General features: G+C 66.8%; 230 protein-coding genes, 3 tRNA genes and 4 pseudogenes (2 of these 237 only partly in view). 137 read left to right on the top strand and 100 right to left on the bottom strand.

Translation table 11 applies throughout. The features are described 5' to 3' along the window. Positions 1 to 534: the 3' portion of a hypothetical protein gene (locus ACVWYO_RS11985; RefSeq protein ID WP_457351035.1), read on the top strand. It extends 1188 nt beyond the left edge of the window; 534 of the gene's 1722 nt are visible here — the last part of the coding sequence; its start codon lies off the left edge, out of view; its stop codon occupies positions 532 to 534. A gap of 127 nt (positions 535 to 661) precedes the next feature. After that, positions 662 to 2278 (top strand): hypothetical protein, encoded by a 1617-nt coding sequence (locus ACVWYO_RS11990; RefSeq protein WP_457351037.1) that lies wholly within the window; start codon positions 662 to 664, stop codon positions 2276 to 2278. Here the strand turns inward: ACVWYO_RS11990 and ACVWYO_RS11995 are convergent. The 15 genes from ACVWYO_RS11995 to flgB form a co-directional block, all read right to left on the bottom strand. Beyond that, a complete protein-coding gene (locus ACVWYO_RS11995; protein ID WP_457351039.1) occupies positions 2275 to 3408 on the bottom strand; it encodes a GNAT family N-acetyltransferase in 1134 nt (377 codons plus the stop codon). The genes ACVWYO_RS11990 and ACVWYO_RS11995 overlap by 4 nt on opposite strands. A gap of 9 nt (positions 3409 to 3417) precedes the next feature. Next, a complete protein-coding gene (locus ACVWYO_RS12000) occupies positions 3418 to 4815 on the bottom strand; it encodes a glycosyltransferase (RefSeq protein WP_457351041.1) in 1398 nt (465 codons plus the stop codon). Then, positions 4812 to 5717 (bottom strand): flagellar motor protein MotB, encoded by a 906-nt coding sequence (locus ACVWYO_RS12005; RefSeq protein ID WP_457351043.1) that lies wholly within the window; start codon positions 5715 to 5717, stop codon positions 4812 to 4814. The genes ACVWYO_RS12000 and ACVWYO_RS12005 overlap by 4 nt, the downstream gene beginning before the upstream one ends. Positions 5718 to 5973: 256 nt before the next feature. Further along, entirely contained in the window at positions 5974 to 6837 is an 864-nt protein-coding gene (gene motA / locus ACVWYO_RS12010; RefSeq protein WP_133191621.1) for a flagellar motor stator protein MotA, read from the bottom strand. A 228-nt stretch (positions 6838 to 7065) separates the two neighbouring features. Beyond that, positions 7066 to 7980 carry a flagellin N-terminal helical domain-containing protein gene (locus ACVWYO_RS12015; protein WP_457351046.1) on the bottom strand — a complete coding sequence of 305 codons (915 nt, stop codon included), beginning with the start codon at positions 7978 to 7980 and terminating at the stop codon, positions 7066 to 7068. Positions 7981 to 7988: 8 nt separating this feature from the next. Further along, complete coding sequence (gene flgK, locus ACVWYO_RS12020) at positions 7989 to 9335, bottom strand: flagellar hook-associated protein FlgK (RefSeq protein ID WP_457351048.1); 1347 nt, start codon at positions 9333 to 9335, stop codon at positions 7989 to 7991. Further along, on the bottom strand, positions 9332 to 9682 hold the full coding sequence (locus tag ACVWYO_RS12025) for a rod-binding protein (protein ID WP_457351049.1): 351 nt from the start codon (positions 9680 to 9682) through the stop codon (positions 9332 to 9334). The genes flgK and ACVWYO_RS12025 overlap by 4 nt, the downstream gene beginning before the upstream one ends. Beyond that, entirely contained in the window at positions 9679 to 10761 is a 1083-nt protein-coding gene (locus ACVWYO_RS12030; RefSeq protein ID WP_457351052.1) for a flagellar basal body P-ring protein FlgI, read from the bottom strand. Before ACVWYO_RS12030 ends, ACVWYO_RS12025 begins: the two co-directional genes overlap by 4 nt. A gap of 119 nt (positions 10762 to 10880) precedes the next feature. Next, complete coding sequence (locus ACVWYO_RS12035) at positions 10881 to 11567, bottom strand: flagellar basal body L-ring protein FlgH (protein ID WP_457351054.1); 687 nt, start codon at positions 11565 to 11567, stop codon at positions 10881 to 10883. 11 nt (positions 11568 to 11578) lie between these two features. Beyond that, complete coding sequence (flgG, locus tag ACVWYO_RS12040) at positions 11579 to 12367, bottom strand: flagellar basal-body rod protein FlgG (protein WP_457351056.1); 789 nt, start codon at positions 12365 to 12367, stop codon at positions 11579 to 11581. Positions 12368 to 12381: 14 nt separating this feature from the next. Further along, on the bottom strand, positions 12382 to 13125 hold the full coding sequence (locus ACVWYO_RS12045; RefSeq protein ID WP_457351058.1) for a flagellar basal body rod protein FlgF: 744 nt from the start codon (positions 13123 to 13125) through the stop codon (positions 12382 to 12384). Positions 13126 to 13146: 21 nt separating this feature from the next. After that, positions 13147 to 14394, bottom strand: a complete 1248-nt coding sequence (locus ACVWYO_RS12050) for a flagellar hook protein FlgE (protein WP_457351060.1) — start codon at positions 14392 to 14394, stop codon at positions 13147 to 13149. Between the two features lie 38 nt (positions 14395 to 14432). Next, on the bottom strand, positions 14433 to 15119 hold the full coding sequence (locus ACVWYO_RS12055) for a flagellar hook assembly protein FlgD (RefSeq protein WP_457351062.1): 687 nt from the start codon (positions 15117 to 15119) through the stop codon (positions 14433 to 14435). Position 15120: 1 nt separating this feature from the next. Beyond that, the gene (gene flgC / locus ACVWYO_RS12060) at positions 15121 to 15528 is read right to left on the bottom strand and encodes a flagellar basal body rod protein FlgC (protein WP_140852196.1); all 408 of its coding nucleotides are present in this window, start codon (positions 15526 to 15528) and stop codon (positions 15121 to 15123) included. A 1-nt stretch (position 15529) separates the two neighbouring features. Beyond that, a complete protein-coding gene (gene flgB, locus ACVWYO_RS12065; protein WP_457351065.1) occupies positions 15530 to 15880 on the bottom strand; it encodes a flagellar basal body rod protein FlgB in 351 nt (116 codons plus the stop codon). A gap of 294 nt (positions 15881 to 16174) precedes the next feature. Here flgB and ACVWYO_RS12070 point away from each other — a divergent pair, with 294 nt between their 5' ends. The 8 genes from ACVWYO_RS12070 to ACVWYO_RS12105 all read left to right on the top strand — a co-directional run bounded on the left by ACVWYO_RS12070 (position 16175) and on the right by ACVWYO_RS12105 (position 22512). Next, the gene (locus ACVWYO_RS12070) at positions 16175 to 16831 is read left to right on the top strand and encodes a motility protein A (protein WP_457351067.1); all 657 of its coding nucleotides are present in this window, start codon (positions 16175 to 16177) and stop codon (positions 16829 to 16831) included. After that, positions 16828 to 17418, top strand: a complete 591-nt coding sequence (locus ACVWYO_RS12075; protein WP_457351068.1) for a flagellar motor protein MotB — start codon at positions 16828 to 16830, stop codon at positions 17416 to 17418. The genes ACVWYO_RS12070 and ACVWYO_RS12075 overlap by 4 nt, the downstream gene beginning before the upstream one ends. Next, positions 17415 to 17960, top strand: coding sequence for a flagella basal body P-ring formation protein FlgA (locus tag ACVWYO_RS12080; protein WP_457351070.1), 546 nt, complete (start codon positions 17415 to 17417; stop codon positions 17958 to 17960). The genes ACVWYO_RS12075 and ACVWYO_RS12080 overlap by 4 nt, the downstream gene beginning before the upstream one ends. Positions 17961 to 18055: 95 nt before the next feature. After that, a complete protein-coding gene (locus ACVWYO_RS12085) occupies positions 18056 to 18343 on the top strand; it encodes a flagellar biosynthesis anti-sigma factor FlgM (RefSeq protein ID WP_457351072.1) in 288 nt (95 codons plus the stop codon). Next, entirely contained in the window at positions 18340 to 18690 is a 351-nt protein-coding gene (locus tag ACVWYO_RS12090; protein WP_457351073.1) for a flagellar protein FlgN, read from the top strand. The genes ACVWYO_RS12085 and ACVWYO_RS12090 overlap by 4 nt, the downstream gene beginning before the upstream one ends. Positions 18691 to 18753: 63 nt before the next feature. After that, positions 18754 to 19656 carry a lytic transglycosylase domain-containing protein gene (locus ACVWYO_RS12095; protein ID WP_457351075.1) on the top strand — a complete coding sequence of 301 codons (903 nt, stop codon included), beginning with the start codon at positions 18754 to 18756 and terminating at the stop codon, positions 19654 to 19656. Between the two features lie 49 nt (positions 19657 to 19705). Then, on the top strand, positions 19706 to 21757 hold the full coding sequence (gene flhA / locus ACVWYO_RS12100) for a flagellar biosynthesis protein FlhA (RefSeq protein WP_457354976.1): 2052 nt from the start codon (positions 19706 to 19708) through the stop codon (positions 21755 to 21757). After that, positions 21754 to 22512, top strand: coding sequence for a sigma-70 family RNA polymerase sigma factor (locus tag ACVWYO_RS12105; protein ID WP_457351077.1), 759 nt, complete (start codon positions 21754 to 21756; stop codon positions 22510 to 22512). The genes flhA and ACVWYO_RS12105 overlap by 4 nt, the downstream gene beginning before the upstream one ends. Here ACVWYO_RS12105 and ACVWYO_RS12110 read toward each other — a convergent pair. Beyond that, positions 22487 to 23743 (bottom strand): dicarboxylate/amino acid:cation symporter, encoded by a 1257-nt coding sequence (locus ACVWYO_RS12110; protein WP_457351079.1) that lies wholly within the window; start codon positions 23741 to 23743, stop codon positions 22487 to 22489. The genes ACVWYO_RS12105 and ACVWYO_RS12110 overlap by 26 nt on opposite strands. Before the next feature lie 77 nt (positions 23744 to 23820). On the opposite strand from ACVWYO_RS12110, the gene glmM reads away from it, so the two are divergent. The 6 genes from glmM to folP all read left to right on the top strand — a co-directional run bounded on the left by glmM (position 23821) and on the right by folP (position 29777). Next, on the top strand, positions 23821 to 25161 hold the full coding sequence (glmM, locus tag ACVWYO_RS12115; RefSeq protein ID WP_457351081.1) for a phosphoglucosamine mutase: 1341 nt from the start codon (positions 23821 to 23823) through the stop codon (positions 25159 to 25161). Positions 25162 to 25322: 161 nt separating this feature from the next. Continuing rightward, positions 25323 to 25553, top strand: coding sequence for a DUF1272 domain-containing protein (locus tag ACVWYO_RS12120; RefSeq protein ID WP_457351083.1), 231 nt, complete (start codon positions 25323 to 25325; stop codon positions 25551 to 25553). After that, positions 25550 to 26728, top strand: coding sequence for a bifunctional hydroxymethylpyrimidine kinase/phosphomethylpyrimidine kinase (thiD, locus tag ACVWYO_RS12125; RefSeq protein ID WP_457351085.1), 1179 nt, complete (start codon positions 25550 to 25552; stop codon positions 26726 to 26728). Before ACVWYO_RS12120 ends, thiD begins: the two co-directional genes overlap by 4 nt. Continuing rightward, positions 26721 to 27344: a ribonuclease HII gene (locus tag ACVWYO_RS12130; protein ID WP_457351087.1), complete on the top strand. Its 624-nt coding sequence runs from the start codon at positions 26721 to 26723 to the stop codon at positions 27342 to 27344. The genes thiD and ACVWYO_RS12130 overlap by 8 nt, the downstream gene beginning before the upstream one ends. Before the next feature lie 153 nt (positions 27345 to 27497). Then, on the top strand, positions 27498 to 28625 hold the full coding sequence (locus ACVWYO_RS12135; RefSeq protein ID WP_457351089.1) for a DNA methyltransferase: 1128 nt from the start codon (positions 27498 to 27500) through the stop codon (positions 28623 to 28625). Between the two features lie 90 nt (positions 28626 to 28715). Beyond that, positions 28716 to 29777, top strand: a complete 1062-nt coding sequence (folP, locus tag ACVWYO_RS12140; RefSeq protein WP_457351091.1) for a dihydropteroate synthase — start codon at positions 28716 to 28718, stop codon at positions 29775 to 29777. A gap of 24 nt (positions 29778 to 29801) precedes the next feature. Here folP and ACVWYO_RS12145 read toward each other — a convergent pair whose 3' ends face one another. Continuing rightward, entirely contained in the window at positions 29802 to 30170 is a 369-nt protein-coding gene (locus ACVWYO_RS12145) for a hypothetical protein (RefSeq protein WP_457351093.1), read from the bottom strand. 91 nt (positions 30171 to 30261) lie between these two features. Beyond that, positions 30262 to 31686: a sigma-54-dependent transcriptional regulator gene (locus tag ACVWYO_RS12150; RefSeq protein WP_457351095.1), complete on the bottom strand. Its 1425-nt coding sequence runs from the start codon at positions 31684 to 31686 to the stop codon at positions 30262 to 30264. A 203-nt stretch (positions 31687 to 31889) separates the two neighbouring features. Between ACVWYO_RS12150 and ACVWYO_RS12155 the strand changes: the two genes are divergently transcribed. The 5 genes from ACVWYO_RS12155 (at position 31890) to ACVWYO_RS12175 (ending at position 36327) form a co-directional block, all read left to right on the top strand. After that, positions 31890 to 32018 carry an aa3-type cytochrome c oxidase subunit IV gene (locus ACVWYO_RS12155; RefSeq protein WP_241659819.1) on the top strand — a complete coding sequence of 43 codons (129 nt, stop codon included), beginning with the start codon at positions 31890 to 31892 and terminating at the stop codon, positions 32016 to 32018. Positions 32019 to 32020: 2 nt separating this feature from the next. Continuing rightward, a complete protein-coding gene (locus tag ACVWYO_RS12160; RefSeq protein ID WP_457351098.1) occupies positions 32021 to 33142 on the top strand; it encodes an NAD(P) transhydrogenase subunit alpha in 1122 nt (373 codons plus the stop codon). 133 nt (positions 33143 to 33275) lie between these two features. Further along, on the top strand, positions 33276 to 33584 hold the full coding sequence (locus ACVWYO_RS12165) for a proton-translocating transhydrogenase family protein (protein ID WP_189677014.1): 309 nt from the start codon (positions 33276 to 33278) through the stop codon (positions 33582 to 33584). Positions 33585 to 33692: 108 nt separating this feature from the next. Further along, positions 33693 to 35141 carry an NAD(P)(+) transhydrogenase (Re/Si-specific) subunit beta gene (locus tag ACVWYO_RS12170; protein WP_457351100.1) on the top strand — a complete coding sequence of 483 codons (1449 nt, stop codon included), beginning with the start codon at positions 33693 to 33695 and terminating at the stop codon, positions 35139 to 35141. 166 nt (positions 35142 to 35307) lie between these two features. Beyond that, the gene (locus ACVWYO_RS12175) at positions 35308 to 36327 is read left to right on the top strand and encodes a hypothetical protein (RefSeq protein ID WP_457351102.1); all 1020 of its coding nucleotides are present in this window, start codon (positions 35308 to 35310) and stop codon (positions 36325 to 36327) included. Positions 36328 to 36360: 33 nt separating this feature from the next. On the opposite strand, the gene ACVWYO_RS12180 is transcribed toward ACVWYO_RS12175, so the two are convergent. Next, a complete protein-coding gene (locus ACVWYO_RS12180) occupies positions 36361 to 36798 on the bottom strand; it encodes a hypothetical protein (protein ID WP_457351105.1) in 438 nt (145 codons plus the stop codon). Positions 36799 to 37155: 357 nt separating this feature from the next. Here ACVWYO_RS12180 and ACVWYO_RS12185 point away from each other — a divergent pair. Together ACVWYO_RS12185 and ACVWYO_RS12190 are read left to right on the top strand one after the other, a co-directional pair. Beyond that, a tRNA-Val gene (locus tag ACVWYO_RS12185) sits at positions 37156 to 37231 on the top strand. Positions 37232 to 37357: 126 nt separating this feature from the next. Next, positions 37358 to 37723, top strand: a complete 366-nt coding sequence (locus ACVWYO_RS12190; RefSeq protein WP_457351107.1) for a hypothetical protein — start codon at positions 37358 to 37360, stop codon at positions 37721 to 37723. A gap of 56 nt (positions 37724 to 37779) precedes the next feature. Here ACVWYO_RS12190 and ACVWYO_RS12195 read toward each other — a convergent pair whose 3' ends face one another. Continuing rightward, complete coding sequence (locus ACVWYO_RS12195) at positions 37780 to 38559, bottom strand: glutaminyl-peptide cyclotransferase (protein WP_457351109.1); 780 nt, start codon at positions 38557 to 38559, stop codon at positions 37780 to 37782. Continuing rightward, the gene (locus ACVWYO_RS12200) at positions 38559 to 39143 is read right to left on the bottom strand and encodes a helix-turn-helix domain-containing protein (protein ID WP_457351111.1); all 585 of its coding nucleotides are present in this window, start codon (positions 39141 to 39143) and stop codon (positions 38559 to 38561) included. The genes ACVWYO_RS12195 and ACVWYO_RS12200 overlap by 1 nt, the downstream gene beginning before the upstream one ends. A 91-nt stretch (positions 39144 to 39234) precedes the next feature. Here ACVWYO_RS12200 and ACVWYO_RS12205 point away from each other — a divergent pair, with 91 nt between their 5' ends. The 7 genes from ACVWYO_RS12205 to ACVWYO_RS12235 all read left to right on the top strand — a co-directional run bounded on the left by ACVWYO_RS12205 (position 39235) and on the right by ACVWYO_RS12235 (position 45046). After that, the gene (locus ACVWYO_RS12205; protein ID WP_457351113.1) at positions 39235 to 39717 is read left to right on the top strand and encodes a DUF6456 domain-containing protein; all 483 of its coding nucleotides are present in this window, start codon (positions 39235 to 39237) and stop codon (positions 39715 to 39717) included. 152 nt (positions 39718 to 39869) lie between these two features. Then, positions 39870 to 40142 carry a hypothetical protein gene (locus tag ACVWYO_RS12210; RefSeq protein WP_457351115.1) on the top strand — a complete coding sequence of 91 codons (273 nt, stop codon included), beginning with the start codon at positions 39870 to 39872 and terminating at the stop codon, positions 40140 to 40142. A gap of 57 nt (positions 40143 to 40199) precedes the next feature. Further along, a complete protein-coding gene (locus ACVWYO_RS12215) occupies positions 40200 to 41279 on the top strand; it encodes a DUF2855 family protein (RefSeq protein WP_457351117.1) in 1080 nt (359 codons plus the stop codon). Between the two features lie 83 nt (positions 41280 to 41362). Next, positions 41363 to 42307, top strand: a complete 945-nt coding sequence (gene dapF / locus ACVWYO_RS12220; RefSeq protein ID WP_457351119.1) for a diaminopimelate epimerase — start codon at positions 41363 to 41365, stop codon at positions 42305 to 42307. Positions 42308 to 42379: 72 nt separating this feature from the next. Continuing rightward, a complete protein-coding gene (locus ACVWYO_RS12225; RefSeq protein ID WP_457351121.1) occupies positions 42380 to 42937 on the top strand; it encodes a glycine zipper 2TM domain-containing protein in 558 nt (185 codons plus the stop codon). Between the two features lie 334 nt (positions 42938 to 43271). Next, positions 43272 to 43700, top strand: a complete 429-nt coding sequence (locus ACVWYO_RS12230) for a hypothetical protein (protein WP_457351123.1) — start codon at positions 43272 to 43274, stop codon at positions 43698 to 43700. Continuing rightward, positions 43697 to 45046 (top strand): DNA-packaging protein, encoded by a 1350-nt coding sequence (locus ACVWYO_RS12235; RefSeq protein ID WP_457351125.1) that lies wholly within the window; start codon positions 43697 to 43699, stop codon positions 45044 to 45046. Before ACVWYO_RS12230 ends, ACVWYO_RS12235 begins: the two co-directional genes overlap by 4 nt. Before the next feature lie 11 nt (positions 45047 to 45057). Here the strand turns inward: ACVWYO_RS12235 and ACVWYO_RS12240 are convergent, their stop codons facing one another. Beyond that, positions 45058 to 45315, bottom strand: a complete 258-nt coding sequence (locus ACVWYO_RS12240; RefSeq protein ID WP_457351127.1) for a SemiSWEET family transporter — start codon at positions 45313 to 45315, stop codon at positions 45058 to 45060. Between the two features lie 130 nt (positions 45316 to 45445). Between ACVWYO_RS12240 and ACVWYO_RS12245 the strand changes: the two genes are divergently transcribed. The 20 genes and pseudogenes from ACVWYO_RS12245 to ACVWYO_RS12340 all read left to right on the top strand — a co-directional run bounded on the left by ACVWYO_RS12245 (position 45446) and on the right by ACVWYO_RS12340 (position 61823). After that, positions 45446 to 46123, top strand: a complete 678-nt coding sequence (locus ACVWYO_RS12245) for a spermidine synthase (protein WP_457351128.1) — start codon at positions 45446 to 45448, stop codon at positions 46121 to 46123. A 110-nt stretch (positions 46124 to 46233) separates the two neighbouring features. After that, complete coding sequence (locus ACVWYO_RS12250; protein WP_457351130.1) at positions 46234 to 47364, top strand: phage portal protein; 1131 nt, start codon at positions 46234 to 46236, stop codon at positions 47362 to 47364. Between the two features lie 12 nt (positions 47365 to 47376). Further along, positions 47377 to 47691, top strand: coding sequence for a DUF6127 family protein (locus ACVWYO_RS12255; protein ID WP_457351132.1), 315 nt, complete (start codon positions 47377 to 47379; stop codon positions 47689 to 47691). Continuing rightward, positions 47688 to 48122: an HK97 family phage prohead protease gene (locus ACVWYO_RS12260; protein WP_457351134.1), complete on the top strand. Its 435-nt coding sequence runs from the start codon at positions 47688 to 47690 to the stop codon at positions 48120 to 48122. Before ACVWYO_RS12255 ends, ACVWYO_RS12260 begins: the two co-directional genes overlap by 4 nt. A gap of 11 nt (positions 48123 to 48133) precedes the next feature. Next, a complete protein-coding gene (locus ACVWYO_RS12265; protein ID WP_332792825.1) occupies positions 48134 to 48331 on the top strand; it encodes a cold-shock protein in 198 nt (65 codons plus the stop codon). A gap of 160 nt (positions 48332 to 48491) precedes the next feature. Further along, complete coding sequence (locus ACVWYO_RS12270; RefSeq protein ID WP_457351136.1) at positions 48492 to 49544, top strand: phage major capsid protein; 1053 nt, start codon at positions 48492 to 48494, stop codon at positions 49542 to 49544. Positions 49545 to 49703: 159 nt separating this feature from the next. After that, positions 49704 to 50252: a head-tail connector protein gene (locus tag ACVWYO_RS12275; protein ID WP_457351138.1), complete on the top strand. Its 549-nt coding sequence runs from the start codon at positions 49704 to 49706 to the stop codon at positions 50250 to 50252. Beyond that, positions 50246 to 50443 (top strand): hypothetical protein, encoded by a 198-nt coding sequence (locus ACVWYO_RS12280; RefSeq protein ID WP_457351140.1) that lies wholly within the window; start codon positions 50246 to 50248, stop codon positions 50441 to 50443. Before ACVWYO_RS12275 ends, ACVWYO_RS12280 begins: the two co-directional genes overlap by 7 nt. Continuing rightward, positions 50440 to 50826, top strand: coding sequence for a tail completion protein gp17 (gene gp17, locus ACVWYO_RS12285; protein ID WP_457351142.1), 387 nt, complete (start codon positions 50440 to 50442; stop codon positions 50824 to 50826). Before ACVWYO_RS12280 ends, gp17 begins: the two co-directional genes overlap by 4 nt. Before the next feature lie 214 nt (positions 50827 to 51040). Continuing rightward, positions 51041 to 51448 carry a phage tail tube protein gene (locus ACVWYO_RS12290; protein ID WP_457351144.1) on the top strand — a complete coding sequence of 136 codons (408 nt, stop codon included), beginning with the start codon at positions 51041 to 51043 and terminating at the stop codon, positions 51446 to 51448. Continuing rightward, the gene (locus tag ACVWYO_RS12295) at positions 51445 to 51759 is read left to right on the top strand and encodes a gene transfer agent family protein (RefSeq protein ID WP_457351146.1); all 315 of its coding nucleotides are present in this window, start codon (positions 51445 to 51447) and stop codon (positions 51757 to 51759) included. The genes ACVWYO_RS12290 and ACVWYO_RS12295 overlap by 4 nt, the downstream gene beginning before the upstream one ends. Continuing rightward, complete coding sequence (locus ACVWYO_RS12300) at positions 51759 to 51959, top strand: phage tail assembly chaperone (RefSeq protein WP_457351148.1); 201 nt, start codon at positions 51759 to 51761, stop codon at positions 51957 to 51959. Before ACVWYO_RS12295 ends, ACVWYO_RS12300 begins: the two co-directional genes overlap by 1 nt. Then, positions 51952 to 52509, top strand: a complete 558-nt coding sequence (locus tag ACVWYO_RS12305; protein WP_457351150.1) for a tail tape measure protein — start codon at positions 51952 to 51954, stop codon at positions 52507 to 52509. Before ACVWYO_RS12300 ends, ACVWYO_RS12305 begins: the two co-directional genes overlap by 8 nt. A 110-nt stretch (positions 52510 to 52619) precedes the next feature. Continuing rightward, positions 52620 to 54915 (top strand): annotated as a pseudogene (locus ACVWYO_RS12310) (phage distal tail protein, Rcc01695 family). A 218-nt stretch (positions 54916 to 55133) separates the two neighbouring features. Then, on the top strand, positions 55134 to 55946 hold the full coding sequence (locus ACVWYO_RS12315; protein WP_457351152.1) for a DUF2163 domain-containing protein: 813 nt from the start codon (positions 55134 to 55136) through the stop codon (positions 55944 to 55946). Beyond that, a complete protein-coding gene (locus ACVWYO_RS12320) occupies positions 55943 to 56353 on the top strand; it encodes a peptidoglycan endopeptidase (RefSeq protein WP_457351154.1) in 411 nt (136 codons plus the stop codon). The genes ACVWYO_RS12315 and ACVWYO_RS12320 overlap by 4 nt, the downstream gene beginning before the upstream one ends. A 1-nt stretch (position 56354) precedes the next feature. Continuing rightward, complete coding sequence (locus tag ACVWYO_RS12325; RefSeq protein ID WP_457351156.1) at positions 56355 to 58517, top strand: phage tail protein; 2163 nt, start codon at positions 56355 to 56357, stop codon at positions 58515 to 58517. Between the two features lie 13 nt (positions 58518 to 58530). Continuing rightward, entirely contained in the window at positions 58531 to 59037 is a 507-nt protein-coding gene (locus ACVWYO_RS12330) for a DUF2793 domain-containing protein (RefSeq protein ID WP_457351158.1), read from the top strand. 137 nt (positions 59038 to 59174) lie between these two features. Next, positions 59175 to 60302 carry an OmpA family protein gene (locus ACVWYO_RS12335; RefSeq protein WP_457354978.1) on the top strand — a complete coding sequence of 376 codons (1128 nt, stop codon included), beginning with the start codon at positions 59175 to 59177 and terminating at the stop codon, positions 60300 to 60302. Between the two features lie 207 nt (positions 60303 to 60509). Beyond that, entirely contained in the window at positions 60510 to 61823 is a 1314-nt protein-coding gene (locus ACVWYO_RS12340; RefSeq protein WP_457351160.1) for a UDP-glucose dehydrogenase family protein, read from the top strand. Positions 61824 to 61844: 21 nt separating this feature from the next. On the opposite strand, the gene ygfZ is transcribed toward ACVWYO_RS12340, so the two are convergent. Continuing rightward, positions 61845 to 62558: a CAF17-like 4Fe-4S cluster assembly/insertion protein YgfZ gene (gene ygfZ, locus ACVWYO_RS12345; protein WP_457354980.1), complete on the bottom strand. Its 714-nt coding sequence runs from the start codon at positions 62556 to 62558 to the stop codon at positions 61845 to 61847. Positions 62559 to 62636: 78 nt separating this feature from the next. On the opposite strand from ygfZ, the gene pyrC reads away from it, so the two are divergent. Next, positions 62637 to 63674 (top strand): dihydroorotase, encoded by a 1038-nt coding sequence (pyrC, locus tag ACVWYO_RS12350; RefSeq protein WP_457351162.1) that lies wholly within the window; start codon positions 62637 to 62639, stop codon positions 63672 to 63674. A 139-nt stretch (positions 63675 to 63813) separates the two neighbouring features. Here pyrC and ACVWYO_RS12355 read toward each other — a convergent pair whose 3' ends face one another. From ACVWYO_RS12355 to ACVWYO_RS12365, 3 genes are all read right to left on the bottom strand, one after another. Beyond that, a complete protein-coding gene (locus tag ACVWYO_RS12355) occupies positions 63814 to 63966 on the bottom strand; it encodes a hypothetical protein (RefSeq protein WP_165954556.1) in 153 nt (50 codons plus the stop codon). Continuing rightward, complete coding sequence (locus ACVWYO_RS12360; protein ID WP_457351164.1) at positions 63963 to 64367, bottom strand: DoxX family protein; 405 nt, start codon at positions 64365 to 64367, stop codon at positions 63963 to 63965. Before ACVWYO_RS12360 ends, ACVWYO_RS12355 begins: the two co-directional genes overlap by 4 nt. Positions 64368 to 64481: 114 nt before the next feature. After that, positions 64482 to 65315 (bottom strand): DUF1134 domain-containing protein, encoded by an 834-nt coding sequence (locus tag ACVWYO_RS12365; RefSeq protein WP_457354982.1) that lies wholly within the window; start codon positions 65313 to 65315, stop codon positions 64482 to 64484. A gap of 167 nt (positions 65316 to 65482) precedes the next feature. Here ACVWYO_RS12365 and ACVWYO_RS12370 point away from each other — a divergent pair. Then, positions 65483 to 65575: transfer RNA gene (locus tag ACVWYO_RS12370), tRNA-Ser, on the top strand. 753 nt (positions 65576 to 66328) lie between these two features. Here ACVWYO_RS12370 and istB read toward each other — a convergent pair. After that, positions 66329 to 67189, bottom strand: coding sequence for an IS21-like element helper ATPase IstB (gene istB, locus ACVWYO_RS12375; RefSeq protein ID WP_457351166.1), 861 nt, complete (start codon positions 67187 to 67189; stop codon positions 66329 to 66331). Beyond that, entirely contained in the window at positions 67186 to 68673 is a 1488-nt protein-coding gene (gene istA / locus ACVWYO_RS12380; protein ID WP_457351168.1) for an IS21 family transposase, read from the bottom strand. Before istA ends, istB begins: the two co-directional genes overlap by 4 nt. A gap of 90 nt (positions 68674 to 68763) precedes the next feature. Between istA and ACVWYO_RS12385 the strand changes: the two genes are divergently transcribed. Further along, positions 68764 to 69651, top strand: a complete 888-nt coding sequence (locus ACVWYO_RS12385; RefSeq protein ID WP_457351170.1) for a hypothetical protein — start codon at positions 68764 to 68766, stop codon at positions 69649 to 69651. On the opposite strand, the gene ACVWYO_RS12390 is transcribed toward ACVWYO_RS12385, so the two are convergent. Then, positions 69648 to 70385, bottom strand: a complete 738-nt coding sequence (locus ACVWYO_RS12390; protein WP_457351172.1) for an SDR family NAD(P)-dependent oxidoreductase — start codon at positions 70383 to 70385, stop codon at positions 69648 to 69650. The two genes, ACVWYO_RS12385 and ACVWYO_RS12390, sit on opposite strands and share 4 nt — an antisense overlap. Before the next feature lie 176 nt (positions 70386 to 70561). On the opposite strand from ACVWYO_RS12390, the gene ACVWYO_RS12395 reads away from it, so the two are divergent. From ACVWYO_RS12395 to ACVWYO_RS12410, 4 genes are read left to right on the top strand one after another with little or no spacing between them, the layout of a single operon-like run. Beyond that, positions 70562 to 71923, top strand: a complete 1362-nt coding sequence (locus ACVWYO_RS12395; protein WP_457351174.1) for a RidA family protein — start codon at positions 70562 to 70564, stop codon at positions 71921 to 71923. A gap of 2 nt (positions 71924 to 71925) precedes the next feature. Then, the gene (locus ACVWYO_RS12400; RefSeq protein WP_457354984.1) at positions 71926 to 73380 is read left to right on the top strand and encodes an amidohydrolase family protein; all 1455 of its coding nucleotides are present in this window, start codon (positions 71926 to 71928) and stop codon (positions 73378 to 73380) included. Then, on the top strand, positions 73373 to 74347 hold the full coding sequence (locus ACVWYO_RS12405; RefSeq protein ID WP_457351176.1) for an alpha/beta hydrolase family protein: 975 nt from the start codon (positions 73373 to 73375) through the stop codon (positions 74345 to 74347). The genes ACVWYO_RS12400 and ACVWYO_RS12405 overlap by 8 nt, the downstream gene beginning before the upstream one ends. Beyond that, positions 74338 to 75144: an SDR family NAD(P)-dependent oxidoreductase gene (locus ACVWYO_RS12410; protein ID WP_457351178.1), complete on the top strand. Its 807-nt coding sequence runs from the start codon at positions 74338 to 74340 to the stop codon at positions 75142 to 75144. The genes ACVWYO_RS12405 and ACVWYO_RS12410 overlap by 10 nt, the downstream gene beginning before the upstream one ends. 160 nt (positions 75145 to 75304) lie before the next feature. On the opposite strand, the gene mgrA is transcribed toward ACVWYO_RS12410, so the two are convergent. Further along, entirely contained in the window at positions 75305 to 76351 is a 1047-nt protein-coding gene (gene mgrA / locus ACVWYO_RS12415) for an L-glyceraldehyde 3-phosphate reductase (protein ID WP_457351182.1), read from the bottom strand. A gap of 308 nt (positions 76352 to 76659) precedes the next feature. Here mgrA and ACVWYO_RS12420 point away from each other — a divergent pair, with 308 nt between their 5' ends. After that, positions 76660 to 78165, top strand: coding sequence for an NAD(P)/FAD-dependent oxidoreductase (locus tag ACVWYO_RS12420; RefSeq protein WP_457351185.1), 1506 nt, complete (start codon positions 76660 to 76662; stop codon positions 78163 to 78165). After that, positions 78162 to 79925, top strand: a complete 1764-nt coding sequence (locus ACVWYO_RS12425) for a hypothetical protein (RefSeq protein ID WP_457351187.1) — start codon at positions 78162 to 78164, stop codon at positions 79923 to 79925. The genes ACVWYO_RS12420 and ACVWYO_RS12425 overlap by 4 nt, the downstream gene beginning before the upstream one ends. A 35-nt stretch (positions 79926 to 79960) precedes the next feature. Here ACVWYO_RS12425 and ACVWYO_RS12430 read toward each other — a convergent pair whose 3' ends face one another. Both ACVWYO_RS12430 and ACVWYO_RS12435 read right to left on the bottom strand, forming a co-directional pair. After that, positions 79961 to 81283, bottom strand: a complete 1323-nt coding sequence (locus ACVWYO_RS12430) for a methyl-accepting chemotaxis protein (RefSeq protein ID WP_457351189.1) — start codon at positions 81281 to 81283, stop codon at positions 79961 to 79963. Between the two features lie 193 nt (positions 81284 to 81476). Further along, positions 81477 to 82409, bottom strand: coding sequence for an IS5 family transposase (locus ACVWYO_RS12435; protein WP_457351191.1), 933 nt, complete (start codon positions 82407 to 82409; stop codon positions 81477 to 81479). 350 nt (positions 82410 to 82759) lie between these two features. Between ACVWYO_RS12435 and ACVWYO_RS12440 the strand changes: the two genes are divergently transcribed. Both ACVWYO_RS12440 and ACVWYO_RS12445 read left to right on the top strand, forming a co-directional pair. Further along, entirely contained in the window at positions 82760 to 83767 is a 1008-nt protein-coding gene (locus tag ACVWYO_RS12440) for a polysaccharide deacetylase family protein (RefSeq protein WP_457351193.1), read from the top strand. Positions 83768 to 83777: 10 nt separating this feature from the next. Continuing rightward, entirely contained in the window at positions 83778 to 84560 is a 783-nt protein-coding gene (locus tag ACVWYO_RS12445) for a hypothetical protein (RefSeq protein ID WP_457351195.1), read from the top strand. A gap of 36 nt (positions 84561 to 84596) precedes the next feature. Here the strand turns inward: ACVWYO_RS12445 and ACVWYO_RS12450 are convergent, their stop codons facing one another. Genes ACVWYO_RS12450 through ACVWYO_RS12460 form a run of 3 tightly spaced genes read right to left on the bottom strand, consistent with a single transcriptional unit; the run spans position 84597 to position 85983 of the window. After that, positions 84597 to 85064: a RidA family protein gene (locus tag ACVWYO_RS12450; RefSeq protein ID WP_010183131.1), complete on the bottom strand. Its 468-nt coding sequence runs from the start codon at positions 85062 to 85064 to the stop codon at positions 84597 to 84599. Further along, a complete protein-coding gene (locus tag ACVWYO_RS12455; protein WP_457351198.1) occupies positions 85061 to 85705 on the bottom strand; it encodes an HAD family hydrolase in 645 nt (214 codons plus the stop codon). The genes ACVWYO_RS12450 and ACVWYO_RS12455 overlap by 4 nt, the downstream gene beginning before the upstream one ends. Then, a complete protein-coding gene (locus ACVWYO_RS12460) occupies positions 85702 to 85983 on the bottom strand; it encodes a DUF3572 domain-containing protein (protein WP_457351200.1) in 282 nt (93 codons plus the stop codon). Before ACVWYO_RS12460 ends, ACVWYO_RS12455 begins: the two co-directional genes overlap by 4 nt. Before the next feature lie 36 nt (positions 85984 to 86019). On the opposite strand from ACVWYO_RS12460, the gene ACVWYO_RS12465 reads away from it, so the two are divergent. Further along, the gene (locus ACVWYO_RS12465) at positions 86020 to 86382 is read left to right on the top strand and encodes a response regulator (protein ID WP_140852274.1); all 363 of its coding nucleotides are present in this window, start codon (positions 86020 to 86022) and stop codon (positions 86380 to 86382) included. Between the two features lie 106 nt (positions 86383 to 86488). Here ACVWYO_RS12465 and rpmG read toward each other — a convergent pair whose 3' ends face one another. Continuing rightward, on the bottom strand, positions 86489 to 86656 hold the full coding sequence (rpmG, locus tag ACVWYO_RS12470; protein WP_010162189.1) for a 50S ribosomal protein L33: 168 nt from the start codon (positions 86654 to 86656) through the stop codon (positions 86489 to 86491). Positions 86657 to 86915: 259 nt separating this feature from the next. Here rpmG and ACVWYO_RS12475 point away from each other — a divergent pair, with 259 nt between their 5' ends. Next, complete coding sequence (locus ACVWYO_RS12475; RefSeq protein ID WP_457351203.1) at positions 86916 to 87479, top strand: TMEM165/GDT1 family protein; 564 nt, start codon at positions 86916 to 86918, stop codon at positions 87477 to 87479. 99 nt (positions 87480 to 87578) lie between these two features. After that, on the top strand, positions 87579 to 88070 hold the full coding sequence (locus ACVWYO_RS12480) for a Dps family protein (protein ID WP_457351205.1): 492 nt from the start codon (positions 87579 to 87581) through the stop codon (positions 88068 to 88070). Positions 88071 to 88165: 95 nt separating this feature from the next. Here the strand turns inward: ACVWYO_RS12480 and ACVWYO_RS12485 are convergent, their stop codons facing one another. Genes ACVWYO_RS12485 through ACVWYO_RS12495 form a run of 3 tightly spaced genes read right to left on the bottom strand, consistent with a single transcriptional unit; the run spans position 88166 to position 94375 of the window. Then, positions 88166 to 91480: an error-prone DNA polymerase gene (locus tag ACVWYO_RS12485; RefSeq protein ID WP_457351207.1), complete on the bottom strand. Its 3315-nt coding sequence runs from the start codon at positions 91478 to 91480 to the stop codon at positions 88166 to 88168. After that, complete coding sequence (locus ACVWYO_RS12490) at positions 91477 to 93690, bottom strand: Y-family DNA polymerase (RefSeq protein WP_457351209.1); 2214 nt, start codon at positions 93688 to 93690, stop codon at positions 91477 to 91479. The genes ACVWYO_RS12485 and ACVWYO_RS12490 overlap by 4 nt, the downstream gene beginning before the upstream one ends. Continuing rightward, positions 93608 to 94375 (bottom strand): ImuA family protein, encoded by a 768-nt coding sequence (locus ACVWYO_RS12495; protein ID WP_457351211.1) that lies wholly within the window; start codon positions 94373 to 94375, stop codon positions 93608 to 93610. The genes ACVWYO_RS12490 and ACVWYO_RS12495 overlap by 83 nt, the downstream gene beginning before the upstream one ends. A gap of 201 nt (positions 94376 to 94576) precedes the next feature. Here ACVWYO_RS12495 and ACVWYO_RS12500 point away from each other — a divergent pair. The 3 genes and pseudogenes from ACVWYO_RS12500 (at position 94577) to ACVWYO_RS12510 (ending at position 98441) form a co-directional block, all read left to right on the top strand. After that, positions 94577 to 95879: pseudogene (locus ACVWYO_RS12500) on the top strand (thiamine pyrophosphate-dependent enzyme). 184 nt (positions 95880 to 96063) lie between these two features. Next, positions 96064 to 97071, top strand: a complete 1008-nt coding sequence (locus tag ACVWYO_RS12505; RefSeq protein WP_332792790.1) for an alpha-ketoacid dehydrogenase subunit beta — start codon at positions 96064 to 96066, stop codon at positions 97069 to 97071. Continuing rightward, entirely contained in the window at positions 97071 to 98441 is a 1371-nt protein-coding gene (locus ACVWYO_RS12510) for a dihydrolipoamide acetyltransferase family protein (RefSeq protein WP_457351213.1), read from the top strand. Before ACVWYO_RS12505 ends, ACVWYO_RS12510 begins: the two co-directional genes overlap by 1 nt. Here the strand turns inward: ACVWYO_RS12510 and ACVWYO_RS12515 are convergent. Together ACVWYO_RS12515 and ACVWYO_RS12520 are read right to left on the bottom strand one after the other, a co-directional pair. After that, a complete protein-coding gene (locus ACVWYO_RS12515; RefSeq protein WP_457351215.1) occupies positions 98438 to 98632 on the bottom strand; it encodes a hypothetical protein in 195 nt (64 codons plus the stop codon). The genes ACVWYO_RS12510 and ACVWYO_RS12515 overlap by 4 nt on opposite strands. Before the next feature lie 305 nt (positions 98633 to 98937). Beyond that, positions 98938 to 100134, bottom strand: a complete 1197-nt coding sequence (locus tag ACVWYO_RS12520; protein WP_457351217.1) for an acetyl-CoA C-acyltransferase — start codon at positions 100132 to 100134, stop codon at positions 98938 to 98940. Between the two features lie 113 nt (positions 100135 to 100247). Here ACVWYO_RS12520 and ACVWYO_RS12525 point away from each other — a divergent pair, with 113 nt between their 5' ends. Continuing rightward, positions 100248 to 101837: a cisplatin damage response ATP-dependent DNA ligase gene (locus tag ACVWYO_RS12525; protein ID WP_457351219.1), complete on the top strand. Its 1590-nt coding sequence runs from the start codon at positions 100248 to 100250 to the stop codon at positions 101835 to 101837. Between the two features lie 66 nt (positions 101838 to 101903). Beyond that, a complete protein-coding gene (gene pip, locus ACVWYO_RS12530) occupies positions 101904 to 102857 on the top strand; it encodes a prolyl aminopeptidase (RefSeq protein WP_457351221.1) in 954 nt (317 codons plus the stop codon). Positions 102858 to 102964: 107 nt separating this feature from the next. Here pip and ACVWYO_RS12535 read toward each other — a convergent pair whose 3' ends face one another. Both ACVWYO_RS12535 and ACVWYO_RS12540 read right to left on the bottom strand, forming a co-directional pair. Then, positions 102965 to 103471: a thioredoxin family protein gene (locus ACVWYO_RS12535; protein ID WP_457351223.1), complete on the bottom strand. Its 507-nt coding sequence runs from the start codon at positions 103469 to 103471 to the stop codon at positions 102965 to 102967. A gap of 219 nt (positions 103472 to 103690) precedes the next feature. Then, the gene (locus tag ACVWYO_RS12540; RefSeq protein ID WP_457351225.1) at positions 103691 to 104506 is read right to left on the bottom strand and encodes a cold-shock protein; all 816 of its coding nucleotides are present in this window, start codon (positions 104504 to 104506) and stop codon (positions 103691 to 103693) included. A 203-nt stretch (positions 104507 to 104709) separates the two neighbouring features. Here ACVWYO_RS12540 and ACVWYO_RS12545 point away from each other — a divergent pair, with 203 nt between their 5' ends. The 7 genes from ACVWYO_RS12545 (at position 104710) to rpoN (ending at position 110721) form a co-directional block, all read left to right on the top strand. Next, positions 104710 to 105480, top strand: a complete 771-nt coding sequence (locus ACVWYO_RS12545; RefSeq protein ID WP_457351227.1) for a TerC family protein — start codon at positions 104710 to 104712, stop codon at positions 105478 to 105480. A gap of 218 nt (positions 105481 to 105698) precedes the next feature. Continuing rightward, the gene (locus ACVWYO_RS12550) at positions 105699 to 106271 is read left to right on the top strand and encodes a manganese efflux pump MntP (protein WP_457351229.1); all 573 of its coding nucleotides are present in this window, start codon (positions 105699 to 105701) and stop codon (positions 106269 to 106271) included. A gap of 58 nt (positions 106272 to 106329) precedes the next feature. Continuing rightward, positions 106330 to 106950, top strand: a complete 621-nt coding sequence (locus tag ACVWYO_RS12555) for a ribonuclease D (RefSeq protein WP_457351231.1) — start codon at positions 106330 to 106332, stop codon at positions 106948 to 106950. Between the two features lie 26 nt (positions 106951 to 106976). Continuing rightward, positions 106977 to 107612 (top strand): LPS export ABC transporter periplasmic protein LptC, encoded by a 636-nt coding sequence (gene lptC, locus ACVWYO_RS12560; RefSeq protein WP_457351234.1) that lies wholly within the window; start codon positions 106977 to 106979, stop codon positions 107610 to 107612. A 5-nt stretch (positions 107613 to 107617) separates the two neighbouring features. Beyond that, positions 107618 to 108148: an LptA/OstA family protein gene (locus tag ACVWYO_RS12565; RefSeq protein WP_457351237.1), complete on the top strand. Its 531-nt coding sequence runs from the start codon at positions 107618 to 107620 to the stop codon at positions 108146 to 108148. 128 nt (positions 108149 to 108276) lie between these two features. Then, positions 108277 to 109053 carry an LPS export ABC transporter ATP-binding protein gene (gene lptB, locus ACVWYO_RS12570; RefSeq protein ID WP_140852293.1) on the top strand — a complete coding sequence of 259 codons (777 nt, stop codon included), beginning with the start codon at positions 108277 to 108279 and terminating at the stop codon, positions 109051 to 109053. 162 nt (positions 109054 to 109215) lie between these two features. Further along, the gene (gene rpoN, locus ACVWYO_RS12575) at positions 109216 to 110721 is read left to right on the top strand and encodes an RNA polymerase factor sigma-54 (RefSeq protein ID WP_457351239.1); all 1506 of its coding nucleotides are present in this window, start codon (positions 109216 to 109218) and stop codon (positions 110719 to 110721) included. A gap of 23 nt (positions 110722 to 110744) precedes the next feature. Here rpoN and ACVWYO_RS12580 read toward each other — a convergent pair whose 3' ends face one another. Beyond that, on the bottom strand, positions 110745 to 111083 hold the full coding sequence (locus ACVWYO_RS12580) for a tetratricopeptide repeat protein (protein ID WP_457351241.1): 339 nt from the start codon (positions 111081 to 111083) through the stop codon (positions 110745 to 110747). Between the two features lie 187 nt (positions 111084 to 111270). Between ACVWYO_RS12580 and ACVWYO_RS12585 the strand changes: the two genes are divergently transcribed. Beyond that, on the top strand, positions 111271 to 111603 hold the full coding sequence (locus tag ACVWYO_RS12585; protein ID WP_457351243.1) for a hypothetical protein: 333 nt from the start codon (positions 111271 to 111273) through the stop codon (positions 111601 to 111603). 21 nt (positions 111604 to 111624) lie between these two features. Here ACVWYO_RS12585 and ACVWYO_RS12590 read toward each other — a convergent pair whose 3' ends face one another. Together ACVWYO_RS12590 and ACVWYO_RS12595 are read right to left on the bottom strand one after the other, a co-directional pair. Beyond that, a complete protein-coding gene (locus tag ACVWYO_RS12590; RefSeq protein WP_457351245.1) occupies positions 111625 to 112113 on the bottom strand; it encodes a hypothetical protein in 489 nt (162 codons plus the stop codon). A 64-nt stretch (positions 112114 to 112177) separates the two neighbouring features. Further along, a complete protein-coding gene (locus ACVWYO_RS12595) occupies positions 112178 to 113176 on the bottom strand; it encodes a ligase-associated DNA damage response exonuclease (protein WP_457351247.1) in 999 nt (332 codons plus the stop codon). A 288-nt stretch (positions 113177 to 113464) separates the two neighbouring features. On the opposite strand from ACVWYO_RS12595, the gene ACVWYO_RS12600 reads away from it, so the two are divergent. The 5 genes from ACVWYO_RS12600 to ACVWYO_RS12620 all read left to right on the top strand — a co-directional run bounded on the left by ACVWYO_RS12600 (position 113465) and on the right by ACVWYO_RS12620 (position 120578). Further along, positions 113465 to 114148, top strand: coding sequence for a hypothetical protein (locus tag ACVWYO_RS12600; protein WP_457351249.1), 684 nt, complete (start codon positions 113465 to 113467; stop codon positions 114146 to 114148). A gap of 52 nt (positions 114149 to 114200) precedes the next feature. Continuing rightward, positions 114201 to 116615: a ligase-associated DNA damage response DEXH box helicase gene (locus ACVWYO_RS12605; protein ID WP_457351251.1), complete on the top strand. Its 2415-nt coding sequence runs from the start codon at positions 114201 to 114203 to the stop codon at positions 116613 to 116615. A gap of 191 nt (positions 116616 to 116806) precedes the next feature. Further along, a complete protein-coding gene (locus ACVWYO_RS12610) occupies positions 116807 to 117607 on the top strand; it encodes an aspartyl protease family protein (protein WP_457351253.1) in 801 nt (266 codons plus the stop codon). Positions 117608 to 117694: 87 nt separating this feature from the next. Then, the gene (locus ACVWYO_RS12615) at positions 117695 to 119104 is read left to right on the top strand and encodes a M20/M25/M40 family metallo-hydrolase (protein WP_457351255.1); all 1410 of its coding nucleotides are present in this window, start codon (positions 117695 to 117697) and stop codon (positions 119102 to 119104) included. A 301-nt stretch (positions 119105 to 119405) separates the two neighbouring features. Continuing rightward, on the top strand, positions 119406 to 120578 hold the full coding sequence (locus ACVWYO_RS12620; RefSeq protein ID WP_457351257.1) for a zinc-dependent alcohol dehydrogenase: 1173 nt from the start codon (positions 119406 to 119408) through the stop codon (positions 120576 to 120578). 117 nt (positions 120579 to 120695) lie between these two features. Here the strand turns inward: ACVWYO_RS12620 and ACVWYO_RS12625 are convergent, their stop codons facing one another. Further along, on the bottom strand, positions 120696 to 122630 hold the full coding sequence (locus ACVWYO_RS12625; RefSeq protein WP_457351259.1) for a potassium transporter Kup: 1935 nt from the start codon (positions 122628 to 122630) through the stop codon (positions 120696 to 120698). A 137-nt stretch (positions 122631 to 122767) separates the two neighbouring features. On the opposite strand from ACVWYO_RS12625, the gene pdeM reads away from it, so the two are divergent. Further along, positions 122768 to 123457: a ligase-associated DNA damage response endonuclease PdeM gene (gene pdeM / locus ACVWYO_RS12630; protein ID WP_457351261.1), complete on the top strand. Its 690-nt coding sequence runs from the start codon at positions 122768 to 122770 to the stop codon at positions 123455 to 123457. 125 nt (positions 123458 to 123582) lie between these two features. On the opposite strand, the gene msrA is transcribed toward pdeM, so the two are convergent. Beyond that, the gene (gene msrA / locus ACVWYO_RS12635) at positions 123583 to 124239 is read right to left on the bottom strand and encodes a peptide-methionine (S)-S-oxide reductase MsrA (RefSeq protein WP_457351263.1); all 657 of its coding nucleotides are present in this window, start codon (positions 124237 to 124239) and stop codon (positions 123583 to 123585) included. Between the two features lie 89 nt (positions 124240 to 124328). After that, positions 124329 to 124958 carry a DedA family protein gene (locus ACVWYO_RS12640; RefSeq protein WP_322160773.1) on the bottom strand — a complete coding sequence of 210 codons (630 nt, stop codon included), beginning with the start codon at positions 124956 to 124958 and terminating at the stop codon, positions 124329 to 124331. Between the two features lie 177 nt (positions 124959 to 125135). Between ACVWYO_RS12640 and rpiA the strand changes: the two genes are divergently transcribed. The 6 genes from rpiA (at position 125136) to ACVWYO_RS12670 (ending at position 132240) form a co-directional block, all read left to right on the top strand. Continuing rightward, on the top strand, positions 125136 to 125804 hold the full coding sequence (gene rpiA / locus ACVWYO_RS12645; RefSeq protein ID WP_457351266.1) for a ribose-5-phosphate isomerase RpiA: 669 nt from the start codon (positions 125136 to 125138) through the stop codon (positions 125802 to 125804). An 81-nt stretch (positions 125805 to 125885) separates the two neighbouring features. Then, positions 125886 to 127973, top strand: a complete 2088-nt coding sequence (gene tkt, locus ACVWYO_RS12650) for a transketolase (RefSeq protein ID WP_457351268.1) — start codon at positions 125886 to 125888, stop codon at positions 127971 to 127973. Between the two features lie 210 nt (positions 127974 to 128183). Then, entirely contained in the window at positions 128184 to 129308 is a 1125-nt protein-coding gene (tal, locus tag ACVWYO_RS12655) for a transaldolase (RefSeq protein WP_457351270.1), read from the top strand. A 93-nt stretch (positions 129309 to 129401) separates the two neighbouring features. Beyond that, a complete protein-coding gene (gnd, locus tag ACVWYO_RS12660) occupies positions 129402 to 130385 on the top strand; it encodes a phosphogluconate dehydrogenase (NAD(+)-dependent, decarboxylating) (RefSeq protein ID WP_457351272.1) in 984 nt (327 codons plus the stop codon). After that, positions 130382 to 131179: a Cof-type HAD-IIB family hydrolase gene (locus ACVWYO_RS12665; RefSeq protein WP_457351274.1), complete on the top strand. Its 798-nt coding sequence runs from the start codon at positions 130382 to 130384 to the stop codon at positions 131177 to 131179. Before gnd ends, ACVWYO_RS12665 begins: the two co-directional genes overlap by 4 nt. Positions 131180 to 131226: 47 nt before the next feature. Then, entirely contained in the window at positions 131227 to 132240 is a 1014-nt protein-coding gene (locus tag ACVWYO_RS12670) for an acetamidase/formamidase family protein (RefSeq protein WP_457351277.1), read from the top strand. 120 nt (positions 132241 to 132360) lie between these two features. On the opposite strand, the gene ACVWYO_RS12675 is transcribed toward ACVWYO_RS12670, so the two are convergent. Further along, positions 132361 to 132924 carry a cytochrome b gene (locus ACVWYO_RS12675; protein ID WP_457351279.1) on the bottom strand — a complete coding sequence of 188 codons (564 nt, stop codon included), beginning with the start codon at positions 132922 to 132924 and terminating at the stop codon, positions 132361 to 132363. Positions 132925 to 133025: 101 nt separating this feature from the next. Between ACVWYO_RS12675 and ACVWYO_RS12680 the strand changes: the two genes are divergently transcribed. Continuing rightward, a complete protein-coding gene (locus ACVWYO_RS12680) occupies positions 133026 to 134456 on the top strand; it encodes a glycosyltransferase family 2 protein (RefSeq protein ID WP_457351280.1) in 1431 nt (476 codons plus the stop codon). Between the two features lie 4 nt (positions 134457 to 134460). Here ACVWYO_RS12680 and ACVWYO_RS12685 read toward each other — a convergent pair whose 3' ends face one another. The 6 genes from ACVWYO_RS12685 to ACVWYO_RS12710 all read right to left on the bottom strand — a co-directional run bounded on the left by ACVWYO_RS12685 (position 134461) and on the right by ACVWYO_RS12710 (position 142351). Further along, positions 134461 to 135138: a response regulator gene (locus ACVWYO_RS12685; protein ID WP_457351282.1), complete on the bottom strand. Its 678-nt coding sequence runs from the start codon at positions 135136 to 135138 to the stop codon at positions 134461 to 134463. A gap of 133 nt (positions 135139 to 135271) precedes the next feature. Beyond that, positions 135272 to 137911, bottom strand: coding sequence for a DUF4118 domain-containing protein (locus ACVWYO_RS12690; protein ID WP_457351284.1), 2640 nt, complete (start codon positions 137909 to 137911; stop codon positions 135272 to 135274). Then, a complete protein-coding gene (gene kdpC, locus ACVWYO_RS12695; RefSeq protein WP_457351287.1) occupies positions 137908 to 138504 on the bottom strand; it encodes a potassium-transporting ATPase subunit KdpC in 597 nt (198 codons plus the stop codon). Before kdpC ends, ACVWYO_RS12690 begins: the two co-directional genes overlap by 4 nt. Before the next feature lie 10 nt (positions 138505 to 138514). After that, a complete protein-coding gene (kdpB, locus tag ACVWYO_RS12700) occupies positions 138515 to 140542 on the bottom strand; it encodes a potassium-transporting ATPase subunit KdpB (protein WP_457351289.1) in 2028 nt (675 codons plus the stop codon). Positions 140543 to 140556: 14 nt separating this feature from the next. Beyond that, a complete protein-coding gene (gene kdpA / locus ACVWYO_RS12705; RefSeq protein ID WP_457351291.1) occupies positions 140557 to 142248 on the bottom strand; it encodes a potassium-transporting ATPase subunit KdpA in 1692 nt (563 codons plus the stop codon). Positions 142249 to 142261: 13 nt separating this feature from the next. Continuing rightward, positions 142262 to 142351: a potassium-transporting ATPase subunit F gene (locus tag ACVWYO_RS12710; protein WP_081476845.1), complete on the bottom strand. Its 90-nt coding sequence runs from the start codon at positions 142349 to 142351 to the stop codon at positions 142262 to 142264. 174 nt (positions 142352 to 142525) lie between these two features. Here ACVWYO_RS12710 and ACVWYO_RS12715 point away from each other — a divergent pair, with 174 nt between their 5' ends. Beyond that, positions 142526 to 142978 carry a MaoC family dehydratase gene (locus ACVWYO_RS12715; protein ID WP_457354987.1) on the top strand — a complete coding sequence of 151 codons (453 nt, stop codon included), beginning with the start codon at positions 142526 to 142528 and terminating at the stop codon, positions 142976 to 142978. Further along, positions 142975 to 143865 carry an HpcH/HpaI aldolase/citrate lyase family protein gene (locus tag ACVWYO_RS12720; protein WP_457351293.1) on the top strand — a complete coding sequence of 297 codons (891 nt, stop codon included), beginning with the start codon at positions 142975 to 142977 and terminating at the stop codon, positions 143863 to 143865. The genes ACVWYO_RS12715 and ACVWYO_RS12720 overlap by 4 nt, the downstream gene beginning before the upstream one ends. Before the next feature lie 6 nt (positions 143866 to 143871). Here ACVWYO_RS12720 and ACVWYO_RS12725 read toward each other — a convergent pair whose 3' ends face one another. Continuing rightward, complete coding sequence (locus tag ACVWYO_RS12725; RefSeq protein WP_457351295.1) at positions 143872 to 144639, bottom strand: FadR/GntR family transcriptional regulator; 768 nt, start codon at positions 144637 to 144639, stop codon at positions 143872 to 143874. A gap of 225 nt (positions 144640 to 144864) precedes the next feature. On the opposite strand from ACVWYO_RS12725, the gene ACVWYO_RS12730 reads away from it, so the two are divergent. Both ACVWYO_RS12730 and ACVWYO_RS12735 read left to right on the top strand, forming a co-directional pair. After that, positions 144865 to 146118, top strand: coding sequence for an MFS transporter (locus tag ACVWYO_RS12730; protein ID WP_457351297.1), 1254 nt, complete (start codon positions 144865 to 144867; stop codon positions 146116 to 146118). Beyond that, the gene (locus tag ACVWYO_RS12735) at positions 146115 to 148499 is read left to right on the top strand and encodes a TIM-barrel domain-containing protein (protein ID WP_457351299.1); all 2385 of its coding nucleotides are present in this window, start codon (positions 146115 to 146117) and stop codon (positions 148497 to 148499) included. The genes ACVWYO_RS12730 and ACVWYO_RS12735 overlap by 4 nt, the downstream gene beginning before the upstream one ends. A gap of 81 nt (positions 148500 to 148580) precedes the next feature. Here ACVWYO_RS12735 and ACVWYO_RS12740 read toward each other — a convergent pair whose 3' ends face one another. From ACVWYO_RS12740 to ACVWYO_RS12750, 3 genes are all read right to left on the bottom strand, one after another. Next, positions 148581 to 149252, bottom strand: coding sequence for an outer membrane protein (locus ACVWYO_RS12740; RefSeq protein ID WP_457351301.1), 672 nt, complete (start codon positions 149250 to 149252; stop codon positions 148581 to 148583). 192 nt (positions 149253 to 149444) lie between these two features. Continuing rightward, positions 149445 to 151832 carry a TonB-dependent receptor gene (locus ACVWYO_RS12745; RefSeq protein ID WP_457351303.1) on the bottom strand — a complete coding sequence of 796 codons (2388 nt, stop codon included), beginning with the start codon at positions 151830 to 151832 and terminating at the stop codon, positions 149445 to 149447. A 254-nt stretch (positions 151833 to 152086) separates the two neighbouring features. Continuing rightward, positions 152087 to 152557 (bottom strand): hypothetical protein, encoded by a 471-nt coding sequence (locus ACVWYO_RS12750; RefSeq protein WP_457351305.1) that lies wholly within the window; start codon positions 152555 to 152557, stop codon positions 152087 to 152089. Between the two features lie 67 nt (positions 152558 to 152624). Here ACVWYO_RS12750 and ACVWYO_RS12755 point away from each other — a divergent pair, with 67 nt between their 5' ends. Continuing rightward, on the top strand, positions 152625 to 152981 hold the full coding sequence (locus tag ACVWYO_RS12755; RefSeq protein ID WP_457351307.1) for a hypothetical protein: 357 nt from the start codon (positions 152625 to 152627) through the stop codon (positions 152979 to 152981). Here ACVWYO_RS12755 and ACVWYO_RS12760 read toward each other — a convergent pair. Together ACVWYO_RS12760 and ACVWYO_RS12765 are read right to left on the bottom strand one after the other, a co-directional pair. After that, complete coding sequence (locus ACVWYO_RS12760) at positions 152968 to 153114, bottom strand: hypothetical protein (protein WP_457351309.1); 147 nt, start codon at positions 153112 to 153114, stop codon at positions 152968 to 152970. The two genes, ACVWYO_RS12755 and ACVWYO_RS12760, sit on opposite strands and share 14 nt — an antisense overlap. Beyond that, positions 153111 to 153653: a hemerythrin domain-containing protein gene (locus ACVWYO_RS12765; RefSeq protein WP_457351311.1), complete on the bottom strand. Its 543-nt coding sequence runs from the start codon at positions 153651 to 153653 to the stop codon at positions 153111 to 153113. The genes ACVWYO_RS12760 and ACVWYO_RS12765 overlap by 4 nt, the downstream gene beginning before the upstream one ends. A 199-nt stretch (positions 153654 to 153852) precedes the next feature. Between ACVWYO_RS12765 and ACVWYO_RS12770 the strand changes: the two genes are divergently transcribed. Together ACVWYO_RS12770 and ACVWYO_RS12775 are read left to right on the top strand one after the other, a co-directional pair. Then, positions 153853 to 154503, top strand: a complete 651-nt coding sequence (locus ACVWYO_RS12770) for a PRC-barrel domain containing protein (protein ID WP_457351313.1) — start codon at positions 153853 to 153855, stop codon at positions 154501 to 154503. Next, the gene (locus tag ACVWYO_RS12775; RefSeq protein WP_457354989.1) at positions 154500 to 154925 is read left to right on the top strand and encodes a pyridoxamine 5'-phosphate oxidase family protein; all 426 of its coding nucleotides are present in this window, start codon (positions 154500 to 154502) and stop codon (positions 154923 to 154925) included. The genes ACVWYO_RS12770 and ACVWYO_RS12775 overlap by 4 nt, the downstream gene beginning before the upstream one ends. A gap of 9 nt (positions 154926 to 154934) precedes the next feature. Here ACVWYO_RS12775 and ACVWYO_RS12780 read toward each other — a convergent pair whose 3' ends face one another. Together ACVWYO_RS12780 and ACVWYO_RS12785 are read right to left on the bottom strand one after the other, a co-directional pair. Then, the gene (locus ACVWYO_RS12780; protein WP_457351315.1) at positions 154935 to 155813 is read right to left on the bottom strand and encodes a DUF4886 domain-containing protein; all 879 of its coding nucleotides are present in this window, start codon (positions 155811 to 155813) and stop codon (positions 154935 to 154937) included. Between the two features lie 132 nt (positions 155814 to 155945). Beyond that, positions 155946 to 156209 carry a DksA/TraR family C4-type zinc finger protein gene (locus ACVWYO_RS12785; protein WP_457351317.1) on the bottom strand — a complete coding sequence of 88 codons (264 nt, stop codon included), beginning with the start codon at positions 156207 to 156209 and terminating at the stop codon, positions 155946 to 155948. A gap of 147 nt (positions 156210 to 156356) precedes the next feature. On the opposite strand from ACVWYO_RS12785, the gene ACVWYO_RS12790 reads away from it, so the two are divergent. The 10 genes from ACVWYO_RS12790 (at position 156357) to ACVWYO_RS12835 (ending at position 165614) form a co-directional block, all read left to right on the top strand. Then, entirely contained in the window at positions 156357 to 156638 is a 282-nt protein-coding gene (locus ACVWYO_RS12790; RefSeq protein ID WP_457351319.1) for a CsbD family protein, read from the top strand. 77 nt (positions 156639 to 156715) lie between these two features. Then, a complete protein-coding gene (locus tag ACVWYO_RS12795) occupies positions 156716 to 156979 on the top strand; it encodes a hypothetical protein (RefSeq protein ID WP_457351321.1) in 264 nt (87 codons plus the stop codon). A 121-nt stretch (positions 156980 to 157100) separates the two neighbouring features. Further along, positions 157101 to 158192, top strand: a complete 1092-nt coding sequence (locus tag ACVWYO_RS12800) for an extracellular catalytic domain type 1 short-chain-length polyhydroxyalkanoate depolymerase (RefSeq protein WP_457351323.1) — start codon at positions 157101 to 157103, stop codon at positions 158190 to 158192. Positions 158193 to 158267: 75 nt separating this feature from the next. Continuing rightward, positions 158268 to 159782: a cation:proton antiporter gene (locus ACVWYO_RS12805; RefSeq protein WP_457351325.1), complete on the top strand. Its 1515-nt coding sequence runs from the start codon at positions 158268 to 158270 to the stop codon at positions 159780 to 159782. A 66-nt stretch (positions 159783 to 159848) separates the two neighbouring features. Continuing rightward, positions 159849 to 160301, top strand: coding sequence for a DUF4126 domain-containing protein (locus ACVWYO_RS12810; RefSeq protein ID WP_457351327.1), 453 nt, complete (start codon positions 159849 to 159851; stop codon positions 160299 to 160301). Continuing rightward, positions 160298 to 161692, top strand: a complete 1395-nt coding sequence (locus ACVWYO_RS12815; protein WP_457351329.1) for an FAD-containing oxidoreductase — start codon at positions 160298 to 160300, stop codon at positions 161690 to 161692. Before ACVWYO_RS12810 ends, ACVWYO_RS12815 begins: the two co-directional genes overlap by 4 nt. Next, positions 161692 to 161994, top strand: a complete 303-nt coding sequence (locus tag ACVWYO_RS12820; protein WP_457351331.1) for a UBP-type zinc finger domain-containing protein — start codon at positions 161692 to 161694, stop codon at positions 161992 to 161994. Before ACVWYO_RS12815 ends, ACVWYO_RS12820 begins: the two co-directional genes overlap by 1 nt. 290 nt (positions 161995 to 162284) lie before the next feature. Next, positions 162285 to 163136, top strand: a complete 852-nt coding sequence (locus ACVWYO_RS12825; RefSeq protein WP_457351333.1) for a glycosyltransferase family A protein — start codon at positions 162285 to 162287, stop codon at positions 163134 to 163136. A gap of 800 nt (positions 163137 to 163936) precedes the next feature. Further along, positions 163937 to 165289, top strand: a complete 1353-nt coding sequence (locus ACVWYO_RS12830; protein ID WP_457348490.1) for an IS1380 family transposase — start codon at positions 163937 to 163939, stop codon at positions 165287 to 165289. A 211-nt stretch (positions 165290 to 165500) separates the two neighbouring features. Continuing rightward, the gene (locus ACVWYO_RS12835) at positions 165501 to 165614 is read left to right on the top strand and encodes a LacI family DNA-binding transcriptional regulator (protein WP_457351335.1); all 114 of its coding nucleotides are present in this window, start codon (positions 165501 to 165503) and stop codon (positions 165612 to 165614) included. A 21-nt stretch (positions 165615 to 165635) separates the two neighbouring features. Here ACVWYO_RS12835 and ACVWYO_RS12840 read toward each other — a convergent pair whose 3' ends face one another. Genes ACVWYO_RS12840 through ACVWYO_RS12850 form a run of 3 tightly spaced genes read right to left on the bottom strand, consistent with a single transcriptional unit; the run spans position 165636 to position 167276 of the window. Beyond that, positions 165636 to 166568 (bottom strand): IS5 family transposase, encoded by a 933-nt coding sequence (locus ACVWYO_RS12840; RefSeq protein WP_457348219.1) that lies wholly within the window; start codon positions 166566 to 166568, stop codon positions 165636 to 165638. Positions 166569 to 166577: 9 nt separating this feature from the next. Beyond that, on the bottom strand, positions 166578 to 166844 hold the full coding sequence (locus tag ACVWYO_RS12845; RefSeq protein WP_457351337.1) for a hypothetical protein: 267 nt from the start codon (positions 166842 to 166844) through the stop codon (positions 166578 to 166580). Positions 166845 to 166895: 51 nt separating this feature from the next. Then, positions 166896 to 167276: a phage terminase large subunit family protein gene (locus ACVWYO_RS12850; protein WP_457351339.1), complete on the bottom strand. Its 381-nt coding sequence runs from the start codon at positions 167274 to 167276 to the stop codon at positions 166896 to 166898. A 262-nt stretch (positions 167277 to 167538) separates the two neighbouring features. Between ACVWYO_RS12850 and ACVWYO_RS12855 the strand changes: the two genes are divergently transcribed. Then, entirely contained in the window at positions 167539 to 167793 is a 255-nt protein-coding gene (locus ACVWYO_RS12855; protein WP_457351341.1) for a type II toxin-antitoxin system HicA family toxin, read from the top strand. 50 nt (positions 167794 to 167843) lie between these two features. Continuing rightward, positions 167844 to 168185: a type II toxin-antitoxin system HicB family antitoxin gene (locus ACVWYO_RS12860; RefSeq protein ID WP_457351343.1), complete on the top strand. Its 342-nt coding sequence runs from the start codon at positions 167844 to 167846 to the stop codon at positions 168183 to 168185. Positions 168186 to 168252: 67 nt separating this feature from the next. Here the strand turns inward: ACVWYO_RS12860 and ACVWYO_RS12865 are convergent, their stop codons facing one another. The 4 genes from ACVWYO_RS12865 to ACVWYO_RS12880 form a co-directional block, all read right to left on the bottom strand. After that, the gene (locus tag ACVWYO_RS12865; RefSeq protein WP_457351345.1) at positions 168253 to 168510 is read right to left on the bottom strand and encodes a hypothetical protein; all 258 of its coding nucleotides are present in this window, start codon (positions 168508 to 168510) and stop codon (positions 168253 to 168255) included. After that, on the bottom strand, positions 168479 to 169060 hold the full coding sequence (locus ACVWYO_RS12870) for a hypothetical protein (RefSeq protein WP_457351347.1): 582 nt from the start codon (positions 169058 to 169060) through the stop codon (positions 168479 to 168481). The genes ACVWYO_RS12865 and ACVWYO_RS12870 overlap by 32 nt, the downstream gene beginning before the upstream one ends. 57 nt (positions 169061 to 169117) lie before the next feature. After that, positions 169118 to 169324 carry a hypothetical protein gene (locus ACVWYO_RS12875; RefSeq protein ID WP_457351348.1) on the bottom strand — a complete coding sequence of 69 codons (207 nt, stop codon included), beginning with the start codon at positions 169322 to 169324 and terminating at the stop codon, positions 169118 to 169120. 294 nt (positions 169325 to 169618) lie between these two features. Next, positions 169619 to 170158: an HNH endonuclease gene (locus ACVWYO_RS12880; RefSeq protein WP_457351350.1), complete on the bottom strand. Its 540-nt coding sequence runs from the start codon at positions 170156 to 170158 to the stop codon at positions 169619 to 169621. 173 nt (positions 170159 to 170331) lie between these two features. Here ACVWYO_RS12880 and tnpC point away from each other — a divergent pair. Continuing rightward, a pseudogene (gene tnpC / locus ACVWYO_RS12885) lies at positions 170332 to 170997 on the top strand (IS66 family transposase); the annotation flags it as partial. A gap of 182 nt (positions 170998 to 171179) precedes the next feature. On the opposite strand, the gene ACVWYO_RS12890 reads toward tnpC, so the two are convergent. After that, positions 171180 to 172298, bottom strand: a complete 1119-nt coding sequence (locus tag ACVWYO_RS12890) for an AAA family ATPase (RefSeq protein WP_457351352.1) — start codon at positions 172296 to 172298, stop codon at positions 171180 to 171182. A 26-nt stretch (positions 172299 to 172324) separates the two neighbouring features. Between ACVWYO_RS12890 and ACVWYO_RS12895 the strand changes: the two genes are divergently transcribed. The 9 genes from ACVWYO_RS12895 (at position 172325) to ACVWYO_RS12935 (ending at position 177379) form a co-directional block, all read left to right on the top strand. After that, positions 172325 to 172627: a hypothetical protein gene (locus ACVWYO_RS12895; RefSeq protein WP_457351354.1), complete on the top strand. Its 303-nt coding sequence runs from the start codon at positions 172325 to 172327 to the stop codon at positions 172625 to 172627. A gap of 2 nt (positions 172628 to 172629) precedes the next feature. After that, positions 172630 to 173415, top strand: coding sequence for a lambda exonuclease family protein (locus ACVWYO_RS12900; RefSeq protein WP_457351356.1), 786 nt, complete (start codon positions 172630 to 172632; stop codon positions 173413 to 173415). Then, positions 173412 to 174059, top strand: coding sequence for a hypothetical protein (locus tag ACVWYO_RS12905; RefSeq protein WP_457351358.1), 648 nt, complete (start codon positions 173412 to 173414; stop codon positions 174057 to 174059). The genes ACVWYO_RS12900 and ACVWYO_RS12905 overlap by 4 nt, the downstream gene beginning before the upstream one ends. Further along, complete coding sequence (locus tag ACVWYO_RS12910) at positions 174059 to 174319, top strand: hypothetical protein (protein ID WP_457351360.1); 261 nt, start codon at positions 174059 to 174061, stop codon at positions 174317 to 174319. The genes ACVWYO_RS12905 and ACVWYO_RS12910 overlap by 1 nt, the downstream gene beginning before the upstream one ends. Then, positions 174312 to 174914, top strand: coding sequence for a hypothetical protein (locus ACVWYO_RS12915; protein ID WP_457351362.1), 603 nt, complete (start codon positions 174312 to 174314; stop codon positions 174912 to 174914). Before ACVWYO_RS12910 ends, ACVWYO_RS12915 begins: the two co-directional genes overlap by 8 nt. Further along, positions 174911 to 175069 (top strand): hypothetical protein, encoded by a 159-nt coding sequence (locus ACVWYO_RS12920; protein ID WP_457351364.1) that lies wholly within the window; start codon positions 174911 to 174913, stop codon positions 175067 to 175069. The genes ACVWYO_RS12915 and ACVWYO_RS12920 overlap by 4 nt, the downstream gene beginning before the upstream one ends. Then, positions 175066 to 175569: a hypothetical protein gene (locus ACVWYO_RS12925; RefSeq protein ID WP_457351366.1), complete on the top strand. Its 504-nt coding sequence runs from the start codon at positions 175066 to 175068 to the stop codon at positions 175567 to 175569. Before ACVWYO_RS12920 ends, ACVWYO_RS12925 begins: the two co-directional genes overlap by 4 nt. Before the next feature lie 4 nt (positions 175570 to 175573). Next, positions 175574 to 175939, top strand: coding sequence for a hypothetical protein (locus ACVWYO_RS12930; protein ID WP_457351368.1), 366 nt, complete (start codon positions 175574 to 175576; stop codon positions 175937 to 175939). 186 nt (positions 175940 to 176125) lie between these two features. Beyond that, entirely contained in the window at positions 176126 to 177379 is a 1254-nt protein-coding gene (locus tag ACVWYO_RS12935) for a hypothetical protein (protein WP_457351370.1), read from the top strand. A 73-nt stretch (positions 177380 to 177452) separates the two neighbouring features. Here ACVWYO_RS12935 and ACVWYO_RS12940 read toward each other — a convergent pair. The 4 genes from ACVWYO_RS12940 to dapB form a co-directional block, all read right to left on the bottom strand. After that, positions 177453 to 177529: transfer RNA gene (locus ACVWYO_RS12940), tRNA-Arg, on the bottom strand. 41 nt (positions 177530 to 177570) lie between these two features. Beyond that, positions 177571 to 177939: a hypothetical protein gene (locus ACVWYO_RS12945; RefSeq protein WP_457351372.1), complete on the bottom strand. Its 369-nt coding sequence runs from the start codon at positions 177937 to 177939 to the stop codon at positions 177571 to 177573. Between the two features lies 1 nt (position 177940). Next, positions 177941 to 178615: an endonuclease III gene (gene nth, locus ACVWYO_RS12950; protein WP_457351374.1), complete on the bottom strand. Its 675-nt coding sequence runs from the start codon at positions 178613 to 178615 to the stop codon at positions 177941 to 177943. After that, a complete protein-coding gene (gene dapB / locus ACVWYO_RS12955) occupies positions 178612 to 179340 on the bottom strand; it encodes a 4-hydroxy-tetrahydrodipicolinate reductase (protein ID WP_457351376.1) in 729 nt (242 codons plus the stop codon). Before dapB ends, nth begins: the two co-directional genes overlap by 4 nt. A gap of 172 nt (positions 179341 to 179512) precedes the next feature. On the opposite strand from dapB, the gene ACVWYO_RS12960 reads away from it, so the two are divergent. After that, positions 179513 to 180214, top strand: coding sequence for an NAD-dependent deacylase (locus ACVWYO_RS12960; protein WP_457351379.1), 702 nt, complete (start codon positions 179513 to 179515; stop codon positions 180212 to 180214). A gap of 104 nt (positions 180215 to 180318) precedes the next feature. Beyond that, entirely contained in the window at positions 180319 to 180594 is a 276-nt protein-coding gene (locus ACVWYO_RS12965) for a GCG_CRPN prefix-to-repeats domain-containing protein (RefSeq protein WP_457351381.1), read from the top strand. A 67-nt stretch (positions 180595 to 180661) separates the two neighbouring features. Here ACVWYO_RS12965 and era read toward each other — a convergent pair whose 3' ends face one another. Continuing rightward, complete coding sequence (gene era / locus ACVWYO_RS12970; protein WP_457351382.1) at positions 180662 to 181567, bottom strand: GTPase Era; 906 nt, start codon at positions 181565 to 181567, stop codon at positions 180662 to 180664. A 251-nt stretch (positions 181568 to 181818) separates the two neighbouring features. Then, the gene (cysS, locus tag ACVWYO_RS12975; RefSeq protein WP_457351384.1) at positions 181819 to 183246 is read right to left on the bottom strand and encodes a cysteine--tRNA ligase; all 1428 of its coding nucleotides are present in this window, start codon (positions 183244 to 183246) and stop codon (positions 181819 to 181821) included. 153 nt (positions 183247 to 183399) lie between these two features. On the opposite strand from cysS, the gene rpsU reads away from it, so the two are divergent. The 4 genes from rpsU (at position 183400) to galU (ending at position 185793) form a co-directional block, all read left to right on the top strand. Next, entirely contained in the window at positions 183400 to 183606 is a 207-nt protein-coding gene (gene rpsU, locus ACVWYO_RS12980; RefSeq protein WP_010162663.1) for a 30S ribosomal protein S21, read from the top strand. Between the two features lie 78 nt (positions 183607 to 183684). Continuing rightward, positions 183685 to 184272: an FKBP-type peptidyl-prolyl cis-trans isomerase gene (locus tag ACVWYO_RS12985; protein WP_457351387.1), complete on the top strand. Its 588-nt coding sequence runs from the start codon at positions 183685 to 183687 to the stop codon at positions 184270 to 184272. Between the two features lies 1 nt (position 184273). Then, entirely contained in the window at positions 184274 to 184831 is a 558-nt protein-coding gene (locus ACVWYO_RS12990) for an FKBP-type peptidyl-prolyl cis-trans isomerase (protein ID WP_457351389.1), read from the top strand. A 92-nt stretch (positions 184832 to 184923) separates the two neighbouring features. Beyond that, positions 184924 to 185793: a UTP--glucose-1-phosphate uridylyltransferase GalU gene (gene galU / locus ACVWYO_RS12995; protein ID WP_457351391.1), complete on the top strand. Its 870-nt coding sequence runs from the start codon at positions 184924 to 184926 to the stop codon at positions 185791 to 185793. Between the two features lie 10 nt (positions 185794 to 185803). Here galU and ACVWYO_RS13000 read toward each other — a convergent pair whose 3' ends face one another. From ACVWYO_RS13000 to dut, 6 genes are all read right to left on the bottom strand, one after another. Continuing rightward, positions 185804 to 186556 (bottom strand): metallophosphoesterase family protein, encoded by a 753-nt coding sequence (locus tag ACVWYO_RS13000; protein ID WP_457351393.1) that lies wholly within the window; start codon positions 186554 to 186556, stop codon positions 185804 to 185806. 62 nt (positions 186557 to 186618) lie between these two features. After that, the gene (wecC, locus tag ACVWYO_RS13005; RefSeq protein WP_457351395.1) at positions 186619 to 187920 is read right to left on the bottom strand and encodes a UDP-N-acetyl-D-mannosamine dehydrogenase; all 1302 of its coding nucleotides are present in this window, start codon (positions 187918 to 187920) and stop codon (positions 186619 to 186621) included. A 78-nt stretch (positions 187921 to 187998) separates the two neighbouring features. Beyond that, positions 187999 to 189138, bottom strand: a complete 1140-nt coding sequence (wecB, locus tag ACVWYO_RS13010; protein ID WP_457351397.1) for a non-hydrolyzing UDP-N-acetylglucosamine 2-epimerase — start codon at positions 189136 to 189138, stop codon at positions 187999 to 188001. Between the two features lie 34 nt (positions 189139 to 189172). Continuing rightward, positions 189173 to 189922, bottom strand: a complete 750-nt coding sequence (locus tag ACVWYO_RS13015) for a HesA/MoeB/ThiF family protein (protein WP_457351399.1) — start codon at positions 189920 to 189922, stop codon at positions 189173 to 189175. Beyond that, positions 189919 to 190299 (bottom strand): hypothetical protein, encoded by a 381-nt coding sequence (locus tag ACVWYO_RS13020; protein ID WP_457351401.1) that lies wholly within the window; start codon positions 190297 to 190299, stop codon positions 189919 to 189921. The genes ACVWYO_RS13015 and ACVWYO_RS13020 overlap by 4 nt, the downstream gene beginning before the upstream one ends. After that, complete coding sequence (gene dut, locus ACVWYO_RS13025; protein WP_457351403.1) at positions 190296 to 190754, bottom strand: dUTP diphosphatase; 459 nt, start codon at positions 190752 to 190754, stop codon at positions 190296 to 190298. Before dut ends, ACVWYO_RS13020 begins: the two co-directional genes overlap by 4 nt. A gap of 109 nt (positions 190755 to 190863) precedes the next feature. On the opposite strand from dut, the gene ACVWYO_RS13030 reads away from it, so the two are divergent. Continuing rightward, positions 190864 to 191088, top strand: coding sequence for a DUF3072 domain-containing protein (locus tag ACVWYO_RS13030; protein ID WP_457351404.1), 225 nt, complete (start codon positions 190864 to 190866; stop codon positions 191086 to 191088). A gap of 34 nt (positions 191089 to 191122) precedes the next feature. Here ACVWYO_RS13030 and coaBC read toward each other — a convergent pair. The 4 genes and pseudogenes from coaBC to ACVWYO_RS13050 all read right to left on the bottom strand — a co-directional run bounded on the left by coaBC (position 191123) and on the right by ACVWYO_RS13050 (position 195742). Further along, positions 191123 to 192297, bottom strand: a pseudogene (gene coaBC / locus ACVWYO_RS13035) (bifunctional phosphopantothenoylcysteine decarboxylase/phosphopantothenate--cysteine ligase CoaBC). Next, positions 192294 to 193409: a hypothetical protein gene (locus ACVWYO_RS13040; RefSeq protein ID WP_457351406.1), complete on the bottom strand. Its 1116-nt coding sequence runs from the start codon at positions 193407 to 193409 to the stop codon at positions 192294 to 192296. The pseudogene coaBC and the gene ACVWYO_RS13040 overlap by 4 nt, the downstream one beginning before the upstream one ends. A gap of 40 nt (positions 193410 to 193449) precedes the next feature. Then, positions 193450 to 194985 carry a 2-polyprenylphenol 6-hydroxylase gene (gene ubiB, locus ACVWYO_RS13045; protein WP_457351408.1) on the bottom strand — a complete coding sequence of 512 codons (1536 nt, stop codon included), beginning with the start codon at positions 194983 to 194985 and terminating at the stop codon, positions 193450 to 193452. Positions 194986 to 194998: 13 nt separating this feature from the next. Then, positions 194999 to 195742 carry a class I SAM-dependent methyltransferase gene (locus ACVWYO_RS13050; RefSeq protein WP_457351410.1) on the bottom strand — a complete coding sequence of 248 codons (744 nt, stop codon included), beginning with the start codon at positions 195740 to 195742 and terminating at the stop codon, positions 194999 to 195001. A 263-nt stretch (positions 195743 to 196005) separates the two neighbouring features. On the opposite strand from ACVWYO_RS13050, the gene mutM reads away from it, so the two are divergent. From mutM to dnaA, 3 genes are all read left to right on the top strand, one after another. Next, positions 196006 to 196815, top strand: a complete 810-nt coding sequence (gene mutM / locus ACVWYO_RS13055) for a bifunctional DNA-formamidopyrimidine glycosylase/DNA-(apurinic or apyrimidinic site) lyase (protein WP_457351412.1) — start codon at positions 196006 to 196008, stop codon at positions 196813 to 196815. Between the two features lie 91 nt (positions 196816 to 196906). Next, positions 196907 to 197170, top strand: a complete 264-nt coding sequence (gene rpsT / locus ACVWYO_RS13060; RefSeq protein WP_457351414.1) for a 30S ribosomal protein S20 — start codon at positions 196907 to 196909, stop codon at positions 197168 to 197170. A gap of 501 nt (positions 197171 to 197671) precedes the next feature. Further along, positions 197672 to 199072: a chromosomal replication initiator protein DnaA gene (dnaA, locus tag ACVWYO_RS13065; RefSeq protein WP_457351416.1), complete on the top strand. Its 1401-nt coding sequence runs from the start codon at positions 197672 to 197674 to the stop codon at positions 199070 to 199072. Between the two features lie 137 nt (positions 199073 to 199209). Here the strand turns inward: dnaA and trpS are convergent, their stop codons facing one another. The 3 genes from trpS to secB form a co-directional block, all read right to left on the bottom strand. Next, positions 199210 to 200211 carry a tryptophan--tRNA ligase gene (trpS, locus tag ACVWYO_RS13070; RefSeq protein WP_457351418.1) on the bottom strand — a complete coding sequence of 334 codons (1002 nt, stop codon included), beginning with the start codon at positions 200209 to 200211 and terminating at the stop codon, positions 199210 to 199212. 3 nt (positions 200212 to 200214) lie between these two features. Beyond that, positions 200215 to 201807 carry a murein biosynthesis integral membrane protein MurJ gene (murJ, locus tag ACVWYO_RS13075; protein WP_457351420.1) on the bottom strand — a complete coding sequence of 531 codons (1593 nt, stop codon included), beginning with the start codon at positions 201805 to 201807 and terminating at the stop codon, positions 200215 to 200217. 193 nt (positions 201808 to 202000) lie between these two features. Next, positions 202001 to 202513: a protein-export chaperone SecB gene (gene secB / locus ACVWYO_RS13080; RefSeq protein ID WP_457351422.1), complete on the bottom strand. Its 513-nt coding sequence runs from the start codon at positions 202511 to 202513 to the stop codon at positions 202001 to 202003. A gap of 190 nt (positions 202514 to 202703) precedes the next feature. On the opposite strand from secB, the gene ACVWYO_RS13085 reads away from it, so the two are divergent. The 4 genes from ACVWYO_RS13085 (at position 202704) to ACVWYO_RS13100 (ending at position 207003) form a co-directional block, all read left to right on the top strand. Further along, complete coding sequence (locus tag ACVWYO_RS13085) at positions 202704 to 203348, top strand: Tim44/TimA family putative adaptor protein (protein ID WP_457351424.1); 645 nt, start codon at positions 202704 to 202706, stop codon at positions 203346 to 203348. Positions 203349 to 203419: 71 nt separating this feature from the next. Next, entirely contained in the window at positions 203420 to 204619 is a 1200-nt protein-coding gene (gene mltA / locus ACVWYO_RS13090; protein ID WP_457351426.1) for a murein transglycosylase A, read from the top strand. A gap of 56 nt (positions 204620 to 204675) precedes the next feature. Further along, positions 204676 to 205245 (top strand): Smr/MutS family protein, encoded by a 570-nt coding sequence (locus ACVWYO_RS13095; RefSeq protein ID WP_457354991.1) that lies wholly within the window; start codon positions 204676 to 204678, stop codon positions 205243 to 205245. A 66-nt stretch (positions 205246 to 205311) separates the two neighbouring features. Beyond that, positions 205312 to 207003, top strand: coding sequence for a putative bifunctional diguanylate cyclase/phosphodiesterase (locus ACVWYO_RS13100; RefSeq protein ID WP_457351428.1), 1692 nt, complete (start codon positions 205312 to 205314; stop codon positions 207001 to 207003). A gap of 17 nt (positions 207004 to 207020) precedes the next feature. Here the strand turns inward: ACVWYO_RS13100 and ACVWYO_RS13105 are convergent, their stop codons facing one another. Beyond that, positions 207021 to 207692 carry a peptidylprolyl isomerase gene (locus ACVWYO_RS13105; protein ID WP_457351430.1) on the bottom strand — a complete coding sequence of 224 codons (672 nt, stop codon included), beginning with the start codon at positions 207690 to 207692 and terminating at the stop codon, positions 207021 to 207023. Positions 207693 to 207927: 235 nt separating this feature from the next. On the opposite strand from ACVWYO_RS13105, the gene ACVWYO_RS13110 reads away from it, so the two are divergent. Together ACVWYO_RS13110 and ACVWYO_RS13115 are read left to right on the top strand one after the other, a co-directional pair. Then, a complete protein-coding gene (locus ACVWYO_RS13110; protein ID WP_140850273.1) occupies positions 207928 to 208311 on the top strand; it encodes a hypothetical protein in 384 nt (127 codons plus the stop codon). Positions 208312 to 208407: 96 nt separating this feature from the next. Continuing rightward, a complete protein-coding gene (locus ACVWYO_RS13115) occupies positions 208408 to 208680 on the top strand; it encodes a DUF3297 family protein (protein WP_457351433.1) in 273 nt (90 codons plus the stop codon). 123 nt (positions 208681 to 208803) lie between these two features. Here ACVWYO_RS13115 and ACVWYO_RS13120 read toward each other — a convergent pair whose 3' ends face one another. Continuing rightward, the gene (locus ACVWYO_RS13120) at positions 208804 to 209604 is read right to left on the bottom strand and encodes a LytR/AlgR family response regulator transcription factor (RefSeq protein ID WP_010185313.1); all 801 of its coding nucleotides are present in this window, start codon (positions 209602 to 209604) and stop codon (positions 208804 to 208806) included. After that, complete coding sequence (locus tag ACVWYO_RS13125) at positions 209601 to 210725, bottom strand: sensor histidine kinase (RefSeq protein ID WP_457351435.1); 1125 nt, start codon at positions 210723 to 210725, stop codon at positions 209601 to 209603. The genes ACVWYO_RS13120 and ACVWYO_RS13125 overlap by 4 nt, the downstream gene beginning before the upstream one ends. Positions 210726 to 210845: 120 nt before the next feature. On the opposite strand from ACVWYO_RS13125, the gene ACVWYO_RS13130 reads away from it, so the two are divergent. Continuing rightward, positions 210846 to 211436, top strand: a complete 591-nt coding sequence (locus ACVWYO_RS13130) for an HD domain-containing protein (protein ID WP_457351437.1) — start codon at positions 210846 to 210848, stop codon at positions 211434 to 211436. 65 nt (positions 211437 to 211501) lie between these two features. On the opposite strand, the gene ACVWYO_RS13135 is transcribed toward ACVWYO_RS13130, so the two are convergent. The 5 genes from ACVWYO_RS13135 to ACVWYO_RS13155 form a co-directional block, all read right to left on the bottom strand. After that, the gene (locus tag ACVWYO_RS13135) at positions 211502 to 214252 is read right to left on the bottom strand and encodes a TonB-dependent receptor (RefSeq protein WP_457351439.1); all 2751 of its coding nucleotides are present in this window, start codon (positions 214250 to 214252) and stop codon (positions 211502 to 211504) included. A gap of 190 nt (positions 214253 to 214442) precedes the next feature. Further along, positions 214443 to 216578 (bottom strand): NAD-dependent DNA ligase LigA, encoded by a 2136-nt coding sequence (ligA, locus tag ACVWYO_RS13140; RefSeq protein ID WP_457351441.1) that lies wholly within the window; start codon positions 216576 to 216578, stop codon positions 214443 to 214445. Between the two features lie 187 nt (positions 216579 to 216765). Beyond that, positions 216766 to 217437 carry a GNAT family N-acetyltransferase gene (locus tag ACVWYO_RS13145; protein ID WP_457351443.1) on the bottom strand — a complete coding sequence of 224 codons (672 nt, stop codon included), beginning with the start codon at positions 217435 to 217437 and terminating at the stop codon, positions 216766 to 216768. Positions 217438 to 217552: 115 nt separating this feature from the next. Beyond that, positions 217553 to 217807 carry a hypothetical protein gene (locus tag ACVWYO_RS13150; protein WP_457351445.1) on the bottom strand — a complete coding sequence of 85 codons (255 nt, stop codon included), beginning with the start codon at positions 217805 to 217807 and terminating at the stop codon, positions 217553 to 217555. 41 nt (positions 217808 to 217848) lie between these two features. Then, on the bottom strand, positions 217849 to 218055 hold the full coding sequence (locus ACVWYO_RS13155) for a cold-shock protein (RefSeq protein ID WP_010185321.1): 207 nt from the start codon (positions 218053 to 218055) through the stop codon (positions 217849 to 217851). A 358-nt stretch (positions 218056 to 218413) separates the two neighbouring features. On the opposite strand from ACVWYO_RS13155, the gene ACVWYO_RS13160 reads away from it, so the two are divergent. Further along, positions 218414 to 218722: a hypothetical protein gene (locus ACVWYO_RS13160; protein ID WP_457351447.1), complete on the top strand. Its 309-nt coding sequence runs from the start codon at positions 218414 to 218416 to the stop codon at positions 218720 to 218722. 151 nt (positions 218723 to 218873) lie between these two features. On the opposite strand, the gene recN is transcribed toward ACVWYO_RS13160, so the two are convergent. Continuing rightward, a protein-coding gene (recN, locus tag ACVWYO_RS13165) for a DNA repair protein RecN (protein WP_457351449.1) crosses the window boundary here: on the bottom strand, positions 218874 to 220497 show its 3' portion. 41 nt of this gene lie beyond the right edge of the window; only the last 1624 of its 1665 coding nucleotides appear in the window; its start codon lies beyond the right edge, outside the window; it ends in the stop codon at positions 218874 to 218876.

A 220497-nucleotide genomic window follows, 5' to 3' on the forward strand; every position in this document is an offset into this window, starting at 1 on the left:
GCGGCGGCGATTGCGGCGGCGCGGGCGCGCGGTGCGATAACCGTGGCGGGCGCGTGGTTCGCCTCGGCAGGAATGCTGTATCCGATCGCGGCGCAGGCGTTGGCCACGGCGCGCAACGGCGGCACCACCACGGCGCCGGGCGGGGGGTGCACGACGCCGGCGAACCTCGCGACGCTGCGCGGCTTGCCCCCCGGCGGCTTGCTCGCACCGCTCGAGCTCGGCGGCTATGCGATCGGCGCGACGCCTTTGCGCGTCGTCGGCGCGCCCTATCCCCGCAACGCGGCCGGCAATCTCGCCGTGTATCGCTTCTTCCTGGGAGACCCGGCACACGCTGCGGCGATCGCGCAGGGCTGGCACGTGCGCTATGTCGCGATGTGCGGCGACAGTTTCGACACGGCTGCTGGACCGTCGCTCGCCCACGCGTTGCGCCACGGCCAGGCGCCGAACTGGCTCGTGCCGATCGGGCGCAGCGATCCCGCCTTTGCCCTCTACCGCATCGACACGCGCTTGTTTTCGAGGCGGCGCGCACTGTAAGACCGCGCAAATGCAGGACGAGATCGACAGGGCAGGCGGTCGGCAGCGACCGAGTGGGTGGCATGCGCCCCGCCGCGACGCGCGACTGCGCTTGTCGCATCCCCCGTTTCGCCGGTAAGGCGCTACCATGCCGAACGAGACTTCGAACGATCTACACTGGTGGCAGACGCGTTGGTTCGTCGCCGTGATGGCGCTGATCGCGATCATCCCCTTGCTGCGGCCCGACATCCCGCCGCTGGTCGATCTGCCCGGCCATATGGGCCGCTACCGCGTGCAGCTGTCGCGCGACGAATATCCGTGGCTGTCGGACTGGTACAATTTCAACTGGCAGCTGATCGGCAATCTCGGGATCGACATCCTGATCATCCCGCTGGCCAAGCTGTTTGGGCTCGAGCTGGCGGTTAAACTGCTGGTGATTACGATCCCGGTGCTGACGGTCACCGGCTTACTCTGGATCTCGCGCGAGGTGCATGGCCGCATCCCGCCGACCGCGTTGTTCGCGCTGCCGCTGGCGTATAGCTACGCCTTCCAGTTCGGGTTCGTGAACTTCGCTTTCTCGATGGCGCTGGCGCTCAACGCCTTCGCGCTGTGGCTGCGGCTGGCGCGGCACCAGCGCTTCGGCTTGCGTGCGGCGATCTTCGTGCCGCTGTCGTGCGTCATCTGGGTGGCCCACACTTTCGGCTGGGGCGTGCTCGGCGTGCTTGCGTATTCGGCCGAGATGGTCCGCCAGCATGATGCGCGGGTCGATCGCGGTCCGCTGAGCTGGATCAAGGCGTGGCTGCGCGCGGGTGTCGGCTGCGTTCCGCTCGCTCTGCCCGTCGTGCTGATGGTGGTGTGGCGCAGCGGCGCGCATGTCGGCGGCGAGACGGGCGACTGGTTCAACTGGCGCGCCAAGATCGGCTATATGACGATGGCGCTGCGCGATCGCTGGATCACCTTCGACATTACCGGGATGGCGATCCTGCTGTTGATCCTGTTCCGCGGCTTTCGCGATCCGAGCGTCGAATATTCGCGCAACCTCGGGCTGTCGGCCCTGTTCCTGCTGGCTGTGTATCTGTTGCTGCCGCGGATCGTGTTCGGCTCGGCCTATGCCGACATGCGACTCGCGCCGTTCATGCTCGCGATCGCGGTGATTGCGGTGCGGCCCAAAAAGGGCCTGTCGATCCGCGGCAGCGCGACAATCGCGGCGCTCGGGCTGGCGTTCGTGCTGGTGCGGATCGCGGCGGGGACGGCGAGTTTCTGGATGTTCGCGCAGGATTACGATCGCGAGCTGAAGGCGCTCGATCGTCTGCCGGTCGGTGCCAAGCTCATCACCTTTGTCGGCGCGCAATGCGGCGCGCCGTGGACGATGACCCGGCTCGAGCATCTCCCCGCGATCGCGCTCGAGCGCAAGGCGGCCTATGCCAACGACCAATGGTCGATGGCGGGGGCGCAATTGCTCACCGTAAAATATATGCGCGCGAAGCGTTTCGCGCATGATCCTTCGGAGATCGTGACGAGCGTGCAATGCCCGCGCGAATGGTGGCGCCCGATCAGCAAGGCGATGGCGCGCTTTCCGCGCGACGCGTTCGATTACGTCTGGCTGATCCGCCCGCCGGCTTATGATGCGAAGTTCAACCAGGGATTGATCCCGGTGTGGCGCGACGGGAGCAGCGTGCTGTTCCGCATCGACCACAGCCAGCGCGGGATCGAGATCAGCGATGCCGCGCTGAAAACCGCCCGGCCACGTCCGACGCCGTTCTAACCCTTTTTGAACGGCGTCATCGCGCCGAGGAATTCCTGGTCGGATTCGACCGAGGCGCGTTCGCGCACCAGAAAATCGGCGATCGCGCGGCGGAAGCCGGCATCGGGAATGTAATGCGCCGACCAGGTGGGGACCGGGACATAGCCGCGCGCGAGCTTATGCTCGCCCTGTGCGCCGGCTTCGACGGTCTTCAACCCGCGCGCGATGGCGGCGTCGATCGCCTGATAATAGCACAGTTCGAAATGGAGGAAGGGCACGTCCTCGGTGCAACCCCAATAGCGGCCGTAGAGCGTGTCCTCGCCGATCAGGTTGAGCGCGCCGGCGATCGGACGCCCGTCGCGCTCGGCGAAGATCAGCAGAACGCGCTCGGGCATCGTCTGCCCGAGCAGCGTGAAAAACTGCCGTGTCAGGTACGGCTGGCCCCATTTGCGCGCACCGGTGTCCTGATAGAACACCCAGAAGGCGTCCCAATCGGCCTCGCCGATATCGGCGCCCGAGATATGGCGGATCGTCAGCCCCTCGACCGCACCGGCACGCTCCTTGCGGATCGCCTTGCGCTTGCGGCTGGCAAGATCGGCGAGGAACCCGTCGAAATCGGCATAGCCCTGATTCTGCCAGTGGAACTGCGTCCCCTCGCGGATCAGCCAGCCCGCTGCCTCGAACGCGGGCAGCTGCTCGGGCGCGACGAAGGTGGCGTGCGCCGAGGACAGGCCGTGCTGGTCGGTCACCGCCTCGATCGCGGCGATCAAGGCGGGCGCCTGGTCGGCATCGCGCAGCAGCAGCCGTGGCCCCGGGGCCGGTGTGAACGGCACCGCGATCTGCAGCTTGGGGTAATAGGATCCGCCGGCGCGCTCCCACGCATCGGCCCAGGCATGGTCGAAGACATATTCGCCCTGGCTGTGGCTCTTGGCATAAGCGGGGGCGATCCCTGCCGGCCTGCCGTCGGCGCCGTCGACGACGATCGGGATCGGCTGCCAGCCGGTGCGCGACCGGGCGCTGCCGGAGGACTCGAGGATCGACAGAAAGGCGTGGCTGACGAACGGATTGGCGCTGCCCGCACAGGCATCCCAGTCGGCCGCGGGGATGGCGGCGACGCCGTCGGCGATACGGGCGGTGACGGCGTTCTTCACGCGTACAAGCTAGGGCGTCTCACGCGCTTTCTCAACCGCTGCAGGTGCGAACGACCAGCACAAAGCGAGCAGCAGGAAGGGCGTGACGAATTCGCGGTGGCGCTCGCCAAATTCGAACCATACCCCGAACAACAGCAATTGCAGTCCGCACGCCGCGAGCAGCAGGACGAGCGTGAAGGGAATGCGACGCCCGAGCATGGCGGCGGCCCCGCCCAATGCGGCAAGATGCGACAGCAGCGACAGCGGCCACAAGGCAGCGGCCAGCACGCGCGGGAAGGGCGGCCCCATCGCGACGAGCCGCGTCACGCCGAATTGCGAAATGCCGCATGCGCGAACGAACTTGGTGAGGGTGAGGCGAACGAAGCCGAACGGGTGCGTCTCGATCCACGCGATCGCGATCGCCTTGATCCGCTTCCCATACACCAGTTCGGGCAGCCCTTTGAGTTCGGGCGGCGGGGGTTGCCAATTGCCGGTGGCGGTCGGGTTGTTGCCGATCCACAGGCTCGGCCCGCTCGCGGTGGTGAGCGGCACGAAGGCGTGGAGGACGAGCGCATTGCGCACCCACCAGGGCAGCAGCACGACTATGGCGACGAGGCCGCCGCGCACCCCGGCGAGCAGCATCGGCCACAGCCCGATCCGGCCGACCAGGACGACGCCGAACAGCCCCGCAAGCGGCGCCTGACCCGGCTGGGTCAGGGCGAGCAGTCCGGCGGGCAACCCCAGGCGCAGCGCACCGCGCCACCCCGCACGCCGGTCGATCCACGCCAGCGCCAGCGCCAGGATGAGCAGCGCGCAGAGCGACTCCTTCTGCGCCAGCGGGGCGGAGAAGAGGACCGAGGGCCAGACGAGATACAGCCACGCGGCGCGGCGCCCGGCGACCGCGCTGCCAAGGCGCGTGCCAAGCGCGAGGAGCAGCATCGCCGCCGCCCCGTCGGTCAGCGTGCCGAGCGTCAGCACCGACGCGGTGCCAAAACCGAACATCGCGCCCCAGCCGGCCAGTACGAGCGGATAGAGGGGCGGGAACAGCGCGTGCCAGCTCGTGTCGGTGAACGGATCGTGGATCAGCAACCCGTGCCCGGCGAGCAGCCCCTTGGCGAGGTTGAGATAGGCGTTGGGATCGCCGGTCGAGGTCCGGCCGACCGCGAGCAACGCAAAGGCGCTGCGCATCACGATCAACGCCACCGCCAGTGCCGCGACCGGCGCGACGCCCGGCCGCTCGCGCAGCATGTGGAAGCCCGTTGCCGCCAGTGCGATCCAGCCGGCGATCGCGCCGATCGCCGCGAAGCTGATCCCCCAGCGCGCAATCATATCGGGAATCGCGGTCAGGCCGTAGAGCAGGAGCAGCCCCAGCACGGCCTGTACGCTCCAGCCGATCCACCGTTCGAAACGGGGGGGCGGGAGCGTCACTGGCCGAAGGTGCTGGCGCGGTAGAGCAGGGTGATCGCGACGCGGCGGTTGCGCGGGTCGGACGGGTTTTCCTTGATCATCGGCTCGCGGTCCGCGACGCCCTCGATCCGGTTGAAGCGGGTGTCGGGCAGCCCGCCGGCCGCGAGCCGGCGCCGCGTCGCCTCGGCGCGTGCGCTCGACAGCATCCAATTGTTCATCGCAAGCGGATCGCCATACCCCAGATTGTCGGTGTGGCCGCGGATCATGATCGGGTTTTGCGTTCCCTTGATCGATCTGGCGATCACCCCGAGCAGCGCCGAAGCGCGCGGATCGAGTTGCGTGGTGCCGAGATCGAACATCGAATAATCGGCATCGTCGAGCAAGTCGATCCGCATCCCGTCATTCGTTTTGACGAATCGGACATGCGTCGAGAGACGGGCAAGCGCCGGGTTGGTCGCCATCGACTTGGTCATCGCATGCTTCATCGCCTCGAAATTCTTGCGATCTTCGGCCATTATCGCCTTGTCCTTGAGCGTGCCCTTCTGCCCGGTCCCGACCTGATCGCCGCCGATCGCCTCGACCGGGATCGTCATCGAGCGCGTGCCGGTCTGCGAGGCGCGATGCGCGTAATTGTCCTTCGAGGTCATCGAATCGCCGCCGAAGATGCCGTTCGAGCCTGCGCTGTTTTCCTTCATCTGGACGAGCGTCGGCGAGAAATAGTCGGCGAGCGCCTTGCGCTGCTTCTCGTTGGTCGCGCCTAGCAGCCACATCAGCAGGAAGAACGCCATCATCGCCGTCACGAAATCGGCATAGGCGACCTTCCAGGCGCCGCCGTGATGGCCGCCATGCCCTTCGATATAGACCTTCTTGTAGATGATCTTGGGCGGCACGTTGGCACCGTGCGGGGCGCGGGCGGCGGCCATCAGCGATTACCTGCCGGAAGATCTTCACGCGAAGGCGCGAAGGCGCGAAGCGCGGTAGCGGGGGCACGCGGAGACGCAGGGATGCGCAGGAAGGACGATGGATTTGCGTAACGGCGGAGCGCGCGCAGTTCGCGGAGCGATCCGCGCGCGTGGACCAGCGCGCTGACGTCTTCCGAACGGCGGTTCCGAAGACCTGTCGGCGCAACGACGCGCGCCATCTCCGCGTCTCCGCGGCTTCGCGAGAGATCGGTCACGCTTACCGCCCCCGCAACCCGTCGAACACCTCGGCGAAGCCGGGCTGGTTCGAATGCGCGATGCCCGAGCGGGCCGCTTCGATGACGAGCGGCTGCGGGTGGCCGTGAAGCGAGGCGATGATGATCTGCTTGACGACATGGTAGATCGCGCCGTCGGCGTCGAGCACCTGCTTCAACCGGTTGGCGAGCGGGGCGACGATCCCGTAGGCGAGGAGGACGCCCATGAAGGTGCCGACCAGCGCCGAGCCGATCATCGCGCCGAGGATCGCCGGCGGCTTGTCGATCGAGCCCATCGTCTTGACCACGCCGAGCACCGCCGCGACGATGCCGAGCGCGGGAAGCGCGTCGGCGAGCGTCGCGATCGTGCCTTGCGGGCCTTCGACCTCGTGATGGTGGGTCTTGATCATGTTATCCATCACGTCCTCGACCGCATGGACGTCGAGCGTGCCCGACGACACGACGACGAGGCGCAGCGTGTCGGCGATCAGATTGGTCAGCGCGTGATCCGAGAGCAGCCGCGGATATTCGGCGAACACGGCGGAGGAGGCGGGATCCTCGACATGCGGTTCGAGCGCGATCGGGCCTTCGGTGCGGAGCATCTTCATCAGCTTCGACACGAGGAAGATGACGTCGAGATAATCCTGCTTCTTGTATTTCGGGCCCTTGAAGACCTTCATCAACCCGCCGCCGAGCGCCTTCAGCTCCTTCATCGAATTGCCGATGATCAGCGCGCCGACCGCGGCGCCGCCGATGATCAGCATCTCGTGCGGAATGGCTTCCATCACTGGGCCGAGCGCGCCGCCGGTGATCGCGAAACCGCCGAAGATCATCACGAGGAGGACGACGATGCCGATGACCGGAAACATGCGGGATAATGGCCTTTGGTTTGACGGGTCAACAGGACCCAAGCTCTGGTCTCAAAGGGTTAGCGCGGATTGGTGTTCAAGCAGTTAACCAGAGAGGGTTTCTTCGCCTTCCCCGCGCGCCGTGGGAGTCGCACAGCGCCGCGGGGTGAGGGAGAGATCGGCGCGCGGGGACGACTCTCAGCCTTTCGCGGCGTCGCTGCTCCCTCCCACTGCCGCTGGGAGCGGGAATTACTTGAGATAATCGAACAGCGAGAGCGAGCCGAGCTTGGTGAAGCTTGCCTGCGTCGCCGAGATGATCGTCATCGTCTTCTGGAGTTCGACGATCGCGCTCGACTGGTCGGTATCCTCGAGCGCCGAGCGGTCGAGCTCGCGCGCGCCGGCGGCGTCGGTCGATTGCGACGAGACGATATCGAGCCGCGCCGCGCGCGCGCCGACCGATCCCTGGACCGCGCTGACCTGCGTCTGCGCGCTCTTGAGCCCGTCGGCCGCGGTCGCCGACGCCTTCGACACGTCGCCGCCGGCGTTGAGCGCCGAGATGAAGTTGGACAGGAGGGCAAAGGCGTCGGTCGTCCCGCCGTCGCTGGTCGGGATGTTGCCGAATACGCGCTGCGCGCTGTCGGTCGCCTGGATATTGATGCCGTCGGCGACCGGGATCGCCGAGACTTCGCCGGTGCCGCCGAAGCTGACGGTGCCGTCGGCGCCCTGCGTCACCGCGCTCGTCCCCGTCGCCGCGCCGAACAGCGGCTGGCCGCGCGCATCCTTGGTGCCGGCGAGGCTGACCAGCTCGTCGCGAATGCCTTGCAGCTGGGTCGCGATGATCTTGCGGTTGGCATCGCTGAGCGTGCCGGTCGCCGCCTGGGTCGTAAGCTCGGCCGCCTGCTGGAGCTGCGTGTTGATCGCGGTGAGCGTCGAATCGGACTGGGTGAGCAGCGACTTTGCGAGCGTCACATTGCCGTCATAGGCCTTGCTGTCGGCATTCGCCTGCTTGATCGTCGAGAGCCGATTATAGGCGATGACGTCGGCCGAAGGATCGGTGAATTTCTTGGTCGTCGCGATCTGCGTGTTGAGCGTGTCGGCCTTGGCCGACAGCTTCGACAGTTGCGACGATCCGGTGTTGTAGAACTGGTTGGTGCCGATCTGCATGGCGGGTCCTAGCGAATGTCGAGGATCGACTGGAACGTGTCGCGCGCGACCTGGATCACGCGGCTCGACGCCGAATAGGCTTGCTGGAAGCGCAGCAGGTCGACCGCTTCGCTGTCGAGATTGACTCCCGATACGGCATCGCGCGCGGCGACCGCCGTGTCGCGGATCGACCCTTGCGCGTCGGCGACCTGCTGGCGGCTGGCGAGCGTGGCGGCATTGCTCGAGACGAGCGCGGTGGTCTTGCTCTCGAACGCGCCGGTCGTGCGCAGCGTGTCGAGATTGGCGAGATTGGCGTTGTCGCGGCTCCCCGCGCCCTTGGCGGCGGCGGCGATCCCGTTCGGATCGGTCAGCGCGACGGAGATGTCGGTCGCGCTCGTGCCGGTCGCGAACAGCGCCGCGCCGCTGGTGCCCGACAGATCGTCGCCCTGCGCCTGGACGGCATTGACGCCGCTGGTGAATGCCGTGGCGATCCCGTCGAGCTGCTTGCGAGCATCGGCGATGCGCGTCGCCGCTTCGGCGATGCCGGCGAGCGCGCCGCCCGAAGACGTGACCGCAGTGGCGCCGTTTTGCCCCTGGACGGTGAAGGCGATCGCGCCGTCGGTGCCGCGCGCGAAGCCCACGCTCGCCGCCTGATTGCCCGCGACGAGCGCCGGGCCACCGGCATCGCCGAGCTTGACGCTGGCGCGCCCGGCGGAGTCGGTGGTGACAGACACGTCGCTGATCGCGCTCATCTGGTCGAGGATCGAATCGCGCTGATCGGCAAGCTGCGCCGCGCCGCTCGATCCCGGTTGTGCGCGGCCGAGCCCGTCATTGACCTTGGCGAGTGCCGCGCCGAGCGTGGTGAGCGTCGTCGCCGCCTGGGTCGCGGTGGTGTCGAGATCGGTGTCGAGGCTGTCGAGCGCCTTCCCTGTCGCGGAAAAGCTGCCGGCAACGGACTTGGCCTGTTCGAGCAGCGTCGAGCGCGGCGCCGATGCGGTCGGGTCGGCCGCGACCGACTTGGCGGCGTTGAAGAAGCTGCCGAGCTGGTCGCCCAACTGGTTGCCGGTCAGCGCGGTCTGGATCCGGCCGAGCCATTCGACGCTGGTGTCGCTGCGTGCGAGATCGGCGCTGGCGTTGCGGACGTCGGCGGCGCGCAGCGTATCGGCCGAGCGGGTGATTCCGGAGGCGAGAACGCCTTGCCCGACGGCGAGGCGGCTGCCGCTGCTGATGCCGGTGGCGGGCGCGACTTCGCGCAGGTCGGCGGTACGCTTGGCATAGCCCGGCGTCGCGGCATTGGCGATGTTCTCGGACACGGTGGTGAGCGCGGTCTGGTACGCCTTCACCCCGCTCGCGCCGATGCCCAGCAAGTCGCTCATTGCGGCGTGCCTTCCGCCTGCGGCTCTGCCGCCGGCTGCAGCGCGGCCTGCGACTTGGCGAGGAAGGCGGTCATCGCCTTGCCAATCCCGAGCGGGGCGTGATCGGCCATGTTTTGCGCGATCTGCGTGGTCTGCATGTCCTTGAAGGTGTCCATGCCCTTCGAGCCGAACAGATCGTCATCAACCAGATGCGTGGTGCGCATCGACTTGACCATCATGCCGGTGAACACGGCCTCAAACTTCTTGCCCGCCGCATCGAGGTTGGCGCGGCTCTGCAGGCGGCTGGTATCGACGCTGATGCCCGTCGTCGGCGCGGGCGTAGGCGGGAGGGCGGCGACGTCGCTCACAGCACGATCAGCTCGGCTTTGAGCGCCCCGGCTTCCTTGAGCGCTTCGAGGATCGCGACCAGATCGGCCGGCGAGGCGCCGATCGCGTTGACCGCCTTGACGACGTCGGAAAGCTTGGGGCCCGGCTGGAGCAGGAACATCGGGTGCTTCTCCTCATCGACCGCGAGCGCCGACTTCTGTTGCTTGGCGGTCTGGCCCTGGCTGAACGGCAAGGGCTGGCTGACCTTTTCGGTTTCGTCGATCCGCACGGTCAGCTTGCCGTGCGTCACCGCGGCGGTGCCGACGCGGACCGCAGAGTTGATAACGACCGTTCCGGTGCGGGCATTAACAATTACTTTCGCGCTCGGCTCGGCCGAGACGACGTCGAGGTTTTCGATCTCGCTCATCAGCGTCGCGCGGATGTCGCCGCCGACGGGCGCGCGGACCGCGACCGAGACGGCATCGGTCGCCTGCGCGGTGCCCATGCCGAGCCGCGAATTGATCGCGCCCGCGACATTCTGCGCCGTCGTGAAATCGGCACGGGCCAGGTTGAAGGTCAGCGTCGGGCTGTTCTCGAACCCCGTCGCGACCGCACGTTCGACCGTCGCGCCCTCGGGGATGCGGCCGGCCGAGGGAATGTTGACGACGATCGTCGAGCCGTCCTTGCCCTCGGCACCGAGGCCACCGACGGCGAGATTGCCCTGCGCCATCGCGTAGATCTGGTTGTCGGCGCCGAGCAGCGGGGTCATGATCAGCGCGCCGCCGCGGAGCGACTTCGCCTTGCCCATCGAGGCGACGGTGATGTCGAGCTTCTGCCCCGGCTTGGCGAAGGGCGGCAGCTCGGCGGTGATCATCACGACGGCGGCGTTCTTGAGGCCGGGATTGACGGTCGAGGGCAATTGCAGCCCGAAGCGCGAGGCGACCGCCTTCATCGACTGGATGGTATATTCGAGATTGTCGTCGCCCGTGCCGGGCAGCCCGACGACGATGCCGTACCCCGTCAGCTGGTTGGTGCGGATCCCCTGGAAGCCGCCGAGATCCTTGATCCGGTCGGCCGAGGCGGGGGTGGCGAACAGCACGGCGAGAAGAACGGCGAGCACCAACTTCCAGCCCTCACCTCCGCGAACGCGGGGAGCCGGCTTCTTGCCCGCGGTCCGAAGGAGAGGCGGGACCCCGGCTTTCGCGGGGGTGACGGGGAGGAGGGCGCGCGAAAGGGTCATCAGAACGGGCTCACCACCGAGAAGAACCGGCTCAACCAGCCCTGGCGGCTCGCGCGCGCCACATCGCCCTTGCCGGTATAGGCGATCTGCGCATCGGCGACGCGGGTCGAGGGGATGCGGTTGTTGGCGTCGATGTCGGCCGAGCGCACCAGCCCCTTAATCTGGACGAACTCGTCGCCGCGGTTGAGCGTAACGCGCTTCTGCCCCTGGACGAGCATCGTCCCGTTCGCCAGCACCTTGCTGACGGTGACACTGACTTCGCCCGACAGGCTGTTCGACTGATCGGCAGCGCCGCTGCCGTTGAAGGTGCGCGATCCGCTCATCGAGACGTCGGTGCCCTGGAACAAGGCGAGGCGGCCGGTGGTCGGTGGAATGAGGCTGAGCCCGCCGCTCGAGCCGAGCTTCGAATTGGCCGATTTGGACGCGGCGGTGGCCTCGACCAGTACGATCGTCAGCGGGTCGCCGACGCGGCGCGCGCGGCTGCCTTCGTAGAGCGCGGCATAGCCGGTGCTCGCCTGGAAGATCGAACCGTTCGCCACCGCGGGCGCCTCGGGCTCGGCCGAGGGGAGGGCCGCCGTGAAGTCGACCGGCGGCTTCTTCTTGCCGCCGAACAGGTTCGCCTGCGCCCCTGCCGGGACCAAGGCGAGCGTGACGACGCAGGCGATTCGCAGAGCGGATGGTTTCATGACGTTAACCATCACAGATTCTGGTTAACATATTTCAGCATCTCGTCGGTCGCGGTGATCATTTTCGAATTTACCTCGTACGCACGCTGCGTCTCGATCATGTCGACCAGCTCCTCGACGACGTTGACGTTCGACCCTTCGAGCTGGCCCTGGCGGATGTTGCCGCGCCCATCCTGCCCGGCGATGCCGAGATTGGCCGCGCCCGAGGCCGAGGTCTCGGCAAGGTAATTGTCGCCCTTCGACAGCAGGCCCGCGGCATTGGGGAAGCTCGCCACCTGGATCTGGCCGAGCGTCGTCGAGGCCGACTGCCCAGGCACGGTCGCGGACACGGTGCCGTCGGTGCCCACGGTAATCGCGGTCGCGCCCTCGGGGATCGTGATCCCGGGTTGGACCTGATAGCCTTCGCTCGTCACCAGCAGCCCTTCGGGGCTGCGCGAGAAATTGCCCGCGCGGGTGTAGCCGAGCGTGCCGCCGGGCAGCTGCACCTGGAAATAGCCGTCGCCGTCGAGGGCCATGTCGAGGCTGTTGTTGGTTTGCTGGAAGGAGCCTTGCGTGTCGATCCGCGCGGTGCCCTGAATCTTGACGCCGGTGCCGAGGTTGAGCCCCGTCGCATATTTGGTTTCGGAGGAGCTCGGCGCACCCGGCGCGGTCACCGTCTGATACGCCAGCGTCTCGAACGCGGCGCGATCCTTCTTGTACGCCGTCGTGTTCACGTTGGCGAGGTTGTTCGAGATGACGCGCATCCGCATGTCCTGGGCATCGATCCCAGTCCGCGCGATCTGCATGGCTGCACTACCCATCGTCTTGTCCTTCTTTAGCTTGGCAGCCGCATCACGGATGCGCTGGATTCATCCATGTCCTTGGCCGACTTCATCAGATTGGCCTGGACTTCGTAGCTGCGCTGGTTCTCGATCATGTCGACCAGTGCTTGGGTCATGTTGACGTTCGAGCCCTCGAGCGCCCCGCTCTCGATCTTTGCATCGACATCGGCGGGGAGCACGCCGCCGCCGCGCACGTAGAGGAGGTTGTCGGTGCCCTTGACGGTGTCCGACCCCTTCGCGCTGGCGATCTTGAGCGTGTCGATCACCTGCGGGTTCTTGGCGTCGCCGCCGATCGGGATGATCGAGATCTGGCCGTCCGCCGAGATGCTGACGCCCTGCGCGGGCGGGATGGTGATCGGGCCCCCCGACCCGATCACCGGAAAGCCGTCGCCGGTCTGGAGCACGCCCGACGGCGCAATTTCCAGATCACCGCGTCGCGTATAGGCTTCGGTCCCATCGGGCGCCTGGACGGTGAGCCAGCTGTCGCTCGCCACCGCGACGTCGAGCGGGCGCCCGGTCTGCTGGATCGTCCCGGCCTTGCGGTCGGCATCGACCACTTCGGCCGAGGCGGGCGTGCGCGTATCGAAGGCGGAGCCTTTCAAGGACAGCCGGTCGAACACGACGCGATCGGCGCGAAAGCCGATCGTGGAGGCGTTCGCCATATTGTTGGCGATCGCGGCCTGTGATGCGAGATGCGCCTTGAGCCCCGAGGCCGCGGTGTAGACCAGTTTGTCCATATGCTGCTCCGATTACCCCGATCAGCCCTGGATCTGGATGATCGTCTGCGAGATCTGGCTGGCGGTATCCAGCGCCTTGGCGTTGGCCTGGAAGTTGCGCTGCGCCGCGATCAGATTGACCAGCTCCTCGGTGATATCGACGTTCGAGCCCTCGAGCGTGCCCGACAGCATAGAACCAAAGCCATTTTCGTTGGCGGCGCCAAGCGTCGCCTGACCCGACACGCCGGTCGCCGACCAATAGCTGTCGCCGATCTGACGCAAGCCTGTCGGGTCGGTGAAATTGGCGAGGGCCACTTTCCCGAGCGAGACGGTGTCGCCGTTCGAATAGCTGGCCGCGACGATCCCCTGCGCATCGACCGAGACGCCTGAAAGCTCGCCGACGGTGGCACCATCGGCGCTGCGCGTGTTGACCGCAAAGGCGGACGACGCCTGGGTCGAACCGCTCAGATCGAAGGTCAGCGTCTGCGGTAGCCCGCCGGTGGCCGGCGTGAAGGTATCATAGGCGATCGGCGTGGTTGGCGACGAAATCTTGCCATCTGTCCCGAAGGTCACCGGCGTGCCCGCCTTCGAGCCGCCAACGCTCAGTTCGGTGTCGCCGGCGAAGCTGTGGACGGTCCACGCATTGTCGCCAGTCTTGACGTAATAGTTGGTCAGCGTGCTCGCCTTGCCCGTCGAATCGTAGATCGTCGAGGTCGTCGAGCTGTTATAGCTTGCGGCATTGGTCGCGCTGAAGGCCGCGGTCGGGACGGTGGCGGGGGCATAGAGATTGACCCCGAGCGCGACCTTGCCGGTCGCTGCGGGCGTGCCGCTGGTCTGCGCGAGGTTGAGCGCGGTCAGCCCTGCCGCGCCGGTCGCGGTGGCATTGCCTTTGGCATCGACCGGATAACCGAGCAGCGCGGACCCTTGCGCATCGACGATATTGTGCGTCGTCGGATCGACCTTGAAGCTGCCGTTGCGGGTATAGGCGGTGGAGGAATTTAGCCCCGCGGTCTTGACCGTGAAGAAGCCGTCGCCGCTGACGGTCAGATCGAGCGCCGAACCGGTGGTCTTGAGGTTGCCCTCGCTGAACTGCTGCTGGTTCGCCTTGACGACCACGCCCGAACCCACGCTCTTGGTCGGGTCGCTCGAGAAGCTCGAGGCGATCACGTCGGCGAAATCGGTCCGGCTCTTCTTGAAGCCGTTGGTCGAGACGTTGGCGACGTTGTGGCTGACGGTCGAAAGTTCGGTCTGTGCCGCCTGTAGGCCGCTGAGCGAGGTGTAGAAGGACATCGGTTTTGCTCCTGAATCTCAAAAAAGGCGAAAGGCGGTCAGCTGACCTGACGGACGTCGGAAATGGCGACCTGGCCGACGCCATAGACGCTGAGCGAAGGACTGCCGGTGGCGGGAACCGAGACTGCGGTCACTGCAGCCCAGGCCAGGTTCTGGCTCGAGACGCTGCCGCTCGTGCCGGTGGCCTTGACCGAGACGGTGAAGGGCCCGGTGCCGGCATCGGCGCCGCTCGCGGTCTTGCCGTCCCAATCGTAAGTGATGTCGCCGGCCTTCTGTGCGCCGAGGTCGATCGTCTTGAGCAGCTGACCGTTGGAATCCTTGATCGAGACGCTGACGTCGCTGGCATCGCCCGCAATCTCGGCCGCGCCGGCGATCCCGCCGGTGCTGCGGCCATATGCGGTATCGCTCGCGGTCAGGATGTTCTTGCCGACATAGGAGAGCGCGTCGGACGTGCTGGTGCCGTTGAGCTTGGTCTGAATCTCCTTCAGCGTCGTGCTCATGTCGGCGATGCCCGAGGTGCTGGTGACCTGCGCCAGCTGCGCGACCATCTGGCTGTTGTCGGTCGGTGAGAACGGATCCTGGTTCTGCAACTGCGCGGTGAGCAGCTTGAGGAAGTCCGACGTGCCGAGCGATGTCGACGAATTTTTCACCGCGGTGTTCGCGGTGTTCGACGCCGTCGCATTGATGCCGAGGCTCGAGAGTGTGGAATCGAAGGTGCTGGCCATTTTAGCGTCCCATCTTGAGGGTATCGAGGATCAGGGATTTCGCGGTCTGCATGACCTCAACATTGTTCTGGTAGGTGCGCGAGGTCTCCATCATGTCGACCAGTTCGCGCGTCTCATCGACCGCCGATTCCCAGACATTGCCGTCCTTGTCGGCGAGCGGGTGGGAGGGGTCGTACCGCTTGCTCGGGCTCTCGCCCGCGGTGACGATGCTTTCGACATTGACCGTCGCGAGGCCCGAGGCCTTGTCGTACTGCGTGCGGAAGATCGGCTTGATCGTGCGATAGGCGGTATCGGCACTGGTGGTGACCGATCCGGCATTGGCGAGGTTCGACGCGGTGGTGTTCATCCGCACGAGCTGCGCCGACATGGCGCGCCCGGCGACCTGGAAGATCGTGAGGGGATCGGCCATTCTATTCGCCCTTCAAAGCGCGGGTGATCTGGCTGATCCGCCCGTTGAGGAAGGAAAGCGTCGTCTGATAGGCGACGGCATTCTCGGCAAAGGCGGTCTGTTCGGTCGCCAGCTCGACGGTGTTGCCATCGAGCGAGGGCTGCGAGGGCACGCGATATTGCAGCGCGCCAGTGATGCTGGCGTTGCCGCCACTCGAACTCTCGACCGCGGCGAGCGCGGTGTGGAAATCGACGTCCTGCGCCTTGAACCCCGGGGTCGAGGCGTTGGCGATGTTCGAGGCGAGCACGCCCATGCGCTGCGAGCGCACTTCGAGGGCTGCACCATGAACTCCGAACAGACTGTCGTTGGGCATCGCCCGTCTCCAGCGCCTTATTGCGCGAGAGGGTATCAGCAAACGCCGTGCCAAACGCGCTGAGAGCGCGAAAAGCGGCATTTGGCGGACGCGGGCGGCAAACGCTTGCCGGAGGGCGGCAAGACGATTGCCGGTCTTCGCGTTCATCGCCCCGGCGCTGGCCGGGGCCGGGGCGGCACGGGCAATCCGGCGCGGCGCGGGGGGGCAAGCGGTGCGCTTGGCAACGGAGCGGCCCCGGACTGCGCCGCGGCGATGCGGGGTGAAACTGGCCCGCGCCTTGCAGAGAAGTCGGCGATGACCGCACTTCTCGCCCCCTTTCTCGATCCGCTTGCCTTCGCCATCGTCGGCGGGGGAACGCTCGCGGCGATGGTGCTGCGCACGCCCGCGCGCGACCTGGCGGGCGGGTTTGCCGCGCTCGGCACGCTGACGCGCGCGCGCTTCGCCGCCGACCCGCTGCTCGACCAGATCGCCGCCTTCGGGCGGATCGCCAAGCGCCACGGCGTGATGGCGCTCGACCGATCGGTGATCGCCGATCCCGACATGGCCGCGGCGGTTGCCGCGATCGTCGATGGGGCAGCGGGTGAAGATGTCGCCGAACTGCTCCGCCAACGCCGGCGGGAGCGGACCGAACGCGCCGTGGCGGCGGCGGAACTGTGGTCCGGTGCCGCTGAGACCGCGCCGGCGATGGGGATGGTCGGTACGCTGATCGGTCTGGTCGGCATGTTCGTGAAGATGCAGGACGCGTCGGCGATCGGTGCGGCGATGGCGGTGGCCTTGCTGGCGACGCTGTACGGCGCGCTGCTCGCCAATCTGATTTTCGCGCCGATCGCGGCGCGGCTGCGCCGCCATGCGCGCGACGAGGCGATCGAGCGGTTGCGGCTCGACCCGCCGCTGATCGCGCTGGCCGCGCGCGAGCGGCCGCGTGGCGCCGCGCTGATGGAGGTCGCATGACGACCGTCGCGCTTGAGGACGATCTGCCTGAACTCGCGTCGAGCCGCCCGGTCTGGCTGATGACGCTCGCCGATCTCGCCTTGCTGCTCGTCGGCTTTTTCGTCTTTCTCCAGGCGAGCCAGACGCTTGATCGCCACGCGCTCGCCAAGGGCCTGCGCGAAGGGTTCGGCGTCACCGACAAGGCGCACGCCGATCCGGCCGAGCCGATCGCGGTGTCGGTCGGCGCGTTGCACGGCTTCGCGCCCGGCTCGGCCGTGCCGACGCAGTCGTCCGCCGCCTTGGTCGGATGGGCGCGCGAGGCGACGCGCGACCGGCGCGTGACCTTGCGAATCGCAGGCGCGGTCGATGGCTCGCCGGGTGACGTCGACCCCGTCACCGGCAGCGGCGCGATGCTCGCCGCCGATCGCGCGCGCGCGGTCGCGACGCTGTTGCTGGTCGCGCATGCCGTCCCCGCCGATCGCCTCACGATCGTCTCCGCCGCCCGGCCCGCTGGCCGCTCGGTAACCGTTTCCACCGGCTTTGCCGGGCCCGGCACGCCGTTGCCGTCCGGCAACCCGATCTTGCCGCCTCAAAGGACCTCGCGATGATCCGTCGTCTTCCCCTGCTGATGCTCGTCATCGCCACGCCGCTCGCCGCGACCGCGCCGCGCACCTTTCAGGACACTGCCGCGCTCGATCGCGCGGTGACCGCCTTTGCCGGACACGGCATCGGCGACGAGGGCGGCGCGCGCACGCCGATTGACAGCCGGCTCAAGCTCGCCGCGTGCCCGATGGTGTCGATGGCGTGGCGCTCCGAGGCGCATGATGCGGTGGTGGTGACCTGCACCGGCCCCGAATGGCGGATGTACGTACCGATGAAGCTCCCCGTCGCCGCGCCCAAGGGGGCCGCACCTTTGGTGCTGACGCCGAGCGAGGTCGCGATGGCGCGCCCGGTCTATGTCATCAAGCGCGGCGATCCGGTGACGATCAGCGCGGGGTCACAGGGGTTTTCGATCACGCGCGACGGCGTCGCGGTGGGCGATGCCGTTGCGGGCGGGCGCTTCCTGGTGAAGGTCGATCCCGCCAAGGCGCCGATCCAGGCGGTCGCGATCGACAGCGGCCGTGCCACGTTGCCCGGCTGGAGCGAATGATCCGCGCTGCTGTAAAAAAGCGCGAAATCCTTTCTTAAGGTCCGCGCGCACCGGTCGTTCTATTCTATGTCAGCGAGAACCGCGAAGGTGCAGACATGGTAGATGCGATCGGATCAAAGGCAGTCACCTCGCACGACCGGCTGGTCGTGCCAGTTGCTGCAGCGACGAAGCCGGCGGCGACGACGGAGCGGACGAGCGAGGCGGTGGGAAAACAGCGCGAGCTGTCGGCGATCGCGTTCGACTTTGGCGAGCCCAGCGCCGCCGAGACCGAGCGGGTCGACGCCGTCCGGCGCGCAGTGCGCAACGGGACCTATCCGATCACCCCTGAAACGATTGCCGACCGGATGCTCGCCTTGAAGCTGTATTGGAACCCGAACAAATGAGCAGCGCCACGCGACGCGACGCGCTGATCGGCGTGATCGAAGCACTCCATGCCGAGATCGCCGCGTTGAAGGTGAACGACGTCGCCGCGCTCGAACGCGCCACCGCCGACAAGCTCGCCATGATCGAAGCCGTCGCGGCGTTCGGCCAGGCGCCTGCCGGCGACGATCTGCGCGCGCTCGCCGAGGAGGCGCATCGCTTGAACGAGACGTGCCGGATCTACGTGAACCTGATGGCGGCAAATGTTCGCCGCCGCCTGCAAACCTTGACCGGCGCTGCCGGCGTCGCCGTCGGTTCGGCGCCGGGCTCAGTGTACCGTCCCGGCATGGGAATCGCGGCTTACGCGTAATTAAGAATATTGGCACGAGCCTTGCTGTGCTTGCCGTGAAGACGCGCAAGCAGACGGGGACCGATGCCTTTCAACCCACTTTCCATTCTGAACGGGGCGGTCGATGCGACCGGCGCCGGTGGTACGATCCGCAACGCCATCGCCAATGCCAGTCAGAAGACGGGCATCGATTTCAACTATCTGCTAGGGCAGGCCAAGCTCGAGAGCGGGCTCAACGCCAATGCCAAGGCGGGCACGTCGAGCGCGAGCGGGCTGTACCAGTTCGTCGACCAGAGCTGGTTGCGCGTCGTCAAGGCGCATGGCGCGGAGAATGGGCTCGCCTGGGCGGCGAATGCGATCTCGACCGGGGCGAACGGCCGCGCGGTCGTTTCCGATCCGACGATGAAGCGCGCGATCCTGGCGCTGCGCAACGATCCGTCGGCGGCGTCGCTGATGGCGGCCGAACATGCCAGCGACAATAAGGACGCGCTCGAAAGCGCGACCGGCCGCACCGCGACCGGCACCGACCTCTACATGGCGCATTTCCTCGGGCTCGGCGGTGCGCGCTCGTTCCTGACGACGATGCAGGCCAATCCCGACAAGAGCGGCGCGGCGATGTTCCCCGCGGCAGCGCGTGCCAATCGTGGCGTGTTCTTCAACAGCGATGGCAGCGCGCGATCGCTGTCGGACATCTACAGCCGCTTCTCGGCCAAGCTCGACAAGAGCGCCGAGGGGGCGAGCGCGCCGGCGACGTCGGGCCTGGCATCGACGCGGCTTGGGTCGTGGGGCGCCGACGTCATCCCCGGCAACGGTGAGACCTCGACCTCGGATGCAACGATGTGGGCGCAGTCGACGCTCGAGCAATTGGGCGGCGCGATGGGCAGTTCGACGACACAGATGGCGTCGAACTCGGCCGCCAGCCTGCTCCGGCCCACGCCGGCGAATGCGCGGCTTGCGTACATGTTGCTTGCGCAGATGGGAGCCTGACTAAGTGGCGATTGCCCTGACATCGCCCGCCGGCAAGGCGGGCGGGATCCTGCCGCTGCTGCGCTCGGCCGCGCTTCCGGTCGCGATCCTGCTGCTCGTCGTGCTGATGGTCGTGCCGATCCCGGCGGCGATGCTCGACGTGTTCTTCATCATGAACATCACGATCAGCCTCGCGGTGCTGATGGTCAGCCTGAATGCGCAAAAGCCGCTCGATTTCTCGGCCTTCCCGACCGTTTTGCTGTTTGCGACGCTGTTCCGCCTCAGCCTCAACGTCGCCTCGACGCGCGTCGTGCTGGTGCACGGGCATGAGGGCGAAAGCGCCGCCGGCCATGTGATCGAGGCGTTCGGCACCTTCCTGATCGGCGGCGACTATGTCGTCGGCCTGTTCGTCTTCGCGATCCTCGTGATCATCAACATGATCGTCGTCACCAAGGGCGCAGGGCGAGTCTCGGAAGTGTCGGCACGCTTCACGCTCGACGCGTTGCCCGGCAAGCAGATGGCGATCGACGCCGATCTCAACGCCGGCCTCATCACCCCCGACGAAGCCAAGCTGCGCCGCGTAGAAGTTGCGACCGAAGCCGATTTCTACGGCTCGATGGACGGTTCGTCCAAATTCGTGAAGGGCGACGCGGTCGCGGGCCTGCTGATCCTCGCCGCCAATATCGTCGGCGGCCTGATCCTCGGCCCCGTCAGCCACGGCATGACGATCGCGGCCGCGGCGCACAATTACGTGCTGCTCGCGATCGGCGATGCGCTCGTCGCGCAGATTCCGTCGCTGATGCTGTCGATCGCCGCCGCCGCGATCGTGACGCGCGTCCAGTCGACGATGGATCTCGCCGGGCAGATCGGCAGCCAGTTCGGCTCGGCGCGGACCTGGACCCCGGTCGCGATCATCCTCGGCCTGCTCGGCGTGATGCCCGGCATGCCGCATCTCATCATCCTGCCTGCCGCAGCGCTCGCCGGCTTTGCCGCGTGGAAGATGCGCCAGGCCGCGCTCCGCCCCGCGCCGGTCGAGATCGTGCCGGCCGAGCCGATCGATTATTCGAAGATCGGCTGGGACGAAGTCGCCGACACGATGCAGGTCAATCTCGACATCGGCTATGGCCTGGTGCCGCTGGTCGACGAGCGCCGCGATGCGCCGCTGATGGGGCGGATCACCGGCGTGCGGCGCCAGCTGTCGAAGGACATGGGCTTCGTCATCCCGCAGGTCCGCGTGCGCGACGACATCAACCTCGCGCCGTTCGCCTATCGCATCATCGTCGGCGGCGTCGTCGTCGGCGAGGACAGCGTGTCGCCCGACGAGATGCTCGCGCTCGATACCGGCCAGGCGGTCGGCGGGCTGATGGGCAAGGGCGCGAAGGACCCGACCTTCGGGCTCGACGCGGTGTGGATCGCGCCGAGCGACGCCGATGCGGCGACGGGTGCTGGCTATCTCGTGGTCGATCCCGGCACGGTGATGGCGACGCACCTCAACCACCAGCTCGGCGTCCATGCGTCCGAACTGCTCGGCCCCGACGAAGTCCAGGCACTGCTCGACGGGCTCAAGGAGCGCGCATCGAACCTGGTCGCGTCGCTCTCGCCCAATCCGCTGCCGCTCACCACGCTCACCCAGGTGCTGCGCGGGCTGCTGGCGGAGAACGTCCCGCTCAAGGAGTTCCGGCGGATTGCCGCCGCGATCGCGGTCGCGGCACAGAAGACGCTCGACGCCGACGAGATCATCGAGATGATCCGTCCGGCGCTTGGCGGCCTCATCATCGGCAAGCTGTGCGGGGTGCGCGAGCCGCTGCGCGTGATGACGCTCGAGGGGCAGCTCGAGGGGCTGCTCGGCCAGGCGATGCGCAGCGATCCGTCGAAGCGCCACACGATCGAGCCCGATCTCGGCCGCCGCATCGTCGATGCGCTGCAGAACGCCGCGCAGCCGCTGATCAACGAGGCCAAGCCGTTCGCGCTCGTCGTCCAACCCGCGATCCGCGTCGCGATCCGCAAGCTCGTCAAGACCTGCCTGCCCGATATCCCGGTGATGAGCTTCTTCGAAGTGCCCGAGGACAAATCGGTCGAAGTCGTCGCCGTGATCGGCGCAGCCGGAGCGCTCCCAGCATGACCGCACAGCCCAACCCCACGCAGTTTTCCGGCGCCGTGGTCGCCGCCGCCCAGCCGCTCGTCTATGGCCGGACCGCCGCGCCCGACCTCAACGTGCTCGCGCGCAAGCATCTCCCACTCGTCCGGCGGATCGCGCGGCATATCCATGGCAGCATGTCGTCCGCGGTCGAGGTGGAGGATCTCGTCCAGATCGGGATGGTCGCGTTGGTCGAAGCCGCGGGTGCGTTCGAGGATCGCGGGCAAGTGACCTTCGAACAGTATCTCGCCACGCGCGTGCGCGGCTCGATGATCGATGCGCTCAGGCGCAGCGCGACGCTCACGCGCGGCGCGATGCAGAGGAAACGCCTTTATGCCGAGACCGTCGCGATGCTGACCACCGAGCTTGGCCATGCGCCCGATGCGGCGCTCGTCGCAGCGCGGATCGGCGTGACGCCCGAAAAGCTCCGGCTCGATTATGCCAATGCCCAGCCGGTGCGGATGGAGCCGATCGATGATGTCTATTCGGACGAAGGCCCGTGGTTCGCGAGCGAGGAGCCCGATGCGTTCGCGCACCTCTCTGACGAGCAGGAGCGCGACACGCTGATCGCCGCGATCGCGAGCCTGCCCGAACGCGAGGCGCTGGTGATCCAGCTCTATTATGTCGAGGAGTTCAACCTCGAGGAGATCGGCTCGGTGATCGGCGTCGGGGCGGCGCGGGTGTGCCAGATCAAGGCGTCGGCCCACGTCCGGCTCAAGAAGGCGATGCTGCGGCGCTAGGCTCCGCGTCGTCGCCGCGCCCGACCGTGATCGCCACCGCCACGTCCATCGTGACGTTGCCGACGGTGCGGAACAGATCGGGGATCGTCTCGACCGCGACGAGCAGACCGAGCGCCTCGAGCGGCACGCCCATCGCGACCGCGACCGGGGCGACCGAGGCGAAATAGGTGATCGTGCCGGGCAGGCTGACCGCCCCCATGGTGGTGATCGCGGCGGTGGCGACGCCGGCGGCGAGCTGGACCGGGCCGATGTGCACGCCGAGGAAATGCGCGACGTACAGCGCGACCGCGAGGTTCATCGCCGGGCTGGTCGCCCGGAAGATCGCCACCGCGATCGGCAGGGTGATCCCGGTCGAGGTCTCGGACGCGCCGAGTTCGGCGCTCGCCTTGAGCATCTCCGGAAGCGTCGCGAGCGAGGATTGCGTGCTGATCGCCACCGCCTGCGCCGGCGCGACCGCACGCGCGAAGCGCAGGATGCCGACGCGCCCGCCGACCACCGCGACGGGGTATGCCGCCAGCAGCACGAGAAAGCCGATCGACGACACCGTGATGATGTAATGCGCCAGCGCGCCGAACGCCGCCGCACCCGTTTGCGCGCCGACGCCGTATGCCAGGCAGAAGATGCCGATCGGCGCGAGCTTCAGCACCCAACCGATGATGATCAGCATCGTGTCGACGATGGCTTTGAAGAAGGTGGTGAGCAACGCGCGCGGCTCGGTCGGCAGCCGCGTGATCGCGAAGGCGAAGACCAGGGCGAAGACGGTGAGCGGCAGGAAGGCGTCGGCCGCCGCGGCGGTCACGACGTTGGTCGGCACCACCGTCTCGAAGAACGCGCTCATCGAGGGCACCTGGCCGGTCGGCGGCGGCGCGCTGCGCAAGGCGGAGCGCAGCGCCTCGGCCCAGGCGGACGGCAGCGGCCACAGATCGAGCAGCAGCGGCGTGATCAGCGCCGAGCCGATCGTCGTCGTCCACAGGATGATCGTGAACAGGATCACCGAGCGCCCGGCGATCCGGCCGGCGCGCGCGGCGTCGGCGGTCGCACCGACGCCGGTCACCAGCAAGCCGATGATCAGCGGCACGATCACCATCTGCAATCCGTGGAGCCAGGCCGAGCCGATCGGCAGCGTCACTTCGGTCGCGGCGATCGCCCAGACCGGCGAGACCGACGCCGCGACGATGCCGAGGACGAGCCCCACGACGAGCGCCAACAGGATTCGGGTGGTTTGCGACATGCGGGTCCTTCGCTATGGCGGGGCTAGGCAAGAGCGGCGCGTGGCACGCCAACACAAGCGACGAGGAAATGGGTGCGATGGCAAGGAAATATTTCGGCACCGATGGCATTCGTGGACTGACCAACAAGACCCCGATGACCGCTGCGATGGCGATGAAGGTCGGCATGGCGGCCGGCGCGCACTTCCGGCGCGGCGACCATCGCCACCGCGTCGTGATCGGCAAGGATACGCGGCTGTCGGGCTATATGCTCGAATCGGCGATGGTCGCGGGGTTCACTTCGGTCGGCATGGACGTGGTGCTGCTCGGGCCGATGCCGACGCCCGCCGTCGCGATGCTGACCCAGTCGATGCGCGCCGATCTCGGCGTGATGATCTCGGCCAGTCACAACCCCTATTTCGACAACGGCATCAAGCTGTTCGGGCCCGACGGGTATAAATTGTCCGACGCCGACGAGCTCGCGATCGAGGCGTTGATCGAGGGCGACATCGACCTTTCGCCCGCCCCCGAGATCGGCCGCGCGCGCCGCGTCGACGATGCGCAGGGGCGCTATATCCATTTCGCCAAATCGACCTTCCCCGAGAATATGCGGCTCGACGGGATGAAGATCGTCGTCGATTGCGCCAACGGCGCGGCGTACCGCGTCGCGCCGACCGCCTTGTGGGAATTGGGCGCCGAGGTCGTGTCGATCGGCGTTACCCCCAATGGCAAGAACATCAATGACGGGGTCGGCTCGACCGCACCGACCTTGCTGTGCGAAACCGTCGTCGCATCGGGCGCGCAGCTGGGTATCGCGCTCGACGGTGACGCCGACCGGCTGATCGTGGTCGATGAAAAGGGCCATGTCGTCGATGGCGATCAGTTGATGGCGACGATCGCGAGCGGCTGGGCGCGCAGCGGGCGGCTGAAGAATGGCGGACTGGTCGCGACGGTGATGTCGAACCTCGGGCTCGAGCGGCACCTGGCGGCGCAGGGGATCGGGCTGGTGCGCACCAGCGTCGGTGATCGCCACGTGCTCGAGGCGATGCGCGCGCAGGGGTACAATGTCGGCGGCGAGCAGTCGGGGCACATCATCCTGTCGGATTATGCGACGACCGGCGATGGGTTGGTCGCGGCGCTGCAGATCCTGGCGGAGCTCGCCTGGGCGGGGGCGCCGGCGAGCGAGCTGCTGCATCGCTTCGAGCCGCTGCCGCAATTGCTCAAGAACGTGCGCTTCGCCGGCGGCAAGCCGCTCGAGGACGCGGCGGTGAAAGCGGTGATTGCGGGGGCCGAGGCCGAATTGAAGGGCAGGGGGCGGCTGGTGATCCGGCCGTCGGGCACCGAACCGGTGATCCGCGTGATGGCCGAGGGCGACGATCCCGCGCAGGTCGAGGCGGTGGTCGATCGGATCTGCGAAGCGGTGAGGATCGCGGCGGGGTGATTTTTCCCGCTGCTCCTTCTTGCTCCCCTCCCGCTTGCGGGAGGGGCTGGGGGAGGGCAGTAACCCACGACGATCCCGCGACAATAAGACAGCCCCTCCCCTAACCCCTCCCGCACGCGGGAGGGGAAGAAGGAAAACGCGGAGGAAAAAAGGAAACGCCCATGCTCGAAATGCGCCCCGATTGCGAACGCTGCGGCACCGATCTCCCCGCCGACGAGGCGGGCGCCTTCATCTGCTCGTTCGAATGCACCTTCTGCGCGCAGTGCGCCGACCGGCTCGATGACCGCTGCCCCAATTGCGGCGGCGAGTTGATGGACCGCCCGGCGCGCGTCGACGATCTGCTGGCACGGCATCCCGCCGCGACCGAGCGGCGCTTCAAGCGGCCCCAGTGAGCGCCACGCCGCGCATCCTGATCATCGCGGGCTCGGATTCGGGTGGCGGCGCGGGGATCCAGGCCGACATCAAGACGGTGACGATGCTCGGTGGTCACGCGATGACCGCGATCACTGCGATCACCGCGCAGAATACGCTCGGCGTTCAGGCGGTGATGCCGGTGTCGGCCGAGATGGTCCTCGCGCAGATCACGTCGTGCGTCTCCGACATCGGTGTCGATGCAGTGAAGATCGGGATGCTCGGATCGGCGGCGACTGCGCACGGCGTGGCGGATGTGCTCGAGACACTCGCCGTGCCGATCGTGTTCGATCCGGTGATGGTTGCCACGAGCGGGGCGGTGCTTGCCGATGCCGGGACGATCGCGGCGTTCGCGCGGTTGATGCGGATCGCGACGCTGACGACGCCGAACCTGCCTGAACTGCATGCGCTTCAAGCATCCCTCTCCGGGCGGAAGCGCCGGGGCGATGCGCACGCCCTGCCCGCGGATGACCCGCTCCCACTGGGAGCGGGGTCTTTGCTCATCAAAGGCGGGCATGGCGATGGAGACGAAATCGTCGATCGCTTGGTCGGGCCGACAGGTGCCGTCGCGTCCTGGTCCGCGCCGCGGATCGAGACGCGCAGCACGCATGGGACTGGCTGCACGCTGGCTTCGGCGATCGCGACCTTCCTCGCCCAGGGGCGGTCGCTCGAAGCGGCGGTCGCGGCGGCGCGAACCTTCGTTCGCCTCGCGCTGCGCGACGCGCCGGGCCTGGGCGGCGGACATGGGCCGATGGGGCATCAGGCGGTGCGGCTTGACGTCGGGCCCGACCTCCGGCTCAACCAGGTGACGCTCGGCATGGCCGATTATGCGGCCTCGCGGGCGTTTTACACTGCGCTTGGGCTCACGCAGATCGTCGGCACCGATGACGCGCACTATGCCCGCTTCGAAGGCCCCGGCGGCGCGACGCTGTCGATCGAGCGCGACGTGAGCTCGACGGTGTTTTTCGAATGCAGCGATCTGGATGTCGAGATCGCACGGCTGCAGGCCGCGGGACTCGTTTTCGAACAGCTGCCGACCGACCAGCCATGGCTGTGGCGCGAAGCGCGGCTGCGCGATCCTGCCGGCAATACGGTCTGTCTCTACCAGGCTGGCGAGAACCGGCGCTATCCGCCATGGCGACGGACTGATGCCTAGTCTCAAACACGAAAAACTCTGCCTGGCGCCGGTCGCCGGCGTCGACGAAGCCGGCCGTGGCCCGCTCGCGGGGCCAGTCGTTGCCGCCGCCGTCATCCTGCCCGCCAAGGGTGTCCCGCGCGGGATCAATGATTCGAAGAAACTCCCGCCGCTCGAACGCCAGCGGCTGCACGACCGGCTGCGGGCCTGCGCGATCGTCGGGATCGGGATCGTCGAGGCCGAGGAAATCGACACGCTCAACATCTATTGGGCGACGATGAAAGCGATGACGCTTGCGGTCGAAGCGCTCGGCTGCGCGCCGGGGCATGTCCTGGTCGACGGCAACCGGCTTCCCAAATGGGGCTTCGCCGCGACGCCGATCATCAAGGGCGATGCGATCAGCCTGTCGATCGCCGCCGCGTCGATCATCGCCAAGCATACCCGCGACACGATCATGCTCGCGCATGCCGCGGCGCATCCGCAGTACGGATGGCATGCGAACAAGGGCTATGGCGCGCCCGATCACCTGCGCGCTTTGCGCGAACACGGGCCGTGCGCGCTCCATCGGCGCAGTTTTCGTCCCGTTGCCGAAGCTTTCTTGCTTAACGAGTCTTCGCAGCCACACACCAGCACTTGAGCCTGTGGATAAGTCGAGGCTCAATATCTGGGTCGTTTCCCGAAATGTTCCGCGAAATTGACGGAATCTCAAGGTTTTTCGTTAACCAATGTTCGCTTGACGCGAGTCCCTTTGCTGGCAGGGATGCGCTCCACACACGAAGGGGCGACGACGATGGGGGTTTTGGAGAAGATCAGGACGGTGGCACCGCGCACGGTCGAGGCACCGGTGCAGCTGCCGCTCGACCAGATCCTGCGCGGCGATTGCATCGCGGCGATGCGCGCGCTGCCGGCTAAGTCGGTCGACCTGATCTTTGCCGATCCGCCCTACAACCTCCAACTCGGCGGCGACCTGTCGCGCCCCGATGGCAGCCATGTCGATGCGGTGACCGACGAGTGGGACAAGTTCGATTCGCTGAGCGCGTACGACAAGTTCACGCGCGAGTGGCTCGCCGAGGCGAAGCGCATCCTCAAGGACAATGGCGCGATCTGGGTGATCGGGTCGTACCACAATATCTACAAGGTCGGCGCGGCGATCCAGGATCTGGGCTATTGGATCCTCAACGACATCGTCTGGCGCAAGACCAACCCGATGCCCAATTTCAAGGGTACGCGCTTCACCAACGCGCATGAGACGCTGATCTGGGCGTCGATGGGCGAGAAATCGCGCTACACCTTCAACTATCGCAGCATGAAGACGCTCAACGACGAGTTGCAGATGCGCTCCGACTGGGAATTCCCGACCTGCGGCGGGCAGGAGCGGCTCAAGCGCGACGGCGTCAAGGTGCATCCGACGCAGAAGCCCGAGGCGCTGATCTATCGCATCCTGCTGGCCTGCACCAAGCCGGGCGACGTGGTGCTCGATCCGTTCTTCGGCACCGGCACGACGGGCGCGGTCGCCAAGCGGCTTGGGCGGCACTGGATCGGGATCGAGCGCGAGAGCGATTACATCGCGGCGGCGGAAGACCGCATCGCGGCGGCGCTGCCGCTCGATGAATCGTCGCTCAAGACGATGCAGAGCCCGAAGGCCGCGCCGCGCGTCGCGTTCGGGACGATCGTCGAGAACGGCATGTTGGTCGCGGGCGCCGTGCTGGTCGATGCCAAGCGGCGCTACAGCGTCACGGTGCGCGCCGACGGCTCGGTCATCAGTGGCGATCAGACCGGCTCGATCCACAAGCTTGGATCGGTGCTGCAGGGCGCGCCAGCGTGCAACGGCTGGACCTTTTGGCATTACGAGACGCCCGAGGGGTTGAAGCCGATCGATACGCTGCGGCAGACCTATCTGCTCGCGACGCAGATCTGATTGCGTCAGGGCTGCTACGCTGTTGCGCGTGACCTAGGTTTCGCGTCAAACGCAGCGGCCCCGGCCTCCGCCGTGGCGACGGGATGATCTATGAGCAGCCTCCACCTCCGCCCGATCCAGTTCGTCGACACGCCGGTCGACCGCGACGGCGAGGTCGCGCGGCTGGCGGGGGGTATGCTGTGGTTCGCGGCCTATGAGGTGATCGAGGACGGGCGCCGCCGGACGGTGCCGATCGCCGATCTCGACATGCTGCTGCGCGACGAGCGCGCCGCGCGGCTGCATGCGGCGATCACCGCACCGCGCGCGACGCTGACGCTGGGCGAGCGGACGCTGCGCTTCGATCAGCCATCGGTGTGCGGCATCCTCAACGTGACGCCCGACAGTTTCTCCGATGGCGGGACCTTGCAGGACGATCCCGCGGCGGCGGCGAGCGCCGGTGTCGCGATGGCGGCGGCGGGGGCCGCGCTGATCGATGTCGGCGGTGAATCGACGCGGCCGGGGGCGGCGACGGTGTGGGAGGGCGACGAGATCGCACGCGTCGTTCCCGTGATCGAACGGCTCGCGCGGGCGGGCACGCTGGTGTCGATCGATACGCGCAAGGCGAGCGTGATGGAGGCGGCGCTCGCGGCAGGGGCGGCAATCGTCAACGATGTCGCGGCGTTGCTGTGGGACGATCGCGCGCTCGAGGTCGTCGCCAAGGCGGAATGCCCGGTCGTGCTGATGCATTCGCCCGATCCCGCAAAGGGGCCGCATGGCGGGCAGGGCTACACCGATGTCGTGGTCGAGGTGTTCGACTGGCTCGAGGCGCGGATTGCCGCGGTCGTCGCGGGCGGGGTCGCGCGATCGCGCATCATCGTCGATCCAGGCGTCGGCTTCGGCAAATCGCTTGCCGACAATCTCGCGCTAATGAACGGACTGACTATCTTTCATGGCCTGGGTTGCCCGATTCTGCTTGGGGCAAGCCGCAAGCGGATGATCGGCGCCTTGTCGAATGAAGCGCCGGCCAATCAACGATTGGGTGGATCGGTCGCGCTTGCACTGACGGGGGTGATGGCGGGCGTGCAGATGCTACGCGTCCACGATGTCCCGGAAACCGTGCAGGCGATGCGCGTATGGCGCGGTCTGCGCGACCGCGCCCTGGTCGGGCGGTAACCTCAGGCCACCGCCCGAATCCGATCAGCAACCGTTCTTGCGGTTCTGTGCAGCGTCGTGACGCTTGTCGAGCGTCTTGCCGAGCAGCGCGCCGCCGACACCACCCGCGACGGTGCCGAGCAGGCCGCCACCAAGGACATTGCCCGCGACCGCGCCGCCGACGCCACCGGCAACCGCGCCGGTCGTGCCGCTGCTGCGCTTGCACGGGTAATAGCGGCCATCCTGGCCACGATAGGTACGCTCGTCGCGGCGATCATCACGACGGTCGTCGCGGCGGTCGCGGCGGTCGTCGTAGCGACGGTCATCATAGCTTTGCGCAACTGCAGCTGCAGGGACGATCGCTGGAACCAAGGTGAGGGCGGTCAAAGCCGCCAAGATCTTTGTGGTACGCATGGGAAAACTCACTCCTCTTCGCTCGTACAACCGACGAAGCGGACGGAGTTTCCCACCTTCGACGATCTTTTTGGTTCGAACCGGGCCGATTTCACGCCGCGGCGTTGTCGATCCCGAGCTCCCCAAGCTTGCGATACAGCGTCGAGCGCCCGATCCCGAGCCGCCGCGCGACTTCGGTCATTCTGCCACGGTAATGGCCGATCGCGAGCCGGATGACGTCGGCCTCGATCTCTTCCAATGCGCGCAAGTTCCCATCGGCATGGAACAGGGTGACGCCGCCGCTCGTGGCCATCGGCATGGGGGTCGGCGTGGTATGGCGTTGCCCGCCGAGCGCTGCGATCTGCGGGAAATCCGCGCGGGTCAGCGCAGCGCCGTCGCACAACACCGCCGCACGGAACAACGCGTTCTGCAACTGGCGGACATTGCCCGGCCAATCGTAGCGCCCAAGCAAGGCGAGCGCATCGTCGGTGATGCCGAGCGGGCGCAGCCCCGGCTGCTCGGCGATGCGCGCGAGCAGATGGCGGGCCAGTGCCGGGATGTCACCGGCGCGTTCGCGCAAAGGCGGGATCGTCACCTGGACGACGTTGAGGCGGTAATAGAGATCCTCGCGAAAGCGGCCGGCCTCGACCTCCTCGATCAGCCGCTTGTTGGTAGCGGCGATGACGCGGACATCGACCTCGCGCGTATGCCGCGCACCGATCGGCTGAATCTCGCCCGATTGCAGCACGCGGAGCAGCTTGACTTGGGCCTCGAGCGGCATCTCGCCAATCTCGTCGAGGAACAGCGTGCCGCCGTCGGCTTCCTGAAAGCGACCGATCTTGCGTTCGAACGCGCCGGTAAAGGCGCCTTTCTCGTGTCCGAACAGTTCGGATTCGATCAGGTTGGGCGGCAGCGCGCCGCAATTGATCGCGACCATCGCCTTTTTGCCACGGGGGGAGGCGGCATGGATCGCTTCGGCGACGACTTCCTTGCCGACCCCGCTTTCGCCCTCGACGAGCACGGGAACGCGCGCGCGCGCCGCCTTCGCGGCGATGGCGAGCGCGGCGCGGAAATCGGGGGCGGAGCCGACGATCTCATCGAACGCGAGCAAAGCAGGGATCTTCTCGGTCAGCGGCCGCAATTCGCCGGCCGCCTTGCCGGCGACCGCGGCGTCGAGCGCTGCGAGCAAGCGCTCGGGGGCGAGTGGCTTGACGAGGAAATCGGTCGCACCGCTGCGCATCGCGGCGACGGCGTGCGCGACCGATCCGTTGGCGGTGAGCAGCAGGAGTGGGAGCGCCGGGCGACGGCGGCGGATCTCTTCGATCAGCGCGGTCGGGTCGGCCTCGGGCGCCCATTGGTCGAGCAGGATCGCGTCGAGTTGCATCCCGTCCTGCGTGCCGAGCATTGCGATCGCCATCTCGCCGTCGGCGGCGAAGATCGCGCGCCAGCCGCGCCGCGCTGCGATCGCCGCGACGAGGCGCCGTTGCGCCGGTTCGTCGTCGATCAACATCAGCAGCCGCTGTCCGTTACGCGTCATGCGTTTATCCCATTTGTGTCGAATCCCATCCGAAGGCCTAGCGCGAAGGTGTGAAAACGGGCTTAAAACGCCCCGGCTTGGGACGCGCGGGACAGATGCCGCGCAACGCAGGGGCGATATGCGCGGGGCTTGAGGCGAAGCGTTAGCCAAGCTAAGCACTCGGGCGAACCGGGGGACTACCCCGTCTTGCAGGGGATGGAACGATGGCTGCCGACAACGACATGCAGGTCCACCGCGCGACGTATGACAAGGTCATCAACGTCATGAAATATGGCGCGGTCGCGGTCTTCATCATCGCCTTTGCGGTGGTGTGGCTGGTTTCGGGCAAGTAGGCGTGAAGATCGCCGTCCTCCGCGAAACCGTCGAGGGCGAGCGCCGCGTTGCCGCGACCCCCGAAACGGCCAAGAAATTCATCGCGCTCGGCGCGACCGTCGCGGTCGAGGCTGGCGCTGGCGCGACCGCCTCGATCGCCGATGCGGATTATGCGGCCGTTGGCGCGACTGTCGCCGACCGTGCGGCGACGCTGGCGGGGGCCGAGATCGTGCTTGGCGTGCAGGGGCCGTCGGCCGATGCGCTCGCGGGCGTGGCGCCGGGTGCGTGGCTCGTCGCTGGGCTCAACCCATTTGCCGACCGCGCGCGGATCGACGGCTATGCCGCCGCGGGCCTGGAGGCGCTGGCGATGGAGTTCATGCCGCGCATCACCCGCGCGCAGTCGATGGACATATTGTCGTCGCAGTCGAACTTGGCCGGCTACAAGGCAGTGCTCGATGCCGCCGGCGTTTATGGCCGCGCGTTCCCGATGATGATGACCGCGGCGGGCACGGTCTCGGCGGCGCGCGTGTTCGTGATGGGCGTCGGCGTGGCGGGGCTGCAGGCGATCGCCACCGCGCGGCGGCTCGGCGCGCAGGTCTCCGCGACCGATGTGCGCTCGGCGACCAAGGAGCAGATCCTGTCGCTCGGCGCGAAACCGATCTTCGTCGAGAATGTCGCCGGCATCGAGGGCGAGGGCTCGGGCGGCTATGCCGGCGAGATGAGCCCCGAATATCAAGCGGCGCAGGCCGAGCTCGTCTCGGGTCATATCGCCAAGCAGGACATTGTCATCACGACGGCGCTGATTCCGGGGCGTCCAGCGCCGCGGCTGATTTCGGCGGCACAGGTGGCGAGCATGAAGCCCGGCTCGGTGATCGTCGATCTCGCGGTCGAGGCGGGTGGCAATGTCGAGGGGGCGGTCGCAGGCGAGGTGGTCGTGGTGAACGGCGTGTCGATCGTGGGCTATCGCAACGTACCGTCGCGGCTCGCCGCCGATGCGTCGGCGCTGTTCTCGCGCAACCTGTACAATTTCCTCAACGCCTTCTGGGACAAGGAGGCCGGCAAACCCGTGCTCGACGCCGAGATCGGCGATGCGATCCGGCTGACGCAGGGCGGCAAGGTCGTCAATGCGCGGTTGCTGGGATGAATGCGGCGGTCCTCGGTCCTTCCCGTTCCGGGAAGGATGAGAGATGAGCGCGTGCCGCGCACGCGTCGCTCGAGCCGGGGGCACGGTAGAGCTCAAACGACCTCCCCGTGCCGGGGAGGATTAAGGAAAGATCATGGACTTCATCTCGATCCTGTCGATCTTCGTCATGGCCTGTTTTGTCGGCTACTATGTCGTCTGGTCAGTTACGCCGGCGCTCCACACGCCGCTGATGGCGGTGACCAACGCGATTTCCTCGGTGATCATCGTCGGCGCGCTGATCGCGGCTGCCGCGGCGGGGATCGGCGGCGGGGGTGCGACCTCGAAATGGCTCGGGCTGCTCGCGGTGGTGCTGGCGAGCGTCAACATCTTCGGCGGCTTTGCGGTCACTGCGCGGATGCTCGCGATGTACAAGAAGAAGGCGCCGGCGGCGGCGAAACAGTAATTTCGTCACCCCGGCCTTGTGCCGGGGTCCACTCATCCACTGACGCTGGAGCTAATGGCGCGGTGGACCCCGGAACAGGTCCGGGGTGACGGTAAGGGGTTCGAACACGTGGAACATTTAACGGTCAATCCCTGGGCATCGCTCGCCTATCTGGTCGCAGGGGTGTGCTTCATCCTCGCGCTGCGCGGCCTGTCGAGCCCGGCGACCTCGCAGCGCGGCAACCGCATGGGCATCATCGGCATGACCATTGCGGTGGTGACGACGCTGGTGACGCATGTGCCGATGGAGGCCAATGCACCGATCGCCGCGATCGGCCTCGATCCCGTCACGATCGCCGAAATCCTCGCTGCGATCGGCATCGGCGCCGTGATCGGACTCACCACCGCGCGCAAGATCGCGATGACCGACATGCCGCAGCTTGTCGCCGCGTTCCACTCGCTGGTCGGCCTCGCCGCGGTGCTCGTCGCGTGCGCGGCGTTCCTCAATCCCGGCGCGTTCGGCATTGCCGAGGGCGGCGTGATCTTCCCCCAAAGCCGCATCGAAATGGGCCTCGGCGTCGCGATCGGCGCGATCACCTTCTCGGGGTCAGTCATCGCCTTCCTCAAGCTCAACGGCAATATGGGCGGCAAGCCGATCATGCTGCCGGGGCGTCACGTCATCAATCTCGGCGTGCTCGCCGCGATCCTCGGGCTGATCGCCTATTTCACGCAGGACCAAGCCCCGTGGATCTTCTGGACGATCACCGTCCTGAGCTTCGTGATCGGCTTCCTGCTGATCATCCCGATCGGCGGCGCGGACATGCCGGTCGTGGTGTCGATGCTCAATTCCTATTCGGGCTGGGCGGCGGCGGCGATGGGGTTCACGCTGCACAATACGGCGATGATCATCACCGGCGCGCTGGTCGGCTCGTCGGGCGCGATCCTCAGCTACATCATGTGCAAGGCGATGAACCGCAGCTTCATCAGCGTGATCGCGGGCGGCTTCGGCGGCGACAGCGCCGGTGGTGCCGCGGCGGCGGCGACCGACCGGCCGTGGAAGCGCGGGAGCGCGGAGGACGCCGCCTTCCTGCTTGGTCAGGCCGAACAGGTCATTATCGTGCCCGGCTACGGCATGGCAGTGAGCCAGGCGCAACACGTGCTGCGCGAGATGGGCGACAAATTGAAGGAACACGGCGTCCGCGTGAAATACGCGATCCACCCGGTCGCGGGCCGCATGCCGGGGCACATGAACGTACTGCTCGCCGAGGCGAACGTGCCGTATGACGACGTGTTCGAACTCGAGGACATCAACTCCGAATTCGCACAGACCGACGTCGCCTTCGTGATCGGGGCCAACGACGTCACCAATCCGGCGGCGAAGACCGACAAGAGCTCGCCGATCTACGGCATGCCCGTGCTCGACGTTGAAAAGGCCAAAACCGTCCTCTTCATCAAGCGCTCGATGGGCGGGGTCGGCTATGCCGGCGTCGATAACGACGTCTTCTACATGGACAACACCATGATGCTGCTCGGCGACGCCAAGAAGATGGTCGAGGAGATCGTCAAAGCGATCGAATGACCGGAGGCGGCCCGGCACGACCCTGGCGGCCCGACACGCGGGACAATCCGGCCGTTCTGGTCGAAGATGATCTCGTCCGTTCCGGATGAACGCATCCGCCGCATCCGTTGCCGCGCCACTGGTTATCCCCGAATCGGCGTGACTTGGGCTATTCCGTTTCGGAGTAATGCGTAATTTGCGGATCACGCTTGGGCATGCGCCGGGCACTGGGGGGCGGGCGGAGATGGTCGCGACGACGCATTCGACACAATGGGCCGCGCGCGGCGCCTCGTCCGGCGGTGTGTTGATTATCGCCAGCGATGCGGCGGCGCGCACTGCCGAGGATGCGGTCGCGGCGGCGCAAGCGCGCTTGCTCGCGCGGATCGGGTGGGACGAGGCGCTGGGTCGATTTGAGCAGCAGGGCGCGGTCGCGATCGTGCTGGCCGAGGCGGCGGGGATCGACGACGATGTGCTCGCCCGGGTCCTGCCCGTGCTCGATGGCATCGCGCGCCGCGACACCACGCGGATCGTCGCGACGATCGAACCGAGTCAGATCGATCTGGTGACCGGCGCCCTCGACGGCCCCGGGGTCGAACTGCTGTGCGCGCCGACGTTCGCCGATCGCGTCGTCGCCGTGTGCCTGGCCGGCAACCAGCAGGGCGACCGTGCGCACGACGTGGTCCGCGAAACCGAAGCTGTCCGGCTGCGCCGCCTGCACGAAGAAGTCGCGCGCATTGCCGAGACGCTCGCGCGACTGACGCGCGATGACGCGGGACCGCATGCCGAACATAGCTTCGCGCGCAGCGTCGAGGCGCCGACGATGGCGTATCGCACACCGACGCCCGATTCGGGGGCGTTGGAGATCGCCCCACGCGATATCCGCCAGGCGATCCGCGCGCGGCGGTTGCGCGACCAGCATTTCGGCGGCGGCCTTTTCGAGGATCCCGCCTGGGACATGCTGCTCGACCTGTTTGCCGCAGAATTGGAGCGAGCGCAGGTCTCGGTTTCGAGCCTGTGCATCGCGGCGGCGGTGGCGCCGACGACGGCGCTGCTCTGGATCGCGCGGATGACCGAGGCTGGGCTGTTCGAACGCCGCCCCGATTCGTTCGACCGGCGCCGCGCGTTCATGGGACTGTCCCGCCGGGCGAGCCTGGGGATGCGCCACTATTTCGCGGCGTTGCGCCAGGCCGGCATGGCGATTGCCTAGCGCATACCCGCCCGCGAGCGGATGTTTTGCGGGCTAGGTAGCGCCGTTTGCGCTTCCAGCGGAGCCTTTGCTGGACGGCGCTTCAATCCGCATGAAGATCGGGGCGGCTGCCGCTTGGGCGGTCCGGGCCTGGCGAAGGAACGATCGAAGGACCTGTCCTTTGGATCGCTGCTGTTTCGGTTTCATTTCCCGAATTGCGTCTAATGTTGCCGTATAGATCGCGGCTTCGGCGAACCGGCATCCGTCAGACCAATCACTTGTCATATGGCGATGGCGGCTGAGGACGTCCTGGATCGCGTCCGATATCTTCGACTGTACGCGCGATACCCCCAGGTCGAGGGTGTTTATGCGATGCTCGGCCAAGAGTTCCGCCAGATGGCGCATCTGGCTCTCGGTAACGTTCAGGTCAAGCTCGCGAACCACTTTTGCAGCGGTCAGCTGATCCACCATCCAGACGCTAGACTCGGTCATTTTATGCTCCCCGGTTAGAAAGCTATGTCAATGTCGGCGTTACGTCGAGCCTTTATATGCTCCGCCGGACTTGGCCGCCTGGCAAGCCGACTCATCCGTGTTCAAGCGGTCCGACGCGCATGCCGCGGCGGACGCGGCGCACTGCTTGACGTGGGTGACGAGGAGGTCGGCGAGACCGTCCGCCATACAATCTCGACCAATCTCGCACCAACCGCGTGCCGAACCCCGCGCACGGAAAGGGACGACTGGGGTTTACGCGAAATATGATCCGGACTATCTGGCCAACGCGCAAGGAATGTTCACCACGCTGTTCCGTGAGGTAATGGCCGCGGCTTTCCTGGCGTCTCGCGCGAGCGAGGGCGATTAGCTCAGTTGGTAGAGCGTCTCGTTTACACCGAGAATGTCGGCGGTTCGAGCCCGTCATCGCCCACCACCCCTCCCATCTTCGGCAACCCGGCCGCCCGCTTCCCGCCGAAACGGGTGCGTCTCCGCGCGGCCATCGCTGCCGAATTGATAGACTTGTCGCTGCCAGCTTCTGGCAACACCAAGGAGGATCATCATGGCAACGCACGAACATGCATCATTCGACCCGAAGATCATCGAGCAGTCGCTGGCGGCGGCGGCCGCGCATAGCAACGCGCTCCGCGCCGGGCTCGCGCCCGAAGCGATCGAGCTGACCGACGGCGCGCTGCTGGTCGGCGCGCAGTGTATCAGCGTTACCGTCAAGGATGGCCAGGTCTGCCTCAACCTGCCGGCCGGCATCGGCAGCAAATGCTTCAGCGTCCCGAGCTGGGTGCCCAATGGCACTGCAGTCCAGGCCTGCCTCGACATCTGCACCAAATGGGGCATTCCGTGCGGCGTGCAGGTGACGCTGTCGGCGGCCGGCCAGTTGATCCTGAAAAAGGGTTTTGGCTGCAGCTGCTGAGGCGCAACGGGCGGGGCGGCGTTGCCGCCGTCCCCGCCTTTCCGAGCACGTTCGCGCTACGGGGTCGTCTGCGGCAGCGCGATCTCGAACAGGCGCGGCCAGTTCTTGCCCGTCACGTACAGCTTATGCGCCGCGCGGTCGTAAGCGATGCCGTTGGGGACCGAATCGCGATCGGTCGCGCCGACCTGCGCAATCAGCGGCGCAAGGTCGATCACCCCGCGGACATGGCCGTCGGCGGGATCGATCCGGACGATGTAGCGCGTCATCCAGATGTTCGCGAGGATCTCGCCATCGACATATTCGAGCTCGTTCAGCCGCTCGAGCGGTCGCCCGCCGAGCGTCACGGTCAGCCGTCGCACCACCTTCTGCGTCGCCGGATCGAGATAGCGCAGCACCGGCGTGCCGTCCGAGAGGATCAGCGCGTGGCCATCCTCGGTCATCGCCCAGCCTTCGCCCTCGTAGCGGAAGCCGCCGCTGCGCTTCAATGCGGGGAGGGTCCAGCGGAAGCCCTGTCCGCCGTGCCAGGTGACGCTGAACAGCTCCTTCCGCCATGCGACGATCCCCTCGCCGAAAAGGGCGGGCGGCAGCTTGACGCGCGCGAGCACGCGTCCGCTGGTCAGATCGACGCGGCGGATGTCCGACTGGCCTTCGCGCCCGGTGCTTTCGTACAGCGTGCCATGGTCGATCAGCAGACCCTCGGTGAAGGCGCTGGTGTCGTGCGGATAGCTGGCGAGGATGCGCGCGGGTTCGGGGGTGATCGGGGCGGGCGCGGCGGTCGGCGCGGGCTGGGCGACGCTTTGGACGGCGGCGAGCGCGGCGAGCAGGAGCGCGCGCATCACAGGCTGCGCACCAGCGTGACGGCGGTCGCGATCCAGGCGGGATCGGCGACGACCTGCTGGCGCGAGCCCGGGCCGAGCGGCAGCAGATGGAGTTTGCCGCCCCCGCCCTCCGACACGGGGCCTTCGCGCCCGATCAGCCGCCCGAACAGGAAGCGACCGGCGGGTCGCGGCACGAGCACGTCGCGATTGAGCGCGCTGGCGAAGCGATCGGGCGCGAGCCGCGCGCACCAGATCTGGTCGCCCGCGCGATATTCGCCGACGCCGGCCTGGACGCTCACCGCGACATGCTCGGGCGCGGCGGCCGGTGGGATGACAGTGGCGGGCTGGCGCGGGGCGTGCGCGCCGCTCGGATCGAGCAAGGCGGCGACGGCGATGTCGGCGCGATTCGGCAGCGTGACGAGATCGGCCGCCTGCACGCCGAGCGCGGCGGCGATTCTGTTGAGCCAGCCGACGGAAACGGTACGTGTCCCTGTCTCGAGGCGGCCGATCGTCTGGGCGGTGGTCGGGGGCACGCAGGCACGCGCGACATCGTCGAGCGTCATACCCTTGGCGCGTCGGACTTCGCGAATCGCGGTAATCATCGGCGGCTCCTAACCAGATCGGTTTTTTCGCTGTCCTACAAGCGCCCCTGCATGGCAATCCCCTTTTGCGATTCGAGCATGGAGCAGGGCAATGCGGGATTTGGTGGAACGCGATTTCGTCGATGGCGTGGTCGGGCGCGAGCGGGTGACGTCCGGGCGTGGCAAGGCGCGGCGCAGCGTGACGGTTAACCAGGCCGAATCGCCGCTCGCCTGGCTGCGCGCGCGCGGGCTGCTCGATGCGCGCCAGTTCGAGGCGGGCGAGCGGTTGCGTGGGGATTACGAAATGGCGGCGCTCGCCGCGCGCGTGACGATGGGGTGGAACGAACGCGTCGATAGCGCCCGCAGCGCGGGAGAAGCGCTCGACCCGGTGCTCGCGCAGATTGCCGCCAAGCGACGCTTCGATGCGGCGATCGATGCGGTCGGCAAAGGGCTGGGCGACGTGCTGTGGCGCGTGGTGTGCGCCGGGGAGGCGTTGCCGGTCGCCGAGAAGGCGCTCGGCTGGCCGCAGCGCGCGGGGCGGTTGGTGCTGACGCTCGCGCTCGACCGGCTGGCGGATTCTTACGGGTTGCGATGATCCCCGGGGCGGAGCTTGAATAGCCGGATGTGCGATGGTTTGCTGCGGGAGGGCGCCGGCGTTCGCACGTTGACGAACGTCGTAGCGGCGGGCGGCGTATTTTAACCACAATCGCGCACGTTTCGCTAATCCAGATCAACGACAAGCCGCTGATGCCTTTGTCGATCCATGCCGCGTACCTGCAACACCAGATCGACACGCAGCTCGAACTTGCCGGATTGGCGCCGTGCGATGCGATCCGCGCGATGCATGAGGATCTCGAGAAGCTCCATCGCGCGCGGCTCGTCGCTCTGGTCCTGGCGGAGCGGCTCGAGCGGGCACGGGAGAGGCGGTCGCCGGGCGTGACGCGCGCGAACCCGTTGTCCGCGATTGCCGCGTGGTCGATCGGCGTGGCGGCGCCCCAACACGTTACGCAGCCGGTATAACACTGGCCTTGTGCTGCGCGCCGCGCCATGGTGTGGCGACGCAACGAGGAGACCGGGATGCCGATCAAGCGCGAAATGCTGGTGCGGCGCGATGCGCTCGACCAGCTTGCGATCAACGAGACGCTCGCGCCCGAGCCTGGTGCGGGCGAAGTGCTGCTGCAGGTCGAGGCGTTCGCGCTGACCGCCAATACGGTGACCTATGCCGTGGTCGGTGCGACCGTCGGCTATTGGAATTTCTTTCCCGCGCCCGAAGGGTGGGGCGTGGTCCCGGCCTGGGGCTTTGCGCGGGTGGTTGCGTCGCGCTGCCCGGAGATTGCGGTTGGCGAGCGCGTCTATGGCTTCATGCCGATGGCGTCGCATCTGATCGTCGTGCCGGGCAAGATCGGTCGCGGCCTGTTCCGCGACATGGCACAGCACCGCCAGCCGATGAGCGTTGTCTATAACCAGTATCGCCGGCTCGGCGCCGAACTGCCCGCGACGCCCGAGCGCGAGGCGTTGCGGATGCTGTTCGAGCCGCTGTTCCTGACGAGCTTTCTGATCGAAGATGCGCTGCGCCGCGCCGATTTCCATGGCGGCGGGAGCGTCGTCCTCACCAGCGCATCGAGCAAGACCGCGCTCGGCACCGCTTATGTCCTGCGCGAGCGCAGCCCGGGGGTGCAGCGGATCGGGCTGACCTCGGCGGCGAACCGCGCCTTTGTCGAGGGCACCGGGCTGTACGATACCGTGCTGGCCTATGACGCGATCGATACGCTCGCCCCGACAGGCCCGAGCGTGCTGATCGATTTTGCGGGGGACGCAGCGCTGCTCGAAGCGGTGTATGCGCAGGTGGCGGGTCGGGTCGCGGCGTGCCTGCGCGTGGGGGTGACGCATCACGATGCCGGCACCGCAGCCGTGGCGCCGCTCGACCCCAAGCCCGTCTGGTTCTTTGCACCCGACGCGGCGACGACGCTGATCGGCGAGATCGGGCAGGACGCGTTCAACCTTGCAGTGGCGGCGCAGTGGGATGGGTTCGTCGAGCTTGCGGCGGGGCTGGTGCAGGTCGTCGAGGAGACGGGGATCGACGCGTTGCAGCGGATCTGGCGGCTGCAGGTCGCGGGGCAGGCGAAACCCGATACCGGCTATTGTATCCTATTCTAAGTGCGGGCCGCTCGCCGTCCGACGCGCGCGGACTACCGCGCGCGGGTTGTCGCTGTCCCGCTACCCCCGCTAAGGCGCTGACCATGAACATAGACTTTCTCAAATGCCATGGCTCGGGCAATGATTTCCCGCTGATCGACGCGCGTGACCTCGCGCTGCCCGAGGCGGATTGGGCGCGCGTCGCAGTCGCGCTGGCGGATCGCGGCGGGAGCGTAGGGGGCGACGGGATTTTGCTGCTCACCGCGGGCGATGCGACGCACGCGTTCGGCATGCGGATGTTCAATTCGGACGGGAGCGAGGCCGAGACCTGCCTCAACGGTCTGCGCTGCGTGGCGCGCGCGGGGTTCGAGGCGCTCGGGATCGAGGAGGCGCGGGTGCGGCTCAAGACATCGGATGCGCACGTCGCGCGCGATCCCGATCTCGCCGCGGGGGTGGTGACGATCCGCGAGGTCGCAGGGCCGGTCGATCTCGACGTCTCGCACTGGCCGATGCGGATCGGGATCGACCGGATCGTCGAGGCGCCGATCGCCCAGCTCGGCAGCGACCGCGCGTTTACCGCAGTGGCGATCCCCAACCCGCATCTCGTCAGCTTCGTCGAGACGATCGACGAGGCCGAACTTGTCGCGCTCGGCGCGCAATGCGAGGCGGCGCCCGACTGGCTGCCCAACCGCGCCAACGTCTCGTTCGTCGCGGTGCAGGGCAGCAACATCCTGTTCGTCCGCACCTTCGAGCGCGGGGTCGGGCTGACCGACAGCTGCGGCAGCGCGATGGCGGCATCGACCTATGCCGCGTGCCTGACGCGGCGCTGCGGCTTCGGGACCGAAATTACCGTGCGCAACCGCGGCGGGCTGGTGCGCGCCGAGGCGCGCGAGGACGGGATGGTGCGGCTGTCGGGCAACGCGACGGTCGAATGGCGCGGTTCGGTCGATATTCATCTGGCCTCGCGCACAGCCGGGCCCGTCACCGTGACGGCGCGCCATGACGAGGAAGTCGCGGCGTGGCGTGCAGTGGTCGATGCGATCGTCTGAGATTGGTCCGCTTCGGGCGCAACCAAAGACGGTTCACGTCGTTATGGGTCCGTAACCATCTGGAGGTCTTTTATGCGTCGTCTTGCTTCCTTCGCCCGCGCGCTCGCGCTGCTGATCGCCGGCACCAGCCTTGCCTCGCCGGCGCTCGCGCAGAGCCAGGCGGACGAGCAGCGTTTCGCCCAGGCGCAGCAGCGCCTCGACAATGAGCTCGGCATTTTCCGCGCCGAGTTCGACCGCTATCAGCAGGCGCGCGCGCGTGGCTATCGCGAGGTCCGGCCGGCCTATGACGATCCGCGCTACACGGATTCGCGCTACGCCGATCCGCGCTACGACGATCGCGACGAGGCCGGCTACGATCCGTCGCGCTATTATCGCGCCGATCCGTCGCGCTATCAGGAGCGCGTGTTGACCAGCAGCGACCGCATCTATCGCGGGACCGACAACCAATATTATTGCAAGCGCAATGACGGCACGACCGGGCTGATCGTCGGCGCGGTCGGCGGCGGCGTGCTCGGCAACGTGATCGCGGGCGGCCATTCGCGCGGCGTCGGCACGATCCTCGGCGCGATCGCGGGCGGTGTCGTCGGCAGGAGCGTCGACCAGAACAATGCCGAGGTGCGCTGCCGCTAACGCGAACCAATGCGGTACAAAACCGCTTGACATCGTCGCGCTGTTTTGGTACCTAACAGGAACGATGCAGAAATGCGAGCTGAGGGGCCGGGGCGGAACGCCTGCGGCCCCTTTTGCGTGGGCGATCTGCGCGGGTCAGCGGCGGGAGAGAGCGATGACGGAGACCGACGAGCGTTCGCCATGCGAGTCTTCGGGAGGCGCGGATTTGCTGGGAGAGCGGTCGCCGGGCGAGCGTCCGACAGCCGCGCGTCCGGCAGGCGCGGGTCCGACGGGCGGGGGCGCTCCGCCGCGGACTCATGTGTCGCGCCCCGATCAATGGACGATCGCGAGGCGCGTGGCCTTCCTCGATCATCTCGCCGCGACGTGCAACATCTCGCAAGCGGCGCGGGCGGTCGGCAGTTCGACGAGCGGCGCCTATGCGCTGCGCCGCCGCGACGCGGCCTTCGCCGAACAATGGCGGGCGGCGATCGACCTGGGATACGAACTGCTCGAGACCAAGGTGCTCGCCTTCGCGCTCGGGCAGCGCGACGACGGGTCGATGATCGGTGACCCGGGCGCGGTCGCGGCGGCGCCGATCGATCCGGATACGGCGCTCAAGCTGGTACGCCAGCACCAGGCGGTGCGCACCGCGGGCGCGACGCATAACGAGCGGCGCCACATCCCCTTCGCCTTCAAGCACGCGCCGATCGACGAGGTTCGCGACGCCTTGCTCGCCAAGCTCGCGGCGCGCGCGCGGCGCCGCGCGCGGAGTGGCCTGGCATGACGCGGGCAAAGCGCAGGCGCGCGGATGCCGGCCCCGATCTCGACGCGCTGCTCGATCAGCTCGCCGCGCTCGACCGTGCCGACCAGATTTCCATCCTCAACCGCATGACCCCGCCGCAAGTGCGGACGCTGAACAATGCGTGGCGCTATTGGGCGCATTCCGGGCAGCTCGCGCCGCCGGGGGCGTGGCGCGTCTGGCTGACCCGCGCGGGGCGCGGCTTCGGCAAGACGCGCGCCGGGGCCGAATGGGTCAGTGCGATGGCGCGCGAATATCCCACGGCGCGGATAGCCTTGGTCGGCGCGACCGAGGAGGATGTGCGGCGCGTGATGATCGAGGGCGAGGCCGGGCTGCTCAGCGTCGCGCATGGCGGCGAGCGGACCGCCTATCGCCGCGCCGATGGCGTGGTGCAATTCGAATCGGGCGCGGTCGCGGCGGTCTTTTCGGCGGCTGCGCCCGATAAACTCCGCGGGCCCGAGCATCAGATCGCGTGGTGCGACGAGCTCGCCAAATGGCGCTACGGCGATGCGGCGTGGGACAATCTGATGCTCGGGATGCGCCAGGGCGCCGACCCGCGCGTGATGGTGACGACGACGCCGCGCGCCGTTCCGTTGCTGCAGCGCGTGATGGGCGCGGCGGGAACGGTCGAGACGCGCGGCAGCAGCCATGATAATCCGCATCTGCCCGACGCCTTTCTCGCGGCGATCGAGGCGCAATATGGCGGGACGCGGCTTGGCCGGCAGGAGATTGCGGGCGAGCTGATCGAGGATCTCGACGGCGCGCTGTGGACGCGCGCGCTGCTCGACGATTGCCGTGTCGTGGTGGCGCCCGAGACGGTGCGCGTCGTCGTCGCGGTCGATCCGCCGGCGGGGAGCGTCGACGGGACGGGCGATGCGTGTGGGATCGTCGCGGTCGCGCTCGGGGAGGACGGGCGCGGTTATGTGCTTGAGGATGCGAGCGTGACGGGGCTGTCGCCCGAAGGCTGGGCGCGTGCGGTGGTCGCGTGCGCGGCGCGGCACGGCGCCGACCGCGTCATCGCCGAGAAGAATCAGGGCGGGCAGATGGTGGCGAGCGTGCTGTTCGCCGCCGATGCCGCGCTGCCGCTCGCTCTGGTCCATGCGAAGGACGGCAAGAGCGCGCGCGCCGAGCCGGTTGCGACGCTCTACGAACGCGGCAAGGTCGCGCATGTCGGGGTTTTTCCCGAGCTCGAGGCCGAGCTGTGCGGGCTGCTGGTCGGCGGGGCGTATCGAGGGGCCAGCCGGTCGCCCGATCGCGCGGATGCGCTGGTGTGGGCGCTGACCGAGCTGATGATCGTCAGGCGCAAGGCGGCGCGGGTGCGCAAGCTGTGAGGGGCCGGTGTTTAGAGCGCGGTCAGCAGGACGCCGAGCCCGAGCACCACGCCCGGGGCGTTGGCGAGGACGATCGGCCAGTCGCGTTTGTCGCGTGCAAAGCCGTAGGTCACCCACAGCGCGCAATTGACGATCGTGGCGATCGGCTGGAGCACCGAGCCTTTCTCGCCGGCGAGGTTGAGCCGGATCTGGTCGATATACGACAGGTACATGGCGATGGCGGTCGCAGTCGCGATCCAGCCGAGCAGGCGGAGATGTCGGTCGGTCATCGGCGTCGAACGAGCACGCAGGTGGAACGATCCGCGATCCCGAGCGCTCCGGTGGCTTTCGCAGAGCGGCTCGACGCCGTATGGCCCGGCGGCTCGGCCATCCCCGGCCGCGGCATGAAGGAGCGCAGCGATGGTGCCGCGGGAATTGATCGACAGCGCGCAGATCCCCGGTGGGGACGTTATGACGCTCTATGCGCGCGGCGCGGACTTCATGATCGTGGTCGATCGCAACGAATTGATGAGCACGCGGATGAACGGCTCGGAAGAGGCGCTCGGCACGCTGGCGTGCGACCGCATCGCCAAGGTTGCGGCGCCGCGCGTGCTGATTGGTGGATACGGCATGGGCTTCACGCTGCGCGCGGTGCTGGGGCAGGTGGGGGCGAAGGCCGAGGTGACGGTTGCCGAGCTGGTGCCCGAAATCCTCGCCTGGGCGCGCGGGCCGATGGCGGCGGTGACCGCCGGCTGCCTCGACGATCCGCGGACGCGCGTTTTCGAGGGCGATGTCGCCGCAGCGATCGCGGCGGGCGCGGGGGCGGGGGGCTATGATGCGATCCTGCTCGATGTCGACAACGGCCCCGACGGGCTGGTGCGCGCGGAGAACAACCGGCTGTACGCGCCGCGCGGGCTGAAGATCACGCGCGACGCGCTGCGGCCGGGGGGTGTGCTCGCGGTGTGGTCGGCCGGGCCCGATCCGCGTTTCGTCACGCGGTTGAAGGGCGCCGGGTTCCACGTCGAGGAGGTCGTCGTCAAGGCGCGGCAGAACGGCAAGGGGCCGCGCCACGTGATCTGGTTCGCGACGCGCGGGTAGCACGGGCGACCCTTGACCGGACGTTCTGAGTAGAGATCGGGCCCTCCCCCAGCCCCTCCCGCAAGCGGGAGGGGAGCAAGAAGGGGCGGGGAAAAAGACAGGAGATTTGCATGAAATTGTTCGGTCGCAAGGCCGGGCGCGATGAGTCGCGTCCGGTGCTCGAGCGTGCGCGCTCGCGCTTCTTCGAGGGGGCGGGGGCGGTGCCGGCGAGCTATCAGGAGCAGATACGTGGCCTCTATCTCCGCAATGCCGTCGCGCAGCGCGCGGTGCGGATGATCGCCGATGCGCTCGGCGATGCGCCGCTCGGCGGGACAGCCGAGCTTATCGGGCTGGTGCAGGCGCGCTCGGGTGGGCAGGCGCTCACCGCGACGCTCGCCGCGCAGTTGCTGCTCCATGGCAATGCCTATGTGCAACTGCTGACCGACGCGCAGGGGGACGTCGCCGAGCTGTTCGCGCTGCGCCCCGAGCGCGTCACGGTCGAGCCCGATGCGGAGGGCTGGCCGGTCGCGTATCGCTACGGCGTGGGGGCACAATCGGTGCGGCTGCTGGCGGATGCGCCGCGGCCGCAGATCGTCCATATCAAGGCGTTCCATCCGCTCGACGACCATTATGGCCTCGGCTGTCTCGGCGCGGCGGCGAGCGCGATCGCGCTGCACAACGCCGCAGCGGCGTGGAACACGGCGTTGCTCGACAATGCCGCGCGGCCGTCGGGCGCGCTGGTCTATGATCCGGGCGACGGATCGGCGCTGTCGCGCGAGCAGTTCACGCGGTTGCGCGACGAGCTCGATGCGAGCTTTGCCGGCGCGCGCAATGCCGGGCGGCCGATGCTGCTCGAGGGCGGGCTCAAATGGCAGGCGCTGAGCCTGACCCCCGCAGATCTCGACTTCGCCGAGATGAAGGCGGCGGCGGCGCGCGAGATCGCGTGCAGCTTCGGCGTGCCGCCGATGCTGTTGGGGCTGCCGGGCGATGCGACCTACGCCAATTACAAGGAAGCCAATCGTGCGCTGTGGCGCCAGGCGATCCTGCCGCTGGCCGGGACGATCTGCGCCGGCCTCGCGCAGGGCGTGCAGGGCTGGCGCGCGGGGGCGATGCTGCAGGTCGATCTCGACCGCGTGCCCGCGCTTGCCGAGGATCGCGAGCGGCTGTGGTCGCAGGTTGGTGCCGCGGCGTTCCTGTCGCGCGACGAGCAGCGCGCGATGGTCGGGATCGGAACCCCGCTGCCGGCGGGTGAGGACGCTTAGAAAGGACATTCCATGACAGTCGCAGATGGCGCGGTGCTCGCGCAGTTGATGGCACAGGGCGCGAGTTCCGGCGCGGACCTCGCGACGCTGCGCGCGATCGCCGAGGAGGCGGGCGAGCTGGCGGCGGCGCGCGCGCTCGCGCGGCTCGGGCTCGACGACGCGGCGGCGGCGAAGGACATGGCCGAGTTGCGCGATCTGCTCGGAGCATGGCGCGATGCGAAGCGTTCGGTGTGGAAGGCGGCGCTCGGCTGGGTGGTGCGGATTGGCGGTGCGCTGCTGCTGACCGGCCTTGCCGCGAAATTGGGCTTTTGGAACCGGGTCAAATGAGCCTGCGCTTTGCCGGCTATGCCGCGGTGTTCGACCGGGTCGATCGCGGCGGCGACGTGATCCGCGCCGGCGCCTTCGCCGATCTGCCGGTGCGCGTTCCCTTGCTGTGGCAGCATCGCGGGCGCGCGATCGGCGCGGTCGAGCGGATCGCGACCGACACGCGCGGGCTGCGCGTGATCGGGCGGATCGACGATGCGCGCGTCGCGGCGCTGGTGCGCAGCGGGGCGCTCGCCGGGCTGTCGATCGGCTATCGCGCGGTTGCGGCGCGGCGGCGCGGCAGCGTGCGCGAGCTTGCCGCGCTCGATCTGGTCGAAGTCAGTTTGGTCGCCGCACCGATGCAGCCCGCCGCACGGGTGCATCTCGTCACGGAGCATGGTACAGTCGATACTCCAGACATGGTTCCCGATCCTCGGCGGCCGCGCGCGGACTGAAGGATATGATCATGGCTGAAGGCACCATCAAGCGGCTGACCGACAAGGGTTTCGGGTTCATCGCCGACGCATCGGGCAACGACATGTTCTTCCACATGTCGAGCGTCCAGGGCGTACGCTACGAAGATCTGCGCGAAGGCGAGAAGGTCACGTTCGACGTCGGCCAGGGGCCCAAGGGTCCGCGCGCGGAGAACGTCGCGCAGGCGTAAGTTTCCGCGAGGGCGTGGCCTTCGTTTCGGACCGGGAGAGGGGCGTCGCGATTGCGGCGCCCCTTTTTCGTGTCCGGCGTCGATGCGGTTCTCCCCTTCCCTTCGGGGGACGGGCTCGCGCGTTTCTCGTGATTCTCTTCACAACCAAAGGAGATCAAGCATGACCGATACGCATGACGCACTCGACGCCAGCTTCGCCGCGGAGGAGCGTGCGACCGGCGCGGTGCAGCGACCGCTGCTCGCTGGCGCGCGGGCGCCCGCGGGGGCGGCGTTCGAAGGGTTCCTGCGCTCGGGCGCGAGCGTCGAGCTGAAGGCGTTCACCGGGGTGACGGGAGATTCGGGCGGCTATGCCGTGCCGCGTGAGATCGACGCGGTGATCGACGCGACGCTGCAGGCGATCTCGCCGATCCGCGCGGTCGCCAATGTCGTGCGCGTCGGGAGTGCGGGCTATCGCAAGCTCGTCACCACCGGCGGCACGATTTCGGGCTGGGCGGCCGAGGTCGATCCGCGCCCGGCGACCGCAACGCCGACCTTCACCGAGATCGCGCCGCCGATGGGCGAGCTCTACGCCAATCCGAGCGCGAGCCAGGCGATGCTCGACGACGCAGCGTTCGATGTCGAGGCGTGGCTCGCCGACGAGATCGCCACCGAATTCGCGCAGGCCGAGGGGGCGGCGTTCGTCAACGGATCGGGGGTCAACCAGCCCAAGGGCTTCCTCCAGGCGCCGATCGCCACCGCGGCGGACGCGGCGCGCGCCTTTGGGACATTGCAATATCTGGCGAGCGGGGCGGCGGGGGATTTCGCGGCGAACCCGCAGGATCGGCTGCTCGACCTCGTCCAGGCGTTGCGCGCGCCGTATCGCCAGGGGGCGGTGTTCGTGATGAATGCCGCGACGCTCGCGCGGATCCGCAAGTTCAAGACGAGCGACGGCGCCTTCCTGTGGAACCCGAGCCTGGTCGCGGGGATGCCCGCGAACCTGCTCGGCTATCCGGTGATCGAGGCCGAGGACATGCCCGACATCGCCGCGAATGCGTGCGCGATCGCCTTCGGCAATTTCAAGGCGGGGTATCTCATCGCCGAGCGGACCGAAACGGCGATCCTGCGCGATCCCTACAGCAACAAGCCGTTCGTCAATTTCTACGCGACCAAGCGCGTCGGTGGGTGCGTGTCGAACAGCGAGGCGATCAAGCTGCTCAAGTTCGCGGCAGCGTAAGCCTTTCCCCTCTCCCTTTGGGAGAGGGTGGCCGAGCGAAGCGAGGTCGGGTGAGGGCAGGGGCGGCGCGCCCGACCTGTCCTCACCCTTCCCACTCGGCTGCGCCGAGCGGGCCCCTTCCCTCTCCCGAAGGGAGAGGGAGTAGGTAGGATTGCGATCATGATCGATGACAATGGCCCGGGCGCGGTGACGCTCGGGGCGGATGACCGCGCGCTGGCGGTGGCGGCGGTGAAGGCGGTGCTGCGCGTCGCGAGCAGTGACGAGGACGCGCTGATCGCCGCCTTTGCCGAAAGCGCGCTGGGGCTGGCCGAACAGTTCACGGCAAAGGTGCTGATCGTCCGGACGCTGCGCGAGACGCTGCGCGCGGAAGCGGGTTGGCAGCTGCTTGGTGCGGCGCCAGTGCTGGCGATCATTGCGGTCGACACGACCGACGGCACCGCGCTCGCGCCGACCGGGTTCGCGATCGATATCGATGCGGCGGGCGATGGCTGGGTGCGTGTTGCGGGCGGCCGGGCGGGGCGCGCGGTGTACGATGCCGGGCTGGCGGCGGACTGGGCGGACTTGCCCGCGCCGGTGCGGCAGGGCGTGGTGCTTCTGGCGGCGTATCTGTTCGATGCGCGCGATACGCTCGGCACGCCGCCTGCCGCGGTGACGGCGCTGTGGCGGCCGTTCCGGCGTATGGCGCTGGGGGGAGAGCGTGCATGTTGAGCGCGCTCGAGGCGCGGGGGCGTGCGATCGGCGCTGTGGCGGCGGACCGCGCGCGGGTGCGCGTCGCCGCAGCGTTGCGCGATGCCTTGCCCGGGGTCGCAGTGGCGATCGAGGGCAGCGACGTAGTGCTGTCGGGGCGGATCGCGGCCGACGATCCGCGGCTGCGCTGGATCGGGAGTTTGCTGCTGTGAGCGCGGCGAGCGTGGTGCAGGCCGCCGTGCTGGCGGCGCTGCGCGGCATTGCCGGGCTCAATGGCGTCCATGCCGGGCCGCCGCTCAAAGCGACGCCGCCGTATGCCGAGCTGGGCGAACTGCTCGGTGCCGACTGGAGCGTCAAGGATCGCCCCGGGCGCGAGCTGCGGCTGCTGGTCACGGTGCGCGATGCGGGAGACGGCGCGGCGCGCGCGCAGGCGCTGGCCGACGCGGTCGGCGCGGCGATCGAGGCGCTGCCGCGCGATCTCGCCGGGTGGCGGGTGGCGAGCGTGGTGCTGCTGCGCGCGCGGACCGGCGGCGGGCCGCCGGGTCGGTGGAGCGCGAGCGTCGAATATCGCGTGCGGGTGTTGGCGGCGGGGTAGAATGCGGCTGACGGTGGTGTGCGCTGATAGCGTGGATCAGGTTCGCGCAGAGGCGCAGAGGCGCAGAGGTGTGGCGCCAGGACCGGTCGATCGGCGCGATTGGATTCTCGGGTCGCTTTCGGCTGCGGCCGGGCACAGCCCCTCTGCGCCTCAGTGCGAACCCACTTCGCGCCACCCGCGAGCGCCATTTCGGATGTTATGAGGAGAGACAGCAATGAGTGCAGAACGCGGTAGCGCCTTCCTGTTGAAGGTCGGCAACGGAGCGACCCCGCTGGTCTATGCGACCGTGGCGGGGCTGCGCACGACGCAGCTGAGCGTCAATGGCGAGATGGTGCAGGTGACCTCGAAGGATTCGGGTGGCTGGCGCGATCTGCTGTCGGGCGCGGGGGTGCGCAGCGTCAGCGTGTCCGGCGCAGGGGTGTTCACCGGCTCGGCGGCCGAGCTGCGGATCAAGGGCAATGCGCTGGCCGGGACGATCGACGACTATCGGCTGGGCTTCGAGAGCGGGGAGACGTTGTCGGGCAAGTTCCTCGTGACGCGGCTCGATTATGCCGGGGATTACAATGGCGAGCGATCGTACACGCTGAGCCTGGAGAGCTCGGGCGCGGTGGTGGCGGCATGAGCGCGCCCGCCAATCCGGTGCGCGGCGAGGCGCAACTCCGCATCGCGGGCGAGACGATCGTGCTGCGCCCGAGCTTCGCCGCGCTGGTCGCGGCCGAGGGTGAGCTCGGGCCGCTGTTCGCGCTGGTCGAGCGCGCGGCGGCGGGGGCCCTGTCGCTTGGCGAGCTCGTCGCCTTGTTCTGGCATTGCCGCGATCCGGTGCCCGACGCGATCACGCGCGAGCGCTTCGGCGAAGCGGTGGTCGCGCAAGGGCTCGCCACGGCGACGCCGGTGCTGCGCGTGCTGCTCGGCCAGATTCTGGCGGGGCGGTGATGGTGTGTTTTGCCGATGCCGCGGCGCGGCTGGCCGGGCTGGCGGGCGCGGTCCTGGGGTGGAGCGCCGATCGGTTCTGGCGCGCGACGCCCGCCGAACTGGCGGGCGTGGTGGCGGTGCTGCGCGGTGGCGACGCGGGCAGCGCGCCGCCCGACGCCGCGACACTCGCCCGATTGCAGGAGGCCTTTCCCGATGGATGATGAGATCGAACGGCTGGTGATAGCCGTGCGCGCCGATACGGCGGGCTTTGCACGCGATGTCGATGCGATGCGCGGTGTCGTCGGCGAAGGGCTGGTGGGCAGTGCGACGCGCGCCGCCAGCGCGATCGAGGGCGCGCTCGGCAAGGCGACGCGGAGTGGCAGCCTCGGCTTCGAGGACCTGCGCAAGGTCGCGTTATCGGTGCTTGGCGATATCGCCGCCGCCGCGATCCGCAGCGGAACGAAGGACTTGTTCGGCAGCGGCGGCAGCGTGGGCGGAGGGCTGCTCGGCGCTTTGCTTGGGCTGATCGGCGGATCGCCCGGGCGCGCGACGGGCGGGCCGGTGTCGCCGAGCCGGCCCTATGTCGTCGGCGAGCGCGGGCCCGAATTGTTCGTGCCGACCACGAGCGGCAGTATCGTCGCTGCGGGCGGCGCCGCGACGGCGCGCGAGGTGCGCGTGTCGATCACGGTGCAAGGCGGGACCGATGCGCCGCAAGCGCTCGCGGCATCGAGTCGGCAGGTCGCGCGCGCGGTGAAGGCGGCGTTGTCGTAAGATCGACTCCCCTCCCCTTCAGGGGAGGGGGTGGGGGTGGGGACGTGCTGGGTGGTCGGGTCATTCACGGCCCCACCCCAACCCCTCCCCTGAAGGGGAGGGGCTTTCCTATGCCATTCTGGCTCGCCCAGAACCGCACGGTTCAGACCGAGGGCGTCATCACGCGTTTCGATCCGCGCTTCTGGACGGTCAATTTCCCGCGGCCGATGATGGCCGCGGTCACCACCATCGCGCATGACGCGCTGCGCGTCGATGCGGTGTTCTATACCGCGGGCGATCTGGCGGGGCTGATCTGGGACGCCGAGGACAGGCACGATCACCCGCTGCTGCGCTACGCCACCGCGCGCGATTTCCGCGGCTGTCGGCTGTCGTTCCGCTGGCGCGCGAGCGGGGTGCTGCCGCTCGATGGGGTGAACGGTCCGGTGCTGACGATCGAGGGGCGCGATGCGCGCGGTGCGGCGCGCGCCTGGTATGTCCGGTTGTGGAATTACGCGACCGGCACGCCCGACGACGCGACCGTGACGCTCGATTTCGCCAATCTCGACGGCGGCTATCTGCTGCCCGCCGAAGCCGATCCGGTGTGGGCGGGGGATATCGACCGGATGTTCGTCTCGCTGGTGCCGCCGGGCTTCGTCGCGGGCGGCAGCGCGCCGTTGCCCGCGCCGGCGGAAGCTTGGATCGAGCTGAGTGCGATCGCCTGCGAGGGGCCTGGCACGGTGCTCGCGATCGGCGATGTCGTCGTGCCCGAACACCGGCTGCAGATCGCCAGCGGCTATGACGACAGCTACACCCTCACGCCCGAGCGGTTGCTGCGCAATGCGCTGCTGCTCGGCTATCGCGGGAGCATCGTCCACTATCTCGGGATGAGCCACTTCCTGCGAGTCGAGGCCAATTCGGGCGGTTTCTATGCGAGTCTCGCGGGCGGTGTGCTCAACGTCGCGGCGGCAGCGTGGCAGCGCGACTTCGCGCGGCGGGCGCGCTCGCTCGGCTATGCCGTGATCTGGTCGATCAGCTACGAACTGTTCGACGCGCACTGCTGGGGCGACTGGAAGCAGCGCGCGTGGGACGGGACGCCGGCGCTGACCGGTTGGGTGCCGCCCTCGTGCCTGTTGTCGCCGGCGTCGGCGGGCGCGATGGCGTATCTGCGCGCGGTCGCGGTGGCGGTGATCGGGATCGCGCTCGAGGCCGGGTTGGCGCCGAAGCTTCAGGTCGGCGAGCCGTGGTGGTGGGTGCTCGCCGATGGGCGGCCGTGCCTGTACGACGCCGCGGCGCGGGCGGCGCTCGGCAATCCGGTCGAGATCGCGAGTGTCCATGACGTGACGAGCGCCGCACAGCGCGACTGCTCGATGCCGCCGGGGCGTTGCTTGCCGCATCGACCGCGGCGCTGGTCGCGGCGGTCAAGGCGGTGGCGCCCGCGGTCGAGACGCATCTGCTGATCTATCTGCCAACCGTGCTCGCGCGCGATGCGCCCGAGCTGCGGCGCGCCAACGTACCGCTCGGCTGGGCACGGCCGGCGTTCGACGTGCTGCAGCTCGAGGATTATGATTTCGTCACGGCGGGCGATGTCGCGGGAACGGCGCGGGCGGTCGCCGCCGTCGAAGCGCGGCTTGGCTATGCGGCCGCGCAGACGCACTATTTTTCGGGCTTCGTGCTGCGCCCCGATCAGCAGGCCGAGTGGCACGCGATCGCGGCCGCGGCCGAGGCGGCGCAGGCGCGCGGGGTGGCGGCGACGTTCGTCTGGGCGCTGCCGCAAGTGCTGCGCGACGGGTTCGTCCATTTCGAGACCGGGGAGGATGCCGTGGTGCCGTTCGACGATGTGCTGTTCCCGCTCGCTCTGGGGCGCGAGGCCGAAGTGACCCCACAATTCTCGACCGCGATCGTCACCAGCGCGGGCGGGCAGGAAATGCGCAATGCGAGCTGGGCCGAGGCGCGGACACGCTACGATGTCGCGCCGGGGGTGCGCTCCGAGGGCGATATCGCGACGCTGCTCGGCTTCTTTCGGGCGCGGATGGGGCCGGCGCGCGCGTTTCGCTTGCGCGATCCGTTCGATTTTTCCTCGGGCGGCGCGACCTTTGGGGCGACCGATCAGCTGCTGGGGGAGGGGGACGGCATCTCGGTCAGCTTCGCGCTGGTCAAACACTATGGCGATACGGTGCGGCGGATCACGCGGCCGGTCGCGGGGAGCGTGCGGGTCGCGGTCGGCGGGGTCGAGACGGCCGGGTTCACGCTGGGGGCCGGGGGGGGCGTGTCGTGCTCGACGTCGCGCCGGGAGCCGGGATGGCGGTGAGCGCTGGGTTCCTGTTCGACGTCCCGGTGCGCTTTGCCGAGGACACGCTGAGCGTCACCCGCGCGACGTTTCTGGCGGGCGCGACGACGAGCGTGCCGCTGATCGAGGTGCGGGAATAGCGTTGACGCCGTCGCCCTTTGGGAGAGGAGTTTCGGGTCGGCCATGCCCCCGGCATGGCCTGAACAGCACGGGGTGCCGTTCACCCGAAACTAGGCCCGCTCGGCGGAGCCGAGTGGGAAGGGTGAGGGGCGAGGGCGGGAAAAACCGCAGACCCTCACCCGACCTCGCTTCGCTCGGCCACCCTCTCCCGCTGGGAGAGGGATTCTGGAGAAGTCTCATGTCCTTGCTCGACGCCCCCCTCACCACGCTTGCCTTGTGCTGGCGGATCGAGCGGCGTGATGGCGTGACGATCGGTCTGACCGATCATGACCGCGATCTCACGATCGACGGGCTCGTCCATGCCGCCGCGCCGGGGATGACGCCGTCGGCGATCAAGCGCAGCGACGGACTCGACGCCGACACGATGGATATCACCGGCGCGCTGACCAGCGCCGCGATCGGCGAGCGCGATCTGCTTGCCGGGCGGTGGGATGGCGCGCGCGTACAGCTGTTCGCGGTCGATTGGACTGGGGCAGACGCGCGGCAGGTGCCGCTTGGCGAAGGGGCAATCGGCGCGGTCGAGACCGACACACACGGCTTCACCGCCGAGCTGCGCGGCGCGACCGCGGCGCTCGACCGGCCTGTCGTCGAGCTGACCTCGCCCGAATGTCGCGCCGAGCTCGGCGACCGGCGCTGTCGCGTGGCGATGGCGGGGCGGCGGGGCTTTGCGCGGGTGGTGGCGTGGCGCGAGCAAGTGGTGACGCTCGACACCGTGGAGCCTGTCGCCAACGCTTATGGCGGGGGCCTGCTGCGTTGGATCGGCGGGGACAATTCGGGGCTCGAAGGCGCGATCGCGGTGTCGGATGGGGCGAGCGTCACGCTGCGCAGCGATCCGGCCCTGCCCGTCGCGATCGGCGATCTGGTCGAGGTGATCGAGGGGTGCGACAAAAGTCTGGCGACCTGTGCCGGGCGCTTTGCCAACGCGGCGAATTTTCGCGGGGAGCCGTTTCTGCCGGGGATCGACCTGTTGACGCGCTACCCAGGGGCATGACGCCGGCAGCACGCGCCGCGGCGATCGTGGCGGCGGCCGAGGCGCTGCTCGGGGTCGGGTTCCGGCTTCAGGGACGATCGCCCGAACACGGGCTCGATTGCGTCGGCGTGGCGGCGCTGGCGGCGCGGGCGGGCGGCTTTGGCAGGGATATTCCGGGCGACTACGCGCTGCGCGGGGGTGATGCCGAGGCGATCGTCGCGCGGTTCGACGCGAGCGGGCTTGCGCGCGTCGCCGAGCCGCTGCCGGGCGACATCGCGCTGTTCGCGGCGGGGCCGGCGCAATTCCATCTGGCGGTGCTGGTGCCCGGCCGGATCGTCCATGCCGATGCACTGCTGCGCCGCGTCCTCCAGCGGCCGGGGATGCCGCCCTGGCCGATGCTCGGCCGCTGGCGCGTGACGGGAGACTGACATGGCGACTTTGGTGCTTTCGGTGGTCGGCCGCGTGCTCGGCGGGCCGATCGGCGCGGTGCTCGGCGCGGCGTTGGGCGGCGTGCTGGAACGGCCCAGGAGCGTTGAGGGGCCGCGACTGGCCGCGCTGCATTTGCAGACCGCGAACTATGGCACGCCGTTGCAGCAGGTGTTCGGGACGATGCGCGTCGGCGGCTGTGTGATCTGGTCGACCGATCTGATCGAGAGCCGATCGAAGAGCAGCAGCGGCAAGGGGCAGCCGAGCGTGACGCGCTACAGCTATTCGGTGTCGTTCGCGGTGGCGCTGTCGGCGCGCCCGATCGTCGGGGTGGGGCGGATCTGGGCGGATGGCAATCTGCTGCGCGGCAGTGCGGGCGATTTCAAGACCGCGACGGGTTTTCGGCTGCATCTGGGGGACGAGGATCAGGCGGTCGACCCGCTGATTGCCGCCGCCGAGGGGATGGCGTTCGCGCCGGCGCATCGCGGAATCGCCTATGCGGTGTTCGAAAACCTTCAGCTCGCCGATTATGGCAACCGGATCCCGTCGCTGACCTTCGAGGTCATCGGCGATGCTGCGCCGCAGTCGGTTGGGGCGATCGCCGAGGCGCTGTCGGGCGGTAGCGTCACCGCGGCGGAGGCGGTCCAGCCGCTCGCCGGCTTTGCTGCGTACGGCGACAGTGTGGGCAGCGTGCTCGATACGCTGGCGCGCGCCGGGGGCGCGTGGTTCGCCCCCGCTGGCGCCAACGTGCAGATGCGTGCGGGCAGCACCCCCGAGCGCGAGATCGCCGACGCCGAGACGCGGGTCGCCGGAGCGACGAGCGGCAAGCATCAGCGCGCGGTGGCCGCGCTGGAAAGCGTGCCGCGTCAGATCACGCTGTCGCATTACGATCCAGCGCGCGAGTACCAAATCGGTTTGCAGACGGCGCGACGGCCGGGGGCGGGGCGGCGCGAGGATCAGGTCGAATTGCCCGCCGCGATCGACGCCGGGACCGCCAAGACGCTCGCGGCGGCGATCCTCGCGCGCGGCGAGGCGGGGCGCGAGCGGCGGACGGTAACGCTCGGCTGGGATGCGCTCGATGTGGTGCCCGGCGCCTGCGTGACGATCGCGGGGGTGGCGGGGGTGTGGCGCGTTACCGCATGGTCGCTCGAAAAGATGGTGCTGGCGCTCGAGTGCGTCCGGCTGGCGGGCGGGACGCTGCCGCTCGCCGCGAGCGCGGGGCGCGTGCTGGCGGCGCCCGATGTCGCGACGGGAACCACGTTGATCGAGGCGTTCGAGAGCGTGCCGTTCGACGACGGCCTGCTGGCCTCGCCGCGTGTGACGATCATCGCCGGGGGCTCGCAGCCGGGCTGGCGCCGTGCGGCGTTGCTCTACAGCCTCGACGGCGGCGCCCGCTGGAGCGCACTCGGCTCGACCGCGGCACCGGGAACGATCGGGCGGCTGGCGAGCGTGCCGGGGGCGACGACGAGCGCGATCGTCGACGAAGCGCACGCGTTCGACGTCGATCTCGCTTACCCAGCGATGACGCTGGAAAGCGCCGACGCGGGTGCGCTCGATGCTGGCACCAATCTCGCTTTGGTCGGCGACGAACTGCTGCAATTCGGCGTGGCGACGCAGCTTGGCCCGCTGCGCTGGCGGCTGTCGCGCCTGTGGCGTGGGCGGCGGGGAACCGAGGCGGCGGTTGGCGCGCAGGCGATCGGCGACCGGTTCGCGTTGATCGAAGCCGATGCCGCCCTGTCGCTCGATCTGCCGCTGACAGCGCTCGGCGGCGAGGTCCGGATTCTGGCGACGGGATCGGGGGATGTGGATGGGCCGGTTGCGACCAGCGTGATGCTATGCGGGACTTCGGTCCGACCACCGGCCCCCGTCCATTTGCGCTGGCGCGAGCTCGGGGCGGGCGATGCGCAGGTCACTTGGGTGCGGCGCAGCCGAAACGGCTGGCGCTGGAGCGACGGCATCGACGTCCCGATCGGCGAGGAGCGCGAAGCGTATCGCCTCACGCTCGTCCGCGGCGACGGTGGTGTGCGATCGTTCGAAACGGTGGAACCGAGCGTCGTGATAGCTCGGGACGACCGGGCCGGCGGTGCGATGCTGCGCGTGATGCAGATCGGCGCGGTGCGGGAATCGGCGAGCGCGACGATCGCGCTCCCGGCGTGGCACGGATGATGGGAGACTTTGCATGAGCGATCAGACGAGCACGCGGCTGGGCCTGCCGCTGCTGCAGACGGGGCAGGCGCAGAAGGAGCTTACGCACAACGAAGCGCTGACGTTGCTCGACCTGGCGGTGCAGCCGAGCGTCGAAGCGATTGCGCTCGACACCCCGCCTGCCACCCCCGGGCCGGGTGCGTGCTGGATCGTCGGGACGGCGCCAACAGGCGCCTGGACGGGCCAGGCGCACGCGCTGGCGGGTTGGACCGACAGCGGCTGGCGGTTCGTCCCGTCGCAACCGGGAATGACGGTGTGGAGCAAGGCCGATCAAACCGATGCCCGCTTCGATGGAACCCGTTGGACCGTCGGGACGATCGTTGCGACGCGCCTCGTGTTGGGCGGTTTCGCGATGCTCGGGCCACCGCGCCAGCATATTGCTGCGCCTGCGAACGGAGGCGTGATCGACGCCGAGGCGCGCGCCGTGCTGGAGGCGATTTTAGAGGCACTTCAATCGCTTGGTCTGATCGATGCGGCGTAGCGTCGAAAACGACGTTGGTTCCCGCTAAATCTGTGTTAAATCGGCAACAGTCCCGACATTTGTGCGCTTGCGTGGAAACCTTCCATTCGGTAGAGGGTTTGCGCTGTCCGAGTGACAACCAGATGAAGGGGATTTTTATGCGGAAGCTAGCCGTTACCATAGCGCTTGCCTCCACCGCTCTCGTTACCACACCAGCTCTGGCCCGGGATAAGTCCTGGTATGTCGGCGTTGACGGTGGCGCAGTGCTCGTGGAAGATATCAAGTTCGATATCAACAGCGTGAAGAACGCCGGTACCGTCGATCATCGCTACGGCTACGACGTCGATGGCGTGATCGGTTACGACCTGGGCATGTTCCGCCTTGAAGCCGAAGTCGGCTACAAGAGCAATTCGGTCGACGATTACCGTTCGTCGGTCGGCACGCCTGGTCTGACGACCGCTGGTGCTGCTGTCACCTACCCGGCGGGCACGTTTGCCGGCGCACGCGGTCGTACGACGGCGCTGAGCTTCATGGTCAATGGCCTGGTCGACTTCGGTGACGATGACGGCATCCAGGGCTTCGTCGGCGGTGGTGTCGGTGTTGCACGCGTCAAGGAGCGTTTCGGCGTAAACCTTGCGCAGAACCTGCTCAACGACAGCGACACGGTCTTCGCCTATCAGGGCATCGCCGGTGTCCGCGCGCCGATCACGAAGCATGTCGATGCGTCGATCAAGTATCGCTTCTTCACCGCCGACAACGTCAAGCTGGTCGACGTTGCGGGTCGTGGCTACAACGGTCGCTATCGTACGCACAGCCTGCTCGCAGGTCTGACGTACAACTTCGGCGAGCCTGCTGCTCCGCCGCCGCCGCCGCCCCCGCCGCCGCCGCCTCCCCCGCCGCCTGAGCCGGCGCCGGTTGTCGCGACGCCTTGCTCGCCTGGACCGTTCATCGTGTTCTTCGAGTGGGACAAGTCGGACGTCACGCCTGAGGCAGCATCGATCCTGGACGGCGCAATCGCGCAGTACCAGAACTGCGGTAACGCAAAGGTCATGCTTGCTGGCTTCACCGACCGTTCGGGTACGCCGAAGTACAACGTCGGTCTGTCGCAGCGCCGCAACGACGCGGTTCGTGCGTACATGACCGCCCATTCGATCCCGGATGGCTCGATCGGCACCGAAGCGTTCGGTGAAGATCCCGCCCATCTGCGCGTCCAGACCGCCGATGGCGTTCGCGAAGTGCAGAACCGTCGCGTGGAGGTGTCCTACGGTCCGGGTTCGGGCAACTAAGCCCAGACCTGACCTTGGTCAGAAATTGGGGAGATCGGCGCAAGCCGGTCTCCCCTTTTTTGTGCGCCGATGGCGCGGTACATGTCAGGCTGGCGAGTGATCGCGCCGGGCTGGCAATACCGCCATGATCGGTTAGAGCGGCGGTTGTGGAGCGCGCCTCGGTGCGCCTCCGGACTGTCGTGCGCTCGCGAGATTTGAGGACTTTTCATGCGGATTACGATGATCGGCTCGGGGTATGTCGGCCTGGTATCAGGGGCATGCTTTTCGGATTTCGGCCATGACGTGATCTGCGTCGACAAGGACGAGAGCAAGATCGCGGCACTCGAAGCGGGTAAGATGCCGATCTTCGAGCCCGGCCTCGATACGCTCGTCGCGAGCAATGTCGCGGCGGGGCGGCTCCGCTTCACCACCGATCTCAAGGCCGCGGTGGCCGGTGCGGATGCGATCTTCATCGCGGTAGGCACGCCGTCACGGCGCGGCGACGGGCATGCCGATCTGAGCTATGTCTTTGCCGCGACGCGCGAGATCGCCGAGGCAATAGATGGCCCCGTCGTGGTCGTCACCAAGTCGACCGTTCCAGTCGGCACCGGCGACAAGGTCGAGGAGATCCTCACCGAGGTCGCCGGCGATTTTCCGATCGCGGTCGTCTCCAACCCCGAGTTCCTGCGCGAGGGCGCCGCGATCGGCGACTTCAAGCGCCCCGACCGCATCGTGATCGGCACCGAGGATCCGCGCGCACAGCAGGTGATGCGCGACGTCTATCGCCCGCTCTACCTCAATGAGAGCCCCATCCTGTTCACCGGGCGGCGGACCTCCGAACTGATCAAATATGCCGCCAACGCCTTCCTGGCGACCAAGATCACCTTCATCAACGAGATCGCCGATCTGTGCGAAGCGGTCGGCGCGAACGTCAAGGACGTGTCGCGCGGGATCGGGCTCGATAACCGGATCGGTTCGAAGTTCCTCCACGCCGGGCCGGGCTATGGCGGTTCGTGCTTCCCCAAGGACACGCTCGCACTGCTCAAGACCGCCGAGGATTACGAGACGCCGGTGCGGATCGTCGAGGCGGTCGTCCAGGTCAACGACACGCGCAAGCGCGCGATGGGACGCAAGGTGATCGCGGCGCTCGGCGGCGGCGACGGGACGAGCGTGCGCGGCAAGACCGTCGCGGTGCTGGGTCTGACCTTCAAGCCTAATACCGACGACATGCGCGACGCGCCGAGCCTGGCGATCGTCCAGAGCCTGCTCGACGCTGGCATCACCGTGCGCGCGCATGACCCCGAAGGGATGGAAATTGCCAAGACGATGATGCCCGACATCACCTATTGCGGCGACGCCTATGCGGCCGCGCAGGGCGCCGATGCGGTCGTGATCGTGACCGAATGGAACATCTACCGCGCGCTCGACCTCAAGCGGCTGGCGGCAACAATGGCGGCGCCGGTGATGGTCGATCTGCGCAACGTCTATCCGCCGAGCGATGCCGAGCGCGCCGGGTTCGCGTACAGCTCGATCGGGCGGTAACGGGGGCGGTTGGCGTCGGGGTTACGCGCCGGCGTGCGCTAAAGCCGTCGCCAGCCAATCGGGCACCACCGCATCGCCGAGCGCTTCGACGCGGCGCAGTTCGACCATCAGGCCGAGTTCGGGATAGGCGGCGCGCGTACGCTCGCCCGGCTCGCCGAGTGGGGCCACCACCAGCCGGCGGTTGACCTTGCTGCGATGGTGCATCCGCGCGGTGTTTTCCTGGCCGACATAGCAGCCCTTGGTGAAGCTGACGCCATTCAGTTCGCGCGCGTTCGCCTCGAGCCACAGCGTCTTGTCGCTACCAAGCTCGGCTTCACCCTCAGGAACGCCGAGCGAAAGGCGATGCGCATGCCACCCGCTCGCTGCCTCGTCTGGCTCGCCGAGCCAGCGATAACCAAGGGCGGCAAGCCGGGGATCGGGCACACCCTGGCCGGCCTCAAGCGACCAATGCACCGCGCCGTCGGTCGGCTCGATCGTGATCGCGCGGCGCAGGCGATAGATCGACAGCCGCCGCCGCAGCGCCTCGGCGACGCTCGCCTCGCAGTCGAGCAAGACATCGTCGCCGTCGGTCCAGACGATGAAGTCGAAAAGCGCCTTGCCCTGCGGGGTGAGCAAGCCCGCCCAGGCCGGGAAGGGCCCGGCCATGTCGGCGGTGATGAGCCCCTGCAGGAAGCCGCGGACATCGTCCCCCGACAGACGGAGGAGCGATCGATCGGCGAGCATGGTGGCGTGCATGGCATGGAGGTAGGGGCGGCGGCGAGCAGCGGCAATACGCGGCTGGCGATTCCCCGCGACGCGCGCTAGGCGGACGGCATGACCGAGCGCCTCACGATCCGCTGCCCAGATGACTGGCATGTCCACCTCCGCGACGGTGAGATGCTCGCCGCGGTTGTGGAGTACACCGCGCGCCAGTTTGCGCGCGCGATCGTCATGCCAAACCTGACCCCGCCGGTGACCACGATTGCGGCGGCAGAGGCCTATCGCGAGCGGATCGTCGCAGCCTTGCCTGCGGGGACCGATTTCACGCCCTTGATGACCTGCTACCTCACCGATGCGGCCGATGCCGAGGAGATCGCGCGCGGCTATGCCGATGGCGTATGGGCGGCGTGCAAGCTGTACCCGGCGCATGCGACGACGAACTCGGCGCACGGCGTCACCGATATCCGCGCGCTGTCGGGCGTGCTCGAGACGCTGCAGCGGATCGGCATGCCGTTGCTGATCCACGGCGAGGTGACCGACCGCGAGATCGACATCTTCGACCGCGAGGCGATCTTCGTCGAGCGGACGCTGGCGCCGCTGGTGCGCGACTATCCCGCGCTGAAGATCGTGCTCGAGCATATCACGACGGCCGAGGCGACCGCGTTCGTGACCGAGGCGGGGCCGAACGTCGCCGCGACGATCACGCCGCAGCATCTCCACCTCAACCGCAACGCGCTGTTCGATGGTGGGCTCCAGCCGCACGCCTATTGCCTGCCGGTGATCAAGCGCGAGCGTCATCGCCTCGCGGTGCGCGCGGCGGCGGTGTCGGGGTCGCCGAGCTTCTTCCTCGGCACCGACAGCGCCCCGCACGGTCGCGCGCGCAAGGAAGCCGCGTGCGGCTGCGCGGGTATCTTCAACGCGCCCTATGCGCTCGAAAGCTATCTTGCGGTGTTCGATGAGGAAAACGCGCTCGACCGGTTCGAGGGCTTTGCCTCGGAACATGGTGCGCGTTTCTATGGCTTGCCGCTCAACGACGGCACGATCACGCTCGAGCGGCGCGACGCGGCGGTCCCGGAGCTGATCGGAGCGGGCGACACGGCGGTCGTGCCGTTTCACGCCGGGCAGACGCTGGCGTGGCAGGTGATCGACTGAAAGCCCATCGGAGGCCGGCCGCCCGCGTAATGCGCGACTTGATCGGGCCTCCATTTGCGCCGCCAGCTACGTTCGGAACTGCTGGGTGATGCCGCTGGCATGGACCCTGGCGCCTCGTCTCACCGCTGGGCGCTTCGAGTCACTTCGGTTCGGTGAAGCGCTTCACCTTGACGGGAAGGTCTTTGCCCTTGGTGCGCCGCGACGGGATCTGCACCGGGTTCTTCTTCTTCCAGGCGGCCCAGGTCATCGGACCCTCGGGCGTGTCGATGATGGTGTCGTCGATGTCGCTCATGTTGCGCTCCGTCGCGGGAAGGGCCAGTCGATCACGCGGCCGGCAAACAGCGCCCACCACACGATCACCGGCTGAAACGCAAGCCGGGGGATATGGTACCATAACCCGAGCCCCCCGCGACCGGTTTCGATGAAATCGAGCGCGTGCTTCACGTTAGCGGGATAGACGCACACCGCATAGGCGGCGAGGCCAACGCCCGCCCACCACCGCGTCCGCGGCACGAACAGGCCGATCGCCCCGGCAATCTCGCACAGGCCAGTCAGCAGGATCACCTGGGCGGGGAAGGGCACCCAGTCCGGGGTGATCCCGAGAAAGGGTTTGGGCACGAAGACGTGCAGGATGCCAGCGGCGAGATAGGCGGCGGCGAGGAGGGCGCGGAGGATCTGGCGGGTTGTGGTCACCGGGGGACGGTACGCGCTTGTCGGACATGGGCAAAGCCCATGCCGTCGGTCGGGCGGGCCCCGCCGGCCGAGCTTGCGCGAGTCAGGCCGCTATTGCGGCCTGCCGCGCTGCGCTTAGAACGGGAACCATTTCGAGGTCCGGCTGAATTTCATATAGCCGAGATTGACGCCCTGCCGCCATCCCACGCCGAGCCGGATCGGGATCAGCACGGTGTTGCCGCGGCGCAGATAGGTCGCCGCGAACCCGCCGACGAAATAGACGCGTCCCTCGGCCGCGGGGAAACGCTTGAACAGGTCCGCGGTGTCGTAAAGGTTGTAGACCAACACGAACACCTTGTTGGCATCGCCGCCCAGATCGAAGCCGACCGACGGTCCGGTCCAATAGACGGGCTGGCGCCCCTCAACCTTGTGGAACATCTCGCCCTTGCCATAGCGCAGGCCCACGACGACCGCGGCCGACGCCTCGCGCCCGGCGATATAGGCGTTGGGATAGCCCTGCTCCTTGAGCGTGCGCTCGAGGATGCCGGCGAGCCCGGACGCGCCCTTGCCGAACGTGCCTTCGGCGGCGCGCAGCAACTCCTGCTTCTGGAAGGTCTGGCTGTCTGCCGATTCGACCTCTGCCCCGTCGCGCGCGACATCCTGTGCCGATCCGTTCGTGCCTGCCGATGCGCCCGGGGGCGCCGTAGCGGGGCCCGGGTCGACGGGTTCGGTCGATCCCGGCGCGTCAGGATAGCGCGGTGTGTCGGATGCCGGGGCAGGATCGGCCGGGGCGGGTGCCGGGGTGGGCGTCCGGCGTTGCGGCTGCGACGGTCGCAGATCCGAATCGATCGCCTGGTTGGGATCGATCGTGCGCACCTGCGCCGCAAGCGGGGCCCCCGAGGTTGCCAGCGCGAGCAGGATTGCAGCGCCAATCCTCGGCGCGCTGGTCCAGCGCAAGTGCATCGTCATTCTCCCCCAGGGCTGCAATTGCGCCATGATAGCGCCGTCCCGGCTGTCGCGCCAATGAACGAGCGGCGCCGCCGCGACCAGCGGAATCGATTCCGCGGCGAGCAACATGCGCACAAGCAGTTGCCGTCTTCGCAAAGCGCGGTTATAGCCCGCCTTCGCTGTGATCCGGAGACGTGGGTGAGTGGCTGAAACCAGCGGTTTGCTAAACCGCCGTACCGGGTTTACTGGTACCGAGGGTTCGAATCCCTCCGTCTCCGCCATAAGCTATTGAAATTCCTGGTTAAAACTATCGCGGCTGGCATAGTTCCCTTAACCGCTCCCCGATAGCTGCCGCGCTGCCCTTCAGTCGCGTTTCGATTCGCGCGATTGAAAAGAAGGCTCCAGGGCTCCAACCTCGCCCCCCCGGGGGGGTACCTTCGAAGAAATTAACGGCAAACCTGGCCAGTAGCGCTTACGCAATAGACCCTATATTTTTGGGCCGGGCAAACCGCCGACTACAAATCGTAAGTTGCCGGCGGACGCTGATAGACGCTTTCGTTGCGGTATTGTGCTTTCGTGATCCGCCACCAACCGCTAAAATTTGGATGCTTGCGGCAGCTCATCATTGCGCGGGGTAGCGCGGCTATATCACCACGGGATGACATTCCGAGGGCCAACCTGACGGCTGGATAGTGATGGCCTACCGGCTTGTTCGGGACGATCGTCTTTAGCCATTCAATCATTATCACGACGCTGCGCTCATCGCCTCCCGCGGCCCCGCGCACCATGTCTGACACGTCGCCAGGGGCAATTTCGCTTTTCACGTTGCCTAGTGGTCCGAATCTAACACTTGGTGCCCGCGTCTGACCGCGGCGATGATTTTATCGGGGTCGGCGGTCCAGACGAAGGGCTTTGTGTCAACGCCGGTCAGATTCCAGGCCAGGGGGGCGGAGTAAAAGCAGGCCATTGTTGATGCGGGCATGACGATATGAAGAGGGCCCCGATCGGGGCCCTCTTCATATCGTTGTCGTCGATCAGGCGGTGGTGACCTCGCCTGTTTCGGGATCGATGATCTCGCTGGCCTGGTTTTGCTCCGCCCTGGCGGCGGAGCGCCGACGCCCGGCGGACTGCTTCAACCGATAGCTGTCGCCGTTCATCGTCAGGATGCTGACGTGGTGGGTGAGCCGGTCGAGCAGCGCGCCGGTGAGCCGCTCGCTGCCCAGCACCTGGGTCCAGTCCTCGAACGGCAGGTTGGAGGTGACGATCGTCGAGCCACGCTCGTACCTTTGGGAGAACACCTCGAACAGCAGCTCGGCGCCCGTGGGCGACAGCGGCACATAGCCAAGCTCGTCGATGATCAGGAGCTTCACTGCGGCAAGGTCGCGTTGCATCTTCAGCAGGCGTCGTTCGTCGCGCGCTTCCAGCAGCTGGCTGACCAGCGCCGCCGCGGTTGTGAACGTCACCGTAAAGCCCTTCTGGCAGGCAGCCAGACCGAGGGCGAGCGCGACATGCGTCTTGCCCGTGCCGCTGTTGCCCAGCGCGATGATGTTCTCGCGCCGCAGGACATACTCACAGCGGGCAAGCTCCAGGACGAGCATCTTGTTGAGGCTCGGGATGGCGGTAAACTCGAACGTGTCGAAGCTCTTCACCGCCGGGAACCGTGCCGCCCGGATACGCCGCTCGATCGTGCGTCGTTCGCGATCGATCAGCTCGAGCTCGATAAGCCGCAACAGATAGCGCGGGTGATCGGTGCCATCGCGCGCGCACTCGCGGGCCACCTTGTCATACTCGCGCAGCACGGTGGGCAGCTTCAACTGCTTGAGGTGATGGGCCAGCAGCACCTGCGGTGTGCCGCTCGTCGTGCCGACCGGCATCGTATCGGGCGCACCGCTCATGCCGCCAGCACCGCATAATCGGCGGCCGAGGTCGTCTTTACCGCCGTTCGCGGCAGGTGCGGATAGGCCGCCAGATCGAGCCGGGCGGGTCGCTGCTCGATGCGCGCCAGCGCGATCAGCTTGATCGCATCGAACCCGACCGCGCCGATCTGGATCGCCTGGGTTACGGCACCCGTGACGATGTCGAGCGGTAGCGCCTCCAGCAGACGCAGCACCTGGATAAACTCACGCTTGCCCCGGTTGCCCATCCGCGCCTCGAGCAGGTGTCGCAGGTGCTGGAACACATCCGGCAACGCCCAGCCCTGCAACGCCGCGGCTTGATCGAGCGCGCCGGGCTTGGTCTCGAGCAGCGCCAGATAGTGGAGCGGATCGGCCACGAACACGCCCTCGCCATAGCACCGCTGGTGACGAGCGATCTCCTTGCCGCCCGATAGGATCACGACCTCGTCCACGAAGCCCTTCACCACCACGTCCTGGAAGCCGTAAGCGGTCGGCACCGAGTAGTCGTTGGTCCGATAGCGCACGAGCGCCATCGACGAGACCCGCCCGCTGCGCTTCTCGCAGGGCTCCAACGGCACCGCCGGCAGCGGTCGCAGCGCCGCGCGATCGGCCACTAGCCGCTCGCCGATCGTCTCGGCATGGCGGCCGGCATGATCGCGCTGTCGAGCGCGGCAGCGCTCTTCCAGCATGGCGTTCAGGTCGTCGAAGCTGGCAGCGTGCGGGACTGGCACCATGAAGTTGGCACGCGAGAACTTGACCAGCCCCTCGACCTTGCCCTTGTCGTTGCCCTTGGCCGGTCGCGCGAAGCGATCGCGGAACAGATAGTGGCTGCACAGCTCGGTAAAGGCACGCGTGCGTTCCCGCTTCCCGTCGCCCAGGATCTTCGCCACCGCGATCGTGGTGTTGTCGTACAGGATCGACAGCGGCACGCCGCCGAAGAACGCGAACGCCGACACATGCCCGTCGAGGAACGCCTCGGTGGTCTCGCGTGGATAGGCCTTCACAAAACAGGCATCCGACTGCGGCAGGTCCATGCACAGGAAGTGGATCTTCTGGCGCACCCCGCCGATCACGCCGACCGCCTCGCCAAAATCCACCTGCGCATGGCCTGGCGGGTGTGCCAGCGGCACGAACGTCTCGCGGCCTCGTGCCCGGCAGAACCGGACATGATCCTTCACCACGGTATATCCGCCGGCGAAGCCATGCTCGTCGCGCAGCCGTTCGAAGATCCGCTTGGCCGTATGCCGCTGCTTCACAGGCGCTGCCTGGTCCGCTGCCAGGATCGCATCGATCACCGGCAGCAGCGGCCCCAGCTTCGGCTTCGCCGCCGGCTCCTTGCGCGTATATCCCGGCGGCAGCGAGAACCGGCACATCTTGGCCACCGTCTCCCGGTTCAGCCCGAACACACGCGCCGCCTCGCGACGGCTATGACCCTCAACGAACACGAAGCGCCGAACGGCGGCATAGCTCTCCACGGCAAACATCCCCGGCCGCTCCCAAAAGAAGCAACCTTACCAACGGCCGGATTTTACTCCGCCACGCTCAGCACAGCGCCGGCGTTCCAATGGCCTGCTTTGTCACCGCCCCATCCACTCGGCACCGGCCGGATCGCGCATGCGCGCTCGGACGACGGGATCCGCTGGCGGCGGATCGACGGGCCATGCGCGCTTGGATCGGTGTTCGCGCCGAGCGAAGATCCAGCGGCGTTTGACTCGTTGCATGTCGGCCTGCCGGACGTCTCGCGCGGCGCGGGCGAGTGGCTCATGTGGTATTTCGGTGGCGATACGCGGCCACGCGAGACCGTTGCGTTCGGCGCAGTGACAGGGCTCGGGATGCGCCCCGGTCTCGCCCGCAGCAGTGATGGCGTGCAGTGGCAGCGCGTCGCGGGGCGGGGCGGGGACGGGGCGCTGCTCGGTCTGCCCGATGCGGGGATCTATGCGGCGTGGCCCAACGTCCTGCACGACGGCGCGCGCTTCGTGCTGCACGTGACGGAGGCCGCGTCGGATCTCAGCCGGTTCGATACACAGGTCTGGAGCTCCACCGACGCGCGCCGCTGGTCATTGGAAGGCCCGCTGCAATGGGCCGACGGCACGCGCGATTATGATGCAGGCGGGATGGTAACGCGGCAGGTGCTCGCCAATCCGCTACCTGGCGGGCGGCGCTTTCTGATGGTCTATACCGCCACCGATGCGGCGCATCGCCGCTCGATCGCCGCCGCGGATTCCGACGATGGCCGCATGTGGCATCGGCTATACGAAGCGCCGATCTTCACCATCGGCGCGGCTGACGCCTGGGACTCGCTCGGCGTTGCGGCGACGCGACTGGTGGTCGCGAACGGCCGGCTCTTCTTCTATTATTACGGCTTCCAGTCGCTCGGCAACGATGCCGGCCGCCGCGGTATCGGTCTCGCAACCGCGCCGATCGGTGATCTTCGGGCGCTGCGGCGCTGGACGGCTGACTAGACCAGGCCGCCATCGACGATCAGCGTACGGCCATTGACCCATTTCGCCGCTGGCGATGCCAGGAAGACGATCGCGTCGGCAACGTCGTCCGGCTGGCCCATCCGGCCGAGCGGAGTCGAGGCGGCGATCGCCGCGCGGATCTCCAGCGGGATCCAGTCGGTCATCGGGGTCTCGATCGCGCCGGGCGCGACCGCGTTGACGGCGATGCGGCGCGGTCCGAGCTCGCGCGCGAAGCCCTGGGTCAGCGTGATCAGCGCAGCCTTGGCGGCGGCATAGGGCACGAGTCCCGGCATCGGGCCGTAACACAGATTGCTCGAAACGGTGACCATTCGCCCACCCGCGCCCATGTGGCGCGCGCTTTCCTGCATCGCCAGGATCGCGCTCAGCACATTGTCGCGGAACAGCGCGTCGAACGTCTGCGGCGTCACCGCGCCGAACGGCAGCTGCGGCGACGTGCCGGCGACATGGACGAGGATGTCGATGCTGCCGAAGCGCGCTGCCACGCCGTCGGCGATCCGTGTGATCGCGTCCGCGTCGGCGGCGTCGCCCGCGAGCGCGAACGCCTCGCCGCCTGCCGCGATGATGTCGGCGACCACGGCTTGCGCGCCGGCGAAGTTGCGATGCGCATGCACCGCGACACGCGCGCCCGCCGCGGCCAGTCGCCGGGCAGTCTCGCTGCCGATCCCGCCCGACGCACCCGTCACCAATGCGTTGCGATTTGCCAGTTGGAGCATGCGAAACCTTTTTGTGCGTCGGCGGCATGAAGAAGCGGACCCGGGGCGTGGGTCGAGCCGCGTTCGGGCGTCTCTCCGACAGCCGGATAGCGCGTACGCGGGTCTGGAGGCGCGGGTCCGCGAGCGCCTAGCTGACACGATCCAGCCGCGTGACGGCGGTGCGCAGGAGCATGACAGTGACGCAAGACCCCAAGGCGCCGGTCGCGATCTGGCCCGATATTCCCCAGCCGCTGATGCCCTACAGCCCGGCGGTCAAGGCGGCCGACTGGATCTTCGTCTCGGGCCAGCTCGCCAGCGACTTCAAGACCGGCATCGCCCCCGAAGCGCGCGCCGCCAACCCCAATCTGGTCGATGAACAGGCGCTGCAATCGCGCTTCGTGATGGAAACGCTGAAGCGGACGCTCGCGGCGGGGGGCGCCGATCTGGCGACGGATGTGGTGCGCATCTGGCAGTGGTTCCCGTGGGAAACGCCGACCTACGAGCAGTTCGAGACAGGCGATTGCTGGCCGGGCCTGTCGATCACGCCGTATCTCGACCAACGCAACGCCTATATCTTCGAGCCGCGCCCCGCCTCGACTGCAGTCAGCATCCGTGCGCTGCCGGTGCGCGGTGCGCGAATCGAGGTCGATGTGATCGCGATCGTCGATGGCACCACGCCGCAGGGCATCGCCGCGCCGGCCGGCGTGCCGATGCCGCTCGCCGGCTATTCGCCGGCGCTCCGCCGTGGCGACTGGATCTTCCTTGCCGGCGAGGTGCCGACCGACTGGATCGGCGATTACGGCGAGAGCCGCTTCATGGGCGAGCCTTCGGCGCTGGCCAAGGCGGCGCGGGTCAATCCCTACGTCTGGTACGGCTCGCCGATCGAGGCGCAGACCGACTATACCCTGTCCAAGCTCGCCGCGATCGCGGAGGCGGCCGGCTCGTCGCTCGAACGCGCGGTCAAGGCCGACGTCTATATCGGCCATCCGAGCGATTATGCCGGGATGGACCGAGTGTGGAAGCGCTGGTTCCCGAACAATCCGCCGGCACGCTGCGTCATCCCCTATATGGGGTTGGGCACGATGGGCAGCCGCATCGAAATCGCCTTCACCTTGCTCGCCAGTGACAGCACACTCGTGATCGAGCGCATCGAGACTTCCGACGCGCCCGAGCCGTGGAGCCACGAACCGCAGGCGGTGAAGGTCGGCAACTTCCTGTTCCTCAGCCAGCAAATGGCGTGCGACAGCAAGGGTCAGCTCGCCGAGGGCATGCTGCGGCATCCCGAATTCCCCTGGTACGGGCTGCCGGGCAAAAATCAGATGCGCTACATGCTCAAGAACGTCGCAGCGATCTGCGAGGCGGCGGGGACCAGACTCGAGAACGTCGTGCGCCGCGCGTGCTTCCATGACGCGGGCGACCACTTCGCCGATTCGATCGAAGAATGGGCCGCGCACTTCCCCGGCGTGAAGCCCGCCTCGACGACGATGAAGATCGGCGGTCCGCTGGTGGTGCCGGGCGCCAACGCGCTGCTCGACCTCATCGCCTATGTGCCCGATTGACGATGATCGCCGCCGACACGCTGATCCGCAACGCCTGGCTGATCACGGTCGACCCGGATCGGCGCGTCTTCACCGATGGCTTCATCGCCTTTCGCGGCGGCAGGATCGTCGCACTCGGAGCGATGGCCGCGTGCGACGTCGTCGCTGCCGAGACGATCGATGCGCGTGGTCGCGTCGTGATGCCGGGCATGGCCAATGCCCACAACCACCTCGTCCAGATTGCGTTTCGCGGCTATAATGACGATCGGTGGCCGGTGCTCGACATCCCGGCCGCGGTGCGCGCGCTGGTCGGGCAATTGTTTACGGTTGCTGATCGGCTCGATGCCGAGCGCACGCACGCGCTGGTGCGGTTGCACGCGCTCGAGCTGCTGAAGGCGGGCTACACCGCCACCCATGACGAGCATTTCACCAATGGACGCACGGATAGCGTCGACGGATCATGGGCGGCGATCGCGGAATCGGGCATGCGCGGCTATCTCACCCGCTGCATCGTCAACGGCGCGGCGGTGCCGGAGCGCGGCCACGAGACGGTCGAAGCCGGGCTCGCCGAGGTTGCGCGTCTGCACGCGCGCTTTGCGTCGGAGCGGATCACCGTCGCAACCGGCTTCCTCAATTTCAACTTTGTCGGCGATCCCGAGGATATGCGGCGGATCCACGCAGGCGCGGCCGCGCTCGGGGTGGCGTTCGGCGTCGACATGACCGACAACAGCCGGGGCGCGGCGCTGGCGAAGCGCGGCTTTGCCGGCGGGCAGGTCGACTATTACCGTCAGTTTGGCCTGCTCGATGGCGGGCCGATCTATGCCGGCAAGGCGGTGAACATTCGCGCCCACGAATTCGACATTCTTGCCGAGCACGACTGTCGCGTCGCGCTGGTGCCGATGCTGCGCTTCTTCGACGGGCAGGGCATCGCGCTCCACGAATTTCTCGCGCGCGGTTTGCTGCCTGGGCTTGGCACCGATGCACCGCTGGTCAGCGATTGCCAGAATCCGTTCGAGGTGATGCGCCAGACCATCCTCGCGCAAAATCTGGCGGTGAAGGTCGCTGGCGGCGATAAGCCAGCGGCTCCGCTATGGGCCAATGCCGAACGGATGATCGAGATGGCGACGCTCGGCGGTGCGCGCGCGCTGTTCATGGACGACGTCGCAGGCTCGCTGGAAATCGGCAAGATGGCCGATTGCGTGATCGTCGATACGGCCCGCGCCGAGCTGCAACCCGGCTATGACGGAGTGCGGACGCTCGGGGCGTTGGTGTGGGGCGGGCAATCGAGCGCGGTCGATACCGTCTTCGTCGGCGGGGAAAAGCTCGTCGAGGGCGGCCGCTCGACGCGCTTCGACGAGGAAACGGTGGTCGCCGAGGCCGCGGCGGTGCTGGCGGCGGTGACGGCCGAGACCGATCTCGCGACGATGTTGCCGCCGCGTCGGGCGGGGCACTCCTATCGCGGATGGACCTATGTTTGATCGTGCGCGTGGCTGGCTGGCGGCGATCCTGCTGCCGGTCTTGATCGCGGCGGCGCCCGCGCCCGCGCCACCGCCTGTGCCGATCATGGCAGTCGATCCGGTCGTCATTCCGGCAGCGAACGGCCAGCGGGCGCTGCTGGTGCGCGTCACCGCGCCCGCCGCGCCGCACGGGCGGCTGCCGGTGATCCTGTTTTCGCACGGTGCGGCGCTCTCGCGCAGCCACTATGCACCCTTGGTCGACTATTGGGCGCGCGCCGGCTTCGTCGTCCTGCAACCCGACCATGAGGACGGCGTGATCGACGGCTTCCCGCCGCCAGCGCCGCCGTCGGCCAAGCTGTGGCGCACCCGCATCCTCGACCTGCAGCGCCTGGCTCATGCGCTCCCGCGGATCGAAGCGGCGGTGTCTGCGCTGCGCGGGCATCTCGACGCCGGCAAGCTGCTCGTCGCCGGGCACAGTTTCGGCGGACACACCGTCGCGGCGCTGATGGGCGCGAAGGTCTGGAATGTGGCGATCCACCAGTTCGAAAGTTTTGCGATGCCAAGCATCCGAGGCGCGCTGCTGCTGTCGCCGCCCGGCGCAGGCGGTGCGGATCTGAGCGACGCGTTCCAACCCCGCGGGGGCTTCCTCACCGTTGATTGGTCGACGCTGCGCGGACCAATGCTGACGGTGGTCGGGGGCGATGACGACAGCGTGGCGCTGTCGCCGCGCGGCCCCGGCTGGCACGCCGACATCTATCGCCGCAGTACGACATCCGACCAGTGCCTGATCACCGTGACGCGCGCGCGCCATTACCTTGGCGGCATCGTCGATCCGCGCCGCACTGGGGTCGAGGACGCCGATCCTGCCCGGCTCGCGGCGGTACGCGCGGCGAGTGTCGCGCTGTTTCATGCGGCGCTGGCGGGCAGACGCTTAACGACCGCGGCGTTCACGCCGCTGGGCACCCAGGGTATGGTCGAATGCCGGTGAAGACCGCGATCGTCACCGGCAGCACGAAGGGGATCGGCCGCGCGCTGGCCTACGCTTTGCTCAAGCGCGGCGTCAACGTCGTGATCTCCGCGCCCGACGGCGCAGAGGCCCGACGTGTCGCCGCGGCCTTCCCGGCGGGCGGCGCGCAGGCGATCGGCATCGCGTGCGACGTCACCTCGGCGGCGGCGGTCGAGCGCTTGTGGGAACACGCCGCCGCACATTTCGGCGGCGTCGATCTGTGGGTCAACAACGCCGGTCTCGCGCTGACCGGCCAGTCGATCGCCGATCTGCCCGTCGCCGATCTTCGGCAGATGCTCGACATCAACCTGGTCGGCACGCTGCATGGCTGCCAGACCGCGATCCGCGGCTACCGCGCACAGGGGCGCGGCGGGGCGATCTACAACATGCTGGGCGCCGGTGCGGATGGTGAGCCGGTGCCGCGCATGGCGGGCTATGCCACGAGTAAAGCGGCGGTGACCTTCCTAACGCGCTCGCTCGCGGCGGAACTGGCTGACAGCGACATTCTCGTTGGCGGCCTTAGCCCCGGCCTCGTCATCACGGAGGGGTTTCTGCGTGAGCATGCCGGGACACCGCCGGAGACGCGTGCGGCGCGCGATGCGGTGGTCAACGTGATCGGCGACCATCCAGAGACGATCGGCCGCTGGGGCGCGCGGATCGTGGATGCCAATACGCAGCACGGGCGCATGTTCACCTGGCTGACCGCCAAAAGGATCCAACGGCGTAAACGGCGACCGCGTGACATTCTGTCGCGGTATCGATGTTACGACACGGCGTAACCGTCCTGATTGGTCCGGTGCAGCGTCGATGGGCGTTGCCAGCTCGCTGATGGACACCTCCTGTCGGAGCGGTGATGGTAAGGATTTTCGATCCAGTCGCGCACACGGCGAACGTACTGTCTTGTGCTCCCATGGATGCTATCGTTGTTCGGGGTCAGCGTCACGCGAGCGTCGAAGAAACCTTCCAAAGGTCGATATTCGCTTCGCCGGCGTACACGTCGATCTCCTTCAACTCCGCCTCGTCGAAGTCCAGGCGACGCAGCGCATCGAGCGAATCGTCGAGCTGCGCCACCGTGCGCGCGCCGATCAGCGCCGAGGTGACGCGCGGATCACGCAAGACCCAGGCGATCGCCATCTGCGCGAGCGTCTGTCCGCGCCGTTCGGCGATCGCATTGAGCGCGCTGATGCGGTCGAGCGTCTCGGGCGACAGCATCGCCTCCTGCAGCGATCCGCCCTTGGCGGCGCGCGCGTCCGCCGGCACGCCGCCGAGATATTTGTTGCTGAGCAGCCCCTGCGCGAGCGCGGAGAAGGCGATGCAGCCCGTCCCGAGATCGGCAAGCGTGTCGAGCAGCGCCGTTTCGATCCAGCGATTGAGCATCGAATAGCTCGGCTGGTGGATCAGCAGCGGCACGCGCTCCGCGCGCAGGATCTCCGCCGCCTTGCGCGTCAGTTCGGGCGAGTAGGACGAGATGCCGACATACAGCGCCTTGCCCTGACGGTGGAGTTGGACGAGCGCGCCCATCGTCTCTTCGAGCGGCGTCTCGGGATCGACGCGGTGCGAATAGAAGATGTCGACATAATCGAGCCCCATTCGCTTGAGGCTCTGGTCGCAGCTTGCGATCAGATATTTGCGTGATCCACCGACGTCGCCGTAAGGCCCGGGCCACATGTCCCAGCCAGCCTTGCTCGAGATCACCAGTTCGTCGCGGTGGCCGGCAAGGTCGGTTGCCAGCACCCGCCCGAAATTCTCTTCGGCCGAGCCGTAGGGCGGGCCGTAATTGTTGGCGAGATCGAAATGCGTGACGCCGCGGTCGAACGCACGACGCAGGATCGCGCGACCGGTCTCGAACACGTCGGCGCCGCCGAAATTCTGCCACAGCCCGAGCGAGATCGCCGGCAGGTCGAGCCCGCTGCGGCCGCATCGGCGATACGGCATGCGACCGTCGTAGCGGGCAGGGTCGGCGACATAGGGCGTGGCGTAGGGCATCGGGAAACTCCTGTCGGACGGGCGTCGCTTCGGGCGTGGCAAACGCTGCATAAACACAGCGCGGCGGCGGGAGTGCCAGCGTCGCCGGATTTTTTACACGTCACGCTTAGGAAAGCTGCGAAGCATTCCGCGCATCACAAGGGCTGGGATTGTTCATCCCCGATTTTCAACACCGCGAATTCCCTCGGCGCAAGCGTGCCTGAACGGCGCGGCCGTTCCCGTCAGCGCGGCCTTACCGGATTTTAACCATACCTTAGGCATTCGGAGCCAGACCGAAGGCGCAAAGATACCGCTGAAGGAATTGTTTCATGCACCGCGACCAGCCTGTCGACGTCGCCATCATCGGCGCGGGTCCGGCCGGCCTCACCGCCGCGTATCAGCTGACCAAGCTCGGCTATTCGGTGACGGTGATCGAAAAGGACCCGGTCTATGTCGGCGGGATCAGCCGGACGGTGCAGAAAGACGGCTTTCGCTTCGACATTGGCGGGCACCGCTTCTTTTCGAAGTCGAAGGAGGTGGTCGATCTGTGGAACGAGCTGCTCCCCGACGATTTCATCGAACGGCCGCGGATGAGCCGGATCTATTACGAAGGCAAATTCTACAGCTATCCACTGCGTGCGTTCGAAGCGCTGCGCAACCTCGGCATCTGGCGCTCGACGCTGTGCATGGCGAGCTATGCGCGCTGGAAGATCAGCCCCCACAAGGAAGTGAAGTCGTTCGAGCAATGGGTGGTCAACCAGTTCGGCCACAAGCTCTATTCGATCTTCTTCAAGACCTATACCGAGAAGGTCTGGGGCATGCCCTGCGGTGAGATGTCGGCCGACTGGGCGGCGCAGCGCATCAAGGGGCTGAGCCTCGGCGGTGCGGTGCTCGACGGGATCAAGCGCTCGCTCGGCCTCAACAAGCGCCGCAACGACGGCATGGCAGTGAAGTCCCTGCTCGAGACCTTCCGCTATCCGCGGCAGGGGCCCGGCATGATGTGGGACGCCGCGCGCGACCGCGTTGTCGAGGGCGGCAACCGCGTCGAGATGGCGACCTCGCTGCATCAGCTCAGCCTTGACGCCGCCACCGGCCGCTGGCGGGTCGCGGTCCAATGCGACGGCGAGATACGAACGCTCAACGCCGGCCACGTCATCTCCTCGGCGCCGATGCGCGAACTCGCCGGGCGGATCCATCCGCTGCCCGAGACGCTGCCGCTCGCGCTCGACCTGCGCTACCGCGACTTCCTGACGGTGGCGTTGATGATCAAGGCGGACGACCTGTTCCCCGACAATTGGATCTACGTGCACGATCCGCGCGTGAAGGTCGGTCGCGTCCAGAATTTCCGGAGCTGGTCGCCCGAGATGGTGCCCGATCCCACACTCGCGTGTGTCGGGCTCGAATATTTCTGCTTCGAAGGCGACGGCATCTGGTCGTCGAGCGACGCTGATCTGGTCGCGCTGGCGACCGCGGAACTCGCCACGCTGGGCCTGTGTGATCCGGCGTCGGTGGTCGGTGGCGAAGTCGTGCGGCAGGAGAAGGCCTATCCCGTCTATGACGATGCCTATCGCGCCACCGTCGATGTGATGCGCGAAGAACTCGAGGCGCGCTACGACACGCTGCACCTGGTCGGCCGCAATGGCATGCACCGCTACAACAACCAGGATCACGCGATGATGACGGCGATGCTGACGGTGCGCAACATCGTCGCCGGCGAGCGGATCTACGATATCTGGGCGGTCAACGAGGACGCCGAATATCACGAGGCTGGTCACGACGGCGAACAGGCTGCCCTGTCCAGCGTGCGGCATGTGCCCAAGCGGCTCGCTGCATGACGCGCGAGCGGCTTTGGCCAGCGGTCTTGGCCGGCTGGGGCATTGCCGCCGCGGTGCTGACGCTCGTATCGACGCAGCAGATCCTCAACCTCTGGTTCACCGATCCCGACGATGCCATGCGATTGGCGGAGGTTCGAGATTGGCTGAACGGCCAGAGCTGGTGGGATGTCAGCCAGCACCGCCTGTGGGGCGGGCATTTCGCGATGCATTGGTCGCGACTGGTGGATTTGCCGCTCGCGCTGGTGATGGCGGTGTTCGATCCGATCTTCGGCCCGGCCGCTGCGACGCGGGTTGCGGTGGTTGCGGTGCCGCTGGTCACGCTGCTCGCGGTGATGGCGCTCGGCGCCGAATTGACGCGACGTCTGGCGGGGTTGGAACGTGCGAAATTGGCGGTGCTGCTTGCGCCGCTATCGATACCGCTGCTGTATCAGCTGCGCCCGGTGCGGATCGACCATCATGGGTGGCAGGTCGTTCTCGCGCTGCTCGCGGTCAACGCGCTGCTGGCCAAGCCGGGTGTGCGCTCTGGGGCGCTGATCGGGGTCGCGCTCGCCGCGCTCCTGACCATCTCGCTCGAGGGCATGCCGATCACCGTTGCGATCCTTGGCGTCGCCCTGCTCGCCTGGGCCTTCGACCCGACCCGGCGGGCACAGGCGCTGGCCGCGGTGTGGACGCTCCTGTGCGCGGTGACGGCGCTCCATGGCGCGACCCGCGGGCCTGCGATGTTCACCGCGGCCTGCGATGCGATCGCCCCAGCCTGGATCGCTGCGCTGGGTACGGCGACGCTTGGTGCCACCCTTGCGGTATGGGTACCGCGCGCTCCGCTTGCGCTTCGCCTGGGGCTGTTGGTCGCGGCGGCGGGCGGAGCCCTGGCGACGCTCGGCGTGCTCGCCCCGAGCTGCCTGCGCGGCCCCTTCGCCGGGCTCGATCCGCTGGTCCGGAGTTTCTGGTACGACAAGGTTTCGGAAGGTTTGCCGGTTTGGCAGCAGACGCCAGGCTGGGCGCTGATGACGATTGGCGCTCCGATCGTCGGGCTCATCGGCGGCCTTTTCGCGTGGCGTGCCACTCAGGGCCAGGCGCGCGCGCAGTGGAGCATGATGCTGGCACTTGCGGCTGGATCCTTCGCTTTGTCTCTGCTGGTGATGCGTTCCGGGGCGACTGCGAACGCCCTGGCGCTACCGGGGGGGGCATGGGCGCTCCATGCCCTGCTGACGCGGGCGCGTCGGGTTGCATCGCTGCCGCTCCGAACGCTGGCGACCGCGGGATCGTTGATTGCGGCGACGCCGGGCGTGGCCGCAGTCGCGATACTGGGTGTCGGCGGTACGTCTGGAGTGCCAGCGCTGCCGCCCGAACCGACGCTTCACCGCCTCTCGTGCGACCGTGGTCACGAGATCATCGACCTGCGCCAGTTGCCGCCGTCGCGACTGTTCGCGCCGATCGACGTGACGCCCGACATTCTCGCACGCACCGCGCATAGCGCGATCGGCGCCGGCTACCACCGCAACGTTGCCGCGCTGCACACCGTGATAGCGACGTTCCTGGGCACTCCGCAGGACGCGCATCGCCGGGTGCTGGCCAGTGGGGCGGCGTACATTGTGGGATGCCCCGGCCAGAATGAGACGGACATGTACAGACAGACCGCGCCAAACGGTTTCTGGTCGCGCCTCGAACGCGGCGATCGCTTCGCGTGGTTGCAGCCTGTTCGGCTGTCGCACTCGCCGGTTCTGGTGTGGAAAGTCATGCGGGAACCGACGCGACCCTGACAGGCGCGGCAGTCGCCCCACGGTCGCGCTTTACCTCATGCCGCGACCAAACGCGGCGGTTTGGCGCGCTGCACGAAGGGGGGCGGCGCGTTACGCGGCGCATCGACCGTGAAGGCGCTGGCGTGCTGCTGGAGGTCGCTGACTTCGTTCGACAAGGATTTGGCGGCCGCCGATGTCTCCTCGACCATCGCCGCATTCTGCTGGATCGAACGGTCCATATCGCCGACCGCAACGAGGATCTGCGTCACTGCGGTCGCTTGGGTCGCATTGTCGTTGGCGATCTGAGTGACCAGCGCCTCGACATCGGCGACCGACGAGAGGATCAGGTCGAGCGCGCCGTTCATGCCCTGGACCTGGCCGACGCTGCTCGAAATGCGGTCCTGCGTTTCCTGGATCTGCCCGCGCGCGCGCCGCGCTTCTTCTTCGGAGCGGCTGGCAAGCTGGCTGACCAGATCGGCCACGACCGCGAAGCCGCGCCCCGCCTCGCCCGCGCGGCCCGATTCGACCGCGGCGTTCATCGCCAGCACGCGCGTCTGGAACGCGATCTTGTCGAGCCCCTCGATCACGCCGTCGATCGCTTTTGCCGAATCCGCCACCTTCGCCATCGCATCGACCGCGGTGGCGACCTGATGGTGGCTGGTTTCGACGACACGGCGGGCTTCGTTGACCCGGTCCACGGCGTTCATTGCCGCCTCGCTCGATGCCTTGATGCGCCCGTCGATCGAGGTCAGCGACGCGGTGGTCTGTTCCATCGCCGCCGCGCTGCTCTGCGTGCGGTCCGCGAGCGATTCGGCCGCGCCGGCGATTTCGACCGAGCCCGATTTGATCGTGACGGTCGCCTCGCCGACGCGTCCGATCAGTCGACCGAGCGCGTGGGACGCACTGTTGAAATTCTCTTTCAACGAGGCGTAATCGTCACCGACTTCTTCTTCGATAAACACGGTCAGGTCGCCGTCGGCGAGCCGATGCAGATGCGCGTTCAAGAGCTGTACGATGCGGTGCACGGCATCGCGCTCTTCCATCCGGCTCAACGTCAGCGCGCGAAATTTGAACATCGCCTTGGTCATTCGGCCGACGCAATCCGCATAGTCGGTATAGGCGATCGCCGAATCGAGATCGCCTTCCGCCAGCGTTTCCATGCGGGCAACGGTGTTGACGTAGGGCGTACAGATCCGCGTGCGCAACATCATGCTGAGGCCGAAGGCGGCGGCGGATCCGACCAATACCGCGGCGGCGCCGGCGTAGCCGCCAAGCGCGGTGGCAGTGAGACCCGTGACGAGGCAAAGGCCGGTCAGCGACCAGGCGACGACCAGCATCTTCTGTCGAATCGGTGCGACAGCTTCGAACCAATGCAGCATCAGGACATTCCCTTTGGTGTTGAGCGAATAGGGATGAGTGCACCTATTATAGGGCAGGCCGGCGCGCCTTGGTTGGCCAACGCTCTGTATCGTCGTGCGGGAAGTGCATCATGGGCGGGCAGCCGGTTCCCGGTGCCAATCGGCTTTGTTGCATAATTACGCGAGAGCATGACCGACGTTTTACTTGAAGATGTTATTGGATGCGGACGGTCACCGGCGTTCCTATTTCGGAGAACCGATTGAGAATTGCAGCACGGACTTTGAGCTCGGTAATCTGACGATCGAAGGTGCGGGCGACAACGCGCTGGCCCAGGAGTTTGAAGCAGTGCATTTTGGTCTCGACCAGACTGCGGCGATGATAGCCGCTCCACTTTTTCCAGATTGCGCGACCAAGCCGCTTTGTCGCGCGTAGCGCTCCATTGCGTGCATCGACGCCGGGACCGCCTTCTGCCCATGGTTGCCCGTTGCGGCGGACCGGGATGACCGCATCGGCACCGCGCCCGGCAATAGCGGCATGGCAGTCCCTGGTATCATAAGCGCCATCTCCGCCGACGCTGAGTATCCGCTCGTCTCCGGGAATTTGCGCCAGGAGAACGGGCAGCGTCGGTGCGTCACCAATGGCATTCGTCGTGACCTCAATGGCCCGGATATCCAGCGTCCCAGCATCAATCCCGAGATGCACCTTGCGCCACTGGCGACGGTAGGACGGTCCGTGTTTGCGCGTCTTCCACTCGCCTTCTCCCGTCATTTTGATCCCGGTGCTGTCGACCAGCAGGTGCAGTCCGCCCGAGCTGATCCGCCCGCCGAGGTTGACCTTCAACGTCTTCTGCCGTCGGCACAGCGTCGTATAATCCGGCACCGACCAATCCAGCCCCGCCATTTTGATCAGGCTCGAAACCAACCCCGTCACTTGCCGCAAAGGCAGGTTGAACAGCGTCTTCAGCGTCAGGCACAGCTCTATCGCGCTGTCTGAAAACCGCATCGGGCGACCAGGGCGACCACACGGCTTCGAAAGCCAGTGCATCTCCGGATCAAACCATATTTCCAGCGACCCACGCCGCTTCAGCGCCGCATTATACTCAGGCCAGTTCATCGTACGATACACAGGTGCGGCAGGTTTGGGCATTACGCCTATCTATACCGCTCGATTCCCTGCGTGAATCCCCGCCATCAGTTTTGCAACAAAGCCCATGCAGCGGAAAGTCGGGCGCGGCATCGACACGCGGCGGGGCGGGGGATCGCACCGAATGGTTGCAGCCCGCCACGAGCAGCAGCGACAGCGCGGCGGTCCAGCGAATCGACCGGGCCCTGCGCTGCTGCTGTCTGCTGCTCATCGGGGCATTACGCACCCGCGCGCGTTCGGTTCATTCGCGCAGGGCTTGTTTCGTGCGGCGCGCGTGCCACATGCGCCTCCGTCGTCACGCTGATCGCTTCCTTCGATACGGCGTTATCTCCCTCGCTGTAGCAGGACTCCGCATGTTCGACCTTCGCTTCCTTGGCGTCCGCGCGCGCGCCGCCGGCCTGGCGCTCGCCACGGTCGTTGTCGCGGTGGCAACGCCGCTTCATGCTAAGGGGGTTGCGATCACGGTCGACGATCTGCCGGTCTACGGCCGCTTCTGGACCGCCGCCGAGGGCAAGGACGTCACCGACCGCTTGCTCGCCGGCATGCAGCGTAATCACTGGAAGGCGACGGGCTTCGTCAACGAAATCCAGCTCGACGCCGCCGATCGGCCCACGCGGATCGCCTTGCTCGACGCGTGGCTTAATGCCGGGATGGACCTGGGCAACCATACCTATTCGCATCCCTCGCTGACCAAGACGCCGGTCGAGGCCTATATTGCCGACGTCGCGCGGGACGAGACGGTGACCGCACCGTTGCTCGCCGCGCGCGGGCGGCGCGAGCGCTGGTTCCGCTATCCTTTCCTCGAGACGGGCACCACGCAGGCGGTGCGCACGCGCTTCGAGGGCTGGCTGACCGAGCATGGCTATCGTGTCGCGCCGGTGACGATGGAGAATAGCGACTGGCAGTTCGCCACGCTGTACGACGACGCTGTCGCGCGCGGCGACGTGGCGGCGGCGGCGCGGGTTCGCCAGGAATATCTGATCTTCACGCGAAAGATCGTCGCCTGGTACAAGCAGGCCGCAATCGGTCTGCTTGGGCGCGAGCCGAGCTTCGTCTTCCTGCTCCATGCCAGCCGCCTCAACGCCGCGAGCATCGACGCGCTCGCCGCGATTTTTCGCGAGGCGAAGTTGCGGCCGATCACGCTCGACGCGGCGATGCGCGATCCGGCGTATCGCACCGCCGATCAGTATGTCGGCCCCGACGGCAATGAATGGCTCGAGCGCTGGTCGCAGACGCTCCACAAGCGCCTGCCGTTCGAGACGATGCCGAGCGTGCCGAAGGCGGTCGTCACAGGCGATGCGCGGCTCGAGGCGATCCCGGATCCGCACGCGCCGGCGGGCGTTGTTCCGGCGCATCCGTAAGAGGCCCGTGATGGTGTTGCGTACGCTGCTCCTCAGTCTGTTGGCGATCGTGCCGCCTGCCACGGCCGATGCCGCCAGCGCACCCTCCACGGTCGATCCGTCCGCCGGCCAGTCGCTCGACGAGGCCTATCGCCAGGAATTCGGGCTATGCGACGCGAAGGACCGCTTTCGCGGACACCGTGTCCATGGCTGTCGTGACGATCCCAACGCGGTGACCGCGCTTCGCCGCCTGCCCGACGGGACGATCGCCTATGTCTCGAAGCTGGCGGTCGATCTCGACGGCTCGCCCTTCGCGTGCAGTCCCGAGCATGGCGCGATGGATCAATGCCCGACCGCGCTGATGCTCCCCGACGGGCGCGGCGGCGAAGTGCCGGTCGATGCCGATCGCATCCCCTATGTCGTCATCCCGTGCGAGGGGCCGTCGGATGTCGAGGGGCAGTTCACCGCGCTGACCGGCGTCAAGGCGGGCGATTTCGGCTATGTGGTCCACGATGGCGTGACCGTGCCCGTCATCGTCGCCGACACCGGGCCGTTCGAGAAACTGGGCGAGGGGTCGATCGCGCTGCACCGCGCGCTCGGTCGCGAACTGTGCGCGAAACGCAACAAGGCGGGCGTCTGCGTCCGCGTGGTCGATCCGATGGAAAGCATCCAGGGCGATGTCGTGACGGTGCTCTTCCCCGGCAGCGCACGCGACGATCTCACACCGGCGACGATCGTACGGACGATCCCGGTCGAAGTCGCGCTGCTGCGCGCGCAGGCGGCGCGCCGGGGAACGCACCGCAGGAATGGCTAGGAAGGAAATCCTCCCCCTTGCGGGGGAGGATAAAGATTACAGCGTCGAGATCTGCACGATCGCATCGACCTCGACCGCCGCGCCGAGCGGGAGCGCGCTGACGCCGACCGCGCTGCGCGCATGCTTGCCGGCTTCGCCGAACAGCTCAACCATCAGGTCCGAGGCGCCATTGGCGACCTTGGGCTGATCGGTGAAATCGGCAGTCGAGTTGACGAACACGCCGAGTTTGACGATCCGCTCGACGCGGTGGAGCCCGCCGAGCGCGGCCTTGATCTGCGCGACGAGCATCAGCCCGCATGCCTGCGCCGCCTTCTGGCCGGCCTCGAGATCGACCCCATCGCCGAGCCGGCCGGTGACCAACGTGCCATCGATGAACGGCAATTGCCCGGAGATATGCAGCAGCCCGTGCGCATCGACTGCGGGGACATAGGACGCAACCGGCGCGGCAGGGGCGGGGAGCGTCAGGCCGAGGTCAGCGAGCTTGCGATCGATACGGTCGGTCATGCGGAGGTCCTTTCAGATGGGGCGGTGGCCGGCACGCCGGCGGTGAAACGGTCGGCGATCCAGGCTTGCGCGGCCTGCCAGTCGTCGATGCGCACATGCGCGTCGGGCGCGGGCGCGACCTGCGGGGCAAGATCCGGTTCCGACACCATGTGGAGCCGGAACACGCCAGGCGCATGCTTGGCGACCGAGGCGTGATGCACCGCGAGATCGTCGACGAACACCGTCACGGGATCGCCGAACTCGGCGACCAGCCGCGCGACGGGGTCGCCCTTGCCGCCCTGATTGGTCTCGACGCGGTACGGCATGTCGTGGCCGAGCAACTGCGCGATGCGGGGCTCGCGGTTGATGTCGGTGAGGTTGGTGAGGATCACCACGTCGGCGATTTCGGACAACGCCGCGAGCGCCTCGCGCGCGTGCGGCACGAGCGTCTGCCGCCCCATCTCGGCAGGGAAGAAGCCGTGGAGCAGCTCCCACATCTCGTCCTGCGTCGGCTTGGGGCCGCCGCCGCGGCGCGTCATCGCCGAGAAATCGCCGCTCTCATGCGCGAAGTCGATATCGTGCGTCTCGCGCAGCCAGACGCCGAAGTGCCGCACCATATGCAGCAGCACCTCGTCGCAATCGCAGATCAACAGGCCCTTCATTCGGAATACTCCGGATCGAGCGCGGCGCGCGCGGCGACAATCGCCTCTGGCCGCTCGCCGATCCCCTCGGCGCAGGCGAGCAGATCGGGTTCGTAATTTTCTAGAAAGCCGAGCACGGCCGACAAGACGGCAGGCTCGCTCGCCCGCGCGCGCAGATCGTCGGGGGTGAGCCCGGTCGTGTCGAGCAGCCGCTGCGCGCGATCCTCCTCGCCGAGCGTCCAGACGAGGGCGTTGAGCGCGACCTGCATCGGGTCGGGGTTTGTCACTGCGCTGCGCATTGGGTAGGACGTCCCATGGACCAAGGAATGGCGGGCGTGGCAAAAAGGGTGCTCGTTGTCGAGGACAACGAACTCAACCTGAAACTTTTCTGCGACCTTCTGCGCGCGCATGAATATGCGACCGAAGGCGTGCGCGACGGGCGCGAGGCGGTAGTGCGTGCGCGCGCCTTCGCGCCCGATCTGATCGTGATGGACATCCAGTTGCCGCATGTCAGCGGCTACGAATTGATCCAGCAGTTGAAGGCCGATGCGGCCTTGCGCGCGATCCCGATCATGGCGGTGACCGCTTATGCCGGGCGCGAGGACGAGGAGCGGATCCGCGCGGTGGGGGCGGACGCGTACGTGTCGAAGCCGATCTCGCTGATGCGCTTCGTCGATTCGGTCGCGGCGCTGCTGTAGTTTCCAAGCCCCTCCCCTTCAGGGGAGGGGCTTTAGGAACGCGAAAAAGGCCGCCGGGCGAGTGCCCGCGGCCCTGATCGACGCAACCGGCCTTGCGGCCAGCGGCTTACTTGATCTTGGCTTCCTTGAACTCGACATGCTTGCGCACGACGGGGTCATACTTGCTGAAGCTCAGCTTCTCGGTCTTGGTGCGCGGGTTCTTCTTCGTGGTGTAGAAGAAGCCGGTGTCTGCCGTGCTGACGAGCTTGATCTTGACCGTGGTCGGCTTTGCCATGACCTGAATTCCTGTGATCTGAAAATGCAAAAGCGGCGAACGAGCCGCCGCTTGAAGCGTGTCCGATGGCGGAACAGGCCATGGATGTCAAGCGCGCGCAGCGATTCGTGCGCGGTTAAGCCGGTCTTTATGGCTTGCCGCTTAGCCTGTGCGGCGAAGGGGCAACAGCGTATGCACGCGGCATGTGGGGGAATCGATCGGAGCGAGCAAGGGCGCGGCGGGCGAGTCGTGCGATTCGCTCGGCGGAACGGATGATCGCATGGACGCGCTGATGGCCGCGCTCGTCGCGGCGCTGTTTACCCAGGCGAGCGATCGCACGCCGTGGACCGCGGCGCTGCTCGGCGATCGCTATCCGAGCAAGGCCGCCGTGATCGCCGCGGCCACGCTGGCGATCGCGCTCGGCAATGCGCTCGGCGTGGTCGGCGGGGTGATCGTCGCGCCGTTGCTTTCGCCCAATGCCCGCGACCTGTTGCTGGCGTTCGCGCTGCTCTCGGCCGGTGCATCGGGCTGCTGGCCACTCAAACCGGCCAAGCTGCGCGACTGGCGGGTCGGCGCGTTCGGGACGAGCCTGGTCGCGATCGGGATGCTCGGTTTCGGCGACCGGACGCAATTCATCACCGCCGCGCTCGCCGCGCGCAGTGCGACGCCGGCGCTTGCTGTGGTCGGCGCGACGCTCGGCGCGATGGTCGTGCTCGTGCCCGCGATCCTGCTGGGCACGCGCGGTTTGCGGAAGATTCCGGCCACCGCATTGCGGCTTGGCGCATCGGTCGGCTTGCTGATTTTCGGTGCCGTCCAAGGGCTTGGCGCGCTGCGGCTCATCTAGCGCGGCGATCGGTCTGATCGTATTTTTGCCGAGGCTGCAACGGAGCCATTCCGCTAGACGATCGTTGCTGCATCGAATCAACTTTCAGGAGTGCATCCCATGGCTGCCAAGGCGCTGAACACCCCGACCGACCTGCAGAGCAACGCGACCAAGACCGTCGCCGAGTCGCTCAATGGCATCCTCGCCGACTCGTTTGCCCTGTTCTTCAAGACCAAGAATTTCCACTGGCACATGTCGGGCCCGCATTTCCGCGACTATCACCTGCTGCTCGACGAGCAGGCCGCCGAAATCTTCGCCGGCACCGACGACATTGCCGAGCGCGTCCGCAAGACCGGCAACACCACGCTGCGCTCGATCGGCGACATTGCGCGGCATCAGACCGTCAAGGACAACGATGCCGATTTCGTCGCGCCTGCGGCGATGTTGAGCGAACTGCGCGACGACAATCTCAAGCTGGTCGAGGCGCTGCGCGAGGCAAAGGACATTGCCGACGATGCCAAGGACAATGCCACCAGCGCGATGATCGACGACTGGACCGATCAGGCCGAGCGCCGCGCCTGGTTCCTGTTCGAGACCGGCCGCGCGGCGTAACGGCTGCCGAGAGGACCGCATGACCTCCGCGTTCCGTCACCCCGGCACGAGGCCGGGGTGACGAATAGCGTGTCGTGCCGCATCCGACCCCAACCTTAATGAAAATCGTGACTGCGGACCGGAATGAGGTCCGCATCCGCCTTCCCCCCAGCGCGCGGCGGCCAGCTTTCCAAAGCGCGCTGCGCCGGAGGTTTCCAGTCGGGTTTGCGGTCGCGCGGGTCGATCGTGCCGCCATGCGTCGCGCCGTCGCCGGGCATGGTGAGCCGCGGCAGATCGAGATCGCCGATCTGGCGGAGCATTCCCGTCAGGTCGATGATGCGATCGGCGATGACGTGGATCGTCCCGCTCTCGCTTTGCACGCGCCCGCTGATGCCGAGCATCGCCGCGCCCATCACGACGCGGCGCTGCGCCTCGAAACGGTCGGGCCAGAGGATCGCATTGGCGATCCCGGTCTCGTCCTCGAGCGTGACGAACACCACGCCTTTCGCGCTGCCCGGACGCTGCCGCACTAGGATCAGCCCGGCGACCTCGACGCGGCTGCCATCCTTCATCCCGCGCAGGTCGCCGCAGCGCGTGACGCGCCGCCGGTCGAGCTCTCCGCGCAGGAAGCTCAGGGGATGCGCGCGCAACGACATCTGCGTCGCGCGATAATCCTCGACCACCTCGCGCCCGGCTGTGAGCGCGGTGAGCGTGACGCTCGGCTCGGTCGGCGATTCGATCGCGGCGAACAGCGGCAGCGGCTTTTGCCCCAACGCCTTGACCTCCCACAGCGCCTGGCGGCGATCGATCCCGAAGCCGTGGAAGCCGTCGGACTGCGCGATCTTTTCGAGCGTCAGCAGCGACACGCCCGCGCGGCGCCAGACATCCTCGATCGAACGGAACGCGCGCGCGCCGCGGGCGATGAGGATGCGGCCGGCTTCGGCGCCCGAGATGCCGAGGATGATGCGCAGGCCAAGGCGGAGGGGCAATGTCTCCCCTCCCGCTCGCGAGAGGGGAGGAAGGAGGATCGTATCCCATTCGCTGCGGTTGACGCACACCGGTTCGATCCGCACCCCATGTTCGCGCGCATCGCGCACGATTTGCGCCGGCGCGTAAAATCCCATCGGCTGCGCGTTGAGCAGCGCCGCGCAGAACACGTCGGGGTGGTGGCACTTCACCCAGCACGACGCATAGGCGATCTTCGCAAAACTCGCGGCATGGCTCTCGGGAAAGCCATAGCTGCCGAACCCCTCGATCTGCTTGACCAGCCGCTCGGCGAAATCGGGCGTGATGCGGTTCTTGAGCATGCCCGCAATCAATTTGTCGCGAAATTCGCCGACCCCGCCGGTGATCTTGAAGGTCGCCATCGCCTTGCGCAATTGATCGGCCTGGGTTGGGGAAAAACCCGCGCCGAGGATCGCCACCTGCATCGCCTGTTCCTGGAACAAGGGCACGCCCAGCGTCTTCTTGAGCACGCTTTTCAGCTTCGGACTGGGATATTCGATCTCGACCGCGTTGCGGCGCGCCTGCTCGCGCCGCTGAAGATAGGGATGCACCATGTCGCCCTGGATCGGCCCGGGCCGCACGATCGCGATCTGGATCGCGAGGTCGTAGAAATCGACCGGCAGCATCCGCGGCAGCATCGACATTTGCGCGCGGCTCTCGATCTGGAAGGTACCGAGCGTGTCCGCCTTTTGGATCATCCGATAGGTCGCCGGGTCCTCGCCCTGCAGCACGTCTGCCGCCATCGTGACGACCTGCCCCTTATGTTCGGCGAGCAGGCTGAACGCGCGGCGCAGGCAGCCAAGCATGCCGAGCCCGAGGATATCGACCTTCATGAAGCTCAGATATTCGATATCGGCCTTCTCCCATTCGATCACGCGGCGGTCGATCATCGCGGCGGGTTCGATCGGGATCAGCGTGTCGAGCCGGTCGCGCGTCAGCACGAAGCCGCCGGGATGCTGCGAGAGATGGCGTGGCGTGTTGATCAATTGCGTCGCGAGCTCGAGCGCCAGCGCAAGCCGCGGCTCGCGCGCATCGAGGTTGAGCGCGGCGACATGCTCTTCGGGCACGCCGTCGTTCGACCAGCCCCACACTTGCGCGGCGAGCGCCGCGGTCATGTCCTCGGGCAGCCCGAGCGCCTTGCCGACCTCGCGGATGCTGCCGCGCGAGCGATAGCGGCTGACCACCGCGGTCAGCGCGGCGTGCTGGTGGCCGTACGTCTGGTAGATCCACTGGATCACGTCCTCGCGGCGTTCATGCTCGAAATCGACGTCGATGTCGGGCGGCTCGTCGCGATCTTCGGAAAGGAAGCGTTCGAACAGCAATTGGTGCTTCACCGGGTCGATCGAGGTGATGCCGAGCACGAAGCAGATCACCGAATTCGCCGCCGAGCCGCGCCCCTGGCACAGAATGTCCTGGCTGCGCGCATATTGCACGATCGAATGGACCGTCAGGAAATAGGCGGCGTAGCGCCAATGGTGGACGAGCTTGAGCTCCTTGGTCAGCAAGCGGCGATAGCGCTCGCTCGGCCGCTTGCCCGCAAACCAGGTATTGAGCGCGCGCCACGCCATCTTCTCGAGCGACTTTTGCGGGCTGTGGGCGCGCATCACGCGTTCGTCGGGATATTGGTGGCGGAGTTCGCGCAGTGAAAAGGTACAGCGCTCGACGATCGCCTCGGACGCGGCGAGCGCTTGCGGGAGATGGCGGAAGCGCCGCAGCATTTCGTGCGCGGGCTTGAGATGGCGGTCGGCGCTGCGCTCGCGCCGAAAGCCGAGCTCGTCGATCGTACAGCGATTGCGGATCGCGGTGACGACGTCCTGCAGCATGCGCCGTGCCGGCGTGTCGTACAGCACGTCGCCGGTGGCGAGCGGGGTCAGGCCATAGTGCTGCGTCAGTTGTGATAGATCGTGGAGCCGCTGCGCATCGCCGGGGCGGCGGTGCTGCGTCAGGCAGACATGTCCGCGCGATCCGAACGCATCGGCCATCCAGCGCAAGGCGAGCGGATCGCCGTGATCGGCGAGCCCCGGCACCAGTGCCGCGACCAACCCGTCGGCATGTTCGGCAACGTCTTCCCAATGCAGGAAGCACTGCCCTTTCTCGCCCTTTTGCGGGTTCGCGCGGCCCTTGCCGAGCGTCAGCAGTTGCGTCAGCCGACTCCACGCCGCCCGGTCCTCGGGCCAGACGAGCAGCGATGTGCCATCGACCAGATCGAGCCGGCAGCCGACGACCGGGCGGATGTGCAGGTCGAAATGCTTGGCGAGCTCATCGCAGGCATAGAGCGCGCGCACGACCCCTCCGACCGAATTGCGGTCGGTAATGCCGAGCGCGGGCATGCCCATCAGCGCGGCGGCCTTGAACAGATCCTCGGGCGACGAAGCCCCGCGCAGGAAGCTGTAATGGCTCGTCACCTGGAGTTCGCACCACGTCATCCGAACGACCCATGCATGAACCAGGCGAGATCCCCCGTCTCTCCGCGCTCGCCATCGCCGCGGCGGAACAGCCAGAAACGATGCCCGGCCTCGTCCTCGACCTGGAAATAGTCACGCACGCTGTGCCGCTCGGTTCCGCGCTTCCACCATTCGCCGAGGATCCGCTCGGGCCCGTCGGCGCGCACAACGCGGTGTGCCATGCCGCGCCAGGTAAAGCGCTTGGGGGGCTGGTCGGGGAGTTCCGCCAGCACATGGTCGAGCAGTTCGGGGCGATGGAGGAGGCGCACCGGGCGCGGCCAGCGCGAGTCCCAGGGATGGAGCGCGACCGAGCGATCGAGCTGGCGGACATCGTCGGGCTTGAGCGCGGCGGCAGTGCGCGCCGGTGGGTCGAGCGGTGGGGCGGCGGCGATCGAGCGTTCGGGAACATCGCTCTCGACCGGTATCGTGCGCCACAGCGCCTGCATTCCGATCCGATTGGCGAGCGTGTCGATCAGTGGCGCAAGATCGGGCGCCTGCTCCTCGAGCGTCTCGGCAAAGGTCTCTGCGCCGAGTGGATCGGCGTGGCGGACGTGGAGCGCGAGCGCGTCGATGCCGTACCCCGGCGCGATCTCCTCGATCCGCCGCAGCGTCAGGCGCAGCAGATGCGCGCCGTCGCGCGTCGGGCGGGCGAGACCGATGCGCAGGCGCTGCGGCACGCCGTCGATCCGGTCGGCGACGAGCTCGACTGCGCGCGCGCCGAGCCCAGCCGCGCCGAGCGCGGTGACGAGCCGCGGCATCAACTGGCCGAGCCAATGTTCGATCGCTTCGGCAGTGGCGATCGGCTCGGCGAAGCGCTGCACCACGCCGATCGGCTCGGGGACGGGGACGGGGTTGAGCGGTTCGGGGAGTCGCCCGGTCGCCTGGTCGAGCCGTGCGACGAGCGCACCGCCGAAGCGCCGCGCGAGCGGGGCGCGGGGCAGCGCCGCGAGCTGGCCGATCGTCTCGATGCCGAGCCGCTTGAGCAGATCGATCGCGCGGCTGTCGAGCCGGAGCGCTCGGGTCGGGAGCGCGGCCAGTGCGTCGATGTGTCCAGCAGGGGACGCGATCGTATAGCCGTCGCCCCGGCGCAGGCCGGGGCCGTTGTGTTGTGGATCCGCGGGCTGTTCGACAACGGGCCGGCCCCGGCCTCCGGGGTCCCCACACAGTATTGCTTTGTGGCGTGCCTCTGCGCCCGGGCGACGGTGGGTGGCAAACCGCGCCAGCGCCCACGCCGCGCCCGGCGTATCCGCCACCGCGACGTGCGCGGTGAATCCGAGCCGCGCAAGAATGCGCACCATCCGCCGCACCATCTGCGCCTCGCCGCCGAACAGATGCGCCGTGCCGCTGATATCGAGGAACAGCCCGTCCTCGCCCGACAGCATCACGACCGGGCACCAGCGCCGCGCGGCGAGCGTCGCGAGGCGCAGCAGCGCGGCGCGGTCGCCCGCGGGATCGGCCGGGCGAATGTCGAGCTCGGGCACCAACGCACGCGCCTGCGTCACCGCCATGCCGGGCACGAGCCCAAGCGCGCGCGCGGCGGGGCAGGCGGCGGCGATGACGATCTGATTGCCGGATTGGATGCTTGTGATGCGGGGGGTGGCGGGCGGTTTTGCTACACTGTCTTTCGCCATCTCCGCGTTGTGCCGACGTTCACCCGTCACCGCACCCTGCCGCCCGAGCGGAGGCATGGAACCCGGCACAGGGCCGGGGTGACGGAGGGGGGGAGCAATATGCGCTGCCGCTTTCCCTCCCCTCCCTGGAAGGGAGGGGTTGGGGGTCGGTCGGCCCGTGGCGGCGGATGCTCTCTCCCTAGGCCGACCCACCCCCAGCCCCTCCCTTTCAGGGAGGGGAGAGGCGGCGCGTACGACGCTACCCGCCCGCGCATCCCGCAGCGGTGTCCGCCCCTCGTCGGGCGGCATCGCCTTGAACGGATGCGGCGCAGCCTCGCTCACGCGTCCGGCGCTGCGATGGCGCGCGTTCGCATCGAGTTCCCCGCTCCGCGCCCAGCGCGCACCCGGCCGCCAGCCGCCACCGCGCGGCACCGAGCATGCCACCGCCTGCTCGCGCGCGACGGCCTCGGCGAGACCCTGCGGATCTACCGCCGCACCCTCAAGCGGCGCGGCTGAGCGCTCGGCCTGCGCCAGCCGTTCGATCGACCAGTCGGGCAGGTAGAGCGAGGCGACCCGTTTCATCGCATGCCTCCATCATCCATTCGGCGGATTCGCCGCCGCGTTGGCGGACCAATTCCACCTGCCATCGCGCCCGCCCGACGCCCGCATCGCCGACTGGCAGTGGCGTCGAGGGCGCCGACGCAATCCGCCAGCGTGTCATCGCCGCCGATGGGACGGCGAGCGGGTTGCCGCCGCCTTTGTCGTTGAGGGCCCGCGCGTGGCGCTTCATCAGCAGCGCGATCGTCTTCCCGCCCTCCGCCGCCAGCTGGAGTCGCCGCGTATTGGGCATCGCCGCGCGCTTGACCTCGCCGACCACCGCGCCGAGCCCGCGATGCCGCAAACCCTCCTCCATCAGCGCGAGCAGTTCGGCATCGTCGGCCGCCTCGGCATAGATCAGCCGCCCCGGCGCAAGCCCCGCCTGGTACAATCCGGGGGCGAACAGGTCGCGCCGCCGCACGACCCACAGCACCGGACCCCAGGCGCGCGCGGCAATTCCCGCCATGAACAGCGTTGCCGCGGCATCGTCCGACGGGGCGGGGCTGGAGGCGGAAATCTCGTGGAGCGAATCGAGCCGCAGCCCTCCGGGTGCCAGCCGCTCGTCGATCGACGCGATCCCGAACGGTAGCACGGGTCGCCGACGCAGCCCGTCGCTTTCGACCTTCTTGAGACTTTCGCGAAGCTCGGCGATGATGGCAGGACAGGACACGGGCACGACTCACTTGAAGCATCGTTCCTATTTTGTTCTCTTTGCCGCTGCCGAGTCAAGCTGGTCCGTCACCTCCACACGACGGGTCGTCGCATTCCTTGCAAAACGCCCCCTCGCCAAGCGCGTTGAAATTTTATAACAAGGCCGAAAGAACGATTCCGCCTGTCGGTCACAAGCCAGGCATGCCGTTGTGGAGAGTATATGGCGACCGACCGAGTCCCCGATCACCTGAAGCCCAATCTTGCGCCGCTGTCGCTGTACGTGCCTGAACCCAAGTTCCGGCCGGGCGATGCGGTTGATTTCACGCAGGTGCCGATCCCGCCCGCCGGGCAGGCGCGGCGGCCAGATCCCGCCGACGCTGCCGACAGCTTCATCGATCTGGCGTTCGATCTCGTCCGCGTACTCGACGACGATGGCCAGGCGGTCGGCCCGTGGAATCCGCGCCTCTCGCCCGATACGCTGCGCGCGATGCTGCGCAGCATGGCGCTGGTCCGCGCGTTCGACGAGCGCATGTTCCGCGCGCAACGTCAGGGCAAGACGAGCTTCTACATGAAGTGCACCGGCGAGGAAGCGGTCTCGGTCGCCGCCGCGCATGCGCTCGATTACGAAGACATGTGCTTCCCGTCGTACCGCCAGCAGGGCCTGCTGATCGCGCGCGGCTGGTCGATGGTCGACATGATGAACCAGATCTATTCGAACACCGCCGACCGGTTGCAGGGCAAGCAATTGCCGATCATGTATTCGGTGAAAGAGGCCGGCTTCTTCTCGATCTCGGGCAACCTCACCACGCAATATCCGCAAGCCGTCGGCTGGGCGATGGCAAGCGCGGCCAAGGGCGATACGCGGATCGCCGCGACGTGGTGCGGCGACGGATCGACCGCAGAGGGCGATTTCCACTCGGCCTGCACCTTCGCCAGCGTCTATCGCGCGCCCGTCATCTTCAACGTCGTCAACAATCAGTGGGCGATTTCGAGCTTCTCGGGATTTGCCGGCGCCGAATCGACGACCTTTGCGGCGCGCGCGGTCGGCTATGGCATCGCGGGCTTACGCGTCGACGGCAACGATGCGCTCGCGGTCTATGCCGCGACCTTGTGGGCCGCCGAGCGCGCGCGGACCAACCAGGGGCCGACGCTGATCGAGCATTTCACCTATCGCGCCGAGGGCCATTCGACCTCGGACGATCCGGGCCAGTATCGCTCGGCCGGCGAGCCGACCGCCTGGCCGCTCGGCGATCCGATCAAGCGCCTCAAGGACCATCTCGTCGCGCTCGGCGAATGGGACGACGAGCGCCATGCGGCGCAGGACAAGGACCTCGCCGAGCAGGTCAAGCGCGCGCAGAAGGATGCCGAGGCGAACGGCGTGCTCGGCCATGGTTTGCACCAGCCGCTCGATACCTTGTTCGACGGCGTGTTCGAGGGAAATGCCGTGGCACTTACGCGAGCAACAGGCGCAGATGATCGCCGAGGAAACCGCGAGCGGCCGTCCGTGGGCGCGGAAAGCATGAGCGCGTCACCCAGCATCGTCATCCCCGCGAAGGCGGGGATCCATTCGTCTTGTCGTGGCGATGAAGTGCAACCGCTGTGTTTATGGATTCCCGCCTGCGCGGGAATGACGGAGTTTTGTCGATGACCGACACAGATACCGACACCCGTGTCGCCGCGGACGACACCGGCGGACCCTCCACCCGCATGAACATGATCCAGGCGATCAACTCCGCCATGGACGTGATGATGGGCCGCGACCCCGACGTGATCGTAATGGGCGAGGATGTCGGCTATTTCGGCGGCGTGTTCCGCGCGACCGCCGGGCTCCAGGCGAAATACGGCAAGACGCGCGTGTTCGACACGCCGATCAGCGAATGCGGCATCATCGGTGTCGCGGTCGGGATGGGCGCGTACGGCCTGCGCCCGGTCCCTGAGATCCAGTTCGCCGATTACATCTACCCCGCGCTCGACCAACTCGTGTCCGAGGCGGCGCGGCTGCGTTATCGCTCGGCGGGCGAATTCACCGCGCCGATCACGGTGCGCTCGCCGTTCGGCGGCGGCATCTTCGGCGGGCAGACGCACAGCCAGAGCCCGGAAGGGATCTTCACGCACATCTCGGGCGTGAAGACGGTGATCCCGTCGACGCCGTACGACGCCAAGGGCCTGCTGATCGCGGCGATCGAGGACAATGATCCGACGATCTTCTTCGAGCCCAAGCGCATCTACAACGGCCCGTTCGACGGCCATTGGGACAAGCCGACGCAGAACTGGTCGCAGCATCCCGCGGGCGACGTGCCGACCGGATACTATAAGATCGAGCTCGGCAAGGCGAAGGTCGTGCGCCCCGGCGAGGCGCTGACCGTGCTCGTCTACGGCACGATGGTGCATGTCGCGCTCGCGGTGATGGAAGAGGCGGGCGTCGACGCCGAGGTGATCGACCTGCGCACGCTCGTGCCGCTCGACATCGCGACGATCGAGGCGTCGGTCAAGAAGACCGGGCGCTGCATGATCGTGCACGAAGCGACGCGCACGAGCGGCTTTGGTGCCGAGCTGTCGGCGCTGGTGCAGGAGCGCTGCTTCTACCATCTCGAAGCCCCGATCGAGCGCGTGACGGGCTTCGACACGCCGTACCCGCACAGCCTCGAATGGGCGTATTTCCCGGGCCCCGTCCGCATCGGCGAGGCGCTCAAGAAGATCATGAAGGACGCATAATGGCGCGTTTTACGTTCAAGCTGCCCGACATTGGCGAAGGCATTTCCGAGGCCGAGATCGTGGCGTGGCACGTCGCGGTCGGGGACCGGATCGAGGAAGACCAGCAGGTCGCCGACATGATGACCGACAAGGCGACGGTCGAGATGGAGTCCCCCGTCTCGGGCGTGGTGGTCGAGCTCGCGGGCGAAGTCGGCGACCAGGTGTCGATCGGCGCGGCGCTGGTGGTGATCGAGACCGATGCGGTCGATTTTGGCGCTGAGGAAGCGCCCGCGTTGCGGGATGACGCGCCTGCCGAGCTGAAGGCTGCGCCAGCGTCGGCCGAGCAGGTCGAGGTCGCGCAGCAATATGAAGCCGAGAACCCCGGCGTGGAGGAGGTGGTCGAGCCGCAAGCGCAACCGACTTCCCTCCCGCTTGCGGGAGGGTCTGGGGGTGGGCCCGCGCCATCACCGGTCGCTAACGTCGACAGCGCGAGCCCACCCCCAACCCCTCCCGCAAGCGAGAGGGGAGCAGAAAAAGCGCTCGCCTCCCCCGCGGTCCGCGCGCGCGCGGCGGATCTCGGCATCGACCTCGCGCAGGTAAAGACCGAGTCCGACCGCGTCCGCCACAGCGATCTCGACGCCTTCCTCCGCTATGGCCAGGGCCAGGGCTATCACACCCCCTACGCCAGCAACGCCCGCCCCGACGAGCCGATCAAGGTCATCGGCATGCGCCGCCGCATCGCCGAGAACATGGCGGCGTCGAAGCGTGCGATCCCGCATTTCACCTATGTCGACGAGATCGACGTTACCGCGCTCGAGGCGATGCGCGCCGATCTCAACGGCGCGCGCTGCAACCGCCCCAAACTGACGATGCTCCCGTTGCTGATCGCCGCGATCTGCAAGACGATCCCCGCCTTCCCGATGATCAACGCGCGCTACGATGACGAGGCCGGAGTCGTCACCCGGCACGGCGCGGTGCACCTCGGCATGGCGACGCAGACCGATGCGGGCCTCACCGTTCCCGTCATTCGCGATGCACAGGACCGCAACGTCTGGCAGCTCGCGAGCGAAATCCTGCGCCTCGCCGAGGCCGCGCGCGCCAACAAGCTCACGCCGCAGGAAATGGGCGGCGGCACGCTGACCGTCACCTCGCTCGGCCCGCTTGGCGGGATCGCGACGACGCCCGTCATCAACCGCCCCGAAGTCGCGATCATCGGCCCCAACAAGATCGTCGAGCGTCCCGTGTTTGTCGGCGATGAGATCGTCCGCGCGAAGCTGATGAACCTGTCGATCAGCTGCGATCACCGCGTCGTCGATGGCTGGGATGCGGCAAGCTTCGTCCAGGCGCTCAAGCGCTATCTCGAAACCCCGGTATTGCTGTTCGCCGATTAACCGCGCAGCGCCGATCGTCTCCGAAGCAGCGCTTTCGGAGCGAGCCGGTTCGAGCGCGCGGCGTCGCGGTTCGGCACAAGCGCCTCCGCCGCCGGCGGGGGCGGGGCGTCGTCGCCGCGCAGATTGACCGCGACCGTGCCCGGGCCGAACCGCTTGGCATGGTCGCGGACTTCGGCGAAGCAGGCGGGCAACGTCGCATGTCGCGCCCCCTGCGCAGACAAGTTCGAGTCGCCCTCGAATCGGCGCCAAGTCCATTCGGAAGATGTCAAAGACATTTCCGATGGGACCAGAATAACCTCATAGCGTGCGCTGTCGGACATATCTTCAGAACGGGTCACGCAAGGGGCTGTTCCGCAAACGAAGCAATCCTAACATACATCAAACAGATAAGGGCATGCGAAAAACTGTAACATTGTCTTCGATATCATCTCGCTGTGCCGCCTTTTTCTTCCCAAGGAATTGAAAAGCGGTCGTGTTCGAAGCGCCCCTAACGCCTCTAGACGATTTCGAACAGCCCGGCCGCGCCCATTCCTCCCGCAGTACACATCGACACCACGACCCAGCGCACGCCGCGCTTGCGGCCTTCGATCAACGCGTGCCCGACCAGGCGGCTGCCGGTCATGCCGAAGGGATGCCCGATCGCGATCGCTCCACCATTCACATTATACCGCTCGGGATCGATCCCGAGCGTGTCGCGGCAATAAAGACATTGCGACGCGAACGCCTCATTCAATTCCCACAGCCCGATATCGTCGACCGACAGGCCCGCGCGCGCGAGCAACTTGGGGATCGCGAAGACCGGGCCGATCCCCATCTCGTCGGGCGCGCACCCCGCCGCCTGGAAGCCGCGATAGAGGCCGAGCACGTCGCGCCCCTCGGCCTTGGCGGTGGCATGGTCCATCACGATCTGCGCCGCGGCGCCGTCGGACAATTGGCTGGCATTGCCCGCGGTGACGTTTGCGCCGGGGCCCGAGAAGTCGCCGCCCGGCCATACGGTCTTGAGGCCCGCCAACGCTTCTGCGGTCGTACCTGCGCGGATGCCCTCGTCCTGCGACAGCGTGACCGTCTCGCTGCCGGTGCGCACGCCGCTCTTGTCGAACAGCGCCTTCTCGACCGTGATCGGCGCGATCTCCTCGACGAACGCGCCCGTCTCGAGCCCGCGCGCCGCGCGCTGCTGGCTCATCGCGGCATAGGCGTCCTGCGATTCGCGACTGATTCGGTAGCGCTCGGCAACGATCTCGGCGGTTTCGATCATCGGGATATACGCGGCGGGTTGCTGCGCGATCACCGATTCGTTGACGAAGCGCGGCGCGTCCTTGGTCACGGTCAGGCTGACCGACTCCATCCCGCCGGCCAGCGCGACGTCGATCTCGTCGCAGAGGATCGAACGCGCGGCGAGCGCGATCGCGGTCAGTCCGGAGCCGCATTTGCGATCCAGCGTAAAGGCCGGGACCGTTTCGGGCAGGCCGGCGGCGAAGGTCGCCATCCGCCCGGCATTGCCGCCCTGGCTGCCCCATTGATTACCGACCCCCCAGAAGATTTCGTCGATCCGCGCCGGGTCGATCCCCGCGCGCGCGACCGCGGCGTTCATCACATGCGCCGCGAGCACCGGCGCCTCGGTCGCGTTGAAGGCGCCGCGATAGGCCTTTCCGATCGGCGTACGGGCAGTGGAGACGATCGCAGCTTCACGCATGATGGGACCTTTCGAGGATCGGGTATGGCGGTCAGCCTAGGATTGCGCGCCGTGCGGGGCAAGGCCGGGTTGTCGCTTGCGGAACCCCAGCGCCGCGCGCATGTTGAGGGACGATGCGCGCTTTTGCCGACCTTCTCGACCGGCTGATCTACACCCGCTCACGCAATGCGAAGCTCAAGCTGATCACCGATTATCTGCGCGCCACGCCCGATCCCGATCGGGGCTGGGCGATGGCGGCGCTGACCGGCGAACTCGACCTGCCCGGCGTCAAGCCGGCGCTGATCCGCACGCTGATCGAACAGCGCGTCGATCCCGTGCTGTTCCGCATGAGTCGCGACTATGTCGGCGACACCGCCGAGACCGTCGCCCTGCTCTGGCCGACCCCGCCGATGGCACCAGACCCCGAACCCTTGTCGATCGCACAGGCGGTCGATCGTCTCTCGGCGCTGTCGCGCTCGGATGCGCCGGCGGCGCTCGCCGCGATGCTCGATCGGCTCGATTCGGACGAGCGTTTCGCGCTCCTCAAGATGGCGACGGGCGCCTTGCGGATCGGCGTGTCGTCGCGGCTCGCCAAGACCGCGCTTGCGAACGGCTTCGATCTCGATGTCGAGGCGGTGGAGGAAGTGTGGCACGGCATCGCGCCGCCCTACACCGCTTTGTTCGACTGGGCCGAGGGGCGGGGCGCCCAGCCGACCGCGGCCGACGTGCCTGTGTTCCGCCCGTTCATGCTCGCGCACCCGCTCGAGGAGCTGCGCGTCGATCTCAAGGACTATGCCGCCGAGTGGAAATGGGACGGGATCCGCGTCCAGATCGTCCATGTCGCGGGCACGACGCGGCTCTACAGCCGCACCGGCGACGACGTGACCGCGAGCTTCCCCGAAGTCGCGCGCGATTTTACCACCCCCGGCGTGCTCGACGGCGAGCTGATGGTGAAGGGCGATGCACAAGGCTCGGCCACCGAGGAAGGCGGCGCGGCCAGCTTCCACGCGTTGCAGCAGCGGTTGGGGCGCAAGGTCGTCTCGGCGAAGATGCTTGCCGAGGCGCCGGCGTTCGTGCGGCTCTACGATATCCTTTTCGATGGCGACGAGGACCTGCGCGGCCTGCCGTGGGAACAGCGCCGAGTCCGGCTCGAGGCGTTCGCCGCGCGGCTCGATTCCGAGCGGTTCGATCTCAGCACGGTGATTGCCGCGGAGGATTTCACCGCACTCGAAGGCATCCGCGCTGGCGCCCGCGATGCGGCGATCGAGGGCGTGATGCTCAAACGCCGCGACTCGACCTATGTCGGCGGGCGCAAGACCGGGCTGTGGTACAAATGGAAGCGCGACCCGCTCACCGCCGATTGCGTGATGATGTACGCGCAGCGCGGGTCGGGGCGCCGCTCGTCCTTCTATAGCGACTATACCTTCGGCTGCTGGACCGCGGACGGCACCTTGCTCCCGGTCGGCAAGGCCTATTCGGGGATCACCGACGAGGAGCTCAAAAGGCTCGACCAGTTCGTGCGCAACCATACCACCGGGCGGTTCGGCCCGGTGCGCGAGGTCGAGAAGACGCTCGTGCTCGAAATCGCGTTCGATTCGATCCACCCGTCGAAGCGCCATAAATCGGGCGTGGCGATGCGGTTCCCGCGCATCTCGCGGATCCGCACCGACAAGCCTGCGGCCGAAGCCGATACGGTGGCGGCGCTCGAGCGACTGATCAGCTGAGACACGTCTGCCATGACCGAGCGTTGACGCTTCACCGCTGGCGCATAGCGGCCTAGGATCGCGCGCATGACCGAACTCCGCACGCTGTACCCCGAAATCGAACCTTACGAGACGGGCATGCTGGATGTCGGCGACGGCCATACGCTTTATTACGAGCGGAGCGGCACGCCCGGCGCGACGCCTGCCGTCTTCCTCCATGGCGGCCCCGGCGGCGGCATTTCGCCGAGCCATCGCCGGCTGTTCGATCCGGCGCGCTACGACGTCTTGTTGTTCGACCAGCGGGGCTGCGGGCGCTCGGTGCCGCATGCGGCGCTTGATGCGAACACGACCTGGCATCTCGTCGCTGATATCGAGCGGCTGCGCATGCTCGTCGGGGTCGAACGCTGGCTGGTGTTCGGTGGCTCGTGGGGCTCGACGCTCGCGCTGGCCTATGCCGAGACGCACCCGACGCGCGTCACCGCGCTGATCCTGCGCGGCATCTATACCGCGACGCCGGCCGAACTTGCCTGGTACTATCAGTTCGGCGTGTCGGAGATGTTCCCCGACAAGTGGGCGGGCTTCGTTGCGCCGATCCCCGAGGCAGAGCGCGGCGACATGATCCGGGCCTATCGCCGCCTGCTGACCGGCGACGACGAGCCGGCCAAGCTCGAAGCCGCCAAGGCGTGGACGATCTGGGAGGGCGAGACGATCACGCTGCTGCCCGACCCGGCGATGCGCGATGCGTTCCAGGATGGACATTTCGCGCTCGCCTTCGCGCGGATCGAGAACCATTTCTTCGCGCACAATGCCTGGCTCGAGGACGGACAGTTGCTGCGCGACGCCTGGCGGCTGGCCGGGATTCCGGGGACGATCGTGCATGGCCGCTACGACATGCCGTGTCCCGCGCGCTACGCCTATGCTCTGCACCAGGCGTGGCCCGAGGCCGATTTCCACCTGATCGAGGGGGCGGGGCACGCCTATAGCGAGCCCGGCATCCTCGACCAATTGATCCGCGCGACCGATCGGTTCGCCGGGGGCTGAGCGAGGGCCTTACAGGCATCCCGGCGAAAGCGGGGATCCCGCTGGCTCGCCCGAGTCGGGGCAAAGCAGCGGGACCCTTGCATTCGCGAGGTGACGATGGCGAAGGCTTATCCCACCCAGCTCGCCAGCCAGTCCGACAGTGCCTGCGGGCTGAGCGTGCGGGCGTCGGCGAGCGCGGCGGTGCGGCCGGGATTTTTCAGCGCGTCGGTCTTCGGATCGACGATCAGCACGCTCGGCACGCCGCCGCCGAAATGGTCCTTGAGACCGTATTTCGCCGCGACATCGAGGTTCTTGTCGAAGCGGCCGACATCGACCGTGACGATCTCGTACTTCCTGGCGAGAAATTCGCGCAGGCCCGGCAATTCCATCGTCCCCGCAAGCAGGCGGCAATCGAGGCACCAGTTGCCACCCAGGTCGATCAGCAGCAGCTTGTGCTGTGCCTTCGCGCGCGCGCGCGCCGCGGCGACCTGCGTCTTGGCGTTCGCGGTCTCGTCATACGGCAGCGGGAGCGGGGTCTTGAGCTGCGCGAAGCTCGCCGCGGCGACCTTGGGGCCGGGTGCGGCGAGCGCGGGGGCGGCGAAGGTGAGGGCGATCGCGGCAAGGGCTAGGCGCATATATCGTCTTTCTAGTGCTTCCACGGCGTAGGCCGGGGCCCAGGAGTGGGCGGGCGGTTGAGCGATGTTCCCCAGGTAACGCCCATCGGCGCAACTGGGGCCCGGTCTTCGCCGGGGTGGTGCAGAAAGTAGGCGACACGCCCCGTGGCGCACACAAAGAAAAACCCGGCAGGCCTAAAGGCCCACCGGGTCTATCTCGTTAGCGTCGGACGAAAGCGGTTAGGCGATCGACGTCAGGTTCACTGCAGCCATCTTGCCGCGACGATCGACTTCGAGTTCGAACTCGAGCCGGTCGCCTTCGTTGAGCGAGGTCATGCCGCCACGCTCGACAGCCGAGATGTGCACGAACGCGTCGGGCTGGCCGTCATCGCGCTGAATGAAGCCGAAGCCCTTCATCGCGTTGAAGAACTTGACCGTGCCGGTTGCCTTCTCGCCGGTCAGCTGGCGCTGCGGCGCACCACCGGGAGCGGCGCCACGCGGGCCACCCGGAGCAGCGTCACGCTCGCGCGGCGGGCCGCGGTCGGTGACGGCCATCGGCTCGCCGTCGATCTTGAGATCGGTCGCCGAGATGCGGCCGCCGCGATCGACGAGAGTGAAGCCGAGCGGCTGGCCCTCTGCGAGACCGGTCAGGCCGGCCTGCTCGACCGCCGAGATGTGCACGAACACGTCCTCGCCGCCATCGTCGCGAACGACGAAGCCGAAGCCCTTTTGCCCGTTGAAGAATTTTACGACGCCAGTGCCTTCACCGACAACCTGCGGGGGCATGCCACGGCCACCGCCGCCGCCTGCGCCACCGCCGCCGAAGCCGCCGCCACCGCCGCTGCGGAAACCGCCGCCGCCGCCGCCGCCGCCGAAGCGATCGCCGCCGCCACCGCCGAAGCGATCGCCACCGCCACCGAAGCGATCACCGCCGCCGCCGAAACGATCGCCACCGCCGCCGAAGCCGCCGTCGAAGCCGCCGCTATCGCCGAAACCGTCGCGCTTGTCGCGCCCGCGCCCGCCACGATCGCCGCGGCGTCCTTTATCGAAACTCATGCCCTGTTCGTCTTCCCGGTTCGTCCGACATCGATATCGCAACCGTTGCGTCGGACGAAAGACGCAGGGTTTCGGCACCAAACCAATCGTGCCATCGAATCGTGTAACGCAAATTGGCAAGCGCTGCGAATGAATTCGTCCAAAATACGGCACGAATCACACGCTTCTTGCGCGGATGTGGCAAGCACGGCACAGACTCGGGCATGTCGATCCCCGCCTTGCTCGCCGATCCCGCTGCCTGGGCCGCTTTGGCCACGCTGATCGTCATGGAGATTGTGCTCGGGATCGATAATCTGGTTTTCATTTCGCTGCTGTCGAACAAACTGCCGCCCGCGCAGCGCGAAAAGGTTCGCCGAGTCGGCATCGGTCTGGCGCTGGTGCTGCGACTCGGGCTGCTGTCGATCATCGCCTGGATTGCCGGGCTGGTGCAGCCGGTGTTCGATCTCGGCCTGACCGGTGCGCTCGACGCGCGCGGCGCGCCATCGTTCGAAACCGCGTTTTCGGTCCGCGATCTGATCCTGATTGCGGGCGGCGTGTTCCTGCTGTGGAAGGCGACCACCGAGATCCACCATACGATCGACCGCGACGGCGCGACCGAAGAGAGCAGCGGCAAGACCGGCGCAGCGCTGTCGTTCGGGATGGCGATCGTCCAGATCCTGTTGCTCGACATGGTGTTCTCGATCGATTCGATCCTTACCGCGATCGGCATGACCGACGATCTCCCGGTGATGATCGTAGCGGTGATCGTCGCAGTCGGGGTGATGTTGCTGGCCGCGACTCCGCTCGCCAATTTCATCGCCGCCAATCCCAGCGTGGTGATGCTCGCTTTGGGCTTCCTGCTGATGATCGGTGCGGTGCTGATCGCCGATGGCTTCGGCGTTCACGTCCCCAAGGGCTATATCTATGCCGCGATGGCGTTTTCGGGCGTGGTCGAGGCGCTCAACATCGCGGCGCGGCGGCGCTCCGCGCATTGACCGCCACGGCCGCGACCCCTAGGGAACAAGCCTCTTTTGGGGAGTAGCCACCCGCTTCGAGCGGGGCCTTCGTCAACATAGTCGAATCGCCGTTGAGGTCGGTTCGTGGCGATGGCAGCGGCACGATGTGCCAGCCCGGCCAGACCAACGACAGGACACCGCATTTCGGGCCAGCGGTGGATCCGGTCGTTTCGGTCGCGGCCTCGGGATAGGTTTACATGACGGGTATCATAACACTTGGCGGGCTCGGGCTCAGCCTCTCGGTCGATGCGTTCGCCGCGGCGGTCGGCAAGGGTGCCGATGGCCAATCGAGCCGCTTCCGCGATGCGTTGCGCGTCGGCGTGGTATTCGGCGCGTTCGAGGCGGTGACGCCGGCGATCGGGTGGGCGGTCGGGCTCGCGCTGGCGAGCTGGATCGCAAAGGTCGATCATTGGGTCGCGTTCGTGCTGCTTGGCGGCGTCGGGCTCAACATGCTGTGGCAAGCCTTCAAGCATTCGGACGCGACGGCGGACGAAGCGCCGGCAGCGAAGGGTGGGATCGGGCGCCTGGTGCTCACCGCGCTCGCCACCAGCATCGATGCGACCGCGGTCGGCGTCAGCCTGGCGTTCCTGCACGTCAATATCCTGCTCGCCTGCCTCATCATCGGCGGCGTGACGACGGTGGTCGCGACCGCCGGCGTGCTGGTCGGCAAACATGCCGGACCGTATCTCGGCCGCTATGCCGAAATGCTCGGCGGGGTCGCGCTGGTCGCGATCGGCAGCATGATTCTCTACCAGCACCTCACGGCATGAGCGCTGCCTCGATAAAGGCGCCATTGAGCGCGTCCCGAATCGCCGCTAGGGCCGGATGATGACTGTACATCTTTATGAAGAAGACATTCCCGCCGACCTGTTCGCGCCCGGCGCTGACATCGCGGTCGATACCGAGACGATGGGGCTGATCACGCCGCGCGACCGGCTGTGCCTGGTGCAGCTGTCCGATGGTGGCCCCGACGAACATCTCGTGCGGTTCTCGCCCGACAGCGATTATGCCGCCCCGAACCTGCGCGCGCTGCTGGCCGATCCGGCGCGCGTCAAGCTGTTCCACTTCGGGCGGTTCGATCTCGCCGCGATCAGCCATTATCTCGAAGTGACCGCGGCGCCTGTGTACTGCACGAAGATCGCCTCGCGGCTGGTGCGCACCTATACCGATCGCCACGGTCTCAAGGAGCTGGTGCGCGAATTGCTCGGCCAGGACATTTCCAAGGCGCAGCAATCGTCCGATTGGGGCGGCCCGGTGCTCAGCGAGGCGCAGAAGGACTATGCTGCGTCCGACGTGCGCTATCTTCATGCGATGCGCGAGGAGCTCGATCGCCGTCTCGCGCGCGAAGGCCGCACCGAACTGGCGCAGGCGTGCTTCCAGTTCCTGCCGTGGCGCGCCGAACTCGACATCGCCGGCTGGCCGGAAGTCGACATCTTTGCGCACATGTGATGCCAGCCACGGCGGGGAGCAGCCCTATGTCTGACGCGCGTGCGATCCGCGATTCGCGCAAGATCTGGGCCGCGCCGGGCAGCAGCCATGACCGCGTGATCGGCACGCTGCGCGTCGTGCTGCCGATTCTCATCGGCGTGCTGGCGGCGTTCGTCGTGGTTTTGCCGCTCTATTCGGGCGGCGACGTCAGCTTCCTGCTCGACAAGAAGAAGGTCGAGGTCGCCAAGGAGCGGCTGCGCGTCCAGTCGGCGAGTTACAAGGGCGAGGACGACAAGGGTCAGGCCTTCGCGCTGACCGCCGGCTCGGCGGTGCAGAAGAGCTCGGCCGAGCCGATCGTCAAACTCGAGAAGCTGACGGCGGAAATCGGCCTCAAGGACGGCCCCGCCAACATTGTCGGCGAGCATGGCCATTACGACATGGACAAGCAGCAGGTGACGATCGACGGCCCGGTCCGCGTCAACGGCAGCGGCGGATACCGCCTCGTCACGCAGGATTCGACGGTCGATCTCAAGACCCGGACGATGAAGAGCGGCGGCGCGGTGACGGGCTCGGTGCCGCAGGGCACGTTCAGCGGCAATCAGCTCAATGCCGATCTCGTCACCCATATCGTTCGGCTCGATGGCAATGCGCACTTGCAGATCATCCCGCGAAAGAAGAGATAGTCCCGATGCAGCGCCTTCCCGCCTTTCTCGCCTTTTCGCTCGCTCTGTCAGGAGCGGGCGTCGCGAGCGCGCAGACGGCGCACAATTCGGCCGCACCGATCAACTTCAGCGCGGATCACATCGAACTGCAGGACAAGGCAAATCGCGCTTTGCTCTCGGGCAACGTCTCGGTGAAGCAAGCCGAGATGACGCTCAATTCTGCGCGGATGACGGTCGCCTATACCGGGCAGGTGGTCGATGGCAGCCCGCAGGTCTCGCGGCTCGATGCCGCGGGCAATGTCGTCGTGACGCGGCCGGACCAGACCGCGCGGAGCAATTTCGCGGTCTACGATCTGAACAAGCGCGTGGTGACGATGCTCGGCGCGGTGACGCTGATCCAGGCGGGCAACACCGTCAATGGCGGGCGTCTGACGATCAACCTCGACACCGGTCGCGCGGTGATCGACGGCTCGTCGGTCGGCGGCGGCAAAGCCGGGACGACGACGAGCAGCGGCGGTCGCGTCAGCGGGACCTTCTCGGTCCCCAAGCGTAACTGACGCGGAAGCGGGGCAATTCGGCGCCCGCTGCTATCCCGCGCGACGGGAACGGCGTATAGGCATGCACGAAGCCTGCCAGATGCCGTACGGTTAACCCTTCGGTAACTCTAAACTGCGAGCACGCCCCGATGAGCGACACCATGACCCTCGACACCGCGCCGCCGATCGCCGAGCTGCCGGTCAATGACGGGCTGTCGGTCGTGTCGATCGCCAAGTCGTACGACAAGCGCAGCGTGCTGACCGACGTGTCGGTGTCGGTCGCCAAGGGCGAAGTGGTCGGGCTGCTCGGGCCGAACGGTGCCGGCAAGACGACCTGCTTCTATTCGGTGATGGGGCTGGTGAAGCCCGATTCGGGCCGCATCATGCTCGACGGCAACGACATCACCGGCCTGCCGATGTACCGCCGCGCAATCCTCGGCTTGGGCTATCTCCCGCAGGAAACCTCGATCTTCCGCGGGATGACGGTCGAGCAGAACATTCTCAGCGTGCTCGAGCTCGCCGTGCCCGACAAGGCGCAGCGCGCGCTCCGGCTCGATACGCTGCTCGACGAGTTCGGCCTGACCCGCCTGCGCGATTCCCCATCGATGGCGCTGTCGGGCGGCGAGCGCCGCCGCGCCGAGATCGCGCGTGCGCTTGCCGCCGATCCGTCGATCATGCTGCTCGACGAGCCCTTCGCGGGCATCGATCCGCTGTCGATCGCCGACATTCGCGATCTGATCTGCGAGCTCAAGAATCGCGGGATCGGCGTGCTGATCACCGATCACAACGTGCGCGAGACGCTCGAGATCGTCGACCGCGCCTACATCATCTATGACGGCCGCGTGCTGTTCACCGGCTCGCCCGCCGAGCTGGTGGCGGATGCGAACGTGCGGCGGCTGTATCTCGGCGAGGGCTTCTCGCTCTGACCCTATGACACTGGCAGCCCGGCCTCGCTTTTCCCTCCGTCACCTCGGCCTTGTGCCGGGGTCCACTGCGCGGCTTGATGCGCGCTTGGAATTTCGAGGAATGCCGGCGCGGCACGGCGAACCGCGGCACGCGGCCGCGGTGACGGCGGATATTAGAAGCCGGTGAGTCTCGCTCCACGTCTCGACCTGCGTCAGTCGCAATCGCTGGTAATGACGCCGCAGCTCCAGCAGGCGATCCGGCTGCTCGCGCTGTCGAATCTCGAGGTCGAGGGCTTCCTTGCCGAGGAAATCGAGCGCAACCCGCTGCTCGAGGCGAGCGCCCCGGAAGACGACGGCCCGACGCAGGAACGTGAGGCCGAAGCGCCGATCCGCGACGAACCCGCCACCGCCGATGAACTGCTGCTGGGCGGCGGCGATTCGGGCGAGGCCTCGCTCGACGTCGATTTCACCGCCGAGAGCTTCCACCATGACGGCCCCTCCGATCAGGCGGGCGGGGCAGGTATGGACGGATCGCTCGGCCTCAACGGCGCGAGCAGCGGCGGCGGCGTAGGCGAGGACGGCCCCGATTTCGACGGTTTCGCCGATACCGGGCTCAGCCTGTCGGACCATCTGCTCGCGCAGGCCGGCACCGCCGTCGACGGCGCCGACCTGTTCATCGCCGCGCATCTGATCGATCAGATCGACGAATGCGGCTATCTCACCGCGTCGCTGCTCGACATCGCGACGCGGCTCGGCGTGCCGCTGGTGCGCGTCGAGCAGGTGCTCGGCATCATCCAGACCTTCGAGCCGACCGGCGTCGGCGCGCGCGATCTCGCCGAATGCCTCGCGCTGCAGGCCAAGGAAGCCGATCGCTACGATCCGTGCATGGCGCGGCTGATCGATCATCTCGATCTCGTCGCGCGCGGCGATCTCGGGCGGCTGCGGCGGCTGTGCAACGTCGACGACGAGGATCTGGCGGACATGATCCGCGAATTGCGCAAGTACGATCCCAAGCCCGGCTGCCGCTTCGGCGGCGAGCCGACCCAGGCGGTGGTGCCCGATCTGTTCGTCGCCAAACGTAAGGACGGCTGGGGCATCGAGATCAACGCGGCGACCCTACCGCGCGTGCTGGTCAACCGCAGTTATTATACCGAACTGTCGAGCGCGCGCGGCGACAAGGCGTCGAAGGCGTGGCTCGGCGACATGCTCGCCAGCGCCAACTGGCTGGTCAAGGCGCTCGACCAGCGCCAGCGTACGATCATCAAGGTCGCCGCCGAGATCGTGAAGCAGCAGGAAGGCTTCTTCCTCAACGGCGTCGCGCATCTCAAACCAATGACGTTGCGTCAGGTGGCGGACGCGATCGAGATGCACGAATCGACGGTGTCGCGCGTCACCAGCAACAAATATCTGTCATGCGCGCGCGGGCTCTATGAGCTCAAATATTTCTTCACCTCGGCGATCCAGTCGTCCGAGGGTGGCGACGCGGTGTCGGCTCAGGCCGTGAAATCGGCGATCAAGGCGCTGATCGGGGCTGAGGGCGACAAGATCCTGTCGGACGACACGCTGGTCGAACTGCTCAACGCCAAGGGCTTCGACATCGCGCGGCGCACGGTCGCAAAATATCGCGAGGCGCTCGGGATCGGATCGTCGGTGCAGCGCCGGCGGGCGCGCGCGCTGGAGGGCGCGTAAGGAGCGGAGCCGGCCCGCCGAGGTCAGGCCGGCGGCAAGCTCAGCGTGCGGTCAGCGCGACGTCGCGCGCGCAGGGCGCGCTTGGCGACCTGGTGCGACCAGACGGCATCGCCGGTCGGCGTTTCGAGCATCGCATTGTCGAGCGTGAGCGCACGGCGCAGCGCGGTATTAGCGTCGGCGGCGCGGCCCGCGCGCTGATAGGCGGCGGCGAGTTCGATCGCGACACCGCCATCGCGTGGCGACAGTTGCGAGACGGTTTCGAGCGTGCGCACGGCTGCGGCGGGATCGCGCGACGGAGCGGCTGCGGCCGGAGCGACAGCCGCGCCTGCGACAAGGATGGCGATAGCGAATTTCAGGGTCATGACGAGTCTCCTATTGGCTTGTTACAGAATGATGACACATTTGCTGCACATCTGTGAAGCTAAAATTTCACTTACGTGAAAATGTGGAATCTACGGGAATGGGGGGCGATGATCGCGATCGACATGATCGAAGTCGGCGTTGGCGCGTTGGGGGTCCGGCTCGTTCGGAGCCATGAAGGAATCGAGAATGCGTAAGGCAATCATGGCGGCGCTAGCCGCGACGTTGACGGTGAGCGCGGCGCTGCCGGCGACCGCCCAGGTCAACCTGCGCCAGCGGAATCAGGAACGTCGGATCGACGCGGGCGATCGCTCGGGCAAGCTGACGCGCGTCGAAAGCGCACGGCTGAGGGCGCAGCAGCGCTCGATCGAGCGGCTCGAGGCACGCCAGCGCGCACGCCACGGTGGCCGCCTGACATCGGCCGACAAGCGCATGATCCACGATCGTCAGGCCCAGGCCGACCGCGCGATCACGCACCAGAAGCATGACAGCCAGCGCGGGCGCAACCACCTGAAGCTGTAAGACGCGCGGTGGCGCTGCCGGCTATTTGGCCGGCGGCGCTGCCTTCGGCGTTCCCGCCTCGCCGATCAGCGCGCCGAGCGCGGTCGAATCGGCGAACTTGCCCAGTTGCTGCAGCTCCTGCTGAACCAGCGGGTCGCTCATCAGGCCACGCATGGCGACGCTGCCCAGCGTTCCGAAGCTCGCCTCGATCGTCGAAATGCCATCATATTTGATCGCTTCGAGCGCTTGCGGGCGGCAGTCGACCGTCAGCACCCGATTGAAATACACGCCGGTCCGGCGATTGAAATCCTCGCGTTGCGTGGGTGTTATCGTCGACAAGGCCTTGACCGCGGGGCCCGCCGATATCGCCGAGAAGACCCATTGCACCAGCAGCGTCTGGTCAGCCTGCGAACTGTGATCGACCAGGCATTTCGACAGAGCATCGCCGAAGCTGCTGGCGTGGGCCATCGTCGGCGTGACGGCGGCGAGAAGCGCACCCGCCAAACAGGCTCGCATCGACCGCTTCATCATGCTGCTTTCCCCAAAACCCGAGCATTATCTATGCTTGCCGAGCAAGGCCGTCCAGCGTGATCGCTCAGTCGTCCTCATCCTCATAACCCGACAGCGCGAGCGCGCGCGCCTTGATCTGGCGGGTCTGGCACCAATGCACCAGCGCATCCTCGCGGCCGTGCGTTACCCACACTTCCTTGGGGGCGATCTCGGTCAGCGTATCGGTCAGTTCGTCCCAATCGGCATGGTCGGAGAGGATCAGCGGCAATTCGACGCCGCGCTGCACCGCGCGCTGCCGCACCCGCATCCAGCCGGATGCCATCGCGGTGATCGGATCGGGCAGCCGCCGCGACCAGCGATCGGCGAGCGCGCCGGGCGGGGCGATCACGACATGTCCCATCATCTCGGCCTTGCTGGCGACCGTCGCTGGGCGCAGGTCGCCGAGCTCGACGCCATGCGCCTGATAGAGCGCGCACAGTTTCTCGAGCGCACCGTGGATGTAGATCGGCGCGTCATGCCCGCGCGCGCGGAGTTCGGCGATCACGCGCTGCGCCTTGCCGAGCGCGTATGCGCCGACCAGTACGCAGCGCGTCGGATTGGCGTGGAGCGCGGCGGTCAGTTTATCGATTTCATCGCCCGTCTCGGGGTGGCGAAAGACGGGCAGGCCGAACGTCGCTTCGGTGATGAACACGTCGCATTTGACGGGCTCGAAACGCGCGCAGGTCGGGTCGCCGCGGCGCTTGTAATCGCCCGACACGACAACGCGCTCGCCGCGATATTCCAGCAGGATTTGCGCCGAGCCGAGCACGTGGCCGGCGGGAACGAAGGTGGCTTTGACCTCGCCGAAGGTATGGCTGGCGCCGTACGCGACGGGGTTTCCGGCTTGCGGGCCGTAGCGCGCGTCCATGATCGCGAGCGTCTCGGGCGTCGCCCATACGGCTTCATGGCCGCCGCGGGCATGGTCGGCATGGCCGTGCGTGACGAGCGCGACGGGGGAGGGGCGTGACGGGTCGATCCACACGTCGGCGGGCTTCACGTAGATTCCGTGCGGGTGGGGATCGATCCAGTCGCCGAGCTTTGCCATCGGTGACTATATGGGTGGGACGCGTTTGAGTTCCATCGAGTGTGCGGAGGGCTCGCTCAACTCCCTCTCCCTTTGGGAGAGGGAAGGGGCCCGCTCGGCGCAGCCGAGTGGGAAGGGTGAGGGCAGTTACGAAGCGCTGCCCTCACCCGACCTCGCTGCGCTCGGCCACCCTCTCCCACAGGGAGAGGGAATTGGGTGCGCCTTGGATTGGCCCTATTGCTGTAGGATCGATGCAGGATGACTTGCGTACCCTTGCTCTCCGCCCTACCAACCCGTCATGGTGCCAGGATGGTCGCCCTCGCCATAATCGCGCTGGCGACGGCCACCCCCGGCACCGCCGCACATGCCGATGCGCTCCAGGCCCGGATCGTCGCGACGGCCCGCGCCACGCCGACGGCGCTCCATGCCTTTCGTCGGACGCTGTCGTTCGAGCGGACCGGCGCCCCGCGCACGACCTATGTCGAGCAATTCGATCCCAGCCGCGCGGCCGCAGAGCGCTGGTCGCTGATCAGCATCGACGGCCGCGCGCCCACGCCCAAGGAAATCGCGACGTCGCGCAAGGCCAATCACGGGCCGATCCCGTCCTACGCAAAACTGGCGGATTGGTTCGGCGGCCCGGCGACGCGCAGCGAAACGGGCGGCGGCGTGCTGTACCGCTTTGCACGGCTGCCCAAGGGCATTTTCAAGATCGGCTCACACGATGCCTCCGCCGACACGCAGGTCGAGGCGCTGGTCAACACCAGCGGCGCGGTGCCGTTCGTCGAGCATGTGCGGATGACGTCGACCAAGAGCTTCAGCGTCATGCTCGTCGCCTCGCTGCGCAGCATCACGGTCGACCAGCGCTATCGCCTGCTCAGCGACGGAACCGCGGTGCCGTCGGATGCGACCAGTGCGCTGAGCGGGGCGATGATGGGCAAGGCCGGGACGATGCGAACCAGCACCACCTACAGCGAGTTTCGCGCAATTCCGTGATCGCGGGCGCGCGGGGCTGGTCATTGGCGCTTCGCGCACCCCATATCGGGGGGTGAGCGTATCCGACCTTCCCGCCCCCATCACCGACTGGTTCGCTGCCAAGGGCTGGGCGCCGCGTGCGCACCAGGTCGCGATGCTCGACGTGGCGCGCGCTGGGCATCACGGCCTGCTCGTCGCGAGCACCGGCGCGGGCAAGACGCTCGCGGGGTTCCTCCCGACGCTCACCGAACTGATCGAGACCCCCACGCAGGGGCTCCACACGCTCTACGTCTCTCCGCTTAAGGCGCTCGCAGTCGACGTCCAGCGTAACCTGCTGACCCCGATCGCCGAGATGGGCCTCGACATCCGCGTCGAGACGCGCACCGGCGACACCCCTTCGGACCGCAAGGCGCGCCAGCGGATCAAGCCGCCGCAGATCCTGCTTACCACCCCTGAATCGCTCAGCCTGCTGCTCAGCTATCCCGACAGCGGCCTGATCTTCGAGAACCTCAGGACGATCGTCGTCGACGAAGTCCACGCCTTCGCCACCGGCAAGCGCGGCGATCTGCTCTCCCTGTGCATGGGCCGCCTGCAACGCCTCGCGCCCGATCTGCGCCGCGTCGCGCTGTCGGCGACGGTGGCGGATGCCGACGGCTACCGCGCGTGGCTCGCGCCCGATGGCGATATCGATACGGTCGATCTGGTGCAGGGCGAACCCGGCGTCCCTGCCAATATCGCGATCCTGCTGCCCGAGGGCCGCGTCCCCTGGTCGGGCCATTCGGGCCGTTACGCCGCCGAGCAGGTGATGGCCGAGATCGAGACGCACAAGACCTCGATCGTCTTCTGCAACACGCGCAGCCTCGCCGAGCTGATTTTCCAGGATCTGTGGAAGGTCAATGCGATGAGCCTGCCGATCGGCATCCACCACGGCTCGCTCAGCCTCGAAGCGCGTCGGAAAGTCGAAGGCGCGATGGCCGATGGCAAGCTGCGCGGCCTCGTCGCCACGGCGAGCCTCGATCTGGGGGTCGATTGGGGCGATGTCGATTGCGTCATCCAGATGGGCGCACCCAAGGGATCGTCGCGATTGCTGCAGCGGATCGGCCGCAGCAATCACCGCATGGACGAGGCGTCGGAGGCGGTGCTCGTCCCCGGCAACCGCTTCGAGTATCTCGAAGCGCGCGCCGCGCTCGACGCGGTCGATGCGGGCGAGCTCGACCCGGACGTGTTCCGCATGGGCGGGCTCGACGTGCTCGCGCAGCATATCATGGCGTGCGCCTGCGCTGCGCCGTTCCGCGAAGCGGATATGCTTGACGAGATTCGCTCGGCCTTGCCCTATTCGGCGCTGACCGACGAGACCTTCCATCGCGTGCTCGGCTTCATCAGTGACGGCGGCTATGCGCTGAAAGCCTATGACAAGTTCAAGCGGCTGACACAGGATGCCGACGGTCTGTGGCGCGTCAGCCATCCCAAATTTGTTGCGCAGCATAGACTGAACGCCGGGATCATCGTCGAGGCGACGATGCTCACCGTCCGCTTCAAGAACGGGCGGTCGCTCGGCAAGGTCGAGGAGGGTTTCGCCGCCACGCTCAGCCCCGGCGACACCTTTTTTTTCGCGGGCATGAGCCTCGAAGTCATGGGCATGGACACCGAGGACCTGCTCGTCCGCGCAACCGCCCGCCCGGCGCGGATCCCGACCTACGGTGGATCGCGCATGGCGTTGTCGACCAACCTCGCGCAACGCGTCCGCGGTTTCCTTGCCGATCCCGCCGAATGGCCGCGCTTTCCCGACGACGTGCGCGAATGGCTCGAGATGCAACAACGCCGCTCGACCCTCCCCGCGCCCGGCCAGCTGCTGGTCGAAACCTTCCCGCGCGAAGGCCGCCACTACATGGTCGCTTACAGCTTCGAGGGCTGGAACGCGCATCAGTCGCTCGGCATGCTCGTCACGCGGCGGATGGAGACGATGGGGCTGAAGCCGATGGGCTTCGTCTCGAACGACTATGCGCTCGCCTGTTACGGGCTCGAGCCGATCACCGATCCGCAGGCGCTCTTCTCGCCTGACATTCTCGAGGACGAGTTTGTCGACTGGGTCCAAAGCTCGGCCTTGCTGAAACGCGCCTTCCGCGAGGTCGCGGTGATCGGCGGCCTCGTCGAGCGCCAGCATCCCGGCAAGCGCAAGACCGGCAAGCAGGTCACCTTCTCGACCGACCTGATCTACGACGTGCTGCGCAAATACGAGCCCGGCCACCTTCTGCTCGAAGCCGCCTGGGCGGACGCCCGCGCGCGGATGACCGATGTCGGGCGCCTGGCGGACCTGCTCGACCGCGCCGCCGACACGATGCTGCACGTCGATCTCGAACGCGTCTCGCCGCTCGCCGTCCCCGTGCTCACGCTGATCGGGCGCGAGAAGATCGCGACCGGGCTCGCCGACGACGCGCTGCTGATCGAGGCCGAGGCGCTCGCCGAGGAGGCGATGCGGCTCGATTAGCCATGCTTGTCGTGCAGCCGAAACGGGCGTAGTTTGCCGCCATGAATCCGGTTCTGCTGTCAGCTGTTCCGATCGCCGCGGCGCTGGCCCAGCCTCAACCTGCGCCAACGCCGCCACCTGTTTCTGCTGCGCAGCAAAATCCGCAGCAAAGTTCCGCCGAACAGCTGGATTTCCTGAGCGATGGCTTGCGCATGAGCGTGCCTGTTACGATCGGTGCGGACGGTCCCTATCGCTTCGTCGTCGATACCGGAGCCGAACGCACCGTGATCGCCCGCGAACTCGCTGGCGCGCTCGGCCTCGCGCCCGGCCGCAGCGTCCATATCACCGCCATGGCCGGCTCGGCGCAGTTCGCCACGGTGGTGATACCCGATCTGCGCGTCGGCAGCCCGTCGACGGGCGCGCAGCTCAGCGGTACGCGGATCGAGGCGCCTGCGCTGACCGGGCGCAATCTCGGCGCGGCCGGGCTGGTCGGGATCGACACGTTGCAGGGCCATGCCGTGTCGATCGATTTTGCGCGCGCAACGATGCACGTTACCCCCGCCTCAAAGCGCACGCGGAGCGAACGCTTCGGCGCCGATGACATCGTCGTGCGCGGCCGGAGCCTGTTCGGGCAGCTCGTCGTCACCAACGCATCGTATCGCGGGCGCAGCGTACGCGTCGTGATCGACACCGGCGCCGATATCAGCGTCGGGAATCTCGCGCTGCGGCGGCTTCTTCCTAGGGGCGCTGCGCTGCCGCAGATCAGCGTGACAAGCGTGACCGGCGCAGTGTTGCAGGCTGATTATGCACTGCTCGATCGTGTCCGCATCGGCGAGATCGCGCTCGGCAACGTCCCCGTCGCGTTCGCCGATGCCGCGCCCTTCGCGCGGCTGGGCCTTGCCGATCGCCCCGCGATGCTGCTCGGCATGGATGCGTTGCGGTTGTTCCCGCAGGTGCGGATCGATTTCGCCAATCGCGAGGTCCGCCTTGCGCAGCCCAAGGCCGCGCCCTGAGCGCGCTCGCCATTCGGGCAGCAAGGACAGACCCGTTGCGTTCCCCCGCCACCGCGTTTAGCCTCGCGTCAAACACAGGGGGCCTTCATGTTCGCACGCGTCACCACGATCCTAGCGACTGCTCTGCTCGCCACCACCGCGTTCGTCGGCGTGGCCAACGCGCAGGAGCGCCCTGACCAGAAAGCCTATCTCGGCCTCTACAAGGAGCTGGTCGAGACCAACACCACGCTGTCGAGCGGCAGCTGCACCATCGCCGCCGCGCAGATCGGCGCGCGGCTCAAGGCGGCGGGTTTCGCCGATGCCGACCTCACCTATTTCAGCGTGCCCGATCATCCCAAGGAAGGCGGCCTCGTCGCGATCCTCAAGGGAAGCGATGCCACGGCCAAGCCGTTGCTCCTTCTCGCCCATCTCGACGTGGTCGAGGCCAAGCGCGAGGACTGGACGCGCGATCCGTTCAAGCTGATCGAGGAAGACGGCTATTATTACGCCCGCGGCAGCACCGACGACAAGGCGATGGCGGCGATCTGGGCCGACAGCCTGATCCGCTTCAAGGCCGAGCATTACCGCCCCAAGCGCACGATCAAGCTCGCGCTCACCTGCGGCGAGGAGACCACCTTCGCCTTCAACGGCGCGCAGTGGCTCGCGCAGAACAAGCCCGACCTGATCGCGGCCGAATTCGGCCTCAACGAAGGCGGCGGCGGCCAGATGACCGACGACGGCAAGCGCCTCGCGATGTTCATGCAGGTCGGCGAGAAAGCCGCGCAGAACTTCACGCTCATCGCCACCAACCCCGGCGGCCACAGCTCGCAGCCCGTCCCCGACAATGCGATCTACCAGCTCGCCGACGCGATCGAGGCGATCCGCGCCTACGAATTCCCGATCACATTCACCGACACGACGCGCGCCTTCTTCAAGGGCGCGGCACAGGCGCAGCCGCCCGAGATGCGCGACGCGATGCTCAAGCTCGTCGCCAACCCTGCCGACTCCGCGGCGGACAAGACCGTCAGCACCGACAAGACCTTCCACTCGACGCTGCGCACCACTTGCGTCGCGACGCTGCTCAGCGCCGGCCATGCCGAGAACGCGCTCCCGCAGCGCGCCACCGCCAACATCAACTGCCGCATCTTCCCGGGCGAGACCGTCGAGGGCACGCTCGCCAAGCTCCAGCAGCTCGCCGGCGCCGCGGTGAAGGTCAGCGCCAACGCGCCGATCCGCCCCGTCGCGGTGCCGCCCGCGCTCGACCCCAAGGTGATGCGCCCGGCGCAAGCCGTTGCCGCCAAGCACTTCCCCGGCCTGACGATCCTGCCCTTGATGTCGACCGGCGCGACCGACGGCATCTTCTTCGAGGGCATCGGCATCCCGGTCTACGGCGTGCCGGGGATCTTCATGACCGGCGACTTCAACCGCGCGCATGGGCTGAACGAGCGGATCAACGTGAAGTCGTTGTACGATGGGCGGGATTATCTGTTCGATTTGGTCAAGGCCTACGCCGGCTAGCGGCCGATCCGCCGCACCCTCCAACCGTCACCCCGGCCTCGTGCCGGGGCCCACCGCGCCGCATGTGCTGCGTCGGCAGGACGCGTCCCGGTGGACCCCGGCACAAGGCCGGGGTGACGCAGGGGGGGGGGGGACCCACGCCTTCCCAGAAGTGCGCGAAGGCCGCGCTTTGTCCCGAACCTGATCCCGATCAGCCTGAAAAACAAAAGCTTACGCCCCCCATTTCGTCGCCTGAGGCGTTGGGCCGCTTGAACAATCTTCTGCACCCCCGGCGGAAGCATCGAACAATCGGAGACGAAACATGCGCGCATTGGTATGGCACGGCAAAGGCGACGTCCGCGTCGACACCGTCAAGGACCCCGAAATCCAGCATCCGCGCGATGCGATCATCAAGGTGACGGCCTGCGCGATCTGCGGCTCGGACCTCGATCTGCTCGACGGCTATCAGCCGACGATGCAGGCCGGCGACATCCTCGGCCACGAGAATATGGGCGAAGTCGTCGCACTCGGGTCGGAAGTCACCAACCTCAAGATCGGCGACCGCGTCGTCGTCCCCTTCACGATCAGCTGCGGCGATTGCTTCTTCTGCCGCAAGGGTCTGTTCTCGGCGTGCGAGCGCACCAACCCCAATGCCGAGATGGCGATCAAGGCGATGGGCCATTCGCCCGCCGGCCTGTTCGGCTTCAGCCATATGCTGGGCGGCTATTGCGGCGGCCAGGCCGAATATCTGCGCGTGCCGATGGCCGATATCGGGCCGATCAAGGTGCCCGACAGCGTCACCGACGAACAGGCGCTGTTCCTCTCCGACATCTTCCCGACCGGCTATATGGCCGCCGAGAATGCGCAGATCGAACCCGGCGACACGGTGGCGATCTGGGGCTGCGGCCCGGTCGGCCAGTTCGCGATCCGCTCGGCGCTGATGCTCGGTGCCGGCCGCGTCATCGCAATCGACGAAGTCCCCGAGCGGCTGCTGATGGCGCAGGCAGGCGGCGCCGAGACGATCGATTTCAGCGAGACCGAGAACGTCTATGACGAGCTGCAATTCCGCACCAAGGGCCGCGGCCCCGACAGCTGCATCGACGCGGTCGGCGCCGAGGCGTCGGGCCATGGCAGCTTCGATGCGGTGCTCGACAAGACCAAGGCGGCGGTCGGCCTCGCCACCGATCGCATCCACGTGCTGCGCGAGGCGATCATGAGCTGCCGGATGGGCGGCACGGTGTCGATCCCCGGCGTCTATGTCGGGATGGGCGACAAGGTGCCGCTCGGCGCGATGATGAACAAGGGGCTGACGATCAAGACCGGCCAGACCCACGTCCAGGCCTATACCGCGCCGTTGCTCGCGCGGATCGAGGCGGGCGACATCGACCCGAGCTTCGTCGTGACGCACCCGGCGAGCCTCGAGGATGCGCCCGAGATGTACAAGAAGTTCCGCGACAAGGAAGATGGGGTGAGCAAGGTGGTGTTGCGGCCGTAACGCGCGCTGCGATCCATTGCGCTGAGAACCGCCCCTCGTCGGCTATGCCGGCGGGGGGCGTCTGGTGGATGCAGATCGCGCCGCGATGGGGATGGCCGGAGCACGGCTCCGCCAAAATCAAACCGTAACCTGCTCCCCCAACTCCAGCACCTTCCCCGGCGGGATCCGCAAAAAGTCGGTCGGGTCGCTCGCATTGCGCTGCAGGAACATGAAGATCCGGTCCTGCCACAGCGGCATGCCCTGGTCGGCGGCGGGCTTGATCGTGTTGCGGCCGATGAAATAGCTCGTCTTGGCGGGGTTGAGCGACTTCTTGTGGCTCACCGCCTCCAGCCCCAGGTCGCGCGGCACGTCGGGCGATTCCATGAATCCATAGGTCAGCACGATGATCGTGAAATTGGCATCGACCGGGCGGATCTCGGCGCGCTCGTCCTGCTCGACCGAGGGGCGGTCGGCGGTGCGGATGCTGCAGATCAGGTTCTTCTCGTGGAGCACCTTGTTGTGCTTGAGGTTGTGCAGCAGCGCGCCCGGAGCGCTGTCGGGGTTGGCGGTGAGGAACACCGCGGTCCCCTCGACGCGCTCGGGCGGGCGCTTGGCGAGCGCTGCCGCCAGGTCGGCGAGCGGGACGCTCTGGCGCAGCTCGAAAGCGCGGACGATCCCGCGCCCGCGGTTCCAGGTGTAGATGACGAGCCCGATCACCGCGGCGACGACCAGCGGCACCCAGCCGCCCTCGATCACCCGGAGGATGTTCGCGCCGAAAAAGATCAGGTCGAGCGTCAGGAACGGCAGGATGACGGCGAGCGCGAGCGGGCGCCCCCAGTTCCAGCGATGCCGCACGACGATGTAGGCGAGCAGCGTCGTCACCACCATCGTGCCCGTCACCGCGATGCCGTACGCCGCGGCCATTGCCGAGGAGGTGCGGAACTGGATCACCAGCATCAGCACGCCGACCAGCAGCAGCCAGTTGATCGAGGGGAGGTAGATCTGCCCGGCCTGCGTCGCCGAGGTCTGGCGGATGCGCAGGCGGGGGAGCAGTCCGAGCTGGATCGCCTGCTGCGTCAGCGAGTACGCCCCGGTGATCACTGCCTGGCTGGCGATGACGGTGGCCATCATCGCGAGCACGATCAGCCACGGTCGGATCCCCTCGGGCGCCATCAGGAAGAACCAGTCCTGGTTGACGAACGGCTTGCCCGCGGCAGCCGCAGCCTCGAGCGCGTTGAGCGCATAGGCGCCCTGGCCCAGATAGTTGAGGATCAGGCACGGGAAGACGAGCACGAACCAGCCGATGCGGATCGGCAGCACGCCGAAATGGCCCATATCGGCGGTCAGCGCCTCGGCGCCAGTGACGGTGAGGAACACCGCGCCGAGCACGAACAGCCCGGTCACGCCGTGCGTCGCGAGGAAGATCGCGCCGTAATGCGGCGAGATGACGCGCAGGATCGAGGGTTCGTCGGTGATGTGCCACAGCCCGAGCGCGCCGATCGCAAGGAACCAGACGATGCAGACGGGGCCGAACAGCGCCGAGACGCTCGCCGTGCCACGGCTCTGGATGAAGAAGAGCGCGACGAGGATGACGATCGTCACGCCGAGGATCACCGAATCGGTGAACATGCCGTCGAGACCCGGGATCGTCTTGAGCCCCTCGACCGCCGAAAGCACCGACAGTGCCGGGGTGATGATCGCATCGCCATAGAAGAGCGAGGCGCCCGCCGCGCCGAGTACGAGCGCGATCAGCGAACGCTTGCCGAGCGCACGCCTGGCGAGAGCGGTCAGCGCGAGCACGCCGCCTTCGCCCTGATTGTCGGCGCGCATCAGGAAGATAACGTATTTGACCGTGACGACGAGGATCAGCGACCAGATCGCAAGGCTCAGCACGCCGAGGATCTCGGTCGGGTCGAGCCCGTCCTTGGCGGTCAGATTGAGCGCCTCGCGGAAGGCGTAGAGCGGGCTGGTACCGATATCGCCGAACACCACGCCGATCGCGCCGACCGTCAGCGCGACGAGGGCAGGGTGCGGGGTGGTTTTTGCAGCATTGCTGTCAGTGGCAGAGGTCATAAGCAGGTAATGGCTCGCCGAGGAGGACGGCGCGCTTTACGCCCGTTACGCCTTTGCGCAAGCGGTTTGACCGGCGCGGGGCATGGTTGGGCGGGACAGCGTTGCATGGCTGCATCGATTGCGACATAGGCTGGGGCATGGTTCCCTTTTCGTTCGCCCCTCTCAGCTTCGGGGGCCATTCCTTGCTCGCGTTGCGCAGCGGCGCCCTGTTCTGGCCCGAGCGTGGCGCGCTGCTGGTGGCCGACCTGCACTTCGAGAAAGCGAGTTGGTTCGCCGGCCGCGGGCAGATGCTGCCGCCGTATGATTCGCTCGCGACGCTCGCCGATCTGAGCGCCGTGGTCGAGGCGCTCCGGCCGCGCGAGATCTGGTGCCTGGGGGACAGTTTTCACGATCCCAAGGGCTGCGAGCGCTTACCCGCCGCAGCGCAGGCGACACTGCGCAGCATGACGACGGCGGCGCGCTGGACCTGGATCACGGGCAATCACGATGCGGGGGCCGAGGCGGGGCTGGTCGATCATTGTGGCGGCGTGGTGCTCGACGAGGCGGTGGTCGACGGGCTGGTGCTGCGCCACGAGGCGTGCACCAGCGAGACGCGGCCCGAACTGTCGGGCCATTTCCATCCCAAGCTCCGGCTGCGCGTGCGCGGTCGCAACGTCTCGCGGATCTGCTTCGTCGCGACGCCAACAAAGGTGATCCTGCCCGCGTTCGGCGCACTGACCGGCGGGCTTGACGTCGATCACCCCGAGATCATCCGCGCCGTCGGGCCGGGGGCGGAGGCGCTGATCCCGGTCGAGGACAAACTGCTGCGCTTCAAGGTTGCGGCCTAGCGGGCCAAGAAAGCCCCTCCCCTTCAGGGGAGGGGTTGGGGGTGGGGAAGTGCCTCGCAGAGAGCAAGCGCCTGTTACTTCCCCACCCCAACCCCTCCCCTGAAGGGGAGGGGCTAAGAAGACAGTTAGCTCGCCAGCTGCGGGAACCCCGCCCGGAACGCGGCAACCTTCGGCTTGTCGAAGGTCACGATATACGGGTGGTTGGGGTTCCGGTCGAAGAAGCGCTGGTGATAGTCCTCGGCCGGGAAGAAGCTGCCGTTCTCGATCTTGGTCACGATCGGCTTGGCGAAGACATGCGCCTGCCCAAGCTGCGCGATATACGCCGCCGCCACGCCGCGCTGCGCCGCGCTCTGCGGGAAGATCGCCGAGCGATAGCTGTAGCCGCTGTCGGGCGTCTGGCGGTTGAGCTGCGTCGGATCGTGCGCGACCGAAAAATAGATGCGCAGCAGCGTCGCATAGCTGACCTTGGCGGGATCATAGACCACGCGGATCGCCTCGGCATGCTGCGTCGTCTCGGTCGAGACCTGATCGTAGGTCGCGGTCTCGCGTGTCCCGCCGGCATAGCCCGCGGTGACCTTGCGGACGCCCTTCACATGCTCGAAGACCGCTTCCATTCCCCAGAAGCAGCCGCCCGCGAAGATCGCGGTCTGCGGTCCGCTGGCGGTGACGTCGGTCTTGGAAACGGGGATCGGCACTGCGCGCTCGGCTTTCGCCGTGCCGCCGCCGAGCGCGTAGAGCGCGATTCCGGCAAGGCCGGCAGTGATCAGGACGGGTTTGAACATCGGGATACCTCTGAGACCAGACATAACACCATTCGCGTCATGCACGCGCAAAGTTACGCTTTGGCGGTCGACAAAGATGTCGTGTCGACTCAGGGCCGCTTCAACCCGCGCACGCGGTGCCAGATGTAGAAAGCGACCGCGGCGACGAGCACGACCGCGATCACCGCATCCGCGCTGTGGAACGCCGCCTTCATCGCCGGGCTCTTGTTCCACTGGTCGCCGAGCTTCATGCCGACCCAGGCAAGCCCGAAGCACCACGGCCACGATCCGAGAAAGGTGTAGATGTGGAACGGCACCAGCGGCATCCGCGCAACGCCCGCCGGGAAGGCGATGAACGAGCGGATCACTGGCAGCAGCCGCCCGATCAGCACCGCCATGTTGCCGAAGCGCGCGAAGAAGCGATCGGCGGCGTCGAGCTCGCCCGGACCGACCAGCACATAGCGGCCCCAGCGCTCGGCGAGCGGCCGCCCGCCGCGTTTGCCGATCTCATAGGCGACGATCGACCCAAGATTGCAGCCGATCGCGCCTGCGGTTGCGGCGAGGAACAGGTCGAAGCGCCCGGTCGAAACGAGATAGCCGGCGAACGGCATGATGATCTCGGACGGCAGCGGAATGCACGCCGACTCGATCGCCATCAGCAGCGCGATGCCGAGATAGCCCCCGCTCGAAATGACGCCGATGGTGAATGTGGCGAGGATGCCGAGGATTCGTTCGATCATGGGTGCGGGCTTTGCCGTGCGGCGCGGGCGGGGGCTAGGGGAAAGTGCGCGGCGGCTGTTCCTCCCCTCCCTTCCAGGGAGGGGAGGCCCCGGCGGTGGCGTTTCGCTTTCCTCAAACGTCGAAAAGCGAGAGGCGCCTTCGACAAGCTCGGGACGAACCGGCTAAGGGGTGGCGCCATGAACGACTCCGACAAACGCCTCGCCGCGCTGGCCGCCGTCGCCGAGGTCCGCCCCGGCATGATCGTCGGCCTGGGCACGGGTTCAACCGCTGCCTTCGCGATCGCGGCGCTTGGCGAACAGGTCCGGACCGGACTGCGAGTCGAAGCCGTCGCCACCAGCCTTGCGACTGAAGCAAGCGCACGCGACGCTGGTATCACGCTCATTGGAATGCCCGCCCGGATCGACCTCACGATCGACGGCGCCGACGAAATCGACGACGCGCTCAACGCCATCAAGGGCGCCGGCGGCGCGATGCTGCGCGAGAAGGTGGTCGCTGCGGCAAGCGACCGAATGATCGTGATCGCCGACGGCTCGAAGCGCGTTGCCGCGATCGGCGCGGCGAAGATCCCGGTCGAGGTCCTGCCTTTTGCGCAGGCGTTCGTGGCCGCGCGACTTGCCAAGCTTGGCGGCCTGCCCATCCCGCGTGCCGGCTTCGTCAGCGACCAGGGCAATCCGATCCTCGACTGCCGCTTCCCTGCGGATATCGACCACGCCGCGCTGGCCGCAGCGATCGACGCGATTCCGGGCGCGCTCGGGCACGGATTGTTCCTCGCCGAGGTCGATGCTGCCTATATCGTGACCGATGGAGTCGTTACGCGGCTGGAACGCGGCGACGTGAGCGCTTAAGGCGCGAGCGTTATCTTCAACTTCGGGCAACCCGACCGACGCGCGAGCGTTCAGCGACCACAGTAAAAGGCGACCCACTGCATGGCCGATACCCAGACCCCATCGAACCCCGCAACCGCGCTCCACGAGGATGGCAGCCCCGAGCGGCTGCAGATCGACACGATCCGCACGCTGTCGATGGATGCGGTGTCGACCGCCAAGTCCGGCCATATCGGAACACCGATGGCGCTCGCGCCGGTCGGCCACACGCTGTGGACCAAGTTCCTGCGCACCGATCCGTCGACCCCCGACTGGCCCAACCGCGACCGTTTCGTACTGTCGGTCGGCCATGCCTCGATGCTGCTTTACGCGCTGCTGCACCTCGCCGGCGTCGAGGAGATCGACGCCGGCGGCAAGAAGTCCGGCGCGCCCGCGGTCAGCCTCGACGACATCAAGGCGTTCCGCCAGCTCGGCTCGAAGACGCCGGGCCATCCCGAATATCGCCACACCACCGGCGTCGAGACGACGACCGGTCCGCTCGGTGCGGGCTGCGGCAATTCGGTCGGCATGGCGATCGCCGAGCGCTGGCTCGCCGCGCGCTACAATCGCGATGGTTTCACGCTGTTCGACCATGACGTCTACGTCTTCTCGGGCGACGGCGACATGATGGAGGGCGTCGCCAGCGAGGCTGCCAGCCTTGCCGGGCATCTCAAGCTGTCGAATCTGTGCTGGGTCTACGATTCGAACCACGTCTCGATCGAGGGCGGCACCGATCTCGCGTTCGACGAGGACGTCGGCAAGCGCTTCGAAGCCTATAGCTGGCACGTTCTCCACGTCGATGATGCCAACGATTGCGCGGCGATGACGGCGGCGCTCGACAGCTTCAAGGGTTGCACCGACAAGCCGACCTTCATCGTGGTGAAGAGCGTCATCGGCTATGGCAGCTCGATCCAGGGCACCGCCAAGGCGCACGGCGAGGGCATGACGCTCGACGACATCGCCAACACCAAGAAGGCCTATGGCTGGGATCCCGAGGCGAAATTCCTGGTGCCCGACGGCGTCAAGGAAGGCTTCCACAAGGCCGTCGCCGATCGCGGTACGCCGCTTCGCGAAGCGTGGGACGAGATGCGCGCGCGCTATGCCGATGCGTATCCCGAACTGTCGAAGGAACTCGACGCGCTGCTCACCAGCCAGCTCCCCGAGGGCTGGGACGCCGACATCCCCACTTTCGACGCCGACCCCAAGGGCATGGCGTCGCGCGATGCCGGCGGCAAGGTGATGAACGCGATCGCCGCCAAGGTGCCGTGGCTGGTCGGCGGCTCGGCCGATCTCGCGCCCTCGACCAAGACGCTGATCGACAATGGCGGTTCGTTCCAGGCGGACAGCTATGGTGCGCGCAACCTGCACTTCGGCGTGCGTGAGCATGGCATGGGCGCGGTCGTCAACGGCATGGCGCTGTCCTATCTGCGCTCCTATTCGGCGACCTTCCTGGTCTTTTCGGATTACATGCGCCCGCCGATCCGGCTCGGCGCGCTGATGGAACTGGGCGCGACCTACGTCTTCACGCACGATTCGATCGGCGTCGGCGAAGACGGCCCGACGCACCAGCCGGTCGAGCAGGTCATCTCGCTCCGCGCGATCCCCGGCCTCGACACGATCCGCCCGGCCGACGCCAATGAGACCGCATGGGCATGGAAGGCGGCGATGCAGTCGGGCAACCACCCGACCGCATTGATCCTGTCGCGCCAGGCGCTGCCGACGATCGACCGTTCGAAATATGCGAGCGCCGAGGGGCTGATGAAGGGCGGCTATGTCCTCGCGGATAGCGAGAACCCGCAGGTCATCCTGATCGCGACCGGCTCGGAAGTGTCGCTCGCGCTCGAGACGCACGACAAGCTCGTCGCGCAGGGCGTCGCGTCGCGCGTCGTCTCGCTGCCGAGCTGGCATCGCTACGAGAGCCAGGACGAGGCGTATAAGGAATCGGTGCTGCCGAAGGCCGTCACCGCGCGGCTCGCGATCGAGATGGGCAGCGAAATCGGCTGGGATCGTTATGTCGGCACGCGCGGCAAGACGATCACCATGTCGACCTTCGGCGCCTCGGCCCCGATCGCCAAGCTGCAGGACAAGTTCGGCTTCACCGTCGACCATGCCGTCACGCTCGCGACCGAGATGGTCAACGCGGCCAAGTAAGACGCAGCGGGATTACCCACCTGTCACCCTCGCGAAAGCGAGGGTCCCGATTCTTCTCCCCAGCGTGGGGCAAGACAGCGGGATCCCCGCTTCGCGGGGATGACGGGTGGGGATTGAACACTAATCGCCCCCACGGGGTTGTTCGCGTAACCGCCGTGCCCAAATGCAGGGCTACAAGGGCGTACGACACAGATATACGGAGAAGCACTGATGGGCCGTTTGAACGATCTCGCAGCATTGGGTCAGGCCGTCTGGCTCGACTTTGTCGACCGCAAGTTCCTCGCCGAGGGCGGCCTGCAGAAGATGGTCGACGAGGATGCGCTGACCGGCGTCACGTCGAACCCGTCGATCTTCGAAAAGGCGATGGGCCACGGCCATGCCTATGACGAAGAGCTCGCCGCCTACGACAAGACCAACCCCGAAGCACCGACGATCGACCGCTACGAGCATCTCGCGATCCTCGACATCCAGGCCGCCGCCGACACGCTCCGCCCGGTTTACGATCGGCTCGACGCCAAGGACGGCTATGTCAGCCTCGAAGTCTCGCCCTATCTCGCCAACGATACCGACGGCACGATCGCCGAGGCGCAGAAATTGTGGAAGGCGGTCAACCGCCCGAACCTGATGATCAAGATCCCCGGCACCCCCGCCGGCGTCCCCGCGATCGCCGCGACGATCGATGCCGGGATCAACGTCAACGTGACCCTGCTTTTCTCGCAGAGCGCGTATCAGGCGGTCGCCGAAGCCTATGTCGAAGGCCTCGAGAAGCGCGCCGCGCGCGGCGAGCCGATCGATAAGATCGCCAGCGTCGCGAGCTTCTTCGTCAGCCGGATCGATTCGAAGATCGACGACAAGATCGACGCCTTGGTGAAAGAGGGGGGCGCCGGTGCCGATGAGGCAAAGCCGCTCAAGGGCAAGGTCGCGATCGCCAATGCCAAGCTGGCCTATGCCTGGTATGAAGAGTTCATCGCTTCGGCCCGCTGGCAGGCGCTCGCCGCCAAGGGCGCGCAGGTCCAGCGGCTGCTCTGGGCGTCGACCGGGACGAAGAACCCCGACTATCCCGACACGCTGTATCTCGACACGCTGATCGGCAAGGACACCGTCAACACCGTTCCCCCCAAGACGCTCGACGCGTTCCGCGAGCGCGGCACCGCGACGGCCACGCTGAACCAGGACGTGGCAGGTGCGCGCCACGTGATCTCGGAGGCCGAGCGGCTCGGGCTCGACCTCGACGGCGTCACCGACACGCTGGTCGAGGAGGGCGTCGCGTCCTTCTCCAAGGCGTTCGACGATCTGCTCGGCGCGATCGCCGCGAAGCACCCCGCGCACGCCTGAGCGTGTAATCGCACCCCCCGTTCGCCAGCGGCGAACGGGGTGAGGGGCGTAACCCAGACCCAAATTTTTCCAACCATACGGCGGAGTTTAGCCATGAAGATCGGGATCATCGGCCTAGGCCGCATGGGCGGCAATATCGCGCGGCGTCTGATGCGTGCGGGCCACGAGACGGTGGTGTTCGACCGCAACGCCCCGGCCGTCGAAGGGCTCGTCGCCGATGGCGCGATCGGCGCCACCTCGCTCGAGGACATGCGCGACAAGCTCGACTCGCCCGGCATCTACTGGGTGATGCTCCCCGCCGGCGACCCGACCGAACAGACGATCGCGACGATCGGCGGCTTCGACACCAAGGGCGACATCATCATCGATGGCGGCAACAGCTTCTACAAGGACGACATCCGCCGCGCCAAGGCGCTGACCGAGCAGGGCACGATGTACGTCGATGTCGGCACGTCGGGCGGCGTGTGGGGGCTCGAGCGCGGCTATTGCATGATGGTCGGCGGCACGAAGGAAGCCGTCGACACGATCGACCCGATCCTCTCGGCGCTCGCCCCCGGCATCGGCACGATCCCGCGCACGCCCGGTCGGATCGAGGAGAATGAGGATCCGCGCGCCGAGCAGGGCTATATCCATGCGGGGCCGGCGGGCGCCGGGCACTTCGTCAAGATGGTGCACAACGGCATCGAATATGGCCTGATGCAGGCCTATGCCGAGGGCTTCGATATCCTCAAGGGCAAGGCGTCGGACAAGCTGCCCGAGGACGAGCGCTTCGATCTCAACCTGACCGACATCGCCGAAGTGTGGCGCCGCGGCAGCGTGATCTCGTCGTGGTTGCTCGACCTCACCGCGATCGGGCTCGCCAAGGACCAGAACCTCGAACAGTTCACCGGCAGCGTCGCTGATTCGGGCGAGGGCCAGTGGACGATCGACGCCGCGATGGAGGAGAAGGTGCCCGCCAACGTGCTGACCGCGGCGCTGTTCGCGCGCTATCGCAGCCGCGTCGATCACACCTTCGGCGACAAGCTGCTCTCGGCGATGCGCTTCGGCTTCGGCGGGCATGTCGAGATGCCGCAATGAGCGTCAAGCTCGTCGTCTCCGACGTCGACGGCACGCTGGTCGACAAGCAGAAGCAAGTCACGCCCGGCGTCAGGGCGGCGGTCGCGCGGCTGCGCGAGGCGGGCGTGCAGTTCACGATCGTCAGCGCGCGGCCGCGCTCGGGGATGATGCCGATCGCCGAGGCACTCGGTATCGACGCGCCGATGGGGGCGTTCAACGGCGGCACGGTGTTCACCCGCGACGGCACGGTGACGAGCCAGCATTATGTCCCGCGCGCGGTGGTCGAGGGTGTGTTCGCGGTCGTCGAAGGCACCGCGGTCGACACCTGGGTGTTCGCCGACGATCAATGGTATGCCAGCACCGATCAGGGCGGGCATGTCGGCAGCGAAAAGCTCGCCTCGAACCAGGCGCCGATCGTGCGGCAGGACTTCTCGGATCTGTTCGACCGCGTCGACAAACTGACCTTCGTCAGCGACGATGCGGACCTGCTCAAGGCGCTCGCCGAACAGGCCAAGGGGTATGGCGACCGCGCGACGATCGCGCAGTCGCAAGTCTATTATCTCGATGTCACCGCGCTCGCCGGCAACAAGGGCGACGGTGTCGCCGCGCTGTCGAAAACGCTCGGCGTCCCGCTCGAGGAAATCGCCGTGCTCGGCGACCAGGCCAACGACCTGCCGATGTTCGCGCGCGCCGCGGTATCGTACGCGATGGGGCAGGGGCCCGAAGCGGTCCGCGCGAAGGCAACGCATGTCGTGGCGAGCAACGACGAAGACGGCGTCGCCGAGGCGATCGACGCGATCCTCGCTGGACGCTGAGCGCAGCGTACGCCACCCTTGCCCGAACCGGGTGGAAAGGGTGGCGCATGCGATACTGGATGGGATGGATCGGGCTGGCCGTCGCCAGCCCGCTGGTGGCCAAGACGCATGATCTGCCCGCCACGCCGCAGACCGTCGCCTGGGGCCATTACGATGCGACCTCCAAGCCCGTCCTGACGATCGACTCGGGCGATACCGTCGTCGTCCACACGCTGCTCACCAACAGTCCCGCCGGCCTCGAGAAAGCCGGCGTAGCGTCCGCCGATGTCGAGCCGGCGCTGCGTGCGGTCTACGCCGGCGTGCCTGCCAGCGAGCGCGGTCCTGGCGGGCATGTGCTCACCGGCCCGATCGCGATCACCGGCGCCGAGCCAGGCGACACGCTCGAGGTCCGCATCCTCAAGATCGATCTCGCGATCCCCTATGCCTACAACGCCTTCCGCTATGGCGCGGGGTTCCTGACCGACGATTTCCCTTATGCGCGGATGAAGATCGTCCCGCTCGACCGCAAGGCGATGCTCGGCCGCTTCGCGCCGGGCGTGGATGTGCCGCTGCGGCCGTTCTTCGGCAGCATGGGCGTAGCGCCGCCGCCCGCCTTCGGGCGCTACGATTCGGCGCCGCCGACGATCAATGGCGGCAACATGGACGACAAGGCGCTCGTCGCGGGGACGACCTTGTTCCTGCCGGTCCATGCCAGCGGGGCGCTGTTCCAGGTCGGCGACGGCCATGCCGCGCAGGGCAATGGCGAAGTCGACATCACCGCGCTCGAAACCTCGCTGACGGGGACGCTGCAGTTCATCCTGCATAAGGGCGACAATGCCCCCTATCCGCGTGCGGAAACGCCGACGCACTATATCGCGATGGGCTTCGATGACGATCTCAGCAACGCGACGCGCAAGGCGTTGCGCAACATGATCGACTTTCTCGTGGCCGCGAAGGGCATGACGCGCGACGACGCCTATATGCTGATCAGCGTGGCGGGCGATGTCGAGGTGACAGAACTGGTCGATCGCAACAAGGGCGTCCACGTGATGCTGCCCAAGGCGGTCTTCACCAAGCGATAGCGCCCATTCTCCTACGTCACCCCGGCCTCGTGCCAAGGTCCACCGTGACGCGCACACGCGGCGTCAGAACGCGCATCCCGGTAGACCCCGGAACAGGTCCGGGGTGACGGTTGCGCGGGTCTACCGCCGCCCGAACCACATCCGCTGCAGCTCCTGCGACCGGTCGAGCCACTGGTGCTTGATCGCGCCCGCCAGATGCAGCGCGACCAGCGCGTAGACGGCATAGGCGATGATCTCGTGTGCCGCGCCGAACCCGTCATGCACCGCCTTCTTGGTCGCCGGGTCGAGCGCCATGATGAAGCCGAGCCGCGGCCATTGGAACAGGCCGTAGAGATACATCGGCGTCTCGGCGGCATGCTCATAGGCCGAATCCATGATCCACCCCGTCAGCGGCATCGCGAACAGGATCAGGTACAGCCCCCAATGCACGATATGCGACGCCCCGACTTCCCAGCGTGCATAGCCCTGCGGCAGCGGCGGCGGGCGATGCCCCAGGCGCCACAGGATGCGCAGCAGCGCGAGCCCGAGGATCGTGATGCCGATCGACTTGTGCAGATCGATCGCCGGGCGCACCTGCGCGTCGGCGAGGTTCGGCCACGTCCAGGCGAGCAGGACATTGGCGACGATCAGCGCCGCGATGATCCAGTGGAGCACGATGGCGACATGGGTGTAACGCTGCAACATGGACCCGCTCCGGCGACATTTCGGATCGAGCCTAGCGACGCAGCGCAGGCTGCGCTAGGCGCGTCATCACCCGTTCATCCAGTATCGGTAACGCCTCCGCAATGACCTCGCTCGCCGAAACGCTCGTTGCGGAATCCCCGCGCTTGACCCCGCGGCGCGTGCCGGTCGCGAGCCGCCTGATCGGTGCGACCGGACCGCTCCTGTTCGTCGCGCTTTTCGTTCAGGCTTTCACGCGGCAAAGCCTGGCGGTCTGGTCGATCGGCATTGGCTATATCCTCTACGATACCGCGTTGCTGGCGTTCACCGCGTGGAACATCCGCGACCTGCGCCAGACACCGCACCCCACGCCCGTCGCATCCCCCAGCTTCGGCGTGATCGTCGCCGCGCATAACGAGGCGAGCGTTATCGCCGCGGCGATCGACCGGCTCGCGGGGCAAGCCTCGCCGCCCGACCTGATCCTGATCGCCGACGATGGATCGAGCGACGCGACAGCCGAAGTGCTCGAGCGGCGCTACGGTCTCGCCGTCCCGCCGCTCGGCACGATGACACCGCCGTCGGCGATCCTGCCGTCGCTGCGCTGGTTGCGGCTGCGCCACGCGGGCAAGGCGCGCGCGCTCAATGCGGCGATGGTGCAGGTCGATACCGAAGTGGTGCTGACGGTCGACGCCGATACGCTGCTCGAACCCGGCGCAATCGCGGCGATGCGCGCGGCGTTCGCCGCCGAGCCTACCCTTGTCGCGGCGACCGGGGTGCTCGCGCCGATCTGCGGGCGCGATCTGCAGGGGCGCTTCTTCGAGTGGTTCCAGACCTACGAATATGTCCGCAACTTCCTGTCGCGCCATGCCTGGGAACGGCTCGACAGTTTGCTGCTGATCTCGGGCGCGTTCGCTGCGTTCCGGCGCGAGGCGGTGGTCGCGGTCGGCGGGTTCGATCCCGATTGCATGGTCGAGGATTACGAGCTGATCCACCGGCTGTACCGCCACGCCGCCGATCATGACCGCGACTGGACGATCCGCGTCGTCGGCGGCGCGCTGGCGCGGACCGATGCGCCGGCGAGCCCGATGGCCTTCCTGCGCCAGCGGCGGCGCTGGTTCGGCGGCTTCCTCCAGACGCAATATTGGAACCGCGACATGGTCGGTGCGCGGCGTTTCGGCTGGCTCGGGACGGCGATGCTGCCGGTCAAGGCGCTCGATACGGTGCAGCCGATCTACGGTCTCGCGGCGTTCGCGATTCTCGTCGGGCTGGTGGTCAGCGGGCGCTTCACGCTGGCGTTCCCGATCCTGCTCGTGATGCTCGCGAAGATCGCGATCGACCTCACCTTCCACCTCTGGTCGCTCGGTATGTACAAGCGCTGGACCGGGCAGCGCGAGGGGTTGGCGCTGTTCCCCGCGCTGATCGCGGCGATCCTCGAGCCGTTCAGCTTCCAGCTGCTGCGCCATGCCGGTGCGGTGTGGGGCTGGCACGCGTTCCTGACCGGGCGCGAAAGCTGGGGCCGGCAAGAGCGCACCGCGATCGTCGCGCCGGCGGAGTGAGCGCTTACGCCACCAGCCGATAGCCGATCCCGGGCTCGTTGAGCAGCAGCGCGGGCGCGCCCGGATCGAGCTCGAGCTTCAAGCGCAGCGCGCGCACCGCGACGCGCAGATATTCGACATCGTCGAGATGCCCGTCGCCCCACACCACGCGGAGCAGATGCGCGTGCGTCAGCAGCTTGCCGGCGTGGCGCGCCAGTTCGGCGAGCAAGGCGAACTCCTTGCGGGTCAGCTTCACCGGCGCGCCATCGCGCCACACCTGATGCGCCGACAGGTCGATCTCGACCGGCCCGACCTTCAAGCGGTCCTGCCCCGCCGGGGTGGCATTGTGACGCCTGAGTACGACGCGCATTCGAGCGAGCAATTCCTCGGTGTCGAACGGCTTCACCACATAGTCGTCGGCGCCGAGATCGAGTGCTGCGACCTTCTCGGCGGTTGCGTCGCGCGCGGTCAGCACGATCACCGCGCGGTCCATCGCCTTGAGCAGCGGCACGAGCTCGATCCCGTCGCGGTCGGGCAAGCCGAGATCGAGCAACACCAGCTCGCACCCCGGGCGATGCGCGAGCGTCAGTGCATCGGCGGCGGTGGCGGCTTCTTCGGCGGTCATCCCGGCGCGCTCAACCGCGCCGCGCACGAGGCGGCGGATCGCGGATTCGTCGTCGACGATCAATATCTGCGCGGTCACCGGCCGCCCCTTCCAACCGTCACCCCGGCCTTGTGCCGGGGCCCATCTTGCCGCGAGCGGTGCGGCCGGCAGCTCAAAGGGTGCGCGTGCGGAGGGGTGGGCCCCGGCACAAGGCCGGGGTGACGAAGGTTGGTCATTCGCTACCCGTACGCCGGATCAGCGCATTGGGCCACGCCACGACGAACGCCGATCCGCCCTGCTCGCGATTGGCCGCAGACACCTGCAGCCCCATCGCCTGCGCGAAGCCCTGGACGATCGCCAGACCAAGTCCCGTCCCGCCGCTGCGGTCATCGCCGTCGACGCGCGTGAAGCGGTCGAACAGATGCGCCTCGCCGCCGACCGGCAGGCCTGGCCCCTGATCGAGGACGCCGAGCGTAAGCCCGTCGGGCGTGCGACGCCCCTCGATCAAGATGTCGGTGTCGGCGGGTGCGAACTTGGCGGCGTTGCCGAGCAGGTTGATCAGCACGTGATGCAGCATCCGCGGATCGGCCTCCACCAACGGCAGCGTCGGCGGCACGTCGAGCACCAGCCGGTGCCGCGCGAGCTCGGCGCGCAGGTCGCGCGCGGCGGCGGCGACGGCGTCGGTCAGGTCGGTCGCCTCGCGCTTGACGACGAGCGCGCCCGCCTCGATCCGCGTCATCTCGACGAGATCGTCGAACACGCGCCGCAACCGCCGTGCCTCGCTCTTGAGCGTCGCGGTAGCGAGCGAGGTGCCGTGCGCGACGGCGAGTTCGTCCGCTGCCGCGACGACCGCGGTGAGCGGGGTCTTGAGATCGTGCCCGATCGACGAGAGCAGCGTCGCGCGCAGATCGTCGCGCTGCTTGAGCGCGTTCACTTCGCGCGCCTGCGCCTCGAGCTGGAGCCGTTCGTGCGCCAGCGCGGCCTGGCCGACGAGCGTCGCGAACAGCACGCGCTTGTCGGCGGGGATTGGATCACCCCCCTCGCGTGCAACGCCGAGCACGCCGAGCACGCCCAAAGCGGTCTTGAGCGGGTGGAACTGCCACTCGCTCGCGGTCAGCGTCCCGCTGTCGCGTCCGGTGACTTCGCCGCGGTCGAACGCCCATTCGGCGGCGGCGGTGTCGATCGGGCTCAGCGCGACCATCGAGGGGGCCGCGGCAATCGCGACATGGCGGCCGTCGCGATTGGCGAGCAGGATCGTCGAAACGCCGAGCAGTGCCGCAATCTCCTCGCACGTCGCCGTCGCGGTGCCATTCTCGTCGGAGACGCCGGCCAGACGCTGGCCGAACGCGGCAAGCGCGGCATTCTCGGTCGCGGTGCGCGCGCCGACATTGGCCTCGCGCCGCACCTGTCCCGCCAGCTGGCTCGCCACCACCGCGACGATCACGAACACGGTGAGCGTGACGACATTGTGCGGATCGGTGATCGTCAGCGTGTAGAGCGGTGGCAGGAAGAAGAAGTTGTAGGCGAGCGCCGCGCCGACGCTCGCGATCAGCGACGACCGCAGGCCGTAGAGCGTCGCGGTGGCGATCACCGGGAGCAGATAGAGCAGGTCGATCGCATCGGCCCCGACCACCGGCAGGAGCAACTGCGAAAGCGCGGTACTCGCGGCGACGAAGGCGAGGCCGATCGCGCTGCCCCGCGCCAGGATCGGGCGCGTCGTCGGTGTTTCGCGGCGCGTCTCGCTGGCTTCCGCGACGGGGACGACGTGAATCGCCACGCCGTCGAGCGCGCGCACCAGCCGGTCGACCACCGAGCCGTGGCGCAGCTCGAACCACCACGAGCGCCGCGACTTGCCGATCACGACCGCGGTCGCGCGTGCCTCGCGGATATGCGCGCACAGCCCCTCGAGCACGTTGCCCGCCGGCACCGTCGCGATCGTCGCGCCGAGCCCGGTGGCGAGGTCGAGCGCGTCGGCCATCCGCGCGCGGGCGGGGGCCGAGAGTGTCGCCGAGCGCGGCGTCTCGACCACCACCGCGGTCCAGCTCGCGTGCAGCGCATCGGCGAGCCGCTTGGCCGAGCGGATCAGCACATCGCTCCCCGGCTGGTCGCCGACCGCGACGACGAGCCGCTCTCCGCCCGCCCAGGTGCCGCTCTCGCCAAGACTCGCGACGTGATCGAGCAGATGCCGGTCGACCGTCTGCGCGGCGCGGCGCAGCGCCAGTTCGCGCAACGCCGACAGGTTCGATTTGGAAAAGAAATGGCCGAGCGCGCGCGTCGCCTCGGCTGGGATATAGACCTTGCCCTCTTGCAACCGCGCGATCAGCTCGTCGGGGGGGACGTCGACGACTTCGATTTCGGCATCGTCGAGCACCGCATCGGGCACCGTCTCGCGCACGCGAACGCGCGTGAAGCCGGCGACGACGTCGTTGAGGCTCTCGACATGCTGGATGTTGAGCGTGCTGAGCACGTCGATCCCGGCCTCGCGCAGCTCCTCGATATCCTGCCAGCGTTTGGGATGGCGGCTGCCCGGCGCATTGGTGTGCGCGAATTCGTCGATCAGCGCGACCTTGGGGTGCCGCGCGAGCATCGCGTCGAGGTCGAACTCCTCGAGCGTATGCGCGCCGTGCTCGATCTTCGCGCGCGGCAGGATCTCGAACGGGGCGGCGAGCCGGTCGGTGTCGGCGCGGCCATGCGTCTCGATCACGCCCGCGACGACGTCGGTGCCGCTGCGGAGCAGTTCGGCGCCCTCGCGCAGCATCTCGAAGGTCTTGCCGACCCCCGGGGCTGCGCCGAGGAAGATCTTCAACCGACCGCGCCCCTCGCGCCGGGCCGCTTTCAGCAGCGCGTCGGGGGAGGGGCGGGTGTCGTTCACTGGGTGCTTGTAGCGGCAGTCGCGTCGAGCTGTCGATTGAGCAGCAGGACATTGACGTGGCGCTCGCCGATGATGCCGAGCAACGGCACCTCGGTCTGGGTTTCAATCAGCGACTTTACCTTGGCGACATCCAGCCCACGCGCCTTGGCGACACGCGGAGCCTGCAAAAAAGCCGCCTCGGGGCTCAGATCGGGATCGAGCCCCGAGGCGCTAGTGGTGACCAGGTCGGCGGGTAGATCCCCGGTCATCCCTTCCGCCCGCGCGCTCGAAACGCGCTTGGCGATGGCATCGCGCAGGTCCTTAGACCCCGGCGCTAGGTTGGTCGCGGCCGACGCACTCGCATCATAGCCATCCTTGCCGGCGGCAGAGGGACGGGGATGGAAATTGGTCGGGCCCGTGAAATTCTGCGCGATCAGCGCGGAGCCGATCGGCTGCCCCTTGGCGTTGCTCAGCACGCTGCCATTGGCCTGCACCGGCAGCACGATCTGCGCGATACCGGTGATTGCTGCGGGATAGAGCAGGCCGAGGACGAGCGTCATCAGCAGGAGCAGGACGGCGGCGGGGCGCAGCGCGCGAAGCGTTTCGGTCAACATCTGGAGATCCTCAAGCAAGGTGCAAAGCGGCGACGACGAGGTCGATCGCCTTGATGCCGATGAACGGCGCGATCAGCCCGCCGACGCCGTAGATGGCGAGGTTGCGCGCGAGCAGCGTGCCGGCTGGAGCGGGACGGTACTTCACGCCCTTCAGCGCCAGCGGCACCAGTGCCGGGATGATCAGCGCGTTGAAGATGATCGCCGACAGGATCGCGCTCTCGGGGCTTGCCAGCCGCATCACGTTCAACCCGCCCAATCCCGGATAGAGCGCGACGAAGATCGCCGGCAGGATCGCGAAATATTTGGCGACGTCGTTCGAGATCGAGAAGGTGGTCAGCGCGCCGCGGGTCATGAGGAGCTGCTTGCCGAGCCCGACGATCTCGATCAGCTTGGTCGGATCGCTGTCGAGGTCGACCATGTTGCCCGCCTCGCGTGCGGCCTGCGTGCCGGTGTTCATCGCGACGCCGACGTCGGACTGCGCGAGCGCAGGCGCGTCGTTGGTGCCGTCGCCACACATCGCGACGAGCTTGCCGCCTTCCTGTTCCTTGCGGATCAGCGCGAGCTTGTCCTCTGGCGTGGCCTCGGCGAGGAAGTCGTCGACCCCGCTCTCGGCGGCGATGCTCGCGGCGGTGAGCGGGTTGTCGCCGGTGATCATCACCGTGCGGATCCCCATCCGGCGCAGTTCGCCGAAGCGCTCGCGGATGCCCGCCTTGACGATGTCCTTGAGCTGGACGACGCCGAGCAGGCGGTTGCCATCGGCGACCGCGAGCGGGGTGGCACCGCCGCGCGCGATCTCGTCGGCGATTTTCCGCAGCGCCTCGCCGTTGGGCGCATCGGGGAGCCGCTTGAGGATCGCATCGACCGCGCCCTTGACCAGCGCACGGTCGCCGATCTGGAGACCCGAAACGCGCGTCTGCGAGGTGAATTTGATCTCCTCGGCACCCGCCGGTATCGCCACCGCAGCGCTGCCGTCCTGATTGGCGAGCACGACGATCGAGCGGCCCTCGGGCGTCTCGTCCGACAGGCTGGCGAGGCGCGCGGCTGCGGTCAGTTCGGCGACGGTCACGCCGGGAACGGGCAGGAAGGCGGTCGCCTGGCGATCGCCGATCGTGATCGTGCCGGTCTTGTCGAGCAGCAGCGTGTCGATGTCACCCGCGGCTTCCACCGCGCGGCCCGACTTGGCGAGCACGTTGAAGCGCACGAGCCGGTCCATGCCCGCAATGCCGATCGCCGAAAGCAGCGCCGAAATCGTCGTCGGGATCAGCGTTACGAACAGGGCAACGAGCACCGGAATGGCGAGCATCCCGCCGGCATAGGAGGCGAACGCCGGCAGCGTGCCGACCGCGATCAGGAAGATCAGCGTGAGCCCGGCGAGCAGGATCGTCAGCGCGATCTCGTTCGGCGTCTTCTGGCGCTGCGCCCCCTCGACCAGCGCGATCATGCGATCGAGAAAGCCCTGGCCGGCGCCTGCGGTGACGCGCACCGTAATCGCATCGGCGATGACGCGCGTGCCCGCGGTGACGGCGGAACGATCGCCGCCGCCCTCGCGGATCACCGGCGCGCTCTCGCCGGTGATCGCCGCCTCGTTGACCGAAGCGACGCCGGCGATGACTTCGCCGTCGGCGGGAACGAGGTCGCCGGTCTCGACCAGCACCTCGTCGCCGACCTGCAGGCTGGTCGCATCGACCATCTCCCAGGCGCCTGCCACGCCGATCAGCTTCTTGGCGCGGAGCTCGGCCTTGGTGGCGCGCAGCGACGCGGCCTGCGCCTTGCCGCGCCCTTCGGCGAGTGCCTCGGCAACGTTGCCGAACAGTACCGTCAGCCACAGCCAGAAGACCAACTGGCCTTCGAACAGCGGGTGGCCGGTGCCGGTGACGAGCCCCTTGATCAGGAGGATCGTCGACAGGCCGGCGACGATCGCGGTGACGAACATCACAGGCGTTTTGATCAGCTTGCGCGGATCGAGCTTGAGGACGGCATCCCGGGCCGCTGCGGCAAGCAGCGGGCCGGTGAAGAGCGAAGCGTTCTGGTTTGCCATGGGGCTATGACCTTTTAGAGCAAGGTGCCGGCGGCGACCTGCGCCTGGTCCGCGATCGGACCGAGCGCGAGCGCGGGCAGGAAGGTGAGGCCACCGACGATCACGATGATCGCCGCGAGCAGGCCGATCCACAGCAGCCCGGTGGTCGGGAACGACCCCGCGCCCTCGGGCACGCGCCGCTTGGCGGCGAGGCCCCCGGCGATCGCGAGAACGGGCAGGATCACCCCGAAGCGGCCGACGAACATGTCGAGCGCGAGCAGCAGATTGTAGAACGGCGTGTTGCCGCTGAGGCCACCGAACGCCGAGCCGTTATTGGCCGCACCCGAGGTGAAGGCGTAGAGGATCTCGCTGAACCCGTGCGCGCCCTTGGCGGCCGGGCCGGCAAGTCCCGCGCCGGTGATGCACGCCACCGCGGTTAGCCCGAGGATCGCGAGCGGCGGGATGGCGATGGCGATCACCGCGAGCTTCATCTCGCGCGATTCGATCTTCTTGCCGACATATTCGGGCGTGCGGCCGACCATCAGCCCGGCGATGAACACCGCGAGGATGCAGTAGATCAGCACTGCATAGAGCCCTGAGCCGACGCCACCGATGACGAGCTCGCCGAGCTGCATGTTGAACAGCGGCACCAAGCCGCCGATCGCGGTGAAGCTGTCGTGCATGCCGATCACCGCACCGCACGAGCTGGCGGTTGTGACGACGGCGAACAGCGCCGTCGCGGCGATGCCGAAGCGGACTTCCTTGCCCTCCATATTGCCCCCGGCGACGCCGAGCGCGTGATGGATCGGGTTGCCAGCAGCTTCCGCGCCGTAAGCGACTGCGACACCTGCGATGAAGAGCAGCATCATCGCCGCGAGGATCGCCCAGCCCTGGCGGACATTGCCGACCGCCTTGCCGAAGGTGAGCGTCAGACCAGCGCCGAGCACGAAGATCGACAGCATCTGCAGGAAGTTGCTGAGCGCGGTCGGGTTCTCGAACGGATGCGCGGAGTTGGCATTGAAGAAGCCGCCGCCATTGGTGCCGAGCATCTTGATCGCAAGCTGCGAGGCGACCGGGCCGACCGCGATGGTCTGCTTGGCGCCTTCGATCGTCGTCGCGACGACCGACGGCCCGAAGGTCTGCGGCACGCCCATCACGACATAGACCAGCGCGAGCACGATCGAGATCGGGAGTAGCAGGTACAGCGTGGCGCGCGTCACATCGACCCAGAAATTGCCGATGCCCGAAGCCTGCTTGCGGGCAAAGCCGCGGATGAAGGCGAAGGCGACGGCGATGCCGACCGCGGCCGACAGGAAGTTCTGCACCGTCAGCCCCGCCATCTGGCTGAGGTTCGACAGCGAGGATTCACCGCCATAATTCTGCCAGTTGGTGTTGGTGACGAAGCTGACCGCGGTGTTGAACGCGAGCAGCGTCTCCATGCCGGTGAAGCCCTGCGGGTTCATCGGCAGCACGCCCTGCAATTTCAGGATCGCGAACAGCAAAGCAATGCCGCCGAGGTTGAACACCATCAGCGAAGCGGCATAGCCGACCCAGCTCTGCTCGGCCTTGGGATCGATCCCGGCGAGTTTGTAGAAACCGCGTTCGACGAAGCCCAAGGGCAGCGTCTCGCGGGCATAAAGGGCGTGCATCCAGGCGCCGGCCGGTTTGGCCAGCGCGACGATCAGCACGACGAAGAGGAGGATCATGCTCCAGCCGGCAAAGGTCATGGTGCCGCGCTCCTCAATACCGCTCGGGCTGTGCGAGCACAGCGAGCAGGTAGATCAGGACTAAGACGGCGACGATGCCGCCCAGGATAAGGTCGAAGGACATGGAGAGCCCGCCTGTTATGGTTCAGGCGGTCCGCTTGGACCTGAGCCGCGTTAGCGCGCGCGGGGGATGAAGGCGGTGCGGCGTAAAGTCCGCATAAAGTGGCCTTGCATCGCGGTGATGGCGCTTTGCGCAATTCCTGCCTAATCCGTGCGGCAGGCAGAGGAGTGGCGCGTGATGGCAGGATTGTGGTTCGAGGAATTGCAGGTCGGGCAGACCTTCGCCCATGCGATCCGGCGGACGGTGACCGAGACCGACAATCTGCTCTTCTCGACGCTGACGCATAACCCCGCGCAGCTCCATCTCGATGCCGAATATATGAAGGACAGCGATTACGGTCGTATCATCGTCAATTCGACCTTCACCTTGGGGCTGATGGTCGGCGTGTCGGTTGGCGACACGACGCTGGGCACCGCGGTCGCCAATCTCGGCTGGGACGAAGTGCGCTTTCCCGCCCCCGTGTTCATCGGCGATACGCTGCGGATCGAGACCGAAGTCGCCGACCTGCGCGAATCGAAGTCGCGGCCCAACGCCGGAATCGTGACCTTCATCCACCGCGCCTACAACCAGCGCGACGAGCTCGTCGCGTCGTGCAAGCGCTCGGGCCTGCAACGGCGGAAGCCGGCATGACGCCGCTGCGCTCCTGGCTGTTCATTCCTGGCGACAGCGAAAAGAAGCTCGGCAAGGTCGATGCATGCGGTGCGGATGCGGTGATCCTCGATCTCGAGGACTCGGTTGCGGCGGCGAACAAGCCGGCGGGACGCGCGCTGGTAGCGGCGTTTGTCGGCGAGCGCCCGCGCGGCGCCCGCGCGAACCAGCTGTGGGTGCGGATCAATCCCTTCGACAGCGGCCTCGCGCTCGACGATCTCGTCGCGGTGGTTCGCGCTGCGCCCGACGGGATCATGCTGCCAAAATGCGACGGGCCGGGCGACATCCGCTGGCTCTCGCACTATCTCGACGCGCTCGAGGCGCAGGCCGGGGTGGCACCGGGATCGATCAAGATCGTGCCGGTCGCGACCGAAACCGCCGCCGCCCCGTTTACGCTCGGCGCTTATGCGGGGGCGGGGCTCGATCGCCTGCTCGGGCTGACCTGGGGCGCGGAGGATCTGTCCGCCGCGCTTGGTGCCAGCACCAATCTCGATCCCGCAGGCGGCTGGGCGCTGACCTATCGCCTGGTACGCTCGCTCACCTTGCTCGGCGCGAAGGCGGCGGGGGTGCAGGCGATCGACACGCTTTACGTCGATTTCCGCGACGAGGCGGGCCTGCGCGAGAGCTCGCGCGCCGCACGGGCGGAGGGCTTTACCGGCCGGCTCGCGATCCATCCCGCGCAGGTCGCCGCGATCAACGCGAGCTTCATGCCGTCGCCTGAGGAGATCGCGCATGCGCAGCGGATCGTCGCGGCGTTCGCCGCTGCGCCGGGCGCTGGAACGGTTGGGCTCGACGGGCGGATGGTCGATCTGCCGCATCTGAAACAGGCGACGGCGTTGCTCGCGCTGGCGTCGGCTTATCCGCGCTAGCGAGGTCTAGCCCGAACTCGCCACCGCCACCTTGTCGCGGAAGCGCCGCCGCTTGGCGTCGACATCCGCGCGTGCGCGCTCGATCGCTTCGACTTCGGTCGCTTCGAGCAACGCGTCGATGACGCGGCCGAGATGCTCCCACATCGCATTGTGCGCGCGGCTTGCATCGCCCGTGGCGAGCGCCTCGACGATCCGCAAATGCTCCGACTGGCGCGGGGCGACGCCGGCTGCGCGCACCTTCTCGGTCAGCAATTTGTATTGCGGCGAGCGGCTGCGCGTGTCCCACAGCATCGCCACCGTCATCTCGAGCGCGCTGTTGCCGGTGGCGCGCGCGATTTCGAGATGGAATTCGCGGTCGGCGACTTCGGCGGTGACGAGATCGGCATTCTCCATCTCGACGACCAGCGTGCGCAGCCGTGCGATGCGCTCGGCGTCGATCTGCTCTGCGGCGAGCCCGGCGACCTGCGATTCGATCAGCCGCCGCGCCTCAAGTAGCTCGAACCCGCCAACGTCGGTTTCGGTGAGCACCCCGCCCGCCGGCTGCAGCGCCGCGACATAAACGCCCGAATTGGTCCGCACCTCGACCATGCCATCGACCTCGAGCGCGATGATCGCCTCGCGCACTGTCGGACGCGACACCTTGTAATGCAGCGCGAGGTCGCGCTCCGACGGCAACCGGTCGCCGATAGCATAGCGTCCGCTCGCGAGGGAGGCACGGACGTCGGAGGCGACCCGTTCGTAGAGCCTGGTCACGCGGCGCGGCTGGTCAGTCATTGGCCAATCGTGGCTGAGCTTTGCAAGGAGCGCAATATGCGCAGCCTCTTAACCCACCATTTCTTCCCTGGCCAATTTGGCCTTACCACCATCGACAGAGGGCCGTCACCTGGTTAGCATCGTCACAAATCGTCGGAGAGGACGCACCGTGCAGCAACAGGACGCCCGCGTCATCGCCACAGCGCCGTGGGCGCGCGTACGCGACACGATAGGGGGAAAGGGCGCGTGAAGATCCGTCATCTGCGCTGGTGGATCGTCGCGCTGATCTGCGTCGGCACGATCGCCAACTATCTTGCGCGCAATTCGCTCGGCGTGCTCGCGCCGCAGTTGAAGGCGAGCTTCGCGATGTCGACGCAGCAATACAGCTATGTCGTCGGCGCGTTTCAGCTCGCTTATACCGTGATGCAGCCGATCGCCGGCTATATCGTCGATCATTTCGGGTTGCGCGCGGGGTTTGCCTTTTTCGGCGTCGCCTGGTCGGCCGCGAACATGCTGAGCGCGCTGGCGGGCGGCTGGCTTAGCCTCGCTTTCTTCCGCGCCTTGCTCGGCATGAGCGAAGCCGCGGCGATCCCCTCGGGGATGAAGGCGATTGCCGAATGGTTTCCCGCGCGCGAGCGTTCGGTCGCGACGGGCTGGTTCAACGCCGGCACCTCGCTCGGCGCACTGATCGCGCCGCCGATCGTCGTCGCGGTGACCTTGTGGGGAGATTGGCGGCTCGCCTTCGTCGTGACCGGTGCGGTCGGGCTGGTCTGGGCAGGCGCGTGGTATGCATTCTATCGCTCGCCGGGCGACCACCCTTCGATCACGCCCGACGAACGCGCGCTGATCGCCGAGGACCGCCCGTTGGTGCCGTCCCGCCGCGCGAGCGCGAAGGAGATTCTGGGCAGCGCGAAATTCTGGGTGATCGCGGTGCCGCGCTCTCTCGCCGAGCCGGCATGGCAGACCTTCAGCTTCTGGATCCCGCTCTATCTCGCCACCGAGCGTGGCATGGATCTCAAGCAGATCGCCTTGTTCGCCTGGCTGCCTTTCCTGGCCGCCGATCTCGGCGGGGTGCTCGGCGGCTATCTCTCGCCCTTCTTCATCAAGCATTTCGGGATGCGACTGATCCCGTCGCGCGTGCTCGGCATCAGCCTGGCCGCGGTGTTGATGATCGCGCCGGGCTGTATCGGCCTCGCTGCGAGCCCCTACACCGCGATCGCGCTGTTCTGCATCGGCGGCTTTGCCCACCAGATGATCTCGGTGCTGATCAACACGCTCTCCGCCGATGTCTTCACGCCCGAGGAAGTCGGCACAGCCAACGGTTTCGTCGGGCAGGCGGGGTGGATCGGCGGGCTGCTCTTCTCGCTGCTGATCGGCCAGCTTGCCGACAGGATCGGGTACGCGCCGCTATTCGGTGCGCTCGCCGTGTTCGACCTGATCGGCGCTGTGGTGTTGATCGTCTTTGTCCATCGTCTGACCTTACCGGAGGCCCGCATATGAGACGCGCCACGATCGCCAACCCGCCGTTGTTCGCGTTGACCGAGCGTACGCGCGGCCGGATCACGCTTAAGGCCGATACCGGCGCGCTGGCGCATCTGTTTGTGCTCGAGGACGATATCGTCCGTCTGCTGTTGCTCGCTGACGGGTCTGTGACGAGCCCGCCGAGCTGGGCGATCGCTGCCGGTGCCGAGGATATCGCGGAACCCGGCCGCGACCGGATGGACATTGCGGGCTTCACCTGCCCCGCGCCGTTGGTGGACGAGGCCCAGGGCAAGCTCATCATTGCGACCACGCAAATTCGCGTGACGATTACCCTGCATGGCCTGCACTGCAGCTGGGAACAGCATGACGGCGTTGCATGGCAGCCGATGGCGGCCGACCGTCCGACCCAGGCCTATGACTTCGGCTGGTGGGATGGTCGCGCGCACCATTATCTCGAGCGCCGCGCGGGCGACCGCCATTACGCGCTCGGCGAACGCGCCGGCGCGATGGACCGCACCGGCCGCCGCTTCCGGCTGACCAGCCTCGATCCGATGGGCTATGACGCCGAGCATAGCGACCCGCTCTACAAGTCGATTCCCTATGTCCTGGTCGCCGACAGTGCCGGCCGCTGCCATGGCGAATTCCACGACACGCTCGCGCGCGTGACGTATGATTTCGGGCGCGAGCTCGACAATTATCATGGGGCCTATCGGCACGTCGTTGCCGATCACGGCGACGTCGATGTGTGGATGATCGCCGGTCCCGATCCGCTCTCGGTGACCAAGCGCTTTACCTGGCTGACCGGTCGCCCGGCGCTGATGCCCGCCTGGTCGCTCGGCTATTCGGGCTCGACGATGACCTATACCGACGCGCCCGACGCCGCTGTGCAGATGCAGACCTTCACCGCCAAGCTCGCCGAGCATGACATCGGCTGCACCTCGTTCCATTTGTCGTCGGGCTACACCTCGATCGGCGACAAGCGCTACGTGTTCCATTGGAACCGCACCAAGTTTCCCGATCCGGCCGCCTTCGTCAAAAGCTATGCCGATGTGGGCGTCCGTTTTGTCCCGAACATCAAGCCGGCGATGCTGCTCGACCATCCGCTGATCGACGAGGTCCGCGCGGGTGGGCTGTTGGTCGCCGACGCGGATGGCGTGGAGACGCAAGCGCAATTCTGGGATGCGCCCGGCGTCTACCTCGATTTCACCAACCCGGCGACCGCGACATGGTGGAAGGGGCAGGTGACCACAGCCCTGCTCGACAACGGGATCGAGGCGACGTGGAACGACAATAACGAATATGAAGTGTGGGATGCGCGCGCCCGGATCCACGGTTTCGGCACCCCGCGCGCGGCCGCCGAGGCGCTGCCGCTGCAGGCGCTGCTGATGATGCGCGCCTCGCGCGCCGCGCAGATCGCGCATTCGCCTGGCAGGCGGCCCTATGTCGTGACCCGCTCAGGGATGACCGGCCTGCAGCGCTACGCGCAGACCTGGTCGGGTGACAATCGCACCGACTGGAAGACGTTGCGCTACAATCTCAAGATGGGTTTGGGGCTGGCACTGTCGGGCATTTCGAACACCGGGCACGATGTCGGCGGGTTCGCCGGACCACCGCCCGACGCCGAACTGCTGCTGCGCTGGGTCCAGGCCGGCGTGCTGATGCCGCGTTTCAGCATCCACAGCTGGAACGACGACCGCAGCGTCAACGAGCCATGGATGTACGCCGACGCGCTCCCGGCGATCCAGCGGTTGATGGCGCTGCGTCAGACGCTGCTGCCATTCTTCGGCGATTTGCTGCTGCGCTACAGCCGCGACTTCGCGCCGATTGTCGGGCCCGTCTGGCTCGATCATCCCGACGATGGTGCCGCCTGGCACGACGGCGACGACCATATGCTTGGCCGCGACGTGCTCGCGGCGATCGTCGTCGAACAGGGTGTCGCGTCGCGCAGCGTCCGGCTACCCGGGCACGACGACTGGTACGATGTGTGGAGCGGCGCCCGCCATGCCGGGGGGAGCGTGATCGAGGTCGATGCGCCGATCGCGGGCAACCCGCCGCTGTTCGCGCGCGCCGGCTCGGCGATGCTGGTCGATCTCGCGGGCGGCGGTTTCGCGCCCGATCCGCTCGACCGTGGGCTCTGGCTGTTTCCGCCGGCGGCGGCGGGCGACTGTATGCTCACCGCGCTCGAGGATGACGAAGCCCGCGCCGAACCGCGTGAGTGGCGCATCGCAGGCCGCTGCACCATCGACCAGATCGTCCTCGAGGTCAGCGCCAACGACTGGCGTCCGTTGACGATCGTGCTCCCGCAGGGCGACGATCGGACGCTGGTGGTGCCCGGCGCCGTTACCCAAGAACGTGACGACATCGCCGGCCGCCGCGCGGTGCGGATCGATCGCGCATAGAAAACGGGCGCCCTCTTGCGAGAACGCCCGTCATCGGACCGTGCGGTGGACGGCGACGCGTCGCCGCCGTCCAGCCTGTGCTTACTTGAAGCGGAGACCGACGCCGCCCATGATGCGCTGACGCGAGGTGTGGTCCGAATACTGCGAATAGACATACTGGGCCGAGACGTAGAGGCCCGAGAGCGGACCCGAGAAGCGGCTGCCCATGCCGTATTCAACGCCACCACCGAGCTGATAGCCGTCGGTCGAGTAGCGATCGTAGAAGCTGCGCCCGGCGACCGGCGAGGTGAAGCGCTTGCGCTGCTGGTTGTTGACGTACCCGCCCTTACCGAAGACGAGCAGCTGCGGAGTCGCCTGAATGCCCGCACGGACGCCGACGCCGAGTTCCTCGAACGACTTGGTGCACAGCGCGCCGCCATTGGCGCCAGTGCAGTTCTCGCTCCAGTTGTTCGAACGCCAGTAGGTCGCTTCCGGACCGACTACGAAACGCTGACCCAGCTGGCCATCGAAGCCGACCGACGCGCCGTAGCCGAACTTGTCGCGATGGACGCCTTCCGACTGGAAGCGATCGCCGCCGAAATTGCCTTCGACGCGGAAGCCGCGGAAGCTGCCCGAGCCGCTATTGGCTGCTGCCTCGGCCGGAGTGGCCGTGGTCGACTCCTGGGTCGCCATCGGGGCGGCAGTGTCCTGCGCAAGCGCGGGGACCGCCGAGAGGAAGGTTGCTGCGAGCGACGCGGTGATGAACTTGTACATGGCTTGGCCTCTGAAATTGCATTGAGTGGCGGTTTAACCCGATGCAAACCGGAGAGTTCCGAGGGTCCGATGCGATGCTTCGCGCAGTGTGTCTTTCGGGCAACTGTCGTGCCGAAGCCCCTTGCACACCAAAACGGCGCCTCCTCTCGGAAGCGCCGCCTGCTGGTCAGCACGTAGTCGGGAGCACGGCGATCAGTATTTCACCGTCCCGCGAACCCCGAAATAGCGCTGCGCATCGCGTGGCACTTGCAGGCGCTGGTACGAAGGCGCGGTCACGCCATTGCCTGCCGGCGTGACGAAGCTGACATAATATTTGTCGGTCAGATTCTTTCCGATCAGGCTCAGCTCGAACTTGCCGTCCTTGCTACCGAGCGTGATGTTGGCATCGAGCAGCGCGTAGGGGGCCTGTTGCGCGAGCGGCGTCTGGTCGAGATCGAAATTGATCCGGCTCGAATAGCTGACCTGCGAGCCGAGCTTGACCGTGAAGGGCAGCGCGTCCTCGAGCGGCAGGCGCCAGTCGGCGCCAAGGTTGAACTTGTGCTTGGGCGCGAAGGGCAGCGGCTTGCCGTTATGCGCGAGGCAGGTGGCGAGATTGGCCGCCGAGAGCGTCGGTGCGCACGAGAAAGCGCGGATCGTGCCTTCATTGTAGGTGTAGCCGCCGTTGAGCGTGAAGTGATCGGTCGGCCGCAGGCTGAAATCCGCCTCGAACCCACGCGAACGGACGCGCCCAGCATTGGTCAGCGTGACGAAGGTCTGCCCGCCTTGCGTGACGAAGCTGTTCGCCTGGAAATTGTCGAGCACCTGGCTGTAGAGCGCGGCGTTCAAGGTCAGGCGGCGATCGAAGAATTTCGACTTGATGCCGAGCTCGAAGGCGTTGCTCGTCTCCGGGCTGATCGGCGCGGTGTTGTTCGCGGTCATCGAATAGAAGACGTTGAGCGCCGGCCCCTTATAGCCGCGCGAATAGGTGCCGTACGCCATCAGGTCAGGCGTGACCTGATATTGCAAGCCGGCCTTGCCCGATACGCCGTTCGCGCTCGTGCGCTGCGCCGAGGTGAAGGCGCCCTGGATGCCGGGACGCAGCGTCGCGTCGGCGACCGAAACGGTACGCGCGAAGCTGTAGGATACGCTGTCGTGCGTGTAGCGAAGGCCGCCGATCAGCTTGAGGTGATCGACCACTTCCCACGTCGCCTGGGCAAAGCCCGCCTGGCTGCGGAACTTGGTGTTCCAGGCGGCCGGGCCGTTCGAACTCACAAAGGTGCTGACCCCCGGCGCCGTGCTGCACGGCCGAAACCCGGTGGCGTCGATCGCCAGCGTCGAGGCGGAGCAGAAGCTGTCCGAGCGGGTGAAGGTGTCGTTCTCGTCGGTCCACCAGAAGAAGCCGCCGGCGACATATTCGAAGCGGCGCCCGCTCGGCGAGGCGATGCGGATTTCCTGGCTGTATTGCTTGAAGTCGAGGCGGCCATCGTCACGCTGGTCGATATTCTGCGTCGCCGCAGCGGGCGTCGCCGCCGAAGCGACCGCGACATATTGCCCCGACTGCGATCCGAAATCGCCGTCGCGCAGCTGGCGGTTCTTCCAGTTGCGATACGCCGTGATCGAGGTCAGCGTGTAATCGCCGAGCTTATAGTCGAGCGTCGCCGAGACGCCGGTATTGGTGTCGGTCGTGCCCGGCGTGAAATTGTTGTTGAGGTCGCGATTGCCGTAGCGCGGCACGACCGGACGCTGCTGTGGCAGGAAGATGGTGCTGAACTGCGCGTTGGGGATGAACGTCCCCAGGATGTCGCCGCAGCAATCGTCCTTTTCGTGGCTGTAATCGGCGGCGATGCCGACGCTCAGATCGCCGAACTCGCCCTTGAGCTTGCCCTTGATCCCAAACTTCTCATAGCCGTTTACCCAGCTGTTGTTGTACACGTTGCGGGCGTTGCCGTCGTAATTGCCGTAATAGCCGCTGAGCAGCGCGCCGACACTGTCGCTCAGCGGGCCCGACACGGTCGCGCTCGCGCGATATTCAGCGCGGTCGTAATAGGCGGCGGAGGCTTCGGCCTTGAACGTCTTGGTCGGCGCCCGCGTGACGATGTTGAGCGCGCCTGCGCTCGCATTCTTGCCGAACAGCGTGCCCTGCGGCCCGCGCAGCACTTCGATCCGGTCGAGGTCGGCGAATTCCTGCGTCGCCATGCCCGAGCGGCCATAGACGACCCCGTCGATGATCGTCGAAACGCTCGGCTCGGCGCCGGACGCGAACGATTGCGTACCGAGGCCGCGGATCGCGATCGTCGAATTGACGTTGGCGGTGCCGCGCTTGAAGGTCAGCGAGGGGACGACCTTGTCGAGCGTCTCGGTGCTGTTGATGTTCTGCGCCCGCAACGCGTCGCCGCTGACAACCGTGATGGCAACGGGAACGGTCTGCAGGTTCTCCGAGCGACGCTGGGCCGTGACCACGATATCGCCCGTATCGACAGGCTCGAGGTCGGAGGTTTGAGGGGCAGGTGCTGGCGGTGCGGTCTGCGCTGCCGCTACGTTCGGGGCGGCCGTGAGGCTCGCCAGAACCAGCATACTTGCCGACATATAGATGATTTTCATCAATCCCCTCAGACACGCGCTTTGGCTACGTTCGCTCGGCCTGACCACATTTTCTCGTTTTCGGTCAAGTGGTAAGGTCAGTTTTGTCGATGATACCGCTACCATCAGCGACAGCCGTCAAACGGCTGCGGGCTACCGGCAAGGCGTGCATACGGTAAAAACACGATCTTTCGTCATAAGGGGATCTGGCAATATCCTAAGAGGTTCACACACCAGGACTTTTTCATTTTAGCGGGGAAAGCATCTGGGTAGAGTTACGATATTCCGACTGACGTGCCAGTCACGTTAACCATCGTCTCGCGTAGTCGAGGGATCGGGCGATGGACGAGATGTATGTTGGCAGTGCGCTGTGCGAAGTGACGGCGGGCGGCGAGTTGATGCTGCCGCGGCGGTTCTCCGAAACCGCGCGATCGCGCTGCATTGACGACTTCCTGTTGATCGGCCTGCACGAAGAATCGCCCTGCCTCGTCGCATTCGATCGGGTCTATGTCATGCAGCGCCAATTCGACGTTGCCGAGCGGTTCGCCAAATCGCCGGGCGGATACCACGACAATCATCGAATGCGGCGGCTTTACGGCTTCGTCGAGGAGGCGCCGCTCGCCCCCGATGGGATGCTCCAGATCCCCGCGATAATGCGCGTGCGCGGCGGAATCGGCGGCGTGGCGCTGCTCGTCGCGAGTGGTCCGCGGTTCGAGATTTGGGATCTGGCCCAGGCGCTCGATCACGGGCCCTCCGACTTGGTCACGCTCGCGACGCTGTTGCAATCCAACCCGGGAACCAAGGGGGTCGTCGATGACGGTATTGTGTCTCCTGCTCGGCCATGCGCCGGCCCTCACGCTGCTGCGCAACCAGCGCTTCATCTTCAGCCACTGCCTCCGCTGTCGCCACGACATGATCCGATCGGACGGCGACGGGGCATCGGCTGACCCGGTGCGCGGGTGGCGGCGCGTGCCCACGGGTATGCGGGTGCGCCGCGCCGCGGCACAGCATGCCGCATTAAGCCCTCAATCGCCACGCGCGGGTATGCCCTACCTGCTGCAGATCGGCGCGATCGCCTTGTTCTGGAAGGCGCAGGATGCGCTCCGCGCGCGTCCGAAACGCCCGCGGATCCTGCGGCTGACCGCGAAGGAAGCGATCAGCCGCCCTTAGCGCGATCCTGCTCGGGATAGTCCTCGGGTTTCACCGGGGTGATGTTCGGGCGATCCGCGACGTCCTCCTGCGGGAGGCTCCCCTCGGTCGCCGCATCGTCGGTCCGGTCCTCTGGTGTGTGCGGGTCGGTCATGCCGCGGCCTTTCCGGTATAGCGCGCGAATTCTTCCGAATAGCGTTGCGTGATCATCGCCTGTTCGGCCGCATCGACATCGTCGGCAAGCTCTAGGAACCAGCTGCCCTCCTCCGAATAGACGTGATGCGCGACCGCACCGCGGATATGCTCGAGCTTGTCGAGATAGTCCTGGCTCATCGGGTCGAGCCGTTCGAGCAGCCCCATTTCCATCTTGGCAGCGGCCTGTTCCTGATAGGCGAGTTCGGCATGGCCGACCTGTTTGTCGGCGGCGAGCGCCGGGTAGATCGCAGCTTCCTCGGCGATGGCGTGACCAGTGAGGATCAACGCGAGATCCTTCTGCGCGGCACGTCGCGCCTCGGGGGCGCCCGCCGCCTTCACCGCGGCAAACGCGCTTTCGATCTGCCGATGGTGATCGAGGATCTGCGCGAGCCAGCTACCGGGTACCGCCGCAGCTTCGGCCTTGGCGCGTGCTTGCGCGCGGGCCGCATCGCTTTCGGGTGGGGTGATCGCGGCGATGGCTTTGTCGAGGATAGACATGTGCAGCCTCCGATGGAAAAGTTCTCGAAGTTCAACCCGCGAAAGCCCCGGCCCGTTCCGGAAAAAATACGCCAACATGGCAAAAGAAAAGGAGAATTAACTTCGCTCAAGGCACCCCTTATTCCAGCGCGGGAGCTGGACACATTGCCGATCCTGGCCGTTACGGCGCGCAGTACTTTTGGCGAAAGGTCCGTTCGATATGGCGACGCTCGGCGACATTGCCGGCTGGGTGGCACCGGTAGCGACGATGATCGCGGCGGTGATGACCGCCGCCAATATTGGCACGCGCGTGACGGGCTGGGGGTTCATCGTGTTCACGATCGGTTCGGTTGCCTGGTCGAGTGTTGCGATCGGCACGGGGCAGCAGAACCTGCTATGGACCAACGGCTTTCTGACGCTGGTCAATCTTGTCGGCATCTGGCGTTGGCTCGGGCGCCAGGCGCGCTATGAGGATGGCAGCCGCGCAGCCGCGACGCGCAGCCAGGCCGCGCGCGTCCCCAGCCTGTTTTCGATCGGTGCGATCACCGGTGCACGGCTCACCGGGCGCGACGGCGCAGTGATCGGCACGGTGGTCGATGGCATGATGCGGTGTAGTGACTCGGCGCTCGCTTATGTCGTGATCAGCGAAGACGGGGTTGGCGGCGTCGGCGAACGGCTGCGAGCGTTGGATCCGGGCGAGGTGCGCTTCGCTGCCGAGGGTCCGATCTGCGACCTCGACGCCGCGGCGCTTTCACGGCGACCATTGCTCGAGCCCGGCGCCTGGCCGGTTTCGCTCGCGGCGCTGGCGGAACCCTCGCCGCGACCGCCGGTTATCGCCATGACACAACAGGAGAGCAGCCGGTGCCGATGACCCTCGAGGATCTTTCCGCGGCGATGCGCAAAATCGACTTCACGATGCTGACGACGGTCGCGCCCGACGGCGGCCTTGCCGCGCGTCCGATGAGCAACAATGCCGATGTCGATTATGATGGCGACAGCTATTTCTTCGCCCTCGACGACACGCAGACCGTCGGCGAGATTGCGGCGAACCCCAAGGTCGGGCTGACGCTGCACGGCAATTCGGGACTGCTCGGCAAGCCGCCCTTGTTCATCGCGGCGGCGGGCGAGGCCGAGCTGATCCGCGACAAGGCGATGTTCGCCGAGCATTGGAATCCCGACCTCGAACGCTGGTTCGAGCAGGGCGTGGACACGCCCGGGCTCGTGCTGATCAAGGTCCATGCCGAACGGCTCCATTACTGGAACGGCGAGGATCAAGGCGAGGTCCGACCGTAAGGCCTCGCGTTACCGTCGCGGACGCGTCTCGGCGGCCAACTGGTCGTGCGCGACGCGTTGCAGCGCGGTGGCCTGCGCCGGGGACAGGCCAAGCTCGTCGGCGGCGCTCTCCCCCTTGCCCAGCGTCAGCGGATCGACTCCAGTGATGCGCCCGAATACGACCAGCGCCTCGAGATAATAGCCGTACACGCTCGCATGATATTGGTCGTAGCTCCACAGATCGAGCTTGCCAAAGGCCACGCCGTCATAGGGATTGGCGTCGGCTACCCCGTTCAGGATCGCGCGGTTCCACGCCTCGCCGACGGGCAGCACGCCGAGCCCGTGCGTTGCGACGCGCGCGCGGTTGGCGGCGCCACGCAGATCGAGCGCCATCGCGGTGATCGGGTGGCCGTACCAATGCCCGCCTGGTCGATAGGTCTCATCGGCGCGGCTCCATGTCGCCATCAGTTCGATCTGCACCGCGGGATTGTAGCTTCGGAACAAGCCGGCGAGGCGCGGCACGCTGCGCAGATAGCCGCTGGCATCGCCAGGGCGTTCGCTGTCGAGGGTGCTGAATTCCTGGAGCACGACGACGTCCCACGCGCGTTCGAACAAAGCGCGACGCTCGTCATAATGAAAGGCGAGCGTCTTACCGCCCTGCGTTTCGAGACTGACCGCGTAATTGAGCCCAGCCTCCTCGGTGAATTCCTTGAACAGCGCCGGCACGCCGCCATAGCCGTCACGGTTGAGATCGACGACATTGCCGGCATGCCAATTCCGCACCGGCGAATGCGCGCCTTGCGTGAAGCTGTTGCCGATGAAGAGGATCGTACGCTGGCGCGGTTGCGCGGCGGCAGGGGTGACCGCGCACAGCGCCAACACCATGGCAAGCGCCCTGAAGCCGTTCATCGTCATCTTGCCCCTGTCCCGTCGATCCCGGTGCGGCCCTATCGGCAATGTCGCGACCGACTGCAACGCATCGTTCGGGAAAGTGACAGACAGGCGAGGACTCAAGGGTACCCGCCCGCTCCGACCGCGGATCTAGCGCAGCTGGCTATCCTTGCTGCCGCGCCGGTTGATCCCGACGCTGCGGATCTGCGCGTCGCGCTTCGACTGGCAGGCGATGCACGTGCGTGCACCGGGCAGCGCCTTGCGGCGCGCTTCGGGAATATCCTCGCCGCACTGCGCGCAATAAAGCGCGGCCTCGCCCGCGAGCAATTGTGCCCGCGCCGCGGAGACTGCGTCCGCTACCGTGTCGTCGATCTGATCCTGTATCGCGCCGTCCTGCGCCCAGCCGTTCGCCATGTCCGTATCCCATTGTCGATGATACGAAATAGGGAGCGCCCGACGCTTTTCCACCGGTGTCCGGCTTTGTGTCGGGACCTTCTGCCGCAAATGCTCGTTATCGCCGCACGCGCGCCAAGACCGGCACAGCGCATGGAAAGGTCGATTATGAACAGCACGACGTTCAAGGGTGAAGCTCAGGATCTCGGTGGCGCCGTCAAGGAAGCCGCAGGCAAGCTGACGGGCGACACGTCGCTGCAGGGTTTGGGCGTTGCCGATCAGGTCGTCGGGAATGCCAAGCAGGTTGCCGGCGCCGCGGTCGATGCCGTCTCGAACCCAGGTCCGCTGCTCGACAAGGCCCGCACCTTCGCGCGCGAGCGGCCCTATGCTACGGCGGCGTTGGTCGGCGTGCTGGGTCTCGCCGTGATGAACACGCTGCGCGGCAAGTAACACCCGATCGCCACCGTGCCGCGACGGCACGGTGGCGAATCGCTGTTGGAGGTACAAAGGCAATCGAACGGCAGACTATGGGTGAAATCGATCGACTCGTTCCCTCCGGCCTGGTCGAGCAATGGGCAATGCATCTGCGCCGCGAACGCTCGCGCGCCAGCGACGCGCTCTGGCTGATCGAGAATGGCTTTTCGATCCACGACGGTCGCCATGGTGTCCCGACCGCCGATGCGACCGAGCGCCATCGACGCGAGCTCGAAACGACGGTGCGCGAAGTTGCGCTTTTGCTCGAGCAATATGACGCAATCAATCTGCGCGGCACGCCCGATCCAGTCGGCTAGCGAGTCCGCATCGCGACGCGATCACAGCAAGCCACGTCTTTTTCTTCATTGTGCACTGCAGCATAATCCCTATCTCTAGGAACCAGCCGGCAGTTTGCGGGCGCTATCGACGAGGCCCGGAATGCGGCGCATCTCAGACACGCTCGCCCGCATGGCGGCATATTCCTATCCGGCCAACACCCCCGACATGCCCAGCCGGCTGACACCGCTCGCCGATTTCGGCAGCGATCCTGGCGCGCTCGGGTCATATTGCTACCTGCCGCCCGATCTCCGGCCCGGCGCGGCCCTGGTGGTCGTGCTGCACGGCTGCACGCAAACCGCCGCGGGGTACGATCAGGGCAGCGGCTGGTCGGCGCTCGCCGACCGCGAGGGCTTTGCCTTGCTCTATCCGGAGCAGCGCCGCGCCAACAACATGAACCTCTGCTTCAACTGGTTCGAGCGCAGCGACATTGCGCGTTCGGGAGGCGAGGCGCAGTCGATCGCGCAGATGGTCGAGACGATGATCGCGACGCATCAGCTCGACCGCAATCGCGTCTTCGTCACTGGTCTCTCGGCGGGCGGCGCGATGGCGGCGGTGATGCTCGCCACCTATCCCGATCTGTTCGCGGCGGGGGCGATCATCGGGGGGCTGCCCTATGGCGGCGCGACGGGCATGTTGCAGGCGCTCGACCGGATGCGCGGGCACGGCGCCGCGAGTGCCGCCGAAGCCGCCGACGCGGTGCGCGATGCCGCCGGGCGGGTCCCGCGCCGGCTTCCTGCCGTGTCGATCTGGCAGGGTGATGCCGATCGGACCGTCGTGCCGCTCAACGCCGATCAGCTCGCAGGACAGTGGCGCGCCGTGCATGGCCTGTCCGCGGCGCCGAGCGAGACGCGAGGCGGCCCGAACTGGGAGCAGCGCGTGTGGCGCGATACAACAGGGCGTGCCGCGGTCGAGCAATGGATGGTGGCGGGAATGGGCCACGGCGTGCCCATCGATCCCGCCGGTCCCGAAGGGCTCGGCGAGGCCGGCCCGTATATGCTCGATGTCGGGCTTTCGAGCAGTCGCGCGATCGCCGAGTCGTGGGGATTGAGCCGCGCGAGCGGCGGCGCGAAACCCGAGCCGCGCGCGGACCGCGCAACCGCGCGCCCGGCCAGCAATGGCGTGGAAGATCCGGCGAATGGCGTACAGGCGATCATCGCGCGTGCGCTGCGTGCCGCGGGCCTGTTGCATTAAGCCGGCTGCCGACCTCGGCCGGCGGGTGGCCGTGCTGTGGCTGACACCTCCCTCATCGCTTGATACCCTCACCCGATGACCTTCTTCGAAAGCCTGTTGGCGCTCCTGTTTGCGGCGATCGTGTCGCTCCAGGCGTCGCGCCGCCTCAACCTGCCCTATCCCGCGATGCTCGCGATGGGCGGGGTGATCGTCGCCTTCATCCCCGGCGCGCCGACGATCGCGATCGATCCCAGCACCGTGCTCGCGCTGTTCATCGCGCCAGTGCTGCTCGACGCGGCGTTCGATTTTCCGCTCCATGCCGCGCGGCGCCTATGGCGCCCGCTCTCGATCCTCGCGGTGGGGGCGATCCTTGTCACGACCGCGACGGTCGCCTGGATCGGCGTGGCGTTTGTCGGCTTGCCGCTCGCCGCGGCGGTGGCGCTCGGCGCGATCGTCGCGCCGCCCGATGCCGCGGCGGCGACCGCGGTGCTCGGCACGGTCTCGCTGCCCAAGCGGACGATTGCGGTGCTCAAGGGTGAAAGTCTGTTCAACGACGCGACCGCGCTATTGTTGTTCGGCGCCGCGCTCGCGGTGCAGGCGAATGGCGGGTTCGGCACCGGCGTCGCGCTGCGGCTGGCGTTTGCCGCGCCGGGCGGGATCGTGCTCGGCATCGCCAGCGCGTTCGCCTTCCAGTGGCTCGGCAAGTTCGTCGCGGGGACGCTCGGCGGCAACATCCTGCAGTTCATCAACGCGTTTGCGGTGTGGATCGTCGCCGAGCATCTCGAACTCTCGCCCGTGCTCGCCGTGGTCGGCTGCGCGATGACGATCGCGCGCGCCGGCGGCGACGGCTCGCCGCGGATGCGCGTCCACAGCTTCGCGGTCTGGGCAACAGTGGTGTTCCTGTTCAACGTGCTCGCCTTTCTGCTGATGGGCATGCAGGCGCGGTTGATCGTCGCGCGGATGAATGCGGTGCATCTGTGGGATTCGCTCGAGGTCGCCGGCGTCGTGATCCTCGCGGTGATCGGCGCGCGGATCGTCGTGGTGATGGGGTGGAACCTGCTCGCGGCGCGCTTCGCCGCGGTGCGCGGCGACCTTTCGCCGCCGACGCTGGCGCAGGGCGTCTTCGTGTCGTGGTGCGGGATGCGCGGGCTGATCACGCTGGCGACCGCCTTCGCGCTGCCGACGAATTTCCCGCAGCGCGACGTCGTCGTGCTGACCGCGTTCGCGGTCGTGCTCGCCACGTTGATCGTCCAGGGGATGACGCTCGCGCCGTTGATCCGCTGGCTGGGGCTTGATTCGGTCGATGATCCCGACGCGGAACTCGCCGACGCGCGGCGTGACCTGGCGAAAGCGGGTGCCGCTGCGCTCGGCGATGTCGAGGGGCGTGAGGCCGATCAGTTCCGCTATGCCTATTCGATGCTCGGCACCGCGGGCGAGAAACGCTATCGCACGGTCGGGCTCAAGGGCATCGCCGCCGAGCGTGCGCGGCTTGAGACATTGCGGGTCGATGGTGCGCTTGGCGATGAAAGCTATTACCGCCTGCAGGAAGAGGTCGATTGGCGCGAACTGTCGCTGCTTCCCGAGGGCGAGCGCCGCATCGAGGAAAGCTAGGACTCGTTTGACCGCACGCGGTGCGCATGGGAGGGATGGGGCGTCTCCGCTCGAAGGACCTGCCCCATGATCGTGCTCGCCTTCCTGATCGGTCTCATTGCGGGGTCGAGAACGATGCTCGCGCCCGCCGCGATCGCCTGGGCCGCAACGCGCGGACTTGCACTTGACGGCAGCTGGCTCGCCTTTTTCGGGTGGCGCTTCACCCCCTGGATCTTCTCGCTGCTCGCGCTTGGCGAGTTCGTCGGCGATGTCTTGCCGACCACGCCGAGCCGGAAATTGGCCGGGCCATTCGGCGCGCGGTTGGTGAGCGGCGGCATATCGGGCGCGGCGATCGGGGTCGGCGCCGGGATGCCGCTGGTCGGGCTGGGGCTCGGGCTGGTTGGTGCGGTGGCCGGCACGCTTGGTGGCGCAGCGCTGCGGACGCGCCTGGCGGTGGCGTTCGGGCGCGACCTGCCCGCCGCGCTGATCGAAGACGCGGTCGCGCTGGCGGCGGCGGCAGTCGTGGTGGTCGCGCTGTGACCCGCCAGTTTGACGCGATCATCATCGGCGCAGGGCAGGCGGGGCCGCCGCTCGCCGGGCGGCTCACCGCGGCTGGCATGACGGTCGCGGTGATCGAGCGCAAGCTGGTCGGCGGGACGTGCGTCAATACCGGCTGCATGCCGACCAAGACGCTGGTGGCGAGCGCCTATGCCGCGCATCTCGCTCGGCGTGCCGCCGATTTCGGCGTGCAGGTGGGGGCGGTGACGATCGACATGCCCGCGGTCGCGGCACGCGCGCACAAGGTGACGCTCGATGCGCGCGAGGGGAACGAGCGCTGGCTGGCGAAGATGGAGCGGCTGACCTTCCTGCGCGGCCATGCGCGCCTCACCGGGCCCACCACCGTGAACGTCGATGGCGCGGAACTGTCCGCGCCGCGCATCTTCCTCAACGTCGGCGGTCGCGCCGCACTGCCCGACATGCCGGGCGTGGGGGATGTGCCGCATCTCGACAATACCGACATGGTCGCCTTGGCGCAGGTTCCCGAGCATCTGGTCGTCGTGGGTGGCAGCTATATCGGGCTGGAATTCGCGCAGATGTACCGCCGCTTCGGCGCGGCGGTGACGGTGGTCGAGCGCGGCGACCGCGTGATCGCGCGCGAGGACCCGGAGATCTCCGACGCGGTCCGCCAGATCCTCGAGGACGAAGGCATCGCGGTCCGCGCGGGCGCGACCTGCATCGGCTTCGCACCGCACGCAGCAGGGGTGGCGGTGTCGGTCGATTGCCATGACGGTGAGCCGGTTGTGATCGGCAGCCATGTTCTCCTCGCAGTGGGTCGGCGCCCCAATACCGACGATCTCGGTCTCGATGCGGCGGGCGTAAAGACCGACGCGCATGGCTACATCACCGTCGATGAGGGGTTGCAGACCACTGTCCCCGGCATTTGGGCGCTCGGCGATTGCAATGGGCGCGGCGCCTTCACGCATACCGCCTATAACGATTTCGAGATCGTCGCGGCCAATCTGCTCGATGGCGAGGACCGCAAGGTCAGCGCGCGCGTCCCGGGCTACGCGCTCTACATCGACCCGCCGCTCGGCCGCGTCGGCATGACACAGACGCAGGCCGCGGCGTCGGGCCGCCCGATCCTGGTCGCGATCCGCCCGATGACGCGCGTCGGCCGCGCGGTCGAGAAGGGCGAGACCAAGGGGATGATCAAGATCGTCGCCGATGCCGAGACCAAGCGTATCCTCGGTGCCGCGATCCTCGGCACGGGCGGCGACGAGGCGATCCACGGCATCCTCGACATGATGAACGCCGATCAGCCGATCGATATGCTGCGCTGGGCGGTGCCGATCCACCCGACCGTTTCCGAGTTGATCCCGACCGTGCTCGAAAGCCTCGCGCCGCCGGGCGCCGACGCGAAGGAAGCGTGATGTCCGGGAGCTGCGACCATATGGCGACGGTCAACGCCGTGACGCCGAGCGCGAAGGGATGCGAGGAGTGCCTCGCGATCGGGAGCGCGTGGCTGCATCTCCGGCTGTGTCGCAGCTGCGGTTATGTCGGCTGCTGCGACGATTCGCCGTATCGCCACGCCACCGCGCACTTCCACGCGACGCATCATCCGATCATCGAGGGCTATGACCCGCCCGAAGGATGGGGCTGGTGTTACGTCGATCGCATCATGGTCGATCTGCCCGACCAGACACCGCAGCGGGGGCCGATACCGCGCTATTAGGGATGGGGGGCACCCGGCAGGATTCGAACCAGGGACCGCTATTTTCGGAGGGCAAGGTCGAATGTCGCTCCAGAGATCAAAAGCGCGGTCGGTCGCGTACTCATGGCGGAACAAGCGCAGAACGTCTTTGCTATATGGTGTATTCGAATCGAGCGCACCGGATTTCAAGCTTTCATTTGCCGGGTGTTTCCAACCCGCTTACCGATAGGTCTTGCATTTGTGCTACCGCAACATTCGGGGGAGGCGCATTGTTGCGTCTTAGGGGCGCGAGACGCAGGAGCGGCGGTTCTATGCAAAGCTGGGAACACGATATGAGTATCGCATCCGCACCCCCAATTCCTGTATTTTTCATCAGTTTCAACCGTGGACGGATGTTGGAACGCGCGGTGGCGGCTATCCGTCTGCAGCGCATGCCTGTTCAGGTCATCGTGCATGATAATGGGAGTTCTGACCCAGAAACCCTTGAGGTCCTTAAAAAGTTAGAATCAAGCGGAACCATTATCTACCGATACAGCCCTATTGATACTGCAGAACAGCTCAATATGGTCAATGATAGCGTGGCCCGCTATTTTTCGCAATCGCGTGAGATGTCTGATTATATTGTTAGCGACTGCGATATCGATATGAGTGTCGCCTATCCCGATGCTCTCGACATGTATCAATTAATCTTGCGGAAATTCGAAAACGTCGAATGCGTGGGTCCAATGTTACGCATTCGCGACATTTCGATAGACTATCCGCTACGTAACCGAGCACTTAACAGGCATATCGAACAGTTTTGGCGCCATGTACCGCAATTTTCCGAAATAGATGGCCGAAAATATGCTTATCAGGAGGCCACCATTGATACGACCTTAGCTATGCATCGCAGCGGAGAACCTTTTCGTCGGCTCAAAAAAGGTATCCGGCTTTATGAGCCGTTCGAAGCATTGCATTTGGATTGGTATGTTCCTTCGCACGACGATATAGAAATGAATGAGTTTTACGCTAATACATCGAAATATTCCATATCTCATTGGAATAATATATCGGAATTAAGTATTCATAAGGATGATACTCTTATATTTGATACTTTTAACTACATAGAAATAGGCGGTGACGGGGGTATGGAGGTCAGGCAAAATCAGATAGGCTCAGATTAGTTGGAGCGTGAATTGTGGCATCTTTGCATATCGTCGTGTTTGAGCCGGCTCCTTTTGGTGTTCGAGCTGAAAAATAGCGCTGCTAAAACACAGATGTGCTTCACCAAAAACATGCGAGTTCGAGCGAGCTTTTGTCCCCAGTGCCGCTACTGTCCGGCCCATTAAGTTCCTCAAGGATATAGTGCCCTACACGACTGCAGCGCCAGACACATCTATCCGAACAGGGGACCCTAGCCAGTCGCACCTGACTACGAACCCGATCGAAAGCTATGCTGTTCAAGAATGTCTAGGGTGCACCCGGCGTGAATGCGATGGGCACTCAGATCATTGGGAAACCTCACTCCTAAGGGCAGCTTGATGCCTGCTATGCCCCCATTTTCGGCCATCAACGTCGAGTTGCCAGTCCCTGCAATCCGTCATTCTTTAGGGATCAGGTGCCGACCAAGTTGGGCGTTGGGTACACAATCGGGTGGCGAACAATCATCTGCCGTTCTGCCGCCCAGGCTGAGTGGCGGTCGGGCCTTGCGTAGCAACATCCGTCGGAGGCCAATCTGCATCGTCGAGAAGCGCGGTTCGGGTTAGACTGACAGCACCCGCGAAAGCTGTCATACCCGAAATCACCGGCGCTTCCTGTCAATTGCGCCATCCCCATTCGACGGTGGCCCAATAACGGTCTAGCCCGGATTATTCATCGGGAGCCCAAATCGGTGGTGGCGATCGTGGTCTAAGTCTCTGGTTTGGAGTAGAGAAAGGGTGCTTACGCCATCCCTCTGCTCCAGACAGAAAGTGCCACGACCGCCATGGCTGACGATAGCGGGTTCTCCTTTACCTTCCCAGCCATTCGTGGTCGAAAAATCACCGCCGCGTTCGACGGCGGTCGGCTGACGTCGGACGGCGGCGTGCTACTGCTCGCACAGGCCGAGCGGCGGTTGGGGATCGCGGATCGGCTCGCCGCCTGCATCGCTGATCCGCGCGATCAGGGTCGGGTGATCCACCGGGTCGCCGACATCTTGCGCGCCCGCATGCTGGCGATCTCGTGTGGGTATGAAGACGCCGACGATCTCGACACCCTGCGGCATGATCCAGGGTTCAAGCTGGCGCTCGGCAAACTGCCGGGTGATCCGTTCGGGCTGGCCAGCCAGCCGACGATGAGCCGGTGGGAGAACGCGCCGACTACGCGCGAGTTGATCCGTCTGACCGGCACGCTGGTCGACCTCTATTGCGCGAGCTACCCCGTGCCGCCTGCGGCGGTGACGCTCGACATCGACGATACCGTCGACGTCGTACACGGCGCGCAGCAGCTCTCCTTCTGGAACGGGCACTACGGCGAGCGTTGCTTCCTGCCGATCCATGTCTACGACACCGCTACCGGGCGGCCGGTTGCGATGCTGCTGCGCACCGGCAAAACGCCGTCGGGCAAGGAAGTCGCCGGCCATGTTCGCCGGCTCGTGCGACGTATCCGTCGCCACTGGCCCGATACCCGGATCACGCTGCGCGGCGATGGTCATTACGGTCGGCCAGAGCCGATGGCCTGGTGCGAGGCGAACGGCATCGACTACATCTTCGGGCTGCCCGGCAACCGCACGCTCCACGCCGATCCCGTCATCGTCCGGGAAGGCGATGCCTGCGCGACCGACCGGGCATTGCAGGGACTGGTCGAACTACGGCGTTACGCAGAGACGCGCTACGCTGCGAAAACCTGGGGGAATACCGAACGTCGCGTCGTTGCTCGCATCGAGGCGAGCAGCCTCGGCCTCGACATCCGCCTCGTTGTCACCTCGCTTGCCGAGGGCAGCGCTGAACGGATCTATGACACGCTCTACTGCGCTCGCGGCCAGGCGGAAAACCTGATCAAGCTGCATAAAACGCAGCTGAAGAGCGACCGAACCTCCTGCTGCTCGGCCAACGCCAATCAGATGCGGCTCATCCTTCACACCGCCGCCTACTGGCTGATGTGGGCCGTGCGGCACGCTATGCCCGCAACCGCCACGCTCCGCACCGCCGAGTTCGCGACCATCCGCCTGCGGCTGCTCAAGGTCGCCGCGCGCGTCGTCGAAACCGCCAGCCGCATCCGCATCGCCTTCGCCAGCGCATACCCCGATGCCGCACTGTTCCGATCCATCGCGCTCAATCTGCGCACCGCGGGCCCATGATCGATGCGGCAGTGGCCGCCTAACGAACCCCGCCCATCAACTCCGCCCCAACCTGTGAAACCGCGATGAGACAGGCGCTTCGGACCCATGCGCCCTGCCTGCGGCTATACGACGCCTGCGCTAACCCATCGGCTGAGAAACGCTGCCGGTGAATAGATCAGGCTAGGCGTCGTACCGAACCCGCTCGAAGCGGCAGACGGATCGAAGAACAATGAAGTCGCCTACCACCGAGGATGTCTCCCGTCTGGCCGGTGTCTCAGTCATGACGGTGTCCCGCGTTTTCAACCACGAGCCGGCTTTGTTGCATAATTACGCGAGAGCATGACCGACGTTTTACTTGAAGATGTTATTGGATGCGGACGGTCACCGGCGTTCCTATTTCGGAGAACCGATTGAGAATTGCAGCACGGACTTTGAGCTCGGTAATCTGACGATCGAAGGTGCGGGCGACAACGCGCTGGCCCAGGAGTTTGAAGCAGTGCATTTTGGTCTCGACCAGACTGCGGCGATGATAGCCGCTCCACTTTTTCCAGATTGCGCGACCAAGCCGCTTTGTCGCGCGTAGCGCTCCATTGCGTGCATCGACGCCGGGACCGCCTTCTGCCCATGGTTGCCCGTTGCGGCGGACCGGGATGACCGCATCGGCACCGCGCCCGGCAATAGCGGCATGGCAGTCCCTGGTATCATAAGCGCCATCTCCGCCGACGCTGAGTATCCGCTCGTCTCCGGGAATTTGCGCCAGGAGAACGGGCAGCGTCGGTGCGTCACCAATGGCATTCGTCGTGACCTCAATGGCCCGGATATCCAGCGTCCCAGCATCAATCCCGAGATGCACCTTGCGCCACTGGCGACGGTAGGACGGTCCGTGTTTGCGCGTCTTCCACTCGCCTTCTCCCGTCATTTTGATCCCGGTGCTGTCGACCAGCAGATGCAGTCCGCCCGAGCTGATCCGCCCGCCGAGGTTGACCTTCAACGTCTTCTGCCGTCGGCACAGCGTCGTATAATCCGGCACCGACCAATCCAGCCCCGCCATTTTGATCAGGCTCGAAACCAACCCCGTCACTTGCCGCAAAGGCAGGTTGAACAGCGTCTTCAGCGTCAGGCACAGCTCTATCGCGCTGTCTGAAAACCGCATCGGGCGACCAGGGCGACCACACGGCTTCGAAAGCCAGTGCATCTCCGGATCAAACCATATTTCCAGCGACCCACGCCGCTTCAGCGCCGCATTATACTCAGGCCAGTTCGTCGTACGATACACAGGTGCGGCAGGTTTGGGCATTACGCCTATCTATACCGCTCGATTCCCTGCGTGAATCCCCGCCATCAGTTTTGCAACAAAGCCCATGCAGATCGGGTTCTTGATCCGGTTGATCGCGCGGCGGGCGTACGGCGTCTTCGAAAAGGCGCGCAGGTTGCGCATCGTCGGCTTGGCGACTGCCTGCTTGGCAGGCCGCATCCGTCCGAAGCCGAACGTCGCCGGGGTGATCTCGGTATGGCGCTCCGGCGCTTTGCGGCGTCGACCAATGCCGAGGCGTTTCAGGATACCGTCGGCCATGGGATCAAGCCCAGCTGAACTGGTGGCCGGCGTCCGCCAGCATCAGTTCGGTCAGCGCCCAACCAGCGCGTCCAGACGGTCGGGAGAGCCGCCGCCCTGGAATCCTGCGGTGGTGGTCATGGTCATCTGCTCTTCCATGTCAGCGAACACGCCGAGGTGATGGACCTTGCCCTGTTCGTAGAGCGCTGCGATCGGCTCGGCGCGCAGGTGCTTGCCGCGGGTGGCGTTGACGAGTTTGACAGGCAGGTTCGGCGCTGCAGAGCGCAGCACCGATTCGACCATCGCGCCGCCGTAATTACGCTCGGCGGCGACGCGATCGGCGCCGTAATATTCCGCAGCGCGGGCGACGACCTGAGCCCATCCATCTGGCGAAAGGCGGCAAGTCTTGTCGGCGAGGACATAGGCGTGACCGTCGGTCGCGAGTGCAGCCACGATGATACCTTGACCTTGGGCAAGGTGCGCAGGCTGCGGCATCGGCGTCTCTCGCGACAGGGGACCGGGCAAAAAGAAACCCCCGAAGCCGCGCGGCGCGCGGGCAACTCTAAGAACTTGCTCTTTATGCCTGATGTCGCGTCCGGATTGCAAGGGGTTTTATGGACGAGAGCGGGATTTGTTCTAGCGCGCGCTTTGACATTCTGCACCTGCGCTAGCATAAAACGCTTGCATTGTACGAGTGCAAGCGTAATATGCTTGCATGAACAGCAAGCACTCCCGCACCCTCACAGCCATCTTCACCACCCCGGTGTCGGGAACGATTGCATGGTCCGACATCGAATCGCTGCTCGTGGCAGTCGGTTGCAATGTCATCGAGGGCAATGGGTCGCGCGTTCGTTTCGAGCGGGACGGCGTGATCGCCAGCTTTCATCGGCCGCACCCGGCCAAGGAAGCGAAGCGGTATCAGGTCAAGGATGCTCGAGAGTATCTCGCAAGGCTCGGCGCGGCACCCTGACGGTGCCCGCAGATCCAGAATATCAACCCATCCTGATGTGGGAAATTGAAATGACCGTTTTGAGCTACAAGGGCTACGCCACCACCGTCGAGCTTGACCTCGACGATAACATCCTGGTCGGTCGCCTGATCGGCATCGACGACGTGATCGGATTTCATGCCGAGGATCTGGCGAGTTTCGTCGCCGCGTTTCATGAGGCCGTCGACGATTATGTGGAGACCTGCGCCAAGGTAGGTAAGACGCCGCAGAAGCCGTATTCCGGCAATGTAATGTTTCGGATCGATCCCGGAGTTCACGCTCGCGCGGTGCTAGCCGCGAAGGTGTCGGGGAAGAGCCTGAACGCATGGGGCGAATCGGTGCTGCGCGTCGCGGCAGATCAGGCTATGGGTTGATCGGCCGTGAGCATTAGTCGCAGCGTCTACTACAGACGCTGTAGACGATGCGACTGGACGGGCTGGTTCACGCGTCGACGCCCACCGACCGATCCGCCCCCACAACCCGATCCGCCCCGTTCTCGGTCAGCACGACCTTGCGAAATTCCTCGGCATTCCACGCGTTCGGGAAGCCAACGAGCGCGAGATAGAACTGCGACCCGACGGGGAATACCTTGATCACCATCGCGCGCGCGCCGAGGACGGGGTGCCTGTCAGTCGGATCCTCACCAGACAGATCGCTGCACCAGTCATCATTGATGCACTCGGCGATGTCGCCCGGCACCCAGGTCAAACGTCTTGCGCATGTCGTCCGGGATGAAGTTGGCCGCGAACCGGAAATTCTGCCGCGCCTCGACCTGCGCCGGCGTCTTCCCGCCATGCCCGTACGCCTTCTCGCCAGGGATCTGTTCGCCCCAAGCCGCGCCAGTCGGCGACAGGTCAAACCCGCAGCCCTCCCAGGCCTTGCGATACCACAGGCAGGCCGGGAAGGTGTCGTCGTCCAGGACGCCGCGCTTGTGCAGTGCGATGATGCGGCTGTGCTGGACGCGGCGCAGCGTCGGCACCGTGCGGACCGCGCCGTCGGTCTTGTCCGGCGTGTAGGGTTCGAACTCGCCCGTTCGCAGCAATTCCGGCGTCGGCATGATCGCCGTGTCCGCGAGGTTCGCCATCTTCCCGGCCTTGACCTCGCGCGTCGCGTCTTGCCGCTTCCGTTCCGTCTTCGACCCGGCCCGATCGCGGCGCAGGATCGCGTCGACGCGTGCCCGTTCCCTGTCCTGCAACTCGGCAATCGAAGGCCGAACCCCCGAATCCCCGTTATCCCCCGCAAGTGTCATGCCAACTTCACTCCTAAATCTTCGCCCGCTCGAAATTCGTTTTCAGGTCCCGTAAAATCACCCGCTCGGTTTGCGCTCGCCGTGCACCCGCTCCGCCAGTATGATCAGCTGCTCTTGGTCGACCCAGCTCGTCAGCCATGCCGGATCGATCGCCACGAACCCGCGGTCGTGCCAGCCGCGCTTCGCCATCGCGCGGGCGGCGTCCGGGTCGGGATCACGCATCGAACCGGCGTGCGCGGCAAGGGAGGACCGCAGTTGCGTCATGCCGCGTCTTCCTCGCGGTCGTGGTCGTGGCGCACGGCGCGCTGGGGCGTGGGCGTCAGCTGCCCCTTGCAGCCTCCCCAACACGGCCCGGGCGTTTCCGCCTGCGTGGAGCAGGGGATGCAGGACCAGGGCATGGGCTGGCGGGTCATGGCAGCCGCCTCCAACCGTATCCGCGACACACCCGGCAGGTTTCAGGCCAGCCGAAGATGCGGTCGATTACTCCGAGCGGCCAGACCTTCCCGGTCTGCTTGCAGTTTGCGCAGGGCACGGCTGTGGGCTGGCGGGTGCGGGCGGTCATCGGTAGAACGCCCCCTGCATATTTTCAGGTAGCGCCCGCATCCGCGCATTGACCAGCAGCAGCCAAATTAGCTCGCAGCCCGTAGGCAGATCGTTCTGCTTTTGGGCGTTACAAGCGCTGTGCGCCGCTACGACGTTGAAGCGATTTGTGCCGCCGAGATCGCGCGGGATCATGTGATCGATGCTCGGTCGGAGCGTATCCGACTCCCGATCACGCTCATCAAGATATTTACCGCAAAGCGCGCACAAGCTGCCCTGAACAAGTATGAGGATCAGCCGCCTATTATCCGATTCCTGCTTATCTTTCGGGAACCAGACATCGCTGTTCAAAGCGCGCGTTGGGCGCCTGCGTTGCCATGACGAGCGGCAATTCCAGCGGCTAACACGAACCGGATCTTCTCGCGCCGCAGGGCGCAGACGAATGCTTTTCTCGACGGGCTCAGCACGCTGCACGACAGCCTTGCGCAGACGCTCGACACGCGCCGCGATAACGGCCTGCCGCGCCTTGCGAGCGGTGCCGCCGTGGTATGTGCTCAACGGGGAGCTATTCGCTTCCCACCGGTGCGCGCGCCCGCTCATTCCCCGAGCCCCTCAACCACATCGGCGGGGAGGGCAGTTTGGCGGGCCGGACAGGTCGTACAGGGTATATATACCCCTGTCCGGCCCTGTCCGCCTGTCCGGATTGGAACGGACAACCTGTCCGTAAGCGTGGCTATGGTGCGCTGTATCGAGACGGGCGCTTGCCCGGTTCAGTGCGCGAGGCTGGTTGCTTCGCGCACGCCCGGCGCAAGTTCTTCGAGCTCGCCGATGTCGCGGGTGCCGCTCGCAAGAAGAGCCGCGGCGAACACGCCGGCATGATCTACCCGATTGCGCTGGAGGCGGTGCGACGGCTCGATACCCTGTTCGACATCGAGCGTGAGATCAACGGCAAGCCTCCCGCCGATCGCCTGGCCGCGCGGCAGCAGCGCAGCGCGCCGGCAATGAACGAGCTTCAGGCCTGGCTCACCGCCCAACACGCGACGTTGTCGCGCAACCACGACCTCGCCAAGGCGATCAACTACATGCTGCGGCGCTGGGGTGCGTTCACCCGGTTCCTCGACGATGGCCGGGTCTGCCTCTCCAACAATGCTGCCGAGCGTGCGCTTCGCTGCATCCCGCTCGGCCGCAAGGCGTGGCTGTTCTGCGGTTCCGATCGTGGCGGGCAGCGTGCCGCGATCCTCTACACCCTCATCCAGACCGCGCGGCTCAGCAACGTCGATCCGCAGGCCTGGCTTGCTGACGTCCTCGCCCGTATCGCCGATCATCCCGCCGTCCGGCTCGACGAACTCCTTCCCTGGAACTGGTCACCCTCGAACCAGGTCGCAAAAGCCGCCTGATGGCCACCCCGTCCGTGGTGTTCACCAGTCGCTACGCCGCAAGCCGACTCCGCGTCGATCTCGACCTCATCGAGGACTGGCCGAACAGATGTCACCCGAGGACGGCTGCCTCAGCATCGTCGACAGCCTCGATGAAACAGCCGAGTCCGTCACCGCATTCACTCGTCGGGGCCTCGATCGCCTCACCGAAATGCTCGATGAACGACGCTCGCAGTTTCTGCGAGATAGCTGAGACAACGCGGTCCTCGCCGGATGGATACTGTTTCAGAGCCGAATGCGAGGGACTGTACGGGCACGTTATGCCCGCCACGCGAGCCCGTATCGGCAAGCGTTTGAGCAAGCTGCTCGAGCGCCACTTTCTGCCCGTCAGACAGCTTGTCCGCCTTCCTGTCCGGGATGATTTGGCTGTTACTGCCGACGACCACACACGAGGTCACGGGCCGGCCCTTTTCATCCTCGCCAAGCTCGACAACCTTAAGTTCGAATACGACCGGCGCTGCTGGCTCAGCGTCCTTCTGTTTAGTTACCTTGGCCTGCTTAGGACCGCCCTTGTCCTCGACGAGGATGATCGTGTCGCATGCACCCCATAGCGATCCGTGGCCGCGGGGGGTCTCGTTGGCGCTGTCTTTCGGACGATGGTGGATGACCATCGTAGCGCACGAAAACATGTGCTGGAGCCGCCCGACGTTGTTGATGTAGGACACCATGTCCGAGCCGATCTCGTCGCCGCCGCCGAACGTGCGGGAGAGGGTGTCGATGACGATCATGCCGACCGGGAGATTGTAGCGCTCAGTCACGCTCTGGATCGTCGCGATAACCTTGGCGAGGTCGCCTTCCGCCTCCAACAGGTTCACCTCGACCGGGATCAAGCCGAAAGGCAGCTCATGCACGCCGTGGTGCTTCTTGAAGGCTGCCACGCGCTGCCGGAGTCCGCGCTGTCCCTCGGCACCAATATAGACGACCAAGCCCTGCACGACGTCACGATCACGCCATGCCGCGCCCTGTGCTATGTGAAGCGCCATATCGAGGGCAAAGAAGCTCTTGCCGCAGCCAGGGTGCCCGTAAACAAGGCAAAGGCCCTGAGAGGGTATCAGTTCTTCGACCAGCCAGTTTGCCTCAAGCTGGGCGTCGATCTGGTCGAACCACTCGAACGGAAGCAAATCACCGGCGACCGGGGCCGCCGCACCGACGATGCTTAAGATATCTTCTGGAACATAATCCGCGTTCTCCACATCCTGAACCCATCCCGGCATTTCCTGCCAGCCAGGGTCCTGCTCATCACCGCGGAAATTCACCTGCACAACATTACCGCGCTGCTCGCTCCCTAATGCTCGATAGGCTTCCTTGTGGTCGCCGTTGTGCTTGTAATGCGCATATCGCCCAGGCAGAACGTGATCGCGTCGCCGAGCAGGAGCGCCAGCGCGAGGCCCGCGAAGCTGCTGATCGCGCCGCCGCGAAGAGGCTTGCCGACGAGCAGGCTGCGCGCGAGGCTAACAAGGCGCACCGCGCCCGCGTAAAAACTGCCGCCAAGCAGGCAATCATGACGTGCGGCGCGGACGAAGAGACGGCGCAGAAGATCGTACTGGCGATTATCGCCGGTGAGGTTCCCGCTGTCGCGCTGGCGTTTTGACGATGGACAGCTTCAATCCGTTCGATCCGGACTATCGCGAGCCGGAAACGTCCGATGGCGACGAGACCGACGTGTGCGGGCTTCGGCCGGTCGCGACGCATGCCAGCAAGGCCGTCTATCACCGCGACCTTATCCAAGGCAGCGACGAGTGGCTAGCGCAGCGTCTCGGCGTGCTTACCGCCAGCGAGATGCGCTACATCCTGACGGTCAAGTCGCTCAAGCCAGCGGACAACGACAAGACCCGCGCGCACATCTGGGAACTTCTGTTCCAGCGACTGACAGGGTTCATCGAGCCGCATTACATGTCCGATGACATGCTGCGCGGGCACGACGACGAGATCGAGGCGCGGCTGCAATACGCCAAGCACTTCGCGCCAGTGGAGGAAGTCGGCTTCGTCACGAACGACCAGTGGGGCTTCACGATCGGATACAGTCCCGACGCGCTAGTCGGCGAGGACGGGCTGATCGAGTGCAAGTCGCGCCGCGGCAAGTTCCAGGTGCAGACAATCGCCGAGAATGAGGTGCCCGAGGAATACGTGCTGCAATTGCAGACCGGGTTGCTCGTCACCGGCCGCAAGTGGATCGACTTTATCTCGTACAGCGGCGGGCTTCCGATGTTCGTTAAGCGCGTCGAGCCTGACCTACTGATCCAAGGCGCGATCGTCGCCGCAGCAACTGCCTTCGAGATGAAACTTGCCGACAAAGAGCGTGAATACCGCGCCTCACTCACCACCATGGCGAAGGTGATCAACACCGAGCGCCGCGTTGAAATGGAGATGCACCTGTGAACGACATGAGCAGCACGATCGTCGCGAAAAGCGACCAGATCAACGCCGCCGACCTGATCGGGAACCCGCGCACCATCACGGTCAAGGAAGTCCGCATCAAGGCAGGAGACGATCAGCCGGTATCGGTGTTGATCGAGGGCGACAATAAGGCTTTCCGCCCATGCAAGGGCGTTCGCCGCCTGATGGTGCGCGTCTGGGGCGCCGACGCCAGCCAGTATATCGGGCGTTCGATGACGCTGTTCTGCGACCCTAGCGTGACGTGGGCGGGCAAGGAAGAAGGCGGCATCCGTGTCTCGCACATGAGCGGGCTCGACGAACAGATCGTCGAATACATGCGGACTAGCCGGGCCGCAACCAAGCCCTACAAGATCCTGCCCTTGGCCCAGCGCCGTCAAGCCGAGACCGAACCGCTCTTCACGTTCGCAATGGCGAAGGCCGACCTTGAGAGCGCCGCCGATCTGCCCGAGCTGGAGATGCTGTGGAAGCGCAAGATCATGGCTCCGTATCGTGCGTCGCTCGGCGAAGTGCTGACCGCACGTAAGAATGCGCTGACGCCTATGTTCGACGACGTGCCATTCGAACCCGAAGGCAAGCCCGACGCTGACCACGGCGAAGGCTTCACGGACGAGCAGGGGGACAGCTAATGCCCCACTTCCCCCAGCACCCCTTCGACCGCCCCACAGTCCGCCGCACGGGCTCGGGCACCATCCACAGCGCGGCGGATCGCAACATCTACGACAAGTGGCGTGACGATCGTCAGCGCATCGACTGGGGCCGCACGCATGTCGCTGGCGACCGTGGACGGCGCGCACCGTTCCAGCGCGGGCTGGTCGAGCGCCTTCTCTCCGCCATCGCCGCGCCGTTCCGCGCCCGCTCCACCGAGGATGGATACGACTATGACTGATATTGCGCAAACTGCCGCCGGATATTTCGAACGATACCAAGCTGCGCTAGCAACCGGGGCGCTCAAGCAGGGTGTCTGGAACAGCGAGCAGGACGGACGTCACGTCGCCTGCGCGCTCGGTGTTCTCGGCGACAAGGTTTCGTCCGCATCGCAGTGCCCTGCCACCGTCATGCCGCGCTGGCTTGCGCAGATGGTGCCTTGGCTATTCGACAATCAGGCCGAGGATAAGGCGCTTGCTTGGGGCCTCGATTTCGCCGCCGAACTGAAGAGACTCAATGGCGGCGTGCCGTTCTCGGTCGTCTATGATTGGCAAGGCAACGTCGCGTGCCAGATGGGGATCGATGCCGCCGAGAAACGCGGTCGCGATACCGCGTCACACGTCGCGCTGCAGGATCTCCACCGACGCGCGCTGAAAGGCGATATCGCGCCGGCCGACGAGTGGCGGCCGATTCTCCGCGACGCCTACGCCAACGCCTACGCCGACGCCAACGCCTACGCCTACGCCAACGCCAACGCCAACGCCAACGCCTACGCCGACGCGATCAATCGCCTTGCGGTCGGTCTGGTCGAGTGCCTGAGCCGGGTGCCCGCATGACTAACACTCCCGAAGCCGCGCCGATGCGCGAGGATGTGACGCAGAGGCGGCCGAACCTGATCATTGAACGCGATTACTGGCGTGATCCGGTTCAAGTATTTGCGGGTGCGGCGTGGTTGGTCATCGGCATTGTATTGGGAGTTTTGTTCTCGTGACGCAGGTAATCCAAGCCGATCGCGATCGATTGGCCGACCATCTAAATCCGGAGGGATTGCCCGAAGAACCCGGCGGCTGGGTGTATTCAGTCCGTCATGGGGACGAGGATAGCTATTCCTTTCTGAAGCTGCTTGCCAGCCACCGCCTCGCCCACACCGCCCGCCCCGACGCCGGGGATGAGGTCGAGCGGGTGGCGGAAGCTATCGGACGTGAAGACGAGCGCATCAAGCGGATCAATGAGTCTGCCGCTGCACGCCAACCACCGAGCGAGCATGTCGGGCGAATGGAAGCCGATAAATACCTTGCCCGCGCCGCCATCGCCGCCATGCGCGAGGGGGTGGACCGGGGGATGGTGGAGCGGGAAGGGCATAAGGATGCAGCCTTCATCGCAAAGCTGGTCGACGAGCAGATCGAACGCGAGGGCTCGTTCTCGTCGTTCATGATCCGCGCCGGGCTGCTGCAAGAGTTCCTCGCCGCCCTCTCGCGCAAGGGAGGGTGAGGGGATGGGTGAGGAACAAAAGCCGCGCCCGTACCACGAGTGGCACGAAGACATCGGCCCCGTGCTCTGGTGGATGTGGCCGATCGAAGAAGCTCCCTATGTCGGCTCGCCGCTTGACTGCGGGCATACCGTCGAGCTTGGCCTTGATCTGGCGGCATCGGACGGGAGCCGCGAGGCGGGCAAGATGCGGATGAGCGTCGGCGGCTGGCCATGGTGTGACGCGGACGACGAAACCGAGGCGCGCCTGTTCTGGACGTCACTACCTGACGCCAACGCGCTCGACGTTGCGATCCGCGATTACATCAGGGGCGGGCCTGATCCTATGAATGATCCCGCCCTCGCCACGGGCAGCAAGGAGGGCGGGGAATGACGGGGGGTAAACCGACAACGCAAAGGAATTGCCAGTGAGTAGCTTAAGCGACCTGGCGCGGCATTGGTCGCGCTCGACGGAAAAAGGGAAGGGTGTTCGCATCGAGGCTGCAGGGCTCGACCTCCTGAACGCGATCGGCATCGGCGAATTGCTCCAGAAGCACGCCGCGGAAGAACAGAGGAAACTATGCAACAGCCGGCTGAAGACCTCTACTCGCGGGGCAAATACCGACTCGCCTACGACCGGAAGCGAGACGGAAGCCTCCGCAGCCCGTACCTCCAGATCGTCTGGTATGACGCCGCCTCGCGACGCAACCGCAGCCGTAGCACGGGCACAGAGAGCGTCGCGGAGGCCGAGGGCGAGCTAGACGCGATCTTCCTCAAGCGCGAGCGTGGGCAGGCGGTCTGTGCAGCATGCGGCCAGTTGCTTACCGCCGGCGCGCGGTATCCCGTCGCGGACGCGATCGCCGACTATCTGATCGCGCGCGACGGCCGCTCAAGCATCGGCTCAATCAAGCCGCGCCTCGCGCACGTCACCGACTATCTCGCTAACACGGCACGCGCTGCGACCGCGTGCGAGGATGTGGACGAAGATTGGATTGAGGGATTTCGCGAGTGGGCAGCCGGCGTGCCGATCATCTCGCCGAGCGGAGCGGAGCGCGCGCGGTCGCCCGGCACGATCGAGGCCAGCGTGCGCCAGCTCGCCGCGGCGATCAATTTCGCGCACCAGCGCAAGGACACGCTCTATGGCGCCGCGTTCGCCGCGCGATCACCGGACGAGGTCAGCCGCACGCCGGTGTACCGCGCCGACATCAAAACGCTTGCCGCGATGTTCCGCTATTGCATCGAGCCCGACGAGCCGACTGCGCCGATGGTCAAGCGCCGCCGCGCCGAGCGCGTGCAGCTGCTTCGCTTCCTTCAGATCAGCGTCGCGACCTGGGCGCGCCCAGATGCTGCGCACGACGTTTCGACCAAGCGCGAGCGCGACCAGTGGCATTCGAACGCCCGCGCGCTCAATCTCAACCCGCGCGGCCGGACGCAGACGAAGAAGTACCGGCCCATCGTGCCGATCGGTCAACGCGTTGCCGTGCTGCTCGACGGCACCGACAGCTTCTATGTTTCGGTCGATTCGGTTCGCAAGGCGTTCGAAGCGATGCAGACCGTGCTCGGGCTGCCAGGCGATGGCGAGAGCGGCATGAAGCTGGTCCGCCGCTCGGTCGCGCACATCGGACGGCAGAAGCTGGGCGAGCGTGACTGGATCGAGGGCAAGATCATGCTCGGCCATTACCGGCCAACGACGTCCGACAAATATGCGCCGTTCGACACCGGGTATCTGGCGCGTGCGCTCGAGGTAATCGACGCGATTATCGAAGAGATCGAGAAACTGGCACCGGGAGCATTTGCAGCCCCTGAACCGGAACAAAAAGCAGACGAAAAGTGATTCCGCAGAACCGTCACCGGGATAACACCGGGATAAGGTTTGTACCGTATGCGTAACTATCGAGGCTTATCTATGGTGCACCCGACTGGATTCGAACCAGTGGCCTCTGCCTTCGGAGGGCAGCGCTCTATCCAGCTGAGCTACGGGTGCCTGAAGTTCCGACTAGCAAAGCCCGCGCGGCGACGCCAGCCCTAGTTGCGCGCGAGCGTCACGGGCTGAAATTGCCCCAAGCCACAGGTGGCGCCGCGCGACAGGCCACCGCCGGAATAGAGCACGGTGATCGTATCGGTCGAGCAGAGTTGGCTGAGACTCGTCGCATAACTGAAGCGCGCCTCGAACCCGAGGCTAGGACACGCGAACGGCAGCGTATTGCGATAGGCGCGCGTGCCGCTCGTGATAAAATCGATCGTCCGGTCGTCGCGTACGCGCGTTTCGCGGATCGATGCGAGCGGGATGCAGCTTTGCGGTGCGCCCACGGGCGTCGCGACGGGCGTGCGATCGCGCGCAACGCCCGGGGCAGCCAATGCGGCGATTGTAAGGGTAGCGAGCAACAGGTGCATGTCAGGGCTCCTTGGGCAGTGCGGCGGGCAGCGCGGCCTTGGGTGGCGGCGTCTTGGGCTTGAACGCACAGAGATCGGCGACGATGCAGCGCCAGCACTCGGGCCGCCGCGCCTTGCAGACATAGCGGCCATGCAGGATCAACCAGTGATGCGCGTGGAGCCGAAACGGCTGCGGTGTCGCCTTGTCGAGTTTCAGCTCGACCGCGAGCGGGGTCTTGCCGCGCGCGAGGCCGGTGCGGTTGCCGACGCGGAAGATGTGCGTGTCGACCGCGAAGGTCTCCGCCCCGAACGCGACGTTGAGCACCACATTGGCAGTCTTGCGCCCGACGCCGGGGAGCGTCTCGAGCGCATCACGGTCGTTCGGCACCTCGCCGCCATAGACGTCGACCAGCCGCTGCGAGAGCGCGATGACGTTCTTTGCCTTGGTGTTGAACAGGCCGATCGTCTTGATGTGCTGTTTCAGCGCGTCCTCGCCGAGATCGAGCATCTGTTGCGGCGTCTTCACCGTCTCGAACAGCCGCCGCGTCGCCTTGTTGACGCCGATATCGGTCGCCTGCGCGGACAGCGCGACCGCGACGACGAGCTGGAAGGGATTGCCCGCCTCGAGCTCGGTCTCGGGGTGCGGGTTGTCGGCGGCGAGCCGCGCGTAGAACTCGACGACGTCTGCGCGTTTCACACGCCCAGCACCTCGTCCATCCCGTAGCGCCCGGCGGGCTTGCCGACGAGCCACAGCGCCGCGGTGATCGCGCCGCGCGCGAAGATCGCGCGATTCTCGGCGCGGTGGCCGAGCTCGATCCGCTCGCCCTCGCCCGCAAAGACGACCTGATGGTCCCCCGCGACCGACCCGCCGCGCAGGCTGGCGAAACCGATCGTTCCTTCCGAACGTGCGCCGGTCAGCCCGGCACGGTCCGCGACGCGCGCTTCGGCCAGCGGGATGCCGCGGCCCGCCGCCGCTGCTTCGCCGAGCAGCAGGGCGGTGCCCGACGGCGCATCGACCTTGTTGCGGTGGTGGAACTCGGCGATCTCGATGTCCCATTCGGGACCCAGCCGCGCGGCCGCCTCGCGCACCAACTTGGCGAGTAGCGTCACGCCGAGCGAGACATTGCCGGTCTGCAGCACCGCGATATCGGTGGCGGCGGCGTCGATCATCGCGTGGTGCGTGGTCGCCAGCCCGGTCGTGCCGATCAGGATCGGCGTCCCCGTCTGGCGCGCGGCGGCAAGTGTACGCTCGAGCGCCGAGGGCGACGAGAAATCGACCAGCACGTCCGAATCGTGCGCGAGCCCGGCGGGGTCGCCGCCCGCATCGATTCCGCCGGCGAGCGTCGCGCCCAGATCGGGGACGATCGCCGCCAAAGCGTGCCCCATGCGCCCAGCGCTGCCAATGATCCCGATCGCGGTCACGCACATTCCCTTCCGATAGGTTCGCGGGGGCCTTAGCCAATGGCCGGGCGACATGCCATGCGCGAATTGCCTCAGGCCCGCGCTTGCCGGCGCGGTGCACGCCTTGCGCGACGGCGGCGGTTCGCCCGCGGCGAGAATAGCAGCGGATCGTCCGATGGACTAAGGTCGGCGAATGCAGGACATTCGCAGCATCGTCGTTCTCACCGGCGCCGGTATTTCGGCTGAAAGCGGCATCGCGACGTTTCGCGGGCCCGGCGGGCTGTGGGAGGGGCACCGCGTCGAGGATGTCTGTACGCCCGAGGCGCTCGCGCACGATGCCGAACGCGTCCACCGCTTCTACGATGCGCGACGCGCGGCGCTGGCGCGCGTCGCGCCCAATCCGGCGCACCGCGCCCTGGCGCGGCTCGATGCGGAATGGGACGGCGAATTGCTGATCGTGACGCAGAATGTCGATGACCTGCACGAGCGGGCAGGAGCCAGACGCCTGCTGCACATGCATGGCGAGCTGGAATCGGCGCTGTGCGCCGCGTGTGGCGTGCGGACGCGCTGGCGTGGCGCGATGCCGCAGGGGTCGGTCTGCCCGGCGTGCGGGGCGGCGGCGCTGCGGCCCGACATCGTCTTCTTCGGCGAGATGCCATACGGCATGGACACGATCGAGCGCTCGCTCGGCGCGGCGGACCTGTTCGTGTCGATCGGCACGTCGGGCGCGGTCTACCCGGCGGCGGGCTTCGTGCAAGGCGCGCGGCAGGCCGGCGCCCGGACGTTGGAGCTCAATCTCGAGCGATCGGCGGGGAGCGCCTTCTTTGACGAAACCCGGCTCGGCGCGGCAGGAACGCTGGTGCCGGACTGGGTCGAAGCGATCCTGGCGGGATGAGCGGGCAGGCCCGGCATGGCCATTTTGGAACGGGTTGCCGACCCCCTCGTTTGTCATGTCAGCCCGACGGGCTCTTGCTCTAAATGCTATATCGAGAGGGTATCATGAAAAAGCTTCTTGCCGCCATCCTCCTCACCGGGGCTGCAACGCTCGGCACCACCACCGCCGCAGATGCGCGCGACGGGTGCGGACGTGGCGCGTTTCGCGGACCGGGTGGCCATTGCCGCGTGATGCGCGGCGGCCCTGCCTTTGCTGGTGGTCCCGCCTATCGCGGTGGCCCACGCCTGATCGTCGGACGCCGGTACGACCGCGGCTATTGGGATGGTCGCCGCTACTGGCAGAACCGCTATCGCCACCATGGCGGCTGGCGCTACCGCTAAGCTCCGAGCTCAGGACCCGAAGCCCTGCGTCGCTGATAGCGAGGCAGGGCTTTGAGATTTGGATGCTTCACTCGACCCAGTCGAGCCCCATGTCGCGATAGACGTCGCGCTCGTCGTCCCAGCCGGGACGAACCTTCACGTGCAGATAAAGATGCACCGGGCGGCCCATGATGCCGGCAAGCTCGGCGCGCGCGCGCGCGCCGATTTCCTTGATCCGCGCGCCGCCCTTGCCGAGCACGATCGCGCGTTGAGTCGGGCGCTCGACCAGGATCTGCTGGTGGATCTCGACCGATCCGTCTTCGCGCTCGAGATATTGCTCGGTCTCGATCGTCGAGGCGTAGGGCAGTTCGGCGTGAAGCTGCAGGTAGAGCTGCTCGCGCGTTACCTCGGAGGCAAGGCTCCGCTCGGTCGCGTCGGAGACCTGGTCCTCGGGGAAATGCCAGGGCTCGGCTGGCATCCGCTGGGCCAGATGCGCCTTCAATTCCGGCAGACCATCGCCGGTCGAGGCGCTGACGAAGAACACTTCGTCGAACTGCACCATCGCGGTCAGCTTCTCGGCATGGAGCAAGAGCTTGCCCTTGTCGGCAAGATCGACCTTGTTGAGGATGAGATATTTCGGCTCGGGCCGATGCGCGATCGCCTCGGCGATGGTGGTGACCTTCGAGCCCAGGCCGCCCTTGGCATCGACCACCAGCGCCAGCACGTCGGCGCCGTCGGCACCGCCCCACGCGGCCTGCACCATCGCGCGGTCGAGCCGGCGCTTCGGTTCGAAGATGCCGGGCGTATCGACCAGCAGCAACTGCGTGTCGCCCTCGATCGCGACGCCCATCAGCCGGACGCGCGTCGTCTGTGCCTTGGGGGAGACGATCGCGACCTTCTGGCCGACAAGGGCGTTGACCAGCGTCGACTTCCCCGCGTTGGGCGCGCCGAGGATCGCGACGAGGCCGCATTTCTGGGTGGGGGTGTCAGTCATCAGCGGTCCTTGGGCGGTACAGGCTCTGCGACGGGCGCGGGGCGGGGGCGGCGGCACGCTGTCCGTGCGACCCGTTCGCCCTGAGCCCGTCGAAGCGTTCGTTCGATCCTGGCGATTGCGCGCCAGTAAAGAAAGTCGCGTCCCATCGCCAGCGATAAGGACGCCGCTCTCGGCCAGCGGCGGGCTTTGCAGCGGCGTCGGCCTCCAGCGCGGCAAGGGGGAGACGGGTGCCCCCCAACACCTTGCTCGCGTTAGAGCGCGAGCTTCCAATCCCAACCGAGCGGATCGCCGTCCATCACCTCGACCCCGGCGCCGGCCAGCGCGTCGCGAATCGCATCCGACGCTGCGAAATCCTTCGCAGCGCGGGCATCCTTGCGTGCGGCGAGCTGCGCGTCGATCGCGCTTTCGTCGAGCGTTGCCGAGGTCGGCCGCAAGCGCAGGTCGGCGCGTTTCAGGGTCACGAGGTCGAGCCCGAGCACCGCGTCGAAATCCTCGAGCGCGCGCAGCCGCGTCGCCGGCGACAGCCGCTTGTCGGCGAGCAGCGCGTCGAGCGCGATCAGGCCGCGCGGGGTGTTGAGATCATCGCTCACCGCTTCGTCGAGCTGCGCGAGGTACGGCTCGGCATCGCCCTTCAGCACATAGTCGTCGCGCGCGCGCAACGCGTCGCGCGCGATCACCAGCCGCTTGAGCCGGGTGAAGGCGGCGGCGAGATTGTCCCAGGTGAATTCAAGCTCGCTGCGGTACTGCGCCTGGAGGCACATCAGGCGATAGGCGAGCGGATGGACGCCAGCATCGACCAGCGTCTGCAGGCGCAGGAAGTCGCCGGTCGATTTCGACATCTTCGCGCCGCGGTCCACCAGGAAATTGTTGTGCATCCAGATCCGCGCGCCGCTGTCGTCGCAGCCGCAGAACGCCTGGTTCTGCGCGATCTCGTTGGGGTGGTGGATCTCGCGATGGTCGATCCCGCCGGTGTGGATGTCGAAGGGATGGCCGAGATGCTGGCGGCTCATCACCGAGCATTCGAGATGCCAGCCCGGCGCGCCCTTGCCCCAGGGCGAATCCCATTCCATCTGGCGCTGTTCGCCCGGCGGCGAGCGCCGCCAGATCGCGAAGTCCTGCGGGTGGCGCTTGCCCGAGACCGGGTCGATCCGGCTTTCGCCCTCATCGGACGTTGCGCGCGCGAGGCTGCCGTAATCGGGCACGCGGGTCGTGTCGAAATAGAGGCCGCCCTCGATCAGGTAGCAATCCTTCTCGATGGCCTGGGCGAAGGCGATCATCTGCGGGATGTGTTCGGTCGCGACGGTCCACTCCGCCGGCGGATCGATGTTGAGCCGCACGACGTCGTCCTTGAACGCCTGCGTGTAATGCGCCGCGATCTCCCAGATCGACTTGGCCTGCGCCGCGGCAGCTTTCTCCATCTTGTCGTCGCCGGCATCGGCATCGGAGGTCAGATGGCCGACATCGGTGATGTTGATCACATGTTTGGTCGGATAGCCCTTCCAGCGCAGCACGCGCCCGAGCGTATCGGCGAACAGGAAGGCCCGCATATTGCCGATATGCTGGTAATTGTAGACTGTCGGCCCGCAGGTGTAGACACGCACCAGCGCCGGATCGATCGGAACGAAGCGTTCGAGGCTGCGCGTGAGGCTGTTATAGAGCATAAGCTGTGTGGCGGTCATCCCGCTCGCTTACAGACCGGGCGAGCCCAAAGTCACGTAAAAGGTGACGGATCGCTTGAAACTTGGGCACCTCCCGTGTAGGGCGCCCACCTTGCGACGCGGGCCGTGGGTTTGCGGCGGCGCTTTTCTATCGATTCGGAGCTGTTCGGTTTTATGCAAATCATCGTACGCGACAACAATGTCGACCAGGCGCTGCGCGCGCTCAAGAAGAAGCTGCAGCGCGAGGGCGTCTATCGCGAGATGAAGCTGCGCCGGCACTACGAAAAGCCGAGCGAGAAGCGCGCGCGTGAGCGCGCCGCTGCCGTCCGCCGCGCGCGCAAGCTCGAGCGCAAGCGCATGGAACGCGACGGCGCACGGTAAGACGATGAAGCGGGCCTGATCGCCCGCCTTGCCTGCCTTAAGCCCGAAAAAGACCTTCGACCCCGCCCGGGAGCCACCATGTCGATCACCGCTGTCCCGCTAAAGCCCGTGAAGCGGGGTATCTTGGTGTATCTGTGGATTGGCATCGCCGTGCTGGTGATCGCCGCGATCGCACTGGCGTTCCAGACGCCGGTCGATCCGTCGACCAGCTTCCTGGCGCGCAACGCGCGCGCTGCCGGGGTGATGACCACGCCGTCTGGGTTGCAATATCAGGTGCTGAGCGCAGGCGCCGGCGCGTCGCCGACCGACGACGATGTCGCGCTCGTCAATTACGAGGGCCGCCTGCTCGACGGCACGGTGTTCGACAAGTCGCAGCAGCCGACCCCGATGCCCGTCGCAGGCGTTGTTCCGGGGTTCAGCGAAGCGCTCAAGCTGATGCGCAAGGGTGCGAAATATCGCATCTGGCTCAAGCCGAGCCTCGCCTATGCCGACAAGTCGCCTCCCGGCATTCCGGCCAATTCGACCCTCGCGTTCGACGTCGAGATGCTCGAATTCATCCCGATGAGCACCTATCGCCAGATCCAGCAGCAGCAACAGATGATGCAGCAGCAGGGTGCGCCCGGCGGTATGCCGCCGGGTGCGGGCGGGCCGCCGACCGGTCGCTGAGATGCGGACGCTCGCGATCGCCGGTGTGATCGGCGCGATCCTGTCGCCCGCGGCAGCAACCTACGCTGCGCCGCGCAAGGCGGTGCATCGCGCCGCCAGCACCAAGCCGGTGGCAACCGTACCACCGCGCAGCGCAGCCGACGCGTTCCTTGCGACCAACGCCAAGCAGCGTGGCGTGGTGACGACACCGTCGGGGCTGCAATATCGCGTGCTGACGCCGGGCACCGGCCCCGCGAAACCTACCGATGCCGATGTCACGCTGGTCAACTATGTCGGCAAGCTGACCAATGGCACGACCTTCGACCAGAGCGCGCGCCCGACGCCGATGCCTGTTTCGGGGGTTGTACCCGGCTTCAGCGAAGCGCTGAAGGCGATGCCGAAGGGCGCGAAATATCGCGTCTGGATCAAGCCGAGCCTCGGCTATGGCGATCAGGCGACCGGGCCGATCCCCGCCGGATCGGTGCTGGTGTTCGATATCGAATTGCTCGATTTCATCTCCGGCGCGCAATTCCAGCAGATGCAGCAACAGGCCGCGGCATCCGCTCCGGCGGCGCAATAGATCCAACCGTCCGGCACCGTGCGTCGCCGCTTTCCATGCGCGATGGCGCAGGGTATGACGCGCGCAGTTTCAGTTAAGATCGAAGGATGCTGATGTCGATCAAGCCCCTGCGCAAGGCCGTTTTCCGCGTTGGCGGCCTGGGGACGCGCTTTCTCCCGGCGACCAAGGCGATGCCCAAGGAGATGCTGCCGATCGTCGATCGTCCGTTGATCCAATATGCCGTCGACGAGGCGATCGAGGCGGGGATCGAGCAGATGATCTTCGTCACCGGTCGCGGCAAGTCGGCGATCGAGGATCATTTCGACATCGCCTACGAGCTCGAGGCGACGATGGAGGCGCGCGGCAAGTCGCTCGGCGTGCTCGACCATACGCGCCTTGCGCCGGGCGCGGTCGCCTATGTGCGCCAGCAGGAGCCGATGGGGCTCGGCCATGCGGTGTGGTGCGCGCGGGACATCGTGGGCGACGAGCCGTTCGCCGTGCTGCTCGCCGACGATTTCATGCTCGGCAAGCCCGGTTGCCTCAAGCAGATGGTCGATGCCTATATGCAGGTCGGCGGCAACGTGATCTGCGCGCAAGAAGTCTCCGAGGACCAGACGCACATGTACGGCGTCATTACGCCCGGCACGCGCAACGGGCGGCTGACCGAAGTGAAGGGGCTGGTCGAGAAGCCTGCCAAGGGGACGGCTCCGTCGAATCTCTCGGTGATCGGCCGCTATATCCTCCAGCCCGAGGTGATGCGCGTGCTCGAGAATCAGGGCAAGGGCGCGGGTGGCGAGATCCAGCTGACCGACGCGATGGCGCGGATGATCGGTGACCAACCGTTCCATGGCCTGACCTTCGACGGCAAGCGCTACGATTGCGGCGACAAAGCGGGGTATGTCACCGCCAATCTTGCGGTCGCGGTCGCGCGTGCGGATATCGGCGATACCGTCCGCGCGTTCGCGGTGGACCTGCTGCGCTAACGCGGGTGGATCAGGCCGCCGTCGCGAGATAGCGGCGGCGGGTCCCTTCAATGCACAGCGCAGTCAGCACGTTGCTGGCATAGGCGCCGGTATCGATCCCGATGCGATTGGCCCGTTCGTCGGGGCCGTCGCTGATTGTATGGCCGTGGATCACGAACAACGGGTGGTCGACCTGGCTCCCGAGGAAATCGTCGCGGATCCAGCGCAGGTCGCCGGTGCGCTGCTGGTCGAGCGCGACGCCGGGGCGGATGCCGGCATGGACGAAGAGATAGTCGCCAAAGCGGAAACTGTCGGCGAACCCGTCGATAAAGGCAAGATCGCCGCGCGGAATCGCCGCGCGGATCACCGCCGCGGCGCTGGCGGGGTCGAGCTCGGCAACGCGGGCTGGATCGACGCCGTAGCTCTCGACATATTCGGCGCCGCCGAACGTCAGCCAGTCGCGCAGCCGTTGCGGTTGCGTGCCGAGCGCACGCACGAGCATCTCTTCGTGATTGCCCATCAGAAAGACGGGATGGAGCGTCGGATCGTCGAGCCCGCGCAACCGCTCCACGACGCCCTTCGAATCGGGGCCGCGATCGATCATGTCGCCGAGGAAGACGAGAAATTCGCGCGGGCAGGGGTGGCGTCGGCGATCGTCGGCGATCTGTTCGAGCAGTGCGTCGAGCAGGTCGCGACGGCCATGCACATCGCCGATCGCATAGACGCGCGACTCGGGCGGTCCGCTCGGCGGGGACGCGCGCGGGAGGGGGCTAGTCGACGACACTGGTGAAACCTTTCTTCGCGGCCCGACGCGGAGCGAACCCGCGGTCGACCGCCACCCGCCGCTCAGCTCGCGAGACGCAACGGTGCGCCACGTGACGCCGCACGGGGCTGATCGGGCCAAATGCCCCGCGTGTCATAAACGATTTTGTCGGCACGCTCGTCGACCGGCACCGATTTGAACACATCGTGATCGACCAGCACGATCATGATCCCGCACGTCTCGATCGCGCTGTCGATGTCGATCAGCGTCGCGCCGCTGTCATCGAAGCTCGGCGGGAGCGTAGCGGTATAGGGCTCGACGATACGCAACCGATCGCCGAAGCGGTCCGCCAGCGCGAGCGCGACCTTCAACGCCGGGCTCTCGCGGAAATCGTCGATATTGGCCTTGAAGGCGAGCCCGAGACAGGCGACGCGCTCGCCCGGATTGGCCGCGACCATCGCCTCGGCGCGCTCGACGACGTAATCGATCTTGGCGTCGTTCACTTCGCGCGCGGTGCGGATCAGCGGCGTGTTGGCGGGGTCGGCATGGACCAGGAACCACGGGTCGACCGCGATGCAATGCCCGCCGACGCCGGGGCCGGGCGAGAGGATGTTGACGCGCGGATGGCGGTTGGCGAGACGGATCACCTCCCACACATCGACATCCATCGTGTCGGCGACGCGGCTGAGTTCGTTGGCAAAGGCGATGTTGACGTCGCGGAACGCATTCTCGGTCAGCTTGGTCATCTCGGCCGCCCGCGCGGTGGTGGTGACGCACGCGCCGCGGACGAAGCGGCGGTAGAATTGCAGCGCCTTGCGCGCACAGCGTGGCGTGATGCCGCCGATCACGCGGTCATTGTCGATCAGTTCGACCAGGATGCGCCCGGGCAGGACGCGCTCGGGGCAATAGGCGATCGCGATGTCCGGGCTGTCGCCATTGCTCTTGCCCGGCACCTTGAGATCGGGGCGGAGCTGCGCGAGCAGATCGCGCACCTGCTCGGTCGTGCCGACCGGTGAGGTCGATTCGAGCACCACCACGTCGCCGGCTTTCAGCACAGTCGCGATCGTGGTCGCGGCGTTGAGGACATAGCCGATGTTGGGCGCATGATCGTCGGCGAACGGCGTCGGCACCGCGATGACGAAGACGTCGGCGGGTTCGATCTGCGTGGAGGCGCGCAGCGCGCCGCGTGCGACGACGCCCGAGACGAGGCCGTCGAGATCGACCTCCTCGATATGCACCTTGCCCGAGTTGACCGTCTCGACGACATGCGCCGAGACATCGATCCCGAGCACGCTCGCCCCGGTGCGCGCGATCACCGCCGCGGTCGGCAGGCCGATATAGCCCAGGCCAACGACAACGACCTTCAGGTCCGCGTGCGACATCATCGTTTCTGCGCCTTTACTTGCTCACGCTCAGGCTAATGCGCGAGGAGCGTTGATATTTCGAAAACGCTCAGCGCGCGCTCACGTCGTGGGCACACCAAAGCCGTTTGCGACGATCGTGGCAATCCGCGCACTGGCATGGCCGTCGCCGAACGGATTGTGCGCGCGCGCCATCGCGGCATAGGCGGCGGGGTCGTCGAGCAGCGCGCTGACCTCGGAGACGATCCGGTGCGGGTCGGTGCCGATCAGCTTGGCAGTGCCGGCGACGACGCCTTCGGGGCGCTCGGTCGTCTCGCGCATCACCAGCACGGGCTTGGCGAGTGCGGGCGCTTCCTCCTGGACGCCGCCCGAATCGGTCAGCGCGATATGGCACAGGCCGAGCGCGCGGATGAAATGCGGGTAATCAAGCGGATCGATCCGCGCGATGTTGGGGCGGTCGCCCAGCACCCGGTTCATTGCTTCGACGACGTTGGGGTTGGGGTGCATCGGGAAGAGGATCGCAACATCGTCGCGCGCCGCGATCTGCCCGAGCGCCTGCGCGATATTGTCCATCCCGCCGCCGAAATTCTCGCGCCGATGCGTCGTGACGAGCACGATCTTCTTGCCCGCGAACCGCGCCGCGACCTGGTCGAGCCCGGCGCCGAGCGCCGGGTCTGCCGCCAGCTTCGCGCCGGTCGCGTGGAGCGCGTCGATCACGGTGTTGCCGGTGACATGGATCATCGCCGGATCGATATTCTCGCGCCGCAGCGCGTCGGCGGCGGTCTGCGTCGGCGCGAAATGCTGGTCGGCGATCGGCGCGACGATCCGGCGATTCACTTCCTCGGGCCAGGGCTGGTAGATGTCGCCCGAGCGCAAGCCGGCCTCGACATGGCTGACCGGAATCTTGCGATAATAGGCGGCGAGCGCGCCGACCATCGCGGTCGCGGTATCGCCCTGGACGATGACACGGTCAGGCTTCTCGGCGTCCATCACGTCGCCGAGCCCGGTCAGCAGCCGCGCCGTAAGGCGATCGAGCGATTGGCCCGGCTCCATCAGATCGAGGTCGATATCGGGGGTGAGGCCCGCGATCGCGAGCACCTGATCGAGCAGCCCGCGATGCTGCGCGGTAACGCAGGCGCGCACGTCGAGTCCCGGCACCGCCTGCAACGCGGCGACGACCGGGAAGAGCTTGATCGCTTCGGGTCGGGTGCCGAAGATGACGAGGATGCGCGCGCGTTTCATGGGCTTGTTCTAGCGTGTCCCTCTTAAGGTGCTGCTAACCGCAGCCCGGGCAGCCGGGGTCCTTGGGCAACGCGATCGTGCGGAAGCGGAAGGCGAGCGCATCGACCAGCAGCAATTTGCCCGCACTGTCTTCGCCAAACCCGACGATCGCGCGCAGCACTTCAAGCGCGGCAAGGCTGCCCATCACGCCCGCCATCGCGCCAAGCACGCCCTGCTCTGAACAACTGTCGCCGGCGCGGTCGCGCGCATCGCCGACGAAGCAGCGGTAGCAGGGCTTGTCCTGCTCCCAGCCGCGGTACACGCCGAGCTGACCCTCGAACTGCCCGACCGAGGCGGACACCAGCGGAATCCGCAGCGCCTGCGTGGCATCGGAGACGGCGAGCCGGGTCGCGAACGAATCGCTGCCATCGAGCACCACCGACACGCCGTCGAGCAGATCGGTGGCATTCGCGGGGGTCAGGCGCTCGGCGTGCGTGTCGATCGCGACATGCGCATTAATCGCTTGCGCCGCGCGCGCAGCTGCCGCGGTTTTCGACCCGCCGAGATCGGCTTCGTCGAACACCGTCTGGCGCTGGAGGTTGGAAAGATCGACCGTATCGTCGTCGATCAGTACGAGCCGCCCGACACCGGCGGCGGCAAGATATTGGATCGCCGGGCTGCCGATCCCGCCTGCGCCGACCAACGCGACGCTCGCCGCCTTCAGCGCGAGCTGTCCCGCGCCGCCGACCTCGCGCAGCACGATATGGCGCGCATAGCGCTCAAGCTCGGCGTCGGACAGGCTCATCCGCGCCAGTCGAACACGATCGTGGCGCGATACCAATGGTCGCCGCTCCCCGCGCGCAGCGCGAGGTTGCTGCGCGCAAAGCCGGCGACGAGACCTGCGGCATATTGCTCGACCGTCGGGCAGTTGATCGCGTGCGGCACGGTGCGTCGGACGACGCCATCGGTGCCAACCAGCGTCGCGACATCGACCGTGACGACGTAATGGCCGTCGGTTGGCCTGGCGATCGGACAACGGTTGGCGGCAATCTCGCCCGCGACGAAGCTGGTCAGTTGCGGGGTGAGTTGCGGCGCGGCGACATAGGGGAGCGGCGCGAGCACCGTCCAATCGACCGGTACCGCCGGAAGCTCCGCGGCCTGTAGCATGAGGAAAAGCATCATCGTCCGGTCGATCCGAAGCCCCCGGTTCCACGCACGGTATCGTCGAGCGTGACCACCTCGTCGAGGATCGCGCGTTGAACCGGGGCCGGAACGAGTTGGGCGATCCGGTCGCCGCGCGCGATTTCGAACGGCGTCTGGCCGAGATTGGCGAGGATCACCTTCACTTCGCCGCGATAATCGCTGTCGATCGTGCCGGGGGTATTGAGGCACGTGACGCCGTGCTTGAGCGCGAGCCCCGAACGCGGGCGGACCTGCACCTCGAAGCCATGCGGGATCGCGATCGCAAAGCCCGTCGCGACCGCAGCGCGCGCGCCCGGCGCAAGCGTCAGAGCTTCGGCGGCGACGACATCGAGCCCGGCGGCGCCATCGGTCGCATAAGCGGGCAGGGGCAGGTCTTCGCCGTGCGGCAGGCGCTTGAGCGCAATCGTGATCGGCTTGGTGGTAGGCGTATTCATGGGGCGAGCCTTAGCAAGTCCGGCACGCCGTGTCGAAGCCTCGCGCGCTCGCATGGAACCGCGGCGCGTTTCGGCGGTTCAGAACATACCAGAAACATGCGAGTATCTTATGGCCGACACCCCGCACAATCCGAAGCTCGACGAGCATCCGGGATCGAACACCGAGAAGAACCCCGATCAGTGGGTTTCGGGCGGCGATCCGATGACCGGCGCACAGGAATCCTATCTGACGACGCTGAGCGAAGAGGCGCATGTCGAGCCGCCAAGCCCCGACCTGAGCAAGGCCGATGCGTCGAAGCGGATCGACGAGCTCAAGGGCGAGCTCGACCTGTAAGGTCTGGATCGGCCCCGTCGCGCGGTGGGGCCGGTTACCGGGTAAGCGTCTGCGCGATCCGCGCCGCGAGCCGCTCGGCGACCGCCTCCTTGGAAAGCCGTTCCCAGCTTTCGACACCATCGGCGGTGACGATATGGACGGTGTTTGCCGCACCGCCCATCACGTCGCCCGACACGTCATTGGCGACAATCCAGTCGACCTGCTTGCGCGTTCGCTTCGCGACGGCGTGACCGATGACGTTCTCGGTCTCCGCCGCGAAGCCGATCAACAGTCGCGGGCGCTGCGGGCTTCTGGCAAGCCCTGCAAGAATATCTGGGTTCTCGACAAGATGGAACACCGGCGGCCCGTCTGCGTCCTTCTTGATCTTCTGCCCCGCGCTCTCGACGCGCCAGTCGGCAACCGCCGCGACGAGCACCGCGGCATCGGCAGGAAGCGCCTGCGCCACGGCTGTCTCCATCTGGAGGGCGGTTTCGACATCGACTCGCGTCACGCCCTGGGGGGTCGCGAGCGTCACCGGCCCGGCGATCAGCGTCACCCGCGCGCCGCCCGCAGCCAGCGCCGCGGCGATCGCGAAGCCCTGTTTGCCCGAAGAGCGATTGGCGAGATAGCGCACCGGATCGATCGGCTCGTGGGTCGGGCCGGCGGTTACCACGACGTGCAGACCGGTCAGCGCGCTCACGCCGCCAAAGCCGCCTGAATGGCCGCGAGGATCGCCGCGGGCTCGGGCAAGCGGCCCGGGCCGAACTCGCCGCACGCCATCGCGCCTTCGTCGGGCTCGAGGACCGTCACCCCATCGCCGCGCAGCGTGGCGACGTTGCGGCGTGTCGCGGGATGCTGCCACATCCGCACGTTCATCGCGGGCGCCGCGAGCACGGCCTTGTCGGTCGCGAGCAGCAGCGTCGTCGCAAGATCGTCGGCGATCCCCGCCGCCATTTTCGCCATTAGGTCGGCGGTCGCAGGCGCAACGACGACCAGGTCGGCTTCGCGGCTGAGCTGGATATGGCCCATCTCGGCCTCGTCCTTGAGATCCCAGAGCGAGGTATAGACCTGGGTCTCGGACAATGCCGCGAGCGTCATCGGCGTGACGAAATGCGCGCCGCCCGCGGTCAGCACGCATTTCACGCCGATCTCTGCCTTGCGGCACAGGCGGATCAGCTCGCATGCCTTGTACGCGGCAATGCCGCCCCCGACGATCAACAGGATCTTCACCGCGTCACCCGCGTCACGCTGATTTTCCGCCGGGTCCCCCGCGCCGCGCCAATCAGGTCGCGCAAACCGTCGGGCGCGAAGGCGAGGCCGATAAGGAGCGTGGGGGCTATCATCAGTCCCCAATAGAAGGTGTCGGTCCGCCCGAACAGGGCAAGCAGCAGCGCATAGGCAACGAATACCGCGACCACGCGCAGCGCCAATCGACTGCGCCACGCCGACCAGCCGAACAGCGCGAGCACGACGAGCGGCGCCGCGATCCAGAGTGGCGCGAGATCGAGCGCGGTCGAGATCTGCATGGTCTTCACGAAGAAGCCTAAGCCGAGCAGGCCGGCCCAACCGGGCGAGGCGGGGTCGGTCTCGCGCACCACCATTGCCACGGCATGCGCGTGGAGCGCAACGACGATCGCGAGCACGCCGAGCGTCGCTGCCCAGCCGAACGCTTCGCGGCGGCGACCCTCGGCCAGCGTGAACAGCGCCATCACCCCGACATAGAGCGCTGCGGTCTCGCGGATCAGCATCGCGATCAGCCCGATCGCGACCGCCTCGATCCATTTGTCGTCGCTCCGCACCGCCAGCGACAGCGCGATCAACAATCCGCCCCAGATTTCATGGAAGGCGACCAGATCGCTTTGCACGAACGCCATCAATCCGCCTGCGAGCAGCGCGAGCGCGATGAGGCGCGGCGCAGGGCGATTGAACACCCCGCCAAGCCGGAGATACCAGGCATACGCGACACAGGCGACGAGCGCGTAGAGCAAGGCCATCGTTGCAAAGCGCGGCAGCGCTGCCTGGACGACGGCAAGCGTCGGCAAGCGGAAGGTCACGAACGGGCGCATCGGATAGTCGCCGGTGCGCAGTGCCTGTGCCGCCACGCCGTAGTAATCGCCCCCGCCGCGAATGCCCTGGACGATCGTCTCGTACAGCAGGACGTCGCGCTGATCGTCGACGCGGGCCGCCGGGGTGTGGCTGACCGGCGGCGGGCCAGGGCTGGTGAGCGCGAGCAAGCTCGCCAGCAGCAACACAGCGAGCAGTACCACGGCGATCCGGGCGCGCGGTTGCGGCAGCGCGGCATAGCGCGATGGCTCGGCCAGCCAGAGGGGCGGCCGGGGCATCATGCCGAAGCGGTGTCGCGCTGCGCTGGTGGGCGTCGCCTCACCCCCACAGCATCCACCCCAGGCCCAGGCTCGCGCCGGCACTCAGCACTGCGACGAGCGCATAGCGCCAACCGCCGCCGATCCGCACGACCTCGATTTCGCGCAGCGGCGGCTCGGGCGGCGCGCCGGGCGGATTGGGGAAACGCCGTTCGATGTTGCGGATCAGCTCTGGCAGCCGTGCGAGCGTGCGGAAATCCTCGACCAGCCGGTCGGCGACCGCGGCCTCGGGGCCAAGCTCGGTGCGAATCCATTCGCGCACGAAGGGCGCAGCTGCGTCCCACAGATTGATCTCGGGATCGAGGCTCGTCGCGACGCCTTCGACCATCACCATCGTCTTCTGCAGCAGCAGCAGATGCGGCTGGGTCTGCATGTCGAAGTCGCGCGTGATGTTGAACAACCCGTCGAGCATCATGCCGATCGACATGTCCTTGACCGACATGCCGCGCATCGGTTCGCCGACCGCACGCAGCGCGGTTGCGAACTCGGCGACATTGTGGTGCGCCGGAACGTAGCCCGCCTCGAAATGGATTTCGGCGACGCGCTTATAATTGCCGGTGATCAGCCCGTAGAGGATCTCCGCCAGCCAGACGCGCGCGCGCCGGTCGATCCGGCCCATGATGCCGAAGTCGATCGCGGCGATCTTGTTGCCGGGCAGCGCGAACAGATTGCCCTGGTGCATATCGGCATGGAAGAAGCCTTCCGCGATCGCCTGGCGCAGGAAGGCGTGGACCAGCGTGTTGGCGAGCTGCGGCAGGTCGTAGCCCGCCGCGATCAAAGCGGGGCGGTTCGACAGCTTGATGCCGTCGATCCATTCGAGCGTCAGCACCTTGCCGCTGGTGCGCTGCCAGTCGATCTTGGGCACCAGGAAATCGGGCTCGGCGGTCATCGCGTCGGCGAGTTCGGACGCCGAGGCGGCTTCGCGCCGCAGATCGAGCTCGCGCGCGGTCCAGCGTTTGAAGGTCTCGATCACGAGCCGTGGGCGCAACCGTGCGAGCTCGCCGCCATAGCCCTCGACCTGCGCGGCGGCCCATTGATAGGTCTCGATCGCGCGGGTGAAATCTTCCTCGACGCCGGGACGCAGCACCTTGATCGCGACGGTGCGGCCATCGGTGGTGACGCCGCGGTGGACCTGCGCGATCGATGCGGCGCCGACGGGCACCGGGTCGATCGAGGCGAAGAGCTCGGCTGGATCGCGTCCGAAGGCGCGCGTCATCGCTGCGTGGATCGTTTCGTAGGGGACGGGCGGGAGGGCGTCCTGGAGCCGCATCAGATCGTTCGACGCCGCCTCGCCGACGATGTCGGGGCGCGTTGCGAGCGTCTGCCCGAGCTTGATCGCGGCCGGACCGATCGCCTGGAGCGCATCGGCATAGCGCGGCACTGCCGGCACGCGCGCGCCGATGCGGGCGATGCGGGCGAGGCGGCGGATCGGCAGCGGGGTGTTCTGATCCCGCTCGATGCCGCTGAGCGCGCCGTGCCGAGCGAGGATCCGGCCCCATTTGAGCAGGCGCCAGACGTGGGTGGCGGGGGCGGTCATTGAGTAAGCCCCATCAAATCTTCCACCCGTGGTGGATCGCGACCAGCCCGCCGAGCATCGGCTCGACGCCGGTCTGCACGAAGCCCGCGTCGCGGATCATGCCTTCGAAGGTCGGCATATCGGGGAAACGACGGATCGACTCGATCAGATAGCGATAGCTGTCCTCGTCCTGCGCGAGCAGCTTGCCCAGCTTGGGGACGAGCTTGTGCGAATAGGCGTCGTACACATCGGCGAAGCCCGGCCACAGCGTGGTCGAGAATTCGAGGCAGTAGAAGCGCCCACCGCGCCGCAGCACGCGGTGTGCTTCGCGAAGCGCCTTGGGGATGTCGGTCACGTTCCGGATGCCGAACGCAATCGTGTACGCGTCGAAGAAGCGGTCGGGGAAGACCAGCGTTTCGGCGTTCGCCTCGGTCCAGACCAGCCCGTCGATGCCGCGCTTGGCGGCACGGTCCACGCCGACTTCGAGCATCTGCGGGTTGATGTCGGCAACCGTGACACTTGCGCCCGATTCGGCCAGTCGGAAGGCGATGTCGCCGGTGCCGCCCGCCATATCGAGGATCTGCTCGCCGTCGCGGGGCTTCACGCGGCGCACGAAGCGGTCCTTCCACACACGGTGCATCCCGCCCGACATCGCATCGTTCATGATGTCATAGCTGCGCGCTACGCTCGAAAAGACGCCGCCGACGCGCGCTGTCTTTTCGGTAGCGGGGATGTCTTCGTAGCCGAAGGAGACGGTGCCAGAGTTTGGAGCGTTCATGCCGCACGCTCTAGCCGAGCAAAGCGGCGGCGCAAACCGCTGCGTTGCGGCTCGGACAAATCGTCTCGCGCGGCCCATCCGTCCTTCTGCTCCGCGTCTCGGCGTCTCCGCGTGAACCCATCTTCTTTTCACGCACAGACGCGGAGAGAAGGCGAGGGGCGCGGCGGGTGCTCCGCAGTGAAAGCGCCTGCATCGGAGTGCCGAGTGCTCTCGGTGTGGGTAGCCGCTTGCGCGGCGGGCGTAGAAACGGGCAGGGGCGGGGAATGCCAGAACTTCCCGAAGTCGAGACCACCGTGCGCGGCCTCAGGCCCGTGCTCGAGGGGCAGCGCATCACGCTCGTGCAGACCCGTCGCGGTGATCTGCGGCGGCCGTTCCCCGAGGATCTCGGCCAGCGGCTGACCGGCGCGACCGTCACCGGGCTGTCGCGCCGCGCGAAATACGGGCTGATCGAGACCGATCGCGGCGATACGATGATCTTCCACCTCGGCATGTCGGGGCGGTGGCGAGTCGATCCCTCCGAGCTGCTGCCCCACGATCATGTGATCCTCGAAACCGCAACGCAGCGCCTCGCGCTCAACGATCCGCGGCGCTTCGGCTCGGTCGATCTGCTGCCGACCGAATCGCTTGCCGACTTCCCGGCGTTCAAGGCGCTCGGCCCCGAACCGCTCGGGCCAGAGCTGACCGTCTCCTACTTGCACGCCAAGCTCGCCGGGCGAATCGCGTCGATCAAGCTGATGCTGCTCGACCAGCGACTCGTCGCGGGACTCGGCAACATCTATGTCTGCGAAGCGCTGTTCGCCGCGCAGATCTCGCCCAAGCGCGCTGCCGGCACCGTTTCGCGCGCCAAGCTCGCGCGACTCGTGCCGGCGATTCGCGCGGTGCTGCTCGCGGCGATCGACGCGGGCGGCTCTTCGCTACGCGATTATGCCCGCCCCGACGGGGAACTCGGCTATTTCTCGAAGCAGTTCGCGGTCTATGGCCGCGAGGGCGAGCCCTGCAGCTGCGGCGGCACGGTCGAGCGCTATGCCGAGGGCGGTCGTTCGACTTTCTGGTGCCCGAAATGCCAGAAATGATTGACCGGCACCCCCGTTCTGCGTAAGGCGCACGGCTTCCGGGGCCGGGAGGTATCTCCCGCCCTTTCTTATTTACAGATCAGAGGGCTTCATGGCGAACACGCCACAGGCGAAAAAGCGCATCCGTCGTAACGCCGCGCGGACCATCGTGAACGGTAACCGTACCGGCCGCATCCGCACCTTCGTCAAGAAGGCCGAGAATGCGCTCGAAGCGGGCGACAAGGCTGCTGCAACCGCCGCGATGGCGATGGTTCAGCCCGAGCTGATGCGCGGCGTCGCCAAGGGCGTGCTGCACAAGAACACCGCGAGCCGCAAGTTCTCGCGCCTGACCAAGCGCCTCACCGCGCTCGCTTAATCCCAATCGGGTTACGCAACGGCTGATCGCCCGCTGGACACGCGTCCGGCGGGCTTTTTGTCGTGTCGGCAGGGCTGCGTGGACGCCGATGCTGCACTAAGGTGCCGCTATAACCCCTATCAAGGAACGTTGCGCGAACGCTACCAACGGGCAAAACCGCAAAGGCGCGGTTTACCGCGATTCGCAGAACCTTCATCAAAGTGTCACGCAGAAAGTGCCGTGAATCCATAGGGTTGTGAGATTTCCGACGCGAAACCTTCGCTCAATCCGAGTCAACAGGGTATATTTAGAAAATGTGACAGGCCAGCCCCTTGCTCGACTCGCTGCGATCTTCATAAATGGCCGTCCGCCGCGAGCGGTGTTTCTGGCTCGCGACTCACTTTGAATAGCAAACGTCAGACGGATCGTGATTCCGCCTGGGGGGAAGTTTGTCTGTCGTAATTATAGCGGCGCGGGACCTTCCGCGGTTCGCAATGCAAAGGTTTTGGCGTGGTCTTGACGGTGAACAGGGGGGTAGGCGCGCACGATACCGACTTTGCCGGCGGGCAGGACGAGAGCGTCGCGCGCGCTTGGAACACGGTGCGCACGCATCTGCGCGAATCGGCCGGGGTGCGGCTGTTCGATCAATGGCTCAAGCCGATCGCGCTGGTCGCGGGCGGTGAGCGCGAGACGGTGCGGCTGACGCTGCCCTCGGCGTTCATGACCAACTGGGTTCGCAACCATTATGGCGACCGGCTGCTCCAGGAATTCCGCGCACTGCTGCCGAGCGTGCGCAGCGTCTCGATCGAGACAGGCCTGGCGACTGCCCCGACGCCGGTGCTCAAGGTCGAGACCGCGCCAGCGCCCGTCGTCTCCGCCGAGCCCGTGGTCATCGCCGATCGTCCAACGCTCGACCCGCGCTTCACCTTCGATCGTTTCGTCGTCGATGCCTCGAACCGCGTCGCCTTCAATGCCGCCAAGGCGCTCGCCGAGCCCGGCGTGCCGCGCTTCAGCCCGCTGTTCCTTCACAGCGGCACCGGGCAGGGCAAGAGCCATCTGATGCACGCGATCGCCGCGGCCTATCTTAGCGCCGTCCCAGAGGCGCGTGTGCTGATGATGTCGGCCGAGCGCTTCATGTTCGATTTCGTCCAGGCGCTGCGCAACCGCGACACGCACAGCTTCAAGCTGCGGCTGCGCTCGGCCGATCTGCTGCTGGTCGACGATCTCCAGTTCATCGCCGGCAAGGATTCAACGCAGGAAGAGTTCTTCCATACGATCAACGAAGTGATGGGCGCGGGCAAGCGCCTCGTCATCTCGGCCGACCGCTGCCCGCAAGGGTTGGACGGCGTCGAGGCGCGCATCATGTCGCGCCTGTCGTGCGGGCTCGTCGCCGACATCAAGAATTCCGACCTGTCGCTGCGGCGCGCGGTGCTCGAGCGCAAGCTGCTCGACATGCCCGGCGCGCATGTGCCGGGCGAGGTGCTCGACCTGCTGGCCGCGCGGATTACCGCGAGCATCCGCGACCTGGAGGGCGCGCTCAACCGCGTCGTGGCCTATGCGCAGCTGACCGGGGTCGAGGTCGATCTCGAATTCGCCGTGGCAACCTTGGGCGACGTGCTGCGCGGCGCCGAGCGCCGCGTCACGATCGACGAGATCCAGAAGGCGGTCTCGGCGCATTTCGAATTGAAGCCGGTCGATCTGGTGTCGGCACGCCGCGCCGTGGTCGTGGCGCGGCCGCGCCAGATCGCGATGTACCTTGCTAAGCGCCTGACGACGCGCTCGCTCCCCGAGATCGGCCGCAAGTTCGGCGGGCGCGACCATTCGACGGTGATCCATGCGGTCCGCCGGATCGAGGAACTGCGCGACACCGATCGCGAGATCGACACTGCGGTGCGCGTGTTGCTGCGCGAGCTCGAGGGGTAAATTCCGCTCCCTGCGGGAGCGGGAAGAGGCCCGCCGCACAGCGGCGCGACGGGCGAGAGTGAGCCCGCGGCGTTAAACGGTCATCCTTACGCGTCTGTGGCCTCGCCGCTCGCTCCCTCGACCGCTGGGAGAGGGGGTCAGACCTGCAGCCCCACCGCTGCCTGCGCCTTGGCGAGCGTCGGCGCTGCCAGCACTGTCGCCCGCGCAGCACCGTCGGCGAGCACCGCACTCACTGCTGCACGGTCATCGAGCAGCGCCGTCAGCCGCTCGCGGATCGGTGAGAGCGTCGCGACCGCGAGATCGGCAAGCGCGGGCTTGAACGCGCCGAAGCCTTGTCCGGCGAACTGCGCCAGCACCGCGTCGGGGGTGCTGCCTTCAAGCGCGGCATAGATCGTCACGAGGTTCTTCGCCTCCGGCCGCTCGGCAAGCCCTGCGACCTCACCCGGCAGGCCGTCGGCATCCGACTTCGCCTTGCGGACCTTGCTCGCGATCAGCTCGTCCGAATCGACCAGGTTGATCCGCGACGCATCGCTCGGGTCCGACTTCGACATCTTTCCGCTCGCATCACGCAGGCTCATGATGCGCGGCGCAGCCTTCGAGATGAACGGCTCGGGCAACGTGAAGGTGTCGCCATAATCGCTGTTGAACTTGACCGCGATGTCGCGCGCGAGTTCGAGATGCTGCTTCTGATCCTCGCCCACCGGCACGTGCGTCGCCTGGTAGAGCAGCACGTCGGCGGCCTGGAGCACGGGATAGGTGAACAGTCCAACGCTTTGTGTCTCGCCCTTCTTGCCCGCTTTGTCCTTCCACTGCGTCATGCGGCTGAGCCAGCCCATCCGTGCGGTGCCGCCCAGGATCCAGTGGAGCGCCGAATGCGCCGGCACGCGCGCCTGGTTGAACAGGATCGAGCGCTGCGGGTCGATCCCGCAGGCGAGCAAGGTCGCCGCCATCTCGGTGGTGTGCGCATGCAGTTCGGCCGGGACGCCCGGCTGCGACAGCGCGTGCAGGTCCGCGAGGAAGAACAGGCATTCGTCGCCCGCCGCCATGGCATTCTGCATCGCGACCCATTGCTTGATCGCGCCGAGATAGTTGCCGAGGTGGAGGTTGCCGGTTGGCTGGATGCCGGAAAGGACGCGCATGGGTTATTCCTGAACGGGTTTGGAGGTCGCGCCGCGCTTGCGTAGCAATCCCTTGATGTCGGCGATGCGATACGCCCCGGTGACGAAGCACGCCACGCCATAGACCGCGCTTCCCGCGCCGACCAGCACGCCGAGCGCGGCATAGCGCACGATCAGCGGCCCACCGAGATACGGATCGAGCAATTGCCCGAACGCATAGATCGTCCCCCCCATCAGCAGCGCGGCGAGCAGCAGCCGCGGGACTTTGCGCCGCAATCCCGCATCGGCGACGAAATGCCCGCGCGCGCTGAGCGTCCGGTAGAGCATCGCGACGTTGACCGTTGAAGCGAGCGCGGTCGCGAGCGGCGGGCCGACATGGCCGATCAGCGGGATCAGGATGAGATTGCCGACGATGTTGACCCCGATCGACAGCATCGCATAGCGCACCGGCGTCCGGGTATCGCCACGCGCATAATAGCCCGGCGTCAGCACTTTCACGAGAACGTAGGACGGCAGGCCGATCGAGAAGGCGCTGAGTGCCCAGCCGCAGCGCTTCGCGTCCATCGCATCGAACTTGCCATATTCGAACAGCCCGCGGACGATCGGCTCGGCGGCGATGAGGAAGGCGATCGTCGCGGGGAGCGTCAAGAACAGCGCGAGTTCGATCCCGCGATTCTGCGTCTCCATCGCCGCCGCCTCCTGGCCCGAGGACAGCAGGCGCGAGATCGTCGGCAGCAGGATTGTACCCAGCCCGATTCCGATCAGCCCGAGCGGGAGCTGGTTCAACCGGTCGGCGTAATAGATGTAGGTGATCGAGCCCGATGCCAGCAGGCTGCCCGCAAGCGAGGTCGAAATCAGCAGGTTGATCTGCGATGCGCCTGCGCCGGCCGCGGCTGGGACGATGAGGCGCAGCATCTCGCGCACGTCCGCGTCGAGCCGCGGCATCCGCAGCCGCATCTCGACGCCGGCGCGGTGGCATGCCCAGATCAACCAGGCGAGTTGCAGCACGCCGCCGACGGTGACCGAGATCGCCTGGACGCGCGCGGTCTGATATTCGTCGGCGCCGTGGAAGAACCACAGCCCGCCGATCATCGCGAGGTTGAGCAGGATCGGCGCCGCGGCGTTGATCCAGAATTTGTCGAGCGAATTGAGGATCCCGCCGAGCAGCGATGCAAGCGAGATCAAGGCGAGATAGGGCAGGGTGATCCGCGAGAGCATGACCGCAAAGGCGAACTGTTCGTGCGTCGGATGCTGGCGCGCAAAACCGCCCGAAAGCAGATAGGTGATCGGCCACGCCGCCAGCAGCATTACGACCGTAAACAGGATCAGCACCGGCAGCAGCACGGCGAGCGCGCGCTCGGCAAAGGCGTAGCCGGCGGGAAGGCCCTCGGGCCCGGTCGCCTTCTTGTTGAAGAGCGGGATAAAGGCGGCCGAGAAGGCGCCCTCCGCGAACAAGGCGCGGAACATGTTGGGCAAGCGGAAGGCGACGCCGTTGAACGCGTCCGACGCAAAGCCGGCGCCGACATAGCGCGCCGCGAGCGAATCGCGCAGCAGGGCGAGCACCCGGCTGACGAGCGTGAGCCCGCCGACCGAGCCGAGGGATTTGACGAGGTTCATAGAGCTGCCCTCGATCCAACGTACGCCCCTCCCCTTCAGGGGAGGGGATGGGGGTGGGGGAAGCCTCGCAGAGGCCGACGGGGCCACGTCCCCACCCCAACCCAGTGGCGGGTCGGTCATGCCCCCAGCATGACCTGAACAGCGCGGGGCGCTGTTCACCCGCCACTCCTGAAGGGGAGGGGCTTTAAGGGGCTTATGCCGTGCCGAACGCGCCCGACGCTTCGCCGGCTTCCTGCTGCTGCAGGAACACCGCGCCGAAATCGATCGGCTCGAGCAGCAGCGGCGGGAAGCCGCCGTCGCGGACCGCATCGGCGAGCACGCGCCGCGCGAACGGGAAGATCAGCCGCGGCGCTTCGGCGAGCAGGAAGGGCTGGAGATGCTCGAGCGGGAAATTGCGCAAGCCGAACAAGCCGGCATAGGAAAGGTCGACGAGGAATGCGACGGTGCCCTCGGCCTCGGCCTTGACTTCGATCCGCAGCACGATCTCGTAAACGTCTTCGCCGACCTGCGCCGAGGCGATGTTGAACTGCACGTCGATCGCCGGCGGCGTCGGGTTCTGGAAGATCGCCGGGGCGTTGGGGTTCTCGAACGAGAAGTCCTTCACATATTGCGAGATCAGACCCGCTGCGGGGGTGGTGTCGGCCCCGTTTGCCAGCGGCTCGCCGCTGACCGTGGTGGAGATGAAGCCGTCATCCTGCTCGCTCATGGAACTCGTCCTTGCTTTGGCCGTATAGTCGCCACAGCGTTGTGGCATGGAAGGCGCGCGCCTAGCAGGGGGTGGGACCGAGTTCAACACACGGCCCACGGCTTTGACAGGCGCGGCGTACAATCACGTCGTTTGAAACATCGGCCATTTATGCTTATGTAGCCTGTCTAGTGAAAGCCCCGGAGGCCGCGTGTTCCTGATTGTTATCCTCGCGATGGTCGCCGGTTTTCTGGCGCTGCGTCTCTATATGGTGCTCGGCAAGCGCACCGGGCATGAGCAGCCTTTGCCCAAGCCCGCCGAGGACCGTACGCCGCTCACCGTCGTGCAGCGCCCGACCGAAATGCTCGGCGAAAGCCGCGAGCCCGCCAGCCGTCTGGTCGAACCCAAGGCCGAGGCCGGAATCCGCGCGATCATCGCCGGTGATTCCAGCTTCGACGTGGCACGCTTCCTCGGTGGATCTAAGGCGGCGTATCGCATGATCCTCGAGGCGTTCTGGAAGGGTGACGCAGAAGAACTCGCCTGGCTTGCCGAAGACGATGTGCGCGACGCCTTCGTCGTTGCGATCGAAGCCCGCAACACCGCCGGCCATGTTCTCGAAAACCGCCTGGTCTCGATCGAGCGCGCGGTGATCTCCGACGCGACGCTCGAGGGAAAGGTCGCGCGCATCACGGTGCGCTTCGACGCCGATATCGCTGCCGTTACGCGCGATGCCGAGAATACCGTCATCGCCGGCTCGATGAGCGACGCGGTCGAGACGCACGACGCCTGGACCTTCGCGCGGACGCTCAAGAGCAGCGATCCGAACTGGAAGCTCGCCGACACCGACGAGGCGTGATCGCGGTGAGGGGGGACGTTCGGGTTTCGCTTTCCAGCCTTCGGCACGGAAAGTCCGTCGGCGTAACGGCGTTGGCGCTTTTCCTTGCGGCGTGCGGCGGTGGTCAGATCGAACGACCCCGGGCCATCGGCAACGGGCAGACTCCGGTGCGTCGCCCGGTTCCGGCAACGCCGATCGCGCCGACTCAGGCGGTGACCGCTCCCGGGCCGACCGCGCGCAGCGCTGGCGTTGTGGCCGGGCCGGCGCTCTACAGCTTGCCGATCGACGATGCACAGGCCGAGCGCGCGCTCGTCGCCTTCCGTGCGACCTGTCCGTCACTGCAACGCCGTACCGATGCCACGGGCCTGACGCAGGGTGCGGATTGGCAGCCGGCCTGCGCCGCTGCGCCAACCGTCCGTTCGGGCGGCGCGCGTGCGTTCTTCGCGCAATATTTCGAAGCGGTGCAGGTCGGCGACGGCAAGGCTTTCGCGACCGGCTATTACGAGCCCGAGATTCGCGGCTCGCGGAATCGACGGCCGGGATACGACGTCCCGATCTACGCGCGCCCGTCCGATCTCGTCGATGTCGATCTCGGCCTGTTCAGCGATACGCTCAAGGGCAAGAAGATCCGCGGCCGCGTCGCGGGCAAGACCTTCGTCCCCTATGACGACCGCACTGCGATCGAGCAGGGCTCGCTCGAGGGCCGTGCGCCGATCATCGCTTGGGCGGCCGATCCGATCGAGCTGTTCTTCCTGCAGGTCCAGGGCTCGGGGCGGCTGCGGCTGCCTGACGGGTCGGTGATGCGGATCGGCTACGAAAGCCAGAACGGCCGCGACTACACCGGCATCGGCGCACTGATGAAGAAACGCGGGCTGCTCGCGCCGGGGCAGGGCTCGATGCAGGGCATCGTCGGCTGGCTGCACGATCATCCCGAAGAGGGCCGCGCGATCATGCGCGAGAATAAGAGCTACGTGTTCTTCCGCGAACAGACCGGACCCGCGCTCGGCGCGCTTGGCATCGCGGTGACCGGCGGGGTGAGTGCTGCAGCCGATCCGCATTTCGTGCCGCTCGGCGCGCCGGTGCTGCTGTCGATGGACCGCGCCGATGCGAGCCGTCTGTGGATCGCGCAGGATACCGGCGGCGCGATCAAGGGCGCCAACCGGATCGATACCTTCTGGGGCGCGGGCGCCGATGCGGCGGCGATTGCGGGCGGAATGGCGGCGCGCGGCATTGCGTTCCTGCTGCTGCCGGTCGGCACGCTGCAGCGCCTGGGTGCCGCGACAGCGAGCTGACAGGGGTGGGATCGCGCCCGCTCCGCCCCGAGGAGGCCGCGCTCTGGGCCCGCGTCATGGCAGGTGTCCGCCCGCTCCGCGCAGTCGCGCCCGCCGCCAAGGCGGTCCCGATCGCGCCACCGGTCGAACGACGCCCCGTTCCGGCAATGCGCCTCCCCGAAAAGCCCGTGCCATCGTTCGGCGCGTTGCTCGGCAAGGGGACCGTTGGCTCGGTCCCGCCGCTTGGCCGCAAGGGCATTTCCATCGCCGCGCCCCCAAAGCCGCCCGGCAATACGCTCGACGGGAGCTGGGATCGCCAGCTGTCGCGCGGCCTCGTCTCGCCCGACCGTACGATCGACCTGCACGGCCACACGCTCCATTCGGCCTATGATCTGCTCGACGCCGCGCTCGATGCGGCGATCCGCGCGGGCGACCGCGTGATCCTGCTCGTCACCGGCAAGCCGCCGCGCCCGGCGAGCGAACGCCCGCATGCGCGCGGTGCGATCCGCGCCGCGACCGGCGACTGGCTCGCCGGATCGCGGCATTCCTCGGCGATCGCGGCGGTGCGCGGGGCGCATCCGCGGCATGGCGGCGCGGGTGCTTTATATATCGTCCTCAAGCGCTTGCGGACGGCGCAAAACTCTTAACCTTTTGCTGGCACGGTCACGCCAAACCCGCGCACGCTGCCGGGCAGGGAGCCGCGCATCACCAAAATGGACGAGGTCACGCTCAAGAGTCGCGCCGTCGTGTTTGCGATGTGCGCCGGGGCGGTGGCCTTCTTCCTGGCTGTGCTGGCAACGTCGGCACGCGGTGTCGATCTGGACAATATCGCGCGAGCGCTGATTCCGGCGGTGGTCTGTGCCGCGATGTGCTGGGCCTCGGCCGAACGCAGCATCGCCGGGACGGCCGGCGCCATCGACGCCGCGATCGCGCGAATGGCGCGCGCCGGGGAGGGGGACCTCGACAGCCCGATCCCCGGCGAAATCGGCGAGGCGGTGCCGCAGCTCGCGCGCGCGATGCACGGTCTGTTCACGCAGATGACGCGCAATCTCGACAGTGTTCACCGGCTCGCCATGTTCGATTCGGTAACGGGGCTGGCGAACCGCAGCAATTTCCGCGCGACGTGCGAGCGGATGCTCGCGACGGTGCCGGCGAACGGCGTCCCAAGCACGGGTGCGCTTTTCTTCATCGATCTCGATCGTTTCAAGACGGTCAATGATACGATGGGACACGCCTGCGGCGACGCTCTGCTCGGCATGGTCGCGAACCGTCTGCGCGCGGTGGCCGACGGTGTCATGCCAGACTCAGGCGCCGCGCCTCCGCTGATTGGCCGTCTAGCGGGCGACGAGTTCACAATGTTTTTCCCCGCCATCGGCGATTCCGGCGAAGCGGCGGACGTGGGGCACGCGGTGCTGCGCGCATTGGCCGAGCCGTTCGAGCTGGGCGGCACGCATGTCTCGATCGGCGCATCGATCGGCATGGCGCTATGCCCCGACCATGGCAGCACGCTCGCCGACCTGATGCGCGCCGCCGACGCCGCAATGTATCATGCCAAGGGCAATGGGCGTGGCCGCGCCGAGCCGTTCAGCGTCGAGCTCGCCGCCCGCATCGCCGAGCGCACGACGCTCGAGGGCGATCTGCGCGAGGCGATCGACCGCGACGAGTTCGCGCTCGTTTTCCAGCCGCAGATCAGCATCGAGCAGGGCCGCGTCGTCGGTGCCGAAGCGCTGCTCCGCTGGCGCCACCCGCGCGAGGGGCTGCGCCTGCCGCTGACTTTTCTCGACTGCGCCGAGGAGACCGGGATGATCGTCGATATCGGCGATTGGGTCGTCGAATCGGTCGCCGCGACGATTGCGCGCTGGGGCCGGATCGGCATCGAGCAACGCCTTGCGGTCAATGTCTCGCCGCGCCAGATCGATCATGCGGACTTTTTCCATGGGCTGCGCGCGGCGCTGCGGCGCGCGAACGCACCGGCGCATCTGCTCGAACTCGAGATCAGCGAGACGCTCGCGATGCAGTGCAGCGATGCCGTGCTGGCGGCGATCGAGCAGCTTCGCGCCGATGGCGCGACGATCGCGATCGACGATTTCGGCACCGGCTATTCGAACCTTTCGCGGCTGCGCGCGCTGCCGATCGACCGGATCAAGCTCGATCGCAGTCTGGTCGCGCACGTCGCCGACGATGCCGCGGCGCGGACGATCGCGCAGGCGGTGGTGGGCGTGATCCACGCGCTTGGCTGCGAAGCGGTCGCCGAGGGGGTCGAGACGCCGGCGCAGGTCGAGATATTGCGCGTCATCGGCTGCGATGTGATGCAGGGCTATGCGATCGCCGCGCCGATGGAGGAATCGGCGTTCGTCAGCTGGAGCCGCGGCTCGGTCCGCCGGGCGGTCGGCGACGCGCGCTGACGGGCTGAGTCGCCGGATCAGCCGCGCTTCACGCCGCGCAGCATCTGCCACACCTTCATTCCGCCGGTCGGCTTGGCCACGCCGTCGAGCCGCTCGGCGCGCACGATCGTGACGGGCTTCGCCATCATCTGCCCCTTGAACGCGCCGTCGCCACCCGGGAGCGTCGGCAATGCGAGCATCCGCTTCACCACGTCCATCCCGACGATGACCCGCCCGAACGCCGCATAGCCGATAAACCCCGGCCGCGCATCAAGCGAGGGATTGGCCCCGACCATGATCGAGAAATTCCCAGAACCCGAATCGCTGCGTTCGTAGCGCGCCATCGAGAGCGTGCCGTCGAGATGCTTGATCCCGGTCTTGTTGGTCGGCTCGAGCGGGACGACGCCGAGCATCCGATGCGAATCGGTGCCGATCCCGCCCTGGACGAACCCGGTGTTCGGAGCGGTCTTGCGCCGCGTCGCGCGGTAGAAGCTGGTGCCCTCGAAGCGACCGTCATCGACATATGCGAGGAAATTGGCGACCGTTCCCGGGGCACGGCGCGCATCGAGCGCGACGACGATCGGCCCTGCCGCGGTGACGAAGCGCACCCGCACGATCGCGGGCTCACGCGGGGCAGCCGCGGGGGAGGCGCCCGCCGCAACACCCGTGCCCGCCATCACCAGCGCCAAAAGCCTCACTCGAAACTGCATTACACCGAACCTTCTTGTCGTTCGCCCGCGCGCCCTGGCCGAAACCCTGGCGATACAGCGCGATGGCGCGGGCGCAACCGTGCAGGGCCGCACGGTGCAAACCGCTTGGTGAACGCCCCATAAATGGGGCATTCCGGACACGTTCAGACCGACTCGCATACATGTTGCAACAAGCTAGCCCGCTGATGCGTTATTTGGCGATGCACGGGGAATGCTTGGAATGAGGAGATACGAGATGAACCACTTGATGAAGAAGATCGGTCTCGGCCTTGCCCTTGGCGCGACCGCATTGACCGCAGCAGCCCCCGCCGAGGCCCAGCGCTGGGGCGGGTATCGTGGCCATGGCGGCTATTATGGTCGCGGTGGCGGCGCCGGCACCGCGGTGGTTGCGGGAATCGCCGGTTTGGCCGTTGGTGCGGCGCTCGCGTCGAACCGTGACCGTGGCTATTATCGCGACCGCGGCTACTATCGCGATGGCTATTACAATGACGGCTATTACCGTGATCGCGGCTACTATCGTGGCTATTACGCGGAGCCGGTTTACGAGCAGCGTTGCTTCATCGAGCGCCGCTGGGATGGCTATTACGATCGTCCGGTCAACGTCCGCGTCTGCCGCTAAACTGGCTACCGCGTGGGGGAATGCGGCGGGGGACTTCGGTTCCGCGCCGTTTTCGTGTCTGGCGTGAGACCGCGTTTTGCGTCATGAGCCCGGGTCATGACCGATACAGATCAGACCCCAGACCACCTGTCCTCCAACCCGCGCAGCCCGCATTATGACGAGGCAGCGCTCGCGCGCGGGATCGGCATTCGCTTCAAGGGCCAGCAGCGCCACGACGTCGAGGAATATAGCCGCTCCGAAGGCTGGATCCGCGTCGCGCTCGGCAAGAAGGTCGATCGCCACGGCCAGCCGCTCACGCTCAAGCTGTCGGGCGAGGTCGAGGCGTGGTTCGAGCGGCCGGCCGAGGATGCGGATACCGCCGAAGGCTGAGCTTAGCTAAAGCCCCTCCCCTTCAGGGGAGGGGTTGGGGTGGGGAAGTGACTGCGGTCTTTGGTCTCGGTGAGACCTCCCCCACCCCCAGCCCCTCCCCCTAAAGGGGAGGGGAGTAGAAAATCAGTGCACGAACCGCGCGACGACGTCGCGATAGCTCCGCGACACCTTCACCTGCGCGTTCGACTGCAACACCAGGAAGCATTCGCCGTTGGTATGCGGCTTCACTTCCTTGACCAGATCGAGGTTGACGATCGTCGAGCGATGCACGCGCTGGAAACGCCGCGGATCGAGGCGCTTTTCCAGATCCTTCATCGTCTCGCGCAGGATCAGCGTGTTGTCGCCGGTGTAGATGCACATGTAATCACCCGCGGCATCGATCCGTTCGATCGTGTCGACATCGACGCGGAAGATCTGCCCGCGATCCTTGATGTTGATGAGCTTCTCGAAGCGATTGGCCGAAACCTGCTCGCCGCCCTCGGCGAGGTTCTCGACCGAATCGGGCGCGATCTCGGCGATCACTTCCTTCAACCGATCGACTTCCTCGACGCCGCGCTTCTCGGTCAGGCGCTGGCGCACGCGGTCGAGCGTGTCGGCGAGGCGCGATTCCTCGACCGGCTTCATCAGATAATCGACCGCGTCGGTCTCGAACGCCTTCAGCGCATGGTCGGAATAGGCAGTCACGAAGACGAACAGCGGCGGCTCGACCTCCATCAGCCCCTGAACGACCGAGAAGCCGTCGAAGCCGGGCATCTGGATGTCGAGGAAGACCAGATCGGGCTTGTGCGTCTTGATCGCGCGGATCGCTTCGCGACCGTTCATGCAGGTGTCGACGATTTCCACGTCTTCATGCGCTGCGAGGCGCAGGGCGAGCCCCTGGGTAGCTAGTTTCTCGTCATCGACGAGGATGGTGCGGATCGTCATGCAAACTCTTTCTTCGGTTCCTCGAGCTGGAACGGGATTTCAATCTCGACCCCGAAACCGCCCCCCGGGATCGATCGCGTCTCGAATCTATGGTCCGGCCCGTAAGCCTGGGCCAGTCTCTCCCTGATATTGGCAAGGCCAACCCCGGTTGAAAGAGCCTGGCTTGGGGAAACGCTCTGCCGCGTCTTTGTTTCGTTCAAGCCGGGACCGGTGTCGGATACGACGATCTGCACCCGATCCCCGGTGAGCCGCGCGGTGACGGCGATTTCGGCGCCATCTTCCTGGGGGGTCACCGCGTACTTGATCGCGTTTTCGACGAGCGGCTGGAGCAGCAGCGATGGCAGCCGCGCCTTGGCGACGCGCACATCGACGTCGAAGGTCGGCCGCAGTCGCTCCTCGAATCGCATCTTCTCGATCTCGAGATACAGCTTCAGCGTCTCGAACTCCTGCTGCACTGTGACATGCGCGGTCGGTTCGTTGGCGAGCGTGTAGCGCAGGAACGACGACAGCCGCCCGAGCATCGCATTGGCGCGCTCGGTTTCCTTGAGCAGCACCAGCGTCGAGATCGAGTTGAGCGTGTTGAACAGGAAATGCGGGTTGAGCTGATAGCGCAACATCGCGAGCTGCGCCGACGACGCGGTGTTCTCGAGCGTGGCGAGCTGGTCGATCTGATCCTCGACGATCAGGTAGAAATTGATCCCGAAATAGAGCGCGGTCCAGCCCGCGAGCACGGTGAAGTTGAGGAAGATCGTGCCGAGCACCAGGCTGATATTGAGCCCGGGGCTCTGCAGCTTGATGAACGAGAAGGAGAAGGCGTCGAGCACCGCATAGAGCAATGTGGCGGCGGCGAGCGTGATGATCGTCAGGATCGCCATCGCGAAACGCGGTTGTCGGCGGTAATAATTGTACACCGTCGCGAGCAGCAGCGTGATGCTGTAGCCGACGATCGATTCGATCACGACCGGCACCACGACCGACACGTCGGCGGCATTCGATACGCTCGAAACGCCGCGCAGGATCAGATACCCGGTCCAGCCCGCCGCCTGCAGTGTCCAGAAGGCGCGGCCCTTGTCTTCGAAGAAGGGCCGCGAGAAGATCGCTGGTCGGGTGAAGAGGGGCATGGGCGAGGTCTTAGCCCGGCTGGGCGCAATGCGCAAAGTCAGGTATCAAGCGGTAACCACGCAACGACGTGCGCCTCCCCTCCTGGAAGGGACGGGAGGAAGGAAGAGGAGAGCGACACCATGAACAACCAGCGCGACCGCGCGCAGTTCACCGCGATGGAGCACGGCACCCAGGCCGACTGGAGCCTCATCGCTGGCCATTTCGGCCAGTTCGCCAAAACGCTGCCCAACCGCGTGCTGACGCACCTGCGCCTCCTCGATGGCGATTATGGCGGCTTCCCGGTCGACCGGCTCGAACACTCGCTGCAGACCGCGACGCGCGCGCACCGCGACGGGCGCGACGAGGCCTATGTCGTGATGGCGCTGCTCCACGACATCGGCGACACGCTGGGCACCTACAATCATCCCGAGATCGGCGCGGCGATGCTGCGGCCGTTCGTGTCGGAGGAAGTGCACTGGATCGCCAACACCCACGGCGTGTTCCAGGGCTATTACTTCTTCCACTACATCGGCGGCGACCGCGACCTGCGCGAGCAGTATCGCGGGCATCCGCATTTCGAGGCGTGTGCCGAATTCTGCGAGAAATACGATCAGGCGGCGTTCGACCCGACCTATGACAGCGCGCCTTTGTCGTTCTTCGAACCGATGGTCGGACGCGTCTTCGCGCGGCCGATCCAGTCGCTCTACGCCAAGGCTGCGGCCGAGGCGTAACCCTCAAACGAAAACCGCCGCCCCCTTGCGGGGACGGCGGCCGTCGTGACGAACTGTGTAAAGTCTTAGAGGGCGACCACCAGCGAACCGGTGATCGAGCGCGGCGTGCCGATGACGGCGTTGCCGATCGAGTAGCGGTTCGGCAGACCGACAAAGCCGCTCGAGCCGCTCAGGCCGCCGATATAGACCTTGTCGAACAGGTTGCTGACATTGACCTGGAAGAAGGTCTTGCGGTTGTTGCCGAGCAGCTGGCCGACATTGATGCGAACGTCGAGGTCGACGATCGTGTAGCTCGGGATCTTCGCACCGTAGATCTGGTTCTGCGAAGCCACCGGGCACAGGCCACCGGAGACAGTGCCGGTGCAGGTGTAGACCGGCAGGTTCTCGTCGTTGACGAAGCGCGAACCGGTATATTTTGCCTGCGCGCCGAGATCGACGATCCCGACGGTGCCCTGCAGACGACCACCACCCATCCAGGTCGGCGAGCCGCCCTCGCGCTTGCCCGCGGTCTGGAAGTAGTTGATCGTCGTGCCGGTGCGGCCTGCCTCGGTGTTGTCGCGGATCTTCGAGTGCAGGTACGAACCGAACAGGTACGCCGTCAGGTTGCGAACCGGGGTGTACGACACCGAGCCGTCGAAGCCGTACTTGTCGACCGTGCCGAGGTTGCGCGACACGCTGCTGTCGCTCTCGATGTCATAGACGGTGACGGTGCGGTTCTTGAACTTGGTGTACCAGCCGGCGAACTGCGCCTGAACCTTGCCGGTCGTGTAACGCGCGCCGAGCTCGTAGCTGTCGGTCGTTTCGGGCTTCGGCGACGACTGCGGCGAGCCGTTGGCGTAGTAGAACGAGCTGTAGAGGTTGTCCGTGCTCGGCACCGACAGGCCCTGCGAGAAGCTCGCATACATGCTGATGGCACTGGTGAAGTTGTAGGTCACCCCGACGTTGGGCAGCGCGCGGTTGTAGTTCTTGATGCGCTGCTGCGGCGGGGCAAAGCCTACGACGCAGGCCGAGGTCAGCTGCGCGCACGAGCTGCCGGCGACGATCGGACGGTTGACGCCGTTCACCGTCGTCACGCCAGGCGCGAAGTAGGTGTAGGGGTTCGCCGCGGCATAGGCAGCGGTCTGGCTCGGCGAGACGCACGACACGTTGGTGTTGGCAGCCACCGTGAAGCAATATTGCGTCAGGTCGCGGCGGAAGAAGGTACCACGCACGCCGAGGACCGCGACAAGCTTGTCGTCAAAGAACTTGCCGCGATATTCGCCCGAGACCTGGTTGAGGATCGCGAGCGACTTGCGGTTGCGCTTCTCGATCAGCGCGCCCGATGCATCGCGGATGCCGTTGTTGACCGGGAAGACGTCGAGCGGGGTGCCGTTGGTCGACAGGAAGCCTGCTTCGCCGGTCTGGCGATGACGGCCATAGTCGCCGGTATAGGCGATGCGGACGCGATTGTTCTCGTCGAACTCGTAAGCGAGACCGGCGACGCCGACGAAGCGGCGGGTCTGGGTCTGGCTCGGGGCGATCGCCAGCACGCTCGTCGTCGGGCTGATCACGCCGTCGCCGTTGAGGTCGCGACCGGTGTAATAGCCGAAGCCGCCGGGCGAACCGTTACCGGTGTTGCCCGTCGTGTTGATCACGCCGAGGACGCTGTTCGGACCGCAGGCGCGGTTGGTCGTGCTGCCGAGGTTGCCGCAGCCTTCGAGCAGCGAGACCGTGCCGCCGCCATTGGCCTTGGTGTACTGATAGCTGCCGTCGAGCGTGAGGACGAGCTTCGGGGTGAGCGTGAAGCGCGACCCGAAGCGGACGTTGCCGGTGTTCGACGGGTTGAAGCGACGGTCGAACTCGGTGCCGCAAGCGGCGCCGGCGGTCGCGCCGGTCGGCGTCGGGCCACCGATCACGCACGGATAGTTGATGCTGTAGAAGCGCTCTGCACCGGTGAGTGGTGCGCGGTTCGAAGAGTTCGGGCCGACGACGCGCGCGAATGCGCCGTTGGTCAGATCGTTGCGCAGCGGCACCGAACCGAGGAAGTTGTTGCGGTTCTCGTTCCACTGGCCGGCGAGCGACAGGAAGTCGCCATTGTCGCCGAGATCCTTGAAGATGCGCGCATTATACTGCTGCTTCTTCAGCCGCGAATAGTTGCTGAAGGGGTTGTCGGCGCTGATGCTCGACCCCGTGAAGAAGGCGCGGACGCCGGTATGCGCGATCTCGCCGGTGTCGACCGAGCCATAAACGCGGAAGATCGAGCGGTTGAGCGGGTCGCCCTGGCCAAGATAGGTGCCGTAGGTGCCGCTCATCATCGCGCTGAATTCTTGCGTCGGCTTGCGCGTGCGGATGTTGACGGTGCCGCCGACGGCCGAAGCGGTCGGGCTGTCGACGTCGGTCGAACCGAGGTTGACGCTGATCGAGTCGAGTGTCTCGGGATCCTGCTGCTGGTTCGAATAGATCGCGTAGTTGCCGGTGTCGTTCAGCGGAATACCGTCGAGCGTCTGCGAAATGCGCGAGCTGTCGAAACCGCGGATCGTGAAGGTGCCGCCGGCCGCGCCGGTCGCATCGTTATTCTGGAAGCTGACGCCGGGGACGAGATTGATGATCTCGTTGACCGTCTGGCCTGGGCGCTGGCGGCTGATCGTGTCAGCGCCGACGGTGATCCGGGTCTTGGGGACGTCGGGAACGGTGATGCCACCCTTGTTCGCCTTGGTGCCGGTGACGACGATGTCGGTGCCGCCGTCGAAATCGGTCGAACCCGTCGACTGTGCAAAGGCTGCGCCCGGAATCAGGAGCGCGGCAAACGCCACGCCAGTGAATAGCTTCGTGTTCATGCTTGTTCCCCACAGAATATCGTGATCGTCCGCGCTCGGCCTGTGGCCGTCACGCTCCGTCGATCGGAGCCCCTGCACGTGTTATATTTCTGTTCGATGACAAGTCATGCAGACTGTTCATCTGCCGTTAAAAACGTTGGTGAACCGTTGCATATTAGCATCACAGTTTGGCACGCGGGATCGTGGGGAGTTAGTGCGCCGCGGCGACGATCTCTGCCCAAGCCGCCTCGTCGATCACCTTAACTTTCAGATCCGCCGCCTTTTTCAGCTTCGATCCCGCGCCCGGACCCGCGACGACGAGATCGGTCTTGGCCGAAACCGATCCCGCCACGCGCGCGCCAAGCAACTCGGCCTGAGCCTTGGCCTCGTCGCGACTCATCGTTTCGAGGCTGCCGGTGAACACCACGGTCTTGCCGCTGACCGGCGACTCGCGGGTCTGATGGACGACATCCGTCGGCGTCACTTCGTGCAGCAGCGACTCGACCACGTCGCGATTGTGCGGCTCGGCGAAGAATTCGAGCAAGGCGTCGGCGACCTCGGGGCCGATGCCGGCGGTCTCGATCGCGTCGGCGAGGACGCGGCCGCGGCGCACGATGAACTTGGCCTCGGTCTCGCCGAGCGCCGGCACCGTCGCGGCGCGCACCGCGAGGACGCGCTCGATCATGTCGGAAAACGCCGCCATCGACACAGAGCGTCGCGCAAGGTCGCGCGCGGTGATCTCGCCGACATGGCGGATGCCGAGCGCGAACAGGAAGCGGTCGAGCCCGATCTGGCGGCGCAGGTCGATCGCGGCGAGCAGTTTGTCTACGACGAGTTCGGACATCCGCTCGCGCGTCACCAGCGACGCGCGATGTTCGTGCAGCCGGAAGATGTCGGCGGGCGAGCCGATCAGCCCGTCGCGGAATAAATCCTCGATCCGCACCAGCCCCAGGCCACTGATGTCATAGGCGTGGCGCGAGACGAAATGGATCAGCCGCTCGACGCGCTGCGCCGGGCAGATCAGCCCGCCGGTGCAGCGCACGACGACCTCGCCTTCGCCGCGCTCGGCGAGCGAGCCGCATTCGGGGCAGGCGGTCGGGAAGGCGAAGGCGGGGCGCTCCTCGTCGCGGGTCAGCACTTCGACGATCTGTGGGATGACGTCGCCCGCGCGCTGCAGCACGACGCGGTCGCCGACGCGCGCGCCGAGCCGCTCGATCTCGTCGGCATTGTGGAGCGTCGCATTGGTGACGACGACGCCGCCGACGGTGACGGGGGCAAGCCGCGCGACCGGGGTCAGCGCGCCGGTGCGGCCGACCTGGATGTCGATGGCTGTCAGCGTGGTTTCGGCGCGCTCGGCGGGGAATTTGTGCGCGATCGCCCAGCGCGGGGTGCGCCCGACGGTGCCGAGCCGCGCCTGCCAGTCGAGCCGGTCGAGCTTGTAGACGACGCCGTCGATGTCGAAGGGGAGGTCGGCGCGCTGGTGCTCGATATCGCGATAGACCGCGAGCGCGGCGTCGGTCGTAGCGGCGTGCTCAAAGCCTTTCGCGACCTGGAACCCCCAGTCGCGGAGTTTGGCAACGTTGGCGCTCTGCGTCTCGCCGGGGAGCGCGCTGGTCTCGCCCCAGCCCCAGGCGAAGAAGCGCAAGGGGCGTGTCGCGGTGACCGCGGCGTCCTTCTGGCGGAGCGACCCGGCGGCGGCGTTGCGCGGGTTGGCGAACTGCCGCGCCTCCTTGCCGGCGGCTTCGGCCTCGGCGAGCAGGCGGGCGTTGAGGCCGGCGAAATCGGCCTTCGCCATATAGACTTCGCCGCGCACCTCGAAAATGTCGGGCGCGTCGGCGGGGAGGGTCTGCGGGATGTCGGGGATGTGCGCGACATTGGCGGTGACGTCCTCGCCGACCTGCCCGTCGCCGCGGGTCAGCGCCTGGACGAGCCGGCGCTGCTCGTAGCGCAGCGAGCAGGACAGGCCGTCGATCTTGGGCTCGGCGGTGAGGTCGACCGATGCATCGTCGGGCAGCGCGAGGAAGCGCCGCACGCGCGCGACGAATTCGGCGACGTCTTCGTCGGTGAAGGCATTGTCGAGGCTGGTCATCGCCCGCGCATGCGCGACCTTGGCGAGATGCGCGGCGGGCGCGGCACCGACCTGAAGTGCTGGCGAATCGGCGCGAACGAGCTGCGGGAAGGCCGCCTCGAGTGCGGTGTTGCGCGCGCGCAGGGTATCGAAGTCGGCGTCGCTGATCTCGGGCGCGTCATCGGTGTGATAGCGCGCGTTATGATAGGCGATCTGCTCCGCCAGCCGCGCGAGTTCGGCGGCGGCTTCGGCTTCGGTGGCGGGGAGGGGAGCGCTCATGCGCTTGGCGTTACCGGAGAGCGGGGGGCGGCATCAAGGCGTGGTGTCGTCCTCGCGAGAACGAATGACGGAAAACGGAGCTGTGTGGTTTCGAAACGGCTGTGACGATCGCCGACGGTAGCGGTAGGCCGCCGCCTTTGCCGACACCGATCAAGACGCGCGAAATCGCGCCGCCAAACCGAATGTGTTATCGCTCGAGAAGCAAGATCGGACGCGTCTTGTAGGTCGCCGCGCGGGCAAACGCATATCCCAGCTTCGACGCCAGGCGTAGCGACGGATCGTTGTCGGGTTCGATCAAGCAGGTGGTCCGGGTAAGCCCTTGTCGGTCGGTCCAATCGAGGATCGCCTGTAGCGCTTCTCCGGCATAGCCACGGCCGTGTGCTGCAGGGGCGATCACCCACCCCATTTCCGGCAGGCGCACCGGTGGATCAATCGCACGCTGCGCATCCATCAGCCCAATCTCGCCAATGAAGCGACCGACATGGTCCCGCAGCACCCAGTTGCCGTATCCGAGGGCTTTCCAATGGCCGATGGCACGCAGCAGGCGGATCCAAACCTCTTCGCGTGGACGGGGGATGCCGCCAATCTTCTCATAGACGGCGGGATGTGCCCACATTGCGGCGAGATCATCGAGATCGTCGGCACGGTGCGCTGCAAGAATGAGTCGCTCAGTGCGAAGCGTGGGTGCGTCCATCCCGCGACGCGTAGCCAAGACGGCGCCGTTTGGAAATTGTGCTTTTCCCACAAGGCAATGCAAGCCCGGGCGGCGGCGGAGATGGCGCTGTACTGCACGTGTGTCGACGACATATACCGAGGCGGTCTTGGCAACTGTCGGATTTACCCGAACGCGTCGGTGCAAGAACGGAAACGATCGCCGTCGTACCTACCGTGTGCTGGGGCCAATCAAGTCGAGCACGCGACACGCGTTGCGCGGGTCGCGATGCCCGAACGGGGTCGCTAACGGCGATCCACCGCTAGGGGGTCACGACCTCGTCGTCATCCTCGGTCATCTCGGCGGCGAGCTTGGCTTCCTCGTTGGTCGATTTGCGCTCGGCGGTCTTTTCGGCGCGGGTCGCCATTTCGTCCCAGGCCTTGGCGGCGCGCAGATGGCGCGTGCGGACGTTGTCGAGCGTGGCGGTGGCAGCTTCGGACTCGGCCTGGCGGGCGCGGTCGCGATAGAAGATGGCGGTGGTGTTCGTCGGAGGTCTCCTGGCAGAGGGAGGGGCCAAATCAAAAGGGGTGCCGCCGGTTGGCGACACCCCGAATCGCGTCAGGCCTGGGCGAGACGGACGGCCGAGACCTTGCCGCGGCGATCTTCTTCCAGCTCGTACGAAACGCGCTGGTCGCGATCGAGCGTCGCCATACCGGCGGCTTCGACCGCGCTGATATGGACGAACGCATCGCCGCCGCCGCCCTCAGGCGCAATGAAACCGTAACCCTTGTCGGCGTTGAAGAACTTAACGGTGCCGATAGCCATAGTGTATTCCTTAGTGCCGGATCGCCGCGCAGATCATGCGAAAGCGCCGGAGTGGGGCCGAGATCAAAGACGGATGCGACGTCCGGCCCCGGCCGGCGCATCCGATGGCGGTGTCACCCGCGCGCGGAAAATCCGCAGCGGGCAGGTGACGAAACAGGGTAAACACAAGAACCAGAACGCCCGTCCGACGCAAGGCAAGCGGGAGCGCAGGGGGTCTCTCAGTCGCGCGTCGCTCAAACGGAACCGCGCGATGCGACAAGCATAGCAGAGTGTTCCGCAAATGTCGCGGGCTTTACGCGTTGCTGGTTGTGTGTAGCATCAGTCCGACGAGGCGGAGTTGGATGCGATGATCTTGCCAATGCTGCTGGCGCTGCAAACGAGCGTGCCGCCCGACCCTCAAGACGATCGGCGCGTGGGTGTCGATTTGCCGGCGCGCTGGCATCCCGGCGGGTGTTCGAGCGCCGAGCCGTCGCGCGACATCGTGGTGTGCGGAAAGCGCGATGCGGGCGAACAGTATCGCGTGCACCCGCTGCCGGAAAAATATGCCGAGGTCGGCGGACCGGGCATCGGAATCGATCTTGGCAAGGGCGCGCGGGGCAATCTCTATGCGGCCCAAGGGCGGAACAACGACAAGGGCGTTATGTTCACGGTGACGATGCCATTTTAGGGGGGGCACCTACCCCGAAGCGCACCCTAGCCCTCACCCCGGCCTCGTGCCGAGGTCCACCGTGCCGCGCATCCTGCCCGCCCAGCTTGCGTCGCACGGTGGGCCCCGGCACAAGGCTGGGGTGACGAAGGAGAGGGCTTCGAGGAGTCCCTCAGGCCGTCTCGATCAGCCGTTCCGCCTGCGCGCGCGCCTCTGGCGTGATCGTCGCGCCCGACAGCATCCGTGCGATTTCCTCGCGGCGCTGGTCGATGTCGAGCGCAGTCACGCCGGTGCGCGTGACCACGCCGTCGTGGCGCTTGGCGATCAGCAGATGATGCCCGCCGCGCGCCGCGACCTGCGGGCTGTGCGTGACGACGAGCAATTGCGTCGCGGTCGAGAGCCGCGCGAGTCGCTCGCCGATCGCGCTCGCCACGGCGCCGCCGACGCCGCGGTCGATCTCGTCGAAGATCATCGTCGCAGCCCCACCCTGCTCGGCGAGCGCAACCTTCAGCGCGAGGATGAAGCGCGAGAGCTCGCCGCCCGATGCGATCTTGACCAAAGGCGCAAAGGGCGCACCAGGGTTGGTGGAAATTTCGAACTCGACGCGATCCTTGCCTGCCGCCGACCACGCCTCGGGCGGTGCGGGGGCAACCACCGTACGGAAGCGCGCGGCATCGAGCTTGAGCGGGACGAGTTCGCCCTTCACCGCGGCGTCGAGTTGCAGCGCGGCGGTGGTGCGCGCCTTGGTTAGTCCGGCGGCCGCGGTGTCATAGGCGGCGCGTGCCTTGGCAAGCTTCGCCTCGAGCGCGGCAAGGCCCTCTTCGCCCGCCTCGAGCGCTGCGAGCTTGGCCTCGAGTTCGCTCGCCAGATCGGCGAGCTCGTCGGGCTGGACGCGGTGCTTGCGGGCCATCGCGCGAAGCTCGAACAGCCGAGTCTCATCATCCTCCAGGCTGGCGGGATCGAACCACAGATCGGTCTTCGCCTCGCGCAGTCGCTCCTCGGCGACCGCGCCCTCGATGACGGCGCGATCGACCGCGGCGAGCGCATCGGCGAGCGCGGAATGATCCTCCGCGATCCGTTCGAGCACGCGCGCCGCCTGGCGCAGCTGCGCGAGCCCGCCGTCCGAGCCTTCGAGCCAATTCTCGATCGCGAGCAAATCCTCGGCGATCTTTTCCGAGCGCTGCATCGTGCGCCGGCGATCGGCGAGCGCTTCTTCCTCGCCGGGCTCGGGCGCAAGCGCGCGCAATTCGCCGACGGCATGTTCGAGCCATTCGCGGTCGCGCGCCGCCGTATCGATCGTCGCGCGGGCGCTGGCGATTGCAGCCTCCGCCTCACGCCACGCCTTGTAACTCGCCGCGGTCGATCCCGCCGCGACTCGCCCGAAGGCATCGAGCAGCGCACGATGGCCGCGCGCGTTGAGCAGGCCGCGATCGTCATGCTGGCCGTGGATCTCGACAAGATACGGCGCGAGTTCGCGCAACAAGCCGGCCGAGGCGGGCTGATCGTTGACGAAGGCGCGGCTGCCGCCATCGGCCTTGACGATGCGGCGGATCATCAGCGGCTCGCAGGGATCCAGCTCGAGCCCGTTTTCGCTGAGCAATGCCACGATCGGGCCGTCGGCGGCGGGCGTGTCGAACGTCGCGGTGACAATCGCCTGTGTCGCCCCCTGCCGCACGAGCCCGGCTTCGCCACGCGCGCCAAGCGCGAGCCCGAGCGCGTCGAGCAGGATCGATTTGCCCGCGCCCGTCTCGCCGGTCAGCACGCCAAGGCCCTGCCCGAACTGCAGGTCCAGCGCC

The organism is Sphingomonas sp. UYP23, from assembly GCF_054059235.1.

Bases quoted from the DNA above. Each gene is read 5' to 3' on its own strand.
- ACVWYO_RS11990 (WP_457351037.1), top strand. From the start codon at position 662: ATGCCGAACGAGACTTCGAACGATCTACACTGGTGGCAGACGCGTTGG.
- ACVWYO_RS12005 (WP_457351043.1), bottom strand. From the start codon at position 5,717: ATGGCCGCCGCCCGCGCCCCGCACGGTGCCAACGTGCCGCCCAAGATC.
- motA (WP_133191621.1), bottom strand. From the start codon at position 6,837: ATGTTTCCGGTCATCGGCATCGTCGTCCTCCTCGTGATGATCTTCGGC.
- ACVWYO_RS12015 (WP_457351046.1), bottom strand. From the start codon at position 7,980: ATGCAGATCGGCACCAACCAGTTCTACAACACCGGATCGTCGCAACTG.
- flgK (WP_457351048.1), bottom strand. From the start codon at position 9,335: ATGAGCGACTTGCTGGGCATCGGCGCGAGCGGGGTGAAGGCGTACCAG.
- ACVWYO_RS12035 (WP_457351054.1), bottom strand. From the start codon at position 11,567: ATGAAACCATCCGCTCTGCGAATCGCCTGCGTCGTCACGCTCGCCTTG.
- flgG (WP_457351056.1), bottom strand. From the start codon at position 12,367: ATGGGTAGTGCAGCCATGCAGATCGCGCGGACTGGGATCGATGCCCAG.
- ACVWYO_RS12045 (WP_457351058.1), bottom strand. From the start codon at position 13,125: ATGGACAAACTGGTCTACACCGCGGCCTCGGGGCTCAAGGCGCATCTC.
- ACVWYO_RS12050 (WP_457351060.1), bottom strand. From the start codon at position 14,394: ATGTCCTTCTACACCTCGCTCAGCGGCCTACAGGCGGCACAGACCGAA.
- ACVWYO_RS12055 (WP_457351062.1), bottom strand. From the start codon at position 15,119: ATGGCCAGCACCTTCGATTCCACACTCTCGAGCCTCGGCATCAATGCG.
- flgC (WP_140852196.1), bottom strand. From the start codon at position 15,528: ATGGCCGATCCCCTCACGATCTTCCAGGTCGCCGGGCGCGCCATGTCG.
- flgB (WP_457351065.1), bottom strand. From the start codon at position 15,880: ATGCCCAACGACAGTCTGTTCGGAGTTCATGGTGCAGCCCTCGAAGTG.
- ACVWYO_RS12070 (WP_457351067.1), top strand. From the start codon at position 16,175: ATGACCGCACTTCTCGCCCCCTTTCTCGATCCGCTTGCCTTCGCCATC.
- ACVWYO_RS12075 (WP_457351068.1), top strand. From the start codon at position 16,828: ATGACGACCGTCGCGCTTGAGGACGATCTGCCTGAACTCGCGTCGAGC.
- ACVWYO_RS12080 (WP_457351070.1), top strand. From the start codon at position 17,415: ATGATCCGTCGTCTTCCCCTGCTGATGCTCGTCATCGCCACGCCGCTC.
- ACVWYO_RS12085 (WP_457351072.1), top strand. From the start codon at position 18,056: ATGGTAGATGCGATCGGATCAAAGGCAGTCACCTCGCACGACCGGCTG.
- ACVWYO_RS12090 (WP_457351073.1), top strand. From the start codon at position 18,340: ATGAGCAGCGCCACGCGACGCGACGCGCTGATCGGCGTGATCGAAGCA.
- ACVWYO_RS12095 (WP_457351075.1), top strand. From the start codon at position 18,754: ATGCCTTTCAACCCACTTTCCATTCTGAACGGGGCGGTCGATGCGACC.
- ACVWYO_RS12105 (WP_457351077.1), top strand. From the start codon at position 21,754: ATGACCGCACAGCCCAACCCCACGCAGTTTTCCGGCGCCGTGGTCGCC.
- ACVWYO_RS12110 (WP_457351079.1), bottom strand. From the start codon at position 23,743: ATGTCGCAAACCACCCGAATCCTGTTGGCGCTCGTCGTGGGGCTCGTC.
- glmM (WP_457351081.1), top strand. From the start codon at position 23,821: ATGGCAAGGAAATATTTCGGCACCGATGGCATTCGTGGACTGACCAAC.
- ACVWYO_RS12120 (WP_457351083.1), top strand. From the start codon at position 25,323: ATGCTCGAAATGCGCCCCGATTGCGAACGCTGCGGCACCGATCTCCCC.
- ACVWYO_RS12130 (WP_457351087.1), top strand. From the start codon at position 26,721: ATGCCTAGTCTCAAACACGAAAAACTCTGCCTGGCGCCGGTCGCCGGC.
- ACVWYO_RS12135 (WP_457351089.1), top strand. From the start codon at position 27,498: ATGGGGGTTTTGGAGAAGATCAGGACGGTGGCACCGCGCACGGTCGAG.
- folP (WP_457351091.1), top strand. From the start codon at position 28,716: ATGAGCAGCCTCCACCTCCGCCCGATCCAGTTCGTCGACACGCCGGTC.
- ACVWYO_RS12145 (WP_457351093.1), bottom strand. From the start codon at position 30,170: ATGCGTACCACAAAGATCTTGGCGGCTTTGACCGCCCTCACCTTGGTT.
- ACVWYO_RS12150 (WP_457351095.1), bottom strand. From the start codon at position 31,686: ATGACGCGTAACGGACAGCGGCTGCTGATGTTGATCGACGACGAACCG.
- ACVWYO_RS12155 (WP_241659819.1), top strand. From the start codon at position 31,890: ATGGCTGCCGACAACGACATGCAGGTCCACCGCGCGACGTATGACAAG.
- ACVWYO_RS12165 (WP_189677014.1), top strand. From the start codon at position 33,276: ATGGACTTCATCTCGATCCTGTCGATCTTCGTCATGGCCTGTTTTGTC.
- ACVWYO_RS12175 (WP_457351102.1), top strand. From the start codon at position 35,308: ATGCGTAATTTGCGGATCACGCTTGGGCATGCGCCGGGCACTGGGGGG.
- ACVWYO_RS12180 (WP_457351105.1), bottom strand. From the start codon at position 36,798: ATGACCGAGTCTAGCGTCTGGATGGTGGATCAGCTGACCGCTGCAAAA.
- ACVWYO_RS12190 (WP_457351107.1), top strand. From the start codon at position 37,358: ATGGCAACGCACGAACATGCATCATTCGACCCGAAGATCATCGAGCAG.
- ACVWYO_RS12195 (WP_457351109.1), bottom strand. From the start codon at position 38,559: ATGCGCGCGCTCCTGCTCGCCGCGCTCGCCGCCGTCCAAAGCGTCGCC.
- ACVWYO_RS12200 (WP_457351111.1), bottom strand. From the start codon at position 39,143: ATGATTACCGCGATTCGCGAAGTCCGACGCGCCAAGGGTATGACGCTC.
- ACVWYO_RS12205 (WP_457351113.1), top strand. From the start codon at position 39,235: ATGCGGGATTTGGTGGAACGCGATTTCGTCGATGGCGTGGTCGGGCGC.
- ACVWYO_RS12210 (WP_457351115.1), top strand. From the start codon at position 39,870: ATGCCTTTGTCGATCCATGCCGCGTACCTGCAACACCAGATCGACACG.
- ACVWYO_RS12215 (WP_457351117.1), top strand. From the start codon at position 40,200: ATGCCGATCAAGCGCGAAATGCTGGTGCGGCGCGATGCGCTCGACCAG.
- dapF (WP_457351119.1), top strand. From the start codon at position 41,363: ATGAACATAGACTTTCTCAAATGCCATGGCTCGGGCAATGATTTCCCG.
- ACVWYO_RS12225 (WP_457351121.1), top strand. From the start codon at position 42,380: ATGCGTCGTCTTGCTTCCTTCGCCCGCGCGCTCGCGCTGCTGATCGCC.
- ACVWYO_RS12235 (WP_457351125.1), top strand. From the start codon at position 43,697: ATGACGCGGGCAAAGCGCAGGCGCGCGGATGCCGGCCCCGATCTCGAC.
- ACVWYO_RS12240 (WP_457351127.1), bottom strand. From the start codon at position 45,315: ATGACCGACCGACATCTCCGCCTGCTCGGCTGGATCGCGACTGCGACC.
- ACVWYO_RS12245 (WP_457351128.1), top strand. From the start codon at position 45,446: ATGGTGCCGCGGGAATTGATCGACAGCGCGCAGATCCCCGGTGGGGAC.
- ACVWYO_RS12250 (WP_457351130.1), top strand. From the start codon at position 46,234: ATGAAATTGTTCGGTCGCAAGGCCGGGCGCGATGAGTCGCGTCCGGTG.
- ACVWYO_RS12255 (WP_457351132.1), top strand. From the start codon at position 47,377: ATGACAGTCGCAGATGGCGCGGTGCTCGCGCAGTTGATGGCACAGGGC.
- ACVWYO_RS12260 (WP_457351134.1), top strand. From the start codon at position 47,688: ATGAGCCTGCGCTTTGCCGGCTATGCCGCGGTGTTCGACCGGGTCGAT.
- ACVWYO_RS12265 (WP_332792825.1), top strand. From the start codon at position 48,134: ATGGCTGAAGGCACCATCAAGCGGCTGACCGACAAGGGTTTCGGGTTC.
- ACVWYO_RS12270 (WP_457351136.1), top strand. From the start codon at position 48,492: ATGACCGATACGCATGACGCACTCGACGCCAGCTTCGCCGCGGAGGAG.
- ACVWYO_RS12275 (WP_457351138.1), top strand. From the start codon at position 49,704: ATGATCGATGACAATGGCCCGGGCGCGGTGACGCTCGGGGCGGATGAC.
- ACVWYO_RS12280 (WP_457351140.1), top strand. From the start codon at position 50,246: ATGTTGAGCGCGCTCGAGGCGCGGGGGCGTGCGATCGGCGCTGTGGCG.
- ACVWYO_RS12290 (WP_457351144.1), top strand. From the start codon at position 51,041: ATGAGTGCAGAACGCGGTAGCGCCTTCCTGTTGAAGGTCGGCAACGGA.
- ACVWYO_RS12295 (WP_457351146.1), top strand. From the start codon at position 51,445: ATGAGCGCGCCCGCCAATCCGGTGCGCGGCGAGGCGCAACTCCGCATC.
- ACVWYO_RS12300 (WP_457351148.1), top strand. From the start codon at position 51,759: ATGGTGTGTTTTGCCGATGCCGCGGCGCGGCTGGCCGGGCTGGCGGGC.
- ACVWYO_RS12305 (WP_457351150.1), top strand. From the start codon at position 51,952: ATGGATGATGAGATCGAACGGCTGGTGATAGCCGTGCGCGCCGATACG.
- ACVWYO_RS12315 (WP_457351152.1), top strand. From the start codon at position 55,134: ATGTCCTTGCTCGACGCCCCCCTCACCACGCTTGCCTTGTGCTGGCGG.
- ACVWYO_RS12320 (WP_457351154.1), top strand. From the start codon at position 55,943: ATGACGCCGGCAGCACGCGCCGCGGCGATCGTGGCGGCGGCCGAGGCG.
- ACVWYO_RS12325 (WP_457351156.1), top strand. From the start codon at position 56,355: ATGGCGACTTTGGTGCTTTCGGTGGTCGGCCGCGTGCTCGGCGGGCCG.
- ACVWYO_RS12330 (WP_457351158.1), top strand. From the start codon at position 58,531: ATGAGCGATCAGACGAGCACGCGGCTGGGCCTGCCGCTGCTGCAGACG.
- ACVWYO_RS12335 (WP_457354978.1), top strand. From the start codon at position 59,175: ATGCGGAAGCTAGCCGTTACCATAGCGCTTGCCTCCACCGCTCTCGTT.
- ACVWYO_RS12340 (WP_457351160.1), top strand. From the start codon at position 60,510: ATGCGGATTACGATGATCGGCTCGGGGTATGTCGGCCTGGTATCAGGG.
- ygfZ (WP_457354980.1), bottom strand. From the start codon at position 62,558: ATGCACGCCACCATGCTCGCCGATCGATCGCTCCTCCGTCTGTCGGGG.
- pyrC (WP_457351162.1), top strand. From the start codon at position 62,637: ATGACCGAGCGCCTCACGATCCGCTGCCCAGATGACTGGCATGTCCAC.
- ACVWYO_RS12355 (WP_165954556.1), bottom strand. From the start codon at position 63,966: ATGAGCGACATCGACGACACCATCATCGACACGCCCGAGGGTCCGATG.
- ACVWYO_RS12365 (WP_457354982.1), bottom strand. From the start codon at position 65,315: ATGACGATGCACTTGCGCTGGACCAGCGCGCCGAGGATTGGCGCTGCA.
- istB (WP_457351166.1), bottom strand. From the start codon at position 67,189: ATGAGCGGTGCGCCCGATACGATGCCGGTCGGCACGACGAGCGGCACA.
- istA (WP_457351168.1), bottom strand. From the start codon at position 68,673: ATGTTTGCCGTGGAGAGCTATGCCGCCGTTCGGCGCTTCGTGTTCGTT.
- ACVWYO_RS12390 (WP_457351172.1), bottom strand. From the start codon at position 70,385: ATGCTCCAACTGGCAAATCGCAACGCATTGGTGACGGGTGCGTCGGGC.
- ACVWYO_RS12400 (WP_457354984.1), top strand. From the start codon at position 71,926: ATGATCGCCGCCGACACGCTGATCCGCAACGCCTGGCTGATCACGGTC.
- ACVWYO_RS12405 (WP_457351176.1), top strand. From the start codon at position 73,373: ATGTTTGATCGTGCGCGTGGCTGGCTGGCGGCGATCCTGCTGCCGGTC.
- ACVWYO_RS12410 (WP_457351178.1), top strand. From the start codon at position 74,338: ATGCCGGTGAAGACCGCGATCGTCACCGGCAGCACGAAGGGGATCGGC.
- mgrA (WP_457351182.1), bottom strand. From the start codon at position 76,351: ATGCCCTACGCCACGCCCTATGTCGCCGACCCTGCCCGCTACGACGGT.
- ACVWYO_RS12420 (WP_457351185.1), top strand. From the start codon at position 76,660: ATGCACCGCGACCAGCCTGTCGACGTCGCCATCATCGGCGCGGGTCCG.
- ACVWYO_RS12425 (WP_457351187.1), top strand. From the start codon at position 78,162: ATGACGCGCGAGCGGCTTTGGCCAGCGGTCTTGGCCGGCTGGGGCATT.
- ACVWYO_RS12430 (WP_457351189.1), bottom strand. From the start codon at position 81,283: ATGCTGCATTGGTTCGAAGCTGTCGCACCGATTCGACAGAAGATGCTG.
- ACVWYO_RS12435 (WP_457351191.1), bottom strand. From the start codon at position 82,409: ATGCCCAAACCTGCCGCACCTGTGTATCGTACGATGAACTGGCCTGAG.
- ACVWYO_RS12440 (WP_457351193.1), top strand. From the start codon at position 82,760: ATGTTCGACCTTCGCTTCCTTGGCGTCCGCGCGCGCGCCGCCGGCCTG.
- ACVWYO_RS12445 (WP_457351195.1), top strand. From the start codon at position 83,778: ATGGTGTTGCGTACGCTGCTCCTCAGTCTGTTGGCGATCGTGCCGCCT.
- ACVWYO_RS12450 (WP_010183131.1), bottom strand. From the start codon at position 85,064: ATGACCGACCGTATCGATCGCAAGCTCGCTGACCTCGGCCTGACGCTC.
- ACVWYO_RS12455 (WP_457351198.1), bottom strand. From the start codon at position 85,705: ATGAAGGGCCTGTTGATCTGCGATTGCGACGAGGTGCTGCTGCATATG.
- ACVWYO_RS12460 (WP_457351200.1), bottom strand. From the start codon at position 85,983: ATGCGCAGCGCAGTGACAAACCCCGACCCGATGCAGGTCGCGCTCAAC.
- rpmG (WP_010162189.1), bottom strand. From the start codon at position 86,656: ATGGCAAAGCCGACCACGGTCAAGATCAAGCTCGTCAGCACGGCAGAC.
- ACVWYO_RS12475 (WP_457351203.1), top strand. From the start codon at position 86,916: ATGGACGCGCTGATGGCCGCGCTCGTCGCGGCGCTGTTTACCCAGGCG.
- ACVWYO_RS12480 (WP_457351205.1), top strand. From the start codon at position 87,579: ATGGCTGCCAAGGCGCTGAACACCCCGACCGACCTGCAGAGCAACGCG.
- ACVWYO_RS12485 (WP_457351207.1), bottom strand. From the start codon at position 91,480: ATGACGTGGTGCGAACTCCAGGTGACGAGCCATTACAGCTTCCTGCGC.
- ACVWYO_RS12490 (WP_457351209.1), bottom strand. From the start codon at position 93,690: ATGAAACGGGTCGCCTCGCTCTACCTGCCCGACTGGTCGATCGAACGG.
- ACVWYO_RS12505 (WP_332792790.1), top strand. From the start codon at position 96,064: ATGAACATGATCCAGGCGATCAACTCCGCCATGGACGTGATGATGGGC.
- ACVWYO_RS12510 (WP_457351213.1), top strand. From the start codon at position 97,071: ATGGCGCGTTTTACGTTCAAGCTGCCCGACATTGGCGAAGGCATTTCC.
- ACVWYO_RS12520 (WP_457351217.1), bottom strand. From the start codon at position 100,134: ATGCGTGAAGCTGCGATCGTCTCCACTGCCCGTACGCCGATCGGAAAG.
- ACVWYO_RS12525 (WP_457351219.1), top strand. From the start codon at position 100,248: ATGCGCGCTTTTGCCGACCTTCTCGACCGGCTGATCTACACCCGCTCA.
- pip (WP_457351221.1), top strand. From the start codon at position 101,904: ATGACCGAACTCCGCACGCTGTACCCCGAAATCGAACCTTACGAGACG.
- ACVWYO_RS12535 (WP_457351223.1), bottom strand. From the start codon at position 103,471: ATGCGCCTAGCCCTTGCCGCGATCGCCCTCACCTTCGCCGCCCCCGCG.
- ACVWYO_RS12540 (WP_457351225.1), bottom strand. From the start codon at position 104,506: ATGAGTTTCGATAAAGGACGCCGCGGCGATCGTGGCGGGCGCGGGCGC.
- ACVWYO_RS12545 (WP_457351227.1), top strand. From the start codon at position 104,710: ATGTCGATCCCCGCCTTGCTCGCCGATCCCGCTGCCTGGGCCGCTTTG.
- ACVWYO_RS12550 (WP_457351229.1), top strand. From the start codon at position 105,699: ATGACGGGTATCATAACACTTGGCGGGCTCGGGCTCAGCCTCTCGGTC.
- ACVWYO_RS12555 (WP_457351231.1), top strand. From the start codon at position 106,330: ATGACTGTACATCTTTATGAAGAAGACATTCCCGCCGACCTGTTCGCG.
- lptC (WP_457351234.1), top strand. From the start codon at position 106,977: ATGTCTGACGCGCGTGCGATCCGCGATTCGCGCAAGATCTGGGCCGCG.
- ACVWYO_RS12565 (WP_457351237.1), top strand. From the start codon at position 107,618: ATGCAGCGCCTTCCCGCCTTTCTCGCCTTTTCGCTCGCTCTGTCAGGA.
- lptB (WP_140852293.1), top strand. From the start codon at position 108,277: ATGAGCGACACCATGACCCTCGACACCGCGCCGCCGATCGCCGAGCTG.
- ACVWYO_RS12580 (WP_457351241.1), bottom strand. From the start codon at position 111,083: ATGACCCTGAAATTCGCTATCGCCATCCTTGTCGCAGGCGCGGCTGTC.
- ACVWYO_RS12585 (WP_457351243.1), top strand. From the start codon at position 111,271: ATGCGTAAGGCAATCATGGCGGCGCTAGCCGCGACGTTGACGGTGAGC.
- ACVWYO_RS12590 (WP_457351245.1), bottom strand. From the start codon at position 112,113: ATGATGAAGCGGTCGATGCGAGCCTGTTTGGCGGGTGCGCTTCTCGCC.
- ACVWYO_RS12595 (WP_457351247.1), bottom strand. From the start codon at position 113,176: ATGGCAAAGCTCGGCGACTGGATCGATCCCCACCCGCACGGAATCTAC.
- ACVWYO_RS12600 (WP_457351249.1), top strand. From the start codon at position 113,465: ATGGTCGCCCTCGCCATAATCGCGCTGGCGACGGCCACCCCCGGCACC.
- ACVWYO_RS12610 (WP_457351253.1), top strand. From the start codon at position 116,807: ATGAGCGTGCCTGTTACGATCGGTGCGGACGGTCCCTATCGCTTCGTC.
- ACVWYO_RS12615 (WP_457351255.1), top strand. From the start codon at position 117,695: ATGTTCGCACGCGTCACCACGATCCTAGCGACTGCTCTGCTCGCCACC.
- ACVWYO_RS12620 (WP_457351257.1), top strand. From the start codon at position 119,406: ATGCGCGCATTGGTATGGCACGGCAAAGGCGACGTCCGCGTCGACACC.
- ACVWYO_RS12625 (WP_457351259.1), bottom strand. From the start codon at position 122,630: ATGACCTCTGCCACTGACAGCAATGCTGCAAAAACCACCCCGCACCCT.
- pdeM (WP_457351261.1), top strand. From the start codon at position 122,768: ATGGTTCCCTTTTCGTTCGCCCCTCTCAGCTTCGGGGGCCATTCCTTG.
- msrA (WP_457351263.1), bottom strand. From the start codon at position 124,239: ATGTTCAAACCCGTCCTGATCACTGCCGGCCTTGCCGGAATCGCGCTC.
- ACVWYO_RS12640 (WP_322160773.1), bottom strand. From the start codon at position 124,958: ATGATCGAACGAATCCTCGGCATCCTCGCCACATTCACCATCGGCGTC.
- rpiA (WP_457351266.1), top strand. From the start codon at position 125,136: ATGAACGACTCCGACAAACGCCTCGCCGCGCTGGCCGCCGTCGCCGAG.
- tkt (WP_457351268.1), top strand. From the start codon at position 125,886: ATGGCCGATACCCAGACCCCATCGAACCCCGCAACCGCGCTCCACGAG.
- tal (WP_457351270.1), top strand. From the start codon at position 128,184: ATGGGCCGTTTGAACGATCTCGCAGCATTGGGTCAGGCCGTCTGGCTC.
- gnd (WP_457351272.1), top strand. From the start codon at position 129,402: ATGAAGATCGGGATCATCGGCCTAGGCCGCATGGGCGGCAATATCGCG.
- ACVWYO_RS12665 (WP_457351274.1), top strand. From the start codon at position 130,382: ATGAGCGTCAAGCTCGTCGTCTCCGACGTCGACGGCACGCTGGTCGAC.
- ACVWYO_RS12670 (WP_457351277.1), top strand. From the start codon at position 131,227: ATGCGATACTGGATGGGATGGATCGGGCTGGCCGTCGCCAGCCCGCTG.
- ACVWYO_RS12675 (WP_457351279.1), bottom strand. From the start codon at position 132,924: ATGTTGCAGCGTTACACCCATGTCGCCATCGTGCTCCACTGGATCATC.
- ACVWYO_RS12680 (WP_457351280.1), top strand. From the start codon at position 133,026: ATGACCTCGCTCGCCGAAACGCTCGTTGCGGAATCCCCGCGCTTGACC.
- kdpC (WP_457351287.1), bottom strand. From the start codon at position 138,504: ATGTTGACCGAAACGCTTCGCGCGCTGCGCCCCGCCGCCGTCCTGCTC.
- kdpB (WP_457351289.1), bottom strand. From the start codon at position 140,542: ATGGCAAACCAGAACGCTTCGCTCTTCACCGGCCCGCTGCTTGCCGCA.
- kdpA (WP_457351291.1), bottom strand. From the start codon at position 142,248: ATGACCTTTGCCGGCTGGAGCATGATCCTCCTCTTCGTCGTGCTGATC.
- ACVWYO_RS12710 (WP_081476845.1), bottom strand. From the start codon at position 142,351: ATGTCCTTCGACCTTATCCTGGGCGGCATCGTCGCCGTCTTAGTCCTG.
- ACVWYO_RS12715 (WP_457354987.1), top strand. From the start codon at position 142,526: ATGGCAGGATTGTGGTTCGAGGAATTGCAGGTCGGGCAGACCTTCGCC.
- ACVWYO_RS12720 (WP_457351293.1), top strand. From the start codon at position 142,975: ATGACGCCGCTGCGCTCCTGGCTGTTCATTCCTGGCGACAGCGAAAAG.
- ACVWYO_RS12725 (WP_457351295.1), bottom strand. From the start codon at position 144,639: ATGACTGACCAGCCGCGCCGCGTGACCAGGCTCTACGAACGGGTCGCC.
- ACVWYO_RS12735 (WP_457351299.1), top strand. From the start codon at position 146,115: ATGAGACGCGCCACGATCGCCAACCCGCCGTTGTTCGCGTTGACCGAG.
- ACVWYO_RS12740 (WP_457351301.1), bottom strand. From the start codon at position 149,252: ATGTACAAGTTCATCACCGCGTCGCTCGCAGCAACCTTCCTCTCGGCG.
- ACVWYO_RS12745 (WP_457351303.1), bottom strand. From the start codon at position 151,832: ATGAAAATCATCTATATGTCGGCAAGTATGCTGGTTCTGGCGAGCCTC.
- ACVWYO_RS12755 (WP_457351307.1), top strand. From the start codon at position 152,625: ATGACGGTATTGTGTCTCCTGCTCGGCCATGCGCCGGCCCTCACGCTG.
- ACVWYO_RS12760 (WP_457351309.1), bottom strand. From the start codon at position 153,114: ATGACCGACCCGCACACACCAGAGGACCGGACCGACGATGCGGCGACC.
- ACVWYO_RS12765 (WP_457351311.1), bottom strand. From the start codon at position 153,653: ATGTCTATCCTCGACAAAGCCATCGCCGCGATCACCCCACCCGAAAGC.
- ACVWYO_RS12770 (WP_457351313.1), top strand. From the start codon at position 153,853: ATGGCGACGCTCGGCGACATTGCCGGCTGGGTGGCACCGGTAGCGACG.
- ACVWYO_RS12775 (WP_457354989.1), top strand. From the start codon at position 154,500: ATGACCCTCGAGGATCTTTCCGCGGCGATGCGCAAAATCGACTTCACG.
- ACVWYO_RS12780 (WP_457351315.1), bottom strand. From the start codon at position 155,813: ATGAACGGCTTCAGGGCGCTTGCCATGGTGTTGGCGCTGTGCGCGGTC.
- ACVWYO_RS12785 (WP_457351317.1), bottom strand. From the start codon at position 156,209: ATGGCGAACGGCTGGGCGCAGGACGGCGCGATACAGGATCAGATCGAC.
- ACVWYO_RS12790 (WP_457351319.1), top strand. From the start codon at position 156,357: ATGAACAGCACGACGTTCAAGGGTGAAGCTCAGGATCTCGGTGGCGCC.
- ACVWYO_RS12795 (WP_457351321.1), top strand. From the start codon at position 156,716: ATGGGTGAAATCGATCGACTCGTTCCCTCCGGCCTGGTCGAGCAATGG.
- ACVWYO_RS12800 (WP_457351323.1), top strand. From the start codon at position 157,101: ATGCGGCGCATCTCAGACACGCTCGCCCGCATGGCGGCATATTCCTAT.
- ACVWYO_RS12805 (WP_457351325.1), top strand. From the start codon at position 158,268: ATGACCTTCTTCGAAAGCCTGTTGGCGCTCCTGTTTGCGGCGATCGTG.
- ACVWYO_RS12810 (WP_457351327.1), top strand. From the start codon at position 159,849: ATGATCGTGCTCGCCTTCCTGATCGGTCTCATTGCGGGGTCGAGAACG.
- ACVWYO_RS12820 (WP_457351331.1), top strand. From the start codon at position 161,692: ATGTCCGGGAGCTGCGACCATATGGCGACGGTCAACGCCGTGACGCCG.
- ACVWYO_RS12825 (WP_457351333.1), top strand. From the start codon at position 162,285: ATGCAAAGCTGGGAACACGATATGAGTATCGCATCCGCACCCCCAATT.
- ACVWYO_RS12830 (WP_457348490.1), top strand. From the start codon at position 163,937: ATGGCTGACGATAGCGGGTTCTCCTTTACCTTCCCAGCCATTCGTGGT.
- ACVWYO_RS12835 (WP_457351335.1), top strand. From the start codon at position 165,501: ATGAAGTCGCCTACCACCGAGGATGTCTCCCGTCTGGCCGGTGTCTCA.
- ACVWYO_RS12840 (WP_457348219.1), bottom strand. From the start codon at position 166,568: ATGCCCAAACCTGCCGCACCTGTGTATCGTACGACGAACTGGCCTGAG.
- ACVWYO_RS12845 (WP_457351337.1), bottom strand. From the start codon at position 166,844: ATGGCCGACGGTATCCTGAAACGCCTCGGCATTGGTCGACGCCGCAAA.
- ACVWYO_RS12855 (WP_457351341.1), top strand. From the start codon at position 167,539: ATGAACAGCAAGCACTCCCGCACCCTCACAGCCATCTTCACCACCCCG.
- ACVWYO_RS12860 (WP_457351343.1), top strand. From the start codon at position 167,844: ATGACCGTTTTGAGCTACAAGGGCTACGCCACCACCGTCGAGCTTGAC.
- ACVWYO_RS12870 (WP_457351347.1), bottom strand. From the start codon at position 169,060: ATGACACTTGCGGGGGATAACGGGGATTCGGGGGTTCGGCCTTCGATT.
- ACVWYO_RS12875 (WP_457351348.1), bottom strand. From the start codon at position 169,324: ATGACGCAACTGCGGTCCTCCCTTGCCGCGCACGCCGGTTCGATGCGT.
- ACVWYO_RS12895 (WP_457351354.1), top strand. From the start codon at position 172,325: ATGCTCGATAGGCTTCCTTGTGGTCGCCGTTGTGCTTGTAATGCGCAT.
- ACVWYO_RS12900 (WP_457351356.1), top strand. From the start codon at position 172,630: ATGGACAGCTTCAATCCGTTCGATCCGGACTATCGCGAGCCGGAAACG.
- ACVWYO_RS12910 (WP_457351360.1), top strand. From the start codon at position 174,059: ATGCCCCACTTCCCCCAGCACCCCTTCGACCGCCCCACAGTCCGCCGC.
- ACVWYO_RS12915 (WP_457351362.1), top strand. From the start codon at position 174,312: ATGACTGATATTGCGCAAACTGCCGCCGGATATTTCGAACGATACCAA.
- ACVWYO_RS12920 (WP_457351364.1), top strand. From the start codon at position 174,911: ATGACTAACACTCCCGAAGCCGCGCCGATGCGCGAGGATGTGACGCAG.
- ACVWYO_RS12930 (WP_457351368.1), top strand. From the start codon at position 175,574: ATGGGTGAGGAACAAAAGCCGCGCCCGTACCACGAGTGGCACGAAGAC.
- ACVWYO_RS12935 (WP_457351370.1), top strand. From the start codon at position 176,126: ATGCAACAGCCGGCTGAAGACCTCTACTCGCGGGGCAAATACCGACTC.
- ACVWYO_RS12945 (WP_457351372.1), bottom strand. From the start codon at position 177,939: ATGCACCTGTTGCTCGCTACCCTTACAATCGCCGCATTGGCTGCCCCG.
- ACVWYO_RS12960 (WP_457351379.1), top strand. From the start codon at position 179,513: ATGCAGGACATTCGCAGCATCGTCGTTCTCACCGGCGCCGGTATTTCG.
- ACVWYO_RS12965 (WP_457351381.1), top strand. From the start codon at position 180,319: ATGAAAAAGCTTCTTGCCGCCATCCTCCTCACCGGGGCTGCAACGCTC.
- era (WP_457351382.1), bottom strand. From the start codon at position 181,567: ATGACTGACACCCCCACCCAGAAATGCGGCCTCGTCGCGATCCTCGGC.
- cysS (WP_457351384.1), bottom strand. From the start codon at position 183,246: ATGACCGCCACACAGCTTATGCTCTATAACAGCCTCACGCGCAGCCTC.
- rpsU (WP_010162663.1), top strand. From the start codon at position 183,400: ATGCAAATCATCGTACGCGACAACAATGTCGACCAGGCGCTGCGCGCG.
- ACVWYO_RS12985 (WP_457351387.1), top strand. From the start codon at position 183,685: ATGTCGATCACCGCTGTCCCGCTAAAGCCCGTGAAGCGGGGTATCTTG.
- ACVWYO_RS12990 (WP_457351389.1), top strand. From the start codon at position 184,274: ATGCGGACGCTCGCGATCGCCGGTGTGATCGGCGCGATCCTGTCGCCC.
- galU (WP_457351391.1), top strand. From the start codon at position 184,924: ATGTCGATCAAGCCCCTGCGCAAGGCCGTTTTCCGCGTTGGCGGCCTG.
- wecC (WP_457351395.1), bottom strand. From the start codon at position 187,920: ATGATGTCGCACGCGGACCTGAAGGTCGTTGTCGTTGGCCTGGGCTAT.
- wecB (WP_457351397.1), bottom strand. From the start codon at position 189,138: ATGAAACGCGCGCGCATCCTCGTCATCTTCGGCACCCGACCCGAAGCG.
- ACVWYO_RS13015 (WP_457351399.1), bottom strand. From the start codon at position 189,922: ATGAGCCTGTCCGACGCCGAGCTTGAGCGCTATGCGCGCCATATCGTG.
- ACVWYO_RS13020 (WP_457351401.1), bottom strand. From the start codon at position 190,299: ATGATGCTTTTCCTCATGCTACAGGCCGCGGAGCTTCCGGCGGTACCG.
- dut (WP_457351403.1), bottom strand. From the start codon at position 190,754: ATGAATACGCCTACCACCAAGCCGATCACGATTGCGCTCAAGCGCCTG.
- ACVWYO_RS13030 (WP_457351404.1), top strand. From the start codon at position 190,864: ATGGCCGACACCCCGCACAATCCGAAGCTCGACGAGCATCCGGGATCG.
- ACVWYO_RS13040 (WP_457351406.1), bottom strand. From the start codon at position 193,409: ATGCCCCGGCCGCCCCTCTGGCTGGCCGAGCCATCGCGCTATGCCGCG.
- ubiB (WP_457351408.1), bottom strand. From the start codon at position 194,985: ATGACCGCCCCCGCCACCCACGTCTGGCGCCTGCTCAAATGGGGCCGG.
- ACVWYO_RS13050 (WP_457351410.1), bottom strand. From the start codon at position 195,742: ATGAACGCTCCAAACTCTGGCACCGTCTCCTTCGGCTACGAAGACATC.
- mutM (WP_457351412.1), top strand. From the start codon at position 196,006: ATGCCAGAACTTCCCGAAGTCGAGACCACCGTGCGCGGCCTCAGGCCC.
- rpsT (WP_457351414.1), top strand. From the start codon at position 196,907: ATGGCGAACACGCCACAGGCGAAAAAGCGCATCCGTCGTAACGCCGCG.
- trpS (WP_457351418.1), bottom strand. From the start codon at position 200,211: ATGCGCGTCCTTTCCGGCATCCAGCCAACCGGCAACCTCCACCTCGGC.
- murJ (WP_457351420.1), bottom strand. From the start codon at position 201,807: ATGAACCTCGTCAAATCCCTCGGCTCGGTCGGCGGGCTCACGCTCGTC.
- secB (WP_457351422.1), bottom strand. From the start codon at position 202,513: ATGAGCGAGCAGGATGACGGCTTCATCTCCACCACGGTCAGCGGCGAG.
- ACVWYO_RS13095 (WP_457354991.1), top strand. From the start codon at position 204,676: ATGGCAGGTGTCCGCCCGCTCCGCGCAGTCGCGCCCGCCGCCAAGGCG.
- ACVWYO_RS13100 (WP_457351428.1), top strand. From the start codon at position 205,312: ATGGACGAGGTCACGCTCAAGAGTCGCGCCGTCGTGTTTGCGATGTGC.
- ACVWYO_RS13105 (WP_457351430.1), bottom strand. From the start codon at position 207,692: ATGCAGTTTCGAGTGAGGCTTTTGGCGCTGGTGATGGCGGGCACGGGT.
- ACVWYO_RS13110 (WP_140850273.1), top strand. From the start codon at position 207,928: ATGAACCACTTGATGAAGAAGATCGGTCTCGGCCTTGCCCTTGGCGCG.
- ACVWYO_RS13115 (WP_457351433.1), top strand. From the start codon at position 208,408: ATGACCGATACAGATCAGACCCCAGACCACCTGTCCTCCAACCCGCGC.
- ACVWYO_RS13120 (WP_010185313.1), bottom strand. From the start codon at position 209,604: ATGACGATCCGCACCATCCTCGTCGATGACGAGAAACTAGCTACCCAG.
- ACVWYO_RS13125 (WP_457351435.1), bottom strand. From the start codon at position 210,725: ATGCCCCTCTTCACCCGACCAGCGATCTTCTCGCGGCCCTTCTTCGAA.
- ACVWYO_RS13130 (WP_457351437.1), top strand. From the start codon at position 210,846: ATGAACAACCAGCGCGACCGCGCGCAGTTCACCGCGATGGAGCACGGC.
- ACVWYO_RS13135 (WP_457351439.1), bottom strand. From the start codon at position 214,252: ATGAACACGAAGCTATTCACTGGCGTGGCGTTTGCCGCGCTCCTGATT.
- ligA (WP_457351441.1), bottom strand. From the start codon at position 216,578: ATGAGCGCTCCCCTCCCCGCCACCGAAGCCGAAGCCGCCGCCGAACTC.
- ACVWYO_RS13155 (WP_010185321.1), bottom strand. From the start codon at position 218,055: ATGGCTATCGGCACCGTTAAGTTCTTCAACGCCGACAAGGGTTACGGT.
- ACVWYO_RS13160 (WP_457351447.1), top strand. From the start codon at position 218,414: ATGCTGCTGGCGCTGCAAACGAGCGTGCCGCCCGACCCTCAAGACGAT.